At 64.6% G+C, this 229,521-nt stretch carries 198 protein-coding genes and 6 pseudogenes (2 of these 204 cut by a window edge); 86 read left to right on the top strand and 118 right to left on the bottom strand.

Going from position 1 to position 229,521, the window contains the following annotated elements; translation table 11 throughout:
- A protein-coding gene (locus tag P6U30_RS24780; RefSeq protein WP_407165500.1) for an inorganic phosphate transporter crosses the window boundary here: on the top strand, positions 1–1,172 show its 3' portion. The gene continues 451 nt to the left of window position 1, outside the view; 1,172 of the gene's 1,623 nt are visible here — the last part of the coding sequence; the start codon falls outside the window, past its left edge; its stop codon occupies positions 1,170–1,172.
- Between the two features lie 90 nt (positions 1,173–1,262).
- On the opposite strand, the gene P6U30_RS24785 is transcribed toward P6U30_RS24780, so the two are convergent.
- Complete coding sequence (locus P6U30_RS24785) at positions 1,263–2,168, bottom strand: LysR substrate-binding domain-containing protein (protein WP_407165501.1); 906 nt, start codon at positions 2,166–2,168, stop codon at positions 1,263–1,265.
- Positions 2,169–2,307: 139 nt separating this feature from the next.
- Between P6U30_RS24785 and P6U30_RS24790 the strand changes: the two genes are divergently transcribed.
- Positions 2,308–3,489: a cytochrome P450 gene (locus tag P6U30_RS24790; RefSeq protein ID WP_407165502.1), complete on the top strand. Its 1,182-nt coding sequence runs from the start codon at positions 2,308–2,310 to the stop codon at positions 3,487–3,489.
- A gap of 181 nt (positions 3,490–3,670) precedes the next feature.
- Here P6U30_RS24790 and P6U30_RS24795 read toward each other — a convergent pair whose 3' ends face one another.
- Together P6U30_RS24795 and P6U30_RS24800 are read right to left on the bottom strand one after the other, a co-directional pair.
- The gene (locus P6U30_RS24795) at positions 3,671–4,843 is read right to left on the bottom strand and encodes a M20 aminoacylase family protein (RefSeq protein WP_407165503.1); all 1,173 of its coding nucleotides are present in this window, start codon (positions 4,841–4,843) and stop codon (positions 3,671–3,673) included.
- A gap of 224 nt (positions 4,844–5,067) precedes the next feature.
- Positions 5,068–5,838, bottom strand: a complete 771-nt coding sequence (locus P6U30_RS24800) for an IclR family transcriptional regulator C-terminal domain-containing protein (RefSeq protein WP_407165504.1) — start codon at positions 5,836–5,838, stop codon at positions 5,068–5,070.
- Positions 5,839–6,007: 169 nt separating this feature from the next.
- Between P6U30_RS24800 and P6U30_RS24805 the strand changes: the two genes are divergently transcribed.
- The 12 genes from P6U30_RS24805 to P6U30_RS24860 all read left to right on the top strand — a co-directional run bounded on the left by P6U30_RS24805 (position 6,008) and on the right by P6U30_RS24860 (position 18,309).
- Positions 6,008–6,499, top strand: a complete 492-nt coding sequence (locus P6U30_RS24805) for a MaoC family dehydratase (RefSeq protein WP_407165505.1) — start codon at positions 6,008–6,010, stop codon at positions 6,497–6,499.
- A gap of 11 nt (positions 6,500–6,510) precedes the next feature.
- Entirely contained in the window at positions 6,511–6,963 is a 453-nt protein-coding gene (locus P6U30_RS24810; RefSeq protein ID WP_407165506.1) for a MaoC family dehydratase, read from the top strand.
- Positions 6,964–7,233: 270 nt separating this feature from the next.
- A complete protein-coding gene (locus tag P6U30_RS24815) occupies positions 7,234–8,541 on the top strand; it encodes an MFS transporter (RefSeq protein ID WP_407165507.1) in 1,308 nt (435 codons plus the stop codon).
- A 97-nt stretch (positions 8,542–8,638) separates the two neighbouring features.
- Positions 8,639–8,836 carry a DUF3311 domain-containing protein gene (locus P6U30_RS24820; protein ID WP_407165508.1) on the top strand — a complete coding sequence of 66 codons (198 nt, stop codon included), beginning with the start codon at positions 8,639–8,641 and terminating at the stop codon, positions 8,834–8,836.
- A complete protein-coding gene (locus P6U30_RS24825; protein ID WP_407165509.1) occupies positions 8,833–10,299 on the top strand; it encodes a sodium:solute symporter in 1,467 nt (488 codons plus the stop codon). The genes P6U30_RS24820 and P6U30_RS24825 overlap by 4 nt, the downstream gene beginning before the upstream one ends.
- Positions 10,300–10,487: 188 nt before the next feature.
- Complete coding sequence (locus tag P6U30_RS24830) at positions 10,488–12,107, top strand: GMC family oxidoreductase (RefSeq protein WP_407165510.1); 1,620 nt, start codon at positions 10,488–10,490, stop codon at positions 12,105–12,107.
- Between the two features lie 7 nt (positions 12,108–12,114).
- Positions 12,115–13,050 (top strand): alpha/beta fold hydrolase, encoded by a 936-nt coding sequence (locus tag P6U30_RS24835; protein WP_407165511.1) that lies wholly within the window; start codon positions 12,115–12,117, stop codon positions 13,048–13,050.
- A 68-nt stretch (positions 13,051–13,118) separates the two neighbouring features.
- Positions 13,119–15,038 (top strand): potassium transporter Kup, encoded by a 1,920-nt coding sequence (locus P6U30_RS24840; RefSeq protein ID WP_407165512.1) that lies wholly within the window; start codon positions 13,119–13,121, stop codon positions 15,036–15,038.
- A gap of 571 nt (positions 15,039–15,609) precedes the next feature.
- Positions 15,610–16,554, top strand: coding sequence for a metallophosphoesterase family protein (locus P6U30_RS24845; protein ID WP_407165513.1), 945 nt, complete (start codon positions 15,610–15,612; stop codon positions 16,552–16,554).
- Positions 16,555–16,572: 18 nt separating this feature from the next.
- The gene (locus P6U30_RS24850; protein WP_407165514.1) at positions 16,573–16,896 is read left to right on the top strand and encodes a cupredoxin family copper-binding protein; all 324 of its coding nucleotides are present in this window, start codon (positions 16,573–16,575) and stop codon (positions 16,894–16,896) included.
- Positions 16,897–16,990: 94 nt separating this feature from the next.
- The gene (locus P6U30_RS24855) at positions 16,991–17,548 is read left to right on the top strand and encodes a sigma-70 family RNA polymerase sigma factor (RefSeq protein ID WP_407165515.1); all 558 of its coding nucleotides are present in this window, start codon (positions 16,991–16,993) and stop codon (positions 17,546–17,548) included.
- Positions 17,545–18,309 carry an anti-sigma factor family protein gene (locus P6U30_RS24860; RefSeq protein ID WP_407165516.1) on the top strand — a complete coding sequence of 255 codons (765 nt, stop codon included), beginning with the start codon at positions 17,545–17,547 and terminating at the stop codon, positions 18,307–18,309. Before P6U30_RS24855 ends, P6U30_RS24860 begins: the two co-directional genes overlap by 4 nt.
- Before the next feature lie 265 nt (positions 18,310–18,574).
- Here P6U30_RS24860 and hpnO read toward each other — a convergent pair whose 3' ends face one another.
- On the bottom strand, positions 18,575–19,966 hold the full coding sequence (gene hpnO / locus P6U30_RS24865) for an aminobacteriohopanetriol synthase HpnO (RefSeq protein WP_407165517.1): 1,392 nt from the start codon (positions 19,964–19,966) through the stop codon (positions 18,575–18,577).
- Positions 19,967–20,068: 102 nt separating this feature from the next.
- On the opposite strand from hpnO, the gene P6U30_RS24870 reads away from it, so the two are divergent.
- Entirely contained in the window at positions 20,069–20,686 is a 618-nt protein-coding gene (locus P6U30_RS24870) for a DUF2147 domain-containing protein (protein ID WP_407165518.1), read from the top strand.
- Positions 20,687–21,137: 451 nt separating this feature from the next.
- Here the strand turns inward: P6U30_RS24870 and P6U30_RS24875 are convergent, their stop codons facing one another.
- Positions 21,138–23,753 carry an MMPL family transporter gene (locus P6U30_RS24875; protein ID WP_407165519.1) on the bottom strand — a complete coding sequence of 872 codons (2,616 nt, stop codon included), beginning with the start codon at positions 23,751–23,753 and terminating at the stop codon, positions 21,138–21,140.
- A gap of 454 nt (positions 23,754–24,207) precedes the next feature.
- Here P6U30_RS24875 and ispH point away from each other — a divergent pair, with 454 nt between their 5' ends.
- From ispH to P6U30_RS24890, 3 genes are all read left to right on the top strand, one after another.
- On the top strand, positions 24,208–25,134 hold the full coding sequence (ispH, locus tag P6U30_RS24880) for a 4-hydroxy-3-methylbut-2-enyl diphosphate reductase (RefSeq protein WP_407165520.1): 927 nt from the start codon (positions 24,208–24,210) through the stop codon (positions 25,132–25,134).
- A gap of 35 nt (positions 25,135–25,169) precedes the next feature.
- On the top strand, positions 25,170–26,339 hold the full coding sequence (hpnH, locus tag P6U30_RS24885; RefSeq protein ID WP_407165521.1) for an adenosyl-hopene transferase HpnH: 1,170 nt from the start codon (positions 25,170–25,172) through the stop codon (positions 26,337–26,339).
- A 144-nt stretch (positions 26,340–26,483) separates the two neighbouring features.
- Positions 26,484–26,675 carry a hypothetical protein gene (locus P6U30_RS24890; protein WP_407165522.1) on the top strand — a complete coding sequence of 64 codons (192 nt, stop codon included), beginning with the start codon at positions 26,484–26,486 and terminating at the stop codon, positions 26,673–26,675.
- A 98-nt stretch (positions 26,676–26,773) separates the two neighbouring features.
- On the opposite strand, the gene P6U30_RS24895 is transcribed toward P6U30_RS24890, so the two are convergent.
- From P6U30_RS24895 to P6U30_RS24920, 6 genes are all read right to left on the bottom strand, one after another.
- The gene (locus tag P6U30_RS24895; RefSeq protein ID WP_407165523.1) at positions 26,774–27,532 is read right to left on the bottom strand and encodes a phosphorylase; all 759 of its coding nucleotides are present in this window, start codon (positions 27,530–27,532) and stop codon (positions 26,774–26,776) included.
- Positions 27,529–29,490 carry a squalene--hopene cyclase gene (gene shc, locus P6U30_RS24900; protein WP_407165524.1) on the bottom strand — a complete coding sequence of 654 codons (1,962 nt, stop codon included), beginning with the start codon at positions 29,488–29,490 and terminating at the stop codon, positions 27,529–27,531. The genes P6U30_RS24895 and shc overlap by 4 nt, the downstream gene beginning before the upstream one ends.
- 68 nt (positions 29,491–29,558) lie before the next feature.
- Entirely contained in the window at positions 29,559–30,809 is a 1,251-nt protein-coding gene (hpnE, locus tag P6U30_RS24905) for a hydroxysqualene dehydroxylase HpnE (RefSeq protein ID WP_407165525.1), read from the bottom strand.
- Positions 30,809–31,645 carry a presqualene diphosphate synthase HpnD gene (gene hpnD / locus P6U30_RS24910; RefSeq protein WP_407165526.1) on the bottom strand — a complete coding sequence of 279 codons (837 nt, stop codon included), beginning with the start codon at positions 31,643–31,645 and terminating at the stop codon, positions 30,809–30,811. Before hpnD ends, hpnE begins: the two co-directional genes overlap by 1 nt.
- Complete coding sequence (hpnC, locus tag P6U30_RS24915) at positions 31,642–32,520, bottom strand: squalene synthase HpnC (protein ID WP_407165527.1); 879 nt, start codon at positions 32,518–32,520, stop codon at positions 31,642–31,644. Before hpnC ends, hpnD begins: the two co-directional genes overlap by 4 nt.
- Before the next feature lie 191 nt (positions 32,521–32,711).
- The gene (locus P6U30_RS24920; RefSeq protein ID WP_407147442.1) at positions 32,712–32,954 is read right to left on the bottom strand and encodes a hypothetical protein; all 243 of its coding nucleotides are present in this window, start codon (positions 32,952–32,954) and stop codon (positions 32,712–32,714) included.
- Between the two features lie 393 nt (positions 32,955–33,347).
- Here P6U30_RS24920 and P6U30_RS24925 point away from each other — a divergent pair, with 393 nt between their 5' ends.
- Positions 33,348–33,851 carry a hypothetical protein gene (locus tag P6U30_RS24925; protein ID WP_407165528.1) on the top strand — a complete coding sequence of 168 codons (504 nt, stop codon included), beginning with the start codon at positions 33,348–33,350 and terminating at the stop codon, positions 33,849–33,851.
- Positions 33,852–33,914: 63 nt separating this feature from the next.
- On the opposite strand, the gene P6U30_RS24930 is transcribed toward P6U30_RS24925, so the two are convergent.
- From P6U30_RS24930 to P6U30_RS24945, 4 genes are all read right to left on the bottom strand, one after another.
- The gene (locus P6U30_RS24930; RefSeq protein ID WP_407165529.1) at positions 33,915–36,299 is read right to left on the bottom strand and encodes an efflux RND transporter permease subunit; all 2,385 of its coding nucleotides are present in this window, start codon (positions 36,297–36,299) and stop codon (positions 33,915–33,917) included.
- 204 nt (positions 36,300–36,503) lie between these two features.
- The gene (eutC, locus tag P6U30_RS24935) at positions 36,504–37,295 is read right to left on the bottom strand and encodes an ethanolamine ammonia-lyase subunit EutC (protein ID WP_407165530.1); all 792 of its coding nucleotides are present in this window, start codon (positions 37,293–37,295) and stop codon (positions 36,504–36,506) included.
- Between the two features lie 3 nt (positions 37,296–37,298).
- Complete coding sequence (locus tag P6U30_RS24940) at positions 37,299–38,885, bottom strand: B12-binding domain-containing radical SAM protein (protein WP_407165531.1); 1,587 nt, start codon at positions 38,883–38,885, stop codon at positions 37,299–37,301.
- 134 nt (positions 38,886–39,019) lie between these two features.
- Positions 39,020–40,402: an ethanolamine ammonia-lyase subunit EutB gene (locus tag P6U30_RS24945; protein ID WP_407165532.1), complete on the bottom strand. Its 1,383-nt coding sequence runs from the start codon at positions 40,400–40,402 to the stop codon at positions 39,020–39,022.
- 329 nt (positions 40,403–40,731) lie between these two features.
- On the opposite strand from P6U30_RS24945, the gene P6U30_RS24950 reads away from it, so the two are divergent.
- Positions 40,732–42,438: a methyl-accepting chemotaxis protein gene (locus P6U30_RS24950; protein ID WP_407165533.1), complete on the top strand. Its 1,707-nt coding sequence runs from the start codon at positions 40,732–40,734 to the stop codon at positions 42,436–42,438.
- Positions 42,439–42,581: 143 nt separating this feature from the next.
- Here the strand turns inward: P6U30_RS24950 and P6U30_RS24955 are convergent, their stop codons facing one another.
- From P6U30_RS24955 to P6U30_RS24985, 7 genes are all read right to left on the bottom strand, one after another.
- Positions 42,582–44,105 (bottom strand): UxaA family hydrolase, encoded by a 1,524-nt coding sequence (locus P6U30_RS24955; protein ID WP_407165534.1) that lies wholly within the window; start codon positions 44,103–44,105, stop codon positions 42,582–42,584.
- A 101-nt stretch (positions 44,106–44,206) separates the two neighbouring features.
- A complete protein-coding gene (locus tag P6U30_RS24960) occupies positions 44,207–44,983 on the bottom strand; it encodes an HpcH/HpaI aldolase family protein (protein ID WP_407165535.1) in 777 nt (258 codons plus the stop codon).
- Positions 44,984–45,134: 151 nt separating this feature from the next.
- Positions 45,135–46,220 (bottom strand): malate/lactate/ureidoglycolate dehydrogenase, encoded by a 1,086-nt coding sequence (locus P6U30_RS24965; protein WP_407165536.1) that lies wholly within the window; start codon positions 46,218–46,220, stop codon positions 45,135–45,137.
- Between the two features lie 75 nt (positions 46,221–46,295).
- Entirely contained in the window at positions 46,296–47,024 is a 729-nt protein-coding gene (locus tag P6U30_RS24970; protein WP_407165537.1) for an ABC transporter ATP-binding protein, read from the bottom strand.
- Positions 47,024–48,799 carry an ABC transporter permease subunit gene (locus tag P6U30_RS24975; protein WP_407165538.1) on the bottom strand — a complete coding sequence of 592 codons (1,776 nt, stop codon included), beginning with the start codon at positions 48,797–48,799 and terminating at the stop codon, positions 47,024–47,026. Before P6U30_RS24975 ends, P6U30_RS24970 begins: the two co-directional genes overlap by 1 nt.
- Entirely contained in the window at positions 48,796–49,671 is an 876-nt protein-coding gene (locus tag P6U30_RS24980; RefSeq protein ID WP_280976866.1) for a branched-chain amino acid ABC transporter permease, read from the bottom strand. Before P6U30_RS24980 ends, P6U30_RS24975 begins: the two co-directional genes overlap by 4 nt.
- A gap of 86 nt (positions 49,672–49,757) precedes the next feature.
- Positions 49,758–50,903 carry an ABC transporter substrate-binding protein gene (locus tag P6U30_RS24985; protein WP_407147455.1) on the bottom strand — a complete coding sequence of 382 codons (1,146 nt, stop codon included), beginning with the start codon at positions 50,901–50,903 and terminating at the stop codon, positions 49,758–49,760.
- A gap of 293 nt (positions 50,904–51,196) precedes the next feature.
- Between P6U30_RS24985 and P6U30_RS24990 the strand changes: the two genes are divergently transcribed.
- On the top strand, positions 51,197–52,192 hold the full coding sequence (locus tag P6U30_RS24990; RefSeq protein WP_407165539.1) for a GntR family transcriptional regulator: 996 nt from the start codon (positions 51,197–51,199) through the stop codon (positions 52,190–52,192).
- A gap of 35 nt (positions 52,193–52,227) precedes the next feature.
- Here the strand turns inward: P6U30_RS24990 and hpaR are convergent, their stop codons facing one another.
- Positions 52,228–52,764: a homoprotocatechuate degradation operon regulator HpaR gene (gene hpaR, locus P6U30_RS24995; protein WP_407165540.1), complete on the bottom strand. Its 537-nt coding sequence runs from the start codon at positions 52,762–52,764 to the stop codon at positions 52,228–52,230.
- A 111-nt stretch (positions 52,765–52,875) separates the two neighbouring features.
- On the opposite strand from hpaR, the gene hpaH reads away from it, so the two are divergent.
- The 6 genes from hpaH (at position 52,876) to P6U30_RS25025 (ending at position 59,250) form a co-directional block, all read left to right on the top strand.
- Positions 52,876–53,682: a 2-oxo-hept-4-ene-1,7-dioate hydratase gene (gene hpaH, locus P6U30_RS25000; RefSeq protein WP_407165541.1), complete on the top strand. Its 807-nt coding sequence runs from the start codon at positions 52,876–52,878 to the stop codon at positions 53,680–53,682.
- A gap of 22 nt (positions 53,683–53,704) precedes the next feature.
- Positions 53,705–54,103: a 5-carboxymethyl-2-hydroxymuconate Delta-isomerase gene (locus tag P6U30_RS25005; RefSeq protein ID WP_407165542.1), complete on the top strand. Its 399-nt coding sequence runs from the start codon at positions 53,705–53,707 to the stop codon at positions 54,101–54,103.
- Entirely contained in the window at positions 54,096–55,637 is a 1,542-nt protein-coding gene (gene hpaE, locus P6U30_RS25010; protein ID WP_407165543.1) for a 5-carboxymethyl-2-hydroxymuconate semialdehyde dehydrogenase, read from the top strand. The genes P6U30_RS25005 and hpaE overlap by 8 nt, the downstream gene beginning before the upstream one ends.
- Before the next feature lie 96 nt (positions 55,638–55,733).
- Entirely contained in the window at positions 55,734–56,717 is a 984-nt protein-coding gene (gene hpaD, locus P6U30_RS25015; RefSeq protein ID WP_407165544.1) for a 3,4-dihydroxyphenylacetate 2,3-dioxygenase, read from the top strand.
- Positions 56,718–56,729: 12 nt separating this feature from the next.
- Positions 56,730–57,602, top strand: coding sequence for a fumarylacetoacetate hydrolase family protein (locus P6U30_RS25020; protein ID WP_407165545.1), 873 nt, complete (start codon positions 56,730–56,732; stop codon positions 57,600–57,602).
- 19 nt (positions 57,603–57,621) lie between these two features.
- On the top strand, positions 57,622–59,250 hold the full coding sequence (locus P6U30_RS25025; protein ID WP_407165546.1) for a thiamine pyrophosphate-dependent enzyme: 1,629 nt from the start codon (positions 57,622–57,624) through the stop codon (positions 59,248–59,250).
- Positions 59,251–59,273: 23 nt separating this feature from the next.
- Here P6U30_RS25025 and alkB read toward each other — a convergent pair whose 3' ends face one another.
- From alkB to P6U30_RS25075, 10 genes are all read right to left on the bottom strand, one after another.
- Positions 59,274–59,945 (bottom strand): DNA oxidative demethylase AlkB, encoded by a 672-nt coding sequence (gene alkB, locus P6U30_RS25030; protein WP_407165547.1) that lies wholly within the window; start codon positions 59,943–59,945, stop codon positions 59,274–59,276.
- 12 nt (positions 59,946–59,957) lie between these two features.
- Positions 59,958–60,704, bottom strand: a complete 747-nt coding sequence (locus P6U30_RS25035; protein WP_407165548.1) for a 2OG-Fe(II) oxygenase — start codon at positions 60,702–60,704, stop codon at positions 59,958–59,960.
- A 255-nt stretch (positions 60,705–60,959) separates the two neighbouring features.
- Positions 60,960–61,646: a DUF2848 domain-containing protein gene (locus P6U30_RS25040; protein WP_407165549.1), complete on the bottom strand. Its 687-nt coding sequence runs from the start codon at positions 61,644–61,646 to the stop codon at positions 60,960–60,962.
- Positions 61,639–62,988, bottom strand: coding sequence for an amidase (locus tag P6U30_RS25045; protein ID WP_407165550.1), 1,350 nt, complete (start codon positions 62,986–62,988; stop codon positions 61,639–61,641). Before P6U30_RS25045 ends, P6U30_RS25040 begins: the two co-directional genes overlap by 8 nt.
- Before the next feature lie 10 nt (positions 62,989–62,998).
- Complete coding sequence (locus P6U30_RS25050; RefSeq protein ID WP_407165551.1) at positions 62,999–63,136, bottom strand: hypothetical protein; 138 nt, start codon at positions 63,134–63,136, stop codon at positions 62,999–63,001.
- On the bottom strand, positions 63,136–63,855 hold the full coding sequence (locus tag P6U30_RS25055) for an ABC transporter ATP-binding protein (protein WP_407165552.1): 720 nt from the start codon (positions 63,853–63,855) through the stop codon (positions 63,136–63,138). Before P6U30_RS25055 ends, P6U30_RS25050 begins: the two co-directional genes overlap by 1 nt.
- Positions 63,845–64,588, bottom strand: coding sequence for an ABC transporter ATP-binding protein (locus P6U30_RS25060; protein ID WP_407165553.1), 744 nt, complete (start codon positions 64,586–64,588; stop codon positions 63,845–63,847). Before P6U30_RS25060 ends, P6U30_RS25055 begins: the two co-directional genes overlap by 11 nt.
- A complete protein-coding gene (locus P6U30_RS25065; protein ID WP_407165554.1) occupies positions 64,578–65,498 on the bottom strand; it encodes a branched-chain amino acid ABC transporter permease in 921 nt (306 codons plus the stop codon). The genes P6U30_RS25060 and P6U30_RS25065 overlap by 11 nt, the downstream gene beginning before the upstream one ends.
- Positions 65,491–66,411, bottom strand: a complete 921-nt coding sequence (locus tag P6U30_RS25070; protein ID WP_407165555.1) for a branched-chain amino acid ABC transporter permease — start codon at positions 66,409–66,411, stop codon at positions 65,491–65,493. The genes P6U30_RS25065 and P6U30_RS25070 overlap by 8 nt, the downstream gene beginning before the upstream one ends.
- Before the next feature lie 45 nt (positions 66,412–66,456).
- A complete protein-coding gene (locus P6U30_RS25075) occupies positions 66,457–67,704 on the bottom strand; it encodes an ABC transporter substrate-binding protein (protein WP_407165556.1) in 1,248 nt (415 codons plus the stop codon).
- Positions 67,705–67,914: 210 nt separating this feature from the next.
- Here P6U30_RS25075 and P6U30_RS25080 point away from each other — a divergent pair, with 210 nt between their 5' ends.
- The 4 genes from P6U30_RS25080 (at position 67,915) to P6U30_RS25095 (ending at position 71,809) form a co-directional block, all read left to right on the top strand.
- A complete protein-coding gene (locus P6U30_RS25080) occupies positions 67,915–68,328 on the top strand; it encodes a Zn-ribbon domain-containing OB-fold protein (protein WP_407165557.1) in 414 nt (137 codons plus the stop codon).
- Positions 68,329–68,333: 5 nt separating this feature from the next.
- Complete coding sequence (locus P6U30_RS25085; protein ID WP_407165558.1) at positions 68,334–69,473, top strand: thiolase C-terminal domain-containing protein; 1,140 nt, start codon at positions 68,334–68,336, stop codon at positions 69,471–69,473.
- 150 nt (positions 69,474–69,623) lie between these two features.
- Complete coding sequence (locus P6U30_RS25090; protein WP_407165559.1) at positions 69,624–70,538, top strand: SDR family oxidoreductase; 915 nt, start codon at positions 69,624–69,626, stop codon at positions 70,536–70,538.
- 158 nt (positions 70,539–70,696) lie between these two features.
- Entirely contained in the window at positions 70,697–71,809 is a 1,113-nt protein-coding gene (locus P6U30_RS25095) for an SMP-30/gluconolactonase/LRE family protein (RefSeq protein ID WP_407165560.1), read from the top strand.
- A 334-nt stretch (positions 71,810–72,143) separates the two neighbouring features.
- On the opposite strand, the gene ppc is transcribed toward P6U30_RS25095, so the two are convergent.
- The 3 genes from ppc to P6U30_RS25110 form a co-directional block, all read right to left on the bottom strand.
- Positions 72,144–74,951, bottom strand: coding sequence for a phosphoenolpyruvate carboxylase (ppc, locus tag P6U30_RS25100; RefSeq protein WP_407165561.1), 2,808 nt, complete (start codon positions 74,949–74,951; stop codon positions 72,144–72,146).
- Positions 74,952–75,185: 234 nt separating this feature from the next.
- Positions 75,186–76,733, bottom strand: a complete 1,548-nt coding sequence (locus P6U30_RS25105) for an acyl-CoA synthetase (protein ID WP_407165562.1) — start codon at positions 76,731–76,733, stop codon at positions 75,186–75,188.
- Between the two features lie 119 nt (positions 76,734–76,852).
- A complete protein-coding gene (locus P6U30_RS25110) occupies positions 76,853–77,665 on the bottom strand; it encodes a crotonase/enoyl-CoA hydratase family protein (RefSeq protein ID WP_407165563.1) in 813 nt (270 codons plus the stop codon).
- A 100-nt stretch (positions 77,666–77,765) separates the two neighbouring features.
- Here P6U30_RS25110 and P6U30_RS25115 point away from each other — a divergent pair, with 100 nt between their 5' ends.
- Both P6U30_RS25115 and P6U30_RS25120 read left to right on the top strand, forming a co-directional pair.
- A complete protein-coding gene (locus P6U30_RS25115; RefSeq protein ID WP_407165564.1) occupies positions 77,766–78,641 on the top strand; it encodes an SDR family oxidoreductase in 876 nt (291 codons plus the stop codon).
- Between the two features lie 243 nt (positions 78,642–78,884).
- Positions 78,885–80,465 (top strand): fatty acid--CoA ligase, encoded by a 1,581-nt coding sequence (locus tag P6U30_RS25120; RefSeq protein ID WP_407165565.1) that lies wholly within the window; start codon positions 78,885–78,887, stop codon positions 80,463–80,465.
- Positions 80,466–80,631: 166 nt separating this feature from the next.
- Here P6U30_RS25120 and P6U30_RS25125 read toward each other — a convergent pair whose 3' ends face one another.
- Both P6U30_RS25125 and P6U30_RS25130 read right to left on the bottom strand, forming a co-directional pair.
- The gene (locus P6U30_RS25125) at positions 80,632–81,111 is read right to left on the bottom strand and encodes a GFA family protein (RefSeq protein ID WP_407165566.1); all 480 of its coding nucleotides are present in this window, start codon (positions 81,109–81,111) and stop codon (positions 80,632–80,634) included.
- A gap of 22 nt (positions 81,112–81,133) precedes the next feature.
- Positions 81,134–82,408 (bottom strand): acyl-CoA dehydrogenase family protein, encoded by a 1,275-nt coding sequence (locus tag P6U30_RS25130; protein ID WP_407165567.1) that lies wholly within the window; start codon positions 82,406–82,408, stop codon positions 81,134–81,136.
- Positions 82,409–82,628: 220 nt separating this feature from the next.
- Between P6U30_RS25130 and P6U30_RS25135 the strand changes: the two genes are divergently transcribed.
- Positions 82,629–83,408 carry an enoyl-CoA hydratase-related protein gene (locus P6U30_RS25135; protein ID WP_407147484.1) on the top strand — a complete coding sequence of 260 codons (780 nt, stop codon included), beginning with the start codon at positions 82,629–82,631 and terminating at the stop codon, positions 83,406–83,408.
- 105 nt (positions 83,409–83,513) lie between these two features.
- Here the strand turns inward: P6U30_RS25135 and P6U30_RS25140 are convergent, their stop codons facing one another.
- From P6U30_RS25140 to P6U30_RS25150, 3 genes are read right to left on the bottom strand one after another with little or no spacing between them, the layout of a single operon-like run.
- On the bottom strand, positions 83,514–83,885 hold the full coding sequence (locus P6U30_RS25140) for a DUF6285 domain-containing protein (protein WP_407165568.1): 372 nt from the start codon (positions 83,883–83,885) through the stop codon (positions 83,514–83,516).
- Between the two features lies 1 nt (position 83,886).
- Positions 83,887–84,873, bottom strand: a complete 987-nt coding sequence (locus P6U30_RS25145; RefSeq protein WP_407165569.1) for a phosphotransferase family protein — start codon at positions 84,871–84,873, stop codon at positions 83,887–83,889.
- Complete coding sequence (locus P6U30_RS25150; protein ID WP_407165570.1) at positions 84,870–85,661, bottom strand: enoyl-CoA hydratase/isomerase; 792 nt, start codon at positions 85,659–85,661, stop codon at positions 84,870–84,872. Before P6U30_RS25150 ends, P6U30_RS25145 begins: the two co-directional genes overlap by 4 nt.
- Positions 85,662–85,815: 154 nt before the next feature.
- Between P6U30_RS25150 and P6U30_RS25155 the strand changes: the two genes are divergently transcribed.
- The 6 genes from P6U30_RS25155 to P6U30_RS25180 all read left to right on the top strand — a co-directional run bounded on the left by P6U30_RS25155 (position 85,816) and on the right by P6U30_RS25180 (position 91,477).
- Positions 85,816–86,598, top strand: coding sequence for an SDR family NAD(P)-dependent oxidoreductase (locus P6U30_RS25155; RefSeq protein ID WP_407165571.1), 783 nt, complete (start codon positions 85,816–85,818; stop codon positions 86,596–86,598).
- A gap of 302 nt (positions 86,599–86,900) precedes the next feature.
- Positions 86,901–88,118, top strand: a complete 1,218-nt coding sequence (locus P6U30_RS25160) for an IS4 family transposase (RefSeq protein WP_407165572.1) — start codon at positions 86,901–86,903, stop codon at positions 88,116–88,118.
- Between the two features lie 399 nt (positions 88,119–88,517).
- Entirely contained in the window at positions 88,518–88,895 is a 378-nt protein-coding gene (locus P6U30_RS25165) for a VOC family protein (protein WP_407165573.1), read from the top strand.
- A 171-nt stretch (positions 88,896–89,066) separates the two neighbouring features.
- Positions 89,067–90,341, top strand: coding sequence for an acyl-CoA dehydrogenase family protein (locus P6U30_RS25170; protein ID WP_407147490.1), 1,275 nt, complete (start codon positions 89,067–89,069; stop codon positions 90,339–90,341).
- A 223-nt stretch (positions 90,342–90,564) separates the two neighbouring features.
- Positions 90,565–91,179 carry a flavin reductase family protein gene (locus tag P6U30_RS25175; RefSeq protein WP_407165574.1) on the top strand — a complete coding sequence of 205 codons (615 nt, stop codon included), beginning with the start codon at positions 90,565–90,567 and terminating at the stop codon, positions 91,177–91,179.
- 22 nt (positions 91,180–91,201) lie between these two features.
- Positions 91,202–91,477, top strand: coding sequence for a GNAT family N-acetyltransferase (locus P6U30_RS25180; protein WP_407165575.1), 276 nt, complete (start codon positions 91,202–91,204; stop codon positions 91,475–91,477).
- Positions 91,478–91,602: 125 nt separating this feature from the next.
- On the opposite strand, the gene yghU is transcribed toward P6U30_RS25180, so the two are convergent.
- Positions 91,603–92,481: a glutathione-dependent disulfide-bond oxidoreductase gene (yghU, locus tag P6U30_RS25185; protein WP_407165576.1), complete on the bottom strand. Its 879-nt coding sequence runs from the start codon at positions 92,479–92,481 to the stop codon at positions 91,603–91,605.
- A 394-nt stretch (positions 92,482–92,875) separates the two neighbouring features.
- Here yghU and P6U30_RS25190 point away from each other — a divergent pair, with 394 nt between their 5' ends.
- A complete protein-coding gene (locus P6U30_RS25190) occupies positions 92,876–94,009 on the top strand; it encodes a nitronate monooxygenase (RefSeq protein WP_407165577.1) in 1,134 nt (377 codons plus the stop codon).
- 144 nt (positions 94,010–94,153) lie between these two features.
- Entirely contained in the window at positions 94,154–95,665 is a 1,512-nt protein-coding gene (locus P6U30_RS25195; RefSeq protein ID WP_407165578.1) for an acetyl-CoA acetyltransferase, read from the top strand.
- A gap of 178 nt (positions 95,666–95,843) precedes the next feature.
- Here P6U30_RS25195 and P6U30_RS25200 read toward each other — a convergent pair whose 3' ends face one another.
- From P6U30_RS25200 to ltnD, 7 genes are all read right to left on the bottom strand, one after another.
- Positions 95,844–97,046, bottom strand: a complete 1,203-nt coding sequence (locus P6U30_RS25200) for an efflux RND transporter periplasmic adaptor subunit (protein WP_407165579.1) — start codon at positions 97,044–97,046, stop codon at positions 95,844–95,846.
- Entirely contained in the window at positions 97,033–100,212 is a 3,180-nt protein-coding gene (locus P6U30_RS25205) for an efflux RND transporter permease subunit (protein ID WP_407165580.1), read from the bottom strand. The genes P6U30_RS25200 and P6U30_RS25205 overlap by 14 nt, the downstream gene beginning before the upstream one ends.
- A gap of 389 nt (positions 100,213–100,601) precedes the next feature.
- Entirely contained in the window at positions 100,602–102,305 is a 1,704-nt protein-coding gene (locus tag P6U30_RS25210; protein WP_407165581.1) for a methyl-accepting chemotaxis protein, read from the bottom strand.
- Positions 102,306–102,512: 207 nt separating this feature from the next.
- Complete coding sequence (locus P6U30_RS25215; RefSeq protein WP_407165582.1) at positions 102,513–104,204, bottom strand: methyl-accepting chemotaxis protein; 1,692 nt, start codon at positions 104,202–104,204, stop codon at positions 102,513–102,515.
- Between the two features lie 171 nt (positions 104,205–104,375).
- Complete coding sequence (gene otnK, locus P6U30_RS25220) at positions 104,376–105,653, bottom strand: 3-oxo-tetronate kinase (RefSeq protein ID WP_407165583.1); 1,278 nt, start codon at positions 105,651–105,653, stop codon at positions 104,376–104,378.
- Complete coding sequence (otnI, locus tag P6U30_RS25225; RefSeq protein WP_407165584.1) at positions 105,650–106,432, bottom strand: 2-oxo-tetronate isomerase; 783 nt, start codon at positions 106,430–106,432, stop codon at positions 105,650–105,652. Before otnI ends, otnK begins: the two co-directional genes overlap by 4 nt.
- A 12-nt stretch (positions 106,433–106,444) precedes the next feature.
- On the bottom strand, positions 106,445–107,356 hold the full coding sequence (gene ltnD, locus P6U30_RS25230; RefSeq protein WP_407165585.1) for an L-threonate dehydrogenase: 912 nt from the start codon (positions 107,354–107,356) through the stop codon (positions 106,445–106,447).
- Positions 107,357–107,533: 177 nt separating this feature from the next.
- Here ltnD and P6U30_RS25235 point away from each other — a divergent pair, with 177 nt between their 5' ends.
- A complete protein-coding gene (locus P6U30_RS25235; RefSeq protein ID WP_407165586.1) occupies positions 107,534–108,190 on the top strand; it encodes an aldolase in 657 nt (218 codons plus the stop codon).
- Positions 108,191–108,223: 33 nt separating this feature from the next.
- Positions 108,224–108,487 (top strand): hypothetical protein, encoded by a 264-nt coding sequence (locus P6U30_RS25240; RefSeq protein ID WP_407147504.1) that lies wholly within the window; start codon positions 108,224–108,226, stop codon positions 108,485–108,487.
- Positions 108,488–108,725: 238 nt separating this feature from the next.
- On the opposite strand, the gene P6U30_RS25245 is transcribed toward P6U30_RS25240, so the two are convergent.
- From P6U30_RS25245 to P6U30_RS25270, 6 genes are all read right to left on the bottom strand, one after another.
- Positions 108,726–109,430, bottom strand: a complete 705-nt coding sequence (locus P6U30_RS25245; protein ID WP_407147505.1) for an ABC transporter ATP-binding protein — start codon at positions 109,428–109,430, stop codon at positions 108,726–108,728.
- On the bottom strand, positions 109,414–110,145 hold the full coding sequence (locus tag P6U30_RS25250) for an ABC transporter ATP-binding protein (protein ID WP_407165587.1): 732 nt from the start codon (positions 110,143–110,145) through the stop codon (positions 109,414–109,416). The genes P6U30_RS25245 and P6U30_RS25250 overlap by 17 nt, the downstream gene beginning before the upstream one ends.
- On the bottom strand, positions 110,142–111,119 hold the full coding sequence (locus P6U30_RS25255) for a branched-chain amino acid ABC transporter permease (protein WP_407165588.1): 978 nt from the start codon (positions 111,117–111,119) through the stop codon (positions 110,142–110,144). The genes P6U30_RS25250 and P6U30_RS25255 overlap by 4 nt, the downstream gene beginning before the upstream one ends.
- Entirely contained in the window at positions 111,119–111,952 is an 834-nt protein-coding gene (locus P6U30_RS25260; protein WP_407170535.1) for a branched-chain amino acid ABC transporter permease, read from the bottom strand. Before P6U30_RS25260 ends, P6U30_RS25255 begins: the two co-directional genes overlap by 1 nt.
- Before the next feature lie 246 nt (positions 111,953–112,198).
- Positions 112,199–113,446: an ABC transporter substrate-binding protein gene (locus tag P6U30_RS25265; RefSeq protein WP_407165589.1), complete on the bottom strand. Its 1,248-nt coding sequence runs from the start codon at positions 113,444–113,446 to the stop codon at positions 112,199–112,201.
- A gap of 87 nt (positions 113,447–113,533) precedes the next feature.
- Positions 113,534–114,349: a putative hydro-lyase gene (locus P6U30_RS25270; protein WP_407165590.1), complete on the bottom strand. Its 816-nt coding sequence runs from the start codon at positions 114,347–114,349 to the stop codon at positions 113,534–113,536.
- A 120-nt stretch (positions 114,350–114,469) separates the two neighbouring features.
- Between P6U30_RS25270 and P6U30_RS25275 the strand changes: the two genes are divergently transcribed.
- The 3 genes from P6U30_RS25275 to P6U30_RS25285 all read left to right on the top strand — a co-directional run bounded on the left by P6U30_RS25275 (position 114,470) and on the right by P6U30_RS25285 (position 117,724).
- The gene (locus P6U30_RS25275) at positions 114,470–115,387 is read left to right on the top strand and encodes a LysR family transcriptional regulator (RefSeq protein WP_407165591.1); all 918 of its coding nucleotides are present in this window, start codon (positions 114,470–114,472) and stop codon (positions 115,385–115,387) included.
- Between the two features lie 143 nt (positions 115,388–115,530).
- Positions 115,531–116,781 carry a Zn-dependent hydrolase gene (locus P6U30_RS25280; protein ID WP_407165592.1) on the top strand — a complete coding sequence of 417 codons (1,251 nt, stop codon included), beginning with the start codon at positions 115,531–115,533 and terminating at the stop codon, positions 116,779–116,781.
- Between the two features lie 31 nt (positions 116,782–116,812).
- The gene (locus tag P6U30_RS25285) at positions 116,813–117,724 is read left to right on the top strand and encodes an NAD(P)-dependent oxidoreductase (protein WP_407165593.1); all 912 of its coding nucleotides are present in this window, start codon (positions 116,813–116,815) and stop codon (positions 117,722–117,724) included.
- A 165-nt stretch (positions 117,725–117,889) separates the two neighbouring features.
- Here P6U30_RS25285 and P6U30_RS25290 read toward each other — a convergent pair whose 3' ends face one another.
- Positions 117,890–118,963 carry a tartrate dehydrogenase gene (locus P6U30_RS25290; RefSeq protein ID WP_407165594.1) on the bottom strand — a complete coding sequence of 358 codons (1,074 nt, stop codon included), beginning with the start codon at positions 118,961–118,963 and terminating at the stop codon, positions 117,890–117,892.
- Between the two features lie 168 nt (positions 118,964–119,131).
- Between P6U30_RS25290 and P6U30_RS25295 the strand changes: the two genes are divergently transcribed.
- Together P6U30_RS25295 and P6U30_RS25300 are read left to right on the top strand one after the other, a co-directional pair.
- On the top strand, positions 119,132–119,908 hold the full coding sequence (locus tag P6U30_RS25295; protein ID WP_407165595.1) for an SDR family oxidoreductase: 777 nt from the start codon (positions 119,132–119,134) through the stop codon (positions 119,906–119,908).
- Between the two features lie 200 nt (positions 119,909–120,108).
- Positions 120,109–121,581: an amidase gene (locus tag P6U30_RS25300; RefSeq protein WP_407165596.1), complete on the top strand. Its 1,473-nt coding sequence runs from the start codon at positions 120,109–120,111 to the stop codon at positions 121,579–121,581.
- Between the two features lie 107 nt (positions 121,582–121,688).
- On the opposite strand, the gene P6U30_RS25305 is transcribed toward P6U30_RS25300, so the two are convergent.
- Positions 121,689–122,321: a TetR/AcrR family transcriptional regulator gene (locus P6U30_RS25305; RefSeq protein ID WP_407165597.1), complete on the bottom strand. Its 633-nt coding sequence runs from the start codon at positions 122,319–122,321 to the stop codon at positions 121,689–121,691.
- Between the two features lie 103 nt (positions 122,322–122,424).
- On the bottom strand, positions 122,425–122,676 hold the full coding sequence (locus P6U30_RS25310; protein WP_407170536.1) for a LuxR C-terminal-related transcriptional regulator: 252 nt from the start codon (positions 122,674–122,676) through the stop codon (positions 122,425–122,427).
- 286 nt (positions 122,677–122,962) lie between these two features.
- Here P6U30_RS25310 and P6U30_RS25315 point away from each other — a divergent pair, with 286 nt between their 5' ends.
- The 6 genes from P6U30_RS25315 to P6U30_RS25340 all read left to right on the top strand — a co-directional run bounded on the left by P6U30_RS25315 (position 122,963) and on the right by P6U30_RS25340 (position 129,124).
- Positions 122,963–123,874 (top strand): LuxR C-terminal-related transcriptional regulator, encoded by a 912-nt coding sequence (locus tag P6U30_RS25315; protein ID WP_407165598.1) that lies wholly within the window; start codon positions 122,963–122,965, stop codon positions 123,872–123,874.
- A gap of 418 nt (positions 123,875–124,292) precedes the next feature.
- The gene (locus P6U30_RS25320; protein ID WP_407147519.1) at positions 124,293–124,499 is read left to right on the top strand and encodes a ferredoxin; all 207 of its coding nucleotides are present in this window, start codon (positions 124,293–124,295) and stop codon (positions 124,497–124,499) included.
- 65 nt (positions 124,500–124,564) lie between these two features.
- Complete coding sequence (locus P6U30_RS25325) at positions 124,565–125,791, top strand: cytochrome P450 (protein WP_407165599.1); 1,227 nt, start codon at positions 124,565–124,567, stop codon at positions 125,789–125,791.
- 80 nt (positions 125,792–125,871) lie between these two features.
- On the top strand, positions 125,872–127,194 hold the full coding sequence (locus P6U30_RS25330; RefSeq protein WP_407147521.1) for an MFS transporter: 1,323 nt from the start codon (positions 125,872–125,874) through the stop codon (positions 127,192–127,194).
- 13 nt (positions 127,195–127,207) lie between these two features.
- Positions 127,208–127,873, top strand: coding sequence for a sulfite oxidase-like oxidoreductase (locus P6U30_RS25335; protein WP_407165600.1), 666 nt, complete (start codon positions 127,208–127,210; stop codon positions 127,871–127,873).
- Positions 127,874–127,900: 27 nt separating this feature from the next.
- On the top strand, positions 127,901–129,124 hold the full coding sequence (locus P6U30_RS25340; protein ID WP_407165601.1) for an alpha/beta fold hydrolase: 1,224 nt from the start codon (positions 127,901–127,903) through the stop codon (positions 129,122–129,124).
- 134 nt (positions 129,125–129,258) lie between these two features.
- Here P6U30_RS25340 and P6U30_RS25345 read toward each other — a convergent pair whose 3' ends face one another.
- Positions 129,259–130,716, bottom strand: a complete 1,458-nt coding sequence (locus P6U30_RS25345; RefSeq protein WP_407165602.1) for a PLP-dependent aminotransferase family protein — start codon at positions 130,714–130,716, stop codon at positions 129,259–129,261.
- Between the two features lie 93 nt (positions 130,717–130,809).
- Here P6U30_RS25345 and P6U30_RS25350 point away from each other — a divergent pair, with 93 nt between their 5' ends.
- Positions 130,810–131,709 (top strand): DMT family transporter, encoded by a 900-nt coding sequence (locus P6U30_RS25350; RefSeq protein ID WP_407147524.1) that lies wholly within the window; start codon positions 130,810–130,812, stop codon positions 131,707–131,709.
- Between the two features lie 2 nt (positions 131,710–131,711).
- Here the strand turns inward: P6U30_RS25350 and P6U30_RS25355 are convergent, their stop codons facing one another.
- From P6U30_RS25355 to P6U30_RS25430, 16 genes are all read right to left on the bottom strand, one after another.
- Positions 131,712–132,767 carry a YeeE/YedE family protein gene (locus P6U30_RS25355; RefSeq protein WP_407165603.1) on the bottom strand — a complete coding sequence of 352 codons (1,056 nt, stop codon included), beginning with the start codon at positions 132,765–132,767 and terminating at the stop codon, positions 131,712–131,714.
- Positions 132,768–132,909: 142 nt separating this feature from the next.
- Positions 132,910–133,923, bottom strand: a complete 1,014-nt coding sequence (locus P6U30_RS25360; protein WP_407165604.1) for a zinc-binding alcohol dehydrogenase family protein — start codon at positions 133,921–133,923, stop codon at positions 132,910–132,912.
- Between the two features lie 33 nt (positions 133,924–133,956).
- Positions 133,957–135,288 (bottom strand): phenylacetate--CoA ligase PaaK, encoded by a 1,332-nt coding sequence (gene paaK, locus P6U30_RS25365; RefSeq protein WP_407170537.1) that lies wholly within the window; start codon positions 135,286–135,288, stop codon positions 133,957–133,959.
- A gap of 23 nt (positions 135,289–135,311) precedes the next feature.
- Positions 135,312–135,767 (bottom strand): hydroxyphenylacetyl-CoA thioesterase PaaI, encoded by a 456-nt coding sequence (gene paaI, locus P6U30_RS25370; protein WP_407165605.1) that lies wholly within the window; start codon positions 135,765–135,767, stop codon positions 135,312–135,314.
- Between the two features lie 89 nt (positions 135,768–135,856).
- The gene (gene paaE / locus P6U30_RS25375) at positions 135,857–136,936 is read right to left on the bottom strand and encodes a 1,2-phenylacetyl-CoA epoxidase subunit PaaE (RefSeq protein ID WP_407165606.1); all 1,080 of its coding nucleotides are present in this window, start codon (positions 136,934–136,936) and stop codon (positions 135,857–135,859) included.
- Between the two features lie 164 nt (positions 136,937–137,100).
- Positions 137,101–137,604, bottom strand: coding sequence for a 1,2-phenylacetyl-CoA epoxidase subunit PaaD (gene paaD, locus P6U30_RS25380; protein ID WP_407165607.1), 504 nt, complete (start codon positions 137,602–137,604; stop codon positions 137,101–137,103).
- On the bottom strand, positions 137,598–138,374 hold the full coding sequence (paaC, locus tag P6U30_RS25385; protein WP_407165608.1) for a 1,2-phenylacetyl-CoA epoxidase subunit PaaC: 777 nt from the start codon (positions 138,372–138,374) through the stop codon (positions 137,598–137,600). Before paaC ends, paaD begins: the two co-directional genes overlap by 7 nt.
- Positions 138,375–138,509: 135 nt before the next feature.
- Positions 138,510–138,797, bottom strand: coding sequence for a 1,2-phenylacetyl-CoA epoxidase subunit PaaB (gene paaB / locus P6U30_RS25390; protein ID WP_407165609.1), 288 nt, complete (start codon positions 138,795–138,797; stop codon positions 138,510–138,512).
- 12 nt (positions 138,798–138,809) lie between these two features.
- On the bottom strand, positions 138,810–139,802 hold the full coding sequence (gene paaA, locus P6U30_RS25395; RefSeq protein WP_407165610.1) for a 1,2-phenylacetyl-CoA epoxidase subunit PaaA: 993 nt from the start codon (positions 139,800–139,802) through the stop codon (positions 138,810–138,812).
- 75 nt (positions 139,803–139,877) lie between these two features.
- Entirely contained in the window at positions 139,878–140,747 is an 870-nt protein-coding gene (gene paaX / locus P6U30_RS25400) for a phenylacetic acid degradation operon negative regulatory protein PaaX (protein ID WP_407165611.1), read from the bottom strand.
- A gap of 198 nt (positions 140,748–140,945) precedes the next feature.
- Positions 140,946–141,716 carry an esterase/lipase family protein gene (locus tag P6U30_RS25405; RefSeq protein ID WP_407165612.1) on the bottom strand — a complete coding sequence of 257 codons (771 nt, stop codon included), beginning with the start codon at positions 141,714–141,716 and terminating at the stop codon, positions 140,946–140,948.
- 209 nt (positions 141,717–141,925) lie between these two features.
- On the bottom strand, positions 141,926–143,209 hold the full coding sequence (locus P6U30_RS25410) for a DUF445 domain-containing protein (RefSeq protein WP_407165613.1): 1,284 nt from the start codon (positions 143,207–143,209) through the stop codon (positions 141,926–141,928).
- Positions 143,210–143,446: 237 nt separating this feature from the next.
- Complete coding sequence (locus tag P6U30_RS25415; RefSeq protein ID WP_407165614.1) at positions 143,447–143,923, bottom strand: phasin family protein; 477 nt, start codon at positions 143,921–143,923, stop codon at positions 143,447–143,449.
- Positions 143,924–144,109: 186 nt separating this feature from the next.
- On the bottom strand, positions 144,110–144,700 hold the full coding sequence (locus tag P6U30_RS25420; RefSeq protein ID WP_407165615.1) for a GNAT family N-acetyltransferase: 591 nt from the start codon (positions 144,698–144,700) through the stop codon (positions 144,110–144,112).
- Complete coding sequence (locus tag P6U30_RS25425) at positions 144,697–145,779, bottom strand: PHA/PHB synthase family protein (RefSeq protein ID WP_407165616.1); 1,083 nt, start codon at positions 145,777–145,779, stop codon at positions 144,697–144,699. The genes P6U30_RS25420 and P6U30_RS25425 overlap by 4 nt, the downstream gene beginning before the upstream one ends.
- The gene (locus P6U30_RS25430; protein WP_407165617.1) at positions 145,779–146,159 is read right to left on the bottom strand and encodes a hypothetical protein; all 381 of its coding nucleotides are present in this window, start codon (positions 146,157–146,159) and stop codon (positions 145,779–145,781) included. The genes P6U30_RS25425 and P6U30_RS25430 overlap by 1 nt, the downstream gene beginning before the upstream one ends.
- A 173-nt stretch (positions 146,160–146,332) precedes the next feature.
- On the opposite strand from P6U30_RS25430, the gene P6U30_RS25435 reads away from it, so the two are divergent.
- Positions 146,333–147,259: an alpha/beta fold hydrolase gene (locus tag P6U30_RS25435; protein WP_407165618.1), complete on the top strand. Its 927-nt coding sequence runs from the start codon at positions 146,333–146,335 to the stop codon at positions 147,257–147,259.
- 122 nt (positions 147,260–147,381) lie between these two features.
- Positions 147,382–147,849, top strand: a complete 468-nt coding sequence (locus P6U30_RS25440) for a nuclear transport factor 2 family protein (RefSeq protein WP_407165619.1) — start codon at positions 147,382–147,384, stop codon at positions 147,847–147,849.
- A gap of 159 nt (positions 147,850–148,008) precedes the next feature.
- Here the strand turns inward: P6U30_RS25440 and P6U30_RS25445 are convergent, their stop codons facing one another.
- The 6 genes and pseudogenes from P6U30_RS25445 to P6U30_RS25470 form a co-directional block, all read right to left on the bottom strand.
- A complete protein-coding gene (locus P6U30_RS25445; protein ID WP_407165620.1) occupies positions 148,009–151,242 on the bottom strand; it encodes a bifunctional cytochrome P450/NADPH--P450 reductase in 3,234 nt (1,077 codons plus the stop codon).
- A gap of 163 nt (positions 151,243–151,405) precedes the next feature.
- Complete coding sequence (locus P6U30_RS25450; protein ID WP_407165621.1) at positions 151,406–152,401, bottom strand: alpha/beta fold hydrolase; 996 nt, start codon at positions 152,399–152,401, stop codon at positions 151,406–151,408.
- Between the two features lie 11 nt (positions 152,402–152,412).
- Entirely contained in the window at positions 152,413–153,963 is a 1,551-nt protein-coding gene (locus tag P6U30_RS25455; RefSeq protein WP_407165622.1) for a WS/DGAT/MGAT family O-acyltransferase, read from the bottom strand.
- Between the two features lie 60 nt (positions 153,964–154,023).
- Positions 154,024–154,815, bottom strand: a complete 792-nt coding sequence (locus P6U30_RS25460) for an esterase/lipase family protein (RefSeq protein WP_407165623.1) — start codon at positions 154,813–154,815, stop codon at positions 154,024–154,026.
- 8 nt (positions 154,816–154,823) lie between these two features.
- Complete coding sequence (locus tag P6U30_RS25465; RefSeq protein WP_407147547.1) at positions 154,824–155,078, bottom strand: DUF6489 family protein; 255 nt, start codon at positions 155,076–155,078, stop codon at positions 154,824–154,826.
- A gap of 111 nt (positions 155,079–155,189) precedes the next feature.
- A pseudogene (locus P6U30_RS25470) lies at positions 155,190–156,443 on the bottom strand (NAD(P)/FAD-dependent oxidoreductase).
- A 198-nt stretch (positions 156,444–156,641) separates the two neighbouring features.
- On the opposite strand from P6U30_RS25470, the gene P6U30_RS25475 reads away from it, so the two are divergent.
- From P6U30_RS25475 to P6U30_RS25530, 12 genes and pseudogenes are all read left to right on the top strand, one after another.
- Positions 156,642–158,240, top strand: a complete 1,599-nt coding sequence (locus P6U30_RS25475; protein ID WP_407165624.1) for an ABC transporter substrate-binding protein — start codon at positions 156,642–156,644, stop codon at positions 158,238–158,240.
- A gap of 103 nt (positions 158,241–158,343) precedes the next feature.
- Positions 158,344–159,324, top strand: coding sequence for an ABC transporter permease (locus P6U30_RS25480; RefSeq protein ID WP_407165625.1), 981 nt, complete (start codon positions 158,344–158,346; stop codon positions 159,322–159,324).
- 16 nt (positions 159,325–159,340) lie between these two features.
- On the top strand, positions 159,341–160,312 hold the full coding sequence (locus P6U30_RS25485; protein ID WP_407165626.1) for an ABC transporter permease: 972 nt from the start codon (positions 159,341–159,343) through the stop codon (positions 160,310–160,312).
- Positions 160,309–161,292 carry an ABC transporter ATP-binding protein gene (locus tag P6U30_RS25490; RefSeq protein WP_407165627.1) on the top strand — a complete coding sequence of 328 codons (984 nt, stop codon included), beginning with the start codon at positions 160,309–160,311 and terminating at the stop codon, positions 161,290–161,292. Before P6U30_RS25485 ends, P6U30_RS25490 begins: the two co-directional genes overlap by 4 nt.
- Positions 161,289–162,284, top strand: coding sequence for an ABC transporter ATP-binding protein (locus P6U30_RS25495; RefSeq protein WP_407165628.1), 996 nt, complete (start codon positions 161,289–161,291; stop codon positions 162,282–162,284). The genes P6U30_RS25490 and P6U30_RS25495 overlap by 4 nt, the downstream gene beginning before the upstream one ends.
- A gap of 100 nt (positions 162,285–162,384) precedes the next feature.
- Positions 162,385–164,190, top strand: coding sequence for a gamma-glutamyltransferase family protein (locus P6U30_RS25500; protein ID WP_407165629.1), 1,806 nt, complete (start codon positions 162,385–162,387; stop codon positions 164,188–164,190).
- Positions 164,191–164,412: 222 nt separating this feature from the next.
- Complete coding sequence (locus P6U30_RS25505) at positions 164,413–165,123, top strand: DUF1028 domain-containing protein (RefSeq protein ID WP_407165630.1); 711 nt, start codon at positions 164,413–164,415, stop codon at positions 165,121–165,123.
- Positions 165,120–166,109: an ABC transporter ATP-binding protein gene (locus P6U30_RS25510; protein ID WP_407165631.1), complete on the top strand. Its 990-nt coding sequence runs from the start codon at positions 165,120–165,122 to the stop codon at positions 166,107–166,109. The genes P6U30_RS25505 and P6U30_RS25510 overlap by 4 nt, the downstream gene beginning before the upstream one ends.
- Positions 166,106–167,212 (top strand): ABC transporter ATP-binding protein, encoded by a 1,107-nt coding sequence (locus tag P6U30_RS25515; RefSeq protein WP_407165632.1) that lies wholly within the window; start codon positions 166,106–166,108, stop codon positions 167,210–167,212. Before P6U30_RS25510 ends, P6U30_RS25515 begins: the two co-directional genes overlap by 4 nt.
- Before the next feature lie 16 nt (positions 167,213–167,228).
- The gene (locus P6U30_RS25520) at positions 167,229–168,740 is read left to right on the top strand and encodes an ABC transporter substrate-binding protein (protein ID WP_407165634.1); all 1,512 of its coding nucleotides are present in this window, start codon (positions 167,229–167,231) and stop codon (positions 168,738–168,740) included.
- A 627-nt stretch (positions 168,741–169,367) separates the two neighbouring features.
- Complete coding sequence (locus tag P6U30_RS25525) at positions 169,368–170,309, top strand: ABC transporter permease (protein ID WP_407165635.1); 942 nt, start codon at positions 169,368–169,370, stop codon at positions 170,307–170,309.
- A 4-nt stretch (positions 170,310–170,313) separates the two neighbouring features.
- A pseudogene (locus P6U30_RS25530) lies at positions 170,314–170,526 on the top strand (ABC transporter permease); the annotation flags it as partial.
- A gap of 1 nt (position 170,527) precedes the next feature.
- On the opposite strand, the pseudogene P6U30_RS25535 reads toward P6U30_RS25530, so the two are convergent.
- Positions 170,528–171,473 (bottom strand): annotated as a pseudogene (locus P6U30_RS25535) (IS630 family transposase).
- Positions 171,474–171,560: 87 nt separating this feature from the next.
- Between P6U30_RS25535 and P6U30_RS25540 the strand changes: the two are divergent.
- Positions 171,561–172,256, top strand: a pseudogene (locus P6U30_RS25540) (ABC transporter permease); the annotation flags it as partial.
- 126 nt (positions 172,257–172,382) lie between these two features.
- On the opposite strand, the gene P6U30_RS25545 reads toward P6U30_RS25540, so the two are convergent.
- The 6 genes and pseudogenes from P6U30_RS25545 to P6U30_RS25570 all read right to left on the bottom strand — a co-directional run bounded on the left by P6U30_RS25545 (position 172,383) and on the right by P6U30_RS25570 (position 179,638).
- Positions 172,383–173,129: a hypothetical protein gene (locus P6U30_RS25545; RefSeq protein WP_407165636.1), complete on the bottom strand. Its 747-nt coding sequence runs from the start codon at positions 173,127–173,129 to the stop codon at positions 172,383–172,385.
- A gap of 141 nt (positions 173,130–173,270) precedes the next feature.
- Positions 173,271–176,371 (bottom strand): annotated as a pseudogene (locus P6U30_RS25550) (multidrug efflux RND transporter permease subunit).
- Between the two features lie 184 nt (positions 176,372–176,555).
- On the bottom strand, positions 176,556–177,749 hold the full coding sequence (locus tag P6U30_RS25555; protein ID WP_407165637.1) for an efflux RND transporter periplasmic adaptor subunit: 1,194 nt from the start codon (positions 177,747–177,749) through the stop codon (positions 176,556–176,558).
- Between the two features lies 1 nt (position 177,750).
- Positions 177,751–178,452, bottom strand: a complete 702-nt coding sequence (locus P6U30_RS25560; RefSeq protein WP_407170538.1) for a TetR/AcrR family transcriptional regulator — start codon at positions 178,450–178,452, stop codon at positions 177,751–177,753.
- A gap of 65 nt (positions 178,453–178,517) precedes the next feature.
- Positions 178,518–179,108 (bottom strand): thiamine pyrophosphate-dependent enzyme, encoded by a 591-nt coding sequence (locus P6U30_RS25565; protein WP_407165638.1) that lies wholly within the window; start codon positions 179,106–179,108, stop codon positions 178,518–178,520.
- Positions 179,105–179,638, bottom strand: coding sequence for a phosphonopyruvate decarboxylase (locus P6U30_RS25570; RefSeq protein ID WP_407165639.1), 534 nt, complete (start codon positions 179,636–179,638; stop codon positions 179,105–179,107). Before P6U30_RS25570 ends, P6U30_RS25565 begins: the two co-directional genes overlap by 4 nt.
- Before the next feature lie 230 nt (positions 179,639–179,868).
- Between P6U30_RS25570 and P6U30_RS25575 the strand changes: the two genes are divergently transcribed.
- Together P6U30_RS25575 and rocD are read left to right on the top strand one after the other, a co-directional pair.
- A complete protein-coding gene (locus tag P6U30_RS25575; RefSeq protein ID WP_407165640.1) occupies positions 179,869–181,092 on the top strand; it encodes a cytochrome P450 in 1,224 nt (407 codons plus the stop codon).
- 105 nt (positions 181,093–181,197) lie between these two features.
- Complete coding sequence (rocD, locus tag P6U30_RS25580; protein WP_407165641.1) at positions 181,198–182,412, top strand: ornithine--oxo-acid transaminase; 1,215 nt, start codon at positions 181,198–181,200, stop codon at positions 182,410–182,412.
- A gap of 534 nt (positions 182,413–182,946) precedes the next feature.
- On the opposite strand, the gene P6U30_RS25585 is transcribed toward rocD, so the two are convergent.
- The gene (locus P6U30_RS25585) at positions 182,947–183,219 is read right to left on the bottom strand and encodes a hypothetical protein (RefSeq protein ID WP_407165642.1); all 273 of its coding nucleotides are present in this window, start codon (positions 183,217–183,219) and stop codon (positions 182,947–182,949) included.
- Between P6U30_RS25585 and P6U30_RS25590 the strand changes: the two genes are divergently transcribed.
- A complete protein-coding gene (locus tag P6U30_RS25590) occupies positions 183,190–184,362 on the top strand; it encodes a Spy/CpxP family protein refolding chaperone (RefSeq protein ID WP_407165643.1) in 1,173 nt (390 codons plus the stop codon). The two genes, P6U30_RS25585 and P6U30_RS25590, sit on opposite strands and share 30 nt — an antisense overlap.
- A gap of 129 nt (positions 184,363–184,491) precedes the next feature.
- A complete protein-coding gene (locus P6U30_RS25595) occupies positions 184,492–185,184 on the top strand; it encodes an ion channel (protein ID WP_407165644.1) in 693 nt (230 codons plus the stop codon).
- 172 nt (positions 185,185–185,356) lie between these two features.
- Here P6U30_RS25595 and P6U30_RS25600 read toward each other — a convergent pair whose 3' ends face one another.
- From P6U30_RS25600 to P6U30_RS25640, 9 genes are all read right to left on the bottom strand, one after another.
- Positions 185,357–186,220 carry a sugar phosphate isomerase/epimerase family protein gene (locus tag P6U30_RS25600; RefSeq protein ID WP_407165645.1) on the bottom strand — a complete coding sequence of 288 codons (864 nt, stop codon included), beginning with the start codon at positions 186,218–186,220 and terminating at the stop codon, positions 185,357–185,359.
- Complete coding sequence (locus P6U30_RS25605; RefSeq protein WP_407165646.1) at positions 186,220–187,413, bottom strand: dihydrodipicolinate synthase family protein; 1,194 nt, start codon at positions 187,411–187,413, stop codon at positions 186,220–186,222. Before P6U30_RS25605 ends, P6U30_RS25600 begins: the two co-directional genes overlap by 1 nt.
- Positions 187,414–187,428: 15 nt before the next feature.
- Positions 187,429–188,580: a Gfo/Idh/MocA family protein gene (locus tag P6U30_RS25610; RefSeq protein ID WP_407165647.1), complete on the bottom strand. Its 1,152-nt coding sequence runs from the start codon at positions 188,578–188,580 to the stop codon at positions 187,429–187,431.
- Positions 188,577–189,980, bottom strand: a complete 1,404-nt coding sequence (locus tag P6U30_RS25615) for a hypothetical protein (protein WP_407165648.1) — start codon at positions 189,978–189,980, stop codon at positions 188,577–188,579. The genes P6U30_RS25610 and P6U30_RS25615 overlap by 4 nt, the downstream gene beginning before the upstream one ends.
- A 228-nt stretch (positions 189,981–190,208) precedes the next feature.
- The gene (locus P6U30_RS25620) at positions 190,209–191,057 is read right to left on the bottom strand and encodes an ABC transporter ATP-binding protein (protein ID WP_407165649.1); all 849 of its coding nucleotides are present in this window, start codon (positions 191,055–191,057) and stop codon (positions 190,209–190,211) included.
- A gap of 150 nt (positions 191,058–191,207) precedes the next feature.
- Positions 191,208–192,206: an ABC transporter substrate-binding protein gene (locus tag P6U30_RS25625; RefSeq protein WP_407165650.1), complete on the bottom strand. Its 999-nt coding sequence runs from the start codon at positions 192,204–192,206 to the stop codon at positions 191,208–191,210.
- Positions 192,207–192,319: 113 nt separating this feature from the next.
- A complete protein-coding gene (locus P6U30_RS25630) occupies positions 192,320–193,129 on the bottom strand; it encodes an ABC transporter permease (RefSeq protein WP_407165651.1) in 810 nt (269 codons plus the stop codon).
- Between the two features lie 271 nt (positions 193,130–193,400).
- Positions 193,401–194,105, bottom strand: a complete 705-nt coding sequence (locus P6U30_RS25635) for a TetR family transcriptional regulator (protein ID WP_407165652.1) — start codon at positions 194,103–194,105, stop codon at positions 193,401–193,403.
- A gap of 381 nt (positions 194,106–194,486) precedes the next feature.
- Positions 194,487–195,329, bottom strand: a complete 843-nt coding sequence (locus P6U30_RS25640) for a VOC family protein (protein ID WP_407165653.1) — start codon at positions 195,327–195,329, stop codon at positions 194,487–194,489.
- Positions 195,330–195,562: 233 nt separating this feature from the next.
- On the opposite strand from P6U30_RS25640, the gene P6U30_RS25645 reads away from it, so the two are divergent.
- Positions 195,563–196,456 (top strand): sugar kinase, encoded by an 894-nt coding sequence (locus P6U30_RS25645; protein WP_407165654.1) that lies wholly within the window; start codon positions 195,563–195,565, stop codon positions 196,454–196,456.
- Positions 196,457–196,477: 21 nt separating this feature from the next.
- The gene (gene rbsK, locus P6U30_RS25650; RefSeq protein ID WP_407165655.1) at positions 196,478–197,407 is read left to right on the top strand and encodes a ribokinase; all 930 of its coding nucleotides are present in this window, start codon (positions 196,478–196,480) and stop codon (positions 197,405–197,407) included.
- Positions 197,408–197,502: 95 nt separating this feature from the next.
- On the opposite strand, the pseudogene P6U30_RS25655 reads toward rbsK, so the two are convergent.
- Positions 197,503–197,652: pseudogene (locus P6U30_RS25655) on the bottom strand (oxidoreductase C-terminal domain-containing protein); the annotation flags it as partial.
- Between the two features lie 104 nt (positions 197,653–197,756).
- Positions 197,757–198,977, bottom strand: coding sequence for an NAD(P)/FAD-dependent oxidoreductase (locus P6U30_RS25660; protein ID WP_407165656.1), 1,221 nt, complete (start codon positions 198,975–198,977; stop codon positions 197,757–197,759).
- A 250-nt stretch (positions 198,978–199,227) separates the two neighbouring features.
- On the opposite strand from P6U30_RS25660, the gene P6U30_RS25665 reads away from it, so the two are divergent.
- Positions 199,228–200,025 (top strand): enoyl-CoA hydratase/isomerase family protein, encoded by a 798-nt coding sequence (locus P6U30_RS25665; RefSeq protein WP_407170539.1) that lies wholly within the window; start codon positions 199,228–199,230, stop codon positions 200,023–200,025.
- A gap of 8 nt (positions 200,026–200,033) precedes the next feature.
- Here the strand turns inward: P6U30_RS25665 and P6U30_RS25670 are convergent, their stop codons facing one another.
- Positions 200,034–201,737, bottom strand: coding sequence for an IlvD/Edd family dehydratase (locus P6U30_RS25670; RefSeq protein ID WP_407165657.1), 1,704 nt, complete (start codon positions 201,735–201,737; stop codon positions 200,034–200,036).
- Between P6U30_RS25670 and P6U30_RS25675 the strand changes: the two genes are divergently transcribed.
- The gene (locus P6U30_RS25675) at positions 201,736–202,446 is read left to right on the top strand and encodes an invasion associated locus B family protein (RefSeq protein WP_407165658.1); all 711 of its coding nucleotides are present in this window, start codon (positions 201,736–201,738) and stop codon (positions 202,444–202,446) included. The two genes, P6U30_RS25670 and P6U30_RS25675, sit on opposite strands and share 2 nt — an antisense overlap.
- Here P6U30_RS25675 and P6U30_RS25680 read toward each other — a convergent pair whose 3' ends face one another.
- Complete coding sequence (locus P6U30_RS25680; protein WP_407165659.1) at positions 202,447–203,268, bottom strand: NAD-dependent epimerase/dehydratase family protein; 822 nt, start codon at positions 203,266–203,268, stop codon at positions 202,447–202,449.
- 113 nt (positions 203,269–203,381) lie between these two features.
- On the opposite strand from P6U30_RS25680, the gene P6U30_RS25685 reads away from it, so the two are divergent.
- Complete coding sequence (locus P6U30_RS25685) at positions 203,382–204,344, top strand: SMP-30/gluconolactonase/LRE family protein (RefSeq protein WP_407165660.1); 963 nt, start codon at positions 203,382–203,384, stop codon at positions 204,342–204,344.
- 211 nt (positions 204,345–204,555) lie between these two features.
- Here P6U30_RS25685 and P6U30_RS25690 read toward each other — a convergent pair whose 3' ends face one another.
- Together P6U30_RS25690 and P6U30_RS25695 are read right to left on the bottom strand one after the other, a co-directional pair.
- Complete coding sequence (locus P6U30_RS25690) at positions 204,556–205,986, bottom strand: aldehyde dehydrogenase family protein (protein ID WP_407147586.1); 1,431 nt, start codon at positions 205,984–205,986, stop codon at positions 204,556–204,558.
- A 300-nt stretch (positions 205,987–206,286) separates the two neighbouring features.
- Positions 206,287–208,653, bottom strand: a complete 2,367-nt coding sequence (locus P6U30_RS25695) for a transketolase (protein ID WP_407165661.1) — start codon at positions 208,651–208,653, stop codon at positions 206,287–206,289.
- A 131-nt stretch (positions 208,654–208,784) separates the two neighbouring features.
- On the opposite strand from P6U30_RS25695, the gene P6U30_RS25700 reads away from it, so the two are divergent.
- Both P6U30_RS25700 and P6U30_RS25705 read left to right on the top strand, forming a co-directional pair.
- Positions 208,785–209,246, top strand: coding sequence for an Lrp/AsnC family transcriptional regulator (locus P6U30_RS25700; protein ID WP_016841346.1), 462 nt, complete (start codon positions 208,785–208,787; stop codon positions 209,244–209,246).
- An 863-nt stretch (positions 209,247–210,109) separates the two neighbouring features.
- Complete coding sequence (locus P6U30_RS25705; RefSeq protein WP_407165662.1) at positions 210,110–211,765, top strand: Spy/CpxP family protein refolding chaperone; 1,656 nt, start codon at positions 210,110–210,112, stop codon at positions 211,763–211,765.
- Between the two features lie 18 nt (positions 211,766–211,783).
- Here the strand turns inward: P6U30_RS25705 and P6U30_RS25710 are convergent, their stop codons facing one another.
- A complete protein-coding gene (locus P6U30_RS25710) occupies positions 211,784–212,686 on the bottom strand; it encodes a LysR family transcriptional regulator (protein WP_407165663.1) in 903 nt (300 codons plus the stop codon).
- Positions 212,687–213,012: 326 nt separating this feature from the next.
- On the opposite strand from P6U30_RS25710, the gene P6U30_RS25715 reads away from it, so the two are divergent.
- Both P6U30_RS25715 and P6U30_RS25720 read left to right on the top strand, forming a co-directional pair.
- Entirely contained in the window at positions 213,013–213,795 is a 783-nt protein-coding gene (locus P6U30_RS25715; protein ID WP_407165664.1) for a carboxymuconolactone decarboxylase family protein, read from the top strand.
- 119 nt (positions 213,796–213,914) lie between these two features.
- Complete coding sequence (locus P6U30_RS25720) at positions 213,915–214,310, top strand: cupin domain-containing protein (RefSeq protein ID WP_407165665.1); 396 nt, start codon at positions 213,915–213,917, stop codon at positions 214,308–214,310.
- A 107-nt stretch (positions 214,311–214,417) separates the two neighbouring features.
- Here the strand turns inward: P6U30_RS25720 and P6U30_RS25725 are convergent, their stop codons facing one another.
- The gene (locus tag P6U30_RS25725; RefSeq protein ID WP_407165666.1) at positions 214,418–215,590 is read right to left on the bottom strand and encodes a fumarylacetoacetate hydrolase family protein; all 1,173 of its coding nucleotides are present in this window, start codon (positions 215,588–215,590) and stop codon (positions 214,418–214,420) included.
- Positions 215,591–215,832: 242 nt separating this feature from the next.
- On the opposite strand from P6U30_RS25725, the gene ppk2 reads away from it, so the two are divergent.
- Both ppk2 and P6U30_RS25735 read left to right on the top strand, forming a co-directional pair.
- Positions 215,833–216,696, top strand: coding sequence for a polyphosphate kinase 2 (gene ppk2, locus P6U30_RS25730; protein ID WP_407170540.1), 864 nt, complete (start codon positions 215,833–215,835; stop codon positions 216,694–216,696).
- Between the two features lie 164 nt (positions 216,697–216,860).
- Positions 216,861–217,739, top strand: coding sequence for a transporter substrate-binding domain-containing protein (locus P6U30_RS25735; protein WP_407165667.1), 879 nt, complete (start codon positions 216,861–216,863; stop codon positions 217,737–217,739).
- Between the two features lie 77 nt (positions 217,740–217,816).
- Here P6U30_RS25735 and P6U30_RS25740 read toward each other — a convergent pair whose 3' ends face one another.
- From P6U30_RS25740 to P6U30_RS25795, 12 genes are all read right to left on the bottom strand, one after another.
- Positions 217,817–218,485, bottom strand: a complete 669-nt coding sequence (locus P6U30_RS25740; protein ID WP_407147594.1) for an amino acid ABC transporter permease — start codon at positions 218,483–218,485, stop codon at positions 217,817–217,819.
- Positions 218,486–218,561: 76 nt separating this feature from the next.
- Entirely contained in the window at positions 218,562–219,821 is a 1,260-nt protein-coding gene (locus tag P6U30_RS25745; protein ID WP_407165668.1) for an NAD(P)/FAD-dependent oxidoreductase, read from the bottom strand.
- 4 nt (positions 219,822–219,825) lie between these two features.
- A complete protein-coding gene (locus tag P6U30_RS25750; RefSeq protein ID WP_407165669.1) occupies positions 219,826–220,584 on the bottom strand; it encodes an SDR family NAD(P)-dependent oxidoreductase in 759 nt (252 codons plus the stop codon).
- A gap of 79 nt (positions 220,585–220,663) precedes the next feature.
- Positions 220,664–221,746, bottom strand: coding sequence for a zinc-binding dehydrogenase (locus tag P6U30_RS25755; RefSeq protein WP_407165670.1), 1,083 nt, complete (start codon positions 221,744–221,746; stop codon positions 220,664–220,666).
- Between the two features lie 220 nt (positions 221,747–221,966).
- Positions 221,967–222,911 (bottom strand): DMT family transporter, encoded by a 945-nt coding sequence (locus P6U30_RS25760; RefSeq protein ID WP_407170541.1) that lies wholly within the window; start codon positions 222,909–222,911, stop codon positions 221,967–221,969.
- A gap of 430 nt (positions 222,912–223,341) precedes the next feature.
- Entirely contained in the window at positions 223,342–224,181 is an 840-nt protein-coding gene (locus P6U30_RS25765) for an aldo/keto reductase (RefSeq protein ID WP_407165671.1), read from the bottom strand.
- Positions 224,182–224,321: 140 nt separating this feature from the next.
- Positions 224,322–225,221 carry an SMP-30/gluconolactonase/LRE family protein gene (locus tag P6U30_RS25770; protein WP_407165672.1) on the bottom strand — a complete coding sequence of 300 codons (900 nt, stop codon included), beginning with the start codon at positions 225,219–225,221 and terminating at the stop codon, positions 224,322–224,324.
- Between the two features lie 115 nt (positions 225,222–225,336).
- Positions 225,337–225,762 carry a globin family protein gene (locus P6U30_RS25775; RefSeq protein WP_407165673.1) on the bottom strand — a complete coding sequence of 142 codons (426 nt, stop codon included), beginning with the start codon at positions 225,760–225,762 and terminating at the stop codon, positions 225,337–225,339.
- A gap of 56 nt (positions 225,763–225,818) precedes the next feature.
- A complete protein-coding gene (locus P6U30_RS25780; protein ID WP_407165675.1) occupies positions 225,819–226,613 on the bottom strand; it encodes an ABC transporter ATP-binding protein in 795 nt (264 codons plus the stop codon).
- A gap of 11 nt (positions 226,614–226,624) precedes the next feature.
- Positions 226,625–227,527: a nitrate ABC transporter permease gene (gene ntrB / locus P6U30_RS25785; RefSeq protein ID WP_407165676.1), complete on the bottom strand. Its 903-nt coding sequence runs from the start codon at positions 227,525–227,527 to the stop codon at positions 226,625–226,627.
- Between the two features lie 59 nt (positions 227,528–227,586).
- Positions 227,587–228,903 carry a CmpA/NrtA family ABC transporter substrate-binding protein gene (locus P6U30_RS25790; protein WP_407165677.1) on the bottom strand — a complete coding sequence of 439 codons (1,317 nt, stop codon included), beginning with the start codon at positions 228,901–228,903 and terminating at the stop codon, positions 227,587–227,589.
- A 325-nt stretch (positions 228,904–229,228) separates the two neighbouring features.
- Positions 229,229–229,521 carry the 3' portion of an intradiol ring-cleavage dioxygenase gene (locus P6U30_RS25795; RefSeq protein WP_407165678.1) on the bottom strand. The gene runs 622 nt beyond the window's last position, so the window shows 293 of its 915 coding nt (coding positions 623–915); the start codon falls outside the window, past its right edge — the gene reads right to left on this strand; it ends in the stop codon at positions 229,229–229,231.

The following is a 229,521-nucleotide window of genomic DNA, read 5'->3' on the forward strand; positions in this document are numbered from 1 at the left end:
TATTGATCGCCGCCATCATCTGGAATCTCGGCACCTGGTGGCTCGGCCTGCCGGCCTCGAGCTCGCACACCCTGATCGGATCGATCATGGGCGTCGGCATCACCAACGCGCTGTTGCGCGGCCGTGACGGCACCTCCGGCGTGGACTGGTCGCAGGCCGTCAACATCGCCAAGGCGTTGCTGCTGTCGCCGCTGTTCGGCTTCGTGCTCGCGGCACTTCTGCTCTACGTCCTTAAGGCCGTGCTGCTGCGCGCGACGCCGAAGCTGTTCGGCGAGCCGGTCGGCGACCAGCCGCCGCCGTGGTGGATCCGCGGCATCCTGATCCTGACCTGCACGCTGGTCAGCTTCTTCCACGGCTCCAATGACGGCCAGAAGGGCATGGGCCTCATCATGCTGATCCTGATCGGCACGGTGCCGACCGCGTATGCGCTGAACCGCGCGCTGCCGAGCAGCCAGATCGAGCAGTTCGCCGCGCATTCGGCTGCGGCGAGCAAGGTCATCGAGGGCAAGGCCGCCGGCTACAACGTGATCGGCAATCCGCGCCCGGCCGTGACCAATTACGTCTCGCAGCACCAGATCAACGAAGGCACCTTCCCCTCGCTCGCGGTGCTGGTGCGCGACATCGGCCAGCAGGTCGCCCAATACGGATCATTGGCGAAGTTTCCGGCTGACGTCGTCGGCAACACCCGTAACGACATGTATCTGGCCTCCGAGGCGATCCGCCTGCTGATGAAAGACAAGGAGGCCGAGCTCTCCGCCAGCGACATCGCTGTGCTGAATCAGTACAAGAGCTCGCTCGATGCCGCGACCAAGTTCATTCCAAGCTGGGTCAAGTTCGCCGTCGCCATCGCGCTCGGCCTCGGCACCATGGTCGGCTGGAAGCGCATTGTCGTCACCGTCGGCGAGAAAATCGGCAAGACCCATTTGACTTACGCTCAGGGCGCCTGCGCCGAGATCACAGCGGCTGCGACGATTGCCGCCGCCGACGGCTACGGCCTGCCGGTCTCGACCACGCACGTGCTGTCGTCGGGCATCGCCGGCACCATGGCGGCCAACGGCTCCGGCCTGCAATGGGCGACGATCCGCAACATCGCGATGGCCTGGGTGCTGACGCTGCCCGCCGCGATGATCCTCTCGGGCGTTCTGTACTACGTGTTCTATCACCTGTTCTGACCCCGGCGCGATGCCCCGCGTCGGACGACAAGGCCCGCACCACCGGTGCGGGCCTTGTGCATTTGGTGCGCATCGCGCAATGGCCGCCGCTCAGGCGTAGCCCTTTGCCACCTCGGCGAGCAGGCCGCGTGACCATTTGTGCAAACCCGATTTGGCGGTCCTGGCGCTCCAGTACATGTCGATCGAGATCGGTACCCGGAACGGCAGCGCTGCGACATGCAGCCCGCCGCCCATCGTGCGCGCCAGATGATACGGGATGGTGGCGACAAGCCGGGTGCCGGCGATGATCCGCTCCAGACTGTCGTGGTTCGGAAGGGTCACCGCCGGCTCCAGCGCGATGTCCCTGGACTTGAGCACATCGAGATAGAGCGGCTGCCACTCGCCGCTATGGGTGACAAAGACATGCTGTGCCTTGGCATAGGCTGACAGCGCGACCCGGCCGCGCGCGAGCGGATTGTCCGGGTCCATCACGCAGACATAGTGATCGGTGAGAATATGGCGCCGATAGAAGCTCTCGCCGACGATCCCGACCGGACCGAGCACGATGTCGCACTGGTTCTGCTTGAGGTGGACGTTGCCATGGCCGGCGGCATCGAGCAGCACCAGCCGCACGAGCGGCGCGCTCGCGCGCAACCGGGCGCAGAAGTGCGGGATCAGCGTCTGGCGTTCGTGATAGTTGCAGGAGATCGTCACGCTGCCCTGCGCGATGGCCGGATCGAACTCCGCCGGCACGGCAAGCCCCTCCATCTCGCCGATCATGTCCCGCGCCCATGCGACCAGCGCCGCGCAACGCTCGGTCGCGCTGACGCCGTTGCCCTGACGGACGAACAGCGGATCGCGCAGCACGCCGCGCAGCCGCTCGATCGCGTAGCTGATGGTGGACTGGTTGACGTCGAGCCGCTTCGCCGCAGCCGAGAACGACTGCAGATCGTACACCAGTACAAGCGTCCGCAAGCTCCCGATGTCGATCGGATCGATCGATGAGTTGGCCGCCACCCGTCGCCTCCCGCGTTGGCAGGTACCCGCAGCCTATCACATATCATGCAGAATTTCGATGGCCTGAATTGGCTCTATCGAATTGAGCGATTACACGCCCGCGGCTAGCCTTTGCAAAAAATCGCCCGCGGGAGGACGAATGACCAGCACAGTGCCCGTCGTCACGGATATCTCGTATCAGGATCTGCTCGACGATCCCTATCCGATCTTCCGCCGCCTGCGCGAGACGGCGCCCGCCGTGTTCGTCGAGACGGCGAAGCTGACGCTGGTGACGCGCTTCGACGACATCACCAAAATAGAGCGCGATCCGGCAACCTATTCGGCCGACAACCCCACCTCCCTCGTCAACAAGGTGATGGGGCCGACCTTCATGCGCAAGGACGGCGCCGAGCATGCGACCGGCCGCAAGGCGATCGAACCTTCGTTCCGGCCCGCGACGATCAAGGAGCACTGGGCGCCGCGGTTCATCGCGATCTGCCAGAGGCTGATCGACGCGCTGGCCGACGCGGGCGAGGCCGATTTGTTCGGCGCGCTTGCCGCGCCGATGGCGTCCCTCAGCCTGATGGAGATGATCGGCTTCGAGCCGATGCCGTGGCAGCCCCTTGCCGCATGGTCGCAAGCCCTGATCGACGGCGCGGGCAATTACGCCGGCGATGCCGAGATCGAGCGCACGGCGATGCAGGCCGGCGCCGCCGTCGACGCCGCGATCGAGGCGGTACTCGATCAACACCGCAGCCATCCCAATCCCTCGATCCTGTCGTCGATGGTCAATGCCGATCCGCCGATGTCGATCGAGGCCATCAGAGCCAACATCAAGGTGATCATCGGCGGCGGGCTGAACGAGCCGCGCGACGCGATCCTCACGCTCGTGCTCGGCCTTTTGCAAAATCCGGCGCAGAAGCGAACCGTGCTGGCGAAGCCGGAGCTGTGGCCGGCGGCGCTCGAGGAAGCGGTGCGCTGGATCTCTCCGATCGGCATGTATCCGCGGCGCGTGACCCGCAGCGTCGATCTCTCCGGCGTGACGCTGCCGCGGGATCTTCAGATCGGGCTCTGCGTCGGCGCGGCCAACCGCGACGGCAAGCGCTTTGCCGATCCTGACAGCTTCGACATCTCACGGCCGAAGCAATCGCATTTGGCATTCGGCGCCGGGCCGCATTTCTGCGCCGGCACCTGGGTGTCGCGGCTGACCGTCGGCAAGATCGTGGGACCGATGCTGTTCGAACACCTGCGCAATCTGCGGCTCCGCGACGACGCCCCACCAATCGTCCGCGGCTGGGTGTTCCGCGGCCCGGTCTCGCTGCCGGTCAGATGGGACGCGTGAGGAACGCACAGCCCGCGTCATTGCGAGCCAACGGGTCGCGCGAATGCGCGCCCGATGACAGGCTCCACGAAGCAATCCATACCTCCTCGGCGGAACGATGGATTGCTTCGTCGCTTCGCTCCTCGCAATGACGGCCGGAAGGACGACGCAGCGACCATTGAGAGGGCTGCAGCCGGCAAGATCACGCCGGCAGCGCGTTCTCCACGATCTTCACGAAATACGACGTGCCGTAAACGATCGCCTCGTCGTTGAAATTGTAGGCGGGATGATGCAAGCCCGCGCTGTCGCCGTTGCCGCAGAAGATGAAGGCGCCGGGCCGCGATTCCAGCATGTAGGAGAAATCCTCGGCGCCCATCAGCGGCGGCATCTCGTGCACATTGGCGGCACCGGCGACGTCCTTGGCGATGCGGGTCGCGAATTCGGTCTGCGAACCGTGGTTCACCGTGACCGGATAACCGCGCTCATAGGTGAGATCGATCTTGGCGCCGGTCATCTTCGCGACGCCGTCGACGACTTCGCGCACGCGCTTCTCGATGAGGTCGCGCACCTCCTTGGTCAGGGTCCGCACGGTGCCGCGCAATTCCGCGGTCTGCGGGATCACGTTGCGGGCATTGCCGGCGTGGAATTCGCACATCGAGATCACGGCGGAGTCGAGCGGATCGACGGTGCGCGAAACGATCTGCTGCAACGCGGTGATGAGCTGCGCACCGACCAGCACGGAATCGATGCATTTGTGCGGCCGCGCGGCGTGACCGCCATACCCCTCGATCTTGATGTCGATCGCGTCGGTTGCGGCCATGATCGGGCCGGTGCGGATCGCGAACGAGCCGATCGGAATTCCCGGACCGTTGTGCATGCCGTAAACCTGCTCGATGCCGAAACGGTCCATCAGGCCGTCCTTGATCATGGCGGCGGCTCCGGCCCCGCCCTCTTCGGCCGGCTGGAAGATCACGACGGCATCGCCGGCGAAGTTGCGCGTCTCGGCAAGATAGCGCGCAGCGCCGAGCAGCATCGCGGTGTGACCGTCATGGCCGCAGGCGTGCATCTTGCCGGGCGTCTTGGAGGCGTAAGGCAGATTGGTTTCTTCATGGATCGGCAGCGCGTCCATGTCGGCGCGGAGCCCGATCACCCTGACGTCGCCCTTGGCGGGCCCCTTCTTGCCCTTGATGACCCCGACCACGCCGGTCTTGCCGAGGCCGGTCACGACCTCGTCGCATCCGAACTCCCTCAACCGGTCAGCTACGAATGACGCAGTGCGATGCACGTCATAGAGCAGTTCGGGGTTTTCGTGGATGTTGCGGCGCCAGGCCTGGATATCGGGTTGCAGATCGGCGACGCGGTTGACGATGGGCATGAGAATTCTGACCTCGAAGGTTGGACTGCAAGTGTCCTCTCTAGCATGCAAGGACCGGTCCACCCAACAGATGTGGCATGCTCCAGGCGGGTCCCGCAGCGCGGCAAAGTGCAGAGCCAGCCGACGGAAAGCCATCGAAAGCGCCCTGCGGTGAGGACGTGGACATGACTCGCATGAGAGTTTCCGGCCTGCCGCAGATCGTTGTTACGGACTGACATATCTGGCTAGCCCGACATCAGCATCTGGCTGCGGATCTCCTGCGCGGTTCGGCGCAGCGGCAGCAGGAATTTCTTGCGTGCGCCGGCCTCGCTCACAGTACCGGAGATCGTGTTGACGCTGAGCGCGGCGACCACTGAGCCTGCGGGGTCGCGCAACGGCACCGCGATGCCGCAGATCGCCGGATCGAGCTCGCCGTCGACCCAGGCATAACCCTCACCCTCGACGCGCGCGAGCAATTCGCCGAGCCGCGCCGGATCCGTGACGGTGCGCGGCGTGACCTGCTTGAACACACCTGCGGCGAGATAGGCCTCGCGATTCGCGGGCGGCAGCGCCGCGAGCAGCACGCGGCCGAGCGACACCAGATGCGCCGGCAGGCGGCTGCCGACGCCGAGATTGGCCGACAGGATACGGCGCGCCGGCAGGCGCAACGCATAAACGATCTCGTCCTCGTCGAGCACCGCCATGGCGCAGGACTCGCCAATCTCGTTGCGCAGGTTTTCCAGCGCGCGCTGCGCGTGCGCCCAGTATGGCAGCGCGTTCAGATAGGACAGGCCGAGCCCGAGCGCGCGCGGCCGCAAGCTGAAATAGCGTCCGTCGGAGGCGCAATATTTCAGCGCGACCAGCGTCGCCAGGATGCGACGCGCGGTGGCGCGGTTGAGGCCGGCAGTATCGGCAGCCTCCGCCAGCGTGTGTCGTCCGGGCGGCTTGCCGAGCGCCTCGATGATCGAGAAGCCGCGCGCGATCGCGCGCACGAAGCCGTCGCTCTCTTTGCTCATGACGTCATTTCGTTGGGGGTATCGTTTGGCTCATGACATCGCAGCCCTGCATGGCCGCCTGCACGTCATGCGGCTCTCTGCGCTTGTCAGGGGCTCCCGACCGCGCTAGCGTCAGTTCACATAGCGAATGAATCGTTCGCCTGGCGAACCCATAGCAGGAGGATCAACGATGGCGCAAGTGGAAAGTTCTGCGGCCAGCACTTTCGAAACCGATTTCTGGAAGGACGCAAAGCTGCGCAAGGTCTGGGACGAGATCGTTCCCGGCGAAGCGCGGAAGACGCTGCCCTACAAGCTGACGCAAGAGGCGATCGCGCTGTATTGCCGCGCGGTCGGCGAGACCAATCCGCTGTATCTGGACGAGGCGGCCGCGAAGGCCGGCCCCTACGGCGGGCTGATCGCGCCGCCTTCGATCCACATCCTGCTGATGTTCGCCTGCACGCCGGCCGACGACTGGATGCGCTCGCCGGGCACCGTCAATGCGGGGCAGTCCTGGAGCTACAACATCCCTGCCCGCCCCGGCGACACCATCACGCTGCAGGCGCGTGCGCTCGACAAGTTCATCAAGCGCGAGCGGCTGTTCGTGGTGCACGACAACGTCTTCTTCAACCAGCATGGCGACGTGATCTGCTCGGGTCGCGGCCAGACCATCCGTCCGATGTAAGGAAGTCCAGCATGACCACAGTGAATTTCGATCGGCTCAAGACCGGCGACACCATCGACGGTCCTGCGTTCGCGGTGTCGCGCGAATCCATCCGCCTGTTCTGCGATGCATCGCTCGACTACAACCCGCTGCATCTCGACGACGACTACATGAAGGGCAATTTCGGCAAGACGAATTTCGGCGGCATCATCATGCACGGCATGAACAATTTCGGCCTGATCTCGCGCATGCTGACCGATTGGGCGATGCCGGCGGGCGCGATCCATCGCCGCCTCGAGACGCGCTGGCTGAAGCCGGTGAAGCCGGGCGACACCATCCGCCCGTCCGGCACCATCAAGGCCAAGCAGGTCACAGCCAAGTCGCGCTGGGTGCTGGTCGATGTCGCCGTGCAGAACCAGCGCGGCGAAACGGTCGCTGCCGGCGAAGCGATGGTGGAATTCCCGGCGAGCGCGAAAGCGAGCTAGCGGCGCAATTTGAAATCGAACGACAGGTCCACTTCACCTCGCCCGCCTGCGGGGAGAGATGGGAATGCATCGTTCGATGCATTCCGGGTGAAGGAGACCCTCCGCGGGCGCAGCGATCACCATGGATGCGGACGCAGCGCCTCACCCCAGCCCTCTCCCCGTAAGAACGGGGAGAGGGAGCAAAGTGCCGTCGCGTCACCATCCAGGCGGATTGCGTCCCGCGCGGGCCAAACAATCAACAATCAGAAGAATCATTCGTGGAGGTTTTCGATGCAGGATGCGGCCAATTCCGCTCTCTATCGGCGGATCGCCTGGCGCCTGATCCCGTTCTTGCTGGCGTGCTACACGGTCGCGATCATCGATCGCTTCAACATCGGCTTTGCCAAGCTGCAATTCCTGCAGGACCTGAAGCTGAACGATGCCGTGTTCGGGTTTGCCGCGGGAATCTTCTCGGTCGGCTATGTCGCACTCGAGGTGCCGAGCAATCTGCTGCTGGTGAAGATCGGCGTTCGCAAGACGCTGCTGCGGATCATGGTGCTGTGGGGCATCGTCACGGTGCTGCTCGCGCTGGTGCAGAACCAGTATCACCTCTACGTCCTGCGTTTCCTGCTCGGCGCCGCCGAGGGCGGCTTCTTTCCGGGCATCCTGTACTATTTGACGCTCTGGTTCCCGGACCGCCTACGCGGCCGCATGACCAGCCTGTTCGTGATGGCGGTGCCGCTCGGTGGCATCATCGCAGGTCCCGTGTCCGGCCTGATCATGGATCACATGCAGGGCGCCCACGGCTTGCATGGATGGCAGTGGCTGTTCATCCTCGAAGGCGTCCCCGCGATGCTGCTCGGCATCATCGCCTATCTCTGCCTCGCCGACGGGCCGCAGACTGCGGCCTGGCTGAACGCCGACGAGAAACGGCAGGTGGCAAGCGATCTCGCGCGCGATCGCGCGAGCGCCTCCGGCACCACGCGCAGCTTCGGCGCTGCCCTGCGCGAGCCCCGCGTCTATCTGCTGTCCTTCATCTATTTCGCGTTCTTCTGCTCGCTCAACACCATTCTGCTGTGGACGCCGACGCTGCTGAAGCGCGTCGGCGTGGCCACCGCCACCGAGATCGGCTGGCTGAGCGGCGCCATTTCGGTCGCGTCGGCGATCGGCATGGTCGCGATCGGCTACAGTTCCGACCGCACCAGGGAACGGCGATGGCATGTGGTCTCGTGCGGACTGATCGCTGCCACCTGCTTCCTCGCGCTTCAGCTCGCGCAGGGCAGCGTGGTCCTTACCGTGACGTTGCTCGCGATCGCATCGATCGGCATCTTCGCAATCCTGTCGCTGTTCTGGACCATCCCGAACGCGACGCTGGAGGGCAGCGCCGCGGCCGGCGGCATCGCGCTGATCAGCGCGATCGGCTCGTTCGGCGGTGCGGTCTGCCCTGCGCTGATCGGCTGGATGAACGTCGTCACGGGAAGCATCTACACGCCGCTCGGCCTGGTCGGCGCCCTGCTCGCCGTCGGCATGCTGACGCTGATCGCCGGCATTCCGAGACCCCGGCAAGACATCCCGCTGGCCGAACCCGGCCGTCCCTGAGCAGGCTCGCGCGCCCCGCTACCAACCTGAAGCTTTGGTAACCATTCGGAACTTTCGCGAATGACATAGGTTTTCATTGCAAACCGGAGGCCTCGCCATGCGCAGCATCCGCTGGCTCGCCGTTGCCCCGTACCTCGCCCTTATTGTGGGCCCGTTCTTCGTCAACCGGGTGACGCCGCTTGTCTTCGGCCTGCCGTTCCTGCTCGCCTGGATCGTGGTGTGGATTCTGCTCACCTCCCTCATCATGGCCGTGATCTACGCGGTCGATCCGGCCAATCGAGAGGGCGAGCCATGAACGGAGCGCTGCCCTTCATCGCTGCTGCCGCGCTGCTGGCGCTCGCCCTTGGCTTTCTCGCCCGACGCGGCAAAGACATGAATCTCGAGCAGTGGACGGTGGGCGGGCGCGGCTTCGGCGCGATCTTCGTATTCCTGCTGCTCGCTGGAGAGATCTACACCACCTTCACCTTCCTCGGCGGCAGCGGCTACGCCTACGGCAAGGGCGCGCCGGCCTATTATATTCTCGCCTATGGCACGCTTGCCTACGTGCTCTCCTACTTCATGCTGCCGCCGATCTGGCGCTACGCCAAGGAAAACCGGCTCTACTCCCAGTCGGATTTCTTCGTCCGCAAATACGACAGCCCGGCGCTCGGCGTGATCGTCGCGCTGGTCGACATCGCCGCGCTGATCCCCTACCTCGTGCTTCAGTTCAAGGGGCTCGGCATCATCGTCGAGGTCGCCGGCTACGGCGCGATCTCCTCGACGCTCGCGATCTGGATCGGCGCCGCCGTCGTCGCCGCCTACGTCATGGTGTCGGGCGTGCACGGCTCGGCATGGACCTCGGTCGCCAAGGATACCCTGATCCTCGGCATCGTTGTCTTCCTCGGCATCTATCTGCCCTATCATTATTACGGCGGGCTGGGCTCGATGTTCGCGGCGATCGAGCAAGCCAAGCCGGGATTCACCATGCTGCCACCGCACGGCGAGAGCCTGTGGTGGTTCTCCTCGACCGTGCTGCTCACCGCCCTCGGCTTCTACATGTGGCCGCACACCTTCGGCTCGATCTACACCGCCAGGAGCGCCACCGTGATCCGCAAGAATGCGATCGTGTTGCCGCTCTACCAGCTCATCCTGCTGTTCGTGTTTTTCGTCGGCTTCGCGGCGACCCTGCAAGTCCCCGGGCTCACGGGCTCCGACATCGACCTCGCGCTGTTCAAGCTGTCGGTGAAAACATTCGATCCCTGGTTCGTCGGGGTGATCGGCGCAACCGGCGTGCTTACTGCGCTGGTGCCGGGCTCGATGATCCTGATGACCGCCGCGACGTTGATCTCCAACAACCTCTACCGCGCCGTCAAGCCATCGGCCGATGACGAGCAGGTATCGCGGCTTGCAAAGCTCCTGGTGCCGCTGGTGGCGCTGGTTGCGGTGTTCTTCACCTTGAAGGGCGGGGAGACCATCGTGGCGCTCCTGTTGATGGGCTACAGCTTCGTCACGCAGCTCTTTCCCGCCCTGGTGCTCAGCCTCGCGCACCGCAATGTCGCCACCCGCGCGGGCGCGGCGGCGGGCATCATTGCCGGCGTCGCCACGGTCGCCGCTGTCAGCCTGACGGGCGTCAACTTTCACACGCTGTCGTGGCTGCCACCCCAGGTCCAGGACCTCAACATCGGCATCGTCGCGCTGGCGGTGAATTTCATTGTGCTGATCGTGGTCAGCATGACGATGCGGCTCGCCGCGGCGCCGGCGCGCGCGGCCGCGGAATAAGTTCGATAAAAACCAGGCGAGACCAGGCATCGCTGATGCTCTGAGAGCCGTCATTCGCCCCGGCTTTGGCGATTCGAAGTCTGTCTGGTAAGTGGGTAATCTCAGGCTTGATGCCGCAGATTTCGATTCAGACCGACGAGATATCGGTCTAATAGTCTCAGCAAAGATGACCGCCGGGAAACGAGGACATGCCGCGAAGGCTCGAGGGTGATTTCGACTACATTATCGTCGGCGCTGGCACCGCCGGCTGCATCATGGCCAACCGCCTGTCGGCCGATCCGAACAAGCGCGTGCTGCTGCTCGAGGCCGGCGGCAAGGACAACTGGATCTGGTTTCACATCCCGGTCGGCTATCTCTTCGCGATCGGCAATCCGCGCTCGGACTGGATGTTCAAGACCGAGGCCGAGCCCGGTCTGAACGGCCGCGCGCTGAGCTATCCGCGTGGCAAGGTGATCGGCGGCTCGTCGGCGATCAACGCGATGATCTCGATGCGCGGACAGGCCGCCGATTACGATCACTGGCGTCAGCTCGGGCTCACCGGCTGGAGCTACAGCGACGTGCTACCGGTGTTCAAGCGGCTCGAGGATCACTTCCTGGGCGAAAGCGAGCATCACGGTATCGGCGGCGGCTGGCGCATCGAGGCGCCGCGGCTGTCGTGGCAGGTCCTCGATGCGGTCGGCGACGCCGCAGAAGAAATGGGCATCAAGCGCATTCCGGACTTCAACACCGGCGACAACGAAGGCACCAGCTACTTCCATGTCAACCAGAAGCGCGGCCGGCGCTGGTCGTCGGCGCGCGGCTTCCTCAAGCCTGTGCTCAATCGCCCCAATCTTCGGCTGGAGACCCATGTTCTGGTCGATCGGCTGATCGTCGAGAGCGGCCGCGCCGCCGGCGTGCTGCTCCGCCAGGGCAACGATCTGGTGGAGGCGCGCGCGAAGGGCGAAGTGATCCTCTGCGCCGGTTCGATCGGCACGACGCAGGTGCTGCACCGCTCCGGCATCGGCCCGTCCGAATGGCTGTCGCCGCTCGGCATCGATATCGTGCTCGATATACAGGGCGTCGGCCGCAACCTGCAGGACCATCTGCAGCAACGTGCGATCTACAAGGTCTCGGGTGTGCGCACGCTGAACGAGACCTATTATAACGTGGTCCGCCGCGGCCTGATGGGCCTCGACTACGCGGTCCGCCGCCGCGGTCCGCTGACCATGGCGCCATCGCAGCTCGGCATCTTCACGCGCTCCGATGCCACGAGGTCGCGCGCCAACATCCAGTTCCATGTGCAGCCGCTGTCGCTCGACAAGTTCGGCGATCCATTGCACCGCTTCCCCGCGATCACGGTCAGCGCCTGCAATCTGCAACCGACCTCGCGCGGCACCGTCCGCATTCGTTCGTCCGCGCTGGATGACAAGCCGTCGATTGCGCCGAACTACCTATCGACCGACGACGACCGCCAGGTCGCAGCCGATGCGATCCGCACCACGCGGCGGCTGATGAAGCAGAAGGCGCTCGAGAAGTACCGCCCCGAGGAATTCCTGCCCGGTCCCTCCGTCGGCGACGACGATGCCGCGCTGGCGAAAGCCGCGGGCGATATCGGCACCACGATCTTCCATCCGGTCGGCACCGCCAAGATGGGAACGGCCAACGATCCCTTGGCCGTCGTCGACGAACGCCTGCGCTTCTACGGCCTACACGGCCTGCGCATCGCGGATGCGTCCGTGATGCCGACCATCACCTCGGGCAACACCAACACGCCGACTGCGATGATCGCCGAGAAGGCTGCGGGAATGATCCTGCAGGACGCGCGATAGTCGGCCGATGACGCAGCACCCGCATCGCTTCGTCGTGGGCGGCGACAGCGCGTCGATCGCGCTGGCGCGATGGGGTGAGCCAGGCAAGCCGCCCGCACTGCTGCTGCACGGCACCGGATTTGTCGCCGACGTCTGGACCGAAGTGGCGGCAGCACTGGCGTCCGACCACACCGTCTATGCGCTCGACCGCCGCGGCCATGGCCTCAGCCACAAGCCGGCCGCCGATCACTATCACTTCCAGGATTTTGCCGAGGATGTCCGCATGGTGGTCGAGAGCCTCGACCTCCACGGCATCTTCGGCATCGGTCACAGTGCCGGCGCCACCGACCTGTTGCTCGCGGCGAAGCTGATGCCCACGCGCTTCGCGCGCCTGTTCGTGATGGAGCCAACGGTGATGGATCCGCGCACGCCGCGCACCGGCGACCTGAGCGAATTGGCAAGAGGATCTGTGCAAGGCGTGCTGCGCCGTCAGGCCGAGTTCGACAGTGCGGACGCCCTGTTCCAGCGGCTGCGTAAGGCACCGGCCTTCGCACCTTGGACCGAGCCTGCGCTCTGGGCCTATGTTCGTCACGGCTTCGCCGAGCTCGACAGTGGCCGCATGCGGCTGCGCTGCACGCCCGAGATCGAATCCGCGTTGCTCAAGCCGATCTTCCAGGCGATGGAGCAGAGCTACACCGGCGATGTGCGCGGCAATCCCTTTTTCTGGCTGTCCGACATCGGCTGCCCGGTCCGCATCGCCACCGCCGAGCAATCGTGGCCGGTCTACAAGGAGATGGCCGATCGCGCCGCGGCGCTGATCCCGCATGCAACCCGATGGACGTTCGACGGCATCGGGCATTGCGTGGCGCAGGAGGCACCCGATCTGCTGCTCAATGCGCTCAGGACATTCGCCGCCGAAGTCGGCGAACGCTCGCGCAACGATCCGGCGCCATCGTCGTTGTAACGATGGATGGAACCAGCAGCCGGGCAGCCGCTCACTCGCTCGGGACATGACGACAATGGTGGCAGCGGATGCCCTCTTCGACGATTTCTGCCCTGGACGACAAGACCGGCTTCACTGGCGAGGCACACCATCGCGACAAGCAGGCACCGACCGCGACCAGCATCGTGCTCGCGCTCGGCATCGTCTATGGCGATCTCGGCACCAGCCCCCTCTACACGCTGCAGACCATCGTTCACCTGATGGGTGACAGCTTCACCCCGGACGCGGCGCTCGGCTCGCTCTCGCTGATCATCTGGGCCCTGATCATCACGATCTCGATCAAGTACTGCCTGTTCGTCATGCGCGCCGACAACCATGGCGAGGGCGGCATTCTGGCGCTGATGGCGCTGACCGGCGCGCGATGGTCAGGGCGCGGCCGATGGCTGATCGCGATCGGACTGTTCGGCGCCGCATTGATCTACGGCGACGGCATCATCACGCCGGCCATCTCGGTGCTGAGTGCGGTCGAAGGCCTGAATGTCGCAACCGACGTGTTCAGGCCTTACACGATGCCGATCGCGGCGGGAATCCTGATCGGATTGTTCGCGCTTCAGCGTCGCGGCACCGCAACCGTCGGCAAGACGTTCGGCCCGGTGATGCTGCTGTGGTTCGTGACCATGGCGGTGCTCGGCATCGTCTCGGTCGCGCGGCATCCCGACGTGCTGCGCGCACTCAATCCGGAGCACGGCGTTCTGCTGCTGACCACGCACGGTCTGCTCGGCTTCACGCTGCTCGGCGGCGTGTTCCTGGCGCTCACCGGCGGCGAAGCGCTCTACGCCGATATGGGCCATGTCGGCCGCCGGCCGATCCGTCTCGCCTGGTACGGCATCGTGCTGCCAGCGCTCGTGCTCAACTACGCAGGGCAGGTCGGCAATTTCATCGCATCCCCTGATCCCTCCGCCAATCCGTTCTTCAAGCTCGCGCCGGTGTGGGCGATCTATCCGCTGGTGACGCTCGCGACGCTGGCGACCATCATCGCAAGCCAGGCCATCATCACCGGCTCTTTCTCGATGACGCGGCAGGCCATGCAGCTCGGATGGTTTCCGGGCGTGCAGATCAACCAGACGTCGGCCGAGGAATATGGCCAGATCTACGTGCCCTTCGTGAACTGGACGATGATGTGCCTGACGGTCGCACTCGCGGTCGGCTTCGGCAGCTCCGATCGGCTCGCGGGCGCCTATGGCGCCGCCGTGTCGACGACAATGGTGCTGACCACCGCGCTGCTCTACCAGGCGATGCGACGCACATGGCACTGGAGCGTGGTGCGGGCGTCGGCCCTCACGGGCGTGCTGCTCACGGTCGATCTTGCGTTCTTTCTCGCCAACCTCTTCAAGATCGAGGAAGGCGGCTGGATTCCCCTGCTGTTCGGCGCGCTGGTGTTTGCCATCATGACCACCTGGCATCGCGGCATCGACGCCCTGCATCGGCGAGGCATGGCGCGCGCTCAGCACGTCGATGCGTTTGTCGCCAACCTGCACGAGCAGCATATCGCGCGCGTGCCGGGGACCGCGATCTTCCTCACCCGGCTCGGCCACAGGATCCCGCCGATCATCGTCGACTATGTCAGGCAGGCGCATTCGCTGCACCGGACGGCGATCGCGCTAACCGCAAGCTTCGAAAGCGTTCCCCGGATCCGGCCCGCCGATCGCATTCGCTGCGAGCAGCTCTGCGAAGGCCTCTGGCACATCACCGTGCATTTCGGCTTCGTCGAAATCCCGGATCTGCCGACCGTGCTGGCGAATGCGAAGCAGATCGGGGTGCCGGTCCAGCACGACACGACCTATTATATCGAGCGCCACGATCCCGTCAGCCGGCCGCGCCGCAATCCCTTGGCCCGGTTCCAGATTGCGCTGTTCGCCTTCATGGCGCGGAATTCCGCGCACGCAATCGATCGCTTCCGGATTCCGAGCGGTTCGCTGATCGAGATCGGCAGCCGGATGGAAATCTAGAGCGACCACTACCGCTCGAGAGGCCAATTCCCCCTCACCGTAGGGCTATCGCATTTGGGGAGAAAAGCGCCCTGCGGCCATCCTTCGAGACGCCCGCCTCTGGCGGGCTCCTCAGGATGAGGTCTTGTTTTGCGGCACAATAGTGGACCCTCATGGTGAGGAGCGCCGCCTGCGGCGCGTCTCGAACCACGAGGCCGAGTATGTGCGCAGCCGTCCAAGGCAGCATATGCAATAGCCCTCCCCCTCGACGGGAGGAACGCCGTCCCCTTGCGAGGGACGGCGGACGCCACTCACGCAGTACTGAAACGGATGAGTGCTCGGCGCGGGCCTCGTGTGACGAAGGAAGTTAGGCATCCTAGCGCAACCGCGCTGACACTATGCTGACGGTTGCGCGACAGCTTTGTTGCGACCGCCAGGAGCGCACCGATCGTGCCGTTGGAGCCCCGCCTCGACAGCGGGCCTCTCACGAAATCGTCATCCCCCGGCCCGCCTGGAATGGCGGGAATAAACCCCGTCGCTCGCCGATCACCTCCCCGGAAACCCAATCCCTGGGCCCACGGGAGACTTTGCCATGAGCGATCACGATCATCACGATGAGGAAAACGGCGTCAGCCGACGCAAGGTGCTGGAATGCATGACCTGGGCCGGCACCGGCGTGCTCTGGACCATCACCGGCGGCGTGCCGCATTCGCTCGGCATCGTCGACTCGGCCGCGGCCGCCGAGACGCCCGGCATGACGTTCATGCAGATCAGCGACAGCCATGTCGGCTTCGACAAGCCGGCCAATCCGAACGCTATCGGCACGCTGGAGGAGGCCATCAACAAGGTCAAGGCGATGCCGATGAAGCCATCCTTCATGATCCACACCGGCGACATCTCGCACCTGTCAAAGGCCTCCGAGTTCGACGACGCCGAGCGGATCATCTCGCAGGCCAAGCTCGACGTGCACTACGTGCCGGGCGAGCACGATTTCATTGACGAGGAGGTCAAGCTCTACAAGGAGCGTTACGGCCGCGGCACCAAAGGCGCCGGCTGGTATTCCTTCGACGCCGGCGGCGTCCATTTCATCGGCCTTGTCAATGTCGTCGACCTCAAGGGCGGCGGCCTCGGCAATCTCGGCCGCGAGCAGCTCGAATGGTTGGAAAACGACCTCAAGGGCCGCTCCAAATCGACGCCGATCGTGCTGTTCGCCCATATCCCGCTGTGGACCGTGTATCCGCAATGGGGCTGGGGCACCGAGGACGGCGGCCGCGCGCTTGAATATGTGAAGGGCTTCGGCTCCGTCACCGTGCTGAACGGCCACATCCACCAGGTGATGCAGAAGGTCGAGGGCAACGTCACCTTCCACACCGCGCGCTCCACCGCATTCCCGCAACCGGCGCCGGGTGCGGCCCCCTCGCCCGGTCCGATGAAGGTCGAGGATTCCAAGCTGCGCGGCATGCTCGGCGTCGCCAGCATCAACTTCAAGCAGGGCACGGAACGGCTCGCCATCATCGACACGCCGCTGCAGGGCTAAGGGAAGGACGACAAGGCCATGACTTCAATCAACCGCCGCGACTTCGGCATCGCCGTGGTCGCGACCATGCTGCTGCCTGTGTCCGCAGCCCAGGCAGACGACGTGGCTATCCACATCGACAACTTCGTGTTCGAGCCGGCCCAGCTCAACGTGAAGATCGGCACCACCGTGACCTGGACCAACCGCGACGACATCCCCCACACCGTGGTGTGCGCGGGAAAATTCCGCTCGAAGCCGATGGACACCGACGGCACGTTCGCGTTCACCTTCACGGAAGCCGGCGAGTACAAGTACTTCTGTTCGCTGCATCCGCACATGACAGGCAGCATCAAGGTTGGGTAACGTGTCCAGTCAGGTCATCACAACCACGCCCGGCCGGTGGGCTTCGGCTCCCGGCCGGGCGCAAGCTCCTCCTGGAAACGCCGGGCAGAACACGATGGCGGTCAGAGCGTCGGACGACGATCCCGATAAAGCGCGGCGCTTCCGCGAGGCCGCACTGCCCTATCTCGACGAGGCCTATACGCTGGCGCGCTACCTGCTGCGCGACGCCGCCGACGCCGAGGATGCCGTGCAGGAATGCTATCTGCGCGCCTACAAGCATTTCGACAGTTATCGCGGCCCGGCGATGAAGCCGTGGCTGTTCGCAATCCTGCGCAATGTTTGCCGCGCCGAATATGCGCGGCGCAAGACCGCCCCCACCACCGTCGAGCAGATGCCCGAGAGCGCCGAGCAGGCGCCGCTGTGGCACGAAACCCCGGACACGCCGGAACGGCAGATGCTGCGCCGCTTCGACGGCGACACCGTACGCAAGCTGATCGCGGCGCTCGCCGAGCCGTTCCGCGAGACGTTCGTGCTCAGGGAAATCCAGAATCTTTCATATCGCGAGATCGCCGATGTCGCCGCCGTGCCGGTCGGCACCGTGATGTCCCGCCTCGCGCGTGCCCGCGCCATGCTGCGATCAGCCTGGATTGCGGAACAGGAGCAAGCGAAATGACCTGCGAGGAAGCTGAAGTGCTGCTTCACGCGCTGATCGACGGCGAGCTTGACGCCGGCCATGCGCGCGAGGTGGAGGCCCATATCGAGAGCTGCGCGCACTGCGCAGCGTTGATGAAGGAGTATCAGGAGATCCGCCAGGCGATGGCCGAGACCGACCTGCGCTACAAGGCGCCGCTCGAGCTGCGCCGCCGGATCGAGAAGGCGCTGCCGCAGCCGCAGGCCGCACCAAGCCGCCGGTCGGTGCTGCGCGGCTTCGCGATGGGCTCGGCGGTCTCGGCGATCGCCGCGACCGGCCTGTTCGCAGTCGTGCTGCGCAATGACGACGAGCAGCGCATCGAGGCCGAGGTCGTATCGGCGCATCTGCGTTCGCTGCAGGCCGGACACCTCACCGATGTGATCTCGACCGACCAGCACACCGTGAAGCCGTGGTTCAACGGCAAGCTCGACGTCTCGCCGCCCGTGATCGACCTCACCGCACAGGGCTTCACGCTGATCGGCGGCCGGCTCGACTACGTCAACGCCCGGGAGATCGGCGCCGTGGTCTACAAGCGGCGCCAGCACGTGATCAATCTGTTCGTGGCGCAGACCGCGAACACCGAACGCCATCCGGCGACGATGACGACGCTGCAAGGCTTCAACATCCGCCGTTGGAGCGATCGCGGTCTGAAGTACTGGGCGGTCAGCGATATCGGCGCCGACGAGCTGACGGAGTTCGGCGAGAAGTTCGAGACCGCGATGCAGGCGAACAAGGAGGGATAGGTGCCCCTGCCGAAGATCCTGTCATTGCGAGCAGCCCGCGACAAGATTGGAGGGCAATTTTGCGCTGAAGCGACTAAGCAATCCGTCGCTCCGCTTGCGGCACAATGGATTGCTTCGCTTCGCTCGCAATGACATCCGGGCGAGCTTCGGGCCTGGATGGGCCTGCGTAGACCGGATGGAGCGCAGCGCAATCCGGGTTTCTGTCGAACTTGGGGACCGTTCCCGGATTGCGCTTCGCTCCATCCGGGCCACAAAGTCTTTTGGGTTACGCCGACTTGCGCACCGCGTTGTCGACCAGCGTCTTGCCGAGCGACCAGATCGCGCCAGGCACCTTGTGGCTGCCGGCGATCACCTCGTCGAACGCTTTTTCGATCCAGGTGCAGTCCTCTTCGGTGATGACGAGCGGCGGCAGCAGCTTAATGGTGTGGCTGCCGTGGCCGGCAACCTGGGTCAGGATCTTGTGGTCCTTGAACAGCGGCACCGTGATGAGCTGACAGAACAGGCCCTTGTTGGCGGTCTCCAGCAGGTTCCACGACGCCTTCAGCCTCAGCGATTTCGGCGGACCGAACTCGACGCCGATCATCAGGCCCTTGCCGCGGACTTCCTTCATCAGTTCATAGCCGGGCACCATCCGCGTCAACGCGAGACGGAGCTCGGCGCCGCGCTTGGCGGCCTGCTCGACCAGCTTCTCGGCCTTGACCACCTCGAGCGTCGCGATGCCGGCAGCCATCGCCAGATCATTCTTCCCGAAGGTCGAGCCATGCACGACCGCACGGTCCATCTGGTTGAAGATCTTGTCGAAGATGCTCTTGCGCGTCAGCAGCGCGCCGATCGGCACGTGACCGCCGGAAAGTGCTTTCGCCAGCAGCACCATGTCGGGCTCGATGCCCCAATGCTCGATCGCGAGAAATTTTCCGGTGCGGCCGATGCCGGTCTGGATCTCGTCGGCGATGAACAGGGTGCCGTATTTGCGGCAGAGCGCCAGCGCGCCGGGCAGGAACTCATCGGTGGGCATGTTGACGCCCTTGCCCTGGATCGGCTCGACGATGAACGCGCCGACCTGTCGCGACGACAGGGCCTTCTCGAGGGCCTCGAGGTCGTTGAACGGGATCGGCGTGCAGCCCGGCAGCAGCGGTTCGAAGCCGCCGCGGAAATTCGTATCATCCGTCAGCGACAATGCGCCATAGGACAGGCCATGGAACGAATGCGTGCAGTGGACGATGCCAGGGCGACCGGTCGCGCCGCGCGCGAACTTGATCGCGGCCTCGACGGTTTCGGCGCCGGAATTGGCGAAAAACACCTTGTCCAGATATGGCACATGCTCCAGCAGCCGCTCCGCGAGCACCCCTGCGAGCGTGGAGACGTCGAGCTGCACCAGATTCGGCAAATCGGCGTCGAGAACGCTCTTTAGCGCCCTGCGCAATGCCGGATGATTGCGGCCGATCGCAAAAACGCCAAATCCGCTCAATAGATCGAGATAGCGGGCGCCCTGACGATCGAAGAGGTATTGACCTTGCCCCTTTTGGAAGCCGACATCGTAACCGATGGTCTTGAGAACGCGAACGAGCTGCTCATTGAGGTGCCGCGTATGCATGGCACCGCGCTGGCCCTCGCGCTCCACAAAAATCTCGGAAACGTCTAAATTGGAACTTACCATTCGTTACATACGTCGGTTGATGGCCATCTCGTCAACTTAAAACGCTCCATGGCGGCGTTTTGACCCCCGCTCTGATCGTCCAGTTAAGCACAGGTTTGGACCATGTTGCACTGCCCAAGAACTTTCGCGCGCACAATAGCCTTTTCAGGTTTATTTTTGGCCACCGTATTAACACCGGCCTTGGCCGCGGATCCCACAGGTGATTGGAGAGACGCGGACGGTTTCGCGAACATTCGCGTCGCCCAGTGTAATGGCAGCATGTGGGGTGCGGTTGTCTGGGAAAAAAACCCCGGCGGCAAGGACAAGAACAATCCCGATCCGGCAAAGCAGGCCCGGCCGACGCTCGGCATGCCGATCCTGATCGACATGAAGAAGAAACCCGGCGCCGATGCGTGGGAAGGCCAAGTCTACAACGCAAAGGACGGCCAACTCTACAGCGCGACCATCAAGCCCATTGGCACTGACGAGCTGGAAATCCAGGGCTGCGTGCTCGGCTTCCTCTGCGGCGGCCAGACCTGGACGCGGGTCGGTCCGCCGATTCCGATCAGCGCCGCGGGCAATCCGCCGAAAGGTGGGGCTCCCAAGTCGGTCGCACCGCCGAAGACGACGGGTTCGGTGGCGCATGGCGCCAAGCCGGGTCAGAAGCAGGCCGCCAACGCACCAAGTGAGACGGTCGGCGATATCTGCCTTCTCCCCGACATTGCGCGCCCGACGCAATAGCACCGGCTGAACTCACCGCGTTCTAAATCTTGAGTCTCCTCATCGTCAGACGATGTGAGCCTATACAGGGCCGTCATTGCGAGCGAAGCGAAGCAATCCATCGTCCCATTTTGCGGAGCTATGGATTGCTTCGCTTTGCTCGCAATGACGGGGATCGAATTGCGTGCACCGTCACCTTGAGAAGACTGCGAAACGGGTGTCTCGAAGGATGGAGGCCACAGCTTAGGCCTCATCATTCGCTGGCGATGCTGAGCACCGTCCAGAGACGCGTCCCGCACTCCTCATCATGAGGGTTACGACGTCCATGACGGCGTACGACCAAGTCACGATGCGACAAGATTGAATCGCATCATGACCTCATGTCCTCGTTGAAGTATATCTCTCGGCAAACACGTTCCGCGTTTGGCGCGAGGAAACCGGCTTTCATTTTTCCGGATCATGCTCCGGCGCGTCAGGTGACGTCGTTGCCGATATCCGAGTCCCCGCCGACCTCGCGCGGCTTGCCCATCAGTGCAGGCTGGAACAACAGCACGGCTGCGAGCGTGGTGACCAGCGACAGCGCCAGCAGCTTGCCCATGCTCGCGGTGCCGGGATGGCTGGACAGCCAGAGGCTGCCGAACGCGGTCGCCGTGGTCAGCGCGCTGAAAAAGATCGCGCGCGTCAGGCTCGACTGCAGCAGCTTGGTCCGGCCCTGGCGCCAGGCGGTGACATAATAGATCTTGAAGGCGACGCCGACACCAAGCAGCAGCGGCAACGCGACGATGTTGGCGAAGTTCAGCGGCAGGCCGATCAGCACGCAGATTTCCAGCGTCACGACGCCGGCAAGCAGCAGCGGCACCAACGTCAGCAGCACGTCCGTCACGCGTCGTAGCGTCAGCCACAGCAGCAGGCTGATCACCACCAGCGCCCAAATGCCGGCGTGGATGAACGCCTTCACGACGACATCGCCGGATTTCAGGATCGAGACCGGTCCGCCGATCGCGGTCGGCTCGGCGGCGAGCACGGCGTCGGCGAAGCGGCGCAGATTGTCGTTGTCGTTCGGATCACCCTTCGGCTCCGCCTCGACGCGCATCAGACCATCCTTGGTCTTCCAGCCCTCGACCAGCGCCGGCGGCAGATTCTGCAGCGTCACGGTCTGGGCCTGCAACGTGTTCCTGAGTTGATCGAACACGACCTTCATCGGTGCGACGAAGATCTCCTGCGCCTTGTTGCGGGTCGCCTCGTTCGAATCGGCGAGCTTCTGCAAAGCGTCGGCCAGGCGGCGCGCGGCGACGGCGCCCGGCCCCTTGTTGTCGCCCGCAGTCTTGCGCAAGCTGTCGACCGAACTCTTCAACGACTCGACGTTTTCCTGGTCGGAGGGCGCCGGGTCGACCGATTCGGGGTTCAGCGCCGGACCCAGCACCTTCGCGGCCTGCGCGATCAGTTGCAGCTTGGCCGGCTGGTCATCCGGCACGAAGCTGTCGAGCGACATCACGCGCGCCACCTCGGGCAGCTTCTCGAGCTTCGCCTCGATCTTCCTGGCGTCGGCCTCCGAATTCGTCATCACGTTGATGGCGTTGGCGCCCGTGTTCGGGTCCTTCCTGAGATCGAGGAAGGTCGCGATCGATTCCACTTTGGAACTGCGCAGATTGATCGGATTGAAGTCGAACTTCATGTAGTGGAGCAGCGGCATGCCTGCGATCGCGACCAGCAACGTGCCGACGATGATCGGGATGCGGTGCTTCTCGAGGAAATCGTCGACCGGGGCGAGGAACGCGTAGCCGACCGGCTCCTTCTCGCCCGGCGGATTGAGCAGATCGAGCAGCGCCGGCAGCACCGTGATGCTGGTGATGAACGCCACCAGCATGCCGGCGCCGGCGATCTTTCCGAGCTCGGAGATGCCCTTGTAGTCGGTCGGCAGGAAGCAGAGGAATCCGGCAGCAGTCGCCATCGCCGCAAGCGACAGCGGCACCGCCGAACGGCGCGCCGCATTCTCCAGCGCCAGCGTCAGATTGTCGTTCTTGAAGCGCTCGGAACGGTAACGAACGCTGAACTGGATGCCGAAGTCGACGCCGAGACCGACAAACAGCACCGCGAAGGCGACCGAGAGGAGGTTCAGCGACCCCACCATCATCAGACCAACCGCCGTGGTGATGGCGAGGCCGATGAACAGGTTCAGGAACACGGCAAAGATGATCTTGCCCGAATGCAGCGCCAGCCAGAGGATGACCAGCACAATCAGCACGGTGCCGAGGCCGTTGACGATCGCGCCGTCCTGAACGGTGGCATATTCCTCGTTGGCGATCGGCACCGGTCCGGTCAGGCGGACGCGCGCGTGATATTCGGTCGGGAATTTCAGGTCGGCTGCCGCCTGCCGGATCGCATCGGTCGCCGCCTTGCCGGGCTCCAGTGCCGAGTAATCGATGATCGGCTTGATCTCGATGAACGCACGCTTGTCGGAATCGGTCAGCGGCTTGTCGCTGGTGAGCTCGCGCCAGGAGAAGGTGGCGTCGCCCTTGGCGAGGATGGTCTCGACGGTCTCCGAGATCAGGTTGAACGGACGTGCGGCGTTGTCGAGCTTGACCTGGCCGCGCTTGACGCCGGCAAGGCCGGTCTCGAGCGCGCCGGTCAGGCCACGGATCGAGGGATCACCGGCCATGATCTCGATCAGGGGGGCCGCCTGCTCGAGCTGGCCGGTCGTCTTGCCGACCTCCTCGGTCGGCAGGAACAAGAGCCCGTTCTTCTCGAAGAACTCGCCGGAGCCGAGCGGCGTCACCGCCTCGAAGTTCTTCTTGTCGGCACTCAGCTTGTCAGCGAGCGCCTTCGCCGCCGAGCTGGTCAGCTCAGGTGTCGCGCCCTCGACAACGGCGAGGATCAGCCTCTCGCGGTCGAAGGCTTCCTCGAACTGGTTGTCGCGCTTGCGCCAGTCCAGATCGGGCGAGATCAGCTTGTTGATGTCGGTGTTGATCGAGAAATTCCGGGCCGTGTAGTAGCCGCCACCGACCGACAGCAGCAGTGCGAAAATGACAACAGGAAGAGCAAAACGCGTACACGTCCTAACAACCGAGACGACAATATTTGTCAGCACTTCGTATCTTTCTAATCTCAGGGAAGCATGGCCGGAAACGCCCGCTGTCTAGCGGAGTTCCCGGGGCCGATCTAATGTTGTTTTGGTCATCATCCTCGACGCAACGGCGAGCAGATGCCGAGCAACACCCCGGCTACGAATGGCCGGTATAAACCGCCCCGATGGGCGATAAAGTGACGAACAAGTGAGGGCACTGGCGATCATAGGGATCACTATCATTACCATAGTACCTTTTAAGTGACATTCCTCACACATGGCGTCTCTTTTCGGGGCGCTTCCTTTTTGACACAAAGCTCCGTACTTCCATGTGCTTGACACGTGGATTAAGTCCAGGAACCGCGGTGGTTCGGATGTTGCAACTCGCGTTGCCAATGTCCGGCCGGGTGGAGTGCGGCGTCGAAAATGCCGCACGGCCGTTGAATCAGACGGGTGCAATTTGCGTGACGGACGTCCTATGGAAGTTTTTCTTGCCCAACCGCGCGGCTTCTGCGCCGGCGTCGTGCGTGCCATCGACATCGTGGAACGTGCGTTGGAGAAGTATGGCCCGCCGGTCTATGTCCGCCACGAGATCGTTCACAACAAATACGTGGTCGAAAGCCTGAAAAAGAAGGGCGCAATCTTCGTCGAGGACCTTTCGGAAGTGCCGCCCGGCTCGGTAACGGTGTTCAGCGCCCATGGCGTGGCCAGGAGCGTTGAGGAAGAGGCTGAGGCCCGCGAACTGCCCGTGCTCAACGCCACCTGCCCGCTCGTCAGCAAGGTCCACAATCAAGGCAAACGCTACATCGCCAAGGGCCGCACCTTGATTCTGATCGGCCACGCCGGTCACCCCGAGGTCGACGGAACCATGGGGCAGGTTCCCGGACCGGTGTTCCTGGTCCAGAGCGTCGAGGACGTGGCGGAATTGGCCCTGCCCGCCGGTACTCCGGTAGCGTACATTACGCAAACTACGCTGTCCGTGGACGACACCAAGGATATTATCACGGCTCTTCAGGCAAAATTTACAGACATTCAAGGCCCAGATATCCGGGATATCTGCTATGCGACACAGAACCGCCAATCCGCGGTAAGGGAACTGAGCAAACTCGTCGACATCATATTGGTGGTGGGGGCTGCCAATAGTTCCAATTCAAACAGGCTTCGTGAAATCGGCACCGAGGTCGGCGTCGCGAGTTACCTCATTGCCGATGGAAGCGAGCTCAACCCGGATTGGTTGAAGGATGCAAAGGCCGTCGGCATTACGGCGGGCGCCTCGGCGCCCGAAGTTTTGGTCGACGACGTGATCGAGGCCCTGAGGCGAATCGGACCGGTTACGGTCTCGGTGCTCCCGGGCCGGGAAGAGAACATCGAATTCCGGCTGCCAGCCGAACTGACTGCAGGCTGATCGAAACACACCAAGTCCAGAAAGAAAACCGTGTAATGGCTATACCGTTCTTCAAGGAAATCCGTATCGGCGGCTACCTGATGAAGCAGAAGCTGCTTGGCCGCAAGCGCTATCCGCTCGTGCTGATGCTGGAGCCGCTGTTCCGCTGCAACCTCGCCTGCGTCGGCTGCGGCAAGATCGATTATCCGGATGCGATCCTCAATCGCCGTATGACCGCACAGGAATGCTGGGACGCCGCCGACGAATGCGGTGCACCGATGGTGGCAATTCCCGGCGGCGAACCGCTGATCCACAAGGAAATCGGTGAGATCGTGCGCGGCCTTGTCGCGCGCAAGAAGTTCGTCTCGCTGTGCACCAACGCACTGCTGCTCGAGAAGAAGCTCGATCTGTTCGAGCCGTCGCCCTACCTGTTCTTCTCCGTGCATCTCGACGGCCTGAAGGACCATCACGATAAAGCGGTTTCGCAGAAGGGCGTGTTCGATCGCGCCGTGTCCGCCATCAAGGCGGCGAAGGCCCGCGGCTTCACCGTCAACGTCAACGCCACGATCTTCGACGGCCACCCGGCAGAGGAGATCGCCAAGTTCCTCGATTTCACCACCGAGCTCGGCGTCGGCGTCTCGATGTCGCCCGGCTATGCCTACGAGCGTGCGCCGGACCAGGAGCACTTCCTGAACCGCACCAAGACCAAGAAGCTGTTCCGCGACGTCTTTGCGCTCGGCAAGGGCAAGAAGTGGAACTTCATGCATTCCGACCTGTTCCTCGATTTCCTCGCCGGGAACCAGTCCTACGAGTGCACACCCTGGGGAATGCCGGCGCGCAACATCTTTGGCTGGCAGAAGCCCTGCTATCTGCTCGGCGAAGGCTACGCCAAGACCTTCAAGGAGCTGATGGAGACCACCGACTGGGATTCCTACGGCACCGGCAAGTACGAGAAGTGTGCCGACTGCATGGCGCATTGCGGCTACGAGCCGACCGCCGCGACCGCGGCGCTGAACAACCCGCTGAAGGCGATGTGGGTGGCGCTGCGCGGCGTCAAGACGACCGGTCCGATGGCGCCTGAGATCAATCTCTCCAAGCAGCGTCCGGCCCAATACATCTTCTCTGAGCAGGTTCAGAAGAAGCTCTCGGAGATCCGCCGCGACGAGGCGCTCGCCGCCCAGCAAAAGGCCACGGCTGCCGCTCAGAAGGCCTCCACGGCCGCGTAAACAGCGCGCCGAGGCGACAAATCAAGAAAGGCCCGATCCGCTGCGATCGGGCCTTTTCTTTGCGCCAGCCTGACGTCTTCTTGATCGTTGGCGTGTCAGTGTCGCGCTATGCTCGGGCGCAGAACCGCACTTGGAGTGTGCGTCATGGATGTCATCACCGTGATTGCGTTTGTCGCCTTCATCTATCTGGCTGGCCGCATCGCCGAGCATCGCGGGCGCAGCGTGAAGGCTTGGGCGTGGATTGCCGCCTTCGTTGGACCTCTGGCGCTTCCGCTGATCTTCTTGGTCCCGAACCTGCACCGCAGAAACGGTGATCAGCCTGAGCGCTCGCGCTGACCGCGGCAGCCGCGCCGCGCGCCGCAAGGCACGAAAGCAAAAGGCCCGATCGCAGCGCGATCGGGCCTTTTGCTTTCGGCTTGAACCGGTGCAGTCGATCAGGCCGCCTTCGCGGTCACCAGAACGTCCTCGACCGGGGCCAGCACGTCGTTTCCGAGCAGGAAACCGCGGCAGCCGCGCAGCGAGCGCAACGCACGGTTGAAGTCGATACCGGTCGACACCAGCGCGCGCAACGTCCGCGGGTTGCGCACAACGCCGCGAAGCACTTTGCGCAGATCGATGTCGCCATTCGGCTTGACCGCGGACTTGGCGAGTTCGGGCAGCGCCCGGTGAGCCGGATCGCTGATCACGCGCAGAGCGGCAAACGGAATGCGAGCCTTCTCGGCATAGGCCGCCGCGATGTGGCTCTCCATATCGACCGCGGCAGCCCCCGTGGTCGAGCGTAGCGCGGCCTTGCAGGCCCGTGCCACAACGAGCTGCTCCACGCCGGCAAGCCCGCCGCGCACGATCCTGCGGCGCTTCAGCGTGGCGCTGGCGATCATTTCCTCATTCAGCGCGGACGCCGCCAGGAAACGGGTATCGCCGGCCAGAACCTCGGTCGCGACCACGACGTCGCCCGATTTGAGCGACGGATCGAGGCCGCCGGCCACGCCGAACGAAATCACGCCACGGAATGTCGCTGGATCCAGCGTTGCCAGCAACGCGCGCAATTGCTGCGGATCGCTGGAACTGCAAATCACGATCATGCCGGGACCCGCCGCAATGCGGGCCTCCTGCACCAATCCAGTCACGATCAATACCGGCCGAGGATCAATTCTGCTGCCCACGGTTCCGGCGGCCCCCGCCCCCAAAATCACATTCCGACCCCTACCACCCTGCTATTGGTGCTTCTCAAATTCCGATACCGCGCCATTGCCCAGAGCGGAAAGAATTTCGAGTAGCCATGATATCGCAAGTAAAATACCCGCGGAAACCCCGTAGCTGTGTATCGCTGCTCGTCCCAGAGTCCTTTTTCCGTCTGTGTTGCCTTTAGGTACTCAATCCCCCGGGCAACGGCCGGATTTTCCACCTCTCCGGCCGCCATCAATCCAAGCAAAGCCCATGCCGTTTGCGAGGATGTGGACGGCGCGACCTCATAGCCCTTGTAATCCAGCCGGTAGCTGACGGCATCTTCGCCCCAGCCGCCGTCCTGATTCTGCACGGACACCAGCCAGTCGACCGCCTTCCGAATCATCGGATCGTTGCGGTCGATGCCTGCGACATTTAGCGCACAGAGTACCGACCAGGTACCGTAGATGTAATTTAATCCCCAGCGGCCGTACCAGGACCCCTCCGCAAGCTGGGTCCGGCGCAGATAGGCGACGCCGTCGGCCATCGCCTTGTTGGTCTCGACGGTCTCGCCAAGCTGCCCCAGCATCGAGATGCAGCGCGCGGTGACATCCTCCGTCGGTGGATCGAGCAACGCGCCGTGATCGGAGAACGGGATGTTGTTGAGGTAGTATTCGAGGTTGTTGACGTCGAAGGCGGCCCACCCCCCATCCCGGCTCTGCAGCCCCTCGATCCATTCACGGCCACGCGCGATCGCGGCGTCATATTCCTTGGTGCCGGTGTGCCGCCGCGCCCGATCCATCGCCATCACCACCACGGCGGTGTCGTCGAGATCGGGATAGTGGTCATTGTTGTACTGGAATGCCCAACCGCCCGGACGGACATCCGGCGCCTTCACCGCCCAATCGCCCTTCAGCTCGAGCACCTGGCGCGGCTTCAGCCAGTCGAGGCCCTGCTTCAGCTTGGCGAAGCTATCGTCCCCGCCCGCCTCCGCTAGCGCATGGCACGTGAGCGCGGTGTCCCACACCGGCGAGACGCAAGGCTGGCAATAGGCCTCATGGTCCTTGACCACCAGCAGCTTGTCGATGCCGCGACGCGTGGTCGCGCGCGGCGGATAGTTCTCATCCTTGCCGAGCGCGTCGTACATCATGACGATGTTGGCCATCGGCGGATAGATCGCGCCCATGCCGTCCTCACCGTTCAGCCGCTCTTCGGTGAAGGCGAGTGCGGCATCGATTGCGCGCTGGCGCAGGCTTTTCGGGAACATCGGCTCGACCGCGCGCAGCACCGCGTCGAGCGACCGGAACAGATAGAACCAGCTCGCGCTCTGATGCGGAGCCTTCGGCGCCATCCGGACCGATTTCGGATCTTCGAGGAACAACTCGTCGATACCGACGCCCTTCGGATTCCTGGCCCGCGGCTTCAGTGCGGCGAGCACCATCAGCGGCACCATCGTAGTGCGCGCCCAATAGGAGATCTTGTTGATGTGGAACGGCGACCACATCGGCAGCAACATGATCTCGATCGGCAACACCGGCGTTGCGCGCCAGGTCACGACGCCGAACAGCGCGAGCAGGAAGCGCGTGAAGACGTTGCTGCCCGACGCACCACCGCGCGAACGAATTGCCTCGCGCGCCCGCACCATATGCGGCGCGTCGACGGAATCGCCGATCATCTTCAGCGCGAAGTACGACTTCACGCTGGCGCTCATGTCGAATGGGCCGTCATGCACCAGCGGCCAGCCGCCGTGCGCGCCCTGCACGCGGCGCAGATAGTTGGCGATCTTGGCTTCGAGGTCGGCGTCGACGGGTTCACCGAGATAGTGGCGGAGCAGAACGTATTCAGCCGGAATCGTGCTGTCGGCCTCCAGCTCGAACACCCAGTGTCCGTCCGACTGGCGGTGGCCGAGCAGCGCCTCCGTCGCCCTGGAGATACTGTTCTGCAGCGCGACCGGGTCGACTGTTACGCTGTGATCTCTCGAAAGCATTTCGCTCGATATCCTCTTCATCGCGGGCCGGCTCACGAAGAGCCGAAAGCCGCTACAACAGGTCAAATCTAGCGCCTGGCAAGAACCAGATCGGCGGCGCGATCACCCGACCGCACCGATCCCTCGATGGTTGCTGGCAACCCGGTAGCAGTCCAGTCGCCTGCAAGAAACAGGTTTTTTTGCGCAGTCGCAGGCCCCGGACGCAGGGCATTCTGCTCCGGCGTCGCCTCAAATGTGGCACGGCGCTCGCGCACGATCTGCCAGGGCGGCAACTCGCCGGAAACGCCGGATGCCTTGCAGATGTCCCGCCAGATCGCCTGCGCCAGTTCCTCGCGCGGCATGTCGACCAGATGGTCGCCGTTGCTGATCGTCACCGACAGCCGCTGCGGGAACGCGAATAGCCATTCGACGAGCCCGCCGACGACACCGAGAATGGGCGCGGCGTCGCGCGGCGGATCGACGCGGAAATGCGCGTTCACGATGGCGCGGAATTTCGACGGCGTCTTCAGGCCGGGCAACAGCGCGGCCGCGGCGCGCGGCGGCACCGCCAGCACGACCGCATCGTCGGCCGCCAACGCGACCTTGTCGCCGCCGCCGAAGTCGAGCTCACCGACGCGATCGCCGGACATGCCGAGCGTGCGCAGCTCATGGCTGAACTGCACGCTGTTGCCCCTGTCCTGCAGCAGCCTGACGGCCGGCTCGATCAGCACCGAGCTGAGACCATCACGCGCGATCAGAGGACGGCAGGCCTGTCCGCCCGCCAGCAGCGTCTCACGCACGATGGCGCCGGCAAGACCGGCCGAACCTTCCGGGGGATCGACGTTCAGCGCGGCCAGCAGCAACGGCTGCACCAGGCGATCGTATAGCGTGCCCTTGCAGGGAATGGTCTTGCCGACGAGCGCTTCGGTGCCTGCCCAGACCAGCGGCGCCAGTGCGAGATAATCGCGCAGGCTCGTGTCCGGGACGCGGCGCGCCTGGTCGAACACCCAGAGCGGCAGCCGGGACTCGCCGAGATCGAGCTGCCAGCGCCGGCCGGTCGCGAGGTCGACGAACGGAAACTGCGCGCGTTTCGGCCCGACCAGCCCGGCCTCGGTGCCGATCGAGCGCGCGTAACTCAGCGCATGACGGTTGCCCGACAGCAGGAGGTGGTTGCCATTGTCGATGGTGAGGTTGGTGGCCGCGTCGAAATAGGAGCGGCAGCGGCCGCCGGCCTGCTGCGTCGCTTCATGAACAGCCACCCTGTAGCCGGCGTTGGCGAGCCGCACGGCTGCTGACAGGCCGGAGATACCGGCGCCGATGATATGAACGGTCTTTTGCATCAGATGATCGCGTAACGAAGAAGGATGCCGATCTTGGCAGCCTTGGACACACGCACCGGCGCGCGCGGGGCGGCAAAGCCGCGCGCGATCAGCAGATCGAGAATTGCGCGATAGTATTTCGACATGATCCGCGGCGCCCGCACGGCGCGGCGCGAATTGCGCTTCATGATCTCGTCCGCCTTCTGGAAATGCATCTTGGCGCGCTCGGCGAGCGGCACGCACACTTTCGGCAGCGCCCGGTCGGCGGTGACGCGGGCGGGATCGTCGTTGGTGATGCCGGCGTGCCAGAGCCATTCGCGCGGCAGGTAGAGGCGGCCGAGGCCGGCATCCTCGTCGATGTCGCGCAGGATGTTGGTAAGCTGCAGCGCGCGGCCGAGATGGTGCGCGAGCTCGACGCCGTCGTCTTCGGGCAGGCCAAAGACGCGCACCGACAGCCGGCCGACGGCGCTGGCGACGCGGTCGCAATAGAGATCGAGCGTCGCAAGGTCGGGCGCGCGGATATCCTGCGGAACGTCCATTTCCATGCCGTCGACAATCGCGAGAAAATCCTCGCGCTTCAGTCCAAAGGTCTTCACCGAGGCGACGTAGTCGGCAAGCCGCGCCGGCGGGTTGCCGGCATAGAGCGCGTCGATGTCGTCGCGCCATTGCTGGAGCGCGGCCAAACGCTCCGGCCGCGGGCCGTCGGAATCGGCGATGTCGTCGACCTGCCGGCAGAAGCTGTAGATCTGGAACATCGCTTCGCGCTGTGCGCGCGGCAGGATGCGCATCGCGGCGTAGAACGAGCTGCCGGACGCGGTGCTCCCGTAATTTGCGTTGGCCGCCGCCTCCGCACTCATGCGCCGGCCGCCGACTTGGAGACCGTTCGCCGCCCGGTTGCGCGGCGCGCGGTCTCGCTCGCCACGCCGCCGAGGCTATGCAGCAACAGCTCGATCGGACTCAAATGGACCCGCTCGCTGAGCGGATCGCGCACCTTCAGCATGTTGACGATCTTGTCCGCAAAAGCCTGGATCACCCCGATCTCGAGTCCGAGCCTGAAATCTTTCACTTCACCGGCAAGCGACTTGCTCTCGTCGAGCAGCGCCGCAGTACGCACCGCGAGCGCCTGAAGGCACGTCAGCAACGGCGGCGGCGACTTGGCCTCGCCGAGCATCTCGACGGTCGCGCCCGATGCGGCCAGCGCATCGCGCGGCAAGTAGACGCGGTTCAAATTCTTGTAGTCCTTGGCGCAGTCCTGCAGGTGGTTGTTGATCTGCAGCCCCGCGCATAGCGCATCCGATGCTGTCCAGGTCGACGTGCTCTCGCCGTGCACGTCGAGCATGAAGCGGCCGACCGGCATGGCCGAATACCGGCAATAGTCGATCACATCGTCCCAGGTCTCATAGCGCAGCTTGGTGACATCCATGCGGAACGCCACCAGCACGTCGAGCGCATGCCGCGGCGGCATCCCGCGCTCGGCGAGAGCGCGGCGCAGATTGACCGCTTCCTTCTGGCTGTCGCCGCTCCCGAGCAGCTCGGCCTCCAGGAGGTCGAGATAGCGCAGCTTCTCCTCGGCGGGCAGCGTAGCGTGATCGGCGATATCGTCGGCGGTGCGGACGAAATTATAGAAAGCCAGGATCAGGGCGCGATGCCGCGGATGAATGATCCATGACGCGACCGGGAAATTCTCGTCGCGGTGGGTCTTTCCTGATCGCAGGTCGCTCGCGGTGGTCATTGGAATTTTGGGCTACACTGGTCATGGCGCAGGCGCGAATTGTCAGGCGCGTGCGAGGGATTGCGAGCCCCATATAGGGGAATACGCCGCCAAAACCAATGCCATCTGCGACCGCCAGCATATGCGGCCCGCGGCCGGCACCGGTGCCGACCGTGGGCTTCGCGACGATCTTTTGAGGCCTGAACGCGGCCTTATTGACCGTGGTTCTTCAGGACCTGGTCGCAGGCGGCGCTGATCTTGGTGCGGTTCTGCTGCAGGCAGGCGAGAATGGTGAAATCGCCCTGATCGATCACGGCGCGGCAGTGACGCTGCACGTCGCGCGAACAGGCCTTCTGCTCCTCAGGCGTACCGCTGCGCTGCGGCTGCTGCTGGGCGAAGGCGTTCGATGAAAGGGGGAGCGACAACACGGCAAGAGCCAGGAGAAATTTACGCATCGTATTCCTTCATTTCCGACAGCAAAAAATCTGTCCCCGAAAGCGCTTCGGCATGGCCGGGACGGATTTGTGAGGGGATTGTACACACCGCGTAACGCAGCAACGAACCGACGACAAGCACCGCTAAATGCGGCTAAATTTGCGACGCTGTAAACCCTTCTATAAGCCGTTGATTTTCAACGTGTATTTTGGTCTCACCTCAGGCGATTGCGAAGTGGGCCCGCGCAAACTAGATGCGATGACACCGTCCACGGTTTTTGATTCTGCTCGGCGGCTGACGTCGCGCGACTGGTCCTGCCGTTTTGAACCTAACATACCGCGGTGACACTAAATCTTCGGTGCGGAGCGACGTTTTCTTTCACGAGAGGCGTTGATTTGATGGGATTATTCACGATGAAAACGTCTGGTTCAGGCCTGTTCGGTCAGACTCTGAAGGCTGTCGGCGTCGGCGCCGCACTCTTGCTATCGGTCTCCGCGAGCCACGCCCAATCCAACGGACCATTCGCCGGCTTTGCCGGCTCGTGGGCGGGCTCGGGTACGGTTGCGCTCTCCAATGGCACCACCGAACGGATTCGCTGCAAGGCGGACTATAAGGTTGCCGCATCCGGCATGGCCTTGAAACAGAGCCTGCATTGCGCGAGCGACAGCTATAAGTTCGATCTCTCGAGCGACGTGACGAGCCAGGGCGATCGCATCTCGGGCAACTGGAGTGAAGCGAGCCGCAACATCTTCGGCAACCTGCAGGGCACTGCGGGTGGCGGGCAGATCGACGTATTCGTCGAGGCGTCCGGCTTTGCCGCAAACCTGAACCTGCGAACCAACGGCTCCAAGCAGATTGTGCAGATCGATTCGAAGGGCGAGATCCGCGGCGTCACGATCACGATGACGAAGAGCTGAACTGCGGCCTTTTCGCCTGCCAACAACAGCCCGGATCCGAACGAGCGGATCCGGGCTTTTTTGTCAGGCTTCCTCGATCGGGGCCGGCCGCCCGCCCTTGCCGCGAAGTTTTTGCGACAGGTTGATCAGGAACATCGAGGTCGGCCGCAGAATGAACAGGTCCGCGACCAGCGCTGCGACCATCGAGAACGCGCTGAGCCAGCCAAACAGGCGCAGCGACGGCAGGTCGGAGAACACGGTGACGACGAGGCCGCAGGCCAGCACCACCGTGGTCAAGATCAGCGCCGGACCGACCAGGACCGTGGCGCGCTCGACCGCGAGCTCCGACGTCACCCCGGGCTTGGTTTCGAGCCGCAGGCGGTTGAGGAAGTGAATGGTGGCGCTGAGGCCGAGGCCGAACGACACCGTCAGCGCCACGACGCTGGCAAATTGCAACCCCTCCCCCATGAGCCACAGCACGGTGCCCGACAGCACCACGGGGAAGATACCGGGCAGGATGCAGGAGAACATCACCACGATCGAGCGGAATGCCAGTCCAATGAAGATCGCGACCAGCGCGAACTCCACGGTAAGACCCCGATTGAGCTTCTCGATCATGCTGGCGCTGTTGCGCGCGGCGATCGCCGAGAGACCGGTGACCGCGATCTCGTAGCCGGGGTGCTCGGCGCGCACCTTGTCGAGCTCGTGATCGAGCTTGTTGACCACCGGCAGGATCTGGCTGGAGTCAAGGTCGGGCACGCGGCCCGACACCACGACCGCGTCCTGGTTCTTGTCGATGAAGCGACGCACCAGATGTTCGGGGATCAGGTCGACATATTCCTTCAACGTATTGACGTCAGTCGCGCCGGCCTTCTCTGCAAGCCAGCGGCGCAGGGTTTCCAGCGACCACACGTTGCCGACGCCGGCGGTCTTCTCGACCATCGCGTGGACATCGGCGATCGTCTTCAGCGTCTCCGGCGCGTAGAGCGAGGCGCCTTGTGGGAATTGGATCAGCACGTCGATCGGGTTGGCACCGGTCAGCTTGGCGTCGAGGCGATTCGACGCCGCCACCGCCTGCCGCTTGTCCGGCACCTGGTCGGCCAGCCGGTAGCGCGGCTGCAGGTTCGCGTAGACGACGCCGAGGCTGCCGACGACGAGCAGCGCGATCAGGCTGAACAGGCCGGGACGGCCGACCATGCGCACGGCGATCCAGTAGCAGAAATTGCGCAGCGCCTGCACGCCGGCATCGGCGCTCTGGAACTTGACCGCGAAGATCCGCTCGTTGCGCACGAACAGCACGCCGAACACCGGCACCAGGCTGAGCACCGCGATCAGCGCAATGATGGTGGCCGCAAGGCCTGCCTCGCCGAATTTGCGGATCAGATCGGAATCCGAGAACTGCAGCGCGATGAACGAGATGCCCGCGGTACCGTGGGTCAGCACACAGGCGGGCCCCACCACCAGCACCGCGTTCTTGAACGCGGTGAACTTGTCCTGGCCTGCGATCAGCCGGTCGCGCGCCGCAAAGGTGAGCTGCATCGAATCGGAGAAGCTGATCACCATGATGAGCGGCGTCATCACGTTGAGGAACATATTGAGATTGAAATTGGCCCAGCCGAGGCCGCCGAGTGCAAGCAGGATTGCGATCATCGGCGGAAACGCCGCGGCGACCATGAAGGAAATCTTGCGGAAGAAGATGATGGCGATGATACAGCCGGCGAGGATGCCAAGGATGTTGTAGGTCAGTCCGTCGCGCTCGACCGCATTGCGGATCTCGAGCTGCATGACCGGCACGCCGGAGAGCTGGGCATTGAGCCCGCTGCCGCCGAGATCCTCGCCCATGATCTTTCTGATGTCGCCGACCACATCGCCGAGCTTGTTGCTGCTGACCACTTTGGGCTCGAGCGACATCACGATCAGTGCGAGTGTGCCGTCCTCCGACAACAGCTTGCCGCGGATGATCTCGTTGCTTTTGACGGTCTCGATGAATTTGTCGTAGGCCTCCCCTTCCGGCAGTTCATTCGGGAACAACGCCGCCGGCAGCTTGCCGGGCGCCGGCGCCTGTCGCGCCGAGAACAGCGAAACGAGGCCGCGGACCCCATCGACGAGCTGAAGGTCGGTGACCATGTCGCGCAGTTTCTCGAGATTGTCGCGCTCGAGCAGCGTCTTGCCTTCGACCACGACGAGAACGTCGAATTCGGTCGAGGGGAAACGCTTGGTGACGGCCTCGTACTGCTTGAAGTCCTTGGAGTTGGACCGGAACAACTGCGACAATGAGTCGTCGATCTTGATCCGATGGACGCCGAACACGGCGCCGATCAGCAAGAGCACGAGAACGATGCAGGACAGGATCGGCGCTCGCATCGGAATCAGGCCAAGGCGCTCGATCCCGAATGCGATGCTCGGCCCGGATCGAGGTTCTTCGATCTTCTCGACGTGGACCTGACTTTCGGAATTCTTTTCGAGCATGCCCTGTCCAGTTCTGAAAACGGCTCAATCTGTCTAGCTTGGGTGTTGGGTCCTCAGGCGCGAATGAGGCTCACGAGCGCAACTGATGGGCGCTAGTCCTTGAAAACACGCGAATATTGACCGGCGCCGGTTTTACAGGCCCACCCCCGTGCTCGCAAGCGCGAGCGTCGAATCGAATCGGCTGGGAACCGCCGAAAACCGTCATTAAGTAGCTGATTTGTCACACCCCGGTAACGCATTCTGCGACGATCCACCGCCACTTTCATCTTTCAGTGCGACTCCCGTGATCTGGCGTGCCAGGCCCTCGCGGACAAGCCAGGAAATCCTGAATGCGGCCTCCTGGTAGCTGAGCCCGGCACCGTGAATATTGGAGACGCAATTGCGCTCGGCGTCGGTCAGGCCGATCCGCGGCGCGAAGGTGAGATAGGCGCCAAGGCTGTCCGGGGCCGAAAGGCCGGGCCGTTCGCCGATCAGCATGACGAGCATGCGCGCGCCGACGACGTCGCCGATCTCATCACCAAGCGCAACCCGTGCTCCGGAGGCGACAATCACCGCACCAACCTCGATCTGGTCCGCGCCAAGTCGCGGCACGAGAGACCGGAGCAGTTCGACGGCATGGACGTTGACCGCGGTCGGAGACAGTCCATCCCCGATCACGATGGCGCAACGGCACGCGGCGATAGCCCTCTCCTTCAGGCTGCGCACCGATGCGGGATCGAGCACGCGCCCGAGATCGGGACGGCGCAGATAATCGCGCCGGCTGCGCGCCTGGCTCGATACCTCGACCGGCCCCAAGCCGAGGCCGGTAAGACCTGCGGTGATGCCGGCGACGTCGAAGGGCGCGTGAACGGCATCGCGTGCGCGCGCATGATCCATCGTGAAGGAGAGCAGCGCATCGGTCGGCAGGCTGGCGCCAGATCGACCGAGACCGACGCGCGCCGGCGTCAGATCACGCAGATCGGCAAGAGAACGCGAAGGTGGCGCTGGGGCTTTCATGTCTCATTCGGCGGGGACCGACGCCTCGCGCAGCCGGATCGAATAGTTCGAAGCATTCTGCCTTCCGCTGGAGGCTGCACGCGCGAAGGTGATCAGATGATGCGCGACCAGCGTCGCCGAGATCAGTCCCTCGATGTCGCCGCGTTTCAGCCGTCCCAGCGCAAACTTCCAGAACACGCGCTTGTAGTCGCCGAGCATGCCGACCTTCCAGAAGATGTTGCGCAACATGACCAGGCCGCGCCGGATGTTGGCCCAGCTCTTCATCTCCGGGCTGACCGGCACCTTGATGCGGTTGGCGTAGGTATATTCACACTGGTACAGGTAGCGCGCGAACAGCTTCTCGGGCTCGTAGGCGGCCTCCATGCACTTGCGCCAGGACCGGACCACGTCGTCGTAGGGCAGCAGGAACTGCACGTTGGAATCACGGCTGTCGTCGTGGACCAGCCGCCCGGCCTTTTCGAGGCGATCCCACAGCGGCGTCTTCGGCAAGGCCTGCAGCAGATTGATGGTCAGGAGCGGGATGCGGGACTCGTCGACAAAGGAGAGCAGCGCATCGCCGGTTTCGGGCTTGTCGGTGTCGAGCCCCATGATGATCCCGGACACCACCTCCATCCCATAGGAATTGATGGTCCGCACTCCCTCCAGGATCGGGACCATCATGTTCTGGTCCTTGTGCATCGCCTTCAGCGCGTCGGGATCGGGCGTCTCGATGCCGACGAAGATCGTGACGAAGTAGGCTTCGCGCATCTTCTCCAGGATCTCGGGCCGCTTGGCGATGTTGAGCGTGGCCTCACAGGCAAGCCGGGTGATGTAGCCGGTCCGCTTCTGCCACTCGATCAAATGCGGCAGCAGCTCGACCGCCGCCTTGCGGTTGCCGATGAAATTGTCATCGACGAAGTAGACGGTATCGGTCATGCCGCAGGCGCGCAGCTTGTCGAGTTCGGCGATGATCTGCTGCGGCGTCTTCAGCCGCGGATTGCGGCCATAGAGGCCGGGGATATCGCAGAACTCGCACTGATAGGGACAGCCCGAGGAAAACTGGATGCTACCGAGGAAGTACTTCTTCGTCTCGGCGAGCTCATAGGCCGGCAGCGGAAAATCCGTCATCGGCAGCCGGTCCACAGTCTTCAACACCACCTGCGCGTCCGGGCGGCTGGTGTCCTGCGCCAGGCGACGGATCAGCTCATCGGTGGCGTCGCCGAGCTCGCCGACATGGAGGTAGTCGAACGACGGATAGTAGTCGGGACAGGCGCTGACCGAGGGACCGCCGATCGCGACCGGCAGGTCATGGTCATGTGCGCGGTGGCAGATGTCGTTCATCTGCTGGCGCTGGATGTGCATACCGCTGACGAAGACGGCGTCCGCCCACGCGAAATCGTCATCCGACGCCGGACGCAGATTCTCGTCGATGAAGCGGACCGACCAGTTCGCCGGCAGATAGGCCGCGATCAGCAACAGCCCCTGCGGCGGCATGAACGCCTTGACGCCGTCGGTGAGCGGATAGGAATACTCAAAGGTACCAAAGGCCGACGTATAGCGCGGAAAGACGCAGAGGATACGCCGCACCGTCCCAATGCCTTCAGCTCTCATCAAACTTCCTCAAGCGAAGCACCAACAAATCTAACCACGTCGTTGAACGGTGGGCTAGAAATTCTTCAACATTGTGGCACCTGCTAACGTCACAACGTCGGGATGGTTGCTACGAAAGGACTCAGATTCCCGCGTCAGGCCAGCAGCCTGGAAGCAAATTCGGGGAGCTGCGCCGCATCGCCAACAAGGCGAAAGTCCTGCCCCGCGAGGCCTGCGCGAATCAGCCAATCGTCGAACTCGGGTGCCCGCTTCAGGCCGAAGAGGTCGCGGATGTAGAGGGCGTCGTGAAACGAGGTCGACTGGTAGTTCAGCATGACGTCGTCGGCGCCCGGAACGCCCATGATGAATGTGACGCCGGCGGCCGCCAGCAACGTCAGCAGGTTGTCCATGTCGTTCTGATCGGCCTCGGCGTGATTGGTGTAGCAGACGTCGACACCGAGCGGCAGGCCGAGCAGCTTGCCGCAGAAGTGATCCTCGAGCCCGGCACGAATGATTTCCTTGCCGTCGTAGAGGTATTCGGGACCGATGAAGCCGACCACGCTGTTGACCAGCAGCGGATCGAACGCGCGCGCCACTGCATAGGCCCGCGCCTCGCAGGTCTGCTGGTCGACCCTGTGGTGGGCGTTGGCCGACAACGCCGACCCCTGCCCGGTCTCGAAATACATGACGTTGTCGCCGGCCGTGCCGCGGTGCAGCGACAGGGCCGCCTCACGCGCTTCCCGCAGGATCGAGAGATCGACGCCGAAGCTGCGGTTGGCGGCTTCGGTGCCGGCGATCGACTGAAAGACGAGATCGACCGGCAGCCCCTGACCGATCAATCCGAGCGTGGTCGTGACATGCGTGAGCACGCAACTTTGCGTCGGGATCTCCAGCCGTGTGATGATGTTGTCGAGCAGCCGGAGCAGGCCCGCGATGACGTTGGGATCGTCGCTCGCCGGGTTGATGCCGATGCAGGCATCGCCGGATCCGAGCAAAAGTCCGTCGAGGATCGAGGCAGTGATGCCCCGGGTGTCGTCGAACGGATGGTTGGGCTGCAACCTCACGCTCATCCGCCCGCGCAGGCCGATGGTATTGCGGAAGCGCGTGGTCACCTCGCACTTCCGTGCGACCAGGATCAGGTCCTGATTGCGCATCAGCTTCGACACCGCAGCCACCATCTCAGGCGTGACACCGCGCGAGATCTTCTTCAAGGCGTCAGAGGTCGCGTCGTCCGAGAGCAGCCAGTCGCGGAAGCCGCCGACGGTGAGCGATGACATCGGCACAAATCCCGCGACGTCATGGCTGTCGAGGATCAGGCGAGTGACCTCGTCGTCCTCGTAGGGAATGACCGGTTCGTTGAGAAACTGCCTCAGCGGAACGTCGGCCAGCGCGAGACGCGCGGCGATCATCTCCTCGGCGCTGTCGGCCGCGATGCCGGCCAGCCGGTCGCCGGAACGCGGCGGCGTCGCCTTGGCGAGCAATTCACGCAGGTCATTGAAGACGTATGAGGTCGCAAAGACGGTGTGACGGTAGACCATGGCATTTCGGGTCTGGCGGGGAGGCGGGCTCCTGCAGCGTAGCAGCTCTTTGCTAACAGCTCCCTCGACGCATTGATGACGACTGGCAGATGCCCGCAAGGTTTCGGCAACGCTATCCAGGCACGCCCAGCGGAACCCGCGGCATTAGAGTAAACAACTGGTATTACTCGTCAAATTTCCACGGTTGCGACCGCGAAAAGCTCGCGCATTAAGGAATCATCCATGAAAATTCAGCATAATTTTTAATCGGCCGAAGGGGCTCGCCGACCATCCGGAGTGCCCTCGATGCCCACCTCGAACGGCTTCCGACCTCCTCGTTCCGGCGTCCCATGGCATCCCGATTCTCGCTCGCAGCCAAGCTGTACTCGATCTTCGCCCTGATCGCGGCGCTGACCGCGGCCATCGCTTTCCTTTCCGACTACAACACGCGGCGGAACGCGGAACTGACCGAGGCCGTCGACCTCGCGAGCCGCGCCGCGCTCAACGTCGAGCGGGTCAACTCGTTGGTCTATGCCGTGGTGATGGAATCCCGCGGCATCTACATGTCGACCGAGCCGGCGACGGTGAAGAAATACGGCGCTGGCCTGTTGAAGTTCAACGAGCAGATCATCGCCGTCGTCAGGAACTGGGAAGCGCTGGTGCAGGCCGATGACGCCGAGCAGTTCGCGACCTTCAAGAAGCGGATCGAGCAATTCGTCGACTTCCGCAAGGAGCTGGTCCGCCGCGGCGTCGAGATCGGCGCCGCCGCCGGACGCGAGTGGGGCGACAACGACGCCAACCGCGAGGTGCGCTCCGCTCTCAACAAGGATCTCGAGGCGCTGTCCAGGGTCTATGCTGAGCGCAGCAAGAAGCTGGCGCGGCAGGCCGCCGTCAACCGCGACATGGCCCTCATCCTGACTTGCCTCGGCGCCGTGGCACTGATCGTGGTCGTGGTCGGCGTGCTCATCATCGCCCGCTCGGTTGCCCGTCCGCTGTCGCAGATCACCGCGACCATCAAGCGGGTGGCCGAGGGCGCTGAGCAGGCCGACGTTCCGCATATCGGGCGCAGCGACGAGATCGGCGCGCTGGCGCGCGCCATCAAGGTTTTCCAGGAGGCGATGCAACGCAACCGCAGCCTCAATGCGCAGGTCGTGCAGGACTCCGAGGCGCGCGACGCCCGCAGCCGCCACATCGAGATCTCGGTGGAGGCGTTCCGCGGCGCGATCGGCTCGGTGCTTCGCGCGGTGCACGATAATGCGGCGACGATGCGCGACACCGCGCAGACCATCGCGAGCGTCGCCGCGAACGCGAGCGGCCGTGCCGTTGCCGCGGCAGGAGCGACCGAACAGGCTTCAAGCAATGTCTCGGCGGTTGCCGGCGCCGCCGAGGAACTCTCCACCTCGGTCCAGGAGATCGGCCGGCAGGTGAAGCAGTCCTCCAGTGCGGTCGAGCAGGCGGGCGCACGCACCGACAAATCGATCAGCGAGATCGAGGGCCTTGCCGCTACCACCCAGCGCATCGACGGCGTGCTCAACCTGATCCAGGCGATCGCCGAGCAGACCAACCTGCTCGCCCTCAACGCCACCATCGAGGCAGCTCGCGCCGGCGATGCCGGCCGCGGCTTTGCGGTTGTCGCACACGAGGTCAAGGCACTGGCCGGGCAGACCGCGAAGGCGACCGCCGAAATCAGCGAGAATGTCAGCCTGATCCAGGCCTCGACCCGCAACTCGGTCGGCGCCGTCCGTGAGATCGGTCACGCGGTGCGCGAAATCAGCGATGTCACCTCGACGATCGCCGCCGCCGTCGGCCAGCAGGATGCGGCCACGCGTGAAATCTCGGTCAACGCGCAGATGGCAGCGCAAGGCAACGAAACGCTGGTCGCAAACATCGGCTCATTGCGCGATGACATCGGCCAGACCAACAAGGCGGCGGAATCGGTGCTTGCGGCGTCGAACGACCTGACCACGACCGCCGAGACGCTGTCGCGCGAGGTCGAGCAGTTCTTCCGCAATCTGCGTACCGATGCGGCCGACGGGATGCGACGTACCGGGACCTGAGCGCAGGGTCGGCGCGAGCCGCTTGCGCTCCGCTGCGTTAGGTCAAGTAACCGCACAACGACGGGCACGCGGTGGAGGCGGGCGAATTGCGAGCAGCGAATGGACTTCCCTACTCGCCACTTCCTATGCGCAATGCCCCTCTCTCACATCGTCGCGCCGAGCACCCACGGCGCGAATTCGGCGCCGCCGAAATCAAAGCTCTCGCTCTTGGTCGGCTGGCCCGACGCGGTCTTGAGGATGAGGTCGAAGATGCGCTGGCCGCATTCCTGCACACTCTCCTCGCCGTCGAGGATGGTGCCGCAATTGACGTCCATGTCGTCTTCCATCCGCTTGTACATCGGCGTGTTGGTGGCAAGCTTGATCGACGGCGCGGGCTTGCAGCCGAACACGCTGCCGCGGCCGGTGGTGAAGCAGACGAGATTGGCGCCGCCCGCCACCTGCCCGGTCGCCGCGACCGGGTCGTAGCCGGGCGTATCCATGAACACGAAGCCCTTCTTCGTCACCGGCTCGGCATAGTGCAGGACGTCGACGAGGTTGGTGCTGCCGGCCTTCGCCATTGCGCCAAGCGACTTCTCCAGGATGGTGGTGAGACCGCCGGCCTTGTTGCCGGGGCTCGGATTGGCGTTCATCTCGGCGCCTTCGCGGCTCGTATATTCCTCCCACCAGCGCATCAGGCCGACGAGCTTCTCGCCGACCTCGCGGCTGACGGCCCGGCGGGTCAACAGATGCTCGGCGCCATAGGTCTCCGGCGTCTCCGAGAGGATCACGGTGCCGCCGTGACGCACCAACAGATCGCTTGCAGCGCCGAGCGCGGGATTGGCCGACACGCCGGAATAGCCGTCGGAGCCGCCGCATTGCAGCGCCACCGTTAGCTCACTCGCTGCGACCTTCTCACGCTTGACCTTGTTGGCGTCGGCGAGCGCTTCCTTCACGAAGGCAACGCCGGCTTCCACCGTCTTGCGGGTGCCGCCGACTTCCTGAATGTCCATCGCGCGCAGCCGGCCGGCGAGCTTCTGCTCCTGCATCAGGCCGCCGATCTGGTTCACCTCGCAGCCGAGACCGAGCACAATGACGTTCGAGAAATTCACGTGCCGCGCATAGCCGCCGAGGGTGCGGCGGAGCAACGCCAGCGGCTCGTCCTGGGTCATGCCACAGCCGGTCTTGTGGGTCAGCGCGACAACGCCGTCGACGTTCGGAAAGTCGGCCAGCGGATTGTCGCCGGTGAACGGGTTCTTCTTGAAGACGTCGGCAACGAGGCTAGCGACATGGGCGCTGCAATTCACCGAGGTGAGGATGCCGATATAGTTGCGCGTCGCGACGCGCCCATCGGGACGGCGGATGCCGTCGAACGTCGCCGGCAGATCGAAATTCGGCACCGGCTTAACGTCGACGCCAAAGGCATAATCCTTGGCGAAATCGCCCATGCCGCAGTTCTGGGTGTGCACGTGCTGACCCGGCACGATCGCCTGCGTCGCGAAGCCGATGATCTGGCCATAGCGCTTGATCGGCTCGCTCTGTGCGATCGGCTTGATCGCGACCTTATGGCCGGCCGGTATACGGTCGACCGTGGTGACGCCCTCAGCGACCACCAGCCCCGGCGGCAGGCTAGCGCGCGCGATCAGGACGCTGTCGTCGGGATGCAGGCGGATTACTTGTGCCGGGGCCATCTGAGTTCTCCTTTAGGGACGAATAGCGAATGGCGAGTAGCGAATAGCACGCTACGCGAACCGCCAATCCCTATTCGCCGCTCATCACTCGCTATTCGCTTCTACGCCTTGCCGCCGGACTTCTCGCGGGTCTGGTTGACCGACATCTTGGCGTAGGTCTGCATCAGACCGACCTCGTTCGACAGCGTGACCAGTTTGAAGCCCATGTTGATCGCGCGCACCGCGCCGTCGGCACCGGAACAGTGGATGCCCGGGTTGAGGCCGCGCTTGCCGCACTCCTTGACGATCTTCTCGTAGATTCTGAGGATCTCCGGCTCGTCGCGGTCGAGCTTCGGCACCAGGCCGTAGGAGAATCCGAGGTCGGACGGACCGATATAGACGCCGTCGATGCCCTCGACGTCGAGGATCGCTTCCATGTTCTCGACAGCCGTCTTGGTCTCCATCATCGGCAACAGCACGATCTCGTCATTCGCGGTCTGCTGATAGGTCCCGGCCGAGCCGTACATGCCGGCGCGGATCGGGCCGTTGGAGCGCACGCCCTTCGGCGGATATTTGGAATAGGAAACGAGGTTCCGGGCTTCCTCCGGCGTGTTGACCATGGGGCAGATCACGCCATAAGCACCGCCGTCGAGCACCTTGCCGATGATGCCGGGCTCGTTCCAGGGCACGCGGACCATGGGGGTGACCGGATGGGCGTGCATTGCCTGGAAGCACTGCACCATCGACAGATAATCCTGCACGCCATGCTGCATATCGACGGTGACGCTGTCGAAGCCGCACTGCGCGATCACCTCGGCTGAAAATCCCGACGGGATCGCGAGCCACGCGTTCACCACTGCCTTGCCCGATGCCCAGACCTGTTTGACCTTGTTTGCCACTTTGTTCTTCCTTCCCTGTTCCAAACTTGTCGTCATTGCGAGCGAAGCGAAGCAATCCATTTCTCTGCCTGTAGAGGCATGGATGGCTTGGTCGCTTGAGCGCAAAATTGCTTTGCAATTTTGTCGCGAGCTGCTCGCAATGACGGGTGCATTATTCCGTCGCCCGCTGGATAGAGGTTTCGCTGACGCCGACGTCGCGCGCGGTGTTCACTATCGCCGCCCAGGTGTCGTCAGGCAAGGGGATGCCGTTCCTGGTGCGCTCGGCGCGGGTTTTCCGCTCGGGATCGCCCGGAACCAGCACAGACCCCGTACCCGCAATCGGCTTGGTGGCGCGGATGAAATCGGTGTAGCGGGTGATTTCGCCATCGAAGAAATTGCTGGTGTCGACCACCTTGGGGTCGATGTAGAACGCCATCATGCCGTTGGCGAACCGCCGGTCCGACGATGTCGCACCGGTGCCGGTCAGCGCGCCGCCGAGCAGCTCGCAGATAAACGCAAGGCCCGAGCCCTTGTGATCGCCGAAGGCGCGGATCGCGCCGGTGCCCTTGGTGTGATCGCGCGGACCGTCGGGCGTGTACGGGCCATACAGCACGTGCGGATCCTCGCTCAGCGTGCCGTCGGCATCGACGAGCGCGCCGGCCGGCAGCTTCTTGCCACCACGGCTTGCCACCAGGCACTTGCCCTCAGCGACGACGGAGGTGGCGAAATCGAGCACGATCGGATCCTGGCCCTGGCGCGGAATGCCGACGCAATACGGCGCGGTGGACAGGCGCTTCTCGACGCCGCCGTAAGGCGCGACCAATAGCGAGCCTGCCGCGGTCACGAAATGAATCGAGACGAGACCTTCCGCGGCCGCCATTTCGGCCCAGTCGCCGACACGGCCGAGATGGCCGGAGTTGCGCAGAGCAACCGCGGCGAGCCCTGCCTTCTTGCACTTCTCGATGCCGATCCTAACCGCGACCGGTGTCACGGTCTGGCCGTAGCCGAACTTGCCGTCGACGACGGCGAGCGACGGCGTGTCGACCACAACCTCGGGGGTCTGGTTCGGCACGATCGAGCCCATCTTCTTCCACCTGACATACACGGGCACGCGGATCACGCCGTGGCTGTCATGGCCGGTCAAGTTCGCGGTCGTCAGGTAGGTCGCGATGCGCCGCGCCTCGTCCGGAGAGGACTCCGAATGCGAAAAGACCTCGGAAACGAAGTTGATGAGGTTTTCAACCTTGATGGTGACCATGAAAGACTAGCTCGCTCAGTTGTTGGCGCGTGATCTGATCGAAAACCCGGCTCCACTTTTTCCGATCATGCAGCTTCAGGCAGAGGCCTTGGCGTGACCGCCGAGATAAGCCGCAGCAATGGCTTCGTTGCCCCACAATTCGTCCGGTTTGCCGCCCAGCACGATCCGCCCGGTTTCCAGCACGAAGCCGTGATCGGCGACCGAAAGTCCCATGCGCGCATTTTGCTCGACGAGCAAGACCGTGGTGTCCTTCCTGATCTGCGAAATGATGCGGAAGACGGCCTGGACGATCACCGGCGCCAACCCAAGCGAGGGTTCGTCGAGCAGCAAAAGCCGGGGCTTGGCCATCAGGCCGCGCGCGACGGCGACCATCTGCAACTGACCGCCCGACAGCGTCCAGCCGAGTGCATTGGAGAACGTCCGGATCTCCGGGAAGAGATCGAACATCGCGTCCGCTTCACGCGAGATCTGCGACGCCGATACCTTACGGTTCGATGCGCCGAGCATGATGTTCTCTTTCACGCTGAGGCCCGGAAACACGCGGCGCCCCTCCGGCACATGCGAGATGCCGAGCCGGACGATCGCCTCCGGACCGAGACCCGCGATCGATTGACCGTCGAACAGGATGTGGCCGGAAGCGGGTTTCTCGAGGCCGGAGATCGCGCGCAGCGTCGTCGACTTGCCGGCGCCGTTGGCCCCGAGCAGTGTCACCACCTGGCCCTGCTCCACCGCGATGGTGATGCCACGCAGCGCTTCGATCTCGCCGTAGCGGACCACGAGGTTGCGGATTTCGAGCAGCGGCATCATTCGCTCCCGAGATAGGCGGAGACGACGTCGGGATGACGCAGCACCGCCATGGATTCGCCGTCCGCAATGCGGCGACCGAAGTTCAGCACCGTGATGTGCTGGGCGGCTTCCGAGACCAGCGTCATGTCGTGATCGATGATCAGGATGGTGAGGCCCTGCGCTGCGATACGCTTGAGCAGTTCGTGCAGTTCGAGCTTTTCTGTCGAGTTGAGACCGGCGGCCGGCTCGTCGAGCAGCAACAGCGTCGGATTGGACGCCAGCGCGCGGGCGATCTCGATCAATCGCTGGTGGCCATAGGAGAAGCTCGAGATCAGCTCGTTGGCGCGGTTGCCGAGGCCGACGAAGGTCAAGGCCTCCATCGCCCGCTCGGTCAGCGCGTCCTCGCCCTTCCCGATCATGGTGTTGCCGGGACGCTCCGCACCGATCTCGACGTTCTCGAGCGCCGTCATCGAGCGAAACAGGCGGATGTTCTGGAACGTGCGTCCCAGGCCCGCTGCCGTGCGCTGATGCGGCGCCATGTCGGTGATGTCAGTGCCGTCGAGCACGATTCGGCCCGCGGTCGCCTTGTAGAGGCCGGACAGCACGTTCAACGTGGTGGTCTTGCCTGAGCCGTTGGGGCCGATCAGCGCATGGACGCTGCCGCGCTTCACCGCGATGTCGACGCCGTCAACGGCCTTGAGACCCCCGAAGTGCTTCGACAACCCGGTCACTTCGAGCACGATGTCGCCGCCCGCGGTGGCGGGCTTGAGCTGCAGCGCGGCGGCAGCCGGCGCCGCCTTGGTGTGCGCCCGCCAGCGCGTGAAGGCATCGGAGACGAAGCCCCAGATGCCGTCGGGCATGAAGCGGATGATCAGAATCACGAACAGGCCGTAGATCGCGAGATAGAGTCCCGGCACGCTCTTGAGGAAGCGCAGCCATTCCGGGATCAGAATCAGAAGCCCCGTACCGATCGCCGCGCCGATCGGCGAGGCCACACCGCCGAGCAGCGACATGGTCAGGAACCCGATCGATTCCGCGAACGAGAACTGGTCCGGGCTGACATAGGCGAAGCCGCCCGCGAACAGGCCGCCGGCCAGACCGCCGAGCAGTGCGCAGATGCCGAAGGCGTAGACCTTGGTGCGAAATACGTCGATGCCGTTGACGCCGGCCGCGAGCTCATTGTCGCGTACCGCGCGCATGGCGCGGCCGAGCCTGGTGTCCGGCAGGTGCCAGACGAGGTAGCCGACGATCGCGAGCACCGCGACGCAGAATGCGAGATAGCTCTGCGAGGACTGGAACAGCTCAGGCCGCTTGATGTTGGCGACGCCGTCCGGCCCATGGGTCAGGCCGATGGCATTGATCATCACCAGGGTCACGATCTGCTGGAACGAGATCGTCACCATGGCCAGGTAATGCCCGCCGAGCCGCAGCGTCGACATGCCGAGGAACGCGCCGGCAATCAGCGCGACCACGCAGCCGGCAACCAGGCAGGGCCAGAAGCTCATGTGCAGATCGGTGGTGCCAAGACCGACCGCGTAGGCGCCGAAGCCGAAGAATGTCGCCTGCGCCAGGTTGATCTGGCCGCAGAGGCCAAGCACGACCGACAACCCGAACACCGCGATCGAGAACGTCGTCGCCTGCAATAGGATATTGAGGACGTAGCCGTCGAACCCCATGCTGGCGGCGAGCGCAACCAACACGGCGGCGCCGATGAAATACGGCGCATGACGAATGACCAGCGGCTTCGAGCGTACCGCCGGAGCCGGGATCTGAATGTTCTCGCTCGCGCTCATGCTTTCTCCGCGACACGTTCGCCGAAGATGCCCTGCGGCCGGAAGATCAGGAAGGCGATCAGCACCAGGAACGCGAAGCCATCCTTGTACGGCACCGAGATATAGGCGGCGCCGAACGTCTCGATCACGCCAAGCGCAAGGCCGCCGATGATGGCGCCGGCGACGTCGCCGAAGCCGCCGATGATGGTCGCAGCAAAGGCCTTCAGTGCGATCGTCGAGCCCATCTGGATCGACACGAACAGCACGGGCGCCACCAGGATGCCGGCGAGTCCGCCGAGCACGGCCGAATAGATGAAGGTGATCATGATCATGGTGGAGACGGAAATGCCGAGCAGCGAGGCCATTTCCTTGTCCTGCGAGGTCGCTTGCAGCTTCTTGCCGAGCAGCGTCTTCTCGAAGAACCAGAAATTGAACAGCACCAGCAGGATCGTGACGCCGATGATCAGCAAATACTGGCTGTCGAGATAGACCGGGCCGAGCTGGATGCCGGGCGTATCGAACCAGCCCTGCAACACCTGCGGTTGCGGGCCGTAGATCGCAAGCACGGAATTGGAGAGCAGAATCGAGGCGCCGATGGTGGCGATGATCACGGGCAGATAGGTGCGGTGGCGCAACGGGTAGTAGACGCCGAGATTGAAGATCACGCCGAGCAGCGCCATGCCGGCGAGCGCGATCAGGAACGACAGCCAATAGGGCCAGCCGAGATCGACGGCGAACACCACCATCAGATAGGCCGCGACCATGGAGAACTCGCCTTGCGCGAAGTTCACCACATTGGTGGCGCGGAAGATCAGCACGAAGCCGAGCGCGACCAGCGCGTAGACGGCGCCGATGCCGATGCCCGTGAACAGGAGTTGAAGGACCAGATCCATGACAAGCGTTCGGTTGAAGGAGAACTTGTTTCAACGGCCGGCCGGCGCGGCCTCCCCGGCTATTGCCGGAGAGGCCTCAGCCCGCATCAGTCGTTGGATTCGATGTGCTTGTCGAAGACGATCTTGCCCTTGTCGTTCTTCACGATGTTGTAGCCGTGAAGTCCGTCGCCATTCTGGTCGAAATTGTATTCGCCCTCGGCACCCGGGAATTTCTTGATCGCCAGGATCGCCTCGCGCACCTTCTCGGGCTCGGTCGAGCCGGCCTTGTTGATCGCCGTGGCCAGCACGGTGACGGCGTCATAGGTCCAGGCGCTCTGGTTGTCGGGCGCGACCTTGACCGCATCACGATAGAGCTTGCCGAACGCCTTCGAGGCGTCGCTGGAATCCTCCGCGTAGTCGGCAACACCATAGGTGTTGTAGAGCGCAGGACCGGCGAGCTTGAGCGCGGTGATGTTGACGATCGAGGGCGAGCCAACCCACGGAATATTCACGCCGAGCTGGCGTAGCTGGCGGGCGAAGATGCCGAGATCATTCTCAAAGGTGAAATAGGAACCGAGGATATCCGCGCCGGACTGCTTGATTGCGAGCACGACCGGCGTGAAGTCCTGGCTCTGGTTGGCATAGCCCTGGTCGAGCACGGGCGGCGCGCCGAGCTTCTGCAGCGCTTCAGTCAGCGCCTTGCCGCCGGCGGTGCCGAACGCGTCGGTCGAGTGCAGCACGGCCCATTTCTTCTTGCCGAGCGTGTTGACGCCGTATTCGGCGATCACGCGGCCCGAATAGCTGTCGTTCGGCCGGAAGCGGAACAGCCACTTGTTGCCCATATGGGTGAGGTTCGGATCGGTGCCGCCGATCATCACGGGCTTGCCGAGCTTCAGCACATCGGGCGCCATCGCATGGACCTGGGTCGAACGAATCGAGCCGAGGAAGCCGACGATGTCGGACTGGGCCGCGAGCTTGGAAAACGCCAGCACGATGCCAGGGTTGGTGGTCTGATCATCCTCGATGATCAACTCGCCCTGCTTGCCAAGGATGCCGCCGGCCTTGTTGACGGCCTCAAGCGCCAGCTTGGCGCCCTTGATGGCATAACCGCCGGATTCGGCCGCGGGACCGGTGACCGGCGCGCACATGCCGATCTTGATGGTCGCACCTTGCGCATGCGCGCTCCGCAGCAGCGCAGGAGCAGCGAGACCTGCCGCCAAACCGGCGGAAAACTCACGTCTCGTCAGTTTCATTCAATCCTCCCTGGATAACGCCGAGCTTGCATGTCGGCTGCATTGAGACGAGCTAGACGCGTAGACTTGTTGCCTCACCCATGGCCATCACGCAGCGCGACAAGCAAACGTTTGCGCCGCTGCAGCGCACCGGACGTGCAACGGCGATAATCAATCTAAGCGTATGGACACGGAGCTAATCATGATTGCACATTGCACGCAATAGTCAAAAGCTCGCGTCAGGCGGTGCGTAAATGCCTGCGCGGGCGACCTCGATGCAATCACGTGATAGTCTGGCCGGCGGGCAGTCATCCATGTCGATTCCAAGAGCGAAATCGCAGACCAGACGAAAACAGCCGGCCTATGCGCTGATCAAGAACGCATTGGCAAAGCACATCCGATCCGGTGGCGTTCCAGCCGGAACCGTTCTTTCCGAATCGGCGATCGCGACCTTGTTCGGCTCCAGCCGCTCCCCTGTGCGACAGGCCTTCGAGCAGTTGGAGCGCATCGGCCTGGTGCGCCGGTTCGACGGCCGCGGCGTCATCGCCGGCAAGCGCAAGGTCGAACCCCAGCGCGTCCCGATCACACCGGAGATGCTCGGGCTGACCAACGGACCCGTCGAAGCGGTGCGAAGCGATGCCTGGGACACCCTCTATTACAGGCTCGAACGTGAGATCATTTTCCGCTCGCTGTTCGGACGCTTCCGCGTCAGTGAGCTCGCGCTGGCGCGGCATTTCCGAGTGGGACGCACGGTGGCCCGCAACCTATTGCTCCGTGCGCAGGCGATCGGAATTCTGGAGAAAGGCGCCAAAGCCCATTGGTATGTGGTGCCGCTCGACGAGGATCGCGTCCGCGACATCTTCGAGGTGCGGGCAACGCTTGAGCCGCTCCTGCTGAAATCCGCTGCTGCGCGGATTCCGCCCTCGGTGCTGGACCAGATGGCGGAGCGGCTCCGCGAAGGGATCCGATTCCGCGACCGAATCGGCGTGGCCGAGCTCGACGAGATCGAAGGTGATCTGCATATCCGGTGCCTGAGTTACGGCATCAATCGCGAGATGATCGAGGCTCTCAAGCGTACTCACTGCGCTTTCGTGATCGGCAAGCACATTCAGGTCGCTCTGACTGCGCCGCAGATCGATACCTTCATGGACGAGCATCTGCTGATCATGGAAGCCTTGCGCGCGGGCGACGGCGACGCGGCGGCTACGACTTTGCGCCGCCATATCGAGTGGTCCCATTCGAAAGTTGCCGGCTGGATTGCCGAATTCCGCGCCATCAACGTGATTTCGCGCGTGCCCTACATGGCCTAGCCGGTATTGCCGCACGTCATCGCATGAAGTCTTGGCTACGCGTCGGCCTCGACCTCGCCATCATCGGCGGATGTCATTCCCGCCAGGCTCGCTTCCAGCGCGCCCAGCATGTCCTGGAGCTCCGCAAGCCTGCGCGCGCCGTAGCGCTTGGTGATCGCGGCGTAGATGGCTTCCGATGTCGGCGCCACCGCCTCGATCAGCTTCAGCCCCTTTGCCGAGATCGAGACGACCGCGCGCCGCAGGTCGTTCTCCGCGGCCTTGCGCTCGATCAACTGACGACCCTCGAGGTCGCGCAGGATTCGCGACAGGCTCGGCCCGAGCAGAAATGCCACATGCGCGAGCTCGGTGACCTCGATCTCATCGACGGAGGTGAGCGCACGCAGGATCCGCCATTGCTGCTCGGTCAGCCCGTGATTGCGCAGCGACGGGCGGAACTGCCGCATCACGGCTTCACGCGCGCGGAGCAGCGACATCGGCAGCGAGCGCGAAAATTCGCGCATCGGCGCGCGACGCGGTGACCCGGCCTCGGCCGGCGTCGATCGGACGTCGTTTGACGATTTCTTGCGCGCCATCGCTCAATCCACCGCCACGATTTTTTGCATCGCAGCATGCCCCGATTCAATTTGCGGGAATTCACTTAACATGTTAATCATCTTCCCGGCATCCAAATTTGTGTATCACGCATGGCCCTCTCCCAGGACGATATCCGCGCTGCTGCCGCAAGGCTCGACCAGGCGGAAAAGACCCGCAAGCAAATCCGCCAGCTTTCGCTGCAGTACCCTGGCATTACCATTGAAGATGCCTACGCGATTCAGAAGGCCTGGGTCGAGATGAAGGTGGCGCAGGGCCGCATCGTCAAGGGCCACAAGATCGGCCTGACCTCGAAAGCGATGCAGAGCGCGCTCAACATCGACGAGCCCGACTCCGGCATTCTGCTCGACGACATGTTCTTTGCCGATGGCGGGCTGGTGCCGAGCGATCGCTTCATCGGGACCCGGGTCGAAGCCGAGCTTGCCTTCGTGATGAAGCACCGTCTTGCGGGTCCCAACTGCACATTATTCGACGTGCTCAACGCCACCGACTTCGTGGTGCCGGCGCTCGAAATCTTGGACACACGCATCGAACGCGTCGACCCCGAGACCAAGGCGACACGCAAGATCTTCGACACCATCGCCGATAATGCCGCCAATGCCGGCATTGTGCTCGGCGGCCGGCCGATTCGCCCGCTGGAAGCCGATCTGCGCTGGATCGGCGCGCTGTGCTTCCGCAACGGCCAGCTCGAGGAGACTGGGCTCGCCGCCGGCGTGATGAACCATCCGGCGACCGCGGTGGCGTGGCTCGCCAACAAGATCGCGCCTAACGGGCTCGCGCTCGAAGCCGGCCAGGTGGTGCTGGCGGGCTCCTTCATCCGCCCGATCGAGACCTGCAAAGGCGACACGATCCAGGCCGACTATGGAGCTTACGGTTCCGTGAGTTGCCACTTCGCTTGACACATTCGCCAGGAGGCCGTTCATGCCGCACTTCACGCTTGAATATTCCGCCAATCTCGACAACCTGATCGACATGGCCGAGACTGTCGAACTGGTCCGCAAGGCTGCGGTCGAGACCGGCATTTTCCCACTCGGCGGCATCCGCGTCCGCGCGATCAGATGTGAGCACTACGCGATCGCCGACGGGCGCCAGACCCATAGCTTCCTCGACATGGTGCTGCGGCTCGGCGAAGGCCGTGATCTCGCCGCCCGCAAGAAGGCCGGCGAACATATCTTCAAGGTACTGTCGGCCCACCTCGACCCGGTCTTCGCCAAATCCAAGTTCGCTCTGTCGTTCGATATGCAGATCAACGACAAGGAGACGAGCTGGAAACGCAACAACATCCACGATGCGCTGAAAGTGGAGACGATCAATGGATAAGGCCACTCCGAAATCCGCAGACAAGTTCCAGGCCAATCGCGACCGCGCGGGTCCCCTGCTCGCCAAGCTGAAAGCCGAAGGCATCGGCCACCTGATCGACGGCAAGATCGTCCCCTCGGTGACAGGCCAGACCTTCGAGACGAGGTCGCCGATCGACGGCTCGGTGCTGGCGTCGGTCGCAAAAGGCAATGCTGAGGATATCGATCGCGCCGCGACGGCCGCCGCGCGCGCGTTCAAGACCTGGCGCGACGTGCCGGCGGCGCAGCGGCGCAAGCTGCTGCATCGCGTGGCCGACGCGATCGAGGAGCGCGCCGACGACATCGCCGTGCTCGAATGCATCGACACCGGCCAGGCGCACCGCTTCATGGCCAAGGCCGCGATCCGCGCCGCCGAGAACTTCCGCTTCTTCGCTGATAAGTGCGCAGAGGCGCGCGACGGCCTGAACACGCCGAGCGAAGAGCACTGGAACATCTCGACCCGCGTGCCGATCGGCCCGGTCGGCGTAATCACTCCGTGGAACACGCCGTTCATGCTCTCGACCTGGAAGATCGCACCTGCGCTCGCCGCCGGCTGCACGGTGGTGCACAAGCCGGCCGAGTGGTCGCCGGTCACTGCGGACCTGCTGGTCAAGCTGGCGCAACAAGCAGGTATTCCCGACGGCGTATTCAACACCGTGCATGGCTTCGGCGAAGATGCCGGCAAGGCGCTGACGGAACATCCCGCCATCAAGGCGATCGGGTTCGTCGGCGAAAGCGCAACCGGTTCGGCGATCATGGCGCAGGGCGCGCCGACCCTGAAGCGGGTGCATTTCGAGCTCGGCGGCAAGAACCCGGTGATCGTGTTCGACGATGCCGATCTCGACCGCGCGCTCGATGCCGTTGTCTTCATGATCTACTCGCTCAACGGCGAGCGCTGCACGTCGTCCAGCCGCCTGCTGGTGCAGCAGAGTATCGCCGATAAGTTCATCGAGAAGCTCACCGCGCGGGTGAAGGCGCTGAAGGTCGGCCATCCGCTCGATCCCGCAACCGAGATCGGGCCGCTGATCCATGAGCGGCATCTTGCCAAGGTCTGCAGCTATTTCGACATCGCGAGGAGCGACGGTGCCACCATCGCCGTTGGCGGCAAGCCGCATGACGGTCCCGGCGGCGGGCATTACGTGCAGCCGACGCTGGTAACCGGCGCCAATGCCACGATGCGCGTCGCCCAGCAGGAGGTGTTCGGGCCGTTCCTGACCGTGATCCCCTTCCGCGACGAGGCTGATGCCATCGAAATCGCAAACGGCGTACAATACGGCCTCGCCGGCTATGTGTGGGCTGGCGACGTCGGCCGTGCGCTGCGCGTGGCCGATGCGCTCGAAGCCGGCATGATCTGGCTCAACTCGGAAAACGTCCGCCATCTGCCGACGCCATTCGGCGGCATGAAGGCCTCGGGTATCGGCCGCGACGGCGGCGACTACTCGTTCGATTTCTACATGGAAACCAAGCACGTCTCGCTCGCGCGCGGGACGCACAAGATTCAAAGACTGGGAATTTAGCCGTCGTTCCGGGGCGCGCAGCGAACCCGGAACCTCGAGATTCCGGATTCGGTCCTGACGACCGCCCCGGAATGACGATCCAGAGGGGAAACATCAATGCCCGTTCCGCAGCACATCTTCGATCCGCCGTTCAACATCATCCGTTGCAGCCACGCCATTCTCGACGTCACTGACCTCGACGCCAGTGCCGCGTTCTACGAGAAGACCATCGGCCTGCATATCGAGGACCGCGACGACAAGGCGGTCTATCTGCGCGCCTGCGAGGAGCACCAGCATCACTCGGTGGTGCTGCGCAAGGCGCCGAAGGCGACCTGCAACCGGCTCGGCTTCAGGGTCGGCAATGATCGCGACCTCGACAAGGCGGCGGCATTCTGCTCGGAGAACGGCATCGAGCATACCTTCGTCGACCAGCCGTTCCAGGGCCGCACGCTGCAATTCACCGATCCGTTCGGCTTCCAGATCGAGCTTTACGCCACGATGGAGAAGCGCCCGCACTTGCTCCGGCGCTACGATCTCTACAAGGGCTGCCACCCGCAGCGGCTCGACCATTTCAACGTCTTCGCGGCCGAGGTGCAGGACACCGTCGACTTCTACGCCCGGCTCGGCTTCCGCCTCACCGAATATGCCGAGGAAGACGGCGCCAATGGCCGAATCGCTGCGGCCTGGATGCACCGCAAGGGCAATGTGCACGACTTCGCCATCACCAATGGTAAGGGCCCGCGCCTGCACCACATCGCCTATTGGGTGCCGACGGCGATGAACATCGTGCATCTCTGCGACGTGATGGCCTCCTCGGGCTTCCTCAAGAACATCGAGCGCGGCCCCGGGCGGCACGGCATCTCCAACGCCTTTTTCCTGTACGTCCGCGATCCCGACGGCCATCGCATCGAGCTCTATACCAGCGACTATTTCACCGGTGATCACGACCACGAGCCGCTGCGCTGGTCGCTGCGCGATCCGCGCCGCCAGACATTGTGGGGCGCGCCGGCACCACGCTCGTGGTTCGAGGAGGGCTCGCCGTTCGCGGGACAAGCCGTGCGCGAGCCACGCTTCGTGGCCGACGTGCTGGTTGCGGACTGACGGGACCTTGCAATGACCACTCCCCGCCTCGCCACTTATTCAGTCAACGGCGCCATGAGATATGGCGCTGCCACCGACACCGGCATCGTCGATCTCTCCGCGCGTTTCGCCAAGGACTATCCGAGCTTGCGCGAAGCCGTCGCCGCCGGCGCGCTGATGAAGCTTGCGGATGCTGCCGCCGGGCGCTCGCCCGATCACGCACTCGACGCAGTGGCCTTGCAGCCGCCGATTCCGTCTCCGGAAAAGACCATCTGCATCGGCGTCAACTATCCGGACCGCAACGCCGAGTACAAGGACGGCTCGGACGCGCCGAAATATCCGAGCATGTTCCTGCGCGTGCCGCGCTCCTTCGTCGGCCACAACGCGCCGCTGGTACGTCCGCGCGCCTCGCCGCAGCTCGACTATGAGGGCGAGCTCGTGTTGGTCATCGGCAAGGCCGGCCGGCACATTCCGGAAAGCACGGCGCTCGATCACATCGCGGCGGTTTCGCTGTGCAACGAAGGCACCATCCGCGATTGGGTGCGCCATGCCAAATTCAATGTCACCCAGGGCAAGAACTTCGATTCCACCGGCAGCCTCGGCCCGTGGATCGTGCCCTACACCACCGAAGCGCAGATCGCCGACATCCGCCTGACCACGCGGGTAAACGGCGAGACGCGGCAGGACGACCGCACCTCGCGCTTGATCTTCGGCTTCCGCTACCTCATCAACTACATCTCGACCTTTACGACGTTGGTTCCCGGCGACATCATCGTCACGGGCACACCCACCGGTGCCGGTGCGCGGTTCGATCCGCCGCGCTATCTGAAACCGGGCGATGTCATCGAGGTCGAGGCCGAAGGTGTCGGAGTCCTGCGCAACGGCGTCGTCGACGAAGCCAACTAGCAAACGAACGGACAGTGCCATGACCTCAACATCCGGCGGCGAAGCGATCGTCAATGGTCTCGTCGCCCACGGCGTCGACACCGTGTTCGGGCTGCCCGGCGCGCAGATCTATGGCCTGTTCGACGCGTTCCACCAGGCGCAGCTCAAGGTGATCGGCGCGCGGCACGAGCAAGCCTGCGGCTATATGGCGTTCGGCTATGCCCGCTCCAGCGGACGGCCCGGCGTGTTCAGCGTGGTGCCCGGCCCCGGCGTGCTCAACGCTTCGGCGGCGCTGCTCACCGCGTTCGGCTGCAACGAGCCGGTGCTGTGCCTCACCGGACAGGTACCGACGCAATTCCTAGGCAAAGGCCGCGGCCATCTGCACGAGATGCCGGACCAGCTCGCGACACTACGCACCTTCGTGAAATGGGCCGACCGCATCGAATATCCCGACAATGCACCGGCGATGGTGTCGCGCGCGTTCCAGGAGATGCTGTCCGGCCGGCGCGGGCCGGCCTCGCTGGAAATGCCGTGGGACGTGTTCACTCAGCGCGCTCAGGTCGCGACCGTCAAGCCGTTCGACCCGCTGCCGGCGCCGCAGGCCGATCCTGACCGCATCAGGGCCGCCGCCGACCTGATCGCCGGTAGCAAGGCGCCGATGATCTTCGTCGGCAGCGGCGCGATCGACGCGCGCGAGGAGATCCTCGAGCTCGCCGAGATGATCGACGCGCCGGTCGTCGCCTTCCGCAGCGGCCGCGGCATCGTCTCGAACGCGCACGAGCTCGGGCTCACGATGGCGGCGGCCTACAAGCTGTGGCCGAAGACCGACCTGATGATCGGCATTGGCACCCGCATGGAATTACCGACGATGTCGCGCTGGCCTTATCGGCCGGACGGGCTGAAATGCGTGCGCATCGATATCGATCCCGTCGAGATGCGCCGATGGCCGCCCGATGCCGCCGTGATCGCGGACGCCAAGGCTGCGACTGCCGATCTCGTCGCCGCCGTGCGCATGGCCGGTTACAGCAAGACCAGCGGGCGGCGCGCCGCGATCCGCGAGGCGTCCGCCGCTGCCGAGCATGAGATCCAGCGCATCCAGCCGCAGATGGCTTACCTGAAGATCCTGCGTGAGGTTCTGCCGGCCAATGCCATCGTCACCGACGAACTGTCGCAGGTGGGCTTCGCCTCCTGGTACGGCTTCCCGACCTACGAGCCGCGCACCTTCGTCACGTCGGGCTATCAGGGCACGCTCGGCTCGGGCTTTCCGACTGCGCTCGGCGCCAAGGTCGCGAACCCGAGCAAGCCGGTGGTCGCGATCACCGGCGACGGCGGCTTCATGTTCGGCGTACAGGAGCTCGCCACTGCGGTGCAATTCAAGATCGGCGTGGTGACGCTGGTCTTCAACAACAACGCCTATGGCAATGTCCGTCGCGACCAGCACGAACGTTTCGACGGCCGCATCGTCGCCTCTGACCTGGTCAATCCGGATTTCGTCAAGCTCGCCGAATCCTTCGGCGTGGGGGCGGCGCGGGTCACGTCGCCCGATCATTTCCGCAAGGCGCTGGAGAAGGCACTGGCCGACGGCGGTCCCTACGTGATCTCGATCGAAGTGCCGACGGGCTCGGAAGTCTCGCCCTGGGCGTTCATCCACCCTGCAAAGAACATCTAGCGCCGTGTACAACGGCCGCCGGCTTAACGGCCGGCAGCGCCTGGGCGCACCTTGCGAAAGGTCAGGTTGATGCGCTGGCGGCCGAGCAGACCGTGCTCGCCGTCGGCGAGCGGCGCGACGCCGTGAAAGACGAGCCGCGACGGCCCGCCCCACACCACGACGTCACCATGCTCCAGGCGATAGCGTCGCGTCGGATCGCTGCGCTTCAGACCACCGAACAGAAAGATCGCCGGCAACCCGAGCGACACTGAGACGATGGGGGCCGCGAAATCCAGCTCGTCCTTGTCCTGATGCAGCGACAGTTTGGCGCCGGGAACATAGCGGTTGATCAGGCAGGCCTCCGCTGTGAAGCCGGCGTAGCCCCCCTCGGTCGCCGCGCCGGCGGCGAGCCTGCATAGTACCGACGGCATCCGCGGCCACGGCGCGCCCGAATTCGGATCGATGCCGTCATAACGATAGCCGCTGGAGTCAGAAACCCAACCGAGGCTTCCGCAATTGGTCATCGCGACCGACATGCGGTGGCCTCCCGGCGTGATCAAATGGCGGAACGGCGCCTGCTTGACGATTTCGCGCAGAGCCGGAATCAGCGCGGCCTCGAATGGCCTGGCGAAGCCGCGCAGCACGACAGCGCCCTCCGCCATCGTCTCGCGCGGGGGACGTGCGTCGCCAACGGTCTCGAACAGATCAGAAGTCACGCCTAATAGCATTCACGTCGCATCGTGGAAGATCACGCCAACGGTGTGGCGGTGGCCGGAGCGAATACGGCTGACGCCGTGACGCAGGTTAACGCGGTAGGGCCCGCGTGTCCCCTGCACCGGGCGATGATGCACGGCAAATGCCACCGCATCTCCTTGCGTGAGCGGCACGACCTCGGGACGTGATTGCATCCGCGGCCGCTGCTCCGTCAGCACGAATTCGCCGCCGGTGAAATCGCGCCCCGGCTGCGACAGCAGGATCGCGACCTGGATCGGGAACACGTGCTCGCCATAGAGATCCTGGTGCAGGCAGTTGTAGTCGCCTTCGCCATATTGCAGCAAAAGCGGCGTCGGCCGCGTCTGTCCGGCATCATGGCAGCGCTTGATGAATGCCGCATGCGATGCAGGATAGCGGATGTCGATCCCCATCGTCTGGTTCCAGCGGTTGGCCGTGGGCGTGAGCTGCGCGTAAAGCGCCGGCCGCAGTTCCGCGATCAGATCCGGCAGCGGATAGGAGAAGTATTTGTACTCGCCGCGCCCGAAGCCGTGGCGGCCCATCACGACCTTGCTGCGGAACAGGCCGTCGTCAGGATAAAGCCCGGCGATCCCTTCACACTCCGGCGCGGTCAGCAGGCCCGGAAGGACGGCACAGCCCTGTCCGTCGAGCTCGGCCGCGATCCGGCCCCAGTCCAGCGCGTCGACGCGGGCGGGGATGTCTGGTGGTGCCGCATGCGCGGCGGTTTTGGCTGTTGCTTTCATGGACCAGAGTCTCGCGCAGGATCGTGTCCGGTGCCACCCGATTTCCGGCAGGAATGTGCCATGGACAGCAACCACAGGCATCACTGTCGTCCCTGCGAAGGCAGGGACCCATAGCCACCGTCATCTACTGTTTGAGAGAGCTGGGGCCACAGCGCGGCAACTGCAAGGTCCTGGGGTATGGATCCCTGCTTTCGCAGGGACGACCCTTGGAGGGAAGCGTCACCCCATCCTTCACTGAGCGACGCGTCCGCGCAATCAGCCCCTTACCGGCAGCGTAATCACGTCGTAGCCGTGCCGGATCGTCCGCTTCAGCACCGGATCTTCCATCTCGAACTCGAAGCGGCTCGCCGGGCGGATGCCGCCTTTGGCCGCGAAGGTGCCGCCGAACATCGCGCAGCCGTCGGGCAGCCCGCCTCCGCCGAAACCTCGGTTGATGAGGTCTTGCACCGGCAGCATGTGATCGAGCGTGCCTTCCTGATAGAGCACGCGCTGGCCACCAATCACGGCCCAGGAGCGCAGGATCAGTTGGTCCCAGTGGCCGATGACGTCCTCGAGCTCCCACAGCTCGGATGCGATCGGCTTGTCGCACATCTGCTTCGAGACGGTGACGTTGTAGCTCTCGACCTTGCGGTCGGTATGGTCAGAGCCGCAGCCGACGAAGATGCGGCCCTGCCAGCCGATCAGCACGAACTCGACCTCGCCGCTGGAGTCCTCGCCGCAAACCTCGATCGTATCGGCGAGCGTCAGCCGTCGCGCCGAGCAGCGATAGTAGATCGGCGTCGTCGCCGGCCGCGCGATGCCGAGCGCCTCGAGCTCGGCGATATGCTTGTCGCGCGCGACGGGATCGCGGCCGGTCCAGCCGGCGATCACCGCCTGCCTGATCTCGAGCGTGAGCGGCGTCGCGACGCCCTTGTCGTCGATGTTGAAGGTGAGATCAAACACGAATCAGGGTCTCCATCCCGGCCGCAAGTTCGAAGATGCGGCGATCCGAGCCGCCGGCCGCGGCGAGCATCAGGCCGACCGGCGCCTCGCCCTCGCGATGCGCCGGCAGCGAGATCGCGCAGCCGTCGAGCACATTGATCAACGAAGGATTGCGCAGCGCACGCAGGTTCTGCGTGGCGAACGCCTTGTCGTCGGCGAGATCGGCAATCGCCGGCGGCAGGTTCGCGGTGGTCGGCAGCACCATCGCGTCATAGGGCGCGATGCGCCTCTCGGTCCGGGCGATGAACGACCGCCGCGCATTGATGAGATCGATGTAGTCGGCAGCCAGGAAACCTTCGCCGCGCTGGATGCGAACCGCTACACGGGGGTCGTAGATATCGCCCTTGCTGGCGATCAGGAAGCGATGCCAGGCGTAGCTTTCGGCCGCGGAGAAGCCGCCGTTTGCGTTCATCACGCCGACGTCGAGCAATTCAGGCACCTCGATCCGCTCGATCAGTGCGCCGGCACGCGACAGCGCGGCGAGCGCACGCTCGAAGGTTTTGGCCACCGCATCGTCGAGATCATCGAGCACAACGGTGGTCGGGACCGCGAGCCGCATGCCCTTCACCGGACGCGGGGTGAGTGGTTCGACCTTCTCGTCGGCGAGCACCGCATCGAGCGTCGCGCAGCAGGCCACCGAATTGGCCAGCGGCCCGTAGCTGTCAAGCGTGAACGACAACGGCACGCCGCCATCGAGCGGAATGCGGCGCTGCGTCGGCTTGTAGCCGACGATGCCGTTGAACGCCGCCGGAATCCGGCAGGAGCCGCCGGTGTCGGTGCCGAGCGCGCCAAACGCCATGCCGTCGGCGATCGAGACCGCGGCGCCGGACGACGATCCGCCGGGGACATGGCCGACGCTGCGATTCCAGGCGCTCTTCGGAGTGCCATAATGCGGATTGATGCCGATGCCGGAATAGGCGAACTCGGTCATGTTGGTGCGGCCGATCACGATGAAGCCGGCGCGCCGCAACCGCGCCACCACGGGCGCATCCGCCTCCGCCGGCGCGGAATCCTCCAGCGCCCGCGAGCCGGCCCGCGTCACCTGCCCTTTGATGTCGAACAGATCCTTGATCGAGACCGGGATGCCGGCAAAGGGGGACGGCGCGGCGTTCGCCTTGCGCAGCCGGTCCATGGCGTCGGCGGCCGCGAGGGCAGCGTCCTTGTCGACGTGGATGAAGGTACGCTGACCCTCGCCCGCGGGATCGGCGATTTTCGCGATGCACTGATCGACGAGCTTGCGGGCAGTGGTGGCGCCGCTGGCGAGATCGGCGGCAAGGGAGGCGAGTGTCGGGTTGTTCGGCATGGCTTTCACTTCATGGCTGGCGGCTGATTGTCGCGCGAACCGGCGCCGATTTCCAGATCATGTGCGCCGGCCCCCAGACCTTCTTTTTTGACGCGTTTTCTTCACGCGAACCGATGTCCACTTCGCTCGAAAACGCTTCTGCCGGCATCACGTCAGCCCGAAATAGGCGCGGTGCAGCTCCTCATTGCCGCTCATTTCGGTAACCGTGCCGGAGAAGCGGATGCGTCCGCCTTCCAGCACGAACACGCGGGTGGCGACGTCAAGGAAACTGATATTCTGCTCGGCAATCAAGAGCGCCAATCCCCGCCCCTGCAGGCTCGTGAGGGCGCGGATCACCTCCTTGACGAACAGCGGCGACAATCCGGCCGAGGGCTCGTCCATCACCAGCAGCTTCGGCTCGGCCGACAGCGCCTTGGCGATACCGAGCATCTTGCGCTGGCCGCCCGAAAGACTGGAAGCCGGATCGCGGCGCTTGTCGCGCAGCACCGGGAATAGCTCGTACAGCTCGTCGACCCGTGCCCCCGGATTGGCATGCCCCAGCGCCTGGGCGCCGACGCGGATGTTCTCCTCGATCGACAGATCGGGAAACACCGCGAGCTCAGACATGTAGGTCATGCCGCGCTTCATGCGGTCCGACGAGCGCATCCGCGTGACGTCCTCGCCGCCCAGCCTGATATGGCCGCTGCGCGTCTCGATCAGGCCGACCAGCGATTTCAGGAAGGTGGTCTTGCCTGCTCCATTGGCGCCGAGCAGCAGCACGGTCTCGCCCGCGCGGACGTCGAGATCGACGCCCCACAGCACCTGCATGGTGCCATAGCCTGCATCGACACCCTTGGCGTCCAGAAGCGGCGCCGCGTCAGTGGGCATGCTCGCCTCCCAAGAATACTTCGATCACCTGAGGCTCGCGCACCGCAGTCGCCAGCGTGCCCTCAAAGATCTCCTTGCCTGCATTGAGCACGATGACGCGGTCGGTGATCTGCTCGATGAAGCCCATGAGGTGCTCGACCACGATGATCGCCATCCCGGTCGCGGCCAGCGCCTTGATGCGTCCGGCGATCCAGTCGAGCTCGGCCGGATTGAGGCCGGCGGCGAGTTCGTCGAGCAGCAACAACCGCGGGCGGGTCGCAAGCGCGCGGGTGAGATCCAGCATCTTCTGCTGTGCGCTGTTGAGATCGGCCGCGGGGCGATCGGCGACCTCCCTCAACCGGTATTCGTCGAGCAAGTCCGCCATCGACGGTGGCGCCACCCCGGCATGACCGCCGGCGTGCCCGTAGGACAGCGCCACCTGGATGTTCTCGCGCACCGACAGCGACAGAAACGGCTTCGGTACCTGGAAGGTGCGGTTGATGCCGCGGTGAACCAGTCTGTGGGAGGCGACACCGCCGGCGGCAGCGCCGTCGAACACCACTTCGCCGCCATCGGGCGCATAGAGGCCGGAGATCACGTTGATCGCGGTGGTCTTGCCGGAGCCGTTGGGACCGACGAGCCCGAGGATTTCGCCGGGCACGACGTGAAAGCTCAGGCCATCGAGCGCGTAGAAGCCGCCGAAGCGCTTGACCAGCTTGGAGACCTTGAGAAGGGGCGTTCGTTCAGGGGACATACCACCCCCTGCGCGTTGCCAGCGACACCAGTCCCGCGGGCAGGAACAGCACCAATCCCATGATCAGGAGACCATAGATCAACTGGAAATACTGCGGCGTGGTGAAGCCGATCAGGTTGTAGATGCCATAGAGAATGATGACGCCGACGATCGGTCCGGTGATGGTGGCGACGCCGCCGAACAGCGCGAACACGATCGCGAAGATGCTGAACTCGCCTGAGAACACGTTGTCCGGATAGAACACCGAAACGTACCAGGCGTAGATGCCGCCCGCGAGGCCAGCGACCAGCGCGGAGGCGAGCCAGGCAATCACCCGCATCTTGACGATGTTGACGCCGGCCATCGAGGCCGAGACCCCGTCCTCGCGCACCGCCTGCAAGGCGAGGCCGAAGGCCGAGTTCCGGAGATAGACGACCCCGCCGACTGTCAGCGCCATCACGGCGACAGCCGCGTAGTAGGCGTGCGTCGGGTTGAACGTGCCGGTCAGCGACACGCCGTAGGGTCCCTTGGTGATGCCCTCCAGCGCCGGATTGGCGACGAAGTGCAGCACCGCAAGCGAGGCCGCCAGATTGGCGATCGCGAAATATGCTCCCGACAGCCGCAGCAGCGGCGTCAGCAGCAGACCGAGCGCAACTGCGAGCAGACCGCCGACCAGCACCGCGAGGACCGCCGGCGTCTGCAGATGCATCACCATGATGGCAAAGCCATAGGCGCCGGCGCCGAAAAAGCCGACATAGCCGAACGGCAGATAGCCGGTGAACCCATAGATGATGTTCACGCCTTGCGCGAGGATCAGGAAGATCACGAAGTTGAACAGCAACAGATGGTTCTGATAGACGCCGGGCAGCAGTGCGAACACCACCACCAACGGCGCCAGGATGAACAGCAGGTGTTTCGATGCGTTAGGCAACGCGCACCCGCCTTCCGAGCAGACCGCTCGGGCGCAACAACAGGATCACGATCAACAACACATAGGGCAGCAAGTCGGCCCAGGAACTGAGATAGGTCTGCACCAGCATGTAGCAGACGCCGTAGACGACGCCGCCGAGCGCGGTGCCGAGCGGATTGCCGAGCGAGCCCAGCACCACGATCGCAAACGACGTCACCGTCGCATCCGCGCCGAAGGCCGGCGTCACCGAGCCGAACATGAAGGGCGCGAATACCCCGGCGATGGCCGCGAGGCCCAAGCCGATGCCGAACGCCGTCGCCGACACGCGGTCGACGTCGATGCCGGTCGCCAGCGCCTCGTCGCGACGTGACATCACCGCGCGGGTCAGTGTGCCGAGCCGCGTGTGATAGAGATAGAGATAGACGAACGCGATCACGATCAGGCTGGTCACAGCCGCGATCACCCAGGGCGCGGGAAAGCCCTGGCCGAAGATCTGGATCGGTCCTGCCCCGGCCTTGCCGCCGAACAACTTGACCTTGATGGTCGTGAACACGGTTCCCAGCAGCCGGCTCTGGATCGACCGTTCGCTGGTGCCGGCGAAGATCGTGGTGATCGCTTCGATCACCTGCGACAGGCCGAAGAACAGGATGATCGACAGCATCTCCGGATTGGCCGAGCCCTGCAGCCGCGGCACCAGCACCCAGTACAGCAGCAGGCCCGCGAGCACGAACACGACGAACGCCAGCGGCACCGCGAACAGCGGATCAAGGCCGGCGATGCCGACCACGCCCACCGCGATGAAGGCGCCGAGCATCAGGATGTCGCCATGCGCAAGATTGACGATGCGCATGACGCCGAACACGAGATTGAGACCGATACCGACGAGGCTGAAATACAGCCCGAACAGCACGCCGGCGACGAGCGCGTAGGTCATGCTACCGCTCGCCCCCGATGATCTCGATTGACGCCGATGACCGCATTACGGCGCCGGATAGACCGGCTTGCCGGTCGCGGTCTCGTGCGGATAGATCGAGACGAACTTGATGTGATCGTGCTCGTCGACCGTGAGCTGGCCGAGCGGCGTCAGTTCGCCGATCTGCCCGCCGGTGTCGTCGAGCGCGAAGGTGCCGTCGAGCGTCTTGAGCTTGCCGTTGAGCGAGAACACCGCGCGGCGCAACTCCATCTGGTCAAGGCTCGTCGCTTCCGACAGCGTCTTTTCGATGACCAGCGCCGTGGTGTAGCCGGCCACCGCGTTAAAGCCGAACTCCATCTTGCCGTCGCTGTACTTCTTCTCCCAGGCGGCGCGGAAATCCTTCATGTTCATCCCGAAATTGACGGGATAATCCAGCTCGGACGGCGGCACATAGGTCCAGACATGCTCGAGACCCTTGGCGCCGACATTCTTTTCGAGCAGCTCGGTCTCGAGGCCGGCATAGATCGAGAACAGCATCTTGAACTTGATGCCGACGTCCTGGACGTTGCGCAGGAAGGCGATGTCGTTCGGCGCGTAGCCGAAATGGATCACCGCGTCGGGATTGGCGTTGTTGATGTTGTTGATGATGACGTTGTAGTTCGTGGTCTCGGTCGGAACGCCCTGGTCGTAGACGATCTCGATCGGGGCGCCCGAATCCTTGACGAACTTGCGGAAGGCGTTGGCCTGCGTTCCCGTGAACTCGTTGGTCGCGTAAAGGATCGCGATCTTCTTGATGCCGAGGCCCGGACCGTCATGACTGATGAAGTCCGCCACCGGCTTCGGCCAGACGGTCGACACCGGGTCGGCCATCAGCGCGATATAGGGATTGTCCTTGGAGAAGAAGCTCGCGCCGGTGCCGGTCTGATCGAACAGGAACATCTTGTGGTCGCGCGCGATCGCAACTGCCGGCGCCGTCAGCACCGATCCGGAATCCGCCACGAGCAGGTCGACCTTATCCTGGGTGATGAGCTGGTTATAAAGAGTAGCGGCGGTCGCCGTGTTGCTCTGGTCGTCGTAAGAGACGAGCTTGATCGGGATCTTCTTGTCGAACGCCTTCACAAAGACGCCGCCCTCGGCGTTCTTCTGCTCGACCCAGAATTTCAGCGAGCTGTACACCGGCATCGAGATCGAGGCATAGCGCCCCGAGGACGCATAGAGCGTGCCGATCTTGATTTCCGACGGCGCGTCCGCAGCCATGGCGTGTGTGGCAAATGCGAGGCTGGCAGCAAGTGCCGCGCCGGTCATCCTCAGCATGATCTCATTCCTCCCGGATACTTGATACCGGGGCCCTTCTACGCGCGGGACTGGAGGGACACAAGCAGGCCGGCCTTATCAATTGTGCGAGGGGCGGAATATGCGGCATGCGCGTGGCACAGGCCGCTGCGCGCGACACGTATAGACCGTTGACGGGGCTCGGTTCGATGTCGCATCAAGATTGGAACGATTTCGGGAGGATTTTCAGACATGGCCGAGCCCGCGCGCGCGAAACCAAAACCGACACCTGAGACCCAGCATTTCTGGGACGGCACGAAGGCGGGCGAATTGCTCCTGCAGCGCTGCGATGCCTGCGCCAACGTCTACTTTCCACCGCGGCCGTTCTGCCCCTCCTGCGCCTCGCGCAAGGTCTCGGTCTTCAAAGCCAGCGGCAAGGGCAAGCTTTATAGCTATGTCATCAATCATCGTCCCGCCGCGCCCGGCTTCACGCCGCCTTACGCGATCGCGGTGGTCGAGCTCGACGAAGGCCCACGCATGATGAGCAACATCATCGATTGTCCGCAGACGCCGGAGGCGCTCGAGCTCGACATGCCGCTCGAGGTCGCCTTCCAGCAGCTCGACGACAAAATCACCCTTCCCGTATTCCGTCCGGCAAAGGGGTAAGGACAATGCGCAGGAATCAGGTTGCCGTCGTCGGCGCGGCCGAAACCACCGAGCTTGGCGTCATCCCCAACATGTCGCAGATCCAGCTCCACGCGGATGCGGCCTTGAACGCGATCGCGGATGCCGGGCTGAAACTGTCAGACATCGACGGCTTCGCCACCGCGGTCGAGACGCCGCAGCAGGTCGCGCACTATCTCGGCATCACGCCGACCTGGGTTGATGGTACGTCGGTCGGCGGCTGTTCCTTCATGCTGCACGTCCGCCACGCCGCCGCTGCGATCGAAGCCGGCCTGTGCAAGACCGTGCTGATCACCCACGCCGAGAGCGGCAAGTCGATGATCGGCAAGCAGCCGCGCTTCACGCCACCCGATAGCCTCAACGGCCAGTTCGAGGCGCCGTTCGGCGTCTATGGTCCGCCGAGCATGTTCCCGATTCCCGTGCTGCGCTTCATGAAGACCCACGGCATCACCCACGAACAGCTCGCCATGGTCGCGGTCGTGCAGCGCGAATGGGCGGCGAAGAACCCGCGCGCAACCATGAAGGATCCGATCACGGTCGCCGACGTGTTGAATTCGCGGATGATCGCCTATCCGTTCCGCCTGCTGCAATGCTGCCTCGTCACCGACGGCGGCGGTGCGCTGATTCTGACCTCGGCCGACCGCGCCAAGGATTTCCCCAAGAAGCCGGTCTACATCCTCGGCACCGGCGAGAGCGTGGAAACGCCGATGGTCAGCCAGATGAAGACCTTTGACAGTTCGCGCGCCTTCAAGGTTGCGGGCCCCCTGGCCTTCAAAGAAGCCGGTATCACGCACAAGGACGTCGATCACCTGATGATCTACGACGCCTTCGCGCATCTGCCGCTCTACGGCCTCGGCGATCTCGGCTTCATGCCCTATGAGGAAACCGGCAAGTTCATCGCCGACGGCAACACCCGCCCCGGCGGCAAGCTGCCGCTCAACACCAACGGCGGCGGCTTAAGCTACATGCACTCCGGCATGTACGGCATGTACGCACTGCAGGAGAGCGTGCGGCAGATGCGCGGCATCGCGCCGGCACAGGTGCCGAATGCCAAGATCTCGGTCTGCCACGGCGTCGGCGGCATGTTCGGGGCGAGCGGCACGATCATCTTCACGAACCAACGGTAACAATGGCTGGCGCGAGCGCAGCACTCAATCCGTCATTGCCGGGCTTGACCCGGCAATCCATCCTCTGAAGAACGATGGATGCGCGGGTCAAGCTCGCGCATGACGAGTGGAGCTCTGCATCGGCCCGCGAATACAGAACAGGAGAACCACATGGCAAAATCACTGCAGGATAAAGTCATCATCGTCACCGGCGCAGGCCGCGGCATCGGTCGCGAGATCGCGCTGCTCTGCGCGGCCGAGGGCGCCAAGGTCGTCGTCAACGATCCCGGCGGCGCTGCCGACGGCGCCGGCTCGAGCGCGGCGCCCGCCGAGGAGGTGGTCGAGGAGATCAAGAAGCGCGGCGGCACCGCGGTCGCGAACTTCGAGTCGGTGGCGGAAGCGATTCCGGCCAGCAAGATCGTGAAGACCGCGACCGATCATTTCGGCCGGCTCGACGGCGTCGTCAACAACGCCGGCATCCTGCGCGACATGATCTTCCACAAGATGAGCGTGGAAGCCTTCGAGGCCGTCATCAAGGTGCACTTGATGGGCTCGTTCTACGTCTCGCACGCCGCGGCGCGCATCTACCGCGAGCAGGAGAGCGGCTCCTTCGTGCACTTCACCTCGACATCGGGCCTGATCGGCAATTTCGGCCAAGCCAACTACGCCGCCGCCAAGCTCGGCATCGTCGGCCTCTCGAAGTCGATCGCGCTCGACATGGGCCGTTTCAACGTGCGCTCGAACTGCGTGTCGCCGTTCGCCTGGACCCGGATGATCGGCACCATCCCGACCGAGACCGAGGCCCAGAAGGCGCGGGTCGAGAAGATCAAGCAGATGGGGCCGGAGAAGATCGCGCCGGTCTGCGCCTATCTGCTCTCGGACGCCGCCAAGGATGTCACCGGCCAGATCTTCGCCGTGCGCATGAACGAGATCTTCCTGATGAGCCAGTCGCGTCCGATCCGTTCAGTGCATCGCAGCGAAGGCTGGACGCCGGAGACGATCGCCGAACACGGCATGCCGGCCCTGCAGGGGTCGTTCTACAAGCTCGACCGCTCGGCCGACATCTTCCCCTGGGATCCGGTCTGACAGTTTTATGAAAAGTCGCCTCGGCCCATTCCGTGCGCAACCGCGCACGGGGCCGGGGCGGCACACTCTTTGGTTGTTTCACATGGCGCGCCCGCTTTGTGCCAGAATTGCGGGCGCATGATTGTCCTCCCCATAACAACAATGCCTGGGAGGACTTCGTGACAAATTCAAGCAACACAGAGAAACACGAGGGCGACGGCGCGAAGGCGTTCGACCGTCGAACGATTTTGCGCGGCGCAACCGCACTTGCTGCAACTGCGATGGCCGCGTCCGATGCGACCGCGCGCGACTTCGGCCGCAACGCGGAGCCGCAGCGCTATCCCGACCCCGATATCGTCGTGATCGACGACAAGCGCTTCAAGGCCAAGGTCGGCAACACCGCGATCAAGCGGCTCTACACCGGATGCCTCTGGGCCGAGGGCCCGGCCTGGAATGCCCAGGGCCAGTATCTGGTCTGGAGCGACATCCCGGCCAACCGGCAGCTCCGCTATCTCGACGATGACGGCCACATTTCCGAGCAGTTCCACAAGCCGTCGAACGAGGCGAACGGCTCGACGTTCGATTTCGAGGGACGGCAGATCACGGCCGAACGCACGCGGCTGGTCCGCTACGAGCACGACGGGACCATCACGTCCCTGGCAGAACAGGCCAACGGCAAGCAGCTCAACGGACCGAATGACATGGTCGTGCATCCCAACGACAAGTCGATCTGGTTCACCGATCCCGGCTACGGCGCGATCTCGATCTATGAAGGCCAGCGCGCCAACACCGGCTCAAACCAGCCCTACCAGAAGGAAGCGGTCTATCGGATCGACGCCGCGACGGGCCAGATCGCCAAGGTCGCAGACGAGCCGTTCAAGCCGAATGGCATCGCCTTCAGCCACGACTACAAGAAGGTCTATGTCTGCGACACCGGCATCACGCACTACCCGAACGCCAAGAACATCGTCTGGCAGTATGACCTCAACGGCGACAAGCTTTCCAACCCCCGCACCTTGATCGACATGACGCTGGACGGCAAGTCAGGCTTCCCGGACGGCATGCGCGTCGACATCGACGGCAACATCTGGGTCGGCGCCGGCTGGGTTGGCCCCGGCTATGACGGCGTGCAGGTGTTCGCGCCCGACGGCCAGCGCATCGGCCAGATCCTGCTGCCGGAGACCTGCGCCAACCTCACCTTCGGCGGCAAGAAGCGCAACCGCCTGTTCATGACGGCAAGCCAATCGCTCTATGCGGTCTACGTGGAGACCAAGGGCGCGCATAATTGCTGATTACTTGCGCCACTGTCGTCCCTGCGAAAGCACTAGGGCATCTACATGTCTTCCGGAGTCTTCTCAACGACTTAGCTTAGCAACGCAGAGAAACGCCGCACTTTTGCTAAGCTCTGCTCGCGAAATGGCGTCATCGAGTGGCAAGCAAGTCCTTGATCGAGAGTCACTTTTCGGTCCGGAAAAGATGTGTAGATGCCCTAGTGCGAAAGCAGGGACCCATAACCACCGAAGTTGGCTGTGTTGAGGGGCTGGGGCTCTAGCCTCACACAAAACGACCGGTCGTGGTTATGGGTCCCGGCGTTCGCCGGGACGACACTGGTGATGCCGCGTGACGTTACCCGCTATTCCTCAACCCCGCGGAAATCCCGTTGATCGTGATCTGAATCCCGCGCAGCACCTGCTCGTCCGGATTCTGCGCGCGATGTTCCTTCAACAGCTCCACTTGGACATGGTTGAGCGGGTCGAGATAGGGGAAGCGGTTGCGGATCGAGCGCTCCAGCAGCGGGTTGCCTTGCAGCAGACGATCGTGGCCCATGATGTCGAGCAGTGTCTCGATCGACAGATGCCATTCCCTGCGGATGCGGCCGAAAATCTTGTCACGCAATGCGACGTCGGGAACCAGCTCCGCGTAGCGCGAGGCGATCGCGATCGAGCTCTTCGCCAGCACCATGTCCATGTTCGACAGCAACGTACGGAAAAACGGCCACTCTCTGTTGAGCTCCTGCAGGAACGGCATGCCTTGCTCCGGGTGCTCGGCGATCCACGTCTCGACCGCGCTGCCAAAGCCGTACCAGCCCGGCAGCATCAGCCGGCACTGCGCCCAGGAGAACACCCAGGGGATGGCGCGAAGGTCCTCGATCTCGCGGGTCTTCTTGCGCGACGCGGGGCGGCTGCCGATGTTCAGCGTCGCGATCTCGTTGATCACGGTTGAGCCCCAGAAGTAATCGGCAAAGCCTTCGGTCTCGTAGACGAGGCCGCGATAGGCCTTGAAGGCGAGCGCCGAGAGCTGCTCCATCGCCTTGAGATATTCGGGGCGCGGCGCGCTCTGTCGCGGCTGCAGCAGGCTGGTCTCCAGCGTCGCGGCGGCGAGGATCTCGAGATTGCTGCGGCCGACTTCGGCGTTGGAATATTTCGAGGAGATGATCTCGCCCTGCTCGGTGATGCGGATCTGGCCGTTCACCGCGCCGCCGGGCTGCGCAATGATGGCATCATAGCTCGGCCCGCCACCCCGCCCGACCGAGCCGCCGCGGCCATGGAACAGGCGAAGGCGTACGCCATGGCGCTCGAACACCTCGACGAGACCGATCTCCGCCTTGTAGAGCTCCCAGCCGGAGGTGACGAAGCCGCCATCCTTGTTGCTGTCGGAATAGCCGAGCATCACCTCCTGCACGCCGCCAAGGCTGTCGACGAGCTTGCGGTAGTCGTGCAGCGCCAGCATGCGGTCCATGATGCCGCTGGAGCCTTGCAAGTCCTCGATTGTCTCGAACAGCGGCACGATGTTGACCGAGCTACGGCCCGACGGATTGATGAGCCCAACCTCCTTCAGGAGCACCGCGACCTCGAGCATGTCGGACATGCCCTTGCACATCGAGATGATGCACTGGGAGATTACCTCGGAGCCGAATTTCGCGTGCGCCTCGGCCGCTGCGCGGAACACAGCGAGTTCGCTTTGGGTCTCCTCAGAATATTTGACGAAGGGCGATGCGAGCGGGCGCGCGTTGCGCAGCTCGTTCAGCAGCAGGTTGACGCGGGCGTCCTCACCGAGCGCCAGATAGGACATGCCGGGATTGGCGGTATCGAACAGCTCGGCGATGGTGCGCTCGTGCACCGCCGAATTCTGGCGGATATCGAGCCGCGCCAGATGGAAGCCGAAGCAATCCACCGCACGCCGCAGCAGCCGCAGGCGGCCGCGGGCGATCACGCCGGAATTGTTCGCGATCAGCGAACGGTTCAGCACATCGAGATCAGCCTGTAATTCATCGGCTCTGGCATATGGCTCGGCCTTGCCGACCGGCGGCCGCCTGGTCTCGACCTCGAGCCTCGCGGCGGTCGCAGCAAGCCGCGCATAGATGCCCGACACCGCAAGCCGGTAGGGCTCACCGCTCCGGTGCGGCGAAGTATCGGGCGAGCGCTCAGCAAGCCTACGCAGCTCCTCCGACACATCGGCGAGATGCGCTGCCAGCGACAGCTCGGCGCCGAGCGCATGCAATTCCTCGAGATAGAAATTGAGTGCGCAGCTCGATTGCAGCCGCAGCGTGCCACGCATCACCTCCGCGGTGACGAAGGGATTGCCGTCGCGGTCGCCGCCGATCCAGCTCCCGATCTTGAGGAACGAGGCGAGATCGCCCCGCTCGCCGCCTTCCTTGTTCAGGCGGTCCTCCAGCGCGCAATGCAGCCGCGGCACTTCCTGCAGGAAGGTGTAGTCGTAGAAGGACAGGCCGTTGGCGACCTCGTCGAGCACGGTGAGCTTGGTGCGGCGCAGGAGGTTGGTCTGCCACAGCGTCACCACCGCGCGGCGGAGCTGCTCGTCGGTGGCCTCGCTCTCGTCCGGCGTCATCTTCAATCGTTCGCTGCGGTCGAGCAGCTTCGCGACCTCCATCTCGCGGTCCATCGTGCTCTTGCGGCGGACCTCGGTCGGATGCGCCGTCAGCACCGGGCTGACCAGCGCGCCCTTGAAAAAGCTGCGGAGGTCGGCCGGGCTGATGCCGGCGTCCCGGGCGTGCTTGAGCGTTTGCTCCAGCAGGCTCGACCTCGGCGCCCCGCCCGGGCCACCCGTGCGCATCTGGCGGATGTTGTTCTGGTCCTCGGCGATGTTGGCAAGATGCGAGAAGTAGCTGAAGGCGCGCACGATCCGCAGCGTCTCGGCGATCGACATGCCGTCGAGGATGGTCTCCAGCTCCCGCCGCGCCAGCTTGTCCTCGTCGCGATGGAACCGGACCGAGGTCTGGCGAATGCGCTCGACCAGGTCGAAGGTGTCGGCCCCCTCCTGGTCCCGCACGGTATCGCCGAGAACGCGGCCCAGCAGGCGGATGTCGTTCCGAAGCCGCGCGTCTTCCTCCTGAGCCGCTTTCTCAAGCAGCCTGGCTTCTTCGGCGCGCTTGACGCGGACTTCGGTTTCGGAAGGCACGGTCTGGGGAGGCATGGCTGGCTACTCCAGAGGCTGCCCGGCAATGCCCAGGAGTGTGCAACTTTTTTGCCGCAGCGCAAGACGAACTTGCGCGGCGCACACACAGCTGCCCTGCGAAAGCAGGGACCCATAACCACTGGGCTTTGTTACTGATCAAGGCGGAGGCCCAAGCTCGCTTCATCCCACGTCCTGTGGTTATGGGTCCCGGGTCGCGCTTCGCTTGCCCGGGACGACAGCGAGTTTGTAGCGCTAGATCCTCCGCCCCGCCCGTTCCCAATACGGGTCGCGCAGGCGACGTTTGAAGATCTTGCCCGAGTCCTCCCGCGGTAGATTGGTCTGGATCTCGACGTGCTTGGGCACCTTGTAGTCGGCCAGCGAGGTCTTGAGTTGGGTCCGGATTGCCGTGGTGTCGAGCGTCACCCCGGACTGCGGCTCGATCACCGCCATCAGCGCTTCACCGAATTCCGCGTCGGGAATGCCGAACACCGCGCAATCGTGCACACCGGGAACCGCATGCAGCACCGCCTCGATCTCGGCCGGATAAATGTTGACGCCGCCCGAAATCACCATGTCGCGCTTGCGGTCGCAGATGAAGACATAGCCGTCTTCATCGATATAGCCGACGTCGCCCGAGGTGATGAATCCCTCGCGGTCGATCTCGGCGCGCTTCTCGGGCTTGTTGTGATAGGTGAAATCAGGGTTGCCCGCGATCCGCGAATAGATCTCACCGATCTGCCCCTGCGGCACCTCCTTGCCGTCATCGCCGATGAAGCGCAGCTCGGCGCCAGGCGAGATCTTGCCGACCGTTCCGGGCTTCTTCAGTGCGTCCTCGGAATTGGCGAAGGTGACCGCGCCCGATTCCGTCGAGCCGTAGAATTCGTAGATCACCGGGCCCCACCACTCGATCATCGCGCGCTTCACGTCGGGTGGACACGGCGCGGCGGCGTGGATGATGTGGCGCAGCGACGACATGTCGTATCTCCTGCGCACCTCCTCCGGCAGCTTCATCAGGCGAATGAACATGGTCGGCACCATGAAGATGGTGTCGATCTTCTCGCGCTCGATCAGCGCCAGGAATTCCTCGGCATCGAACCGCGGCATCAACACCAGCACACCGCCAAGCCGTCCGGAGCGCAGCCCGAAGGAATTCGGCGCGGAGTGATAGAGCGGGCCCGGCAGGATCGCGCGCGCCCCCGGCTTCAGGCCGTAGATCATCGCCCGCATCGCTTCGGCATTCGCCGTCTGCGCCGGCGTCGGCGCGAAGCGGCGCACGCCCTTCGGATGGCCCGTGGTGCCCGAGGTATAGATCATGTTCTGCGGCTGCGGCACCGCCGGCCCGTCGTAGCGCGGGTGCTCCGCCAGCCAGGACTCGAAATCGGTCGCGAAGTCCGGCGTCGCGAGATGATCGGGATCGATCTTGTAGTTCGCCAATATCTCCGGCGGCGTCGGCACGCTGAGCACGGTGACACCTGATGGAATGGCGCCGCGCAACGCGTGCAGCATGTCGGCGTGCGCGATCAGGACGCGCGTGCCGGAGTCGGTGAGCACATAGTTGATCTCCTCCGGCTTGAAGTGCCAGTTGATCGGCACGCCATAGGCGCCGAGCCGCATCGCCGCATAGGCGGCCTCGATGAAGGCGATATCGTTGCGCATCAGCATGCAGACGCTGTCGCCCGGCTTGACGCCGAGCCTGTGCAAGCCGCTCGCGATGCGGTCGGTGCGCTCGGCGACTGCCGCGTGATCACGCTTGCGGTCGCCGCTGATGATGCCGTGGAAGAGTTGGGACGTTTGGCTCATTGTTTCTTCTTTTTGGTCAACTCGAACAACTACCCCCATGGTGAGGAGGCACATCGCGCCGTCTCGAACCATGAGGCCCGCCGCTTGCGCAGCTCCTCCGGATGAGGTCGGAAAGTCGCTCACGCATCCGTAAATCGCGGCGCACGCTTCTCGAGATTGGCGCGGACGGCTTCGGTCTGGTTCGGGCTGCCCAGCAGCTTCTGCTGCTCGACGGATTCCGCGAGCAGCGCCGCAGCCGGATCGACCGAGAGATTGTTCAGCATCCGCTTCGCCGCGCGGATCGCATCCGGGCTCTTGCCGGCGATCTCGCGCGCGACTTCGAGCGCCGCGGCGCGGGGATCGTCACAGACGCGCGTCGCAAGGCCGTAGCTCTGGGCCTCCTGCGCCGAGAAGATCCGCCCGGTGTAGGTGAGCTCGCGCAGGATGTCGTCGCGAACAAGACTTGCCAGGATCGGCGTGCCGGCCATGTCGGGTACCAGGCCCCATTTGATCTCCATGATCGACATCCGCGCATCCAGTGAGAGGAAACGCATGTCGGCGCCGAGCGCGAGCTGGAAGCCGCCGCCGAACGCGACGCCGTGGACCGCGGCGATGACGGGCACCGGAAGCTGGCGCCACCCCCACACCGCCTGCTGCGGGAAATTGGCCTTGCCATGGGTGCGGACGGTGAGATCGCGCTTTTCGCCGCCCGGCACCCCGTTACCGCCCTTCTCCTTCATCGCGGCAAAGCGGCCCATATCGAGGCCGGCGCAGAAGGCCCGGCCCTCGCCGGACAACACCACCACGCGCAGCCCTTTTTCCTTGGAAAGTCGGTCGGTTGCGGCGACCAGCGCCTCGAACATCGCGGCATCGAGCGCGTTCATCTTGTCCACCCGCACCAGCCGGACGTCGGCGATACCGTCCGAAATCGATATCGAAACGCGATCTTCCATTGAAATCTCCTCCGCTGTCCTCGTTGGCGCTTTACAGAAAGGCCGTTGTTCGGTTTTAGTCAATCGACCAATTAACTGACAACCCCCGTGGGTGGAAACGATGTTCAGCGATCAGCTTCTCGTCGGGCGGCGCATTCTGGTAACCGGAGGTGGCACCGGCCTCGGCAAGTCCATGGCCTCGCGGTTCCTGCAGCTCGGGGCCGAGGTCCACATCTGCGGGCGCCGCAAGAGCGTTTGCGACGAGACCGCGACCGAGTTGATGGCGGAGCATGGCGGGCGCGTGGTCAGCCATGGCGTCGACATCCGCAACGCCCAGGCGGTCGACGAGATGATCGACGCGATCTGGACCACCAGCGGTCCCCTCACCGATCTCATCAACAACGCCGCCGGCAATTTCATCTCGCGCTCGGAAGAGCTGTCGCCGCGCGGCTTCGACGCGGTCGCCAACATTGTGATGCACGGCACTTTCTACGTGACCCATGCGGTCGGCCGCCGCTGGATCGCCGGCAAGTACCGCGGCAATGTGGTGTCGATCACGGTGACCTGGGTGCGCAACGGCTCGCCTTATGTGGTCCCGTCGGCGATGAGCAAGTCGGCGATCCACGCCATGACGATGTCGCTCGCGGTCGAGTGGGGCAAATACGGCATCCGCCTCAACACCATCGCGCCCGGTGAAATCCCGACCGAGGGCATGAGCAAGCGCATCAAGCCCGGCGACGAAGCCGGCGCACGGACCAAGGCGATGAACCCGATGGGCCGCGTCGGCACCATGGAGGAATTGCAGAACCTCGCCGTGTTCCTGATCTCCGGCGGCTGCGACTGGATCAACGGCGAGACCATCGCGATGGACGGCGCTCAGGCGCTCGCGATGGGCGGCAACTTCTATCAGCTCCGCGACTGGAGCGACGACGACTGGACCAAGGCGCGCGAGTCGATCAAGGCGCAGAACGAGAAAGATCGCGCGGCACGGGGCTAAGGCAACCGCTCGCGTTTCGATCGCCGCTGTCGTCCCTGCGAAAGCAGGGACCCATAACCACCGCTGCCTGCAATTGTGTAGGCTGTGGCTCCAGCGGCGCGCCTCACGCACATTCGTGGTTATGGGTCCCGGCTCGAGGCCGGGACGACGGTGTGGATGCATCGTGCACAACACCCGATATTGTCTTTCGCGCGAGATGCCGCCACACTCCGCGCAAGCAAAACAAAATACCACGGGGGAAGCATGTCCGCTGCACAGCCACCGGCGAACCTTGCCGACATGGTGCGCGACCGCGCCAAGAGCCGCGGCGATGCGCTGGCTTACGAGTTCGAGGGACGCCAGACCACCTTCGTCGAATTCGATATCAAGACCAACCGCGTCGCCAATGCATTGATCGCGATGGGCGTAAAGAAAGGCGAGCGCATCGCCTATCTCGGCAAGAACAGCGACTTCTATTTCGAGCTCTTGATGGGCGCGATGAAGGCCGGCGTGGTGATGGCGCCGGTGAACTGGCGGCTCGCGGGCCCCGAGATCGCCTTCATCGTCGACGACTGCAAGGCTCCGGTGCTGTTCGTCGGTCCCGAATTCATCACGCAGGTTCGCAACATCCAGGACAAGCTGCCGAGCGTGCGCATGATCATCACGACGGAGGGTGGCGCGCCGGAATGGCCCGACTATCTCGCCTGGCGCGACGCACAGAGCAGCGACGACCCGAAAATCCCGATCGCGCCGAAGGACATCGCGATCCAGCTCTACACCTCGGGCACAACAGGCAAGCCGAAGGGCGCGATGCTGTCGCATGCCAACTTCCTCAACCTGGTGCAGACCGGTAACGAGGCCGACAAGCCCGACTGGAACAAGTGGACCACCGACGACGTCTCGCTGGTCGCAATGCCGATCTTCCATATCGGCGGCTCCGGCTGGGGTGTCATGGGGCTCTATCACGGCGCCCGCGGCGTGATCGCCCGCGAGTTCGATCCGACCAAGGTGCTCGACTTCTTCGAGCAGTCTGGCATCACCAAGCTGTTCATGGTGCCGGCTGCAATGCAGTTCGTGGTGCGGCAGCCGCGGGCGCGGCAGGTCGACTTCTCCCGCCTGAAATACATGCTCTACGGCGCTTCGCCGATTCCGGCGGCGCTGCTGAAGGAGTGCATCGAGGTCTTCAAGTGCGGCTTCGTGCAGATGTACGGCATGACCGAGACCACGGGCACCATCGTCGCGCTGCCGCCCGAGGACCATGTCGAGGGGCTCGACCGGATGCGCTCCGCGGGCAAGGCTCTGCCGGGCATCGAGCTTGCGATCCTTGACGCCGAAGGCAACCGCCTGCCGCTCGGTGAAGTCGGCGAGATCGCGACCCGCTCCGGCTCCAACATGGCCGGCTACTGGAATCTGCCCGAGGCGACTGCGAAGACCATCGACAAGGATGGCTGGCTGCGCACCGGCGATGCCGGCTACATGGACAAGGACGGTTACCTCTACATCCACGACCGCATCAAGGACATGATCATCTCCGGCGGCGAGAACATCTATCCGGCCGAGGTCGAGAGCGCGCTCTGCGACCACCCCGACATCGCCGAAGCCGCGGTGATCGGCATTCCCGACGAGAAGTGGGGCGAGGCGGTGAAGGCGGTGGTGGTGATGAAGCCGGGCAAGACGGCGACCGCGACCGCCATCATCAACTTCACCCGCGAGCGCATCGCCGGCTACAAGACGCCGAAGTCGGTCGACTTCATCGCCGCGCTGCCGCGCAACCCGTCGGGCAAGATCTTGCGGCGGAACTTGCGCGATCCATACTGGGCGGGAAAGGATCGGCAGGTGAATTAACCTTGTCGTCCCGGCCAAGCGAAGCGCGAGCCGGGACCCATAACCACCGCTTTTCATAGTGGAGCGGCGCCGCGACCACATCTGTCATCCGTAACAGCCGACGGTGGTTACGGGTCCCTGCTTTCGCATGCTTTCGCAGGGACGACGATGGAGCGATTGCCGCGCATCACGTCTTCTTCATCCTCTCCCGCATGATCCGCCGTCGCTCCTTCGCCTCCTCCGACCACACTGCGTTGATGTCGTAGAACTCGGCAAAGACTCTCGCGCTCGGCGGCAGCGTGACCCATGGCTGCTTGGTCGACGTGAAGATGTGGACGTCGGGCGGGCACTGGCTCGGGTCATCCATCGTGCCGACGCGAACGAAGCGCACCGCCGGTCCCGAACCCGGATAGTTGCTCCACACCGCGACCTTGCAGACCGGGCAGCGCGCGATCTTCTGACCCTTGCCGCTCGCCGAGGGCGAGTCGATGATATCAGGCTCGGCCGCAAGGTGCTCCACCCGCTCGGCCTCGTACATCGCGTTGACCGCATGCACGGTGCCGGTCTCGCGTTGGCACCAGGTGCAATGGCAGGCGTGCACGATCAGCGGCCTGCCGGTGAGGCGGTAGCGAACGTGTCTGCAGGTACATCCGCCTTCCATGCTCATGCTGCCTCCTCCGTAGCGTGCCTCAGTGCTTGCCGGCTCCCATGTAACCGAACAGGAAGCCCGCCACCTTGCGCTTCTGGATCTCCTCGCTGCCCTCGGTGATGCGGTAGCGGCGATGATGGCGATAGATATGCTCGAACGGCTTGTGGCGCGAATAGCCCATGCCGCCATGTACCTGCATCGCGCGATCGGCGGCGTCGCAGCACAGCCGGTTTGCCCAATAGTTGCACATCGAAACTTTGTCCGACAGCGTGTGCTCGACTTGCGCCTGGGTGAGTTGGTCCATCTCCCACGCGGTCTTCCGGATCAACAGCCGCAGCATCTCGGCTTGGGTCGCGAGCTCGACCAGCGGCCACTGGATCGCCTGGTTCTCGGCCAGCGCCTTGCCGAACGGCTTGCGTTCGCGCGCATATCTGACGCTCTCGTTGATGCAGTAGACCGCGGCCCCCAGCGAGCTTGCCGCCTGGCGAATCCGGTTCTCGTGGACAAAGCATTGCGCAAGCGACAGGCCGCGGCCGACCTCGCCGAACTGGGCATCCTCAGGCACGAACACATCGGTAAAGCTGACGCGCGGATGATCGGTCGGCATGTTGAAGGTCCACATATACTGCTCGACCTTCACGCCCGGCGATTTCGCCGGCACCAGGAAGCAGGTGATGCCGCGGGCATCACCGTCATTGCCGGAGGTGCGGGCAAACAGCGCGCAGTGCGTGGCGACATGCATGCCGGTCGTCCACATCTTCTCGCCGTTGATGATCCAGCCCTTGACGGTGTCGCGGGTCGCCGGCACCGCCCGGGTTTCCATATGCGTGGCGTCGGAGCCGTGGTCGGGCTCGGTCAGCCCAAAGGTGATGCGATATTTCCCAGTGATCGAACCGTCGATCATCGCCTTCTGTTCGGCGGTCCCGTAGCGGTCGAGCATCGTCACGACCGGAAAGTTGCCGACGATCGAATGCTCGTTCTGCAAGTCGTTGTGCAGGCCTAGCCCCTTGGAGGCGAAGTGCTCGCGGATTACGGCCATCCAGAGGTTGGACCCGTCCTTGCCTCCGTAGCGTTTCGAGATCGCGAAGCGCAAATGACCGGCAGCATCCGCGCGGTCCTTGGCCTTGCGCAGCAGCGCCTCCCATTCGTGGCGCGGCAGGCCGCCATTGTCGAAATCGGTGCGCGCCCATTCGCGGCGATGGTCGAAGAAGCGGATGTTGTCGTCGGCCTCTTCAAGCGGCTTGATCTCGCGTTCGATGAAGCGATCGAGCTCGCCGAGATAGGCTGTCAGGTCAGCCGGCAGATTGAAATCCAAGGCAGTCCCTCCCGGAAATATCGTTGTTTTTGAGTTTGTGTTTAGACGCTATCGCGCCCTCGCGTTCGGATCGATTAAGGTGAGAAGCCCCCGCCCGAGTCAAGCAGGCGGATGAGGCTTGCATGCGCGGTCGGCTTGCGTAATTGGATGGCACGGAACGGCGCGCACGCGCTAGGATGCCGCGCATATTCTTCGCTGCAGAAAATCGACGGGAGCAGACATGGACCTCAAATTCTCCAAGGTGACGCGCAAGGGCCCCATCACCATCGTGACGCTGTCGCGCCCCGAGGTTTACAACGCGCTGCATATCGACGCGCATTTCGAGCTCAACAAGGTGTTCGACGACTTCTCCGCCGATCCCGATCAATGGGTCGCGATCGTCACCGGCGCCGGTGACAAGGCGTTCTGCGCCGGCAACGATTTGAAATGGCAGGCCGCGGGCGGCAAGCGCGGCTGGGACAAGGGCGGCTTCGCCGGGCTGACCACCCGCTTCGACTGCGACAAGCCGATCATCGCTGCCGTCAACGGCGTCGCGATGGGTGGCGGCTTCGAGATTGCGCTCGCCTGCGACCTGATCATTGCCTCTGAGAATGCGACCTTTGCGCTGCCCGAGCCGCGCGTCGGTCTCGCGGCGCTGGCCGGCGGCCTGCACCGGCTGCCGCGGCAGATCGGGCTGAAGCGCGCCATGGGCATGATCCTCACCGCGCGCCACGTCAGCGCCAAGGAGGGTTTTGAGCTCGGCTTCGTCAACGAGGTGGTGCCGCAGGGCGAAGCGCTGGCTGCCGCGGAGCGTTGGGCGGAAACGATTGCCAAGAACTCGCCGATGTCGATTCGCGCTTCCAAGCAGACCATCCAGCGCGGCCTCGAAGTGTCGCTCGAGCAGGCGATCACCGAGCAGCGCGACTATCCGGCGGTGAAGGCAATGGTCGCCTCGCAGGATTACATCGAGGGCCCGAAGGCGTTCTCGGAGAAGCGCCCGCCGAAGTGGCTGGGGCGGTAGCCGCTCCTCCGTCATTGCCGCACCATCCTGTAGGATGGGCAGAGCGGAGCGAAACCCATCGGCCGTTGCCGCAGTCGTGATGGGTTTCGCTTCGCTCTACCCATCCTACTTGTCGAGCTCCCTCTTGTACGACGCGTAGTTCGGCTGATCGACGGCGAGCTTGTCCATCGTGGACTGCCAGAGGTGCTCCGACAGTCCCGGCGTAGTTCGATCCACCTCGCCGTTTGCGATCTTGTCCGACAATGCGCGGTTGAGCTCCATCAGCGACCCATCGACACCGAGCAACTGCTTCAGCCGCGCGGCCTCGGCCGTATCGCTCATCTCGGCAAGCGCGAGCTGTCGCGTCACCAAATCGAGCGCGTTGATGCCGACGCGCAGCTTGAAGGCATTGTGGCCCTTGATGGCTGGCGTGATCTCGCTGCGCAGGAAATCGGCGACGGCCTTGATCAGTTCCGTGGGTGTCGGTTCGTCCTGCATGTCATTGGCCTCGCGGAGCAAGTAGCCGCAACAGATCGATCTCGGTTTCCGACGCGCGCCGTCCGATCATCGCGCGCTCCATCGAATGATCAGGGCCGGCGCGGAAGCGCTGCATCATGCCGCAGCACATCACGCCCCAGCGCAGCGTGCCCATCACTTCCCAGAACATCACGCGCGCCGGGTCGGGCTTGCGGCCGGCCTCCTCGTAGCCCGCAAACAGCTCCTCGCGCGAGCCGAAGCCGCCGACCGGCTTGTCGATCTCGCCGAAGCGCCAGGAGTTGACGCAGATCCACCCCAGGTCCTCCATCGGATCGCCGAAATGCGCGAGCTCCCAGTCGAGCACCGCGCGCACGCCGTCGGCGCCGATGATCAGATTGCCGTGCCGGAAGTCGCCATGCACCAGCGTCACCTCGGACGACGGGCCGGGATCGTGATCGAGCAGCCAGCGCAACGCCAGCTCGAACACCGGCCGCGGCCAATTGAAGCTGCGATACTCGCGCTCGAGATCCTCGATCTCCTTGGTCGCGGTCATGCTGCGGAGCTGCGGTAGCTTGGCCCGCGGCAGGCCGTGAATGCCGGCGATGACGCGGCCGAGCTGGCGCGCCAGGATCGGCCGCGCGCTGGCAAATTCCTCGTCGCGCAAAATCTTGCGCGCGATGGTCTCGCCCTCGACGCGTGCCATGATGAAACCGCGGCCGAGGCCGTCCTCCGGCGTCAGCACATGCATCACCCTCGGCGACGGCAGCCCGGCGTCATGCGCGAGTTGCATCAGCGTGGCTTCGGCCTCAAGCCCCGCCGCGCGCGAGGGCGAGGCGCCGTAGCCGGGCGGCGCACGGCGCAGGATCGCGCCGACATTGCCGCCCGGGTAAACGATGTCGAAGCTCCAGGTCTCCTGACTGGCGCCGCCGGAGAGCTTTGCGGCACCAGCGACGCCGGTCGCGCCTGGAAGGAACGACGCGACGCAGCGCCCGAGTTCAGCCTCGATCATTTGCCCCGAAACTTCGCCGGCCGCTTCTCGAGGAACGCGGTGACGCCTTCCTTGAAATCCTCGGCACAGCCGGCGATCCGCTGCGACTCGAATTCCAGATTGAGCTGCTCTTCGAACGAATTCTCGGGGCTGTCCCAATAGAGCTTCCTGATCAGCGACAGCGCAACCGTCGGGCCGTTGGCAAGCTCGTGGGCGAGCTTCATCGCCTCCTCCATCAGCGCGCCGTCGTCATAGACGCGGTTGACGAGGCCCCATTCCAGCGCCTTCTCGGCCGGCAGCCGCTCGCCGAGCAGCGACAGCTCGACCGAACGCGCCTTGCCGATCAGCCGCGGCAGCAGCCAGGTCGAGCCGCAATCCGGTACCAAGCCGATGCGGCGGAACGCCTGCAGGAAGTAGGACGAGCGCGCGCACAGAATGAGATCACCCATCAGCGCGAAGCTCATTCCGGCGCCGGCCGCCGGGCCGTTCACCGCCGTGACGATCGGACAGTGCAGCTTACGCAGTCGGCGCAGGAACGGGTGGAACGCGGTCTCGAGTGCGGCGCCGGCGTTGCTCTTGCCGGGCTTCTGCTGGTTGCGGCCCTGCAGATTGGCGCCGGTGCAGAACGCCCTGCCCGCGCCCGTGATCACGAGGCAGCGCACCTGATCGCGCTTGTCGTCGATCACGTCCAGCGCCTCGGCAAGGCCGCCGAGCATGTCGATCGACACCGCGTTCATGACCTCTTGATGGTCGAGCTTGAGGATCGCGACCGATCCGTCGAAGTCGAGCGTGACGTGCTTGAACTGCATTGTTTCCTCTATCCGTTGTCCCGCATGGATGGTGCGGTAGGTCGAACGCGTTGTCTCGACCCATATTTGATTTTTGCGCCGGGCTTGTCCATGGTGGCCGCAAGCCTATCCTCGAACGCGTGATTAGCGCGCGGCAAAACAAATGGAAACCCCAATGAGTGGCATCTTCGATCTCACCGGCCGCGTCGCGGTCATCACCGGCGGCAATGGCGGCATCGGCCTTGGCATCGCGCAGGCGCTTAATTCCGCAGGATGCAACGTCTCGATCTGGGGCCGCAATGCGGACAAGAATGCCAGCGCGGCCGCGTCCATGGCAAAGGGGCCGGGCAAGGTCGCAACGCAAATCTGCGACGTCAGCGATCCCGCTTCCGTCAAGGCGGCGATGAAGGCGACGCTCGACACCTTCGGCCGCGTCGACGGCTGCTTCGCCAACGCCGGCATCGGCGGCGGCGGACGGCGCGCCTTCATCGACCGCACCGAGGAAGAATGGCGCAGAATGTTCGCGACCAATCTCGACGGCGTCTTCCACGTGTTCCAGGTCGCCGCGCGCCACATGACCGAGCGCGCCGAAGCGGGCGACAAGTTCGGCCGGCTGGTCGCGACCTCGAGCCTCGCTTCGCTGTTCGGCACAGCGCGCAACGAGCATTATGCCGGCACCAAGGCGGCGCTGAACGCGTTGTGCCGCGCGCTCGGCGTCGAGCTCGCACGCTACGGTGTCACCGCGAATGCCATCCTGCCCGGCTGGATCAAGAGCGACATGACCGCAGGCATCATGGCCAACGACAAGTTCGTCGCCAACGTGATGCCGCGCATCCCGGTTCGCCGCTTCGGCGAGCCCAGCGATTTCGGCGGCATCGCCGTCTACATCATGAGCAAGGCATCGTCCTATCATACGGCAGATTGTTTCGTGATCGACGGCGGATATACGGCGTTCTAGCGATCGCTCCGTCCCACGCACCGGTGTCGTCCCTGCGAAAGCACTAGGGCATCTACACATCTTTGGGGCGCGACAGATTGACTCGGGACGGCATGATGTGCGGTCGCCGCAGCGACTTGTATGATTCTCTGTCTGGCGTTTTGATTCGAAGGAGCGCCAGAGATGCAGCAGGAACCGGATTTGTCCCTTGGCAAGTTTGGAGACGTTCGCCTTGATAAAAGGGGGCGGCGCTTCTCCGGGCTGTGCTTTGCACGCGCAACGTCTGTTTGCGCCAGATGGCGCAGGGCGACTGGGCTGCGAACATGGCGTTCTGGCGGTTTGTGAACAATCCACGGGTCACGACCGACAAGCTGGTTGAAGGCTGGAGCCTGCAGACGTCAGCCGCGGTCAGCGGGCGACATGTGCTGGCAATCCAAGATACCAGCGAGATCAAGTTCCACACCCGTCCGGGACATCGGCGCGGCTTGGGCAAGGTCGGCAAAGGCAACGCGCGTGGCGTGCTGCTGCATGCCATGATGGCAGTCGATGCCGACAGCGGGGTCTGTCTCGGGCTCACTGGCGGCAAGGTGTGGACGCGCAAGCGCACGGCGAAGATCGCTCACGAGAAGCGAGCCTTGGCCGACAAGGAGTCGGCGCGCTGGGTGACGACCGCTGAGCAAGGCCGCGATGTTCTGGCCGCAGCTGGTATGATCACCGTCGTCAACGACCGCGAGGGAGATTTCTTCGCCCACTGGGCGCTGACGCCCGCTGACAATGTCCACCTTCTGTCGCGCGCCATGCACGACCATGCGCTGGTCGATGGCGGCACGCTTTATCAGGCAGTCGGGCGGGCCGGCTTCTGCGGCAAGGCGGTGATCGATCTGCCGCAGCGGATGGATCGCAGCGCTCGCCAGGCCCACCTCTCCATGTGCTTTGGAACCGTTGTGCTCAAACGGCCGCAGCGCCCCGGCGTGAAAGACTTGGCGGAGGGCGTCAAAGTCAGCTTCGTCGAAGTCGTCGAGTTGCACCCCCCGAAGGGCGCCCAGCCCATTCATTGGTTGCTCCTGACCACCCATCCGGTCGCCACCGCCGCCGATGCCTGGCGGATCGTCTCCTGGTACAAGCAGCGCTGGATCATCGAGCAGCTCTTCCGCTCGCTGAAGAGCCAGGGTCTGCGCATCGAGGATAGTCAGCTCGACAGCGCTGAAGGCCTGATCAAACTGGTGGCGATCGCCACCAGAGTGGCATGTCTCGTCATCCAGCTTGTCCAAGCCCGCAATGGCGGTGAAGAATTGCCGGCCGAATTTGTGTTCACGCCGGACGAGATCGACGCGCTCAAGGCCATCAATAAAACCCTGAAAGGCCGCACCGAGCTCCAGAAGAACCACCATCGCCCCAACACTGTCGCCTGGGCGGCGTGGATCATCGCAAAGCTCGGCGGATGGACCGGCTACGCCTCGCATCGCCCACCTGGACCAATCACCTTCCACATCGGGATGGCTCGCTTCCAAATCCTCGTATACGGCACCGCAAACGTGTAGATGCCATAGTGCGAAAGCAGGGACCCATACGCCGCGGCGGATGTTGAGAGCGGGGCTCGTCGTTCCAGCGACGAGCAATGCTAACCGGTAGTGGTTATGGGTCCCTGCTTTCGCAGGGATGACGGCGAGTTTGTCGCAGGGCTTGCGAATCATACATCCGCATCCTCGCGGCGCCAATGCGTCCGAGTCTTGCGTTGACTTGCTCCTCCGCTGTTGGCAGAGGGCGCAGCCACGGAATGACGGAAGAGGACGCCATCGCGTCAGAACACCACGCGGCGCGGCGTCCGCTTCCGTTGCGGGAAAACTGCTGCTAGCGTTTCGGCCGCGGCACGTATCGGTCTAGTTGCTCCGGCAAGACGCACCGGTGTGGCTGTCGCAAGCAACAGGAGGATTCTTGAAATGTTTTCACACGTGATGGTCGGCACCAACGATCTGGACAAGGCCAAGGCGTTCTATGATGCGCTGCTCGCCACCCTCGATGTCCGGCCGGCGAGGGTCGACGGTCACCGCATTTTCTACGTCACCAAGGCCGGCGTTTTCTCGGTCTCGAAGCCGATCAACGGCGAACCGGCGACGCACGCCAATGGCGGCACGATCGGCTTTGCCTGCAACTCGCCCGAACAGGTCGAGGCCTGGCACGCCGCCGGCATCGCCAATGGCGGCAAGTCGTGCGAGGACCCGCCGGGCGTGCGCGAGGCCACCGTCGGCAAGCTCTATTTGGCTTATCTGCGCGATCTCGACGGCAACAAGCTCTGCGCCATGCATCGGCTGGGCTGACACCGTTCGATCAAAGTTTCGCAGCGCGCGGCGGCGTTCAAACAACGTTTTAAACGCCTTCGCCAAATTCCGCGATGCGGCACGGATCGTCTCGAAAATCGATGCTCGCGCTTCGCGTCGGCCGCATCTATTGTCCGCCGCGAAGCGCCTTCGTCGATGGGAGAAACGACAATGAAACACGCCTACGTGCCGCGCACGACCAACTACACGCTCAACCCGGGCGACGAGCTGAACGACCTGCGCATGTCGGACCAGGTCCGGCCGCTTTATGACCATGTGAAGCAGTTCATCCGCGACGTGGTCGAGCCGATGTCGGTCGAGTTCTATCGCGCCGGCGAGAAGAAGACCGACCGCTGGAGCTTCACGCCCGAACAGCTTGCGGTGCTGCAAAAGGCCAAGGACAAGGCGAAGGAGGTCGGCCTCTGGAACTTCTTCCTGCCCGACGCCGAGACCGGCGAAGGCCTGAAGAATCTCGACTACGCCTATATCGCGGCCGAGCTCGGCAAGAGCCCGCTCGCGTCCGAGACCATGAACTGCTCCGCGCCCGACACCGGCAACATGGAGGTGCTGGAGCGCGTCGGCACCAAGGAGCAGAAGGAGAAGTGGCTGAAGCCCCTGCTCAACGGCGAGATCCGCTCGGCCTATGCGATGACCGAGCCGAACGTCGCCTCCTCCGACGCCAAGAACATCTCGACCACCGCGAAGCTGGTCGGCGACGAATGGGTGATCAACGGCGAAAAGTATTACATCTCCGGCGCCGGCGACCCGCGCTGCAAGATCATGATCGTGATGGTGAAAACCAATCCCGACGCGCCGCCGAGCAAGCAGCAATCGCAGATCCTGGTGCCGATGGACACGCCCGGCGTCGAGATCCTGGGGCCGATGCAGGTGTTCGGCCACGATCACGCGCCGCGCGGCCACATGCATCTACGCTTCAACAATGTGAAGGTGCCGAAGGCCAACATGCTGCTCGGCGAGGGCCGCGGCTTCGAGATCTCGCAGGTCCGCCTCGGCCCGGGCCGCATCCATCATTGCATGCGCACTATCGGCAAGGCCGAGAAGGCGCTCGACATGATGGTGCAGCGTGGCCTGACCCGCGAAGCGTTCGGCAAGAAGATCGCCCATCTCGGCGGCAACACCCAGATCATCGCGCAGGCGCGCTGCGAGATCGAGGCGATGCGGCTGATGGTGCTGAAGGCGGCCAAGGCGATGGACGTGCTCGGCAACAAGGAGGCGCGCGTCTGGGTCTCGATGGTCAAGGCGATGGTCCCCGAGCGTGCCTGCAAGGTGATCGATCAGGCGATCCAGATGCACGGCGCCACCGGCATCTCGCACTGGACCCCGCTCGCCGAAATGTACCAGGACGTCCGCCACCTCCGCTTCGCCGACGGACCCGACGAGGTGCACTGGATGGTGGTCGGCCGCCACGAGCTGAGCATGCCGTAGTCCTTCTCCCTCTCCCCGCTCTTGGCGGGGAGAGTTGCGTGGGGTGGCGCTCTTGCGCCGTGCCCACCGCCGCGCAGCTCAGAATGTCGGGACCAGGGAGTCTCCACAAAATGCGGTGAGAGACGAGATTTGCGGAGAGTCCCCCTCACCCGGAATTCAAGCTACGCTTGAATTCCGACCTCTCCCCGAAAGCGGGGCGAGGTAAGCAAGCAGGGACCTCCGCATGGAATACGCTCCCGAAGACCTCACCCAGCGCGAACGTTATAAGGTGCTGACCTCGTTCGTGCTGCCGCGGCCGATCGCCTGGGTGACGAGCATGGGCACGGACGGCGTGGTCAATGCCGCGCCGTTCTCGTTCTTCAACGTGTTCTGCGAGGATCCGCCGCTCTGCATGTTCGCGGTGAACCGCCGGCCCGACGGCCGCCACAAGGACACGCTCGCCAACATCCAGGCTACCTCCGAGTTCGTGGTCAACCTCACCGACGAGCCGTTGGCGCGCGCGATGCACGAGACCAGCGGCGACTTTCCGCCGGAGATCGGCGAGCCCGCCTATCTCGGCTTGAGGCTCGCGCCATCGAGCAAGATCGCGGTGCCGCGCCTCGCCGATACGCCGTGGGCGATGGAGTGCCGAACCTGGAAGCTGATCGACGTCAACGGCGACCGTCAGCTCATCATGGGCGAAGGCATCAACTTCTACATCCGCGATGAATTGTGGGATCGCGAGGCGATGCGCGTGCACATGGAGCGCTATCATCCGATCGGGCGCATGTTTGCCGACCGCTACTGTCGCACCGATGACCGCGTGGTATTTCCGGCGGCCGAAGGCGCGAAGAAATAAAGGGACAATAGAGGAAGAGACAATGACCGAAGCATTCCGCGACAACGAGGCGCAGAGCCGGTTCGAGCTCACCGTTGACGGCGCGACCGCCTTCGTCGTCTACCGCAAGACGCCTGACACCATCACGCTGGTTCACACCGAGGTGCCGCCGGAGCTCGGCGGTCGCGGCATCGGCTCGAAGCTTGCCCGCGCCACGCTCGACGCGGTGCGCGCAAATGGCCGCAAGCTCGTCGTCAAATGCGAGTTCATCCAGGGCTTCATGAAGAAGCATCCGGAGTACAATGATCTGCTGGGGTGACGCTGAGCAATGGTCTTGCGACGTCACAAACCCTCATGGTGAGGAGCGCGGACGCGCGTCTCTGCATACTTCGAGACGCCCGCTTCGCGGGCTCCTCAGAATGAGGGACGGAAGCATAGCGAGGACTATGATGCCGCCGCCTCGCCGATCTTATCCTGCGTCTTCGTATCAAAGTCGCTGGCGTCATGACGCTCGTGGAGCTGGCTTGCCGGATCGCCCCAGGTGCGGTTGACCATGCGGCCGCGCTTCACCGCGGGCCGCGCCGCGATCGCATCGGCCCAGCGCTGCACGTTCTTGTACTCATGCACCGAGAGGAATTCTCCGGCGCCATAGAGCACGCCCTTGGCCAATCCGCCATACCAGGGCCACACCGCCATATCGGCGATGGTGTAGACGTTGCCGGCGAGATATTCGTTGTCGGCGAGCCTGCGCTCGAGCACATCGAGCTGGCGCTTCACCTCCATCGCGAAGCGATCGATGGCGTATTCGATCTTGGTCGGTGCGTAGGCATAGAAGTGGCCGAAGCCACCGCCGAGATAGGGCGCGGCGCCCATCTGCCAGAACAGCCAGGAGAACGTCTCCGCACGCGTCCTGGCGTCAGTCGGCAGGAACGCGCCGAACTTCTCGGCGAGATAGACCAGGATCGAGCCTGACTCGAACACCCTGATCGGCTCCGGGCCGCTGCGGTCCATCAGTGCCGGGATCTTCGAGTTCGGATTAACCGCGACAAAGCCGCTGCCGAACTGGTTGCCGTCGATCTTGATCAGCCAGGCATCGTACTCGGCGCCCTTGTGGCCGGCCGCCAGCAGCTCCTCCAGCATCACCGTGACCTTCACGCCGTTCGGCGTCGCCAGCGAATAAAGTTGCAGCGGATGACGTCCAACCGGCAGTTCCTTGTCGTGCGTGGGGCCGGCAATCGGCCGGTTGATGTTGGCGAAGCGACCGCCACTCTCCTTGTTCCAGGTCCAGACTTTCGGCGGCTCGTAGGCTGGGGTATCGGTCATGCAGTTGGCTCCGGTGCACAGGCGCGTCAGTTGTAGCTAGCCTCGAAACCGTGGTTGGCAAGGGGACCGGGCGAGCGACCGTCCCTCCCGTTGTCATGCCGGACCACGCCGAATCCGAGTCTCAGGCCAACCGTCATTGCGACCCAACGGGTCGCGCGAACGCGCGCCCGATGACAGGCTCCGCGAAGCAATCCATCTCTTCGTTGGATCTGCATATTTTGCCTTGCGGAATGCGTGGTGCGCAGCGCCCTCATCCGTAGCGCCTGCACGCAAGATCGCCGTCAACGAAAGCCGCTTGGCTTCGCCGACCATCAAGGCTAGCGTCGCCGAGGCTGATGCCATCGCAGCGAGATAAAGCAGCCATCGAAGCTGCCGCCGGGGAGACAACGCATCCATGAAATCACCGATCTGCGACATGCTGGGAATCGAATTCCCCCTGCTCGCCTTCAGCCATTGCCGCGACGTGGTGGCGGCGGTCAGCCGCGCCGGTGGCTTTGGCGTGTTCGGCGCGACCGCGCATACGCCGGAGACGCTGGAGCAGGAGTTGAAGTGGATCGACGCGCATGTCGACGGCAAGCCCTACGGCATCGACGTCTTGATCCCCGAGAACATCTCGACCGCTGGCGAGAAGAACGTCACCTGGAAGAGCCTGGAGAAGCGCGTGTCGCAGGAGCACCGCGACTTCACCCGCAATCTCTTGAAGAAGTACGACATCGATCTGACGACCCGGAATGTCGCCGACAACCAGCCGCAACCGTTCGACGCCGAGACTGCGCTGCAACTGCTCGACGTCTCCTTCCGCCATCCGATCAAGCTGATCGCGAATGCGCTCGGCGTACCGCCGAAGGCGATGATCGACCGCGGCAGGGCGCACGGCGTCCCGGTCGCAGCGCTGGTCGGTGCCAAGGAGCACGCGCTGCGCCAGGTCGCGGCCGGCGTCGACATTCTGGTCGTGCAGGGCACCGAGGCCGGCGGCCATTGCGGCGAGGTCTCGACCATGGTGCTGGTGCCCGAGGTGATCAAGGCGATCAAGAAGGTCCGCGACGTGCCGGTGCTGGCGGCCGGTGGCATCATGACCGGACGGCAGATGGCCGCCTGCATGGCGATGGGCGCCGCCGGCGCCTGGACCGGCTCGGTGTGGCTTGCGACCGTGGAATCGGAGACCTCGGAGATCTTCCGCGAGAAGATGATCGCGGCCTCCTCGCGCGACGCGGTGCGCTCCAAGGGCCGCACGGGAAAGCCGGCGCGCCAGCTCCGCTCGGTGTGGACCGATGCCTGGGATCGCGCACCTGACAGTCCCGGCGCGCTGCCGATGCCGCTGCAGAGCGTCATCAGCCGCGATGCCTTCAACGCCATCGACCGCGCGGCCGCGGCCGGCAACGAAAAGGCGCGCGACCTCGTCAGCTACTTCGTCGGCCAGGGCGTCGGCCTGATCGACAGCGTGAAATCCGCCGGCGCGGTGGTGCAGGAGTTCAAGGAAGATTTCATCGAGGCCGTCGAGCACATGAACGCGCTGGTGGCGGAGTGACTCCCGCCCACCCCGTCATTGTGAGGAGCGAAGCGACGAAGCAATCCATCTTTCCCCGAGTCGCAGCATGGATTGCTTCGCTTCGCTCGCAATGACGCCTAGAACAACGATCGAGTCTCAACATCTCCGAGTGAAACAACAAGAATGTCGAACAACCTGCCTGAAGACCGCATTCCTGTCATCGTCGGCGTCGGCGAGATCGTCGATCGTCCGAAGGACATCGCCGCCGGCCTCGAGCCGCTCGCGCTATTGGAAGCGGCGCTGAAGCGCGCGGAGGCCGACTCTGGCGCAACGCTGCTTGGCGACATCCAATCGCTCGACATCGTCAACTTCCTGAGCTGGCGCTACCGCGATCCGGAGAAGCAGCTTGCGCAGCGTCTCGGCATCAATCCGGCGCATCTCTATTACGGCCCGGTCGGCGGCGAGAGCCCGATCCGCTATCTGCACGAGGCGGCACAGCGCATCGCGCGCGGTGAATGCAGCGTTGCGGCGGTCTGCGGCGCCGAGGCGCAGTCGACCGCGACCAAAGCGCAGCGCGCCGGCGTTGAGCTGCCCTGGACGCCATTCGCGCATGACGTCGAAGAGCCGAAGCGCGGCGCCGCCTTCCAGAAGCCGACGGCCGTGACGCTCGGCGTGTTCAGGCCGATTACGGTCTACCCGCTCTACGAGTCCGCGACCTCGGCTCATTGGGGCCAGACGCCGCGGGAGGCGCTGAAGGAGTCGGGTGAGCTGTGGTCGACCTACGCGCGGGTCGCCGCCGACAACCCGAGCTCCTGGCTGAAGAAGCGCTTCACCGGCGAGGAGATCACCACCGCGACGCCTGACAACCGGATGATCGCTTGGCCGTATACAAAGCTGATGGTGGCGAACCCGACCGTGAACATGGGCGGCGCGCTGATCCTGACCAGCCTTGCGAAAGCGCGTGCTGCCGGCGTGCCGGAAGATCGCCTGATCTACCCGCTCGGCGGCGCTTCGGCGGAGGAGCCGCGCGACTACCTGACCCGCGACCAGTTCGTCGAGAGCCACGCGCAGACCGCGGTGCTGAAGGCGGTGATGGATCTCGTCGAGGGCGACGGCAAAAAGTTCGACGCGATCGAGCTCTATAGCTGCTTTCCCTGCGTGCCGAAGATGGCGCGGCGGACGCTGGGCTTAGGCCGCGACGTGCAGCCGACCGTGACCGGCGGGCTGACTTTCTTCGGCGCACCGCTCAACACCTATATGACTCATGCGGCCTGCGCGATGGTGCGCAAGCTGCGCGGCGGCGGCAAGCTCGGCCTGCTCTACGGCCAGGGCGGCTTCGTCACCAAGCATCATGGACTCGTGCTGTCGCGCCAGGCCCCGAAGGCGGCGCTCGAGCAGGCGACTTCCGTGCAAGCGGAAGCGGATCGCCATCGCCGAGAGGTGCCGGAGTTCACCAGCGAGGCGCGCGGCAAGGGCAAGGTCGAAGCGTTCACCGTGATCTATCGCGGTAATGGCGAGATCGAGCACGGCGTCACGATGCTGCGCACCGAAGACGGCAGGCGCACGCTCGGCCGCATCCCGGCGAGCGACACGGCCACGCTGGCGCATCTGCAGAACATGGACCGCACGCCGGTCGGCACGACCGGCGCGATCGTCACCGCGGCCGACGGCATGCTGGAATGGCGGGTGGCTTAGGTCCCCCTCGCCCCGCTCTTGCGGTGAGAGAACCGTAGGGTGGGCAAAGCGAAGCGTGCCCACCATCACGAGCAGAACATGAGATGGTGGGCACGGCGCTGACGCGCCTTTGCCCACCCTCGGCGTCTTTCCGCGTCGTGACGGGGCATGACGAAGAGGAAGCAGCTCGCTCCTCCGCCTACCCCTTCACGTCCTGCTTTTCAGAGGCCGTCGTCGGCTTGCCCTTGGCACCGACGCCGACCACCCGCACCTGCTCGCCGTCGTTCAGGCCGTCCGGCGGGGCGGTGATGACGCGGTCATCGGGCGCAAGGCCGGAGGCGAGCTCGATCTCCTTGCCGAGATCGCGGCCGATCTTCACCGTCTTGAACACCACCTTGTCATCCGGGCCCACGGTCGCAACCCGCAGTCCGCTGGCGTTGAAGATCAGCGCGCTGGAGGGGATGCTCAGCGGCGTGGAATCGCGCTGCAGGTTGAGCTTCACGCTGGCGTAGCCGCCCGGCATCAGCTCGCCCTTGGAATTCTCCAGCCCGAGTTGCATCCGCGTGGTGCCGGAGGCGACGTCGACCGCTTGCGACGAGGCCTCGACCGTCGCCTCGAACGTCCGGTTGGGATATTCCGGCAGCGAGATTGTCGCCTTGGCGCCGATCTTGATCGCCGGCACGTAGTTCTGCGGCACGTTGACGTAGACGCGCAGCTTGCTGATGTCGGAGATCGTGAACATCGCTGGGCCAGTGCCGCCGCCGGCGTTGATCAGCGCGCCGACGTCGGTGTCGCGCGAGGTCACCACACCGTCGAACGGCGCCGTGATCTTCTTGTAGCCGGCAAGCGCTTCCAGCCGCTCGACATTGGCCTGACCGGCCTTGACCGCGGCATTCTTGTTGGAGAGGTCGGCGGTGCGCTCGTCGATTTCCTGCGCGGAGACGAAGTTCGACGCCACCAGCGTCTTGCGCCGGGTCAGCGTTGCCTCCGAGAGCCTGGCGCTGGCCTGCGCGCTGGCGAGGTCGGCGCGCGCCTGCAGCAATTGCTGGTCGAGGTCGGGCGCCTCGATCTCGGCGATCACCTGGCCGGCCTTGACCCGCGCCCCGATATCCACGTCCCAGCTCTTGAGGTATCCGGAAACCCGCGCGAAGATCGGCGCACGGTAATAGGCCTCCAGCCGCCCCGGCAGATCGATGGTCGGGCTCAGCGCCTTGGCATTGGGCAGCGCCACGGCCACCGTCGGAATGGCCTGGTCATCGGTCCATTGCTTCAGCCGCGTGTCCTGCTCCTCACGGGCCCGGATGCCGGTGCCGACAATCAGGCCCGCCCCGATCAGTGCGACCACGCCGAATATGCCCAGTTTCCGGTGAGAGACCGGCGGGCGCTGTTCAGTGGGCGACATGCGGGATCTCCGATGAGGCGGCGGCTTTGGCGCCTTGCTTCTTGTGTACCATACTGAATACCACGGGAACAAACATCAGGGTCGCGAAAGTCGCGAAGATCAGGCCGCCGATCACGGCGCGGCCGAGCGGCGCGTTCTGCTCGCCGCCCTCGCCGAGCCCGAGCGCCATCGGCGCCATGCCGATGATCATGGCGAGCGCCGTCATCAGCACCGGTCGGAACCGGACGAAGCCGGCCTCCAGCGCGGCGGCAACGGGATCGCCAAGCTCCTCATAACGTTCGCGCGCGAAGCTGATCACCAGCACGCTGTTGGCGGTCGCCACGCCCATGCACATGATGGCCCCGGTCAGTGCCGGCACCGACAGCGTCGTCTGGGTCGTGAACAGCATCCAGACGATACCGGCCAGTGCTGCGGGCAGCGCCGTGATGATCACGAACGGATCCGACCAGGACTGGAAGTTCACGACGATCAAAAGATAGATCAGCACGACGGCGCCGAGCAGGCCGAACAGCAGGCCGGTGAAGGCGCTGTTCATGGTCTGCACCTGGCCGAGCAGCACCACGGAGGAGCCCTTCGGCACCTCCTTGGCGGTGTCGGCGATCAGCTTGCGCACGTCGGTTGCGACCCCGCCGAGGTCGCGGCCTTGCGTCGTCGCATAGATCTGCACCAGCGACTGGATGTCGTATTGCGACACCACCGCGCTCGAGGTCGAGCGCTTGATGTCGGCGATGCCGCCGAGGATCGGCGCCTGCGTGTTGCCCGTCGCGGTGATCGGCAAGGTCTGCAACGCGCTCAGCGAGTCGATCTGGTATTGCGGCGTCTGCATCACGATCGAATAGGACACGCCGTTGTCCGGATTGAGATAATAGGTCGGCGCGACCTGCGACGAGCCGGCGAGGTTGACGACCAGGGAGTTAGTAACGTCGCGCTCGGTGAGGCCGACATATTGCGCGCGGGTGCGGTCGACATCGATGTTGAAGGTCGGGCTGTTCGGCGACTGCTGGATGCGCGCGTCGGCAATGCCGGGGATGCGGCGGATCTTGGCCAGCAGCTTGTTGGCGTAGGCGAAGTTGGCTTCGAGGTTGGCGCCGCGGATCTGCAAGTCGATCGGCGCCGGCGCGCCGAAGTTCAGGATCTGGCTGACGATGTCGGCCGGCAGGAACGCGAAGCTGGTCCCCGGGAACAGCCGCGGCAACTGCTCGCGCAGCGTCTGCACGTGCTCCGCGGTCGGCTTGTGACCTTCCTTCAGCTTGATCTGGATGTCGCCGTCCTGCGGACCGATCACCCCGGTGTTATTGTAGGTCATGTTGATGCCGGAAATCGGCATGCCGATATTGTCGGTCAGGGTCTCGATCTCGCCGGGGACCAGCTTGCGGATCGCCTTCTGGATGTCGGCGAGCTGATTGGCGGTCTCCTCGACGCGGGTACCGACCTGGGTGCGCACGTGCATCAGGATGTTGCCGGCGTCGACCGACGGGAAGAAGTTGCGCCCCAGGAACGGCACCAGAAGGAACGACGCGGCGACGATCGCGAGAAACCCGGTGACGAACGCCTTGCGGTGGCTGAGTGCCAGCGCCAGCAGGCCGTGATAGCCGCCGCGGATGCGCTCGAACCGCGCCTCGAAGCCACGCTGAAACCAGACCAGCGGATTGCGCGATTTCGGCGGCTCGCCGTTGTGATGCACATGCGCCTGCAACAGGTAGTTCGCCATGGTCGGCACCAGCGTGCGCGACAGGATGAACGACCAGATCATCGCAAACATCACCGCTTCCGCCATCGGCACGAACAGAAAGCGCGCGACGCCGGTGAGGAAGAACATCGGCACGAACACGATGCAGATGCAGAGCAGCGAGACGAAGGCCGGCGTCACGATCTGGTTGGCGCCGTCGAGGATCGACTGCTGGACCGGCTTGCCCTGCTCGAGGTGGTAATTGATGTTCTCGATCGTGACCGTGGCGTCGTCGACGAGGATGCCGACCGCAAGCGCAAGGCCGCCGAGCGTCATGATGTTCAGCGTCTCGCCGATCAAGGACAGCATGATGATGGCGCCGAGCACCGATAGCGGGATCGACACTGCGATGATGATCGTGGAGCGCCAGCTCCCCAGGAACAGCAGGATCATGACGCTGGTGAGCAGCGCGGCGATCACGCCCTCGAAGGCGACGCCCGTGATGGCGCCGCGGACGAACAGGGATTGGTCGCCGATGAAGCCGATCTTGAGCGCGTCCGGCATCTGGTCCTTGACCTCGATCACCTTCTGCTTGATGCCGGAGATGATATCGAGCGTCGAGGTCGCACCCGCCTTCAGCACCATCATCAGCACCGAACGGTTGCCGTTGACGTGCACGATGTTGGTCTGCGGGGGATTGCCGTCACGCACGCTGGCGACGTCGCGGATATAGACCATCGCGCCGTTGACGGTCTTGATCGGCAGGTCGCCGAGCTCCTCGAGCTTGAGGGGCGAGTTGTTCAGGTTGATGGTGTATTCGAACTCGCCGATCTTCTGGGTGCCGACCGGTGTGATCAGGTTCTGGGCGGCGAGCGCATTGGCGACGTCCTGCCCCGACAGGCCGCGCGCTTGCAGCGCCGTCGAATTGAGGTCGATCTGGACCTGGCGCTGCTTGCCGCCGAACGGATACGGGATCGCCGCGCCGGGCACGGTGACCAGCGGCGTGCGCAACTGGTTGATGCCGATGTCGGCGAGGTTCTGCTCGGTCAGGCCTTCGCCCGACAGCGCGACCTGGATGATCGGGACCGTCGAGGCGCTGTAGTTCAGGATCAACGGCGGCGTCGCGCCGGGCGGCATCTGCTTGAGCAGGGTCTGCGAGATCGCGGTGACCTGCGCATTGGCGGTACGGATGTCGACATTGGGCTGGAAGAAGATCTTGATGATGCCGACGCCATTATAGGAATTGGCGACGATATGCTCGATGTCGTTGACGGTCGTCGTCAGCGCACGCTGGAACGGTGTCGTGATACGGCCGGACATCTGGTCCGGCGGCAGGCCGGTGTACTGCCAGACCACACCGATCACGGGAATGCGGATGTCAGGGAAAATGTCGGTCGGCGTGCGCAGGGCCGCCAGCGGTCCGATGATCAGCAGCAGGACCGCGAGCACGACGAAAGTATATGGCCGGCTCAGCGCGATACGGACCAGTGCGATCATAGAAAGCGTATTCCCGAAAAGTCTCGAAGAAGCCTGCCCAGGCAAAGGAATCGGCGCTCGAAAAAGGCCGTTCCATACAGGCCTCGATTTACCCGATGGACCGTGAAACGCCAACCCGTGGGGCGCCAACGGCCTTCACTTCCTTGGCATAGCGTGTGAAGTGACCCGCTAGGACGCCGACTATCTGAGCAAGGTATCGCCGAAAAAAGCCTGGCCTGCTGCGAAAATCAGCAGCGCAAGCAGATTGTGCTCGCCCTGCGTAGTTGATGCATCGCAGGTCTGCGAAATTGTAAAACGTGACGCGCCGATCCAAGCCGCGTTCGTTTCAACGCGGAGTTCCGACCTCCACTTGGGCGCGATGTCTTCGCGCCCCCTTGATGTGCAAGCGACTAGGCGGCGCGGACCGCGTTCAGGAATCGGCCGACCTCAAGCTTGAGACGGTTGCTGTCACCCGACAGCGTCTGTGCCGCCGACAGCACCTGGGTCGACGCCGAGCCGGTCTCGGTCGCTCCGTGCTGCACGTCGGTGATGTTGACCGAGACCTGCTGGGTGCCGTGTGCGGCCTGCTGCACATTGCGCGAGATCTCCTGCGTCGCCGCGCCCTGCTCTTCGATCGCTGCCGCGATGGTCGAGGAGATTTCCGACAGGCGCTCGATGGTGGAGGAAATTTCCCCGATCGCGCCGACCGATTGCTGCGTCGCCGCCTGGATGCCTGAAATCTGCTGGCCGATCTCGCCGGTCGCCTTTGCGGTCTGCTCGGCGAGCGCCTTCACCTCCGATGCGACGACGGCGAAGCCGCGGCCGGCATCGCCGGCGCGTGCCGCTTCGATGGTCGCGTTCAGCGCCAGCAGGTTGGTCTGGGCGGCGATGGTGCTGATGAGCTCGACCACATCACCGATGCGCGCGGCGGCCTTCGACAATTCGCCGACCCGATCATTGGTGGTGCGGGCCTGGTCGACGGCCTCGCTGGCGATGCGGGCGGATTCCTGCACCTGGCGGCTGATCTCGTTGACCGACGATGACAGCTCTTCGGCCGCGGACGCCACCGACCGCACGTTGGTGGAGGCCTCCTCGGAAGCCGCCGCGACGGTCGTCGCGAGGTCCTGCGAACGCTCGGCGGTGGACGTCAGTGTGGTCGCAGACGCCTCGAGCTCGGTCGAGGCCGATGCGACGGTCTCGACGATCTCACCGACTGCGCGCTCAAAGCCGTCGGCAAGCTGGAGCATGTCGGCACGGCGCTGCGCGGCGGCGCGCGCTTCCGCCTCCTTCTGCTCGCGCTCCATCCGGATCTTGGCGAGACCGTTGTCCTTGAACACGAGCGCGGTCCTGGCCACGTCGCCGACCTCGTCACGGCGATCCGTGCCGTCGACCGCGACGTCGTAGTTGCCGTTGGCCAACTGCTGCAGCATGTCGACGACGGCGCGGATCGGCTTGGCGATGCCGTATTGCCCGACGACGAAGCCGAACAGCAGACCGAATGCGACGCCTGATGCCGCCAGCAGGACCAGGAGTTCGGACGTCGACGCGGTTTCGCGCTGGTCGGCCTTGACGTTCTCCCTGACGCGCTGGTCCTGCCGCTCGGCGACGGCCCGGATCCTGGCCTGGAGCTCTTCCGCCGCCGCACGGCTGTTCATCGCGACATCGCGAAGCTTCTCGGCGGACCGGGTCAGTTCGGCCGTGCTGGCGCCATCGACCGCATCCAGCGTCTGCTTGAGCTGGGCCCGATAGGCCGCAAGCGCCGACCGCACGCCGGACAGCATGCTGATGGTCTGCTCATCCGAGGTGTGGCTGATCTCGGCGAGGCGTTCCTCGAACAATTTGATCTGCGCTTCGATCACCGAACGCGCCGCGAGCCTGTTCTCGTCGCGGGGATCGAGCGCGCTGCGGAATTCGGCGCCATTGATCGCGAGCACGTTCTGATTGGCTCGGGCCGAGAGCAACGCCCGTTCCGCCGCGCGCGCCGTGATCGCGCTGCGTTCGCTGAGCGAGTTCAGTGAGGAAATGCCAAGCCAGGCCATCATTCCCGCGATGAGGGAAAGACCGCAAACGATCGCCAAAATCTTCGGGAGGATGCGGAATCTCGCCAGCAACATCGTCGGACGCCTCTTTGCGCAAGGATCTTCGCGACCGACTCATGCACGATGGCCTCGTCGCACCGTGACAAAATACCGCGCGCGAACCTACGCTTGGTTAATCCGGATTCCGTGGAACTACGTAGGCACGCTGCGCGGCGAATAGGCAACGAAATGTGCCCGGCCTGCGGCGGCCGGGCACACTTCGAACTGCGAGCTTGATCGATGTCAGGCGGCGCGAACGGCGTCGAGAAATGTACCGACCTCGACCCTGAGACGGCTGCTGTCGCCGGAGAGCGACTGGGCCGCCGACAGCACCTGGGTTGAAGCCGAGCCGGTTTCGGTCGCGCCGTGCTGCACGTCGGTGATGTTGGCCGAGACCTGCTGGGTGCCCTGCGCCGCCTGCTGCACGTTGCGGGAAATCTCCTGCGTCGCGGCGCCCTGCTCTTCGATGGCCGCCGCGATGGTGGACGAAATCTCCGATAGGCGCTCGATCGTCGACGAGATCTCCTTGATCGCGCCGACTGACTCCTGCGTCGCGGCCTGGATGCCGGAAATCTGCTGGCCGATCTCGCCGGTCGCCTTCGCGGTCTGCTCGGCCAGCGCCTTGACTTCGGACGCCACGACCGCGAAACCGCGGCCGGCTTCACCGGCGCGCGCCGCCTCGATGGTCGCGTTGAGCGCGAGCAGGTTGGTCTGGCCGGCAATGGTGTTGATGAGCTCGACGACGTCGCCGATGCGCGCAGCGGCCTTGGACAGCTCGCTGACCCGATCATTGGTGCTGCGCGCTTGACCGACCGCATCGCTGGCCATCCGCGCCGACTCCTGCACCTGGCGGCTGATCTCCGTCACCGACGACGACAGCTCCTCGGTGGCGGATGCCACCGACTGCACGTTGGCGGAGGCCTCTTCCGAGGCTGCCGCGACCGCGCTGGTCAGTTCCTGCGAACGCGTGGCCGTTGACGACAGCGTGCCGGCCGAGGCTTCGAGCTGGGTCGAGGCCGACGACACGGTCTGCACGATCTCGCCGATCATCTGTTCGAAATTGCGGGTGATGGCATCGACTCGGCGGCCGCGCTCGATCTTGGCCTCCGCGTCCGCCGCGGCGGCCTCGTCGGCGGCCTTCTTGGCGACCAGCGCCTCCTTGAACACCTGCAACGTGTCAGCCATCGTGCCGATCTCGGTTTTCTCGCCCTGGTGGGGAACGACAGCGGTGAGGTCACCGCGGCCGAGCGCCTGCATCGGCGTGACGATCGAGGCGATGCCGGCGGAGACATCGCGGACCAGATAGAAGCTGACGCCGACGCCGATCAGGACGGCAACGCCGAGAATGACCGCAAGCACCATGAACGCCGAGTTGTAATTGTCGGCAGCATCTTTCGCAGCCTTGTCGGCACCGGCGTTGTTGAGCGCGATATCCTTGCGCAGGATCTCATCGGCCTCGAGGCCGATCTTGTTCACGACCTTGGTGTTCAGTTCATGGGCTTCTTGCGGGAGCTTGCCGGCTTCCTTGCGCGACAGGGCCAGCACGTCCTCGGTCCCCTTCTTGTACCTGTCCCAGGTCTCGGCCCACTGCTTGTAGAGCGCGCGCTCCTCCGCCGACGAGATCATCGCCTCGTAGCTCGCCCGCGCCTTGCCATTGGCCTCGACCACGCCGGCGAGCGTCTTCTCGGCCGCCAGCTTCTCTTCGAGGGTCTCTGCGAGCATGTGTTCGCGGATCACGTTGCGATAGGTGATGACGCCGGCGCGGAGTTCGCCGAGGACGCGCACACTCGGCAGCCAATTGGTGGTGATGTCGACGGTGTTGGCGTTGATCGCCTGCATGTCCCTGACGGCGAGCAGGCCCATGCCCGCCATCGCGACAAGCAGGAGCGCCACCACGGAAACGATTTTGGCGCGAATCGAGAGTTTGGCGAACATCGTGATATCTCTGGCTGGTGGGGGCGAGCCCTGGTCCGGAATCAAACGGCGACGCAACGGGACGCCGCAGACATCAAAGCCTGCGCCGTGCCTTCGGTTGGGTTAATTTGAATCCCCGTTGAACTACGGAGTCGCGCGTTGGCGCCGTGACGGCACGCGTGCAAAGCGCGCTCAGCGCATCAGGGCGAGCGCGTCCGAGAAGAATTCCGGTCCGCCGAAATTGCCCGACTTCAGAGCCAGCAGCATGTCGCCGCTCGTCATTCCAACGGCGCGCAGAACGGGGACGCCCGCGGCGATTTCCGCACCGACGAGGAATCCCGGGATTCGCAGCCGGTCGACTGCCGCACCTGACGTTTCACCACCGGCCACCACCAGCCTGCGCACGCCCGCCTGCACCAGGCCTTCGGCGATGTCGGCCATCGCCTGCTCGATAGCATGTCCGGCAGCATCGCGGCCGTGACGGGATTGCAGGCCTGCGACCTCATCGGGGGTCGCGCTGCTCGCGATCAGGATTGGACCATCGCCGATGCGATCCTTGGCCCACGCCAGTGCGCGCTGCGCCTCGTCCTTGCCGGTGACCACCCGCTCGGGATCGAGATGCAGCACCGGCATCACCTGCTCGGCATTCGCGATCTGCTGCAGGGTCGCCTGCGAACAACTGCCGGCGAGGCAGGCCGCCGGACCGCCGACCGCCGCGTCGGGCAGCGCGCTTGCGGCATCCGCTTTCACGGTCCCGCCCGCGACCAGCGCCCGCGCCAATCCGAGCCCGATGCCGGAGGCGCCGACCGAGACGCGATGATCGAGCGCCACCCGCCCGATGGTTTCGAGATCACGGTCGAACACCGCGTCGATGATCGCAGCACCGATACCTTTGGCGGCAAGATCGGCGAGCTTGGCCCTGACGGCCTCGACGCCACGGCTCAGCGTCGCGAGATCGACCAAGCCCACCTTCATCCCGCTCTGGCGCGCCAGCACCCGCACAAGGTTGGAATCATGCATCGGATTGAGCGGGTGATCCTTCAGCGGGCTCTCGTTCAGCGGCACCGAGCCGACGAACAGATTGCCCTGATAGACGGTGCGGCCAGTCTCCGGGAATGCCGGCGTCACCACCACGATGGGATCGCCGGAGTCAGCGCGCAACGCATCCATCACCGGGCCGATATTGCCGGCGTCGGTGGAATCGAAAGTCGAGCAGATCTTGAACAGGATATGGGCTGCACCCCGCCCGCGCAGCCATTTTTCGGCGGCGCGCGAGCGCGTCACGGCAAGGCCGGCCTCGATCGAGCGGCTCTTGAGCGACACCACGACGGCGTCGACCTCGGGCAGTGCGAGATCGGCCGCGGGCACGCCGATGGTCTGCACGGTGCGCAAGCCCGCACGGGTCAGCGTGTTGGCGAGGTCGGAGGCGCCGGTATAGTCGTCAGCGATGCAACCAAGTGCGAGCGTCACGGCTTCACTCCGGCATAAGGCTTGAACCAGGCAAGGCCATCGGCGGTCTTGCCGCGCGGATTGTACTCACAGCCGACGAAGCCGCCATAGCCGAGCCGGTCGAGCTCGCCGAACAGGAATGGATAGTTCAGCTCTTCCCCGTCGGGCTCGTGGCGCGAAGGGATCGAGGCGATCTGGACGTGGCCGATGATCGGCATCATCTCGCGCAGTCGCATCGTCACGTCGCCGTGGATGATCTGGCAGTGATAGATGTCAAACTGCAGCTTGAGGTTCGGAAGCTTCAGCTCGGCGATCAGGTCGCGCGCGAACAGAAAATCGTTGAGGAAATAGCCGGGTACGTTGCGCGGATTGATCGGCTCGATCACGACATCGAGGCCATGCGGTGCGAAGAACTCCGCAGCATAAGCAACCGATTTGTAAAAGGCTTCCACCGCGCGCCGGTCACCACGATCGGCGATTCCTGCCATCAGATGCAGCCGCTTGACGCCGGTCGCCTGCGCATAGGGCAGCGCGGTCTTCAGACTCTGTTGCAAATCGGTGAAGCGATCCGGCAGCGCGGCAAACCCCTTCTCGCCGGCATTCCAGTCGCCCGGCGGCAGGTTGAACAGCGCCTGCGTCAGCCCGGCCGCCTTCAGCCGCTTGCCGACCTCCTCGGCGGGATGATCATAAGGAAACAGGTACTCGACCGCGGTGAAGCCAGCCTTCGCGGCTGCCTCGAAGCGGTCGAGGAACGGGACCTCGTTGAACATCATGGAGAGATTGGCGGCAAAGCGGGGCATCTGGAGATCCTCTTATTTCGCGCCGGGCAGTTGGGTACCGGTGACCTGCGCATATATCCGCGCCACCGAGGCATCGTCATCGCGGCCCATGCCGGCCGCTGCCGTCATCAGGAACATCTGCAGCGCCGCGGCCGAGACCGGCACCGGGAAGCGCGCATTGCGCGCCATGTCTTGAATGATGCCGAGGTCCTTGACGAAAATCTCCACCGCGCTGCGCGGCGTGTAGTCGCCGTCGAGCACATGCGGCATGCGATTCTCGAACATCCAGGAATTGCCGGCGGAGGCCGTGATCACCTCGTAGACCTTCCGGATATCAAGGCCCTGCTTGGCGGCAAATGCAATCGCCTCCGAGGCGGCGGCGATATGCACGCCCGCAAGCAATTGGTTGATCATCTTGAAGGCGGCGCCCTGGCCAGCGGCATCGCCGAGCTCGTAAAGCTTCGCGGCCATCGCATCCAGCGCCGGCCGTGCCTTTGCAAACGCCGCGACGCTGCCGGAAGCAAGGATGGTGAGCTCGCCCTGCGCCGCGCGCTGTGCGCCGCCGGAGATCGGGGCATCGAGATAGTGCCGGCCGGTCGCCTCGAGCTGCTTGGCAAGCCGCCGCGCGATATCAGGGTCCATGGTGGCGGACGACACGAACACGGCGCCCTTTGGCAGAGTCTCCGCCGCGCCGTTTGCGCCAAACAGGATGGCCTCGGTCTGTGCCGCGTTGACGACGACGCTGACCACGATATCGGCATCCTTGGCAGCTTCGGCCGGCGTCTTCGCGCCCTTGCCGCCGTCGGCAACGAAGCGGGCAACCGCGTCGGCCGTCACGTCGCAGCCGGTGACGTCAAAGCCGGCGCGCTTGAGCGAGGTCGCCATGCCATACCCCATCGACCCGAGCCCGATAACGGCGATGCGCGGTGTGGCGGAACTGGACATGCGGCGATCCCTCGAATGTTTCCTGGTATTGAGCATGATCACTTCGGAAAACCGGCGGCCACCTTGCGCTGGCGCGGCCCGCCGGGTCCGGATCATGCCCGTTATTGCCTGCCTATCATGGCTTGGCCGCGCTGCCAAAGCATGAGACAAGGCGAAAACACCGGAGGCTTGCGCGTCATGAGCGAAACAAAGCTTCGTGAGGATATTTGCCGCTTCGGCCGCTCGCTGTTCGAGCGCGGGCTGACGCCGGGCTCCTCGGGCAATATCAGCGTCCGGCTCGATGATGGCGGCTGGCTGGTGACGCCGACCAATGCCTCGCTCGGCTTCCTCGACCCGGCAAAAATGTCCCGGCTCGCGGCCGACGGCCGGCTCATCTCCGGCGACGCCCCGACCAAGGAGGTGCCGCTGCACACCGCGCTGTACCAGACCCGCTCGGCCGCGCGCGCCGTGGTGCACCTGCACTCGACCCATTCGGTCGCACTCTCGATGCTGCCCGAAATCGACCCGCGCGCCGCACTGCCGCCGATGACGGCCTACTACGTGATGAAGTGCGGCCAGACCGCGCTGGTACCCTATTATCGCCCCGGCGATTCCGCGGTCGCCGACGCGATCAAGGGGCTGGCCGGGAAGTATTCATCCGTACTGCTCGCCAATCACGGTCCCGTCGTTTCCGGCGACACGCTGGAAGCCGCGGTATTCGCGACCGAAGAGCTCGAAGAGACGGCACGACTTTATCTGCTGCTGCGCGGGCTGAACCCGCGATACCTGTCGCCGGAGCAGGTGTCGGATCTGGTCAAGACGTTTGGGCTCGCGTTGCCGGAGCACCCGCACTAGACTTCGCACCGGGCAGACATGCGGAGAATACTCATGTTGAGGTTCACGGGCTTTGCGTTAGGGATTGTATTTGTCGGCGGCCTTACGGGATCGGCCGCACAGGCCGAGACCGTGCAGAGCATGCTGGCGGCACAGCTTCGCACCCAGGGCTATGCCTGCGACAAGGCGCTCGGGGCGAAAAAGGACGCCAAGCTCTCGAAGCCGGACGACGAGGCATGGATCCTCAGGTGCACCAACGCGACCTACCGCATCAGACGCGCGCCGGACCTCGCAGCCAAGGTCGAGGTCGTCAAGTAGCGCACGTCGATCGTAGCCCGCATGAGCGCAGCGATATGCGGGACGCTCGCGGATGCCGCTTCGCTATCCGGCTCCGGGAGCTGCCGCTACCCAAGCGCAAGCTCCAGCTTTCGTCACTGCGAGCCACCCGGTCGGCGCGAAGCGCCGCCGGATGACAGGCTCCGCGAAGCAATCCGTCTTACCGCTCGGGGAAAGATGGATTGCTTCGTCGCTTCGCTCCTCGCAATGACGGTGAGCGCTACAGCCCCAGATACGCCTTGCGCACGTCGGGATTGGTGCTGATCTCCGCGGCCGCGCCCTGCATCAGCACGCGGCCGGTTTGCAGGATATAGGCGCGGTCGGCGATCTCCAGGCACTCGGCCATGCGCTGCTCGACGATCAGCACGGTCATGCCGGCGTCGCGGATGCGCTTCACGGCCTGGAAGATCTCGTCGACCAGCTTCGGCATGATGCCCTGCGACGGCTCGTCGAGCATCAATAGCCGCGGCCGCGTCATCAACGCGCGGCCGATCGCCAGCATCTGCTGCTCGCCGCCCGACAGCGTCTCGGCGCGCTGATCGAGCCGTTCCGAGAGCCGCGGAAACAGCTTGAACACCAGATCGAGCGGCTCGTCGCGATTGGCCTGGCTGCGGTAGAGATAGCTGCCGAGACGGAGGTTGTCGCGCACCGACAGCCGCGGAAACAGCCGGCGATTCTCCGGCACGAAGGCGATGCCGCCGGCCGTGATGACGTGCTGCGGCTTGCCGTCGATGCGGGCGCCGTCGAAGGTCACGGTCCCCGAGCGCGGACGCTCAGCGCCGGCGATCGATTTCAACAGCGTCGACTTGCCCGCGCCGTTGGCACCGGCGACGCAGACGATCTCGCCCTTGGCGACGTCGATCGACACCGAGGAGATCGCAACCAGGCCCTGATAGGCGGTGGTGACTTCACGCACCGACAGCATGACGGTCCCCGAGATAGGCGGTAATGACTTTGGGATTGCGGACGACCTCAGTGGGCTTGCCTTCGATCAGCACCTTGCCGAGATCGAGCACGATGGCGCGGTCGACCAGCGGCATCACGATCTCCATGACATGCTCGACCATCAGCACCGTGATGCCGGCGGCGCGCACCTTGCGCACCAACTCGACACCGGTCTGCGCCTCGACCGGCGTCAGCCCGGTCAGGACCTCGTCGAGCAGCAGCAGCTTCGGCTCGGTCGCAAGCGCGCGAGCAACCTCGAGCCGGCGCTTCTCCGACGGCACCAGGTCGCTGGCCAGCACGTTGGCGCGCGCCGCAAGACCGCAGAACTCCAGCACCTCATAGGCCTTCTTCCGCGCCACCCGCATCACCGTGTTGCGGATCAGCGCGCCGACGATGACGTTGTCGATGACAGTCATGGTCTCGAAGCTCTTCACCACCTGGAAGGTGCGCCCGATGCCGCGCTGGCAGCGTTCGGCCGCACGCAGCGCCGTGACATCCTCGCCGTCGAAGATGATCGAGCCCTGCGTCGGCGGCAGCACGCCCGCGATCAGGTTGAACAGCGTCGACTTGCCGGCGCCGTTCGGGCCGATCAGGCCGACGATCTCGCCGCGGCCGACCGAGATCGACACGTCGCTGTTGGCGACGAGGCCGCCGAAACGCTGCCAGACGCCGCGGGTTTCCAGAAGCGCCGTCATCGCGCGGCCCTCTTGCGCAGGGAGAACACGCTCACCAGGCCTCGCGGCAGCGCCAGCGAGATCAGCACGATCAGGGTGCCGTAGACGATCAGGTCGACGCCGCGCCCCGAACCGCCGACGAAGGAGCGCGTCAGCTCGGTGAGCGGGATCAGGATGACCGCGCCCAGCATCGGCCCCCACAGCGTGCCGATGCCGCCGAGCACCGCGGGCAACGCCATCAACAGCGAGAACTGGAAGCCCATCACGCTCTCGGGATCGATATAGGAGACGAACTGGGCGTAGAAGCTGCCGCCGACGGCGACGAGGAAGGCGGAGACTGCAGCCGCCCCCATCTTGGAGTTGAACACGACCACGCCGAGGCTTTCGGCGGCATCCGGGTTGTCCTTCACCGCACGCCACCAATAGCCCCATTTGGAATCTTCCAGCCACCAGGTAACGAACCAGGCGATGCAGGCCAGCGCCAGCGCGAAATAGAAGTACGGCAGCTTGGAGCGCGTGAACTGGAATTTCAGCCAACTGTCGCCGCGCACCGGGATATCGATGCCGAGCGCGGCGCCCGCCCAATCCCAGTTCTGAATCAGGAGCAGCGCGATCTCGGCGATCACGATGGTCGCGATCACGAAGTAGTGGCCGCGCAGGCGGAAGCAGGGATAGCCCAGCGCCATCGCGATCACCGCAGAGATCGCGCCGCCCGCCAGCATGCCGAACCAGGGCAGCACGCCGAACTTGGTGAACAGCAGCGCGGTGGTGTAGGCGCCGAGCCCGAAATACAGCGCGTGACCGAGCGAGATCTGCCCGCAATAGCCGGACAGGATGTTCCAGCTCTGCGACAGCGCGGCGTACATCAGGGTCAGCACCATGATGTTCTGGACGTAGACGTCCTTGACGAACAGCGGCACCAGCGCGGCGATCACGGCGAGGCAACCGGCCATGATCAGGTCGCGCCTGCGGCGTTGGGCGAAATGCTTGTCCATCACATCGATCCGAACAGGCCGCGCGGGCGGATGAAGACGATCAGGAGATAGACGGCATAGATGCCGACCGATTTCAGCGACGGCGGCAGGATCAGCGCCGTGGTCGCTTCCACCAGACCGACGATGATGCCGCCGGCAAAGGCGCCGAACACGCTGCCGAAGCCGCCGAGCGCCACCGTGACATAGGCGATCAGGGCGAAGGAAGCGCCGACATCGGGATAGACGTAGAAGAAGATCGCCATGATGGCGCCGGCAAGCCCCACCAGCGCCGCACCAAGCCCCCAGCCCAGCGCGAACACCCTGTTCTTGTCGATGCCGACCAGCGCCACCGCGCCGGCGTCCTCGCGCGTCGCCTCGAGCGCGCGACCGAAATCGGTGCGATGAATGAAGAAATAGAGCGCGACGAAGGCCGCGATCGAGACCAACGCGCCGACCAGTTGCGGCTCGGGCAAATAGATGCCGGCGACCGCCACCGTCTTGCCGCCGAGCCAGGAGTTCGTGACGCTGCGATAGTCGGGCGTGAAGAAGAACTGCGCCAGGCCGCGCATCACGATCGCAAGACCGAAGGTCGAGAAGATCTGCACCATGCCGGCATTGGCTTTGGCGCGCACGGCGAAGCGGACGATCAACAGATACACCACGGCGCCGAACACGAACAGCGCCGCGGCGACCAGCGGCGCCGACAGCAAGGGATCGATCGCGAAGAACGCGAACAGGAAGAACGTCGCGTACATCGCGATCATCAGGAACTCGCCGTGCGCGAAATTCACGACGTCCATCAATCCGAAGATCAATGCGAGCCCGGCGGCGATCAGTCCGTAGAGCAGCCCCATCAGCAGGCCGCTCGCCAGACTCTGGATAATGGTCTCGGCTGTCACTGTTGGGCCCCGATCAATGCACGGCTCCAGCGTCGTCCTGGCGAATGCCAGGACCCATAACCACAAATGCATCGAGAGGAGAGACAGCAACCAATCATCGCAAAACGCCTGCCTGGGTTACGCGACGAGCGCAAGCACTCGCGCGGGGGTCCCGGGTCACGCTTCGCTTGCCCGGGACGACGAAGGAGAGTGGCCGACCGATCAGCTATTCATCGGCCAGATCGCCTCGGAGACGGCGGCCTGTTCCGGGAAGATCGTGACGAAGTTCTTCGCGGCATATTGCAGCAGCACCGGATCGGCGAAGTTGTTCTGCCCCATCTCGTCGAACTTGACGCGCCGCCAGGGCATGATGGTCACATCGCCCGGCATGTCGGTCGCGGCCAGCGCCTCGCGGATCTTCTCGCCATCGGTCGACTTGGCGCGGTTGATCGCATCGGCCATCACGATCAGGCCCATGAACTGGCGCGACGAATAGTCGTTGAAGTCCTTGCCGGACTTGGCGCGATACATCTCGTTGATGAGACCAACCATCGGCCGCTTCTGCGCAAGATCGAGCGAGAAGCTGCCGCGCGAGATGACGCCCTCGAGCTTGTCGCCGACCGCGTCATAAGTGGCCTTTTCCGAGAAACCGGCGTCCTGCGCCACGATGTTCTTCGGCTTGTAGCCGAGCTCGGCCATGGTCTTGACCAGGAGAATCGCGTCGGTGGTGTAGCTCGACGGCATCAGCACGTCGGCATTCGCCGCCTTGAGCTGCTGCACCTCGGCGGTCAGCGACGGCGAGTTGGCGCGATACTTGATGTCGGTCACCACCTTGTAGCCGCGCTCATTGGCGAGCTTGAGCTGCGCGTTGGACGAATCGGTGCCGAAAATCGTGTCCTCGTGGAACAGCGCCAGCGTCTCGATCTTCTGACCCTTCTTCTTCATCGCGTCGAAGAAATCGAACATCGCGGTCGAGAACATCTCGTCATGCGGCGCGGCGCGGAAATAATACTTCAGGCCGCGGCGATGCAGGCTCGGCGAGGAATTGTCGGCCGAGATGAACGGCACCTGGTAGCGCTCGCAGATCTGGCTGACGGTGACGGCGACCGCACTCTGATAGGTGCCGATCACGGCGCAGACCTTGTCCTGGGTGATCAGGCGCTCGGCTTCGGCGCGGCCCTTCTGCGGATCAGCCTGATGGTCGGCGAACACGAGGCGCACCTTGGCGCCGCCGAGGCCGGGCAGACCTTCGCCCTTGGCCAGCGGCAACGCGAAATCATAGTTCTTGTTGATGATGTCGGCGGCGGTCTCGAAGGCGCGCTGCGCATCGACGCCGATCTGGGCGCTGGAGCCCGACAGCGGATAGATCACGCCGATCACCACTTCGCTGGTCTGCGCGCGCGCGGCCATCGGACCGAGCGCAGCGGCGGCAGTGGCACCGAGCAACACGTTACGGCGAGAGATCGTCATTCCCAATTCCCCTAGGTCAGTTTGTTTTTATCGATGAAGTGCTTGTAGCGCGCAGTAAAGCCTCAATGAATTGCACGAATTGCCTATTCAAAGCACAGCGAGCTGCTTGTTCCTGAGATCCGTAACCAGCATCAATCCCGGCGCGTGCGTGATCGCGAACGGCAGCTTTGCGTTCGCGATCACCGCTTGCGGCGTCACACCGCAGGCCCAGAACACCGGGAGCTCGTCGGCGGCGACCGGCACCGGATCGCCGTAGTCGGGTTTCGCGATATCCTTGATGCCGATCGAGTGCGGATGCCCGAGATGGACGGGCGCACCATGCACCGATGGAAAGCGCGAGGTGATCTGCACCGCGCGGATTGCATCCGCCGGCTTGAAGGGACGCATCGACACCACCATGGGTCCCTGGAACGGCCCCGACGGACTGCATGCGATGTTGGTGCGGTACATCGGCACGCGCACCTTTTGCTCGATGTGACGGATCGGCAGCCCCTCGTCCAGCAGCGCCTCCTCGAACGAGAACGAGCAGCCGAGCACGAAGGCGACCAGATCGTCACGCCAGTAATTCATGATGTCGGTCGGCTCGTCGGCCACCTCGCCGTCGCGCCAGACCCGGTAGCGCGGCACGTCGGTGCGGATGTCGAGATCGAGGCCGAGCGCGGGGATGCGGGGATCGCCGACATCGGACATACCGATGATCGGGCACGGCTTCGGATTGAGCTGGCAGAACCGATGGAAGGCGCCGGCGAGCTTTTCCGGCAGGATGGCGAGGTTGCCCTGGACGAAGCCATTGGCGACGCCGGCCGTGGTCGACGCCATGCCGTTGCGGCAGGCCAGGCGGGCCTCAACGCTCGGAAGCACTGTTTCCCCCTGAGATCGCTGCGCTGCCGCAAAAACAGTCATGGGTCCCTCCTGCCCATAATGTCGACAAGGACAAGCCAACACCAAGCGTGATATAATGTCTAATCGTCCTTTCTAATCAAAATCGATAACTCTGATTTATCGATTGGAAAATTGCTCCTCATGACGGACTTCCGCTCGATCGAAACATTCCTCTGGGTCGTCAAGCTCGGCAGCTTCCGCGGCGCCGCCCAACGCCTCAACACCACCCAGCCGGCGATCTCGCAACGCATCGCTCAGCTCGAGCGCGAGATGGGCGTCAAGCTGTTGAACCGCGACCATCGGGTCGCGTCGCCAACGCCGAGCGGACGCCAGATGATGGTCTATGCCGAGAAGCTGATCGGGCTGCGGTCGGAGATGATGGCCGAGGTCGGCGACCGTTCGGCGATGCGCGGTGCGCTGCGGCTCGGTGTCGCGGAGACGATCGTGCACACCTGGTTGCCGCGGCTGGTCAAGAGCGTGAACGAGATCTACCCGAACCTGTCGCTGGAGATCGAGGTCGACATCACGCCCAATTTGACCGCGCGGCTGCTGGCACAGGAGATCGAGCTCGCCTTCGTGCTCGGGCCGGTCTCGGCCTCCGGCGCGCACAACCGGGTGCTGTGCGATTATCCGATCAGCTTCCTCGCCAGCCCGGCGCTCGGCCTCGGCGCCGGTCCGGTGGCGCGGCAGGATCTGGCGCGGTTTCCGATCATCACCTTTCCGCGCAAGACCCAGCCCTACGAGACCGTGCGCGCGCTGTTCAACGGACCCGATCTGCCGCCGATCCGCCTGCACGCCTCAACGTCGCTCGCGACCGTGATCCACATGGCCAATGAAGGCCTCGGCGTCGCGGTCATCCCGGCGGCGATCGTCGAGAACGAGCTTGCCGACGGACGGTTGCAATTGCTCGATACCGACCTCAAGCTGCCGCCTCTCACCTTCACCGCAAGCTGGCTCGCCTCGCCCGATGCAGTCGCGATCGAGCGCGTCGCCAATCTCGCCGGACAGATCGCACAGCCGCGCGCGGCGGTTGACGAGGCGAGAGTGGCGCGTCATTGAACGAGAGCCGGAGAAATGAACGTCATTCCGGGATGGTCCGAAGGACCAGACCCGGAATCTCGAGATTCTCTGGTGCGCAAGTGCGCACCAGAGCCCGATGCTCTCGCATTGCCCCGGAATGACACCTGGAATGGACTGACGACATGAGCCGAGCCGCCACCAACCTGCAGATCGATTCCGCCCGCCTCTGGGGCACCATCCATGAAACCGCGCAGTTCGGCGCCACTCCGAAAGGCGGCGTGCGGCGGCTGACACTGAGCACCGAGGACAAGCAGGTGCGCGACTGGTTTCGCAAGGCGTGCCAGGACGCCGGCCTCGAAGTGCATGTCGATGCGCTCGGCTCGATGTTCGGGTTGAGGAAAGGAAGGGACATGTCGAAGCCGCCGATCGGCGTCGGATCGCATCTCGACACCCAGCCAACCGGCGGCAAGTATGACGGCGTGCTCGGCACGCTCGCCGCGCTCGAAATGGTGCGCACGCTGAACGATGCTGGCATCGAGACCGAGCTGCCGATCTGCATCTGCAACTGGACCAACGAGGAAGGCTCGCGGTTCGCCCCGGCGATGATGGCGTCCGCGGCCTATGTCGGCGACTTCACTACCGACGATATCTTGTCGCGCAAGGATGCCGACGGCGTCACGGTGGCGCAGGCGCTCGACACCATCGGCTATCGCGGCGATGCCCCGGTCGGCCGTCAGAAATTCACAGGCTTCGTCGAGCTGCATATCGAGCAGGGACCGATCCTGGAGGCCGAGAACAAGACCATCGGCGTGGTCGATTCCGGCCAGGGCGTGCTGTGGTACGACGGCAAGATCACCGGCTTCGAGAGCCACGCGGGTTCAACGCCGATGCCGTTGCGGCGCGATGCGCTGGCAACCCTGTCCGAGATCGTGCTGGCGATGGAAAGCATCGCCAAGAAGCACGGCCCGAAGGCGGTCGGTACCATCGGCGAGGCCGTGATCGCAAAGCCCTCGCGCAACGTGATTCCGGGCGAGATCGCCTTCACGGTCGATTGCCGCAGCGCGGATGCCGCAATCATGGACGCACTCGACCGCGACCTGCGCGCGGCGGTGGCCGAGATCGCGACGCGCCGCAAGGTCGAGGTTCAGCTCGACCTCGTCTGGCGCAAGGCGCCGACACATTTCGACCCGAAGCTCGTCGACGCCGTTGAGAATGCAGCCAAGCAGCTCGGCTACTCGCACCGCCGCATCACCTCCGGCGCCGGCCATGACGCCTGCAACCTCAACAACGTGATGCCGGCAGCAATGGTGTTCGTGCCCTGCAAGGACGGCATCAGCCACAACGAGTTGGAAGATGCGACGCAGGCCGACTGCGCCGCCGGCGCCAACGTATTGATGCACACCGTGCTGGCGCTCGCCGGCGTCGCATCCTGATCATCATCTCTTCCTTTGGACGGAGGTTTTCGTGCGCGGAGTGTTTGTCGACGCCAATGAATCGCTCGCGGTCATCATGGAGCGGCTGGAGAAATCAGGCGATCCCAAGATGCGGATCAACCGCAATCCGGACATCAAGCCCGAGGACTATCCAGCCGTGCTCGACGGCGCCGAGATCGCGATCGTCGATCACACCGCGCTGCCGACGGATGTTGCGAAGACGTGCGCCGGACTGAAGCACGTCGTGTTCCTCGGCACCGGCGCGCGCAGCTATATGAACCCCGAGGAGCTCGCCGAGCTCGGCATCTCCGTGCATCTGATCAAAGGCTACGGCGACACCGCCGTTGCGGAATCCGCGATCGCGCTGATGTGGTCCTCGGCGCGCGTGATCGCGCAGATGGACCGCGAGATGCGCGCCGGCAACTGGCTGCGCGAGGACGGCATGCAGCTCACCGGCAAGACGCTCGGCCTCATCGGCTTCGGCGGCATCGCTGCCGAGGTCGCCCGCATCGCGCTCGGCAGCGGCATGAAGGTGATCGCCTGGAACCGGTCGCCCAAGATGCATTCGGGCGTCGAGTTCCTCGATCTCGACACGGTGCTCGGAAAGAGCGATGTGGTCTCGATCCATCTCTTGCTCAATGACGAGACCCGCGGCCTGATCATGCGCGAGAAGATCGCGAAGATGAAGCCGGGCGTGATCCTGATCAACACCGCCCGCGGCGCCATCGTCGACGAGCAAGCCATGATCGATGCGCTTAAGTCGGGCCATATCCGCCACGCCGGCCTCGACGTCTACAACATCGAGCCGCTGCCGAAGGATCATCCGCTGACCAAGATTCCCAACGTGACGCTGTCGGCGCATTCCGCGTTCCGCACGCCCGAGGCGAGCGAGAATTTGATCCACGCGGCATGGGAGCATTGCCGAAGGATCGTGAAGGGCTAATTTTTACCGTCGTCCTGGACAAGCGAGCGTAGCGAGCGCGATCCAGGACCCATTACCACCGGCCTGCGTCATCGCACAGGACGGTGGTCAGAGCCAGCAACACAACAGCACTCGGGGTAATGGGTCCTGGCTTTCGCCAGGACGACCCCGTGATTGAGCCATAAATCAATCCACCATCTCGGCGACCGCCTTGCCGCACGCCGTCGTATCGGCATTGCCGCCGAGGTCGCGGGTGCGCAGCGTGCGTTCGCCGAGCGTGCGCTCGATCGCGCCGACGATCGCGTCCGCGGCCTGCTTCTCGCCGAGATGCTCCAGCATCATTGCACCGGACCAGATCATGCCGATCGGGTTGGCGATGCCCTGCCCCGCGATATCGGGCGCCGAGCCATGCACCGGCTCGAACACCGAGGGGAAATCGCCCTCCGGATTGATGTTGCCCGACGGCGCGATGCCGATCGTGCCTGTGCAGGCCGGACCTAGGTCGGACAGGATATCCCCGAACAGGTTGGAGCCGACCACGACGTCGAACCAGTCCGGATGCAGCACGAAGTTCGCGGTCAGGATGTCGATGTGGTACTTGTCCCACTTCACGCCGGGATACTTCTTGGCCATCGCCTCCACCCGCTCGTCCCAATAGGGCATGGTGATGGAGATGCCGTTCGACTTGGTGGCCGAGGTCAGGTGCTTTTTCGGCCGCGACTGCGCGAGATCGAAGGCGAACTTCAGGATGCGGTCGACGCCGGTGCGCGTCATCACCGTCTGCTGCGTCACGAACTCGCGGTCGGTGTCCGGGAACATGCGGCCGCCGACGGAGGAATACTCGCCTTCGGTGTTCTCGCGCACCACCCAGAAATCGATGTCGCCGGGCTTGCGGTTCGCCAGCGGCGACGGCACGCCGGGCATCAGCCGCACCGGGCGCAGGTTGACGTATTGATCGAACTCGCGGCGGAACTTGATCAGCGAGCCCCACAGCGAGATGTGATCCGGGATCTTGGCCGGCCAGCCGACCGCGCCGAAATAGATCGCATCATGCTTGCCGATCTTGTCCTTCCAGTCAGCCGGCATCATCTCGCCGTGCTTCTCGTAATAGTCGTAGGAGGCGAAGTCGAAATGGTCGAACTGCACGGCGACGCCGTGTTTCTTCGCGGCGGCCTCGATGACGCGCAATCCTTCCGGCATCACCTCCTTGCCGATGCCGTCGCCGGGAATGACCGCAATCCGATACTGCTTCTTGCTCATCGAGAACACCCTTGTGATTTGCCCGGCCGGCAACGCCGCCTATCCTGATCGCCCTGCAATGGACCAAACTTCGCGCGAGCGCAACGCTGCAGTGCAGTGTTGACCGCCGCGCGACCCTGCCCCTACGAATTCGCCGACATCCGTTTCTCAGAACAAGCGAGACATCCCATGGATCTGCATCTGCGCGGCAAGCGTGTCCTGATCACCGGCGCCTCCAAGGGCATTGGCGCGGCCGCGGCCGAAGCCTTTGCCGAGGAAGGCGCCAATCTGCTGTTGGCCGCGCGCAACGGCGATCAGCTCAAGGCGCTCGCCGAGCGGCTGCGCTCCGCGCACCGGATCGATGCTGCGACCAGCGTGGTCGATCTGCGCAAACCAGATGACCTGGCCCGGCTGGCCAAGGAGGCCGCCGATATCGACATCCTCGTCAACAATGCAGGCGATATCCCGGGCGGCTCGATCGACAAGATCGACGAAGCGACCTGGCGTCATGCCTGGGAGCTGAAGGTGTTCGGCTACATCAACCTGACGCGTGCGATCTATGCCCAGATGAAGGCGCGCGGTGGCGGGGTCATCGTCAACGATATCGGCGCGGCCGGCGAGAAGTTCGACGCCAACTATATCTGCGGCAGCGCCGGCAATGCTGCGCTGATGGCCTTCACCCGCGCGCTCGGCGGCAAAAGCCTCGCCGACAACATCCGCGTCGTCGGCATCAATCCGGGTCCGGTTGGCACCGACCGCCACGTCACGCTGCTCAAGACCCGCGCCAAGCACCAGTTCGGCGACGAGAATCGCTACAAGGAGTTCCAGAAGGGCATGCCACTCGGCCGCCCCGCGCATGCACGCGAGATCGGCGACCTCATGGCGTTCCTCGCATCCGACCGCGCCGGCTACACGTCCGGCGTGATCTACACGGTGGACGGCGGGTTCACGGCGGGATGGGGTTAATTGGCTCGCACTAGCCCCTTGCTCTGCCGTCATCCCGAGGAGCCGCAAAGCGGCGTCTCGAAGGATGGGCCGCGGGCCACGTCGTCCTTCGAGGCGCGCTCCGCTCGCACCTCCCAGCGACAGTGGCGAAGCCATTGCGCGGGGATGACGTGGATCGAGCCGAATGTTTGTGGCCATGACGGTTTCCACTTTCCGGCAAAATGGTCTACAGCAGCAACAACAGAAGACTTGCAACCAACGGAGACAAGCAAGTGGCAGATCAGGGGCTGATCCGGGAAACGGCCTGCGCCGTCGTCGAGAAACTGAAATCCGGCGAGGTCACGCCGCTGGATCTGCTCGACGTGCTGGAAAGGCGCATCGCCGAGGTGGACGGCAAGGTCAACGCGCTGCCGACGCTCTGCTTCGACCGCGCGCGCAACCATGCCAAGGCCCTGATGCAGAAGCCCGCCACCGAGCGCGGCCTGCTTGCGGGGCTTCCCGTTCCGATCAAGGATCTCACCGCCGTCGAGGGCGTGCTGACCACGCAGGGCTCGCCGATCTTCAAGGACAACATCCCGGCCAAGTCCGACCTCCTGGTCGAGCATCTCGAAAACAACGGCGGCGTGATCTACGCCAAATCGAACACACCGGAATTCGGCGCCGGCGCCAACACCTTCAACGAGGTGTTCGGCCCAACCCGCAATCCCTGGGACACGTCACGCTCGGCCGCCGGCTCCTCCGGCGGCGCGGCCGTGGCGCTCGCGACCGGCACCGCCTGGCTCGCGCATGGCTCCGACATGGGCGGTAGCCTACGCAACCCGGCGAGCTTCTGCGGCATCGTGGGCCTGCGGCCGAGCATCGGCCGTGTCGCGCACACGCCGAAATTCGGCGTCAATCGCACGCTCGGCGTACAGGGACCGATGGCGCGCAACGTCGAAGACCTCGCGCTGCTGCTGGACGCGATGAGCGGCGAGCATGCCGCCGATCCGCTGTCCCTTCCCGCGCTGCCGACATCGTTCCTTTCCGCTGCGCGCTCGAACCGGAAGCCGAAGCGCATTGCCTATTCGCCCGATCTCGGCATCACGCCTGTCGATCCCGAGGTCAAGGCGATCACACGCAAGGCGGCGGAGCGTTTCGCGGAAGCCGGCGCGATCGTCGAGGAAGCCCATCCCGACCTGCACGAAGCCCACGAATGCTTCCACGTGCTGCGCGCGTTCGATTTCGCGATCAGCAAGGCGCAACTGCTGCGCACCAAGCGCGATCTGCTCAAGCCCGAAGTGATCTGGAATATCGAGGAGGGGTTGAAGGTCACTGTCGAGAAGCTCGAGCGCGCCGAGGCGCAGCGCGTGGCGATGACCGAGCGTGCGCTTGCCTTCTTCGACAAGTATGACCTGCTGCTGGCGCCTGCGACCATCGTGCCGCCGTTCCCGGTCGAGAACCGCTACGTCGCTGAATGCGACGGCAAGAAGTTCGACAACTATGTCGAATGGCTCGGCATCGTCTACGCGATCACACTGGCCTGCTGCCCGGCGCTGTCGCTGCCCTGCGGCTTCACTGCCTCGGGATTGCCGGTCGGTTTGCAGATGGTCGCCAAACCGCGCGCCGAAGCGCAGCTCTTGGCCGGGGCGAAGGTGCTGGAAGATGTTCTCGGCCTGCGCGGCACGACGCCGATCGATCCGCGGCCGCCGAAGTAAGGCGTCCTAAAGCGCGATGCAATTCGGTTGAATCGTCATCGCACTTTAGGCTCTCGTTTGAGCATGATCCATTCGGAAAACCGCTTCGCACTTTTCCGGACCATGCTTTATGCCTTCTCTTCCGCCGACTTCAGCGCAACTGTGAGCGCAAACTTGGTCTGCTCGACGATCTCGTCCATCAGCTCCTCGCGGCTGATATGGGCGACCTCGCCGGTGAGCAGTCCCTGCTCGGCCAGCATCACGATGCCGTGCAGCCCGGCCCAGATCTTCAGCGCCTGGCGTTCGCGCAGCAGACCGACGGCGGGCGCCTCGAACGCCTCGATCAGCAGCTCCAGCGTTTCCATCGCCGCGGTATGCAGTTCGCTGCCCTTCGGGGCGCAGGCCATGATTCGCGAGGCGAACATCAGCCGGTAGACGCCGTGGCGCTGGAGCCCGAAGGCGAGCGCCGCCTGCGCGAAGCGCGACAGCTTCGACTGCTTGCCCGGCTTGTCGATGGCCTCGCGCATGATCACGTTGAACTGCCGAAATGCCTCGGCGGTGACCGCCTGCAACAGCGCGTCGCGATCGGCAAAGTGCCGGTACGGCGCCGGCTGCGAGACGCCGAGCTGCTTGGCCAGCGCCTTGATGCTGATCGCCTCCGGCCCGCCAAGTTCGACCTCCTGGAGGGCAGCCTGGATCAGCGCGTCGCGCAGGTCGCCATGATGATAGGTCTTGAACGGCTTACGAATGATTTGTCCCATTGCAGTGATGATCGCGGTCAGGTCACAATAGAGAATGCAACATTAGCGATATCAACCGCTTGCGTCACTTCCTCCAAACGGAGCATGCGAGGTCTGCAGGCCATTAGGGCGAAATCGCCACGTCCGTCCATGAAAAACGCTTGGCCGAATCCCCGGAATAGAGCCAGGCGATCTGCATCCGACGCAGTACGGATCGGACGCGCCGACGGGTGACGAACGCCCCGAGAGCCGTCCGATTGCTGATCTCGAGCTTCTGGAAAACGTTGTGCAGATGAACCTTGACGGTGCCCTCGGCAATCTTCAGCCGGCGATAATATCTTTCACAAGGCGTACGCTGCAGCGCAGCGACGCGGATCCCCGGCGGGAGGGAAAATCACAACGTCTAATAGTCACACACTGGCCCCTCATCCGAACGATGCGCCCGCCCACCTCGCGCATCGTTGATCGGGCTTTACCCAACGGCATATAGGGATATCGGGCATTCGAATCTAAACTTTATAAAAGCGGCAATGAGAGGAGACCTTCCGCGCGGCTTCGCGTCTAACAGATATTGAAGAACTTCAATTTTTCTTCCGTCACCGCATTAAGCGTAACAGCCAGATTTTCAATCGCCCACACCCTAGTTTGGCAGGGAGTATGTCATGAGGCGGCAACATTGCTTTTCAATCGTACTTGTCGGCAAAAACGGATTACGCAAAGAAGGTTTGGCAGGCATCCTCCGTTCGGCGAATTTTCGCATCCTGAGTTCGGTTTCGGACGCCGATGAATTGGAGGCCCGCAAAGCCCTACCCTGCCAGGTGCTGTTTCTCGTCGTCCATTCGGGCGATGAGTTTGACAGCACCGTTGCGCAGGTCGAGCTTTGCAGGAGCCATCGTCCGGACGGGCGCGTCGCCGTCGTGGCCGATCGCTATCGAGTAAACGACCTGGCTTCGGCATTCCGGGCAGGCGCCACCGGCTACTTCATCGACGTCACGACCTGCGACGTATTCATCAAGTCGATCGAGCTCGTGATGATGGGGGAAATGGTTTTTCCCGCCACGTTCCTGTCCGGGACCCTTGATCCGGCAGCGACAAGCTCGAACGAGATCAGGTCGCGCGACAACGGCGAAGCCGCGGTTATCGCACCGGAAGACAAAAGCTCTCCCCAGCTCTCACCACGGGAGACGTCGATACTGCGCTGCCTTATCGACGGCGATTCGAACAAATGCATCGCGCGAAAGATCAATATCGCCGAGGCCACCGTGAAGGTCCACATCAAGGCGATCCTTCGCAAGATCCGGGTTCAGAACAGAACCCAGGCGGCGATCTGGGGCGTCAACAACCGATTGCTGGCACAATCATCAAGCGACAGACTACCCCCATCGGGTTCGGAGGTGACGAACCGTCCTGCGAGCGTCGCGAGCGAGATACGGCAATTGCCGCACATCAATGCACCGGCGACGTTCGACGCCGCCGACCATGCATCGGATCGATTTGATGTGTCCCCCGCCAACGGACACGCTCGCAAGAAAATCCATGCGGCGGCGAGTGGCGTCATCCGGCTCGCCAAATGAGCGATGGTCCAAGCTGACGCCGGTCGTTCGGCGCGATTGACGCTCCGCCGCAGGGGTCAGCCCTGTCGGCGCCGACCTCTTTTCGGCGAGCGGCGACAGCAAGACACCAACGCTGGAAGGAGGAACGGGCCGCTGGGACCGCACGGCGTCGCCGCGGCGGAAGGTCGCACATAGTTGCACTGATCAGTGCGCAAAAACACTTCGACAACTCAACGTCTGGAGCCATGGGCCTTCCGCCGTTCAACCGCCGTTTAAGCGCTGAGTTTTCGCTTGACGCGCGCGCCGAACAATAATGTAATACACTATAACTTGGCGGCCTGGCCAGGAGCTGGTGCTGCCCAAGCAAGATCAACTTGCACAACGAAAATGAGGAACACAGCGCGCCCAATCGCGCGCGAGACCGAGGGAGAGCGCCGGCATGTCCAGGCTGAAGATCCGCGTCGACCAGGACAAGTGCCAAGGTCACGCACGCTGTAAATCACTCGCCCCAGAACTGTTCGAGCTCGACGAATACGGCAACGCGCATGAGATCGGCGACGGATCCGTTCCTGCCGGCCTCGAGGACAAGGCGTGGCTCGCGCAGACCAACTGCCCGGAAATCGCGATCGAGATCACCGAAGAATAGCGGCGACCGAGACGCAAGCCGCATTCCCCAACAGCCGGTTTGAACGAACGAGAAGGAACAAGCCGATGTCCGATTCTCCGTCCGCAAGCTATCTGCCCGAGCATCCCCCGGTCACCGACTGGGTCAACGATTTCGACCATACCGATCCGACCTGGACCGAAGACCCGTTTCCGATCTGGGAGGAATTGCGCGCGGCGTCTCCGGTCGTCCATACCGAGCGCTTTCTCGGCTGCTACATGCCCACCACCTATCAGGCGGTGAAGGAGATCGCTTACGACACCGAGCACTTTTCCTCGCGCCGCGTGATCGTGCGCGACGTCCGCCCCGAGATCTCGGCCCGCGCGCCGCCGATCACCTCAGATCCGCCGGAGCATAAGCCGGCCAAGCAAGTGCTGCTGCCTCCGTTCACGCCGGACGCAATGAAGAAGCTGGAGCCGCGCGTACGCGCGATCTGCAACGAGCTGATCGACGAATTCATCGCCGATGGCCGTTGCGACGCCGCGGCGCGCTACACCAAGCATATCCCGGTGCGCGCCATCGCCCACATGCTCGGCATCCCCGAGAAGGACGGCGACCTCTTCATCAAGTGGATCCACCAGATCCTCGAGCTCGGCATCAAGAACGAAGACGAGCTGATGAACGGCGTGCGCGAGATGACCGGCTACTTCATGACCCATCTCGAGCAGCGCAGGCAGCAGCCGGGCGACGACCTGATCTCTGCGCTGATGAGGGCGAAAGGACCGGACGGCCAGTCGCTTTCGGACGATCATGTGCTGGGCTCGTTGCGGCTGCTGTTGATCGCGGGCATCGACACCACCTGGAGCGCGATCGGCTCCTCGCTCTGGCACCTCGCCAAGACGCCGGCCGACCGCGAGCGCCTGGTTGCCGAACCAGCTCTGATCCCGACCGCGATCGAGGAATTCCTGCGCGCCTATTCGCCGGTGACGATGGCCCGCGAGGTGATGAAAGAAACCACCATTTCCGGCTGCCCAGTGAAGGCCGGCAACATGGTGCTGCTGTCGTTTCCGGCGGCCAACCGCGATCCCGCCATGTTCCCTGAAGCCGACAATGTGATCATCGATCGCAAGGAAAATCGCCACGCTGCGTTCGGCCTCGGCATCCATCGCTGCGTCGGTTCCAACCTGGCGCGCATGGAGATGATAGTGGCGATCGAGGAATGGCTGAAGCGGCTCCCTGATTTTCGTCTCGACCCGGCCGGCAAGGTCACCTGGTCCGAAGGCACGGTGCGCGGTCCTCGTCAACTGCCGATCTTGTTTGGCAAGAAGGCCTGAGGAACCGGACAGCAGTTACATCGCACCACCCGATGAGGTAGTTTGCCCCGGAATCGAACCAACCATTCCGGAGCTACGCTATGACCGATCAAACCGCTCAACCCGCGAGCGATCACCTCGACGTTCACGACGTCGAGCGGCGGGTGAAGGCGATTTTCATCGGCTCAGTCGGCAATCTCGTCGAGTGGTATGATTTCTACGCCTATACGGCGTTTGCGCTGTATTTCGCTCCCGCGTTCTTCCCGCACAGCGATCCGGTGGTGCAGCAGCTCAACGCCGCGGTGCTGTTTGCCGCGACCTTCCTGATGCGCCCGCTCGGCGGCTGGCTGTTCGGCTTCATCGCCGACCGCTACGGCCGCCGCCTGTCGCTGACCGTCTCGGTGGTCTGCATGTGCTTCGGCTCGCTGATCATTGCAGTGACTCCGACCTACGAGACCATCGGCATTGCCGCACCCGCGATCCTGGCACTGGCGCGCATCATCGAGGGCCTGAGCCTGGGTGGCGAGTATGGCGCGAGCGCCACCTATCTCAGCGAGGTCGCCGACGCCAAGCACCGCGGCTTCTATTCAAGCTTCCAGTACGTCACGCTGATCGGCGGCCAGCTCACCGCGATCATCGTGCTGTTGCTGCTGCAGAAGGTGTTCCTGACCCCTGAGGAGCTGAAGGCCTGGGGCTGGCGGATCCCCTTCGTGATCGGGGCGATGCTCGCAATCTTCGCGGCCGTGATGCGCCGCAGCCTGCACGAGACCGAGGCGTTCATCGAGGCCAAGAGAGTTTCGAAGCCGACCGGCTCGATCGTGGCGCTGCTGAACTATCCCCGCGAGCTGCTGCTGGTGGTCGGGCTCACCGCGGGCGGCACCGCCGCTTTCTACACCTTCACGACGTACATGCAGACTTTCGTGAAGCTCTCGGTCGGCCTGACCGAGGACCAGACCACCTTCGTGATCTTCGGCTCGCTGATCTTCGCGACCATCCTCCAGCCGACCTACGGCGCGATCTCCGATCGCATCGGCCGCAAGCCGCTGCTGATCTTCTTCGGCATCGCCGGCACGCTGGCGACGGTGCCGATCCTCACCACATTGAAGGAGAGCAAGTCGCCGTTGATCGCGTTTCTCCTGATCTGCGGCGCCTGGATCTTCGTCGCCGGCTATACCTCGATCAACGCGATCGTGAAGGCCGAGCTGTTTCCGACCAATGTGCGTGCGCTGGGTGTCGGCCTCCCCTATGCCATCACCGTGTCGGTGTTCGGCGGCACCGCGCCGGCGATCGCGCTCTATTTCAAGAGCATCGGGCACGAGAATTGGTTCTATTACTATCTGAGCGGCATGATCTTCCTGTCCCTCCTGATCTATGCGACCATGCGCGACACCAAGCATGCCTCCGCGATGCATCGTCACGAGTGATGACGGCAAGCCGATGACCGACGACGCCGAGCCCCCTGCCGAGAGCAAGCTGACGCGCAGCAAGCAGCGCTGGGCGCGCGAGGGCAAGTTCCTCACCGGCAACATGACCCGGCCGGAGGAGCAGCGCCTGCCACCGGGCCAGCATCTGACGCGGGATTGGCCGGTGCTCGACCTTGGGCTGATGCCTGACATCTCGCAGGCACGCTGGCGGCTCGATGTCCATGGCGCGGTCGAGCACACGATCTATTGGACGTGGGAGCAATTCCTCGCGCAGCCGCAGACGCAATTCGTCTCCGACATCCATTGCGTCACGACGTGGTCGCGCTATGACAACCAGTGGGAAGGACTTGCGACGCGCGACTTGCTCGCCGCCTGCCGGCCGCGCGAGGAGGCGCGGTTCGTCGTGCTGCATTCATATGACGGCTATACGACGAACCTCCCGCTCGAGGACTTCGCGGCCGAGGACGCGTTACTGGCCCATCGCTGGTCTGGTGAGCCGCTCGAGCCGGAGCACGGCGGCCCGGTCCGGCTCGTGGTGCCGCATCTCTATTTCTGGAAGAGCGCCAAATGGCTGCAGCGTATCGAGTTCGTTGCCGAAGACGCGCCGGGCTATTGGGAAGTGCGCGGCTATCACAACCGCGGTGATCCCTGGGCCGAGCAGCGCTATTCCGGCGACTGATCCCGACGACGATGATGGAGCCTGCCGATGCCGCACGAACGTTTTCAATTCACCGGCGAGGGCGGCCATCAGCTCGCCGCGGCCCTTGACACGCCCGATGGCCCGGTCAAGGCCTACGCGCTGTTCGCGCACTGCTTCACCTGCGGCAAGGACGTGCTGGCCGCGAAGCGCATCGCCGTCGCGCTTGCCGCCAAGGGCATCGCAACCCTGCGGTTCGACTTCACCGGGCTCGGCTCCAGCGAAGGCGATTTCGGCAACTCGACCTTCTCGTCGAATGTCGCGGATCTCGTTCGCGCTGCCGACCATCTGCGCGAGACGCGCGCCGCGCCGGCGATCTTGATCGGCCACAGCCTCGGTGGCGCGGCAATCCTCGCGGCGGCCGGGCAAATCGCAGAAGCCAAGGCCGTCATCACCATCGCCGCGCCGTCCGATCCCGCCCATGTCACGCACCTTTTCAAGGATCGGATCGACGATATTCGCGCGCAGGGCGAGGTTGAGGTGTCGCTGGCCGGTCGTCCGTTCCGCATCAAGCGGGAATTCCTCGACGACGTCGCCGAGCAGAACCTGATGGCGCAGGTGACCAAGCTACACAAAGCCCTCCTGATCATGCATTCGCCGACCGACGACACCGTCAGCATCGACAACGCGACCCATATCTTCGTCGCGGCGAGGCACCCGAAGAGTTTCGTCTCGCTTGCGAGCTCCGATCATCTCCTGAGCGGCAAGCAGGACGCGGCCTATGTCGCCGATGTCATCGCGGCCTGGGTCGAGCGCTATATCGATCTCGCAGCGCCACAGCCGGTGGCCGATATGGGCAGCGGCCCGCGTAACGTCGTGGTGCAGGAAACCCGTGCGGGCAAGTTCCAACAGACCATCACCACCGGTCCACACCGGATGCTGGCCGATGAGCCGGTTGCCGTCGGCGGCCAGGACAGCGGCCCCGGTCCTTACGATTTTGTGCTGGCCGGGCTTGGTGCCTGCACCTCGATGACCATGCGCATGTATGCCGATCGGAAATCGCTGCCGCTCGAACGTGTCACCGTGACACTGACGCACAGCAAGATCCATGCAAAGGATTGCGCGGACTGCGAGACACGCGACGGCATGCTGGACCAGATCGACCGCATCATCCGGATCGAGGGGACGCTCGATGATGACCAGCGCAAGCGGCTGATGGAGATCGCCGACAAGTGCCCGGTGCACAAGACGCTGACATCGAAAGTGCGGATCGTCACCAAGGCGGCGGAGTGAGCCTGCGACGCAAGGGCACGCTGCCGAAATATCGAAAACAACCCCATGCAAAGTAGCCGGCCACCGCCGGCGTTCGACTTGACACGTCGGGCAACTCGGCAATATTATTCTAGTATTCCGAAATCCCTCGCTATCTACCCACGCGCCGCACGCTTGGCGGTCAGGACGTTCGCCATGATACGGACCGCGGCGCCGATCTCGTTCTCGCGCCAGGCGGCAAAGCCGAGCAACAGGCCATGGTCGCGCGGCCGCTCCAGCGCCAAGCTCGACAGCGCGCGCACCTCGACGCCGGCCGCGACCAAGCGCGTCGCGGCATCGCTATCCATCGCACCGTTCGTGAAGCGGGCAATCAATTGCATGCCACCCGGTGGGATCTCGGCCACAAGGACATCGCCGAGGTGTCGCACGAGCGCCGCCGCAAGGTGATCGCGGCGTGAGCGGTAGACGCGCCGCATGCGCCTGATATGCGCCAGGAAATGCCCGTCGGTCATGAAATCGGACAGCGCCTCCTGGACATGCACGGACGCGATCAGCCCGAGATGCCGCTGCGCGATCTCCATCGTCCTCGCGAGCGCAGGCGGCACGACAAGATAGCCGAGGCGGATATCCGCGGTCATCGCCTTGGCGAAGGTGCCGACATAGAGCACACGCCCTTCCCGATCGAGCCCCTGCAGCGCCGGCATCGGTCGGCTGTCATAGTGAAACTCGCCGTCGTAGTCGTCCTCGACGATCCAGCTCTTGCCTGGTGCGGCAGCCGCAAGAAGCTCGGTGCGTCGCGCGATCGGCATCACCCGCCCCGTCGGGTGCTGATGGGACGGCGTCGCGAAGATCAGCTTGGGCGCCCTTGCCTCGCGCCCGCGCGTCATGCCCCATTCGTCCAGCTTCACGCCCACGACCTCGGCGCCGGCCGCGCGGAACGCCGCCGCGGCGCCGGGATATCCGGGGTCCTCGGTCCAGACCACCTCCCCCGGCACGATTGCGGCTGCCGCGATCAGCGTTAGCGCCGCCTGCGCCGTCGGCAGGATCAGGATCTGATCCGCCTCGGCATGCACGCCTCTGTTGACCTCGAGATAGCCGCGCAATGCCTCGCGCAGGCTGGGCCGGTTGATCACCGTCTGCTCGTTGAAGCGGCGGCGCAGGGCGACGCGCCGCAAGCAGCGCGCCCAGATCTCGTGCGGAAACTCGCGTGCATCTGCAAGCCCAGGCCGAAGCGGCCGGAAGCCCGCCTGGTATGACAGCGGCCAGTCTACATCCTTGAGCCGTAACGCCCAGGGCGACAGCAATGGATTGCGGGCTGCCTCTCGCTTCGGCGCCGGCGCGGCCTTGGCAAACCGCTGCTCGATATCACCGGCTACGACCGGACGCCGCCGCTCGGCAGCGCGCAGATATCCCTCGGCCGCGAGCTGCTCATAGGCATGCGTCACCGTGTTGCGCGAGACGTCGAGCTCGGCCGCGAGCTGGCGGCTCGACGGCAGCACCGCGCCGCTCCTGATGCGGCCGCTCGAAATCAGCACGCGAAGCTGATGCGTCAACTGTGCCACCAGCCCGGCGGCGTCCTGTCGGCTCAGCGTGACCAGTTCGGCGAGGATCAATCTGGCTGGCTCCTATAATCTTCGATATCTGGCTCTTTTAAAGGAGCCAGATCGATCTTATTCGCGACGGGTCTCGCCCACAAGGATACGGCCGTGAACCAAGCGCTCTCGCCCGCCAAAGCCGCCGTGCTGTTCGTCGTCGTGGTGCTGGGCTGGGGGATCAACTGGTCGGTCACCAAGTCGCTGGTGTTGGAGGTGCCGCCGCTGTGGACCGCCGCGATCCGGAGCTGGATCGCGCTGATCGCCCTGCTTGCGATCCTGCGCGCCACCGGAAACCTGATCATTCCCAAAATGGCCGATGTTCCGGTCGTGCTGAGCGTGTCGCTCCTGCACATGACGCTGTTCTCGACCCTGGTCGCCGCGGGTCTGCGGTATCTCCCGGCGAGCAAGGGAGTCGTGCTTGGCTACACCACGCCGCTGTGGGTCGCGCTTGCGGCCAGCGTCGCCGGGACGGAGCGGCTCGGCGTGCTCAAGCTGGTCGGCGTCGCGGCGGGCCTGCTCGGTCTCTGCGTGATCCTCAATCCCGCCTCGCTCGACTGGGGCAATCTGCACGTCATTGCCGGCGCCGGCATGATCATCCTCGCCGCGATCTGCTGGGCTGCGAACATCATCTACATCCGCTCGCATCGTTGGATCGCGACGCCGCTGCAGCTTCTGCTGTGGCAGGTGCTGGTGGCCACCGTCGTGCTGACCGCGATGGCGCTGGCATCGGATGGCGTTCCCCGCGTGACATGGTCGCCGCACCTTGCGCTGCTGTTCCTCTATTCCGGTTTCATCGGCACGGCGCTGGCCTACTGGGCGATGTCGATGGTCAACAAGAGCCTGCCGGCGCTGACGACCTCGCTCGGCACGACCGCGACGCCGATCATCGGCATCGTCAGCGCGGCGCTTCTGCTCGGCGAGCCGGTCGACCTGTCGCTGGCATTTGCGGCGGCCCTGATCGTCGGCGGCATCGCCCTGAGCACGCTTGCGGACGCGCCGTCACGCGCCTGATGTCAGGCTGGCGCCAGCGGTCTCACCCGCAGCGCGCCGCGCAGGCCAGCACCGGTGCCGAGCAGGATGCCGGCGATCGCAATGAGGGACGACAGCGACAACGTCGACAGGCCCGTCAGTCCCTGTCCGACCGAGCAGCCGAATGCCATCACGCCGCCCGTTCCCATCAATGCGGCGCCGCAAGCCGAACGCAGCATGTGCTGCGGCGACTGATAGCCCTCGAATTGGAACCGGCCCGTGACGAGCGCCGTAAGCAAGCTGCCGGCGAACACGCCGAACACGGTGACGATGCCGAAATTGAGCGTCGAACCGGTCGACAGCATGACATATTGCAGGGCGTCCGCGATCGGCGCGATGAAGGTGAGCGAGGTCACCGGCGTCGGGTTGAAGTCGTCGGCGCCGAGATGACCGGTGGCGTACCAGCCGGCGGCGACGAGCCCGCCGACGATCAAGCCGGCAATGATCTGGCCGAAAGACCTCCGGAACGGAGCATGAGAGAACGCGAAGATGATCAATGCAGCGGCAAGCACCGAAGCCGCAATCATCCGCGCTTGCGGGGCCGCGAGGCCGAAGTCCGTCAGTACCGCAGGCACCGAGTTGATTGCGACCGTCATCTGTGACGCCTGCACCATCGCGATCCGTGCCGGCGCGATCAGGCCCTTCAAGGTGATTTCTGCGAAGATGCCGAGCACGACCACGACCAGGAAGGAGCGCAGATTGCCGCGGCCGAGCAGCACCAGTGCGCGCGAACCGCAGCCGTTCGACAGCACCATGCCGTAGCCGAACAGGAGGCCGCCGAAGAACATCACCGGCGCCGAGAACGACGGCTGCAAATAGATCGACTTGCCGAGATCGACGAGGCCCGCGGCGACGAGGAGCTGCGAGGCCGCAATCGCGACGCCCATGGCCAGCGCGTAAGTGCGGACCAGCCGCCCATCGCCTTGCGCCCACCAGCCACGCAGGCTGCTCATCATGCAGAAGCCGCTGACGAGCCCGACCGAACCGTAGATCAAGCCGATGATCAGGGCGGAGAGGATGACAACCGTCGTGGGATCCATGTGAAGTCCTCGAGAATTCCCGTCATTGCGAGCGAAGCGACTCGTCCGCGGAAGCCTTGGCGAAGGCGGAAGCAATCCGTATCACCGCAGCGGGAGAGAATGGATTGCTTCGTCGCTTTGCTCCTCGCAATGACGGCGGAAACTACGGCCGCAAGATCACGCGGTCGCGCGACGAGCCGGCGACCGCGGCGAACGCCGCCTTCGCCTGTTCCAGCGGATAGACAGCGCGCGGCTCGATCGGGAACGGCTTCAGATGCCCGCTCGCGAAACCTGGTGAGAGCTCACGCAGCACCGCTCCGGTCGCAACCGACGACAGCGCGAGCGTATCGATGCCGACATAGGTATGCTGACCGCGATAGAATTCGAGGATGTTGAACTGAACGATGCGATCGACCGCCGCGATCAGGATCTGGCGACCGCGTAGTGCCAGCGATTTGTGCGCCGCCTGGAAATAGGGATCACCGACCGTGTTGTAGACGATGTCGGCGCCCTTGCCGCCGGTCAGGTCACGCACCAGGGCAGCGACATCGGTTGTGGAGGCGTCGATCACCTCGACCGGCGAATTGGTGTGCCCCGTATAGGGCTCGCTCTTGCGCACGACGCCGATCACGCGTGCGCCGTGCCAGCTCGCGATCTGCACCGCCGCCTGGCCGACCTTGCCGTTGACACCCATGACGAGCACGGTCTCGCCCTTCTGCGGCAGCCCGGCGCGGCGCAGGCCTTCCATCGCGGTCACAAACGGCACGCCGATCCCGGCTGCCTGTTCCCAGGAAATGTCGGCCGGCTTCTCCACGACTGCATCGGCTTCGACCACCAAATGCGTGGCGTGGGTGCCATCACGGCGGATGCCGAGGTCGCCGGACGAGCCGAACACCTCGCGCCCGATCCAGCCAGCCGGACCGTCGACCACGATGCCCGCATAATCGCGCCCCGTCGTACGCGGGAACACGGCGTAAGGCATCAATCCGGTCGCCGCCTTGACGTCGGATGGATTGACCGCGGCCGCCTTCACCTCGATCAGGAGGTCGGCGGCACCGCGGGACAGCACATGTGTTTCGACCACCGGCGCAACCGCCGCCGCGCTTTCCGCCTTGGCCAGAACCCGGGCGCAGCGTGCGTCGACCGAGAAGGCGTCTAGCTGAGGGGAAACCGGCATTGAGGGCAGTCCTGCTTAATTTCAGAGCAGGAGTTACCCTTTCGGCCGCTTGTCGTAAACACGTTTTGCCTTGCCGAGCGACCGTTCCAGCGTCTCGGGGGCGACGGCGCGGACGCGGGCGGTGATGCCGATCGTGTTCTTGATGAAGGCCGCGACCTTGTCGGCATGGACGACAAGACCGGCGCCGTCCCAGCTATCAGGGCGAGCCTCGGCGAGCACCGTCATCTCGTCCATCCGGCCCTCGCGGGTCAGCTCGATGACGAAGTGGCCGCCGCACCAGTCGGTCGCCAGCAGGGCCTCCTCGATCTGGGTCGGGAACACATTGACGCCGCGCAGGATGATCATGTCGTCGGAACGACCGGTGACCTTCTCCATCCGCCGCATGCCTGGCCGGGCCGTGCCGGGCAACAGCCGCGTCAGGTCGCGGGTGCGGTAGCGGATGATCGGAAAGCCCTCCTTGGTCAGCGAGGTGAACACCAGTTCGCCCTTCTCGCCGTCGGGGAGCACCTTGCCGGTCTGGGGGTCGATCACTTCGGGATAGAAGTGATCCTCCCAGATGTGCAGGCCGTCCTTGGTCTCCACGCATTCCTGCGCGACTCCGGGGCCGATCACCTCGGAGAGCCCGTAGATGTCGGTGGCGTCCATATCGAAGGCCTGCTCGATCTCCGCACGCATCGCATTGGTCCACGGCTCGGCGCCGAAGATACCGAACTTCAGCGACGATTTACGCGGGTCGAGCCCCTGCCTCTTGAACTCGTCAAGGATCGCCAGCATGTAGCTTGGCGTCACCGTGATGATGTCGGGCCGGAAATCGTTGATGAGCTGCACCTGCCGCTCGGTCATGCCGCCGGAGATCGGCACCACCGTGCAGCCGAGCCGCTCGGCGCCGTAATGCGCGCCGAGGCCGCCGGTGAACAGGCCGTAGCCATAAGCGTTGTGCATCAGCATGCCGGTGCGGCCGCCGGCAGCGCGGATCGAGCGCGCCATCACCTCCGACCAGATGTCGATGTCGCCCCGGGTGTAGCCGACCACGATCGGCTTGCCGGTCGTGCCCGAGGAGGCGTGGACCCGCACCAGCTTTTCGCGCGGCACGGCGAACATATTGAAGGGATAGTTGTCGCGCAGGTCCGTCTTCACCGTGAACGGAAACCTCGCAAGGTCGGAGAGCTGCGTGAAATCGGCCGGATGAACGCCGGCCGCATCGAACGCCTTCCTGTAATGCGCGACATTGTCATAGGCGTGCTTGAGCGACCAGGCGAGCCGCTTGGTCTGCAGGCCCATGATTTCGTCCCGCGAGGCGCGCTCGGCCTCATCGAGCTCCGGGCGGTAGCCGCTCTCCCTCACCTTCAGCTTTGCCGTCACCATCGCATTTCCCCCGAGATCGATCGTCATGTCGTGCTGTCCGTTTCCGGCAGCCACGTGCCTGATATCACGCGCGAATGGCCGCGAAATTCGGCGATCACGGCATCGCCGGCGGTGACGCGCACGTCGTAGATGCCGGAACGGCCGCTGCGCGAGATCTCGCGCGCGGTGGCGACCAGGCGGTCGCCGAGCTTGCCGGGCCGGATGAAGGTGATGTTGCCCTGCGCTGCCACAACGCGCTCATTGTGGCTGTTGCAGGCAAAGGCGAAGGCAGAATCGGCCAGCGTGAAGATGTAGCCGCCGTGGCAGATGCGCTGGCCGTTGACCATGTTCGGCTGCACCGTCATCGCCATCACCGCGAGCCCCGGCTTGATCTCGACGAGCTCCATGCCGAGCCCCTTGCTGGCGTCGTCCTCCTTCCACATCGCATCCGCGCAGGCACGGGCGATGTCCTCGGGCGATAGCGTGGCCTTCACGTTCACATCGAACTCCCTGTGCGCGGGCCCATTGCAACGGGCCTCTTGGTGTCAGTGTTGGGCGCGACACCAGAGGTGTCAACGCGCAGAAAGAATTAGACGTGGTCGTAGTCGACCACGACCTTCTCAGAGCACGGCTTGGCCTGACAGGTGAGGATGAATCCCGCCTTCAGCTCCCACGGCTCCAGCGAATAGTTCAGGTCCATCGCGGCATCGCCCTCGACCAGCTTGGCGCGGCAGGTCGAGCACATGCCGCCCTTGCAGGCGAACGGCAGATCCATGCCGGCGCGCAAGGCGGCATCAAGGATCGACTCGCCATCGGCGACCGGGACCTCGCGGCGCTTGCCGTCGATGATCAGGCTCGCCATCGCCTTCGGCGGCGCGCCGGCGGGCACAACGGCCTTCGGCCGCGGCTTGCCGCCGAACTCCGAGACGAAGCGCTCGACATGGATGCGCTCGTCGCCGATCCCGATCTCGCGGCAAGCCGCCTCGATCGCTTCGCTCATCCCGGCCGGACCACAGATGAAGACGTGATCGATGCTCTCCGCCGGCACCAGCGAGCGCAACAGCACCCGCACCTTCTCGCCGTCGAGCCGTCCATGCAGGATCGGGATGTCCTGCTCCTCGCCCGAGATGACGTGGAACAGCGATAGCCGCTGCATGAAGCGGTCCTTCAGTTCCTCCAGCGCCTCGCGAAACAGCATGCCTTCGGTCGAGCGGTTGCCGTAGAACAGGAAGAACCGGCTGTCCGGCTCGCGCGCCAGCACGCCCTTGATGATTGAGAGAATCGGCGTGATGCCGCTGCCGGCGGCAAAGCCGGCGTAGGTCCGCGCCTGCTCCGGCGCGTGCGCGATGCCGAAACGCCCGGTCGGCGTCATCACATCGAGTTCGTCGCCGGCTTTCAATTCGTCAGCCGCCCAGTTCGAGAACGCGCCACCATCGACTTTCTTCACCGCGATGCGCAGCTCGCCGTCATCGGGCCCGGAGCAGATCGAATAGGAACGCCGGACTTCCTCGCCGTCCATCGTGGTTCGCAGCGTCAGGTACTGGCCCGGAGTAAAGTCGTAGTCGCCGCGGAGCTCATCGGGAATCGCAAACGTCACGGAGACCGCGTCCGACGCCTCGCGGCGCAGATCGTTGACGGCCAGACGGTGGAAGCGGGGCGTGAGGGACATCGCTTATCTCTCCACGTCATTGCGAGGAGCCAACGGGTCCGCGCAAAGCGCGGCCCGATGACAGGCTCCGCGACGAAGCAATCCATAGTCCCGCGTACGCGGAGGGATGGATTGCTTCGCTTCGCTCGCAATGACGGCCTTGGCGGCAAGAAACGACATCATGGTCAATGACACTTGAAGTAATCGAAGGGTTCACGGCAGCTCTTGCAACGCCACAGCGCCTTGCAGGAGGTCGAGCCGAACTCGGACAGCAGCTCGGTCTCGGCGGAGCCGCATTGCGGGCATGCGACGACCTGCTCGCCGAACAGAGCCCGGCGCGACGAGCCCGGCAGCGGCGGCGCGATGCCGTATTCCCTGAGCTTGCGGCGGCCGTCCTCGCTCATCCAGTCCGTGGTCCAGGCCGGCGATAGCACGGTCCGCACCAAGGGCCGGCGCATGCCTTCGCGCTCCAGTGCGAGCTCGATCTCCAGCGCAATCATGTTCATGGCAGGACAGCCGGAATAGGTCGGCGTGATCGCGACCTCGACCTGGCCGTCGTGGACCGCGACGTCCCGCAGCACGCCGAGATCGGCGATCGTCAGCACCGGAATCTCGGGATCGACCACCTGCGCCGCCGCAGTCCAGGCGCGCTGGCGCAGGTCGGCGTCGCTGATCGTTGATGTCACCATGTCGCACCCGGGAAGGTTCGCTGCAGGGATTGCAGTTCGCTCAGGAGATGACCGAGGTGCTCGCTGTGCCGGCCACTGCGGCCGCCCTGCTGCATCCAGTTGTTCGCAGGCAGCGCCAGCGTCGCCTCGTTGACAACGCCGGTGACCGTCTTCAACCAGCGCGGCTGCAGCGTCGCCGGATCGATCGCGATGCCGGCGTCAATCAGGCCACGCTCGCTGTCGTCGACCGCAAACATCTCGCCGGTATAGGCCCAGAGGTGATCGATCGCCTCCTGCGCGCGGCGGTGGCTCTCCTCGGTGCCGTCGCCGAGACGGACGATCCATTCCGAGGAATGCCGCAAGTGGTAGGCGCTCTCCTTCTCCGACTTCGCCGCGATCGCGGCGAGCGTCGGATCGGAAGACTTCATCATCGCGCGCCAGTAGAGATCGGCGAACGCCGCATAGAAGAACTGCCGCACCATGGTGCGGGCGAAGTCGCCGTTCGGCTGCTCGACCAGCAGGAGATTACGGTACTGCCGGACATCGCGCAGATAGGCGAACTTGTCCTCGTCATTGTCCCGGCCTTCGACCTTGGCGGCATAGCCGTAGAGCTCGCGGGCCTGGCCGAGCAGGTCGAGGCCCATATTGGCGAGCGCCATGTCCTCTTCCAACGCCGGCGCGTGGCCGCACCATTCGGACAGCCGATGGCCGAGGATCAGCGCATCGTCGGCGCGGCGCAGTGCGTAGAGTACCAGCGGCGTTTCGGAGACCTCGATATTGGCGAATGCCATGTTCTTGTGTCCTGCATCCACTTGCTCAGGCCTCATCCTGAGGAGCGCGGAAACGCGCGTCTCGAAGGATGGGCCGCGGACCTCATGGTTCGAGACGCGCTTCGCGCTCCTCACCATGAGGGAGAGAAGTCTGAGTTACATATGCCCGACTTCGTCGGGTACGTCGTAGAACGTCGGATGCCGGTAGATCTTCGACTCCGCCGGCTCGAACATCATGCCCTTCTCGGACGGATCGGACGCGGTAATCGCACTCGACGGCACCACCCAGATCGAGAGCCCTTCGCCACGACGGGTATAGACGTCGCGCGCGGCTTGCAGCGCGAGCGTAGCGTCCGCCGCATGCAGCGAGCCGACATGCTTGTGCGCGAGCCCGTTGCGGCTGCGGATGAAGACTTCCCAGAGCGGAGTATTCGGCGTGGCCATGTCGGCGCTTCCTTATTCGGCGGCTTGCGCGAGCTGGCGGTTCCTGCGCTTCTCGGCATAGGCCATCGCGGCCTCGCGCACCCAGGCGCCCTCCTCATGCGCCTTGCGGCGCGCGGCGAGCCGATCGCGGTTGCAGGGGCCATTGCCGGCGAGCACCTGCTTGAACTCCTCCCAGTCGATCGGGCTGTATTCCCAATTGCCGTTTGCGTTCTGCTTCATGCCGGGATCTGGAATCGTGAGCCCGAGGAAGTGGGCCTGCGGCACGGTGGCGTCGACGAATTTCTGGCGTAGCTCGTCGTTGGAGAAGCGCTTGATCTTCCACTTGGTGGAGGTGTCGCTGTGCTGGCTCACCTGGTCGGGCGGGCCGAACATCATCAGCACCGGCCACCACCAGCGATCGAGCGCGTTCTGCGCCATTGCCTTCTGCTCCGCGGTGCCACGGCACAGCGTGAGCATGATCTCAAAACCCTGGCGCTGGTGGAACGACTCCTCCTTGCAGACGCGGATCATCGCGCGCGCATAGGGGCCGTAGGAGCAGCGGCACAGCGGGATCTGGTTCATGATCGCCGCGCCGTCGACCAGCCAGCCAATGGTGCCGATGTCGGCCCAGGTCAGCGTCGGATAGTTGAAGATCGAGGAATATTTCGCCTTCCCGGCCAGCATCGCGTCGACGAGCTCTTCGCGCGAGGTGCCGAGCGTTTCGGCAGCGGCGTAGAGATAGAGCCCGTGACCGCACTCATCCTGCACCTTGGCGAGCAGCGCGGCCTTGCGGCGCAGGCTCGGCGCGCGGGTGATCCAGTTGCCTTCCGGCAGCATGCCGACGATTTCGGAATGGGCGTGCTGGGAAATCTGCCGGGTCAGCGTCTTGCGATAGGCGGCAGGCATCCAGTCGTTCGGCTCGATGCGCTCGTCGGCATCGATGCGCGCCTGGAATTGCGCGGCACGGGCAGCATCCTCGATGCTGCGATCATCGCCATCGGATGCGTTGAGCGCCTGCGTATACATGGCCGACCTCCCAGAATTGTTATTGGGCCAATATATAACACAATTTTAGAAACGCAAGTTATTTCTGTAATATGTCTACACCCCCTCGAAGCGGCGCGCCACGGCTCCATTGGGCTTCGGCAGCGGGCCGTCTTCATTGATGGCATGGTCATCAAGCCATTGTTCCGACCGCGAAAGCAGCCCTCGATAGATCTCGCCGCAGAGCTTCCGCGCCGCCCTGCCCGGCCAGTCGCTTGGCAAGAGCTGAGCCGGCAGCAGCGGATCACGCAGCACAACCCGGCGATAGTAGTGGATCAGCAGGATCCGCGCGGTGAAGGCATCGGCGTCATCAAGCGTTTCGCCACGGGCGATCCAGCCGTGCAGCGGCTCGAAGGTCTTGATGAACTTCAGATAGGCATCCGCGGTGCGATCGAGCGGCCAGCTCTCGCTGAGCAGCCGACGCCCACTGTCGTCTTCGGCGGAGACTTCGAGACGGATCGCGCGCGACGCTTCGGCGGGGATCGGAGCGCCCGATGGCGCGATCCAAACGCCGGGCAGCGGACTGCCGAAGCCGGCATTCTTCAACGCCTCGCGCGCGGCATCGCGATCCTCACCGTTGCCGATCAACAACAGCTCGAAACGGCCGGTCCAGTCCGACGGCGGCGGATCGTAGATATGCTTGGTCGCGGTATCGAAGGTCTGCCGTCCCTTGGCGTTGAGCCGATAGAAGCTGTTGCGGCCGACCTTGTTGCGTTCGAGCCAGCCGTCGGCGGCGAGCCGCGACATCGCGGTCCGCACCACGTTGCCGTCGATATCCAGCGACTGGAAGAATTCGAGCAGCGTGCCAAGCCACACCGACCCGCCGCGCGGCACGATGGCGTCGCCGAACACGGTGATGACGATCGAGCCCGTGCGCGACGGCTCACGCTTCAACTGGTCGACGATGCGGGCAAGCGGCTGCGTCATGCGTCAACGCATAGCGCGTTTTGTCGATTCACGACAATGTGGGTGGACTGACAGCGGGGCTGCATCCTTCGAGACGCGGCCAAGAGGCCGCTCCTCAGGATGAGGTCTTAGACCCTCATGGTGAGGAGCGCGGCAAAGCCGCGCGTCTCGAACCACGAGGCCACGGAAGCCTCCGCGCGGCTTCCAACCAAGCAGAAGTCAGCGGTTCGGATCCGGATAGACGATGCCGCGCCAGCCGCCGCGGTCGAACGGGGCCCATTCGCCCTGCTTCTGCGCGAGGCGATCGGCGACCGCGTAAACCACGGCCGGATGATGGCCCATGCCGCAATGGCTGCTCTCGACCTCGATGCTCTCGGACATCGACGAGGCCTGCTCGCGGCAGCCCTGCCAGGCGCAGACGCCGTCGGTGCGGCTGAAGATCGCGGTGGTCGGCACCGGAGGCGCGCCGGCAAGCGAGCCGCCGAAGCGGGCGTCCTCGTCCTCGGCACGGCGGCCGCTGGCCATCTCATAGACGCGCCACGCGTTGGTCGATTTCGGGCCCGAGGCAAACGGGCTGCCGAGCGTGATCACCTGGCGCACGCGCTCCGGCATCATCTTGGCAAGCTGTCGTGCATAGAGGCCGCCGAGGCTCCAGCCGACCAGCGATACCTTGCGGCCACTCGTGTCGTTCAGCTCCTGCAGCAGGTCGACCATCGCATCCTTCACGCCGACACGAAGCCCGAGATTGCGGCCCTGCCGCCAGCCGCTAACGGCGTAGCCCTTACTCCTGAGGAAGTGGCGCAGCGGCCGGGTTGAGACGTCTGATGCGATCAAACCGGGCAACACCAGCACCGGGTGGCCGTCACCGCGCGGGGCGAGGCTCAATAACGGCAATGCACCAAGGAAGGCGCCAAGCTCATGAAAGGCGCGGCCTTCCAGCAACATCAGCGCCCTGGACGGCGGGCGCAGCGTCTGCGCAGCAAACGACATTTCAGCTCCTCTTCCGGCTCGGCTTCTCGCATCACCGCGGCCGGCGCTATCGACAGGATGGGTCAGCAGACCTGACACTTACCAACGGAATCATTTCACGACGCAAATCCGTCCTGAAAGCTAGGGAACCGGCCAGTTCCTCGCAAGCCGCGCGGATCACACTTGCCACAACTAACTTGCCACAACCAAAAGGGCCGTAGCCCAATCGGTCACAGCAGGCGCAACGCATATTCCAGAGTGTAAAGCGCGAGCCCGGCCAGCCCGCCGATCAGCGAGCCGTTGAAGCGGATGTACTGCAGGTCCTTGCCGACATTGACCTCGATCAGCGAGATCAATTGCTCCATGTCCCAGGTTTTCATCTGGTCGGCGATGAAGGTCGAGACCCCGCTCTTCTGCTCGGCAATTACGGTGCGCAGGATGGCGACAAGGCCCTGGTTGATCTCGCCGCGCAGCTCGACATCGCCGGCCAGCGCATCGCCGGCCTCGACCAACATTCTCGCAAGCTGATGCTGCAACACCTGCGACTCGCCCGAGGCACTGCGCTGGATGAAATCCTTGACATTGGCCCAGACAGTGCGCCCGAGATTGGCGAGCTCCGGTCGCGCCATCAAGTCGCGCTTGAGGCCATCGATGCGATCCGCAAATGCCTTGTCGCTGCCGAGGCGGTCGACGAAGGATAGCAACATCCGGTCGAACTCGCCGCGGAACGGATGGTTCGGATCGTTGCGCACCTCCTCGAAGAACTTCGTCGCCGATGCGATGATCCGGTTCACCACGAACTTGTCGGCACGGTAGAGCCTCAGCAGCGTCGGCATCTCCGCACGCACCTTGTCGCGGATCACGGCCATGGTTTCCTTCTGCGTCAGCGTCTGGTGCATCACGCGCAGGATGTCGTCGAGCAACCCCTCATGCTTGCCCTCCTGCACGAAGCCGCGCAGCGCGCCCGCGGCAAGCGGCGCGAGATCGATCGAGAGCACCTGCGTCGTGACGCGACGGCTGATGAACTGCATCAGGCCCGACGTCTCGGTCGCCGCGAACGCCTCAGGCAGCATCCGCAGCACGAAGCGCGCAAGGTCCTCGCTGCGCTTGCGGTCGCGCAGCCAGTCGGCGATGAACGCTCCGAAATCAATCTCGCGCAGCTTGGCCTCGACCGGCCCAGCCTCCAAAAAATTGTTCTCGATGAATTCGCCGAGCTTCTCGGCGATGCGCGCCTGATTGCTTTGGATGATCGCGGTATGCGGGATCGGCAATCCGAGCGGGCGCTTGAACAGGGCAACGACGGCATACCAGTCGGCGAGCCCGCCGATGGTCGCGGCCTCCGCGAACGCGGCGATGAAGCCGAAGGCCGGATGCATCGGCAGCAGCGCCTTCGAGGTGATGAAGATGATGAAGGTCGTCGCCAGCACTCCCGTCGCCAGCCACTTCACGCGCCGCAGCTCGGCGGCGCGTTCGACGTCGACGGGGGTGGCGACGAGGGTAGCGGGAAGGGTCATGGAGACTTTCGATCGAACGACACGACGACCCTCATCCGAGGAGCGCCAACGGGTCCGCGCGAAGCGCGGCCCGATGACAGGCTCCGCGCGTCTCGAAGGATGAGGCCCATATGGTGGCCTCATGGTTCGAGACGGCGCAAGAGCGCCTCCTCACCATGAGGGGATGTATTGGAGCCCGCCCAAAAAAGAAGGCCCGCAGAATGGCGGGCCTTCGAATTGGGCAGTTGGTCAGCGCGATCAGGCGGTCTTGCCGTAGACCTTGGCGAAGTTGTCCTGAGCGGTCTTGGCGCTGTCGGCGACAAGCTTGCCGAGATATTCGGTGGTGGCCTTCGCCCGCGAGACGAATACCTCGCCGTTGGCGCGGACCAGGTCCGACTGGATCTGGGCGGCTTCGCTCAGCGACTTCGCGGACGCGAGCTTGTCGATGCCGGTGAAGAACGCCTCGGCGTCCTGGTAGATCGCCTGCTGGATGTTGCGGCTGATCTTGGCGGCCTCGGTCACCGAACCGGCAACAGCGGATTCGATCACGGCGGTCACCTTCTCCGACCCAGCATAGGCATCGGCGGCGCGGGTCTTGGCGGCCTCGGCCTGCTTCTTGACGAACTCACGGGCGGCTTCCGGAACTTCCAGCTTCTGGAGCTTGGTGAATGCCTCGGTGACGGGGGCGAAGGCTTCCTTGACGCTGTTCAGCACGGAATTGGTTTCGGTGGTCATTGCGGTCTCTCCATCCTCAGGTTTGAGCTATGGGCTCACCCCGTCCGCTATGGCCCAGGGCGAGGATGTTGTGCCATAGTTAATGCTGCGACGCAACATAGATATTGCATCGCAATATCACGAACCCGTGATCGGCTAGGAATGCGGAGTGTGCTCGCGGAACCGGTAGTCAAAGGTGCCTAATTACTACCGAACAGCATCCGGTAGTCCATACGCCTCCATCTGCGCCCGGACCAGCGCCACATTATGCCCGAGCACCACAATGTCGTGGGTCTTGCCCTCGGCATCGCGAACGTGGTCACGGAGCAGCGCCTCCGCCTTGAAGCCGAGGCCCTCGAACAACGCGATCGCTGCCCGCTGGTCGACCGTCATCTGCACCGAGAACTTCTCCAGCCCGGCGCCGAGCGCGATAGCGAAGGTCTCCTGCGACAGCGCCCGGCCGACGCCCTGCCCGCGCACGTCGAGCGACACCACCATCCGGATTTCGCCGACATGCGGCGACCAGGAGTGGGGGTCACGCACCAGCGTGCCGCAGCCGACCACCTTGCCGTCCTTGATCGCGAGCAGGCTCGTGATGTCGCCACGCTCGATCTCGTTGATCCAGGCCGACAGCACCTTCGGCTGGCTGATGTTGCGCGGCAGGAACAGGAGATCATGCGTCGGCAGCTTTTGCGCGAAGGCCAGCACCGCGGCCTCGTCGGCGCGCGTCATCAGGCGAAACTCGATGTCGCCGGCATCCAGCTTGACGTGGCGCGGATAGGAACGTTGCTCGGTCATATCGATCTCTTACCCAACCAGGAGTCCAGTTTCGGCCATAGCCGCTTGATTGCATTGGCGCCGGCGACGAGCGAGACGTGACCGCCTTTCAGCATCACCTCCTCCTTGTCCTCGGAGCCGATCTTCGTGATCAGGTGCTTTGCCGCATCATACGGCACGATGTGATCGTGCTCGGCGACCGCATGTAGGATCGGCACCTTGATGTCGGCAAGCTTCGCGTCGCGGCCGCCGACCGTCATGGTGTCGTTGTAGAGCTTGTTGTCCCACATCAGGTCCTTGGTGATGGCGCGGAAATATTCACCCGCGAGCGGCAGCGTGTCGGTCGCCCAGCGGTCGAACATCCGGTACGATTTCACGAACTCGTCGTTCCAGATGTTCTCCCAGAGCTGCACCTGGCTGGCCACGCGCGAGGCCGGCCGCAGCATCTCGAACGATTGCAGGATCAGTTCGGGCGGCATGTTGCCGGCGCTCTCGAGCAGGCGATCGACGTCGAAATAGCGGCGGTCGGCGAAGTTGGAGAACAGCTTCATCTCGCGGAAGTCGATCGGCGTGGTGAAGCAGATCAGATTCTTCATCGGCCCATCCTTGAAGATCGAGCCGTAGAGCAGCGACAGCACACCGCCGAAGCAGTAGCCGATGACCGAGACATCCTTTTCGCCGGAATCCTGCTGGATGCGACGGATGGAATCCGGGATGAAGTCGAGGACGTAGTCCTCCATGCGGAGCGATTTCTCTTCCGGCTTCGGCGCGGTCCAGTCCAGCATGTAGACGTCGTAGCCGTGCTTGAGCAGGAATTCGATGAAGCTCTGCCCCGGCACCAGATCGAGGATGTAGCCGCGATTGGTGGTCGCCATCACGATCAGCACCGGCACCCGATACACTTCATCTGCCAGGGGGCGGTAGTGATAAAGGTTCATGGTGCCGCGCGAATGCAGCACGTCCTTTGGCGTCGAGCCGAGCGACGGGCCCGCAGTCGAGAAATATTCGACACCTTTGATGCTGCGCTGGATCGCGCGTTGCACCTCGGATTGAACCCGCTCGGGGATCGAGGCGAAATCAAAGCCGGTGGGAGCGTTCATTACGGCTCCCCCTCCGACGGAGGACGTTTGGTACGCGGCGGACGCGGCGCAGCACCATAGTCGCCCTCGGGCGTCAGCGAGTTATGATGTACCTGCTGCAGCAGCGACTTGATTTCGTTGAGCTGCCCCTCGATCGATTGCAGCCGCTCGGCCATGCCGACGAGCTGGGCGCGGCTCGGCAAGTTCATCGCCAGCAGATATTTCTCCATCAGCTCGGAAAGCTGCTTCTGCGCGCCCGCCGCGACGCCGCCGGCCTGATTCATCATTTTGGAGAACTCAGGCGACGACATCGCTTGGTTGGCGAAGGAGTTGAAGCCCTTCTCCATCTCTCCCATCATCGTCTGCCAGATCACGGCAGGGTCGTTGCCCTTGTCGGCCATTCGGCGCTCCTCCACACCAACTCCGAGCGCTTGGCGCGCTTTCGCTTGTTTCGAGCATACGACACCGTTGTCGCAGGCCGGTCAACTCCACGCCGTCGTCAACCACATCGAAAGCCTTCTGCGCTGCGTCAAACCGTGGCATAGAGCTTCCTGACCGCGATACCAGCAGGGGGATGCCCGTGACTTCGCTCGCCCATCAGCCGCCGCAGCTCGCCCGCGCCAATGGCATCGACATCTGCTACGAGATCTTCGGCCATGCGGACGCTGAACCGTTGCTCTTGATCATGGGTCTCGGCGCCCAGATGATCCACTGGGACGACGAATTCTGCCGGCAGCTCGCCGCGCGCGGCTTCCGCGTCATCCGCTTCGACAACCGCGATATCGGAAAGTCCTCGCATCTGAGCGGCGGCAAGCGTCTGACGGCGCTCGAATTGCTCAAGCTGCGCTTCCTCAAGATTCCGGTCGCGGCGTCGTACAGGCTGATCGACATGGCACGAGACACGATCGGGCTGATGGACGCGCTCGGCATCAGGAAGGCGCATCTGGTCGGGGCCTCGATGGGCGGCATGATCGCACAGGAAATCGCGATCACGTTTCCGGAGCGCGTACTCTCGTTGACCTCGATCATGTCGACCACTGGCAATCCCAGGGTGCCGGGGCCGAGTCGCGAGGCCGCCGCGGTGTTGATGGCGCCGCCACCCGCCACCAAGGATGAGTATTTCGCGCGCTATGCGCAGACCTGGAAGGTGCTGCGCAACGGCTCGTTTCCGGAGGATGAAGCACTGGACCGGTCGCGCGCGGAACGGACCTATGCACGTGGGCTCAATCCGGCCGGCGTCAGCCGCCAGCTTCGCGCGGTGCTGGCCTCCGGCAGCCGCAAGGAGCGCTTGCGCAGCGTCAAGGCGCCGACATTGGTGATCCATGGCACGGTCGATCCGCTGGTCCACCCCGAAGGCGGCAAGGACACCGCCGCCTCGATCCCCGGCGCAAAGCTCCTGATGATCGACGGCATGGGTCACGCGCTGCCGATCCCGATGTGGCCACAGATCATCGACGCCATCGACCAGCATGCTCGCCGCGCAGCCGCCAAGGCCGCCTGAACAAGGTTTCTTCCGGTAACCATGTGAGCCTGGGGTGCGCTCTTCCGGGCGCAGGCGCGGAGCCTATAGACTACCTGCCGCGGCGCATTGGCCGCTTGCAATCCGTCACCGGGAGCCTCCAGATGAACAGCCTGTTCCGGCCGCGAGCAGCGATCGCCGCTGCCGTCCTCGTTGCGCTCGCCTCCCCCGCCGCGATGGCGGCGACCAGCGAGGCCCAGCAAGAAGCCAACCGCAAGGCCGTGCTGGCCTTTTACGAGAAGGGACTGAACCAGAAGGATGCCGACGCAGCACTCGCCTATGTCGGCGACCGCTATGTGCAGCACAATCCGAACGCCGCCGACGGGCCGGAAGGCTTCCGCAAATTCATCGCTTTCCTGCGCGACAAATTTCCGAACTCGCACAGCGAGATCAAGCGCTCCTTCGTCGATGGCGATTATGTGATCCTCCACGTCCACGCGGTGCGCGAGCCCGGCACCCGCGGCAACGCCATCATCGACATCTTCAAGCTGGAGAACGGCAAGATCGTCGAGCACTGGGACGCGGTGCAGCCGATCCCCGAAACGTCGGCCAACAACAACACGATGTTCTGACGCAGGAACGCGCGGCAAACTCCGCCGTCGTCCCGGCGAAAGCCGGGACCCATAACCACCGCAGCAGGTTTAGCGAAGGCTGGGTCCACGGCCCCGCACAACAATGCACGACTGTGGTTATGGGTCCCGGCTTTCGCCGGGACGACAGCGAGGGTGTGTCTACCCGCCCGCCCAGACGTCCAGCACGTAGCGGTTGTTCGCGCCCATCTCCTCGATCCAGCGCGACGCCGCATCGGCATCTGCACCGGCGCGCTCGCGATAAATCGACATCAGTGTCGCCTTGACGTCGGGCTCCATCTTGCCACCATCGCCGCAGACATAGACGATCGCACCCTGCTGGATCAGGTCCCAGACCCGATCCTTCTGCGCTGCGATGAGATGCTGCACGTAGGTCTTCGGCCCGTCGGTGCGCGAGAACGCGGTGTGCAGCTCCGAGACGCCATCGGCCGCGAAGGCCTTCAGCTCGTCCGCATAGATGAAATCCTGCTCCGGATGACGGCAGCCGAAGAACAGCATCGCTGGCCCCAGCGTTGCACCCCGTGCTTTGCGGGCCGCGCGCTCCTGCAGGAAGCCGCGAAACGGCGCCAGGCCGGTGCCCGGTCCGATCATGATGATCGGCACCGCGTTGTCGTCGGGCAGTCGGAAGCCCGCCTTGGTTTCCTTCACGATGGCGTGGACTGTGTCGCCGGCGCGGCGGCGTGCCAGATAGTTCGAGCATGCGCCCCGGTAGACGCCGCGGCCGGAGTTCGCCGGCGCCTCGACCACGCCGACCGTGACGCTGCAGCGCTGTGCCTCACCTGCCGGTGACGAGGAGATCGAGTAGTAGCGGGGCGCGAGCAGCGAAAGCATCTCGAGATAAAGGTGGAAAGGCAGCTCGCAGGCCGGATATTCCTCGAGCAGATCGAACACCGATTTGCGCTTTGCCAGCACCTCGGTGCGGTAGCGCTCGGCGGAGGCATCGTCATCGCCGGCATAGGCCATCAGCCTCGGCTTGGTCACCGGGCAGCGGGTGTGCTCGGCCATGATCTGGATCTGCTTGCGGGTCGCGACCTGCTGCAGCTCGACAAATTCGGTGAGCAGGCGTCCGACCGACACCGCATTGCCGACGGGCAGTTGCGCACGGCGGCCGTCGGCAACCTGGAGCTTGATCTGGTCGGCCGGCAGGAAGCCGAAGCGGCGGGCGACGGAATCGACCAGCGTCGGATCATTGCGCGGCACGATGCTGAGGTGGTCGCCGACGCGGTACTTGAGGTTCGCCGGCAACTCGATTTCGATATGGCGCGTCGAGCGCTCGGAGGGATTGGCACCCTCCTTGTTCTGCAGCTCGTTGTTGACCAACACCTTCATCGGCACCGCGCCGCCTTGGGTGAGGATGGTGTTCACAGCCGCTTGCGCCACTGGCTCGATCGCGTAGAGCGGCTCGTCCTCGGCAGTGCGAGTGAAATTCCAGTCGATGCCGAACTCTTTGGTCGCGACCTTCGCGGCCTCCGGAAACCACTTCTGGAACTGGCCGTCGAGATCGCCGCGCGCATCGCCCTCGCCACGCGGATAGACGGCGCGGGCGCCATGCGCGGCGAGCTGCTCGTCGATGAAGCGCGGCACCGATTGATAGGTCGCGGCCCAATCACTGTTGCCGCAGCCGAACACCGCGTAGCGCACCCTCGCGAAGGCATCCTTCGGCAGCTCGCCGCCGAGCCATTTGACAAACTGCGTTGCGTTGTCCGGCGGCGCGCCATTGTAGGAGGCGCAGATGATCAGCACGCCGCCCTCCTCCAGCAACTTGCCGACATAGTCGTCGAGCGGACCAAGCCGGGTGGCAAAGCCGTTGATCTCGGCGAGATCGGCCATGCGTGTGGCGAGTTCCTCGGCTGAGCCGAGATTGGAGCCGTAGAGCACCAGCATCGGCGTGTTGTGGCCCGGACGCGTGGTCGGCGCACGTGCCGCCTTCGGCGCGGCAGCAACCGCGCTCGCGCTGCCGGCGAACGCGCCGCGCTCCCTGTCGTCGCGCGGCCGTACCTTGATCTTGAAGCCTTCCGGCTTGATCGTCAGCGTCTCCTTCAGATGCATCTGGTAGCGGTGCACGTCGATCAACTTGAAGCGCTGCAAGATCATGCCGATCGCGAGCGCCGCCTCATGCATCGCGAAGCCGCGGCCGATACAGGCGCGCTGGCCGTTGCCGAACGGCTTCCAGGCGTTGATCGGGCGCCTGGCCTCGGCCTCGTGGCTGAAATTCTCCGGGTTGAATACATCGGGGTTCGGCCCCCAGACGCTGGGATCGCGATGCAGCGCCATCACCAGCACGGTGATGAAGGTATTCTTCTTCAGCTTGTACTTGCCTCCGATGATCTCGTCGTTGAGCGGCGCGATGCCATAAGCTGGCGCCGGCGGCCACATCCTCAACGCCTCCTTCAGGCATTGCGTGATGTAGGTGAGCTGCGTCACCTGCTGATAGGTCGGCCTTGCATTGATGTCGGGACCGAGAACTCGGTCGACTTCCTCATAGGCCTTCTTCAACACCTCGGGATGCTTCAAGAGCGCGTAGATCGTGCACGACAACAGGCCGCTCGTGGTCTCGTGGCCCGCAATCAGAAAGGTATTGATCTGGTAGCGGATGTTGACGTCGTCGAGCTGTTCGCCGGTGGCGCGGTCGACGCCGGTCATCATCGCCGCCAGCATGTCCTTCTTGTCGTCGGTGGCAGCCGTGCTGGCGCGTCGCTCGGCGATGATCTCATCGACCATCCTGTTCATGAACGCGACGTCCTCTGCGAGCGTCTTGCGCCGCTTCTGCATCCATAGCCCTTCGAGCGGTAGGCCGCGGGTCATCATGATGGTCTCGAGCGAGCGCACCAGCGATTCCACGAACGGATGGTAGTCGCGGCGATAGAACGAGTTGAAGCGATAGTCGAAACCGCAGAGACCGATGGTGTCGAGGGTGAGCGCCGTCATGTCGTGGACGACGTCGATCTCCTCGTCGGCGTTGAGCCGCTCCCATTTCTTGACGAGCTGATCGGCGATGTCGACCATGCTCGGATGGTAGGACTGCATGGCGCGGTTGCCGAACGGCTGCATCAAGATATTGTGCGCCTTGCTCCAGTTCGGCTCCTTGGTATCTGCCGTAAACAGGCCATCGCCGCCGACCGCGCGCACCCGACGCAGCGAGCCGCGCACCGCCTTGTCGAAGCGTTTCTCGTCGGAGAGCTCGTCGACGAGATCGTGGCCGGAGACGATCACGATCGGCGCGCCCATCATGTCGAGCCAGAAGATCGGGCCGAGCTCCCTGGAGAGCCGCACCAGATGCTGCACCGGCGCGGTGGAATCCAGCGACAGCATGTTGCCGACCACCGGCTTCGTCGGCGGATGCGGGATCGGACTCAGCCTGTTGCTGGACGCCATCTTTGAAACTGCCCCCTCGCTACGCGCCGTCATCCCTGCCTAACGGCTTCGCCGTTATTGCTTGAGGAGCGCGCAACGCGCGCGTCTCGAAGGATGGCTGCTTGCTCCAGTCCCTCTCATCCTTCGAGGCGCGCCGAAGACGGCGCGCACCTCAGGATGACGTCTAGCCGAATTTCTTTCTACGCCACTCGATCAGCTTGGCGCTGACTTCTTCGGGCTTTTCCTGCTGCGTCCAATGGCCGCTGTCGTGGACCAGGTATTTCTCGAGGTCCGGCACCAGCCTCTCCATGCCGTCAGTGGCGGACGGCGGCAGCACGGCGTCGTTCTCGGCCATGATCATCAACGCGGGCACCCGCACGTGATGGTCGAGACCAGCCGAACGTTCCCAGTTGCGGGTGAAGTTGCGGTACCAGTTAATGCCGCCGGTGAAGCCGGTCTTGGTGAAGGTGTCGACGAACACCTTCTTCTCCTCCGCCGACAGGATCGGCGTGCGCGGATCATGCTTGGCATCGTAGTTCGCGATCATCTGCGGAAACGCGAGGTTGAGCCGGGCCGACGCGCCGACGCCGGCGATCGGCTGCTCCTCCGGCGTGCCCGGAGGACGCGCCACGGGCTTGCGCATGAAAGCATCGAAAGTCTGCTCGACGCGACTGCCGAAAATGCGGTCCGGCTCGCGGGCCGGATCCTGGAACTGGACGATATACATCTGGTCGCCGAAACGCTGGCGAAACAGCGCGATCGGATCCATCGGCGCGCGATCCCAATGCGGCGTGTTGACGCCGACGACGCCGGCGACCCGCGACGGATGCCGGAGCGGCATCTGCCAGACGACGAACCCGCCCCAGTCATGGCCGACGAAGATCGCCTTGTCGATCTTGAGATGATCCAGCAGCCCGACGAGGTCGGCGGTCAGATGCTCCATGTCATAGGCCTCGACCGGCTCCGGCCGGTCGGTCGCGCCATAGCCGCGCTGGTCCGGCGCGATGACGCGGATCCCGGCCTCGCCGAGCGCCTTGATCTGATGACGCCAGGAAAAGGCCAGCTCCGGCCAGCCGTGGCACAACACCACCGGCGGCACGTCGGTCTTAGGGCCTGCTTCGTAAAACCCCATGCGGATGCCGTTGGTCTCGGCGAACTGCAGCGTCGGCATTTCAATCATTGGGAGACCTCCTATTCGGCCGCGCCCTTGATGTCCGCAGGCGGAGGCGCGAACGCCGCCTCGAGTGCATCGAACTCGAGCGGCAGCATGTCGCACAGAACCTGCACGTGGGGAATGATGTTGGCGCCGACGATGAAGCCGAAATCAAGCTGATCGCGATAGCTCTGCACGGTGATGTTGAGCGCGACACCGTGGGTCGAGATCGAGACCGGGAAGATGTGCAACAGCTCAGCGCCGGCGGCGTACAGCGTCTGCCGCGGCCCAGGCACGTTCGAAACGGTGATGTTGACCGCCGGCGGCAGCACGTTGGAAAGATCAGAGCGGCTATAGAGCAGCGACATGACCTGGACCAGGATTGGCGCGCCCAACAACGAGATGTTGGAGACCTGCGGCATCAGGGCGCGCAGCGGATGCGACATTTCCTTAGACTTGGTGGATTGCGCGATGATGGTCTCCAGCCGCTTCCGGGGGTCCTCGACATCGGTCGCGATCGAGCAGATCATGCCGAACACCTGGTTGTTGGAGTCGGCATTGCCCTCCTCGCGCAGCGAGATCGGCACACCTGCGGTCAGCGACTTGTTCGGCAGCGCGCCCTGGCTGATCAAATAGCGCCGTACCACGCCGGAGGCGAGCGCAAGCACGACGTCGTTGAGCTTGCCGCCGGACGCCTTTGCCACCGCCTTGGCTCGCGACAGCGAGATCGATGTCCCGGCAAAACTGCGTTCGGACGAGATCGCCTTGTTCAGGATGGTCGGCGGCGAGGACATCGCCTGCAGGCTGTCGCGCGACCTCGGATCGGCGACCTTGGCTACCACGTCCGACAGGCTCTTCAGCACGGTCGGCATGCTGCCGGCAAACTTCACCGCGTTCTCGATCTGGAACATGGCATTGTCGAACAGGATCGAGCCGAGGTCGCTCTTGCCCGAGCGCGGCAGCTCGAGGTTCTTCTGCGCCGCGGCCGCTGCCTCGAAGGGCTGGGTCCAGAGCTGCTGATAGGCGTCGAGCAGATTGGCGGCGATGTCGCGCGGCTCTTGCGCGACCTTTTTCGCGCTCGGCGGATCGACCTGGCGCGGCACCGGCGTCACGTCATAGATCATGCTGGTCAGCGCAGCCCCTGCGCCGCCGTCGATGCAGGCATGATGCATCTTGGAATAAAGCCCGATCTCGTTGTCCTTCATGCCCTCGAACACGTAGAACTCCCAAAGCGGGCGAGCGCGGTTCAACAGCTTGGCATGCATCCAGCCGACGATGCGCTCGAGCGTCGCGCGGTCGCGCGGCTCGGGCAGGCTGGCGCGGAAGATGTGGCGGTCGATATCGAACTGATCGTCCTCGACCCAGGACGGATGATCGATGTCGAGCGGCGCCTTCTGCAGGCGTGCCTTCAGGATCGGCGCGATGTGCAGACGCGAGGCGAGCATCGCCTTGAACGCCTCGAAGAAATCGCCCTTGTAGTCCTCGGGGAGGCGAAAGATCGCCATGCTGCCGACATGCATCGGCATTTCCGGCGTTTCCAGATAGAGAAACGATGCGTCCAGCGAGGACAGCTTCTTGGCGTCGCCCATGGTTTCCTCCCGAGAGCAAGAACTCGTGCGGGCGCCCTGGCGGCGCTTCTTGTTGTCAGCTCAGGATAGTGCCTGTTCCGCGGGCCCATAGGCAATGGCAAAGGGACCGGACCGGTTAAAATGACGAAATTCGCCCTCCGGCTGCGCGAGGCGGTCGGCGAGCGCCCACAGCGCGGCCGGATTGACACCGAGCCCGATGTGGCTCGCGAAATGCACCTCGATGTTCTCCGCCGTCGGCGACGGCTGCACCCGGCTGGTCCGCCAGTTCACGATGCCGTCGGTGCGGGAATAGATCGAGGTCGTGGGCACCGGCATGTCGCCGGCGATCGCTGCGCGGATCTCCGGGATGTCATCCACCGCCTCGCCGGACAAGAACTCATAGAGCCGCGTCGCGTTGGTCGCACGGATGTCACCGGCAAACGGACTGCCCAGCGTGATGACGGAGCGCACCAGCTCGGGCATCTGCACCGCAAGATCGCGCGCGTAGACGCCGCCCAGACTCCAGCCGACGATCGAGACCTTGCGCCCGGACGCCAAGTGGATTTGCCTCAGAAGATCGCGCAGTGCCACGCGCCGGCTGGCAACGCCGCCGAAATTGCGGCCCATGTTCCAGGCATGGGCATCGTAGCCGAGCTCCTTCAGATAGCGCCGCATCGGCGCCATCGAAAGGTCGCCGGCGAGGAAGCCCGGCAGCGTGAGGACCGGATGGCCGTCGCCTTTCGGCGCCTGCATCAGGAGCGGCGACAGCAGCAGGCTTGTATTGAACTCAAACACACCGCGCGCCTCGGCCAGCATCAGAAACAAGCTTGGCGGGCGCAACCGGCGCTCGGCCGCATCGGCGCTCCTGTCCATGGCGGCCCCTATTTCTTGTCTTTCTTGCCCATGCCGCCGAGACCGGCCATCGCCACGAACATGTCCTGAAAGCGTTCGGCGAGCTTGGGATCGAAGGTGAACCAGCTCTGCATCAACGATTCCGGCGAGATCTTCTCGATGTTCGACAGCATCTGCTGCTGCAACTTGTCCATGACGGCGGTCTGCATCGGCGCCACGTCGGGCAGTCCGAAGAACTGCCGCGCTTCGAGGGGCGTGCAATCTATCTCGACATTGACCTTCATATCCGCCTCCTCACATGCGCCTCATCAGCATCAGTATCACCGCGACAGGGTGAGTCATGCAAGCGACCCGATCTGCACCGAGCCTCAGTCGGCCTCAATCATCCGTTATGGTCAACCAAACCGTTCCGCGGCAAATGGACCGGTATCCGCGAACGGCGTTTCGCCAGTCATCATCTCCGCGAGCAGCCGGCCGGTGACCGGTCCAAGCGTCAGGCCATGATGCTGATGGCCGAAATCGAACCAGAGGCCGGGATGCCGCGGCGCCCGGCCGATCACCGGCAGCATGTCCGGCAGGCACGGCCGCGCGCCCTTCCAGGGCTTTGCGTCGATGACCTCGCCGAGCGGAAACAGCTTCCGCGCCCGCGGCACCGCCAGATCGAGTTGGGCTGACGATGGGGGCGCGTCACGGCTCGCGAATTCGACGCCTGTGGTGACGCGGATGCCACGGTTCATCGGGGCGAGGCAGTAGCCAAGATCGGCATCCAGCACCGGCGCATTCATCACGGCATTGTCACGCGGCGCGACATGGACGTGATAGCCGCGCTTGACCTGCAGCGGGATCGCATAGCCGAGCGGTGCGAGCACCTGATCGGACCACGGTCCCATCGCGAGCACGACCTCGCGCGCGGTGATCGAACCCTGCAGCGTCGCGATCCGCCAGTTTCTGCCGTGCTACTCGAGCGTACGGCCGTCACCGACGAAGAAGCGGCCGCCACGGCGGCCGAACAGGGCAGCATAGGCCTTGACGAGCCCGCCGGGATCCGGAACGAAGCCCGGCGTCGGCAGATACACCCCGCCTGCGAACGTACCGGTCAGATGCGGCTCGCGCGCCACGATCGCCTCGGCGTCGAGCACCTCATTGTCGAGGCCGTACTCTTTGGCGCGCGTGACCTCGTGCACCGCCTTGGCCAGCGAGGCCTCGGAGCGATACAGCTTCAGCCATCCGGTCTTGCGCAGCAGACCCGGCACGCCCGCCTCAGCGACCAGCGCCTCGTGCTCGATGAGGCTCTGCCTGATCAACGGCAACTCGGCATGGGCGCTGGCAAGCGCTCGCGCCGGCGACGAAGCGAGGTAGTAGCGAAACAGCCAAGGCAGGAACTCCGGCAGGTCGACGACGCGATAGCGCATCTGCGGCGTGCGATTCAGCGCGTAGTTGAGGATCTCGCCGATGTCGCGCGGAAACATGTAAGGAAAGATCGACGCGCACTCGATGATGCCGGCATTGCCGAAGCTCGTTTCTTCACCGGCGACACTGTGGCGATCGATCAGGGCCACGTCCCGGCCCCGCTTTTGCAGGTGCAAGGCAGCACTGACGCCGACCATTCCTGCCCCCAGGACTACGGTGTCGGCCTTCAATTCCGCCATCCGGCACTCCGAAAGTTGAATGTCGCGCGCTCGCGGCTACCCCTTATCTTGAAATCCTAGTCATTGCGGCGCACCCGCGCAAACCGGCTAACCCTTTGGGAAATCGTGCTTGCGTGGGCAGCAAACTCTGGCAACATGGGCCGCAACAGCAGCCGGATGTCAGCAGCCGGCGGACAATTACGGGGGACGTTGAATCACATGTCGGTATGTTGGCGTTTGTTTGCGGCGACCACCGTCGCTTTGCTCGTTTGTGCCCTGCCGGCATCAGCCCAGACCTTGCGCTACGCCAACCAGGGCGAGCTCAAATCGCTGGACCCCTATACGCTGAAGGAAACCACCACGATCGCGCATCATGCCCATGTCTACGAGGGCCTGACCGCGCGCGACAAAGACCTCAAGATCATCCCTGCCCTAGCAGAAAGCTGGGAGACTCTGAGCCCGACCAAATGGCGCTTCCATCTGCGCAAGGGCGTCAAATTCCACAATGGCGATCCCTTCACCGCCGACGACGTCCTGTTCTCCGCCGACCGTGTCCGCGCCAAGGGCTCCAACTTCCTCAGCAACGTCCCGGCCGACGCAAAATTCACCAAGATCGACGATTACACCGTCGACGTGACGCTGGACTCGCCCAATCCCATCCTGATCTCGCAATGGGATAGCTGGTACATTATGGACAAGAAGTGGTGCGAAGAGAACAACTCCGTCGCACCGACGCCGGCCTCCGCAACCACGCCGAGCTACGCTGCGTTGCACGAGAACGGCACCGGCCCCTTCACGATCGAGAGCCACCAGCCCGGCGTGAAGACCGTGTTCAAGGCGTTTCCGGGCTACTGGAAGAAGCCTGAGCATAATCTCAAGGAGATCATCTTCACCTCGATCGGCTCCGACGCTACTCGCGTCGCCGCGTTGCTCTCGGGCGAGGTCGACGTGATCGAGCCGGTTCCGCTGCAGGACATCCAGCGTGTCAATGCGAGCGGCGTCGCCACCGTGATGACCGCACCGGAGATCCGCACCATCTTCATCGGCATGGATATGGCCCGCGACGAGCTCTTGTACTCGAACGTCAAGGGCAAGAATCCGTTCAAGGACATCCGCGTCCGCGAGGCCTTCTACAAGGCGATCGACGTCGATCTGATCAAGACCCGCGTCATGCGCGGCATGTCGACGCCCTCGGCGCTGATGATCGCGCCCGAGCTTTATCCGCTGTCGAAGGATTTCACCCGGCCGAAGGCCGATCCGGATGCCGCCAAGAAGCTCCTCACCGAGGCCGGCTACCCGAACGGTTTCGAAGTCACCATGGACTGCCCGAACGACCGCTACGTCAATGACGCCGCGATCTGCCAGGCGGTGGTCGGCATGCTGGCCCGCATCGGGGTCAAGGTGGACCTCTTGGCGCAGCCGAAGGCGCAGTATTTCGCCAAGGTGCTGAAGCCCGGCGGCTACCAGACCTCGTTCTTCATGCTGGGCTGGACGCCCGCGACCTCAGACTCCCACAACGTGCTGCATGACATCCTCGGCTGCCGCGACGATCCGAAGGATTCGACCCGTGGCGAGGCCAATCTCGGCGGCTATTGCAACAAGGACGTCGACGCGCTGACCGACAAGGTCCTGGTCGAGAGCGACACGGCCAAGCGCGACCAGTTGATCAAGCAGGCCTACGACATCGTTATCAAGGACGACGGCTACATTCCGCTGCATCAGCAACCGCTGGTGTGGGGCGTGTCGAAAAAGGTCAAGCTGGTCCAGCGTGCGGACAACCAGGTCCTGCTCTACTGGGCGACCAAACAGGGTGAATAGTGGTTTTGGCGAATTGGGTCCCGGAAGCGCCTGCTTCCGGGACCTCTCGTTTTCCGGCCGCGCAACGCCGCGCGCCGGATGTCAAAAGCAGTGAAAGGTAGAGATGCTCGCTTTCACTCTTCGTCGCCTACTGCAGGCCATCGGCGTCATGCTCGCCGTCGGCGTCATCGCGTTCGCGATGTTCCGCTTCGCCGGCGATCCGGTGAACCAGATGGTCTCGATCGACACCTCCGCCGCGCAGCGGGCCGAAATCCGGCACTCGCTCGGCCTCGATGATCCCGTGCTGGTGCAATTTGGCCGCTACTTCGTCAATGCGCTGCAGTTCAAATTCGGCGTGTCCTACCAGTTCCGCCTGCCGGTCTCCTCGCTGCTCGCGGAGCGCATGCCGGCGACGCTGGAGCTTGCGATCTGCGCGACGCTGCTGGCGATGGTGGCCGGCATTCTGATGGGGGTCTATTCGGCGCTGCGCCGTAACACCATCCTGGCCAAATTATTCCAGGCGGTCTCGCTGATCGGCATTTCTCTGCCGACCTTCCTGATCGGCATCCTGCTGATCTATCTGTTCGCGGTGACCTTGGGCTGGCTGCCCTCGTTCGGCCGCGGCGAGGTCGTGAAGCTCGGCTGGTGGAGCACGGGACTTCTCACCGTGTCCGGCTGGAAAGCGATCATCATGCCGGCGATCACGCTCGGCCTGTTCCAGATGACCCTGATCATGCGGCTGGTGCGTGCGGAAATGCTGGAGGTGCTGCGCACCGACTATATCCGCTTCGCCCGCGCCCGCGGACTGACCACGCGCGCGATCCATTTCGGCCACGCGCTGAAGAACACGCTGGTTCCGGTGATCACGGTCGCCGGCCTGCAGTTTGGCTCGGTTATTGCATTCTCGATCATCACCGAAACCGTGTTCCAGTGGCCGGGCATGGGGCTCCTGTTCGTGCAGGCCGTGCAAAATGTCGATATCCCGATCATGGCCGCGTATCTTCTGATGGTCTCGCTGATCTTCGTCACCATCAACCTGGTGGTCGATATCCTCTATACCGTCGTCGATCCGAGGCTGCGCACGACCGTCAGCCGCGCGACCTGAGGCGAGAGACCGATCCATGTCCGACGCCGTCGTTCCCCATCGCAGTGAAGACAACGCGCCAGGCCCGCGCACCGGCGCCGGCTGGTTCACGCGCGCGCTCGACAGCGACGTCTTCTATTCGTTCCGCCGCTCGAGGCTGACCATGGCGGCGGCCGCGGTCACTGCGCTGCTCTTCCTGCTCGCGATCTTCGCATCCTGGCTTGCGGTCCAGAACCCGTTCGATCCGGCGCAGCTCCAGCTCATCAATTCTCGGATTCCACCGCTATGGATGGCCGACGGCCAGGGCCCGTTCCTGCTCGGCACCGACGAGCAGGGCCGCGACGTCTTTTCCGCGATCCTCTACGGCATGCGGATCTCGCTCGCGGTCGGCGCGTCGGGCGTGATCTTCGCCGGCGCACTCGGCATCGCGCTCGGACTGGTCGCGGGCTATTTCGGCGGCGTGGCCGACAGCGTCATCATGCGGATCGCCGACGTGCAACTCACCTTTCCGGCGATCCTGATCGCGCTGCTGGTCAACGGCGTCGCCAAGTCGCTGCTCGGCAACCGGCTCGACGAGACCGCCACGCTCGGCGTGCTCGTGATCGCGATCGGCCTCAGTTTCTGGGTGCAATATGCCCGCACCGTGCGCGGCTCCGTGATGGTCGAGAAGAACAAGGACTATGTGGCGGCCGCGCAGCTCATCGGCCTGCCCGCGCCGAAGATCATGCTGCGGCACGTGCTGCCGAACACGATGGGCCCGATCCTCGTGATCGCCACCATCAACCTCGCGCTCGCAATCATCACCGAGGCGACGCTGTCGTTCCTCGGCTCCGGCATGCCCGACACCATGCCCTCGCTCGGCACATTGATCAGGATCGGCAACAACTATCTGTTCGCGGGCGAGTGGTGGATCGTCGCCTTCCCGGGCGTTGCGCTTGCCGGCCTGATCCTGTCCATCAACCTGCTCGGCGACTGGCTGCGCGACGCATTGAATCCGAAGCTCCGATGAACAAGCCCGTTCTCTCCGTGCGCAACCTCGAGGTGGAGTTCGTCACCCGGCGCGCCACGCTGCGCGCCATCAACGGCGTCTCGTTCGACATCGCCAAGGGCGAGGTGCTCGGCGTCGTCGGCGAATCCGGCGCCGGCAAATCGGTGACGGGGCTCGCCGTGATCGGGTTGATCGACCCGCCCGGCCGCATCTCCGGCGGCCAGATCGAGCTGTCGGGCACGCGGATCGATCACCTTCCGCCGGAAGAGATCCGCCGTATCAGGGGCAAGCGGATCGGCATGATCTTCCAGGATCCGCTGACCAGCCTCAATCCGCTCTACCGGATCGGCGATCAGATCGTCGAGACCATCCGTACCCACACCGACCTCAGCGAGAGCGCCGCGCGCCGGCGCGCCATCGACTTGCTCGCCGAGGTCGGCATTCCCGCTCCGGAAAAGCGCATCGACGGCTATCCTCACGAATTCTCCGGCGGCATGCGCCAGCGCGTCGTCATTGCGCTGGCGATCTGCGCCGAGCCTGAACTGATCATCGCCGACGAGCCGACAACCGCGCTCGACGTCTCCGTGCAAGCGCAGATCATTGCGCTGATCAAGCGGCTTGGCCGCGATCACGGCACCGCGGTGATGCTGGTGACCCACGACATGGGCGTGATCGCCGAGACCTGCGACCGCGTCGCGGTGATGTATTCCGGCCGGATTGCGGAAATCGGCCCGGTGCAGGACGTGGTGCGCAATCCGCTGCATCCCTACGCCAAGGGCCTGATGGGCGCGATCCCGACGCTTGCGGGCGAAGACAAGCGGCTGGTGCAGATTCCCGGCTCGATGCCACGACTGTCGGCGATTCCGCCGGGCTGCCCGTTCAACCCACGCTGCGCGTTCGCCTTCGACCGCTGCCGCGTCGAACGGCCCGAGCCTGTCAGGCAGGGCGCGCAATCTGTCGCCTGCCATCTGTTCGAGCCGGCGAAGGAAACGGCGGCATGAGCGCGACGTTGATCGAGGTCAAGAACCTGCGCCGCGTCTTCGACGTCTCGAAGCCGTGGCTCAACCGCGTGCTGGAAGGCGGCCATCTCGAATTCCTGAAAGCCGTCGACGGCGTCAGCTTCGATATCAAGCGCGGCGAGACCCTGGCACTGGTCGGCGAATCCGGCTCCGGCAAGACCACGGTCGCGCGCATGGTCGTCGGCCTGCTGCCGCCGACCTCGGGCGAAGTCGTCATCGACGGCGTCTCGATGACCGATCCGCGGCAGGCCCAGGCACGCCGCCGCCTGCGCCGGCGCATCCAGATGATCTTCCAGGATCCCTATGCGAGCCTCAATCCGCGGTTCAGGGTCGATGCCATCGTCGCCGAGCCGATCCGCGCCTTCGAGCTGATCCAGGGCGAGCGCGATATCAAGGCGCGCGTCGGCGAGCTGCTGTCGCTGGTCGGGCTGCACCCCGACGACGGCCTGAAATTCCCGCATGAATTTTCCGGCGGCCAGCGTCAGCGCATCGCGATCGCCCGCGCGCTGGCCTCGGAGGCCGAATTCATCGTCTGCGACGAGCCGACCTCGGCGCTCGATGTCTCCGTGCAGGCGCAGATCCTCAATCTGATGCGCGATCTGCAGGACAAATTCGGCCTGACCTATCTCTTCATCAGTCACAACCTCGCGGTCGTCCGCCACATGGCGAGCCGGATCGGCGTGATGTATCTCGGCCGGATCGTCGAGATCAGCGAGGGCCGTACGCTGTTCGACAATCCGCGGATGCCCTACACCAAGATGCTGCTCGGCGCGGTGCCTGATCTGGCGATGTCCGGCCGCCAGCGCATCCCCGTGAAGGGTGAGATCCCCAACCCGATCGATCCGCCGCCGGGCTGCGCCTTCAACCCGCGCTGCCCGCTCGCCTTCGATCTCTGCCGGCAGAAGACACCGGAACTGATCGACGGGGTCGCCTGCCACGCCGTCAACAATTCGGCCGCCGCTGTTCCGGCATAGTCACGCGGATGGGAGCCGCCATGTCAACCAATCGGTTGGCATCCCAGCCCGCCTGTGATCAAGTGCGCGCGCCACAAGACGCACCCGGAAGTGAAGCCCCATGAGCAATATCAACCCCGATCCGTTCACGACGAGGCCCGAGATCGAAGGCACCTTCGGCGTCATCACCTCGACGCACTGGATCGCCACTGCGGTCGGCATGGCCACGCTGGAGAAGGGCGGCAATGCCTTCGATGCCGGGGTCGCAACGGCGTTCACGCTGCAGGTGGTCGAGCCGCATCTGAACGGTCCTGGCGGCGATGTGCCAATCATCGTGCACGATATCAAGCGCGGCAAGACCGAGGTGATCTGCGGCCAGGGTCCGGCGCCGGCCAAGGCGACGATCGCGCATTATCGCAGCGAGGGCCTGGAGATGGTGCCCGGCACCGGCCTGCTCGCAGCCTGCGTGCCCGGCACGTTCGAATCCTGGATGCTGCTGCTGCGCGACTACGGCACGTTGAAGCTGCGCGACGTGCTCGAGCCCGCAATCTCATACGCCCGCGACGGCTATCCGCTGGTCGAGCGCGCATCGGCCACCATCAAGACCGTCGAACAGTTGTTCCGGAAGCACTGGACCACGTCCGCCGACGTGTACTTGCCCGATGGCGCGGTGCCGAAGCCCGGCACCCTCTTCACCAACAAGCGGCTCGCGGAAACCTATACGCGCATCCTCAAGGAAGCCGAAAGCGCCGGCGGCGACCGCGTTGCCCAGATCGAGCGCGCCCGCCAGGCCTGGTCCAAGGGCTTCGTCGCCGAGGCGATCGACAAATTCTGCCGCACCCAGGACGTCATGGATGTCTCCGGCTCGCCGCATCGCGGCGTGCTGACTGCCGACGATATGGCGCGCTGGCAGCCGACCATCGAAGCCCCGCTGACCTATGACTACGGCCGTTACACGGTGCAGAAGGCCGGCGTCTGGAGCCAGGGCCCGGTGATGCTGCAGCAACTCGCGCTGCTGAAGGGCTTTGACCTCGACGGGCTCGATCCCGCCGGCCCCGACTTCATCCATCTGCAGATCGAATGCGCCAAGCTCGCTTATGCCGATCGCGAGACCTTCTATGGCGATCCAAAGTTCACGGACATCCCGATCGAGACGCTGTTGTCGGATTCCTATAATGACGAGCGGCGCAAGCTCGTCTCGAAGGATCACGCGTCGCTCGAGTTCCGTCCCGGCTCGGTCGAGGGTTTCGGCGGCGTCGTCAAGCTGCGCCATGCCGAAGGCCATCGCGAGGCGGTCGGCGCCATGGGCGCCGGCGAGCCGACGGTCGGCCGGTTCGGCGAAGTGCGCGGCGACACCGTGCATTTCGATATCATCGACAAGGCGGGCAACATGATTTCGGCGACGCCGTCCGGCGGCTGGCTGCAGTCCTCGCCGGTGATTCCCGAACTCGGCTTCTGCCTCGGCAGCCGCGCCCAGATGTTCTGGCTGGAGGAAAACCATCCCGCCGCGCTCGCGCCGGGCAAGCGGCCGCGCACCACACTGTCGCCCAGCATGGCGCTGCGCGACGGCGAGCCGTATCTCGCCTGGGGCTCGCCCGGCGGCGATCAGCAGGATCAGTGGATCACGCAGTTCTTCCTGCGCCATGTCCACGCCAAGCTCAATCTGCAGGAGGCGATCGACGCGCCGGCCTGGCACTCCGAGCACTTTCCGATCTCGTTCTGGCCGCGCACCGCGCGTCCCGGCGTGCTGGTGCTGGAGAACAGGGTTCCGAAGTCGACCATCGACGAATTGAAGCGCCGCGGCCATGTGGTGGAGATTGGTCCCGACTGGTCGGAAGGCCGGCTGACCGCAGCCTCGAAAGTCGGGCCTCGTCGCCGCGCCGCGGCCAATCCGCGCGGCATGCAGGGCTACGCCGCCGGCCGCTAAACGAGACGATCGCCACAGCATGACGATGTCGCGTCGGATTGCAGAGTCAGCTCCCAACTTCACCTCGCCCCGCTTGCGGGGAGAGGTCGGAATTCAAGCAGAGCTTGGATTCCGGGTGAGGGGGAATCTCCGCATATTCGACCTACACCGTTGTCGACGGAACGAGCCCCTCACCCCAACCCTCTCCCCGCGAGAGCGGGGAGAGGGAGATAGGGATATGAGATGACCTGGTCGATCATCGCCCGCGACAGCGCCACCGGGCAGTTCGGCATCGCCGTTGCGACGCGGTTCTTCGCATCCGGCGCGCGGGTGCCCTATATCGCTGCCGGTATCGGCGCGATCGCAACCCAGGCGATGGTCAATCCCTATTACGGCATCGACGGCTTCGCGCTGCTGCGCGAGGGGAAAAGCCCGCACGACGTCATCGCCGCGCTGCTCGCCGCCGATGCCGGCCGCGACAGCCGGCAGGTGCATATCATTGACGCCAAGGGCCGCATCGCAGCGCATTCCGGCAAGGATTGCGTCGACTGGTTCGGCAACATCGCGGGCGACGGCTTTTCGATCGCCGGCAACATGCTGACCGGGCCGGCGGTGCTGGATGAGACGGCGCGGACCTATGCCGCACATGAGACGCTGCCGTTCCCGCAACGGCTGATCAAGGCCATGCTTGCCGGTGAAGCGGCGGGTGGCGACAAGCGCGGCAAGCAATCGGCGGCGCTGCTGATTTATGGCGCCGAGGAATGGTCCGATCTCGACTTGCGGGTCGACGATCATGTCGAACCCCTGCGCGAGCTGGAGCGGCTGGAGGCCGTCAGCCGCGAGCGCTGGGTGCATTTCCGCCGCTTCATGCCGACGCGGGACAACCCGGCCGGCGTCACCGATCGCGCCGTGATCGAGGCCGGAATCGAAGCCGCGACAGCGAGCCGGCAATGACGGCGCGTCCGCTGATCGAGATCGACGGCCTGCGCGTCATCTTCCAGGGCGACGACGGCCGCACCACGCATGCCGTCGACCGGGTCGATCTTTCCGTCGCCAACGGCGCCACGCTCGGCCTGGTCGGTGAATCCGGCTGCGGCAAGAGCGTGACCTCGCTTGCGATCATGGGCCTGCTGCCGAAGCAATCCGCGACCGTGTCGGGCTCGATCCGCTTCGACGGTTCCGACCTGCTCGATGTCCCGGATCAGACGCTGCGCGACCTGCGCGGCAATCGCCTGGCGATGATCTTCCAGGAGCCGATGACTTCGCTCAATCCGAGCTTCACGATCGGCGACCAGATCATCGAGACCATCCTGCGCCACCGCGGCGGCTCGCGGCGGAAGGCACGCGAGCGCGCCGTCGAGCTGTTGCGACGGGTCCATATCCCCTCACCCGAGAAACGCATCGACGAGTTCCCGCACAAGCTGTCCGGCGGCATGCGCCAGCGCGTGATGATCGCGATGGCGCTGGCCTGCGACCCGCAGCTCCTGATCGCCGACGAGCCGACCACCGCGCTCGACGTCACCTTGCAGGCCCAAATTCTCGACCTGATGCGCGAGCTGAAGGCCGCAAGCGGTGCTGCGATCATCCTGATCACCCACGACCTCGGCGTGGTCGCCGAGGTCTGCGACGAGGTCGCGGTGATGTATGCCGGCGAGATCGTCGAGCGCGCACCGGTGGACGAACTGTTCGCCAATCCGCAGCATCCCTACACGGTCGGCCTGCTGGGCTCGATCCCGCGACTCGACCGCCGCACCACCCACCTCGCCACCATCGAAGGCATGGTGCCGAACATGGCGAATCCGCCTGCGGGCTGCCGCTTCGCCGCGCGCTGCCCGTTCGCCGAGGACGCCTGCACGAAATCCCCGCCGCCGCTCGCGATGCTGAACGCAACCCACGCTTCGCGCTGCATCAGGGCGCCGCTGGAACGGCTGGTGTCATGAGCGCGCTGCTCGAGGTCGAGGGGCTAAAGAAGCATTTCGTCGCCGAACGCTCGGTGTTCGGCCGGCCGACCGCACATGTGAAGGCTGTCGACGGCGTCAGCTTCAGGGTCGAGGCCGGCAGGACGCTGGCACTGGTCGGCGAATCCGGTTGCGGCAAATCCACCGTCAGCCGGCTGGTGCTGCGGCTGATCGAGCCGGACGCCGGTACCGTCCGCTTCGAGGGGCGCGATCTCGGCGCGCTCAACGCCGAGCAGTTGCGCGCGTTCCGCCGCGACGCGCAGCTCATCTTCCAGGACCCTTACGCCTCGCTCAATCCGCGGATGACGGTGGCCCAGATCCTGACCGAGCCGCTGGCGTTGCACAATCTGGTGCCGCCGACGCGCCGCCGCGAGCGGGTAGAGGATCTGTTGCGCCTGGTCGGCCTCGAACCGCGCTTCGCCCGCCGCTATCCGCACGAATTCTCCGGCGGCCAGCGCCAGCGTATCGCGATCGCGCGGGCCCTCGCGGTCGAGCCGAAGCTGATCATCTGCGACGAGCCGGTGTCGGCGCTCGACGTCTCGATCCGCTCGCAGATCCTGAACCTTTTGCGTGATTTGCAGGATCGCCTGAAGCTCGCCTACATCTTCGTCTCGCACGATCTGGCGGTCGTGAAGCACATTGCCGACCGCGTCGCGGTAATGAATCTCGGTACCATCGTCGAGACGGCGGACGCGCAAGCACTGTTCGCTGCGCCGCGCCATCCCTACAGCCGTGCACTGTTGTCGGCAATCCCGGTGCCGAAACCGCGCGCCAAGCGCAGCCGCATCGTGCTGGAGGGCGAGCTGCCAAGCGCGCTCCATCCGCCGCAGGGCTGCCGCTTCCACACCCGCTGTCCTTTCGTGATCGAACGCTGCCGCAGCGAGGTGCCACAATTGCTGGCGGATGGCACAGGCCATGCCACGGCCTGTCACCGCACGGCGGAGCTGCCGCCGCCGGAGAGCATCGTGCCCTCGGATGGCGCATTTTCGCCGGTGCTGGAGAAATTGGTCGCTGCCTTCGGCGCCACGGCGGAAGGGACCGGACGCGCCGGGGTTGGTCAGGTCAGGACGACGCCACAGGCATAACGATGGGAGCTGGATGATGAGGACGCTTCGCTTGGCGGCAACTGCCGCGACCCTGGTGCTGTCGCTGGTGGCCGGCGCCCAAGCGCAGACCACGCTGCGAATTGGCCTTGCCGAGGACCCCGATGTCCTCGATCCGACCATGGCGCGCACCTATGTCGGACGCATCGTGTTTGCCGCACTGTGCGACAAGCTGTTCGATATCGACGAGAAGCTGAACATCGTGCCGCAGCTTGCGCTGTCGCATGAGACCTCCGCCGACGGCAAGGAAGTCACGATCAAGCTGCGGCCCGGCGTCAAATTCCAGGACGGCGAGCCGCTCGACGCGGAGGCCGCCAAATTCTCGCTGGAGCGGCACCTGACGTTCCCCGGCTCGTTCCGCAAGCCCGAGCTCGCCAGCGTCGACCATATCGACGTCGTCGATCCCCTCACCATCAAGCTGGTGCTGAAAGCGCCGTTCTCGCCGCTGATCGCACAGCTCACCGACCGCGCCGGCATGATGGTGTCGCCCAAGGCCGCCAAGGCCGAAGGCGACAAGTTCGGCCTGCACCCGGTCTGCGCCGGCCCCTACAAGTTCGTCGAGCGCGTGCAGCAGGACCGCATCGTGCTGGAGAAGTTCGCCGACTATTGGAACAAGCACAACGTCTTCATCGACCGCATCGTCTATCTGCCGATTGTTGACCCCACGGTACGGCTCGCCAATCTGAAATCCGGCGGGCTCGACCTGATCGAGCGCGTGCTTGCGACCGACCTGAAGGACGTGCGTGCGGACTCGCGCCTGAAAGTGTCGAGCGCGATCGAGCTCGGCTATCAGGGCATCACGCTCAACATCGGCAAGGACAAGGCCAAGGGCCCCTTGAGCCAGTCCGCCAAGGTGCGGCAGGCGCTCGACCTCTCGATCGATCGCGACGCCATCAACCAGGTGGTGTTCAACGGCGAGTTCAAGCCCGGAAACCAGTGGGTCAGCCCGGAGCATCCCTACTACCAGAAGGACTTTCCGATCCGCGCGCGCGACGTCGAGAAGGCGAAGGCGCTGCTCAAGGAGGCCGGCGTCACACCGCCCGTGACGGTCGACTTCATGGTCCCGAAGGGGCCGGAAACCGAAGGCAGCGCGCAGGTCATTCAGTCGATGGCGGCGGAAGCCGGCTTCGACATGAAGATCAGGGTGACCGAGTTTGCGACCTCGCTGAAGCAGGCGGAGGCCGGCGAATACCAGGCCTACATGCTGGCCTGGAGCGGCCGGATCGATCCGGACGGCAACTCCTATGTCTTCCTGCACGCCAACGCGCCGCAGAACTACAGCGCCTGGAGCAATCCCGAAGCCGACAAGGCGCTCGACGACGCCCGCCTCACCACCGATATGGCGCAGCGCAAGGCGATCTACGCCAAGCTGACCAAGCTCGAACTCGACGATGAGCCTCTTCTCTACATCTATCACCGTCGCATCATCATCGCGCACACCACAAAACTCGAAGGCTACAAGCAGATGCCCGACGGACTGGTGCGCGTGGTCGGACTGAAGCTGAAATGAGAATAGCTGCGACCGGCACTCTCTCCGCTCCCTCCCCCCTTGTGGGGGAGGGCTGGGGTGGGGGGTGCCACGAACTCAGAATCCCGTTGGGTTACCCCCCTCGCTATCCCTCCCCCACAAGGCAGGGCTATCGCATATGCCGCCTTGGGCGGCACGTACTCGGCCTCGTGGTTCGAGACGCGCCGCAGGCGGCGCTCCTCACCATGAGGGTCTACTATTGTGCCGCAAAACAAGACCTCATCCTGAGGAGCCCGCCAAAGGCGGGCGTCTCGAAGGACGGCCGCGGGGCGCTTTTCTCCCAAATGCGATTGCCCTCCCCCACAAGGCAGAGCAATCGCATATGAGATTCGAGTCGCAACGGCATCGGCAGTCGGCTCCCTCTCCCGCTTGCGGGGGAGGGTCGGGGTGGGGGTTCTCTCCGCGAGTCGTCTCGTGGAGGGAGCCCCCACCCGCCGCGCGCTGCGCACGCGTCGGCCTCCCCCGCAAGCGGGAGAGGCGAAGGGAGGCCGCGAACAACCTCCGCAGACGCCATATGCGATTGCCCTCCCCCACAAGGGGGAAGGGAACGGAGACAGTTGAGCGTGTAGTCACATCCGCCATTTCTTCACTCAAGGACGGATGCTTGCCATGCTGAACTTTCTCGCTAGGCGGCTGCTCCAGATCGTCCCGACGCTGTTCTTCGTCTCGGTTCTGATCTTCTCGCTGCAACATTTGCTGCCGGGCGATCCGGCGTTGGTGATGGCTGGCGAGGAGCGCGATCCGGCCGTGATCGCTCAGATCCGCGCGCAGTACCACCTCGATCAGCCGATCCCGGTGCAATACGCGTACTGGGTCAAGGGCGTGCTGTCGGGCGATTTCGGCGAATCGCTGCGCAACAAGATGCCGGTGCTGAGCCTGATCGCGCAGAAGCTGCCGGTGACGCTGCAGCTCGCCGGCATGGCGATCGTGATCGCCTTCCTGATTGGGATTCCCGCCGGCATCATCTCGGCGGTGAAGAAGGGCAGCGCCTGGGATTATGGCGCCAATCTGTTCGCGCTGTGGGGCATCTCGACGCCGAATTTCTGGCTCGGCATCATGCTGATCTTCCTGTTCTCGATCGAACTGGGCTGGCTGCCGGCCTCCGGCTACGTGCCGCTGACCGAGGACTGGCGCGCCAGCATCGCCGCGACCATCATGCCGGCCTTCGTGCTCGGCAACGCAATCGCGGCGATCCTGATGCGCCACACCAGAAGCGCCATGCTTCAGGTGCTGGAGAGCGACTACGTCCGCACCGCGCGCGCCAAGGGGCTCTCCGAGCGCTCCGTGATCCTCAAGCACGCGATGCGCAACGCGCTGACGCCGATCATCACGCTCGGCGCGCTCGAGCTCGGCACGCTGTTGTCTGGCGCCGTCCTCACCGAGCAGATCTTCTCGATCCCCGGTTTCGGCAAGCTGATCGTCGATGCCGTGTTCAACCGCGACTATGCCGTGGTGCAGGGCGTGGTGCTGACGACAGCGACGATCTACATCACGCTCAATTTGATTGCCGACATCGCGTACATCCTCGTCAACCCGCGGCTGAGGGGCTGATCCGATGGCCGACGCCACGCTCGGGACATCAGCCGCACTCGCCGCCTCCGAGACGCTGGAGAGCCCGGCGCGGCGCGCCTGGCGGCGGCTCGTCAGGCGCAAGGGCGCGGTGCTCGGACTTGCGGTGATCGCCCTCTTCGTTCTGCTCGCGATCTTCGCGCCGCTGATCGTGCCCTACGATCCGATCGCCACGAGCTGGTCGCTAGAGCGGTTCCCGATCAGGTTGGCTCGTATCCAGCGGCTTTGAAGTAGTTGACGCATTCGCGGGACGTGAAGCAGTCGAGGCAGCGCCCGATTGCGCTCCACAAGCCTTCGACGGTGCGCGCGGCAGCCGTGCGCAGCAGCGCTTTCAGCTTGGCGAAGGCGTTCTCGATCGGATTGAGGTCGGGGCTGTAGGGCGGAAGATAGAGGAGCTTTACGCCGGCAGCCTCGATCGCCGCGCGCACGCCGGCGCCCTTATGGCTGCCGAGATTGTCCATGATGACGATATCGCCTTTCCGCAATTCGGGGACCAGCACCTGATCGACATAGGCCTGGAACGCGCGCCCATTGATCGGTCCATCAAGAACCATCGGCGCGACCATGCCTGACAGCCGCAGGCCGGCGACGAAGGTCGTCGTCTTCCAGTGGCCGTGCGGAATGGCGGCATGCAGCCGTTCGCCGCGAGGCGCCCGCCCGCGGGTTCGCGCCATATTGGTCGACGCCCATGTCTCATCAATGAAGACGAGCTTGTCGGGATCGAGGTCGATCTGGCCATCGAACCATTGCTCCCGCTTCTTTAGGACGTCTGGCCGCTCCTGTTCGGCGGCGTGCGCGGTCTTTTTTTGAGCGTGATCTTGCGGCGCTGAAAGAAGCGCGACAACGCCGAGACGCTGAAGACGTGTCCATCGGCCGCGAGCGCCGCCTTCAGCTCCTCCAACGTGCTGTCCGGCCTGGTCGCAAGCAGCGCAAGGATGCGCTCGGCCTGCGCTTCGATCGCCTGGGAGCGTCGGTCGCCGCCCTGCGGCTTTGGCGTCACCTCGCCCGTCGCGCGCGCTTGCGCCACCCAACGGATCGCGCTCGATACTCCCACACGGAAGTGCGCCGCAGCCGCTCGACACGACATGCCGCCTCAACGGCGCCGACCACACGCTTGCGAAGATCGACTGAAAGAGATGCTGCCATACCCGCCGGCCTCCTTCACCGGCAGGCAGCTTGAATCAGAACCAGCCCGATTTGGGAATCCCAAACGATTCAATCCGGTCGGGACCCGCTCTAGTGCGCAAAGCACCCTCGGCGCAGCACTGGTTCGGCACCGACGAGCTCGGCCGCGATGTGCTGGCCCGCGTCATCTTTGGCGCCCGCGCCTCGCTGCTTGCCGGCGTGATCTCGGTCGGCATTGCGCTGGTGATCGGCGTCCCGCTCGGGCTCCTCGCCGGCTATCGTGGTGGCTTCATCGACGCGCTGATCAGCCGCATCACCGATGCGATGCTGGCCTGCCCGTTCCTGATCCTGGCGATCGCGCTTGCGGCCTTCTTGGGACCGAGCCTCGGCAATGCGATGATCGCGATCGGCGTCTCGGCGACGCCGATCTTCGTCCGCCTGACCCGCGGCCAGGTGATGAGCGTCAAGGTCGAAGACTACGTCGAGGCAGCGCGCGCGATGGGCAATCCGCGCTGGCGCATCGCGCTGGTCCACATCCTGCCGAACATCCTGCCGGCACTGCTGGTGCAGGCGACGCTGTCGATCGCGGCCGCGATCATCGCCGAGGCCGCGCTGTCCTTCCTCGGCCTCGGCCAGCAGCCGCCGGCACCATCCTGGGGCAGCATGCTCAACGCCGCGCAGCGCTTCCTGACCAGCGCGCCGTGGATGGCGATCTGGCCCGGGCTCGCGATCTTCCTCGTGGTGCTGTCGTTCAACCTGGTCGGCGACGGCCTGCGCGACGCGCTGGATCCGAAGGCGCGGTAAGCTCGCCGTCATGCTGAGGAGGCCGCGAAGCGGCCGTCTCGAAGCACGATGGCCCGGCCGTGGCCGTGCATCCTTCGAGACGCGCTACGCGCGCCTCAGGATGACGGGTCTGGCAGGACTCTCGACCTAGATCACCACCTCGCGCAGCACTCGGCGGCAATCCATCTCGTATTCGAGATCGACCACCGGCGGGCGGCAGAAGTGCCAGGTCAGGCCCGAGCGCGTGGCACCGCGGCGAACCAGTTCGTCGACGATCACGGGATGCACGTCGTGCACCGTGTAGGCCTGTACGGCGGTCGTGTCCGCCCAGGTGAAACCGAACTCGGCAAGCCGGCGCTCCATCTCGCCGGTGGTAAAGCGGACCTTCTCCCGCCACGCCTCCGGGCTGAGGTCGCGATAGCGCACGGTGCGCTCCGGATAGCTGCCGGGACCGTCACGCGCCTCGGCGCCGCCCGCGATCACGAAGGACGGGGATGCGCTTGCGCCCGGCCGGGTGAAGGAGAATGCATAGAACGACGGCTCCGCCGGAGGATCGATCTCGGGGCAGACATTGCTGCGCGCCACCGGGTTGGTGCTGCCGCCATCGTACAAGCCCCAGTCCGCGAGTGTCTTGACGTAATGCTGGTTGAAGGCGCGGAAGCCGTCTTCGGTGAAGGCCGCCGGCGAGCGCAATTCACACGCGCAGAACGACGTCAGCGGCCGGCCGGCCGCCTGGATGTAGGCCGCGATCCGCGCAAACCCCTCCGCAAGCGGCACCAGGCGGTCGAAGCGCACCCGCTCGATCTCATAGCCGGAACTTGCCTGCGCACCGCTCGAATATTGGAAGACGGCGGGGATGAACCGGTAATTCCCGGCCGCGAAGTCGCTCACCATGTCTGTTTCCTCCAGATCTTGTCCGGCGAGCTTACAGCATTCGCGCGAGCCGGCTACCGGCGCGAGATGCCGCGGGACAAAGAAAAGGCGGCAGTGGCTTTCGCCAGTGCCGCCTTTCCTGCGAGCATGAGCTTGGAGGGCTCAGGTCGGTTTCAGCGCGCCGCGGCCCTCGAGATCGAAATCGGCGATCTGCTTGGCGCGTTCCGAGTTCGCCTTGGACTGGTGGTCGGTCGCGATCGTCATGTAGACGGCCGGCAGCACGAACAGCGTGAACAGCGTGCCGATCGTCATGCCGGCGACGACCACGAGCCCGATCGAGAAGCGGCTGGCGGCACCCGCGCCCGAGGCGGTGAGCAGCGGCAGCAGGCCGGTGACCATCGCCGCCGTCGTCATCAGGATCGGACGCAGGCGGATGCGGGCCGCCATCTCGATCGCCGAGCGGCGGTCCAGTCCCTCGTTGAGCTGCAGCTCGTTGGCGAACTCCACCATCAGGATGCCGTGCTTGGTGATCAGCCCGACCAGCGTCAGCAGGCCCACCTGGGTGTAGATGTTCATGGTCGCGACACCGAAGAACAGCGGGATCAGGGCGCCGACGATCGCCATCGGCACGCTGATCATGATCACGAACGGGTCGCGCAGGCTCTCGAACTGCGCTGCCAGCACCAGGAAGATGATGATGATCGCGAACGCGAAGGTCACCAAGAGCTGATTGCCTTCATGGACGTACTGCCGGGAGTCGGCCAGGAAGTCGTAGCTGAAGCCGGACGGCAGCTTCTTGGCCTCGCCCTGCAGGAACTCCACCGCCTGCCCCATCGAGACGCCGGGCATCGGCACGGCCTGGAAGGTCGCCGAGTTGAGCTGGTTGTAGTGGGTCAGCGCATTCGGATCGACGCCGGTCTCGACCGAGACGACGGTCGACAGCCGCACCAGCGTCCCGGTCGCAGTCGGGACGTAGTAGTCGTCGAACGCCCCCGGCGCCAGGCGGCTGACGCGCGGCACCTGCGGAATCACCTGGTAGGAACGTCCTTCCAGGTTGAAGCGGTTGACGTAGTTGCCACCGAGCAGCGTCGCCAGCGCATTGCCGATCGACTGCATGGTGATGCCGAGATCGCTCGCCTTGGTGCGGTCGACCTTTACGCGGACCACCGGCTGGTTGAAGTCGAGGTCGCTGTCGGTGACGATGAACAGGCCGCTCTTGCGCGCGGCGTCCTTCAGCTTGTTCATCTGCTCGAACACCTGCTGGAAGCCGGACGTCGAGCTGATCACCATCTGGACCGGCAGGCCGCCCGGACCGCCCGGCAGCGGCGGCAGGCTGAACGCGAAGGCGCTGACGCCCTCGATCTTCGACAGCTCGTTCTGCACCAGCGGCTGAAGGGCCTGCGCGGAGCGCTTGCGCTCATCCCACGGCTTGAGCAGCATGCCGGCGAAGCCGCCCTGCGGACCGGTGATGCCGTTCAGCACGAACCGCAGGTCGGTCTCGGGAAACTTCTTGAACTCCTTGTCGATCTTGTCGCCGTAGTAATCGATGTAGTCGATGTTGGCGTATTTCGGCGCCTTGGTCACCGCGAACACGATGCCCTGGTCTTCCTGCGGTGCCAGCTCCTTCTGCGTATGCATATAGAGGAAGCCGACCAGGCCGAGGATGGTCACCGCGAACAAGCCGGTGATCGGGCGATAGTCGAGCGAGCGGTCGAGCTGGCGGCCGTACCAGCGCGTCACCGCGCCGAACACGCGGTTGACGAGCCTGGCGAAGCGGCCCTCGTCGGCGCTCTTGAGAAACACCGAGCACATCATCGGCGACAGCGTCAGGGCGATCACGCCCGACACGATGACCGAGCCGGCCAGCGTGAAGGCAAATTCCCGGAACAGCGCACCGGTGACGCCGCCGAGGAAGCCGATCGGCGCGTACACCGCCGCCAGCGTGATCGTCATGGAGATGACGGGGCCCACGATCTCGCGTGCGCCCTTCAGCGACGCCTGCACCGGTGGCAGGCCTTCCTCGAGATGGCGATGGATGTTCTCCACCACCACGATGGCGTCGTCGACCACGAGGCCGATTGCCAGCACCATCGCCAGCAGCGTCAGCAGGTTGAAGCTGAAGCCCGCCGCCAGCATCAGGATGCAGACGCCGACCAGCGACAGCGGAATCGTCACGACCGGGATGATCACCGAGCGGATCGACGCCAGGAACAGGAAGATGACGACGACGACGATCATAACCGCTTCGCCGAGCGTCTTCTGCACCTCGTCGATCGACGACTGGATGAACTTGGTGGAGTCATAGGCCACCTCATCATCTTCATCGACGGCGGCAGGTTGCGCTCAAGCTCGGGGAACAGCGCGCGCACGCCCTTGACCAGGGTAAGCGGGTTGCCCTGCGGCGTCGCCTTGATGCCGATGAAGATCGCATGCTCGCCGTTGAAGGCGACGCTCGCATCCGTGCTCTGGGCCGCGAGCTCCACCGTCGCGATGTCCTCGATGCGCACGAAGCCGCCGTCCTTCGACTTCACGATCATCCGCTTGAACTGATCGATGCTCTGAAGGTCGGTATTGGCGGAGACGTTGGAGACGATGAAGAAGCCCTTGGTCTGGCCGGCGGCCGCCTGGAAGTTATTGGCAGCGATCGCGGCAGCGACGTCGTTGGGCGACACGCCGCGGCCGGCCATCCGGATCGGATCGAGCCAGACGCGCATTGCGAAGGTCTGGCCGCCGAGAATGTCGGCGGATGCGACGCCGTCGACCGTCGACAGCACCGGCTGCACGACGCGCGTCAGATAGTCCGAGATCGCCGATCCCGTCAGCTCCTCGCTGGAGAAGCCGAGATACATGACCGCGATCGTATCACCGGTCGCCTTGGTCACGACCGGGTCGAACGCTTCCTTCGGGATCAGGTATTTGACCGAATTGACCTTGGCGAGCACCTCGGTCAGCGCCTGGTTCGGATCGTGATTGAGCTTGATGTAGACCTGGATCGTCGAGGTGCCAAGCACCGAGTTCGACGTCATGTAGTCGACGCCCTCGGCCGAGGCGACCGCCTGCTCGATCGGCGTGGTGATGAAGCCGTTGATCAGCTCGGGCGAGGCGCCAGGATATGAGGTGGTGATCGTCACCACGGTGTTCGACAGGTTCGGATATTGCCGGATCGGCAGCACCATTGCAGCGCGCAGGCCGATCAGCAGGATCAGCATGCTGACGACGATCGACAGCACCGGCCGCTTGATGAAAATGTCAGTGAAGGCCATTGCCAACCCTATTCGTGTTCTCTGCCGATTGCGGCGACATGTGGCGGAGGGCCCGATGGCCCTCCGTATTCAGGTGGTCCGACCAAAACGCGACGAGCTCAGATTTCAATCGTCATCGCGCTTTAGCTTCTTGTTTGAGCATGATCTTTTCGGAAAACCGCTTCGCACTTTTCCGGATCATGCTTTAGTAGCGCGGCGGCTGGGCCGGAATCGGCGGCGGCGGATCTGTCGAAATCGCGACCGGCATCCCCGACTGCAGCTTGATCTGGCCGACGGCGACGACCCGGTCGCCGGGCTTCAGGCCCTTGAGGATTTCGACACGGCCCTCGACGCGGTTGCCCGTCTTCACGAAGGTGCGATCCGCGGTCAGCGTGGTCTTGCCGTCATCGCCCTTCTTCTCGTTGATCAGGAACACCGAGTCTCCGTACAGCGTGTAGTCGACCGCAGTTTCGGGAACGGTGACCACTGCCGGCTTCTCGGGCAGCACGATCGTGGTGGTCGCGAACATGCCGGGCTTGAGGATACGGTCCGGATTCTGGATCGTCGCCTGAACGCGGATGTTGCGGGTGTCGGTTGCGATCTGCGGCTCGATCGTCGTGATCTTGCCGTCGAAGGTCCGGCCCGGATAGGCGTCGACCGAAACCCGCACGGTCTGGCCGACCTTGATCTGCGAGCTCTGCTTCTCGGTGACGGTCAGGTTCGCATACAGCACCGACAGATCGGTCAGCGACACGATCTGCGTCCCTGCCGTCAGGTATTGACCGACTTCGACCTGGCGGACACCGAGGTCACCCTCGAACGGAGCGCGCACCAGCTTCTGCGAGATGATCGCCTCGGTCCTGGCAATGCCCGCCTTGGCCTGGTCGAATGTCGCCTGCGCCTGGTCGACGGTGGACTGCGGCCCGAACTGGCGTGCCGCAAGCTGCTTGGCGCGGTCGAGCTGAAGCTCGGCCACGGTCGCCTGCGCCTTGTAGTTGGCGAGGTCGCCCTGTTCAGGTCCATCGAACAATTGCACGAGCGGCGTACCCGCCTTCACATGGCTGCCGGCGGTGAACAGGATGTCGGTGATGCGGCCCGACACGTCGCTGGTGACGTTGACCTGATGCACCGCGACGAGATCGCCGACCGCGGTCAGAAGGTTCGGAATCACCTCGGACTTGGCTTCGACCGCCGAGACGTTCGACGGCGGCGGCTTGTTGTTGGCGAAGAACTGCGCGATCATGTGGCTGCGGAAGGCATTGAAGCCGACCAGGGCGCCGACCAGCACGGCCAGCAGCACTCCCACAATGATGAACCAGCGCACCATGCGGACAGGGCGCTTGGCGGTCTTTTCCTTGATCGGTTGCCCCGAGATATGGCTTTCGGTCTGAATATTCATGTTATGCACTTTCTGCAGTTACCGACTGTCCCGCACTCGGTGACGGCTGGCGGCCCAAATGTGTGGCAATTGCGGCTTCGGTAAGTCCGATACCGCGAAGGATGAACTGACAAAGCTGCCGCTCGGCGGCGGCGGCATCGCCGTAGGAGAGACATGATGTCGCAGGGAGCTGCGTCAGCGCGCCCATCAGCACGGTATGATGAGCGAACCAGAACAGGTTGAGCGGCTCGTCGCCGACCCGTGTCGCCTCGCCCGCGGCAATCGCGCGCTCGATCGAGGCGGCAAAGGTCGGTCCGATCAGCTTGCCGACTTTGTCATAGAGCAGGCGCGCGAACTCGCCATCGTCGAGATGGCTCGTCACCATCAGCCGCAGGCGCTGCGCCTCTTCCTGGTCGGGTGCTTTGCGAAGCTGCATGAAGTGGCCGACCATGCCCTCTACCAGCTCGACCAGCGTCGCGGTCGACGGCTCCTGCCCCAGCAGATGCGCAAGGTCCGGGTCTGCCTCGCACTCCTCGGTCAGGATTTCGGCGTACAGCGCCGCCTTCGAGGGAAAGTGCTTGAACAATAAACCTTCCGAAATGGCAGCGGCGGCCGCCACGCTCTTTGTCGTGGTGCCGGCAAAGCCGTTGCGGGCAAAACACCGCTTCGCGGCGCTCAGTATCAACTGACGCCGCAGATCACTTGTCATGCGTAAGGTAGACATTTGGGGTCGTGAGTAATCACTCACCTTACCAGATGTCAAGGTTCTATTGCACCGCGAAGGTCGTTTTATATCGGACTGTGTCCGAGAGAGCTCCGGAGGCGGTTGACGATGTAGGTGCCGTCGCGGCTGGACAGCACGCGCTCCAGATTGGCACCGTCGATCTTCACGCTGGCGAACCGTGGCCCGGCCGTAACGTCTTGTAACGACGAGGCAAACGCCTCGACCTCGGCCAGGGTCGTGATGTTGCTCGTATCCTTGATTCCGCAGGCTTTGGCAACGCCGACCAGGTCGGCGGTCGCCCCGGTATGGCTCGCCTGGCCGCCGGTCTCGCCATAGGCCTCGTTGTCGAGCACGATGATCGAGAGGTTCTTGGGCTGCTGGAGCCCCACGGTGGCGAGGCTGCCCATGCCCATCAGCATCTCGCCGTCGCCGGTGATGACGACCACGGGCAGCGTCGGCTGCGCCAGCGCGAGGCCGAGCCCGATCATGACAGCGCCGCCCATGCCGCCCCACAGATAGAAGTTGCGGTCATGGTCGCCGGCGGCGGCGATGTCGTAGGTGGAGGCGCCGAGGCCGCCGACGGCGATGGCGCCCTTGCGATCCTTGAGCAGTTGCGAAACGACGGCGCGACGGTCGAGGAGATTGGCTTTGCTCATTTGGTGAAGACCTTTGCCCCGATCAGGCGCTGTGACAGCAGGACAGCGGTTGGCGTGCAGGCGTTATAGGCTTGGGCGGCGCCGGCCTCGACGACCTCCCGCACCTCCTCGGGGCGCGAGGCGCGCAGCACCTTGATGCCGGACAGTTCGAGCACGGCCTGGGTGCTCGAGCCCATCGGCACCTGCCACGGATTGAACTCGCCCCATTCGCCGCGCATCGTCACCAGGGTGAAGAACGGCAAACGGAAGATCTGCACCAGCGACAGCATGTTGATGCAATTGCCGACCCCGCTCGACTGCATCAGCAGTACGCCACGCTGGCCGCCGGCCCAGGCGCCCGCGAGCAGCGCGACGCCCTCCTCCTCCGTCGTCAGCGCCACGCCGCGCATCGCGGGCGAGCCGAGCACGCGCTCGATTAACTGCGAATGCCCGGCATCCGGCACATAGGGCACCTGGCGCACCTCGAAGCGCTGCAATATCGAAAAGATCTCCTCGGGCCAGGAGGCCGCGGTCTCGGCACGGGCATGCATCGGCGTTTCCGATTTCAGAACTGTTTGGCCGTGACTGTAGTTGGGCCCGCGCGCTTCATCAAAGCGCAAAACCGCATATGGCTCTGCGATTTACTCGCAGCGTACCAGCGCCGTTCGATTCTGGTGGCAGCAAACCGAAGCGTCCCGGACGCACGTCAAATTGTGTTGCGCGGCGGCGGCACGGGCCCTACGATAGTTGCAATTGAAACTAATCAGATTGGGCATTCGGCATGGATGTACAGGCGCGAGAGTTGTCCGATCGTTTCGATCTCGAAAGACTGACGCCGGACTTCTACGCGAACCCCTACCCGACCTATCGTGCGCTGCGGGAGAACGCGCCGGTGAAGCGGCTGCCGAACGGCTGCTACTTCCTGACCCGCTACGACGACCTCGTCACCGCCTACAAGAACACCAAGGCGTTCTCGTCCGACAAGAAGAAGGAGTTCTTGCCGAAATACGGCGACTCCTTGCTGTATGAACACCACACCACAAGCCTCGTCTTCAACGACCCGCCGGCGCACACCCGGGTACGGCGGCTGATCATGGGCGCGTTGTCGCCGCGGGCAATAGCCGGCATGGAGCCAGACTTGATTGCGCTGGTCGACAGCCTGCTCGACCGCATCGCCGCGAGAGAGCGTTTTGAGCTGATCGGCGATTTCGCCGCCGCGATCCCAGTCGAGGTGATCGGCAATCTGCTCGACGTGCCGCACGAGGAGCGCGAACCGTTGCGCGACTGGTCGCTGGCGATCTTGGGCGCCCTGGAGCCCGTGATCGGCAAGGAGGCGTTCGACCGCGGCAACGCCGCAGTGAAGGATTTCCTCGCCTATCTTGAAACCCTCGTCGAACGCCGCCGCTTAAGGCCGGGCAATCCCGACCGCGACGTGCTCACCCGGCTGATCCAGGGCGAAGATAATGGCGAGCGGTTGACCGCAAAGGAGCTGCTGCACAACTGCATCTTCCTGCTCAACGCCGGCCACGAGACCACGACCAACCTGATCGGCAACGGGCTCGTCGCGCTCCACGAACATCCCGACCAGAAGACGCGCCTGATCGCACAGCCCGACCTGATCAAAACCGCGGTCGAGGAGATGCTGCGCTACGAGAGCTCGAACCAGCTCGGCAACCGCATGATCGTCGAAGAGACCGACATCGGCGGCATCAGGATGCCGGCCGGCACACTTGTCACGCTGTGCATCGGCGCCGCCAACCGTGACCCCGCGCAATTCCCCGACCCTGAACGTTTCGACATCGCGCGGACGCCAAACCGTCATCTCGCCTTCGGCACCGGCGCGCATCAATGCGCCGGGATGGCGCTGGCGCGGCTCGAAGGCGCGATCGCGATCTCACGCTTCCTCAAGCGCTTCCCGAACTACGCGCTCGACGGCGCGCCGGTGCGCGGCGGCCGGGTCCGCTTCCGCGGCTTTCTCAGCGTGCCCTGTAGCATCAACAGCTAGGCATTTTCGCCAAAGGCACTTCCTCGTGGGCGGACGGATGCCCACATCAAGCCAAAGAGCGCTCGGGCGTTCTGTCCGGTGCGCAGCAAGCGGGAGTGACGCAGGATGAGCGCATCGGTCACCGATTTCCTCGCAACCGAAGCACGCTTTGGCACCTACAATTACGAGCCGATCGGGGTCGTGCTGTCCCGCGGCGAAGGCGTCTGGGTCTGGGACACCGATGGCAACCGCTATCTCGACTGCCTCTCCGCCTATTCGGCGGTGAGCCAGGGCCACTGCCATCCGAAGATCCTTGCCGCGATGGTCGAGCAGGCACGCCGGCTGACGCTGACTTCGCGCGCCTTCCACAACGACCAGCTCGCACCCTTCTACCGCGAGCTTGCGGAGCTGACCGGCTCGCACAAGGTGCTGCCGATGAACAGCGGCGCCGAGGCGGTCGAGAGCGCAATCAAGTCGGTGCGCAAATGGGCCTATGAGGTGAAGGGCGTGCCGAACGGACAGGCCGAGATCATCGTCTGCGCCAACAACTTCCACGGACGCACGCTCGGTATCGTCGGCTTCTCGACCGATCCGGCGACCCGCGACCATTTCGGCCCGTTCGCGCCGGGCTTCAAGGTCATCCCGTTCGGCGACGCCACCGCGCTCGAGCAGGCGATCACGCCGAACACCGCAGCCTTCCTGGTCGAGCCGATCCAGGGCGAGGCCGGCGTCATCATCCCCCCGCCGGGCTACTTCACGCGCGTGCGCGAGCTGTGCACCGCGCACAACGTGATGCTGGTGCTCGACGAGATCCAGACCGGGCTCGGCCGCACCGGCAAGCTGCTCGCCGAGCAGCACGAGGGCATCGAGGCCGACGTGACGCTGCTCGGCAAGGCGTTGTCGGGGGGCTTCTATCCGGTGTCGGCCGTGCTTTCCAACAACGCCGTGCTTGGCACGTTGCGGCCCGGCCAACACGGCTCGACCTTCGGCGGCAACCCCTTGGCCTGCGCGGTGGCGCGCGCGGCGCTGCGCGTGCTGGTCGAGGAAGGAATGATCGAGAACGCGGCGCAACAGGGCGTGCGGTTTCTCGCAGGGTTGCAGGATATCCGCGCCAACGTGATCCGCGAAGTGCGCGGGCGCGGGCTGATGCTGGCGGTCGAGCTTCATCCGGAGGCCGGCGGCGCCCGCCGCTATTGCCTGGCGCTGCAGGCGCGCGGCATCCTCGCCAAGGACACCCACGAGCACACCATTCGCATCGCCCCGCCGCTGGTGATCACAGGCGATCAGGCCGATTGGGCGGTGGAGCGCATCGCGGCTGCCCTGACGCAGGATGTCTCCTGACGATTCCGCAACGCCGGTTACGATGACAACGAACGATTTCGACGTCTGTGCGTTGAAGCGTTACGGGCGACTGGTGAACGGAGAGCTGCGCCCATGCTTTCCCGGCGCGTTAGCTTTGTTGCATTTTTGATTGGTGTTTCGATGCTCGCGGCAAGCGGCGGCGCGTCCGCCCAGCCGCAAAGGGGAGGGCCGCCGGGACTGGCGGCAAGGCCCGCCGCACCGCCCGCGATGGCACGGCCCGCTGCACCGCCCGCCATGGCGCGTCCGGCCGCGCCGATGGTGCATGCCGCCCCTCCCGCAATGGCGAGGCCGCCAGCCATGGCTCGGCCGGCCGCACCCGCATTCCAGGCGCCACAGCGACCGGCGATGATGCCGCGCCAGGCACCGCATTTCGCCGCACCGTCCCCGCGCCAGGCTCCCCATATCGCCGCACCGCGCGTCGCAACGCCGCGGCCCGAAATCCGTCGTGAGGCCATCCCGCAGCGCCAGGCTCCGCGTATCGCCACGCCATCGCGCCCGAGCCCGCCGTCGCGCTTAAGCGAGCGGCCATCGCCGGCGGAGCGGGTTCAACAGCAGGCGCAGCAGCGCCAGCAATTGATCCAGCAGCGCCAACAGACGGCGCAGGAACGGCAGCGCGAGGCGCTCACGCGCCAGACCGCGGAGCGGCAGACCCGGATCGATCGGCTGCAGCAACGCGTGCAGCAGTTGCAAGCGCAAAAGGTTGAAGGCGCGCGCGCGCAACGCACCCACGACCGGACGCTGCAGGCGCAGAACCGCTTGCTGCAGCGCGAGCAGCAGGCCCAGCAAGCCGATCTTGCTCGCCAGCAGCGATTGGGGCTGGCAGCGACGACGGTCGGGGCTGCCACCGCGGCCACCGCCGCAACGCAGGCGGCCCAGCGCGAGCGATTTGCCGCACGGTTCCGCGAGCAGGCAGGCGCGCAAGCCCAGGCCGCGCTTGCCGCGCGCCAGGGCGGCTGGTCGCCCCGGCATGCCTGGCGGCGCGGCCACCGCGCGGTGTTCATCGCGTGGGTTGGGCCGGTGTTCTGGCCTTATGCCTATTCGGACATTTTTGACTACACGTTCTGGTCTTATGGCTACGAGCCCGGCTATTGGGCCTACGCCTATGACGGCTTGGTCGACACGGTGTTCTGGGACACCAACAGTCCCTACTCCGCCTATGCCAGCATCAACCCTGGCGATTATCCGGCGACCGCAGGCCGCACGCGGTCCCGTCAACGCGCGGAGACCGGCGCGTCGCAGGCGATCAAGCAGCTATGCGCGGAGCCCGACAAGGGCGTCACGGCCTGGCCGCTGGACGACATCACGCGGGCGGTCCGGCCGAACCAGGAGCAGCAGGCCCTGCTCGACGACTTGAAGACGGCCGCAGCGAAGGCCGCCGATGTCTTCAAGGATTCCTGCACGGACAGCTATGCCTTGACGCCAACCGGCCGCTTGCGGTCGATGCTGAGCCGCATCAGCGCGACGCTCGAGGCCATCAAGATCGTGCGGCCCGCGCTGGAGAATTTCTACAACTCGCTCAGCGACGAGCAGCAAGCCCGCTTCAATGCGCTCGGTCCCAATGTCGGCGAGCGTTCGCAGCAACAGCAGGAAACGACCGCACAATCCGGAAACTGCGGCGATTCGAAATCCGACCTGGCTCAACTGCCGATCAACAGAATCGAATCTTCGCTTCATCCGGCGGGCAAGCAGAAGGACGCGCTCGACCGCTTGAGCGATGCGACCAGCAAAGCCATCGCGGACCTGCAGGCGGCCTGCCCGAACGATGTGCCGCTGACGCCGGTCGGCCGGCTGGAGGCGATGCAGAACCGGCTCGAGGCGATGCAGAAGGCCGCCAAGCTGATCGAGCCTGCGCTGGACGAGTTCTATGCCTCGCTGAGCAGCGAGCAGAAAGCACGCTTCAACACGCTGCAGCAGGTCGCCAATCCCTGAGGCGCCGGCCTGCTATCCGGACAGCCGGATGCGCCCGCGCGATGCCGGTCCCCTATCTTGCCTTTGCCACCGCCGCGCAGCAATGTTTGGCATTGGCATCCTGATGCCATGCCGAATGACGGGACAGGAATGAAGCGTGGTTGGATGAACATCGGTGAGCTGCGCGAGCGCTGGGGCGATTCCTTGCTGACGGTGCTCACTGTTCTGATCGTCATCATGATGTTCGTGGTGGCCCCGCTGCAGGCGCTCGGACTGTTCGAATTCCAGGTCTTCGAGCTGCTGTTGGCGCTGTTCCTGGTTGCAGGCGTATTCCTGATGTCGGGCAGCGCATTCGCAATGGTCGCGATGCTCACCGCGCTCGCGATGATCGTGGCCGGCGCGATCCTGCGCCTGCACGCACCTTCGATCCTCGACCTCAATCTGTTCGCAGGGGCCTGGCTGCTCGTCGGCGTCACCATGGCGGTGACGGTAGCGCGCGCAACCTTTGCGCCCGGACGCGTGACCTATCACCGCGTGATCGGCGCGATCCTGCTCTACTTCACGGTCGCGGTGATCTTCGCCGCACTCTATACCTTCATCGGCACGCTGGTGCCGACCGCGTTCTCAGGCATGAAGATCGCGGACAGTCCGACGCTGGCAAGCCAACTGATCTATTTCTCGTTCGCCACGCTCACGACCACAGGCTATGGCGACGTCGCGCCGCTGCATCCCATCGCGCGCAGCCTGTGCAATGTCGAGGCCATCTTCGGCCAGCTCTATCCTGCAACGCTGCTGGCGCGTCTCGTCACGCTGGAGCTCGCGCACCGGGATCGGGATTCGTAACGCACAGCTCCATCACCGCCACTGCGAGCCAACGGGTCGCGCGAACGCGCGCCCGATGACAAGCTCCGCGAAGCAATCCGTCGCGCCACAAAATGGAGAGATGGATTGCTTCGTCGCTTCAGCGCCAAATTGCTCTGCAATTTTGTCGCGAGCTCCCCGCAGTGACGGTTTCCTATACCGCCGTCCGGTGCCGTTCGATGCAGGTCTTCAACACCTCATCGATCGGCTTGCCCCACCAGTCGTCGGAGAAGATCTCGATCTCCGAATAGCCGGCAAAGCCCTGCGCTTCCACCGCTGCGCGAACCGATTTGATGTCGATCACGCCGTCGCCCATCATGCCGCGGTCGTTGAGGATGTCCCTGGTCGGCACCAGCCAGTCGCAGACGTGGAAGGCGAGCAGCCGATCCTTGCCGGCGCGCGCGATCTGAGCGTTCAGCTCCGGGTCCCACCAGATGTGATAGACGTCGAGCGCGACGCCGATCGCGCCGGTGCGGCCGGGATCGAGCGCATCGCAGAGGTCGAGCGCCTGCTTCGTCGTGTTGACGCAGGCGCGGTCGGCGGCATAGGCCGGATGCAGCGGCTCGATCGCGAGCGGCAGCTTCGCCTGCCTGGCATAGTCCAGCATCTCGGCGATGCCGTCATGCACCTGCGCCCGCGCCGCGGCGATGTCCTTCGACGCCGCGCTCCCCGGCCGTGAATATTGCGGCAGGCCGCCGACCACCAGCACGATGCAGGAGGCGCCGAGCGCCGCGGCCTCGTCGACTGCGCGGCGGTTGTCGTCGCGGACCGCGCTGCGGTGTGCGGCGTCCGCGGTGAACATGCCGCCGCGGCAATAGCCTGTTAGCTCGAGCCCGGCGTCCTTCACCGCGCGCACGGCACGCTCGAGCCCGATGCTCGCAACCTGGTCGCGCCACGGATCGATGGCGCGGATGCCGTGACGTGCGCAGGCCTCGATGATGGCGACGAGATCGCCCTGCTTGCGGACAGTGGCCGTATTCAACGACAGCCAGCGATGATCGTTGGAAAAGTCGCGCATCAGGCGTCGATGCCGCGCGTGGCGAGGATCGTCGTCATCCGGCGCGTCGCCACGTCCGGATTGGCGAGCAGCCCGGCCTTGTCGGCGAGGCGGAACAGCTCGGCAAGATGCAGGGTCGAGCGCGCGCTCTCCTGTCCGCCGACCATCGTGAAATGGTCCTGGTGCCCGTTGAGATAGGCCATGAACACGATGCCGGTCTTGTAGAACCGCGTCGGCGCTTTGAAGATGTGCCGCGACAGCGGCACCGTCGGCCCCAGCACGTCGTGGAAGCCGGCCTCGTCGCCCACCGCGAGACGCGACAGCGCGTAGGACGCGGCCGGCGCGATCGCATCGAAGATGCCGAGCAGCGCGTGCGAGAAGCCCTTGTCGTCACCGGCGATCAGTTCGGCATAGTTGAAGTCGTCACCGGTATACATCTTGACCCGCGGATCGAGCCGCCGCCGCATGTCGATCTCGCGTTGCTTGTCGAGCAGCGACACCTTGACGCCGTCGACCTTCGCCGCGTTGGCGTTGATGATCGCGACCGCGGTGTCCATCGCCCTGTCGAGATCGGCGGTGCCCCAATAACCCGCTAGCGCCGGATCGAACATGTCGCCGAGCCAGTGGATGATCACGGGCTCGCGCACCTGCGCCAGCACGCGGTCATAGACCCTGGCGTAATCCTCCGCACTCTTGCCGAGCTTGGCCAGTGCGCGCGAGGCCATCAGGATGATGCGGCCGCCGGCCTTCTCGATCGCCCCGATCTGCTCCTCATAGGCGCGGATCACATCGTCGATCGTCTTGGCATCCTCGACCGCGAGATGATCGGTGCCCGCGCCGGAGAACACCAGCGCGTTGCCCCTCGCCTTTGCCGCCTTCACCGAACGCTGGATCAGTTCGAGCGAGGTCGCCCAGTCGAGCCCCATGCCGCGCTGCGCGGTGTCCATCGCCTCTGCGACGCCGAGGCCGAGATCCCAGACATGCTCGCGGAACGCGATGGTGCGGTCCCAGTCGATCGCTGCCGTCAGCCACGGATCGACGTCGGCGCGCGGATCGGCCACCACATGCGCGGCCGAGAACGCCACGCGGTTGAGTGTGCCTTCGAGCTTCGCCGGAAAGCTCCGTGATGTTGCGAGGCGATAGCTCTCGAGGCGGCCATCGGCGGTCGGCAGCTTCAGCGACAGGGATGATTTCGGCAGGACCTGCTTGTTCATGACGAAGTCCTCATCTCAGACCACGATCGGCGCGACGTCGATCCAGCGCCGCTCCTTCCAGCTCTTCAGCGCGCACTCGGCGAGCTGCACGCCCTTGGCGCCTTCGAGCAGCGTATACTTGTAGGGCGCATCCTCGCAGACGTGGCGGATGAACATCTCCCACTGCTCCTTGAAGCCGTTGTCGTAGACGACGTTCTCTGGGAGCTTCTGCCAGTCGGCGTAGAAGTCGTGCAGCCGCTTCTCGTCCGGATTCCACACCGGCCGCGGCGTCGCCTGGCGCGCCTGGATCATGCAGTCGGTCAGGCCCGCAACCGCCGAGCCGTGGGTGCCGTCGACCTGGAAGGTGACGAGGTCGTCGCGATAGACGCGCGTCACCCAGCTCATGTTGATATGCGCGATCACGCCGCCCTTTAGCCTGAAGGTGGCATAGGCGGAATCATCCGCGGTCGCCTGATACTTCCGGCCCTTCTCGTCGTAGCGCTCAGGGATGTCCGTGGTCCCGATGCAGACCACGCTCTCGACCTCGCCGAACAGATTGTCGAGCACGTAGCGCCAGTGGCACACCATGTCCAAAATGATGCCGCCGCCGTCCTCGGCGCGGTAGTTCCACGACGGCCGCTGCGCGTCCTGCCAGCCGCCCTCGAACACCCAGTAGCCGAACTCGCCGCGCACCGAGAGCATACGGCCGAAGAAGCCGGAGTCGCGCAGGAAGGCGAGCTTCTTCAGGCCGGGCAGGAACAGCTTGTCCTGCACGGTGCCGTGCTTGACGCCCTTGGCATTGGCGAGCTTCACGACCTCGACCGCCTCTTCCAGCGTGGTCGCGATCGGCTTCTCGCAATAAACGTGCTTGCCGGCGTTGATCGCCTTGGTCAGCAGCGACGGCCGCGCCTGCGTGGTCGCGGCATCGAAGAACACGGTGTCGCCCTTGTCGGCCAGCGCGCGGTCGAGATCGGTGGTGGAGCGCTCGATGTTGAAGCGCTTCGCCAGTGCGGCCACCTTCTCGGCGTCGCGGCCGACAAGGATCGGATCGGGCATGATGCGGTCGCCGTTCGCGAGCAGCACGCCGCCCTGGTCGCGGATCGCGACGATCGAGCGGATCAGGTGCTGGTTGAGCCCCATTCGGCCGGTGACGCCGTTCATGATCAGGCCGAGGCGTTTGGTCGTCATAGTGCTTGCTCCTGCGAAACGCGTGGGGTTGGCCGCTTGAGCGGCTGCATGGTGGACCAGTCCGGATGAACCGAGCTGGCAAAGCCCGGGGTGGTCAGCGATCCCGTCAGGAGATCACCGTCGTGGATCGCGAGGCGCACCTTGCCGCCGTCGCGGGTGTAGAGATCGGGATGTGCCGCGAGGAAGGCGGCCGCCTCCTCGGCTGGCGTCTCGGCAAAGCCATCGACATAATGGTGCCCGTTGCGCTCGGCATGGCCGACGCCGATCAGCGCGCCGAGCGCGAGATCCTGCTGCACGGCGAGCCCGGTCTGGCAGGTGAGGTCCTCGCCGCTAACGAAATACGGAGTGCCATCCGCGCTCCAAGCCGCCGCACGCGTCGCGTTGATGATCGCCTTGTAGATGCCTTTGCAGGATTTCGAAGAGATGCCGCGATAGCCGAGCGCGCGCGCCGCCGGGAATGCGTCATAGGAATCGTCGGCCTCGTCGATGATGAAGCTGCGCGCGGCGAGAGCGCCGAGCGGCGAGGCTTTGGTGATGTCGCGCGGCATCGGCTGCTCGATATAGAGCAGGTTCGCAGTGATCGGTGCCAGCGCCGCATCGTGGTCGAGCCGGTCGACCAGCGCATTCAACACGTCGAGATCGGCATACTGCTCATTGGCGTCGAGCGTGACCTTGGTGACGTGAGGCAGCCGGGCGAGCTCCCTGCCGATCCGCGCCAGGCGCGCCGCGTCATGCGCGGGATCGCCGTTCAGCTTGAGCTTGAAGTAGCGCGCACTGGCGTTTTCCTTGGGATCAGCGACACCGCCCTCCCCTTCGATTGGGTCATCCATCCCGACCGTATGCCTGACCGCGACGCGGTCAAGCCGCCGGCGGCTCGCAAGGAAGCGCGCAATCGCGGCGTCATCGAGATCGGGCGTCAGCCGGGCATCGATGCCGGCGATGTTGGCGGCCATGCCGTCGAAGACGCTGAGCCCGGCGGCGCGCAGCAGCGCATCCAGGATCGCCTTGTCGATCTCGGCCGGGCCATAGGCTGCGGCAAGCGGCGGGATATCGTCCTTCGTGCACGCCGCCATCTGCGCGCCAGTGCATCTGGCATGCAGGCCAAAGGCGGTGTCGAAGTCCTTGCGCGAAAGATACAGCTCGCGCGCGATCAGCAGCGAGCGGCGGAGCGCGTCCACCGTTTCGTCGGGCGTCAAATGCGGCCGCTTGTCGAACCATTTCGGCGCCATCATCTCGGCGCTGGCGCCAGTCGCGCGCCCTTTGCCCTCCACCTCGATCTCGACCCGCACGAACATCTGCGCCGCCGCATTGATCGTGACCGCGCCAAAGCGGAACGGCCGGGCGAAGGCGACCGGACGTTCGAACAGGGCGATATCGCGCACGGCGAGGCGAAGCGGCATCGAAGGCTCAACGCATACGCTTGATGTTGTCGGATCGAGCTGATTCCGCACGCACGACCTCTCCCCGCCGGAGAGAGGTCGGCGCGAAGCGCCGGGTGAGGGGGCGCAGGTCCACCGAGAGAGCGAAACCCCTCACCCGGATCGCATCTTGCGATGCGATCCGACCTCTCCCACAAGGGGAGAGGTGGACCGTGGATGCGGCAACAGCGTAGAGCAAATCTGGCTTCCCTAATCCAGCGAACCCTGCGTGAAGAAGTGCTTCCGGATCTGCTGCACCAGTTCGGTGAAGATCGGATCGGACATCGAATCCAGCGAGCGCGGCCGCGGCAGCGGCACGTCGTAGATCGCGGCGATCGCGCCGGGCCGCTCGGTCATCACGAGCACGCGGTCGGCGAGGAACACGGCTTCCGGAATCGAGTGTGTAATCAGGAGTACCGTCTTGCCGGTCTCGCGCTGGATCCGCATCAATTCGACATTCATGCGCTCGCGCGTCATAGCGTCGAGCGCGCCGAACGGCTCGTCCATCAGCATGATCTTGGGATCGTGCACCAGCGCACGGCAGATCGAGGCGCGCTGCTGCATGCCGCCGGAGAGCTGCCAGGGCAGCTTCTTCTCGAAGCCCTCGAGCCCGACCAGCTTCAGCAGCTCCTTGGCGCGGTCGAGATATTTGCCGCGCGGCAACTGCTTCATGTCGATCGGCAGCATCACGTTGGAGAGGATGTTGCGCCAGGGCAGGAGCAACGCGTTCTGGAACACGATGCCGACATTGCCGTGCGGCCTGGTCACCGGCTCGCCGTCGACCAGCACCTCGCCGGTCGTCGGCGGCAAGAGCCCTGAGATCATCTTGAGCAGCGTGGACTTGCCGCAGCCGGACGGACCCACCACGACGAAGAACTCGCCGTCATTGATGGTGAAGTCGAGCGGCCGCAGCGACGGCACATCGCCGTCGCGCGACCGGTAAGTCTTCGAGACGCCGGAGAGCGTGATCCCCGGCGCCGCGCCCTCCGCGCGGCCCGACACCAGGCGCAGATGTGCGGCTGGTTGGATGGGCTCAGCGGGTCTGGTTGCAGGATTCATCGCGCCCCTCTCCTCCGTCGTCCCTGCGAAAGCAGGGACCCATACGCCGCGGCTTCTCGTTCGGGCACGCGAGCAGAGACCTTCCGCACCAATCAACTCCGGTGGTTATGGGTCCCTGCTTTCGCAGGGACGACAATCGGTATCTATGGTTCACGAGCCACTCTTCGGCAGATAATCATTGGTGTAGAAAGCCTTCGGATTGTCCTTGGCCTTGGCGTCGAGACCGCCATACTCGACCATCAGATTGACCGACTCCGTCATGTTCTGGTCGGTGACTTGGAACGGCCGCTTGGTCTGGGTCTCGGGCGTACGGTAGAGCGGGATCGTCAGCTCGAAGCCTTGCGTCAGCGTGTCGATCTTGCCGCCCTTCGGGTTGGCGTCGAGGATCGATTGCGCGGCGGCCTTCGGATCCTTCTCGGCGGCTTCCACCGCCTTTGTGGTCGCCGACATGAAGCGGCGGACCAGATCGGGATTGGCCTTCACATAGGCGGTGTTGGCGATGATGCCCGAGGACACCATGTTGATGCCGTAGTCGGCGAACTTGATCGGATAAACGTCCTTGCCGGTCGCATCCTTGATCTTCATCGACTGGTCCATGACATAGCCGAGCAGGAGATCCGCCTGGCCGTTGATCACGGCGTTGAGCTTGGTCTGGCCGTCACCGGCCACGGTGTGGAAATCGCTTTCCTTCAGGCCGGTCTTCTTCAGGAACAGCGGCCAGATCTGCGTCATCGAATCCGCCGGCGTGATCGCGACCGTCTTGCCCTTGATGTCCTCGGGCTTGCGGATGTTCTTGTCGGCGAGGCTCATCGCCGACATCGGGCTGGTCTGCAACAGCACGCCGGTAGCGATGACGGGCGCGCCCTTCACCGCCGCGCGCATCATGGTGGGAATATCGACATAGCCGAAATCGGCCGTCTTGGCAGCCACCGCTTGCGTCGTCGCTGCCGAGCCGCGGCCTTCCTGGATCTCGAGATCAATGCCCTCGGCGGCATAGATGCCCTTGGCCTTGCCGTAATAGAACGGCGCGTGCTCGCCATAGACGTACCAGTTCAGCATCAGCACGACCTTGTCGGCGGCGGCTGCCGGCATGATCGCCGAGATGAACCAAGCCAGCGTCGCAACAACTGCGATGATCAATCGCATCACGTTTTCTCCCTGTTTTTCGTCATTGCGAGCGGAGCGAAGCAATCCACTCTTCTGCTTGTGGGGCCATGGATTGCTTCGCTCGCAATGACGACGGCTCTTGTCGTTGTGTAGTCCTACGAAGCGAAGATGATGTCGTCGCGCTGGCTGACGTGCCAGGGGATCACCAGCCGCTCGATGCGGTCGACGATCCAGAACAGGATCACGCCGAGCAGCGCCAGGATCACCAGCGCGGCGAACATCGTCGGCAGATCGAATGTGCCGATCGAGCGCTGCATCACATAGCCGATGCCGGAATTGGAGCCGACGAACTCGCCGACGACGGCGCCGACCACGGCAAGCGTCACCGACACTTTCAGGCCGGAGAAGATCGCGGGCATCGCATGCGGCAGGTTGACGGCGCGGAACACCTGGAAGCGACTGCCCTGCATCGCACGCGCCAGATCGACCATGTCGGGGTCGACCGACTTGAAGCCCTGCACCGCCGAGACCACCACCGGGAAGAAGCCGAGCAGAAACGCCGAGATCACCTTGGGAATGATGCCGAAGCCGAACCACACCACGAACAGCGGCGCGATCGCGATCTTCGGCACCGACTGCGAGAACACCAGCAGCGGATAGACGTAGCTCTCAACCGTCTTCGAGCCCGCGATCAGCATCGCGACGGGAATGCCAAACAGCGCCGAGAGCAGGAAGCCGCAGATGGTCGCGTAGGTCGTCGGCCAGGACTGCTGCAAAAGCTCCGGCCAGTCGCTCCAGAGCACCGCGACGACGTCGCCGGGCGACGGGATCTGGTAGGCCGGGATGTGAAACAGGCGGATCGAGAGATCCCACGCCGCCACGATGACGACAAGGAACAGGAACGGGCGCACCCACGCCGCATTCAGCACCTTCGATACGCCTGAAGGGCTCTTCGCCTCCGCCACGTCACGCTCCCTGGATCGCTGTTCTTCGTGGCTGAAATTAACCCGTTGGATAAATACTGTCCAGACCCGTCGCGTGGCGAAATCCCACGACTTTCGTCAGGCGATAATTTTACCGGTGATGATCCGGAGCCCGGATGGAGCGCAGCGCAATCCGTGACCGCGCCATCCCCGCGGATCGAGTTTTCCCGGATTGCGCTGCGCTCCATCCGGGCTCCGAGGTGAAGACTCACGCGCCGTCATTGCAATGACGAACGGCGGCCAACTCCCAGCCTTACATCGCCTGATGTACCGGCTGCAGCGCCGGCATCTTCGCCTTGCCGAACGCGGCCGTGGACTTGCCGGTCAGCGCCGCCAGCACCAGCGCGATCATGTGATCGAGACGCTCGTCACGCGCCTCCTTCCTCAGCAAGTCGCGGCCGAAGATGACGCTGAGCGTCGCGCTGTTGGAGAGATAGAAAAACGCCAGTCCGGCGATCGAGATATAGAGCTGCACCGGATCGACCGCGACGCGAAAGTCGCCGCTCTCCACCCCACGCGTCACCACGGTGCGGATCATCTCGACGAACGGCGAATGCATCGACTTGACCTTGGTCGAGCGCTTCAGATGCCTGGCCTTCGACAGGTTTTCCGTGTTCAGCAGCGCCAGGAACTCCGGATTCCGCAGAAAATAGTTCCAGGTGAAATCGATCAGCCGCGCGATCGCCTCAGGCGGATCGAGGTGCTCGAGATCAAGCGTGCGTTCCTCGGCGCGGATCTTCTCGTAGGCGCCTTCCAGCACCTCGAGATAAAGATCCTCCTTGTTGCCGACATGGTAGTACAGCATGCGCTTGTTGGCGCCGGCCATCTCCGCGATGCGGTCGACGCGTGCGCCGGCGAGGCCATGGGCGGCAAATTCCTGCTTCGCGGCCTCGAGAATGCGCAACCGCATTCCTTCGGGGTCGCGCTGCCATTTCAATATTCGCTTTGCCTTGGCCAAAATCGATCGCTCAGTGATGCTGAATGTATGAATGTAGCACGGCGCGCAGGGTTTGAGAATGAATGTTGTGATGATCGTGGGTGAAAGTCCAAGCAGGCCTGACGCCTAGCGCCCGCACATGCGGAGCAATGGATTGCTTCGTCGCTTCGCTCCTCGCGATGACGGCCGGAGACATCGAGCGAGGCTTACTCCCAGCGTCGTCCTGGCGAAAGCCAGGACCCATTACCACAAATGCTCATCGTTGTGCGATGCTGGAGCGACGAGTGCCATTCACAACAAAAGCCGCAGCGTATGGGTCCCGGCCTTCGCCGGGACGACGGCACGTGAACTGCGCGGGCTAGACCTGGACGACCGTGACGCGGCTCGACAAGATCGCCTTCCTCACTCCGCCTTCGACGGCTGCACCAGCAGCGTCGGCACGCCGCAGGTGCCGCTGCGCACCGTCATCACCCTGGTGCTCGGCTTGCGGCCGGTGCGCACCTCGGAGACATCGACGCCGGCGGCAACCAGCCGCGCATGCGTGGCGTCGATGTCGGCGACGCGCCAGCAGATGCCGCGCAGCCGGTCGGCCGCATCGGCCTCGGCTTTGCCGGGCTTGTGCGTGACCTCGACGATCAGATCGCCGCAGCGGAAGAACATCAGCCGGCCCCAGTCCGGATGCGAGCGATCGAGCGCCATGTCGAGCCCGAGCCGGGCACCATACAGCGCGGCGGCGCGTTCCGGATCGGCGGTCGAGACCACCACATGGTCCATCGCGGTGATCGAGGCGGGCGTCGTGCGCACCGACAGCGGCCGCTCCTTCGCCCGCTCCAGGAAGAACATGCGCACGCCCCGTGTCGCATCGGTGGCCGCCCGCGTGCGTCGCCACGACAGCACGGCGCCGCTGGCCTCGTCACGGCTCTCCACCTCGGCGATCGGCTCCGGCTTCAGCGCCAGGCGGTCGAGCCGGCGCTGCATCTTGGCAATATCAACGGTGCGGAAACAGAGGCTCGCCAGCCCTTCGCCCTGCGTGGCGAGTGCGCTGCGGACATGCTGGGCGGCGGCGTCATCGCCGCGCGGCGCCATCAGTTCCAGCGTCGTGTTGTCGAGCGTGAACAGCACGCGATCCGCGCCGTCGCCGCTGTTGCGCCAGGCGGGCGCGCGAGCAAACAGCGTCTCATAGGCGGCGCTGGCAGCAGCGATATCGCCGGTCAGGACGACGACGTGATCGAGACTGCTGATCATGGCCGCCGCCTCCCCGATTCTGCCGTCATTGTGTTCTCCTTACGCCGCAACCCGGAACCGTGGAGCGCGGCCGGCCGTTATGCCGAATGCCAAAACGGCCCTCAATCCGCGCACCCGCGTCATCTCTACCCGCAAACCAGGCAGGTTTGCGAATATTTTCAGCGATATCGGCCGACCAGCAATGCTAATCTGGAACACCGGCCGGGATCACAGCAAGCCACGACGGAAAGCGAATGCAGGCCCTCTTCATCGGACAGACCTATATCGACGTCACCTTCATCACCGACCACATGCCGACAGGCGACGAGAAGCACGTCGCCGACCGATATGCGGTGTCGTTCGGCGGCAATGCCGTGACCGCGGCATTCTGCTGCGCCAAGCTCGGCATCCAGCCGGACCTGATTGCGACCATGGCCAATGATTGGCTGGGGCGGATGTTCTGGGACATGGCCGACCGGTATGGCATCTCGTTCCACCCCCGCAAGGTCAACTCCTCCTCGCTGTCCTTCATCATGCCGAAGGACGGCAAGCGCGCGATCGTGCGCTGCCGCGACGACCAGCACATCCACCCGTTTCCGCTGCTCAACCTGAAGGGCTGTCGCGCACTGCACATCGACGGCCATCAGCCGGACGCCGCGATCCACTATGCCAAGCTCTGCCGTGAGGACGGCATTTTGACCTCGCTCGACGGCGGCGGGTTGCGGACCAACACCCATGAGCTGCTGCAATTCATCGATATCGCGATCGTCGCCGAACGTCTGTGCGAGCAGATGGACAAGACGCCGGAGCAGATGCTCGACTATCTCAAGGGCCGCGGCTGCCGCGTCGGCGGCATCACCATGGGCGAACGCGGCCTGCTCTGGTATGACGAGGCGGGCGTGACGCGCACCCTGCCGGCGCTGCCGATTTCGCGCACGCGCGTGATCGACACCAACGGCGCCGGCGACGTCTTCCACGGCGCCTACATCTATTCCTATCTCGCCGATCCGACCAAAGCCTGGCGCGAGCATTTTGAGTTCGCCCGCGCGGCGTCGACCTACAAGATCCAGAGGCTCGGCAACGAGGCGGGCTTGCCGACGCTCGCCGACATCGAGGCGGTCAGGCGGGAGTTTCGTGCCGCGGTCTGACGCGGCTGAATGGAGCGAGGCATGGGGCGCGTCTTTGTCGCCGGCAGCATCAATATGGACGTGGTGGCCACCACGGAGCGCCACCCGCGGATCGGCGAGACCGTAGCCGGTGACGCCGTGCTCTACTTCCCCGGCGGCAAGGGCGCCAATCAGGCCGTGGCGTCGGCCAAGCTTGGCGCACCGACCACGCTGGTCGGCCGGCTTGGAGCAGATGCGTTCGGGCAGGAGCTGAGAACTTTCCTCACTGCGCAAGGCGTCGACCTCGCCTTCGTCAAGGACACGCCCGGCGCCCATTCCGGCACCGCGATCATCACCATCGCCAATGCCGACAACACCATCGTGGTGGTTCCCGGCGCCAATGCCAAAGTCGATGCTGACGACGTCGCAGCGCCTGCCCTCACCAAGGGCGACATCGCGGTCAGCCAGTTCGAGATCCCGCTGCCGGCGATCGCATCTTTCTTCGCACGCGCCCGCGCCGCCGGCGCCACCACAGTCCTCAACCCGGCGCCCGCGCAAAAGGCGGACGCGTCGCTGCTCAATCTCGTCGATATCCTGATCCTCAACGAGACCGAGCTCGGCCTGCTCGCCGGTCTGGAATTGCGCGACAGCGACGCACCGGCGCGCTTCGCCGAAGCGGCACGCGCCCTGGCGCCCGACAAGATCGTCTGCGTCACGCTGGGCAAGCGCGGTGTGCTGGCGCTGGTCGAGCGCGAGCCGCTGCTGATTCCCGGCCGCGAGGTCAAGGCCGTCGACACCACAGGCGCCGGCGATTGCTTCGTCGGCGCGCTCGCCTCGCAACTCGCCGCCGGCAAGAAACTGCGCGATGCGCTCACCTATGCCAACGTCGCCGCCTCGATCTGCGTGCAACGGATGGGCGCCGCGCCGTCGATGCCAACGGCGCAGGAGGTGGAGGACAGCCTCTCTCCACGTCGTCGCGACGAAGATGCGTAGGGTAGGCAAAGGCGCGCAAGCGCCGTGCCTACCATCAAGCACTGTGCTCGTGATGGTGGGCACGCTACGCTTTGCCCACCCTACGCGCTACCGGATTACGCCAACGCGCTCTTTAGATCGAAGCTCATATCCCTCGCCTGCTCCGGCGTGATCGAGCCGCCTGCGCCGAGCAGCCGCCGGCCGAACATATGATCGCCGGCGCGGTTGACCGATTCGATGCCGAGCAGCGTGTCACCGCGATAGCAGATGCGTAGGGTGGGCAAAGGCGCGCAAGCGCCGTGCCCACCATCAAGCACTGTGCTCGTGATGGTGGGCACGCTACGCTTTGCCCACCCTACGCGCTACCGGATTACGCCAACGCGCTCTTCAGATCGAAGCTCATATCCCCCGCCTGCTCCGGCGTGATCGAGCCGCCTGCGCCGAGCAGCCGCCGGCCGAACATGTGATCGCCGGCGCGGTTGACCGATTCGATGCCGAGCAGCGTGTCGCCGCGATAGCAGAACGCGGAGAACTGACCCTGCGCACGGTCACCGCGCACCACGACGCGGTCGTAGCCCGTGGTGAGACCGGCCATCTGCAGCTTGTCGGGGCCCTGGTCGCTCCAGAACCACGGCAGGCCGTCATAGACCTCCTTCTTGCCGGTCAGCCGCGACGCCACGCAGCGCGCATGGTCGGTCGCGTTCTGCACCGATTCCAACCGCAACGATCCGCCGAACCGCTTGCTGGTGTAGAGCGCGCAATCGCCGATCGCCGAGATGTTGGGATCCGCGGTCGCCAGATATTCGTCGACGATGATGCCGGAGGCCACCGGCAGCCCGGCCTCCGCGGCGAGCTCGACATTCGGCAGCACACCGACGCCGACCACCACCAGATCGGCCGGAACGTGCGTGCCATTGCTCAGGCTGACGCCGGTGACGCTGGCACCATCGGCCTCGATGCCGGTCACTTGCACGCCGAGATGAATGCGAATTCCGGCAGCCGTGTGCCGGGACTGCGAGAACTCGGAGATCTCAGCAGTCACGGCCCGCGCCATCACCCGCGAGGCCAATTCGACCACGTCGACCTCGAGCCCTTTGCCGCGCGCGGTGGCGGCGAATTCGAGCCCGATGAAGCCGGCGCCGATGACGACGACGCGCATGCCGGGCGCGAGCAGACGGCGCAGCGCCTCGCTCTCGTCGAGGGTGCGCAGATATCGCACCGCCTCGAGCTTGGCGTTCGGAATATCCAGCAGCCGGTTCCGCGCACCGGTGGCGAACACCAGATGGCCGTAGTCGAGCGAGTTGCCCGAGGTGAGCGTCACTTTGCGCGCATGACGATCGATCGCATGGGCGCGATCGGTGATCAGCTCGATCCGGTTGTCCTGGTAGAACTTGTCGGGCCGGAACATCAGGCTGTCGGGCCCTCCGGTTCCCTTCAGATAAGCCTTCGACAGCGGCGGCCGCTGGTACGGCAGGTGCCCCTCGTCGTTGAGCAGGACAATGCGCTCGGCGAAGCCGCCCTGGCGCAGCGACGCGGCGAGCTGGAAGCCGGCGTGCCCCGCGCCGACGACGATGACCGCACCCGTTGTCATCGGAACAACCCAGATACGCGCGAGCAGGAGTGACCCATGCCGTTTTCCTCTCCGTCGATGTTTAGCTTGCTTGCCCCGTCCCCACAGCGCTCGTGTCTGCGTACCGAAGGCGGCGCCATTTGGCCTCATGGCTCGCGCCGGCGCAAGGGGGTCTCTGCCAAATCGGGGGCCGAAACGCTCCCGGGCCGGATTGCCACCGGTCGCGCCAGGGCCTTAAATGGCTGGAAACGACGAGCCCAAGGTCCTTGATATGCCCGCCTCCGCCGCCACCCCCACCCCCGAACCCGCCCTGCTCCGAATTGACGGCGCCATCGCCACCATCACGCTGAACCGGCCGGCCGCGTTCAACGCGATCGACATGTCGATTGCGAAGAGGCTCGAGCAGCTCGGCGCGCAAGTCGAGGCCAACAAGGACGTCCGCGTGCTCGTGATCGAGGGCGAAGGCCGCGCCTTCTGCGCCGGCGGCGACCTGCAGACCATCGGCGCGGCCGCCGAGGCCAACACGATCGCGCCCGTCGTCGGCGAGATGCTTCAGCACTATCACGCTTTCATCACTACGCTGCGGCGGATGCCCAAGCTGGTGCTCGCGAGCGTGCATGGCTCGGCGGCCGGCGCCGGCCTGTCGCTCGCCTTCGTCGCCGACCTCTGCATCGCTGCCGAGGATGCCCGTTTCACGCCGGCCTACGCCAAGATCGGCGTCTCGCCGGATGGCGGCGGCACCGTGGGCCTTGCCGCCAGCGTCGGTCCGCGGCGCGCGTTGCAGATCTTCCTCGCCGAGGACAGCTTTACCGCGCAGCAGGCCCAGCAGTGGGGGCTGGTCGCCAAGGTCGTGCCGGCCGTCGAGCTGAAGGCGGCCACGCGGGAATTCGCACTACGGCTGGCGCAGAACGCGCCCGCCGGCCTTGCCGCCACCAAGGCGCTGATCCATCAGGCGCCGACTACGTCGATCGAGGCACAGCTCGACGCCGAGCGCGACGCAATCATCGGCTGCATGAACACGGAGGAGTTCCGCGTCGCGGTGAAGAAATTCACCAGCAAGTCGAAGTAAGGGGCCAGCTACTTGCCCTTGGCGCGCATGAAATCGAAGTCGCAGCCCTCGTCCGCTTGCAGGATCGTCTCGTTGAAGAGATGCGCATAGCCGCGCTTGGCCCAGCCCGGGGTCGTCGCAGGCGCCAGCGCGGCGCGACGCTTCTGCAATTCGGCTTCATCGACCAGGAGGTCGATGCTGCGCTTGGCGACATCGAGCCTGATCATGTCGCCGCTCTTCACCAGCGCCAGCGGTCCGCCGACCGCCGACTCCGGCGTGATGTGCAGCACGATGGTGCCGAATGCAGTGCCGCTCATTCGCGCGTCCGAGATGCGGACCATGTCCTTGACGCCGGCCCGCGCGAGCTTCTTCGGAATCGGCAGGTAGCCCGCCTCCGGCATGCCCGGCGCGCCCTTGGGACCGGCGTTACGCAGCACCAGCACGTCGTCGGCCGTCACTTCCAGCGCGGGATCGTCGACCCGCAGCGTCATGTCCTCGACGGATTCGAACACCACGGCGCGTCCCGTATGCTGCAAGAGCTTCGGACTGGCCGCCGACTGCTTGATCACGGCGCCGCGCGGGGCAAGGTTGCCGTGCAGGATCGCCATCGCGCCCTCGGACTTGATCGGATTGGCCTTGGGACGGATCGCATCCTGGCCCGGCACCTCCTCCGCGCCGGCAACGACCTCGCGCAAGGTCTGGCCGGTGATGGTTCTGGCGTCGAGCTCGATGAGATCGCCGAGCTGCGCCATCAGCTTCGGCACGCCGCCGGCGTGATGGAAATGCTCCATGTAGTGCTCGCCAGACGGCTTCAGGTCGACCAGCACCGGCACCTCGCGGCCGAGCTTGTCGAACGCCTCGAGATCGATCTTGTGGGGCGTCCGGTTGGCGATCGCGGTCAGATGAATGAGCCCGTTGGTCGAGCCGCCGATCGCCTGCATGACGATCTGGGCGTTGCGGAACGAGGCGGGGGTGAGGATCTCGCTCGGCTTCGGTCCCTTGGATTTCGCCATCGCCGCCGCGACGCGGCCGCTGGCTTCCGCGGATCGGAAGCGTTCGGCGTGCGGCGCCGGGATCGTCGCGCTCATCGGCAGCGACAGCCCGAGCGCCTCCGTGATGCAGGCCATGGTCGAGGCCGTGCCCATCACCATGCAGGTGCCGACCGACGGCGCGAGGCGGCCATTCACCGCTTCGATCTCGTTGTCGTCGATCTCGCCGGCGCGATACTTGGCCCACAGCCTGCGGCAATCGGTGCAGGCGCCGAGCACCTCGCCCTTGTGATGGCCGACCACCATCGGCCCGACCGGAATGACGACGGTCGGCAGATCGGCGCTGACCGCCGCCATAATCTGCGCCGGCAGCGTCTTGTCACAGCCGCCGATCACGACCACGGCATCCATCGGCTGCGCGCGGATCATCTCCTCGGTGTCCATCGCCATCAGGTTGCGCAGATACATCGAGGTCGGATGCGCGAAGCTTTCCGCGATCGAAATCGTCGGGAACACGAACGGCATCGCGCCCGACAGCATCACGCCGCGCTTCACCGCCTCGATGATCTGCGGAACATTGCCGTGGCACGGATTGTAGTCGCTGTACGTGTTGGTGATGCCGACGATCGGGCGATTGAGCGCGTCGTCCGAATAGCCCATCGCCTTGATGAAAGCCTTGCGCAGGAACAGCGAGAAACCGGCATCGCCATAGCTCGTCAGTCCCTTGCGAAGTCCGTCAGCCATGTTGCAGTTCCCGTGGTTGTTTGCCGCACTAAAGGAGTCGAGGGAATTGTTGTCAATACGCGATGAGTTAGTGCCGAATTACGCTTCACGCGCCGCGATCGTCTCGCACGCATGGCCAACGAGAAAAAGCCGCATTGGCGGAATACGTGCCCCGCTAATGGCAAAGGAGACCGCAATGCGCCGATGGCTTTTCTTGCTTGGGTCGTTCGCCGCGTCCCTCGCATTTCCGGGACTTGGCAAAGCGGCCGACGCGCGTGCGACGCAGCTCGCCTATGAACCCTGGACCAAGGTATGCCTGACTCAGGCGAGCTGCTTCGTCAGCGCCAGCGCCCGCGGCCAGTGCTCGCCGTCGGGCGGCACCATCAGCGTCTCGCCGCAAAACAGCAAACGCGTGCTTCTGACCGCGAATGTCGCAACACGGACCATGCTGGAAGGCGCGATCAGCCTCCGGATCGACCAGGACGATCCGATTCGGATCGCGAAGCCGCATTGCTACACCCTGGGCTGCGGCGGCACGTACGAAGCCGACGGCGAGCTGGTCACGCGGCTGAAGCATGCACAAGCGGTGACGATGGAAGCAAAGAGCTTGACGGGTCAGACGATCAACCTCTCGTTTCCGCTCACCCACTTCGCCCAGACCTTTGACGGGCCCGGAAACCCGCAAAGCGCAAAGCAGGCTCCCCCGCAGCTCCCGTCATGCGAGGACTGATTATTTCTTCCAGTCGATCACCCTTCCCTTGTCGCCGTCGAACTCCATGCTGCAGAACGAGCCGCCCTGGTAGAAGTCGCCGACCGGATCCGGCGGCAGCTTGGCCTGCTCGGCCATCGCGTGCTCGCGGAAATCCTCGGCGCGGCCGGTCGGACGATAGCCGAGATCGTAGGCGCGGTGGTTGTCCCACCACGCGCGCTCATTGTAGGAGGCGCCGTAGAAGATCTCGAAATGGATGTCGGGGTGATCGAGCCCGATGCGACAGAGCTGCACGAGATCGTCAGGTTTGAGCCAGATCGAGAGCCGCCGATGATCGAGCGGCTGCTCGCCGAAATTGCCGATCCGGATGCAAGTGACCTTGAGCCCGTGCTTGTCGGCATAGAGCGCGCCGACCGCCTCGCCGAACACCTTGCTGACGCCATACCGGCTGTCCGGCCGTGCCGTGACGTCGGTGCCGATGCGGTGATGGCGCGGATAGAAGCCGACGGCGTGATTGGACGAGGCGAAGATCACCCGCTTGACGCCCTTCTTCCGCGCCGCCTCGAACAGATTGTAGCAGCCGATGATGTTGGATTGCAGGATCGAATCCCAGGGGCCCTCGACCGAATAGCCGCCGAAATGCAGGATGCCCTCGACGCCCTCGCAGATCGCCTCGACCTGCGCGAGGTCGGCAAGGTCTGCGGCCTTAAACTGCTCGTTCTTGCCGAGATCGCTCGGCGGCTTGATGTCGCTCAACAGCAGGTCCGGATAGATCGGCGGCAGCAGCTTGCGCAGGCTGGTGCCGATTCCACCCGACGCGCCGGTCATCAATATGCGTGGCATTCCGTCCCTCGTTCTTCGCGGTCGCCGCGGCCGAATTGCGGTCGCAGGCCGACAATGATAGCAAACCAGTCGCCCAAGGAAACACCGGCAAGACACCACAACGAGAACAGCAAATGTCCGATGCTCATTCCGCCGGCTGGCGTCCGGCGACCTGCTATCCCGATCCGGCTATCCACGCGCTCGATCAGCGCTTCGAGAAGTACTGGCTGAAACTGTCCGCGGTGGAACGGCTCGCCACCGGGCTGCGCTGGGCCGAAGGTCCGGTATGGTTCGGCGACGGGCGCTACCTGCTGTGCAGCGACATTCCGAACCAGCGCATCATCAAGTGGGAGGAAGAGACCGGCGCGGTCAGCATCTTCCGAAAGCCCTCGAACTTCGCCAACGGCAACACCCGCGACCGCCAGGGCCGGCTGATCACCTGCGAACACGGCGGCCGCCGCGTGGTGCGCACCGAATATGACGGCTCGATCACGGTGCTGGTCGACTCCTATGACGGCAAGCGGCTGAACTCGCCGAACGACGTCGTGGTGAAATCCGACGGCTCAATCTGGTTCACCGATCCGACCTTCGGCCTGCTCGGCAACTACGAAGGCTACAAGGCCGAGCCCGAGATCGACCCCAATGTCTACCGGCTCGATCCCGAGACCGGCAAGGCCACCATCGTCGCCGAAGGCGTGCTGGGGCCGAACGGGCTGTGCTTCTCGCCGGATGAGAAGATCCTCTACGTCGTGGAATCCCGCGGTGTGCCGAACCGCAAGATCCTCGCCTATGACGTGTCGCCGGATGGCGCGACGATTTCCAACAAGCGCGTGTTTATCGATGCCGGGCCGGGTACACCCGACGGCATGCGCTGCGACATCGACGGCAATCTCTGGTGCGGCTGGGGCATGGGCGATCCCGAGCTCGACGGCGTCGTCGTGTTCGCGCCCGACGGCGTCATGATCGGCCGCATCGCGCTGCCGGAGCGCTGCGCCAATCTCTGCTTCGGCGGATTGAAGCGCAACCGCCTGTTCATGGCGGCGAGCCAGTCGATCTATGCACTCTATGTGAATACCCAAGGCGCACTCGGCGGTTGATCCTTGTCGTCGTCCCGGCGAAGGCCGGGACCCATAACCACCGGCGGACCTTGGCTTGGCACGCTGGGGCTGCATTCTTCGCCAAACGAAGGCCTGTGGTAATGGGTCCCGGCCTGCGCCGGGACGACGATGAAAACTTCTACCTTCAAAATGCCTGACGCCGGAGCGGTGATCCGCCCCGGCGCCAAAATCGCATCTCTCGTGGGTCAGGTTACGCCGCGTTGTAGCCCGCGACGGCCTTGGCCTCGAGATACTCTTCCAGACCGTAGCGGCCCCACTCGCGGCCGTTGCCGGACTGCTTGTAACCGCCGAACGGCGCGGTGCGTTCGTTCGGCACGCCCTGCAGGTTGACGTTGCCGGCGCGGATCTGACGCCCGACGCGGCGCGCGCTCTCCACGGTATCGGCCGAGACGTAACCGGCGAGGCCATACGGTGTGTCGTTGGCGATCCTCACGGCGTCGGCTTCGTCCTTGGCGCCGATGATGGTCAGCACCGGCCCGAAGATCTCTTCGCGGGCGATCGTCATCTCATTGGTGACGTCGGCGAAGATGGTCGGGCGAACGTAGAAGCCCTTGTTGACGCCCTCGGGCAGGCCCGGACCTCCGGCGACGAGCGTTGCGCCCTCGTCGATGCCCTTCTGGATCAGCGCCTGGATCTTGTCCCACTGACCGCGGTTGACGACCGGACCGATCGTGGTGTCAGCCGCGCGCGGATCGCCGGCTTTGGTTTTGTCAGCAACGCCCTTCGCGATCGCGGCCACTTCCTTCATCTTGGAGAGCGGCACGATCATGCGCGACGGCGCGTTGCAGGACTGGCCGGAGTTGTTGAACATGTGCATCACCCCGCCGGTCACCGCCTTGGTCAGGTCGGCGCCTTCGAGGATGACGTTCGGCGACTTGCCGCCGAGCTCCTGGCTGACGCGCTTCACGGTCGGCGCAGCGCGCTTGGCGACGTCGACGCCGGCGCGGGTCGAGCCGGTGAACGAGATCATGTCGATATCCGGATGCTCGCTCATCGCGGCGCCAACCTCCGGGCCGAGGCCGTTGACGAGGTTGAACACGCCCTTCGGCACGCCGGCTTCATGGAGAATCTCGGCGAAGATCAGCGCCGAGGTCGGAGTGAACTCGGAGGGCTTCAGGATCATGGTGCAGCCGGCGGCGAGCGCGGGCGCGACCTTGCAGGCGATCTGGTTGAGCGGCCAGTTCCAGGGCGTGATCATGCCGACGACGCCGACCGGCTCGCGCACGATCACGGCGGTGCCCATGGTCTCCTCGAAATCGTACTTCTTGAGCACTTCGAGAGTGTTCATGAGATGGCCGAGGCCGGCACCGGCCTGCAGCTTTTCCGCCATCGGCAGCGGCGCGCCCATCTCGTCGGAGACGGCGGCACCGATCTCCTTCATGCGGCCCTTGTAGACCTCGACGATCTTGGTGAGCAGCGCGATGCGTTCCTCGCGGCTGGTCTTGGAATAGGTTTCGAACGCGCGCTTGGCGGCGGCGACCGCTTTGTCCAGATCGGCCTTCGAGCCGAGCGCAACCTCATACATCGCCTCTTCGGTCGCCGGATTGACGACCGGGGTGGACTTCTTGACGACCGGATCGACCCAGGCGCCATCGATGTAGAATTGCATGCGATTGACCATCGGAAACCTCTTGTACGGGGCGTATGGAAAGGGAACGGAAGCGTTCGGCAGGCATCCTTGCACGAAAGCCGGGCGAATTGAACCCGCCATATGCGGGACGCGGCTCGTGCGCGCACCGCGGATATAAGATCCGGGACGCGCCGGTGGCAAGGCTTCAACCGTCGCCCCGGCGAAGGCCGGGGCCCATAACCACCAATGCCCATTTGATGGAAGGCAGGGGCAACAAGTCGCGTTCACAACTTCCGTTCGTGGTAATGGGTCCCGGCCTTCGCCGGGACGACGATGTGGAGCCAGTAACGACTACACCGCCATCTTGCGATGCCGCACCGGGGCGCCGACGGAGAGGCTTTCGGCCGCGTCGATGATCGCGTTGGCGTCGATGCCGTAGTGTCGATAGAGGTCGCCGATCGTCCCGGTCTGGCCGAAATGCTCGACGCCGAGCGCCTCGACCCTGTGGCCGCGCACGCTTCCGAGCCAGCCGAGCGCAGCCGGATGGCCGTCGATTACGGTCACGATGCCGCAGTCGCGGCCGAGCGGCGCGAGCAATCGCTCGATATGACTCAAATGCTGCACGCCGCGCCGGTCGCGGCGCAAATTCCGCGCTGCGGACCAACCGGCATAGAGGCGGTCGGCGGAGGTGACCGCCAGCAGGCCGACATCACGATGGCTTTCGCCGATCAGGCCCACCGCCTCGATCGCCTCGGTCGCGACGGTCCCGGTATAAACCACCACCAAGTCGCAGTTCGGGCCCGGCTTGCGCAGCCAGTAGGCGCCGTCGGTGATGTCGCGCCGCAGGTCCGGCGTCATGATCCGCTGCGGCTGCTCGATCGTGCGCGTCGAGAGCCGCAAGTAGACTGACCCGCCGTCGGCGCCCTCGCGCTGCATGTGCTGGAAGCCGAAAGCCATGATCACGGCAAGTTCATCGACGAAGGCCGGGTCGAACGAGGCGAGCCCGTCCTGCCCGATCCCGATCAGCGGCGTCTTAATCGACTGGTGCGCGCCGCCCTCCGGCGCCAGCGACACGCCCGACGGCGTCGCCGCCACCATGAAGCGGGCATCCTGATAGCAAGCATAGTTCAGGGCATCGAGGCCACGCTCGATGAAGGGATCGTAGAGCGTGCCGACCGGCAGCAGCCGCACGCCATTGATCTGGTGCGACAGCCCGAGCGCAGAGAGCATAATGAACAGGTTCATCTCCGCGATGCCGAGCTCGATATGCTGCCCCTTCGGCGAATACTCCCAGGTGTAGGCGGACGGAATCTTCTCCTGCCGGAACAGGTCATGGTTCTCCAGCTTCGCGAACAGGCCGCGGCGGTTGACCCAGGCGCCGAGATTGGTCGACACCGTGACGTCGGGCGACGCCGTGACGATGCGCGAGGCCAGCGCGCTGTCGCCGCGGGCGAGCTCATGCAGCACGAGGCCGAAACCCTGCTGCGTCGACATCTGCGCCGAGGCCTTGAAGGCGAGCTGCTCGGGAACGTCGATCTCAGGCGCCGACAGGCGGCGGCGCCCCTCGCGGTTGAATGGCGCCTCCGCCAGGAAGGCTTCGAGCTTGGCGGGATCTTGCGACAGACCCTCGAACTTGTCCCATTCATGGCCGACACGGATGTTCTGCGCGGTGCGCCACTTCTCCATCTGCGCCACCGTCATCAGGCCGGCGTGGTTGTCCTTGTGGCCCTGCATCGGCAGGCCGACGCCCTTGATGGTGTAGGCGATGAAGCAGACCGGACGATCGTGATCGATGGCTTCGAACGCTTCGATCATGCTCGCCATGTCGTGGCCGCCGAGGTTCGACATCAGTGCCAGCAACTCATCGTCGCTGCGGCGGTCGATCAGCGCCGTGACCTGCCCCTGGTCGCCGATATCGTCGTGCAAGTGCTTGCGGAAGGCGGCGCCGCCCTGGAAGCATAGCGCCGCGTACATCTGGTTCGGACAATTGTCGATCCAGCGCCGCAAAGCCTCGCCGCCCGGCTCGGCAAACGCTTCCAGCATCAGCTTGCCGTACTTCACGATCACCACGTCCCAGCCGAAGTTGCGGAACATGGTCTCGAACTTGGCCCATAGCCCTTCGCGCACCACGGCGTCGAGCGATTGCCTGTTGTAGTCGACCACCCACCAGGTGTTGCGCAGGCCGTGCTTCCAGCCCTCGAGCAGCGCCTCGAAGATGTTGCCTTCGTCCATCTCGGCGTCGCCGACCAGCGCGATCATGCGGCCCTCGGGGCGATCCTCCATCCAGCCATGCGCCTTGACATAATCCTGCACCAGCGAGGCGAACAAAGTCTGCGCGACGCCGAGGCCCACAGAGCCGGTGGAGAAGTCGACGTCGTCGGCATCCTTGGTGCGCGACGGATAGGATTGCGCACCCTTGTAGCCGCGGAAATTCTCCAGCTTGTCGCGGGTCTGATGCCCGAACAGATACTGGATCGCATGGAACACCGGGCTCGCATGCGGTTTCACCGCGACGCGGTCCTGCGGGCGTAGCACCGAGAAGTAAAGCGCCGACATGATGTTGGCGAGCGAGGCCGACGATGCCTGATGGCCGCCGACCTTCAAGCCATCGGTGTTCGGCCTGACATGGTTGGCGTGGTGGATGGTCCACGACGACAGCCACAGCACCTTGCGGGCCAAAGCGGACAGCATGTCGAGGCGTTCAGGCGCTATTCCCATGGCAAAGCTCCCAGGCGATATCGCCGATGTTACTGCCGGCCTGTGGCCCAAAAATCTCAATTCCACGCGACAGCACAGGAATAATTGGGATAAATTCCCACGATCTGGCCTCAACCTGCGAGTTTGTCCTAATGCCTGCCCTCGATGCCATCGACCGCAAGATCCTGAGTCTGCTGCAAACCGACAGCCGCATGACCATGCAGGAGCTCGCCGACAAGGTCGGGCTGTCGGTGTCGCCCTGCCATCGCCGGGTCAAGCTGCTCGAGGAGCGCGGCGTGATCTCTCGCTACATCGCGACCGTCGACCAGAAATCGATCGGGCTGCATGTTTCTGTCTTCATCTCGATTAAGCTCGCCCGGCAGAAGGAGGAAGACCTCAACCGCTTCGCGCGCGCGATCTCCAAATGGGACGAGGTGCTCGAGTGCTATCTGATGACCGGCAACCGCGACTATCTGCTGCGCGTGGTCGCCGCCGACCTCTCCTCCTATGAGGCGTTCCTCAAGAACAAGCTGACCCGGCTCGACGGCATCGCCTCGATCGAGTCGAGTTTTGCCTTGAGCCAGGTGAAGTATTCGACCGCGCTGCCGGTATAGGTCGGCCTGCCTTCGATGACGCTCTTGCCAAAGGGTCACCGTCGTTCCGGCGCAGGCCGGGACCTACACGCCGCGGCTGGTGTTGTAAGGGGACTCGTCGTTCCGGCGACACGCAACAATCGGCATTTGTGGTTATGGGTCTCGGCCTGCGCCGGGACGACGGTGAGGATAGTTTGCGTTCGATGTCTCAACACTGTCATTGCGAGGAGCGAAGCGGCGAACCAACCGATTGCGCCGCATATGCGGAGGGATGGATTGCTTCGCTTCGCTCGCAATGACGGGTGTGGTTGGCACACTTGGGCAAAAGTCCGCGTTCTCGCGACATGAATTGGCCGAGCTTTGTATCTCGTTTCGCCGCGCGGCGAGGCACGGAGTCAATCGGCGGAAATGCAGCGCCGGTCAGCCTTGCCCCGCCAACTTGCGGGCGCATAGAGAGGCTCGGGCTGCGGAGACGTTTGCGCGCGTGACGACGGCTTCTCTCGCGCCACGGGCTGAGGCACCTCGAGCGAACCGTGAGCCGACAACGCCGAGGCCGATCGTTCCGCTGCCGTGACCTGTTTCAGGCCGAACTGCCTTGGCATGGGCTCCTCCGATCAAGCTCTCTGCGTCGTTCATCACAGCGTGCGCGGTTTGCAGCGTGAAGGGAAACGCTTTGTTCGATTTCATGACCTCTTTATGAGGTAACCCGTCCAGATATTCCCGAAACTGCTCTTGCTTGTTCGCAAGGCCTCGCGGCCGTCAGCACAGAACCGAATTTCGGAGGGCCGCGCTCGCACGGAGTTGCCGGCAGCGGGAACCGGGCGGCACCGTAGCGTGTTGATGTTGCGCCTTATTGAGTGCCTTGACCGGAGGTGAGACCCACCATGACTGGACCTGCTCGCAAATATTTGTGGTTGGCGCTGGTCGCAATTCTCGTAGCAGCGTCGGCGGCGCTGCTTGCGGATTCTGCCGATGCAGCCCGTGGCGGCGGAGGCGGCGGAGGTCATGGTGGTGGCGGGGGTGGCGGATCTCACGGCGGGGGCGGCGGCTTTCACGGTGGCGGTGGAGGTTTCCACGCTGGCGGAGGCGGCGGCTTCCGCGGCGGTGGTGGCTTCCACGCCGGCGGGCCCGGCGCCGGCGGTTTCCATGGCGGAGGCGTTCGCGGCGGCGGCTTTCACACCATTCATGCCGCGCCTCGTGCCGCTCCAGCGGCCGGCCGCGGCGGCGGCGCGCGGCAATTTCACGCCACCCGCAATCCCGCCATCACCCACAATCCTGCCGTCTCACACGGCGTAGCTGCGAGCCGCCACGCGCCATCGGCCGCCGTGATGCGGCGCAACGCCAGCGCTGTGGGCCGCACACTGTCGTCGCGTCGGATCACGGCCGCCATGCACACGCCCGGCGGCTTGCGCAACCCGATGGCGCGTGCCGCGATTACCACGGCCGCTGCGGGGGCCGCGTTTGGATATCGCGGCGGAGACTGGTGGTGGCGCCATCCACATGGCGGCTACGGCTGGGTCGGCCCGGTGTTCTGGCCCTACGCCTATTACGATCTCTATGACTACACCTGGTGGGGCTGGGGCTATGACCCGTATTTCTGGGACTACGGTTACGGCGACATCTATGCCGGCCTGTTCGGTCCCTATGATTACGATGCCTTGAACGGCTATGCCGACTACCTGCCGGGCCGCGGCGGTTCACGGCAGCCGACCACGTCCAACCGTTCCGGCACGGCTACTCTTGCCGACATGTGCGGCAGCGACAGTCGTAACATCGCAGGCTTCCCGATTGACCAGTTCCGCAGCGCGATCGATCCCAACGCCGAGCAGAGCGCTGCGCTGGACGACCTCGCTGCCGCCTCGCAGCAGGCCTCCGAGATCATCCTCAATTCGTGCCCGAAGGACGTGCCGCTGACTGCGCCGAGCCGGCTGGCTGCGATGCAACAGCGCCTCGAGGCCATGCGCAGCGCGGTGGAGACGCTGCGGCCGCCGCTCGACAAGTTCTATGGGCTGTTGAACGACGACCAGAAGGCCAAGGTGACCGCGCTGGTGGCCGACCAGCAGCGCGCCCGCCGCGGACGAGCACCGCGCGAAAGCACCGCTGATACCGCGACCTGCAACCCAGCGCAGCCCGCCGCCATCGAATGGCCTGGTGATCTCATCGAACGCAATGTGAAGCCGACCGACGCCCAGCGCGCCAGCCTCGCCGCGCTGCGCGATGCCACGACGAAGGCCGAGGATATGCTGAAATCGTCCTGCCCGCCCACCGACGCGCGCACGCCGCCGGCGCGGCTTGCGGCCGTGGACGCAAGGCTCGATACGATGCTTCAGGCGATCGGGACGGTACGTCCGGCGCTCGACAGCTTCTACAACTCGCTCAGCGACGAGCAGAAGGCCGCGTTCGACGCTGTTGGCCCCGAGCACAATGGCGGCGCAACGGCGATGGCCGCTGATACCGAGGAGCCACGGCGCAGCCATCATCGCCGCCACCGTCACGGGCCCAATATCGGCGGCATGATCTTCCGGATGATGGGCTTGTGAGGCTCGCGCTCGCTTGTCTCACACCTTCCCGCGGTATCGCAGCGCCTCGACCAGCAGCGAGAACGCGGGTGAGGCCTGCCGGCGGCTCGGATAATAGAGGTGATAGCCGGAGAACGGCGGGCACCAGTCGGCCAGCACGCGCACCAGCCGGCCGGCCGCAAGATGCGGCTTCGCCTGCCCTTCGGTCAGATAGGCAAGGCCAAGCCCGTTCAGCGCGGCGCTCAGCAGCGTGCCGGAGCCGTTGAACACGAGCTGGCCCTCGACGCGTACATTGAGCTCACGTCCGTTCTTCTCGAACTCCCACGCATAGAGCCGGCCGCCATGGGTCGGCAGGCGCAGGTTGAGGCAATTGTGCTCGGTCAGTTGCTGCGGCGTGCGCGGCTTCTTGCGCGCCGCGAAGTAGTCGGGCGAGCCGACCACCGCCATACGCAGGTCCGGACTGACCCGGACCGCGATCATGTCCTTCGCGACCAGCTCGCCGGGACGGATGCCGGCGTCATATTGCTCGGCGACGATGTTGCTCAGCCCGTAGTCGATCACGACCTCCACGTTGATGTCAGGATATTTCGGCAGGATCGCGCGCAACGCCGGCATCAGGATGGCCTCGGCCGCATACTCGGTCGAGGTTACGCGGATGGTGCCGGCCGGTTTCTCGCGCAGCGCGCTGAGCGCGGCGAGTTCGCCATCCATCTCGTCGAACTTCGGCCCGATTGTGCGCAACAGCCGCTCGCCGGCCAACGTCGGCGCGACGCTGCGGGTGGTGCGGCTCAACAGCCTGACCCCGAGCCGCTCCTCCAGCGCCCGCACGATCTGGCTCAGCGCCGACTGCGACAGGCCGAGCTTCGCCGCGGCGCGCGTAAAGCTCCGCTCCCGCGCCACAGCAAGGAAGACGAGCAGATCGCTCGCATTATCCCGGTCCATTGATTAGCAGGCCTCATGAATGCATGCAGTTTTCATCATCTAATCCGCAAGGGGCGGAAGCGCTAGCTTCAGCGCAACAGAGATTTCAGCCACACCTGCCATGTCCGTTACGACGTCAGATAGGCGAGGCGCCGCACCGGCGCCTACACCGCATGCCTGGACCTTGCGCTCGGGGTCACCGCGCCGCTGCTCGGGCTGATCGCCGGAGCCGCCGGGCTCAACGCCGTGTTCCCTGCCAGCCCGCTGATCGTGCTGAGCGGAGCTTGCCTCGCGCTCCGCCTGATACGGCCGGCGGCTCGAACGCGCGAACTTGACCGGAGATGACCGTGAACCGGATAGCCGCCGCAATTGTTGCCACTTGCCTGATCGCCTCGCCCCCAGCGTTGGGGCAACAGCCACCACAAGGATCAAGAGCCATGCCCAATATCGACGACATCAGGGCCGTCGCGCCCGTGCTGGAGACATATCGCCAGAAAATCCTGCTCGGTGATCTGTGGAAGCGTCCCGGCCTGTCACCGCGCGACCGCAGCCTGGTCACGCTCGCGGCGCTGATTGCGCGCAACCAGACGATCGAGCTCGCCTTCTACCTCGATCGCGCGCTCGACAGTGGCCTGACGCCGGCCGAGATCTCCGAGACCATCACCCATCTTGCCTTCTACACGGGATGGGCCAACGCGATGTCGGCGGTTGCCATCGCCAAGGACGTGTTTGCGGCGCGCAAGATCGGAGCCGATCAGCTTCCGCCGGCCTCGGGCCCGCGGCTTCCGCTCGACGAGGCAGCCGAGGCACAGCGTGCGACACGTGTTGCGCAGCAATCCGGCGACGTGGCGCCGGGCCTTGTGCAATACACCGCCGACGTCCTGTTCCGCGATCTCTGGCTGCGGCCTGGGCTCGCGCCGCGCGACCGCAGCCTCGTCACGGTCAGCGCGCTGGTCGCGACCGGACAGGTGGCGCAGATCACCTACCATCTCAACCGCGCCATGGATAACGGCCTGACCAAGGCCGAGGCCGGCGAGATGCTCGCCCAGCTCGCTTTCTACGCCGGGTGGCCGAATGCGTTCTCGGCGCTGCCGGTCGTCAAGGATGTCATTGCGCAGCGGCCGCGATGACCTCGCTGTCGAGACGCGGCCTGCTCGTAGGCACCGGCGGGACGCTTGCCGCGTTGATGTCGCTGCGGCCGGCCGGCGGCGCAGTGTCAATCCAGACAACGGACCACAGGAGCAACAGCATGCAGATCACCCGAATTGGATCGCAGCCGTCCCGCAAGGGACCGGATGATTATTTCAGCGGCACCGTCCGGGTCGACCCGCTGTTCCAGGCCCCGGAGCCGGCGCGCGTCGGCGGCGCCAGCGTGACGTTCGAACCCGGCGCGCGCACCGCCTGGCACACCCATCCGCTCGGCCAGACCCTGATCGTCACCGCCGGCTGCGGCTGGGCGCAGCGTGAAGGCGGGCCGATCGAGGAGATCCGGCCTGGCGACGTCGTGTGGTTTCCGCCCGGCGTGAAACACTGGCACGGCGCGACGCCGACCACCGCGATGACGCACGTCGCGATCCAGGAGACGCTCGACGGCAAGAATGTCGATTGGCTGGAAAAGGTCAGCGACGCGCAGTATCGCAAGTGATCGGAAAGCGATTGTAGGGCGAGCAAAGCGCAAGCGTGCCCACCCTCGCGAGCTGAGCACTTGAAAGGTGGGCACGCTTCGCTTTGCCCACCCTACGGATTGTGCGCTCAGATCACCTTGCGCTGCGCCAGGTTCTTCATCAGCGCGCCGACGCCGAACGTCCAGTGCTCGCATTCATCGCTGCCGCGCATGCGGTTGACGAGCTTGCCGAGCTGCGGCGCGGCGATGGTGACGATGTCCTCGCGCTTGTGGGTGAAGCCTTGGCCCGGTGCGTCGCGGTCCTTGACCGGCGCGAACATCGTGCCGAGGAACAGCGCAAAGCCGTCGGGATATTGATGCACGGCACCGATGGTCTGTGCGACGAGATCGGTTGGATCGCGGCTGATCTTGCTGATCGAGGAATGGCCCTCGAGCACGAAGCCGTCGGTCCCCGTCACGGTCAGGCCGACATCCATCCTGCGCACGTCGTCGAGCGTGAAGGTCTGGTCGAACAGCCGCAGCAACGGGCCGATCGCGCAGGACGCGTTGTTGTCCTTGGCCTTCGACAACAGCAGCGCCGAGCGGCCCTCGAAGTCGCGCAGATTGACGTCGTTGCCGAGCGCCGCGCCGGCGATCCGGCCGGTGCTGGAGACGACGAGCACGACCTCCGGCTCCGGATTGTTCCAGGTCGACTTCGGATGCAGCCCGGCATCCATGCCGGTGCCGACCGACGACAGCGTCGGCGCCTTGGTGAACACCTCGGCGTCGGGACCGATGCCGACTTCGAGATACTGGCTCCAGGCGTTCTGCTCGATCAGCACCTGCTTGAGCTTCATCGCCTCCGCCGAGCCCGGCTTCAGCTTGGAGAGATCGTCGCCGACGAGGCGCACCACCTCCTTGCGGATCGCCTCTGCCGACGACGGATTGCCGCGCGCCCGCTCCTCGATCACACGCTCCAGCATCGAGATCGCGAAGGTAACGCCGGCCGCCTTCAGCACCTGCAGGTCGACCGGCGCCAGCAGCCACGGCTTTTGCCGGTCGCGGCCGTCGGGCGGCGTGTTGGCGAGGATCGCCGCAAGGTCGCCGATCCGTTCGCCCCTGGTGGCGCGCAAGGCGGCGGCGGGATCCTGTTCCTCGCACAGCGCGCTGACCGTCGGAAAGCGCGCGGTGACGTCGAACACGCCGTCTTCGCGGACCGCCACCACGGCCGGGCCGCCGGCCTGCGGCAGCCAAACCCGCCCGACCAGCGTGCCGCGGGTGGCGTCCTCCGGCAGGACATCTGTTGGCGTGAGCGAAATCATCGGAATCTCCCTTTTGGTCTTGTTGCGGCTTCCTAGCACAGCCATGGCCGCGATGTGAGGGGCGGTCATCGCGATGTCACACGAGAGTAACACGCCCCGTCAATGCTCCCGCGCGATCCACCTGACATGGAAAGACGGACGTCATGACTGCCTCCGCCCTCACCGACGAAGCTCAGCAGCACGAAACCTTGAACGACGAAGCCTTGAATAACGAAGCCTTGCGCGCGCGCATCCACCGGGAGATGGCCGACACTCTCGACGAGGAACTCGAGCTCGAGCTCGACGATGCCAGGCTCGACGACCTCGACCACCAGGCAAGGTCCGGCGAACCGGCGTTCGACCGCAAACTCTATTTCCGCGAATTGCTGCGGCTGCAGGGCGAGCTCGTGAAGCTGCAGGACTGGGTCCAGCACGAGAAGAAGAAGGTCGTCATCCTGTTCGAGGGCCGCGATTCCGCCGGCAAGGGCGGCGTCATCAAGCGCATCACCCAGCGGCTCAATCCGCGCGTCTGCCGGATCGCGGCGCTGCCGGCGCCGAGCGAGCGCGAGCGCACGCAATGGTACTTCCAGCGCTATGTCGCGCATCTGCCGGCCGGCGGCGAGATCGTGCTGTTCGACCGGAGCTGGTACAACCGCGCCGGCGTCGAGCGCGTGATGGGGTTCTGCACCGAGGAGCAGTATCAGGAGTTCTTCAAGTCGGTGCCGGAATTCGAGCGCATGCTGATTCGCTCCGGCATCATCCTGTTGAAATACTGGTTCTCGATCACCGACGAGGAGCAGCAGTTTCGCTTCACGATGCGGATCCAGGACCCGCTCAAGCAGTGGAAGCTGAGCCCGATGGACGTCGAGGCGCGCAGCCGCTGGGAGCAGTACACCAAGGCCAAGGAGACGATGCTGGAGCACACGCATCTGCCGGATTCGCCATGGTGGATCGTCGACGCCGTCGACAAGAAGCGCGCCCGGCTCAACTGCATTGCGCATCTGTTGAGCCAGATCCCCTATCGGCAGGTCGCGCACGATCCGGTCGTGCTGCCGCCGCGGGTGCGCAACCCGGACTATCACCGCGGCCCGATCCCGCCGGAAATGTACGTTCCGGCGAGGTACTGATCTCAACGCGCAACTTGCGCCCCCTCTCCCGCTTGCGGGCGAGGTAAGAGATCAAGACATAGGCAATGACGCCGCCACTCGCCTACTAATGGCGCAGGGCGGCGCTATTGCTGCAACCATGGGCCGACGCTAGGCTCCCCCCGATTTGGTGCAGGGAGGCCCACGTGACTCAATCCGACGACATGAAGATTTCCGAAGACCGCCGCGACGCGCTGCGCTATGCGCTCGGGATCGGCAGCGGCGCGGCGCTCGCGGCCGCGATGGCAGCTCCGGCTTCGGCTGAGGCGCAAGCCGACAACACGCTCGACCGGATCAGGGCCAACAAGGTGCTGCGGATCGCCGTGCTGCCGGGCGAATTGCCCTACTTCAACAAGGATCTCGCCACCGGCACCTGGTCGGGCTTCTCGATCGAGATGGCGAACGATCTGGCCAAGCTGCTCGACGTCAAGCTCGAATATGTCGAATCGACCTACGGCAACTCGATCCTCGATCTGCAGGCCAACAAGATCGACCTCGGCTTCGCGCTCAATCCGACCCCGCAGCGCGCGCTGGTGGTCGATTTCACCCATCTGGTGTTTCCGCATCCATTCGGCGCGATGCTGAAGAAGGGCATGGAGGCCAAGACCTGGGCCGACATCAACAAGCCCGAAGTCAAGATCGCCGTCGACGTCGGCTCGGCCAACGAGGCGGTGGCGCGGCGCTTTGCCCCCAATGCCACCATCAAGTCGCTGAAGTCGCGCGACGAGGTGATGCTGGAGATGTCGTCCGGCCGCGTCGATTGCGTCGTCAACGCGCTCGTGCTCGGCCTGACCGCGATCGCCAAGAACCCGAACCTCGGCACCTACAAGATCCTGCAATTGCCCTCGGTGACCATCGCGAGCGGCACCGCGGTGCGCCGCGAGGCCGACAAGCGCTGGCGCGATTTCCTGTCGGTGTGGATCGATTACAACCGCGGCATCGGCCAGATGCGCGAATGGTTCGTCAAGGGCCTCGGCCTCGCCGGCGTCAAGCCGGAAGACGTGCCGGTGGAGTTGAATATTTGAGGGCGGCCGAATTTCGCACGCATTAAACCGCGTTCTCCGCGACACCTCTCCCCCGCTTGCGCGAGGGAGAGCAGCGCTCACACCTTGTCGTAGGTCAGCCCGCGCTCGAGATGCCGCGCGACCAGCGTCGAGGGAAACAGGATCGCGAAATAGATCAGCGCCACGATCGTGTAGACCTCGAGCGGCCGATAGGTGTCGGCGTTGATCAGGGTCGCGTTGTAGACGAGATCGGGCACCGCGATGATCGAGACCAGCGACGTGTTCTTCAGTTGCGTCACCGACTGGTTGACATAGGGCGCCATCATCGGCTTCAGCGCCTGCGGCAGGATGACGAGTCGCATCAGCGGCCAGCCGCGGAAGCCGAGCGCCTTGGCGGCATCCCACTGCCCGACTGGAACGCTTTCGATGCTGCCGCGCACGATCTCGGCGTAGAACGCGCCGCCATAGAGCGAGAGCACGCTCATTGCCGCGACATGCGCCGGGATGTTGACGCCGATCACCACCGGAAAGGCGTAGTAGAACCAGATGATCTGCACCAGCAGCGGCGTGCAGCGGAACGTTTCAATATAGGCGATCAGGAACCAGTCGATCACCGGAATCCGCCGCAGGCGCAGCATGCCGACGATCAGCCCGATCAGCGTACCCAGGATGATGGTGCCGATCGTGTAGGCCATGGTCCAGCCAAGCCCGAGCCAGAACAGATGGCTGTACTTGGCAAGGACGCCGAAATCCCAAACGTAGTTCATCCTGCCCCTCGATTGCCGGGAGTCTCGCGCCCGTCGATCATCCGATGCTCCAGCATTGCAGGCGAACCGGCGAGTGTCACGCAATATAGCGGCTCGGCGCGAAGGCCTGTGTATCGAACGGCGGCGCGCCGCCTGCGATCATCGCCGCGATCGCCGCGCCGGTGCCGGGACCCGTGGTGAAGCCGATGTGCTGGTTGCCGAAGGCGAGCCAGAGGCCGCGATGCCGCGGTGCCGGCCCGATCATCGGCAGGCTGTCCGGCAGCGTCGGCCGCGCGCCGCGCCACCGCTCGCCGACGGCGTCGCCGAACTCGATCACGCTGCGCGCCAGCGGCACCACCACGTCGAGCTGGGAGAAGTTCGATGGCGCGTCGCGCGCCGTCAGCTCGACGCCGCAGGTGACGCGAATGCCCTGCTCCATCGGCGTCATCACGAAGCCGCCGTCCGCATCATGGATCGGGCGCAGCAATTTGCGTGCCGGGTTCGGCACGAAATGCTGGTGGTAGCCGCGCTCGAACGCCAGCGGCACGCGATAGCCGAGCGGCCGTAGCAGCTCCGCCGACCACGGCCCGAGCGCGACCACGACATGGCGCGCCGCGATCTCGCCGTCGGCGAGCTGCACGCGCCAGCCGTCGCGCTGCGGCTCGATCTGCCTGATCTCGGATTGCCGGATCGCGCCGCCGCCACCGGCCAGCATGCTCGCGTAGTCCCTGACCACCGCACCGGGCGAATCGACCGATGCCGTCTGCGTGTGCAGCAGGCCGACACGGTAGGCGGGGATGATGTTGGGTTCGAGCGCGGAGATCGCCTGTCGATCCAGCACCTCGCTCTTGATGCCGTATTCGGCGAGCGCCGCCTGCTCCGCTTTGGCGTTGGCGACTCCGTCGCCACGCCACGCCTTCAGCCAGCCGGTCTCGCGAATACGATGCCCCGCGCCCGCCTGCACGATCCAGTCGCGATGCAGCTTGAGCGACGTCGAGATCAGCCCGTGCAGCGCGACCGCGCGCGGCTTGGTCTGCGACGGTGCAGCGCTGGCAAGGAAGCGCATCACCCAGCCGGCATTGGCGACGGCCCAGGGAAGATTCCAGCGCAGCGCCGGATGTTGGTTGCTCAGGTACTTCAGCAGGTTCTTCCAGAGCGCGGGCGTGTTGAGCGGGAAGATCGAGCCGGATGAGAGAATGCCGGCGTTGCCGAAGGAGGTTTCGCTGCCGGGCTCACGGCGGTCGACGACGATGACCGACAGCCCGCGCTGTCGCGCCGCGAGGCCCGCGGAGACGCCGACCATGCCGGCGCCGAGCACGACGACATCAACTTGTTGTCCTGGGGCGCCCTCCGTCATGTCATCACGTCAGGGTCAGGCCGCCATCGACCGGCAGCAACGTGCCGGTGACGTGTCCTGCCTCCGGCGACAGCAGGAAGGCGACCACGGCAGCGACCTCGTCGGGCTGGCCCAGCCGCTGCATCGGATTGGCCTTCGCCACGCGCTCCCAGGCCGTGGGATCCAGCGCGCCGACTAGGCCGGGATCTTTCTGCGTATAGCCAGGCACCACGGCGTTGGCGGTGGCGCCCGAGGCGGCGAGCTCGATCGCCAGCGATTTCACCAGCACTTCGAGCGCGGCCTTGGCCGCGGCCGATCCGGGAAAGGTGCCGCCGGGCACGAAGCGATGCGCCCCGAAGCTCGAGACCGCGACGACGCGCCCCTGTGCGCTGCGTGCCAGATCCGGCAGTGCGGCGGCCGCCATTTCGTGGAAGGCCGCAGCCATCACCGCGAAGGCCCGCTCCAGCGATTCGCGCGGCAGGCTGGCAAAATCGCGCCGGTCGGCAAAGCCGGCCGCATGCACGATCGCATCGACCGGCCCGAATTCCGCGCGCGCCGCATTGACGAGCTCGGCGCCGCTACCCGCCTTGGCGAGATCGCCGCTACGGGTAGCGACCTTTGCGCCGACCCGTCGGCACCTCTCCGCGACCGCATTCAGCCGTTCGCGCCCAGCGGCCTCGGCGCCCTGTCCGTGCAGCATCAGGCATTGATCGGGCCCGGCCAGACGCCGCGCGATCGCCGCACCAATGCCGGAGCCGCCGCCCGTGATGATTGAAACCCGCATGAACCGCAGCACTTTCGAAGACAGCGAACTATAGGTTCGGCGTCACGAAATGCAAACCGGCACGCGCATGGCCGAAAGCCTAGCGCCAGGGCTCGACCAGAATCTTGGTGTGCGCTTCCGGGTTGGCGAGATCGGCGAAGGCCTGCGCCACGCCGTCGATGCCGACGCGGCCGGTCACCAGCGATGCGGCATCGACCCGCCCTTCGGCGATCAGGCGCAGCGAATAGGCGAACTCCTCCGGCGCGTAGCCGAGCACGTACTGAACGTTGAGCTCCTTCAGGATGCCAAGCATCGGCTCGGAGCGATCGGTCTCCATGCAGACGCCGACCACCACGATGCGGGCATCGCGCGGCGCGCCCTCGAACACCTGCTGCAACACACCGGGCACGCCGACGCATTCGAAGATCAACGCCGGCTTCAGCGCCGGCAGCATCGCCTGCATGGGCGGCCGCGCGGCTTTCTCCTCCGGCGCCATCTGGGCATGCTCGGCCCAGCTCGCATAGGGCTGGGTCTTGGCGGGGTCGATGACGACATCGGCGCCCATCTTTTCCGCAAGCCGGCGCCGCGCCGGTGAGTAGTCGGCGGCGACGATCGGACCGAGACCCTTGATCTTCAGCGCCGCGATCACCGCAAGCCCGACCGGGCCGCAACCGATCACCAGCGGCACCTCGCCGCCGCGAATGTCGACCTTCGCTACCGCATGCACGCCGACCGCAAGCGGCTCGGTGAGCGCGGCGTGCTCGGCGGCGAGCCCGTTCGGCACCTCAAGCAGCAGCGCCTCGCTGAGCAGGATCTGCTCGGCATAGCCGCCGACATTCTCGTTGGAATAGCCGACGCCCCGCGGTCCCTCCGGCGTGAGCAGTGCCGGCACGGAGCACACTCTCGTCCCTGGCTTCAGCTTGCGCGTGCTGTTGGGTCCGTAATCCAGGATTTCGCAGCAGAACTCGTGGCCGAACACGACGTCGCGGGACAGGTCCATCGGCTGGCGGCCGGGAAAGAATTTCGTCAGCTCCACCATGCGGTGAGCATGCTTACGCGCGTGCAAGTCGGAACCGCAGATGCCGCAGGCGAGCGTCTTGACCAGCACCTGGCCGGTGCCGGGCTTCGGCTCGGGCAAGGTGTCGACGACGATCTCGCCGTTCCTGAAGATGGCTGCGCGCATGGTTCCTCCCAACTGGATTCGCCTCACTTATAGAGCTGATCGATTCTGATTGAATCAGAACCGAAACTCCCGATTCTTGCGTTGAGACGTCTCTTCAGTGTCGGCCAGTCGCCGTTCCGGATCAAGTCCGCGACAGGCGTTTCGCTCCAGAACGCGACCGAGGATGACTGCGCACAGCGCCGTTGCCGGGATTGGCGCCCGGCAACACCATGGCCACCAATCAGGCGTTGGGCGCCGGCTCGCCGGCCACCGCGAGCAATTGCGAACGGCGGATTCGCTCGCGATGCGCGGTGTAGAGGCCTGAAGCGACGATGAAGGCGGCCCCGAGGATGGTCCAGCGGTCCGGCACTTCGCCAAAGATCAGGAAGCCGAGGATGCTGACCCATAGCAATTGCGTATAGGAGAACGGCGCGAGCACCGAGGCGTCGCCATAGCGGAACGCCAGCACCACGATCCATTGTCCCGCGGTAGACGCAATACCGATCAGGAGGCCGAACAGGATGTCGTGCCAGGTCGGCGTGACCCAGACGAACGGTACCAATGCGGAGACGATGGCAGCGCCCGTGATTGCCGAATAGGCCATGACGGTGACCGAGCGTTCGCTGCCGCTCATCATGCGCGTCATGATCAGCGTGGCCGCCCAGGCCAGCGCGGAGGCGATCGGGAAGAATGCCGCGGGATGGAACGCGCTGGTGCCGGGCCGCAGGATGACGAACACGCCGGCGAGCCCGACCCCGGTCGCGATCCAGCGGCGCAGGCCGACCTTCTCGCCGAGGAAAGCGATCGACAGCGCGGTGACGAACAGCGGCGAGACGAAGCTGGTGGCGGAGGCCTCTGCGATCGGCAGGAAGCCGAGCCCGGTGATGAAGATCAGCGAGGAACCGAGCAGCGCCGCGCCGCGCAGCACGTGCAGTCCGGGGCGCCGGCTCTGCATCGCGAACAGCGGCGTGCCCGGCAGCATCGCGGGCGTCATGATCAGCGCAAACACCAGAAAGCGGATCCAGGCGATCTCGATCGAAGGCAGCGTCGAGGACAGATACTTGGCGGTGACGTCGGAGGTTCCCAGAAACACCGTCGACAGCAGGATCAGCGCGATGCCCTTGAACGGCCGATCCGTGCGCGCAGGCGCTTTCGGTGCGACGGACTTCTTTTCAGGCAACGGCAAAAGGGCGCTGTCCAGCCTGGCGGCTGCGGCGGGGGGCGGCGTCACGGCAATCTCGGAGGCAAAATAAAACGAATCTGCTGAGCCTTCACAAAACGCCAATTCCGCCGCAAGGACAATGGCCGAAAACGGGACTCGGATATGCGTCAGCGCGCGCGGCGGCCTGCCACAGGCGTTGCGCAGGCGCGATTGAAACAGTTTGTTAGGAATTGTGTGGGGCCGGGACCTCGCAACGCGATTGCAGCAGCGCGACTGCAGCTTCTGCTCACCTCTCCCCAGCGGGGAGAGATCGATTTGCGCAGCAAATCGGGTGAGGGGGTTAGGTCCTACGATAGTGCGCAACCCCTCACCCGCGCCTTCGGCGCGACCTCTCCCTATAGGAGAGGTTTGGCGACGCCGGACTTGCGGAGACTGCTCAACGCAATCTCGCGCTCTACAGCATCGGCAGTGAGCGCGGCTTCGACCCTCGAGGAAACGCCTTGTCGAGCGCCGCGACCTCGGCGCCGCTGAGCGTGAGGGTTCCCGCCGCGGCGTTCTCCGCCGCGTGGTCCGCGCTCGACGCCTTCGGAATCGCGAGCACCGATGGATCGCGGATGAGAAAGCTCAGCGCGACCTGACGTGGAGTTGCCTTGTGCGCCCGCGCGATCGATTGCAGCACGGCGCCGCCCTTGCTCGACGGCGAGGGGAAATCGTCGTGGCCGAACGGCGAGTAGGCCACCACGGCGACGCCATGCTGCGCGCACCACGGGATCACGGCATGCTCGATCGCGCGCTCCTGCAGATGGTAGAGCACCTGGTTGCAGGCGATCTTGCCCTCGCCGGCGACGTCGAGCAGCTCATCGAGATCGGCGGTGTCGAAATTGCTGACGCCCCAGGAGCGGATTTTGCCGGCCGCCATCAGATCGTCGAAGGCAGCAACGGTGTCGGCGAGCGGATAGGATCCGCGCCAGTGCAGCAGATAGCAGTCGAGCCGGTCAGTCTTCAGCCGCTTCAACGAGCGCTCGCAGGCGGTGATGGTGCCGTGCCGCGAGGCGTTGCTCGGCAGCACCTTGGAGACCAAAAACAGCTCGTCGCGACGACCGGCGATGGCGTCCGCGATCACCAGCTCGGCATCGCCATACATCTCCGCGGTGTCGATATGCGTCATGCCGTCGTCGATGCCGCGCTTCAGCGCGGCGACGGCCGCCTTGCGGTCACCGTGATCGAGGTACCAGGTGCCCTGCCCGATCACTGAAACCTGCGGGCCGCCCTTGCCGAATGCTTTTGTCTGCACGATCGCCTCGTTATGCGTGGTTCGTTGATGGCCCCGCGCACAAAGATAGTGCAAGCGAGCGACAATGTCTCCCCATCGTCGTCCCGGCGAAGGCCGAGCGTGTTGCGCGGCCCGTGCGCTCCAGCGCCGGTGTGTGACGATCAACCGAGCCCGCTGATGTCAGCCACCAGCACCGAGCCCGTCACCGATTCCGTGATGTAGAGCCGGTCGCGGTTGGCGCCGCCGATCGCGACATTGGTGCAGCTCTGCCCGGCGCAGGACTTGATGCGCGCGATGCACTCGCCGTTCGGCGCAAAGACAAAGACGTGGCCGAGCGAGGCGTGCGCGACGAACAGGCGTCCGGCTTTGTCCACCGTCATGCCGTCGGGCCCGCTCGGGCCGAACAGCGAGCAGAAACGCCCGACCTTGGAGACGCTGCCGTCCTTCATGAATGGTGCGCGCCACACCGCGTTGTCGCGCGTCATGGCGACGAACAGCACCGCCTCGTGCGGATCGAGCACGAGGCCGTTCGGGCTGATGCCGGTGTCGATCAGGCAGTCGAGCTGGCCGTTGCTGCGCAAGCGATAGACGCGGCCGGTCGGATCGTGCAGGCCGGTCTGGCCTTGATCGGTGAAATAGATGTCGCCGTTCGAGGCGATGTGCAGGTCGTTGCAGCCGCGGAACGATTCCGAGTTGCGCGACCGCAGCACCGGCGTGACCTTGCCCGCTTTGGCATCGAGCTCCATCAAGCCGTGCCGGTAGTCGGCGATCAGGATGCGGCCGTTGGCGTCGATCTTCAGCCCGTTCGGCCAACCATCATATTCCGCGACCTGCGACCAGGTCCTATCCGGCGCAATGCGGAAGATGCGGCCGAATGGAATGTCGACGATATAGAGATTGCCCGACGCGTCGAATGACGGCCCCTCGATGAAACAGTCGGTCATCGCGCCCGGCCGATTGGCATCGGCCCACTCGGTCGCCACCTTGCGGCGGAATTCGGCTGGCACGGCGGTGAAGATCTCGGTCGGAATCAGCTTTGGCGGCGTTTCCAGGTACATCATTGTCGGGTTCACCCGTTGGTGGAACGGGGTGGACCATAGTGGAGAAGGCGTGCGGCGTCGAATGCACCGGGGACATTCCGCCATTGACGATGGGACGTTGCCGCATACGCATCCCCTATTCGGCCGCTTGCGCGCTGCCGTAGGCCTCCGAGATCATATAGCCCGACAGCGTGCCGTAGGCCGCGATCCAGGCGGCGGCGACGTCGGGCGTCCAGGCCTCACCGAGACCCTTCTCCAGGGTCCACAACAGCGCGGCGCCGACCACCGGATAGTGTTCAGGCCTCGCGCCATAGCCGACATGGCGCTTGGCGAGCGCGCTTGCGGCGGGAAGCACCGAAGGCAGATTGCCCAGCCCGTTGACCACGACCGCGAGCGTCGCCATCAGCTTCTTGCGCTGCTCGGTCATATCAGCGGGAAACATCGCCTTCACACCGGGCGCGACCTCGAACAGCCGGTCATAGAAGATCGCCGCCGCCTGCTCCGATATCGGCGCCACCTTGGCAAAGGAGTCCTGCACGAGCTTGATCTGGTCGGGTGTCATGTGCGCCTCCATGCGCGCTGCTTCCCTCGCCGCGCCATTGCGGCGAGGTGAAGGGGTTATGCCGCCTCGACGAAGCGATGGCGCTCGTAGAGGAATTCGAGCACACGCTGCCGGCACTTCAGATAGCCGGGGTTGGCCGCGAGCTCGAGCCGCTTGCGCGGACGCGCCAACGGCACCTCAAGCACTTCGCCGATCCCTGCACTGGGACCGTTGGTCATCATGACGATACGATCCGAGAGCAGCACGGCCTCGTCGACATCGTGGGTGATCATCAGGATGGTGTTGCCGAGCTTCTGGTGCAGCGCCATCACCGAATCCTGCAGATGGGCGCGGGTCAGCGCGTCGAGCGCGCCGAATGGCTCGTCGAGCAGCAGCACCTTCGGCTCCATGGCGAGCGCACGCGCGATGCCGACGCGCTGCTTCATCCCGCCCGAGATTTCGCTCGGCCGCTTGTCCCTCGCGTGCGCCATCTGCACGAGGTTGAGATTGTGCATGACCCAGGCGTCGCGCTCGGCCCTGCTCTTTGTTCTAGCAAACACCTTGTCGACACCGAGCCTGACGTTCTCGTAGACCGTCAGCCACGGCAGCAGGCTGTGGTTCTGGAACACCACGGCGCGGTCCGGTCCCGGCGAATTGACCTCGCGGTTCTCCAACAGCACGCAGCCCTTGGTCGTGCCGGTCAAGCCGGCGACGATGTTGAGCAGGGTCGACTTGCCGCAGCCGGAATGCCCGATGATCGAGACATACTCGCCCTTCTCGATCGTCAGGTTGATGTCCTTGAGCACCTCCGTCGTCGCGTTGCCGCGGCTAAAGGACTTGTCGATGTGATCGAGCTTCAGATAGGCCTGCATGACTAGTCCCCTCAGTTCGCAGCCGTGCCGCGGGTCACGATCTTGCCGAGCCCCGCGATCAGGCGATCGAGCACGAAGCCGATGATGCCGACGTAGAACAGCGCCAGGATGATCTCGCTGATGTGCGAGGAATTCCACGCATCCCAGATGAAGAAGCCGATACCGACGCCGCCGATCAGCATCTCGGCCGCGACGATCGCAAGCCACGACAGACCGATGCCGATGCGCAGACCGGTGAACATGTAGGGCGCGGCGGCCGGGATCATGATCTTGGTGAAGAACTCAAGCGGATTGAGCTGCACCACGGCGGCGACGTTGCGGTAGTCCTGCGGGATGTTGCGAATGCCGACCGCGGTGTTGATGATGATCGGCCACACCGAGGTGATGAAGATCACGAAGATCGCGGAGGGCTGGCCGTCGCGGAACGCGGCGAGCGACAGCGGCAGCCAGGCGAGCGGCGGGATCGTGCGCAGGACCTGGAACAGCGGATCGAGTCCGCGCATCGCCCAGACCGACTGGCCGACCAGCGTGCCGAGCGCGATGCCCGCGACCGCGGCAAGCGAATAGCCGTAGGCGACGCGCTGCAGGCTGGCGGAGAGATGCCAGAACAATCCCTTGTCGATGCCGCCATTGTCGAAGAAAGGATCAAGGATCAGCTCGCGGGTATCCATGAACACCTTCGAAGGCGGCGGCAGGCTCGACCCGGCGCGCCGACAGATCAACTCCCAGATCACGAGCAGGAGCGCGATGACAATCGCCGGCGGCACCACGCGCACCGCGATCTCTTTTGCCATTCGGGCATAGGCTTCGGCACGTGGCGTTGCCTTGGGCGTCATCGTCACGACCGGCGCCGGCATAGCAGCCGACGGGATCGCTACTGCTGACACATCGGTCTTCATGGCAGGCATAGACATCAAAGAAAAATCTCCGTGGTGACAGGGCGGGCCGCGCAATCTGCAACCCGATGATCGGATCAGACGTCGAGGCGCTTGATGGAGAGCGACTTCAGGTAGGCGGCGGGGTCGGCGGGATCGAACACCTTGCCGTCGAAGAAGGTCTCCTTGCCACGCGAGGTCGAGGCTGGAATGTCGGATGCGGGCACGCCGAGGTCCTTGGCGGCCTCCTTCCAGAGGTCCTCGCGGTTGACCTTGGCGATCAGCGCCTTGGTGTCGAAGCCGGGTTCATACTTGCCCCAGCGGATGTCTTCGGTGAGGAACCAGAGGTCGTGGCTCTGATAGGGATAGGACGCGTTGTCTTTCCAGAACCGCATCTGCTGCGGCGAGTTCTCGACCACGCGACCGGTGCCGTAATCAAACTTGCCCTTCATGCGGTCGGTGATGTCCTCCACCGGACAATTGATCCACTGCCGCTTGGCACAGATCGCCGCGGTCTCGTCGCGGTTCTCCGCCTTCTCGCACCACTGCTGGGCCTCCATCACCGCCATCAGGAGTGCCTTCGCGGCCCTCGGGTTCTTGTCGACCCAGGCGGCGCGCAGGCCGAACGATTTCTCCGGATGCTTGTCCCAGAGCTCGCCGGTGGTGAGCGCGGTGTAGCCGATCTCCTGATGAATGAGCTGCAGATTCCACGGCTCGCAGACGCAGAAGCAATCCATGGTGCCGACCTTCATGTTCGCCACCATCTGCGGCGGCGGCACCACGATGGTCTCGATGTCCTTGTCGGGATCGATGCCGCCGGCGGCAAGCCAGTAGCGGATCCAGAGATCGTGCGTGCCGCCCGGGAATGTCATCGCGGCCTTCACTGCCTTGCCGGACGCCTTCTTCTTCTCGAGCGCAGCCTTGAAGGGAGCGGCGTCGATGCCGACCTTGAGGTCGGCATATTCCTTCGCAACCGAGATGCACTGGCCGTTCAAATTGAGCCGCGCCAGGATGTACATCGGCGTTGGCTGGTTGTTCTGCGTCACCTTTCCGGCCGAGATCAGATACGGCATCGGGGTCAGGATATGCGCGCCGTCGATGCCGTTGCCTTCGGAGCCGAGCACGAGATTGTCGCGCGTCGTGCCCCACGAGGCCTGCTTCTGCACCTCGACATCGGGCATGCCGTATTTGGCGAAGATGCCCTTCTCCTTGGCGACGAACAGCGGCGACGCATCGGTCAGCGCAATGAAGCCGAGCTTGGCGCCTTTCACTTCCGGACCTGCGCCTTGCGCGAAGGCCCCGGCGGGGAAGTTGAGCTTCACGGCTGCGAGCAGCGCCGCGGTGCCGCTGGTCGCCTTGAGGAGCTGGCGACGGCTCAATCCGCGGCCTGAACGACGGTCGTTGCGCTTGGTCATGGGCAGTCTGGTCCTTCTGCGTCTGTGCTGAGGATGGCCGTCCGTCTGGTGTCGCCGCTGTCAGCGCATGAGGGCGCGTTCGGGGGTGGCCCCGGTGCGGCAGCACAATTCGGATCATTGGTCTCAAGGGACGGCGTCGATGGCGTCGGCAGCTCACTATTCAAGCCGCGTGCCAAATCGTTGCAGCGCAAAAACGCGATGGAACCGAACAAGTTGCGAATTATGTCGCAGCGCGCGACCGAACTCTCTCAGCTTTTAAAATTTGCGATCCGCTCAATTCTTGTGCGACGCGCAAGAATTGAGCAGGCAATCGCGAGCCGGTCGATCAGGCATCCTCAGCGACCTTCGTCCCGAGCGGCGCAGGTGCCATTCCGCTGCCCGGCTTCACGTGGAATTCGTAAGTCATCAGATGCCACGGACCATCGGCCGTCTTGCCGTCCGGCATCGCGGGGTCGCTGCGTTTCTCGACCTTGGCGATCAGTTCGTCCTTCACGCCGAACACAACGTCGGAATCGATATACTTGTCGCCGTCGATGAAGACATGGGTAATCAGCGGCTCGTAGCCCTTCGCATTGACCAGGAAATGCACATGCGCTGGCCGCATCGGGTGCCGGTTGG

It is taken from the genome of Bradyrhizobium sp. ORS 111 (assembly GCF_045571485.1).
Lineage (GTDB): Bacteria > Pseudomonadota > Alphaproteobacteria > Rhizobiales > Xanthobacteraceae > Bradyrhizobium.

Excerpts from the sequence above, each read along its gene's own strand:
- P6U30_RS24790 (WP_407165502.1), top strand. The coding sequence starts at position 2,308 with ATGACCAGCACAGTGCCCGTCGTCACGGATATCTCGTATCAGGATCTG.
- P6U30_RS24795 (WP_407165503.1), bottom strand. The coding sequence starts at position 4,843 with ATGCCCATCGTCAACCGCGTCGCCGATCTGCAACCCGATATCCAGGCC.
- P6U30_RS24800 (WP_407165504.1), bottom strand. The coding sequence starts at position 5,838 with ATGAGCAAAGAGAGCGACGGCTTCGTGCGCGCGATCGCGCGCGGCTTC.
- P6U30_RS24805 (WP_407165505.1), top strand. The coding sequence starts at position 6,008 with ATGGCGCAAGTGGAAAGTTCTGCGGCCAGCACTTTCGAAACCGATTTC.
- P6U30_RS24810 (WP_407165506.1), top strand. The coding sequence starts at position 6,511 with ATGACCACAGTGAATTTCGATCGGCTCAAGACCGGCGACACCATCGAC.
- P6U30_RS24815 (WP_407165507.1), top strand. The coding sequence starts at position 7,234 with ATGCAGGATGCGGCCAATTCCGCTCTCTATCGGCGGATCGCCTGGCGC.
- P6U30_RS24820 (WP_407165508.1), top strand. The coding sequence starts at position 8,639 with ATGCGCAGCATCCGCTGGCTCGCCGTTGCCCCGTACCTCGCCCTTATT.
- P6U30_RS24825 (WP_407165509.1), top strand. The coding sequence starts at position 8,833 with ATGAACGGAGCGCTGCCCTTCATCGCTGCTGCCGCGCTGCTGGCGCTC.
- P6U30_RS24830 (WP_407165510.1), top strand. The coding sequence starts at position 10,488 with ATGCCGCGAAGGCTCGAGGGTGATTTCGACTACATTATCGTCGGCGCT.
- P6U30_RS24835 (WP_407165511.1), top strand. The coding sequence starts at position 12,115 with ATGACGCAGCACCCGCATCGCTTCGTCGTGGGCGGCGACAGCGCGTCG.
- P6U30_RS24840 (WP_407165512.1), top strand. The coding sequence starts at position 13,119 with ATGCCCTCTTCGACGATTTCTGCCCTGGACGACAAGACCGGCTTCACT.
- P6U30_RS24845 (WP_407165513.1), top strand. The coding sequence starts at position 15,610 with ATGAGCGATCACGATCATCACGATGAGGAAAACGGCGTCAGCCGACGC.
- P6U30_RS24850 (WP_407165514.1), top strand. The coding sequence starts at position 16,573 with ATGACTTCAATCAACCGCCGCGACTTCGGCATCGCCGTGGTCGCGACC.
- P6U30_RS24855 (WP_407165515.1), top strand. The coding sequence starts at position 16,991 with ATGGCGGTCAGAGCGTCGGACGACGATCCCGATAAAGCGCGGCGCTTC.
- P6U30_RS24860 (WP_407165516.1), top strand. The coding sequence starts at position 17,545 with ATGACCTGCGAGGAAGCTGAAGTGCTGCTTCACGCGCTGATCGACGGC.
- hpnO (WP_407165517.1), bottom strand. The coding sequence starts at position 19,966 with ATGGTAAGTTCCAATTTAGACGTTTCCGAGATTTTTGTGGAGCGCGAG.
- P6U30_RS24870 (WP_407165518.1), top strand. The coding sequence starts at position 20,069 with ATGTTGCACTGCCCAAGAACTTTCGCGCGCACAATAGCCTTTTCAGGT.
- ispH (WP_407165520.1), top strand. The coding sequence starts at position 24,208 with ATGGAAGTTTTTCTTGCCCAACCGCGCGGCTTCTGCGCCGGCGTCGTG.
- hpnH (WP_407165521.1), top strand. The coding sequence starts at position 25,170 with ATGGCTATACCGTTCTTCAAGGAAATCCGTATCGGCGGCTACCTGATG.
- P6U30_RS24890 (WP_407165522.1), top strand. The coding sequence starts at position 26,484 with ATGGATGTCATCACCGTGATTGCGTTTGTCGCCTTCATCTATCTGGCT.
- shc (WP_407165524.1), bottom strand. The coding sequence starts at position 29,490 with ATGCTTTCGAGAGATCACAGCGTAACAGTCGACCCGGTCGCGCTGCAG.
- hpnE (WP_407165525.1), bottom strand. The coding sequence starts at position 30,809 with ATGCAAAAGACCGTTCATATCATCGGCGCCGGTATCTCCGGCCTGTCA.
- hpnD (WP_407165526.1), bottom strand. The coding sequence starts at position 31,645 with ATGAGTGCGGAGGCGGCGGCCAACGCAAATTACGGGAGCACCGCGTCC.
- hpnC (WP_407165527.1), bottom strand. The coding sequence starts at position 32,520 with ATGACCACCGCGAGCGACCTGCGATCAGGAAAGACCCACCGCGACGAG.
- P6U30_RS24920 (WP_407147442.1), bottom strand. The coding sequence starts at position 32,954 with ATGCGTAAATTTCTCCTGGCTCTTGCCGTGTTGTCGCTCCCCCTTTCA.
- P6U30_RS24925 (WP_407165528.1), top strand. The coding sequence starts at position 33,348 with ATGAAAACGTCTGGTTCAGGCCTGTTCGGTCAGACTCTGAAGGCTGTC.
- P6U30_RS24930 (WP_407165529.1), bottom strand. The coding sequence starts at position 36,299 with ATGCTCGAAAAGAATTCCGAAAGTCAGGTCCACGTCGAGAAGATCGAA.
- eutC (WP_407165530.1), bottom strand. The coding sequence starts at position 37,295 with ATGAAAGCCCCAGCGCCACCTTCGCGTTCTCTTGCCGATCTGCGTGAT.
- P6U30_RS24940 (WP_407165531.1), bottom strand. The coding sequence starts at position 38,885 with ATGAGAGCTGAAGGCATTGGGACGGTGCGGCGTATCCTCTGCGTCTTT.
- P6U30_RS24945 (WP_407165532.1), bottom strand. The coding sequence starts at position 40,402 with ATGGTCTACCGTCACACCGTCTTTGCGACCTCATACGTCTTCAATGAC.
- P6U30_RS24950 (WP_407165533.1), top strand. The coding sequence starts at position 40,732 with ATGGCATCCCGATTCTCGCTCGCAGCCAAGCTGTACTCGATCTTCGCC.
- P6U30_RS24955 (WP_407165534.1), bottom strand. The coding sequence starts at position 44,105 with ATGGCCCCGGCACAAGTAATCCGCCTGCATCCCGACGACAGCGTCCTG.
- P6U30_RS24965 (WP_407165536.1), bottom strand. The coding sequence starts at position 46,220 with ATGGTCACCATCAAGGTTGAAAACCTCATCAACTTCGTTTCCGAGGTC.
- P6U30_RS24970 (WP_407165537.1), bottom strand. The coding sequence starts at position 47,024 with ATGCCGCTGCTCGAAATCCGCAACCTCGTGGTCCGCTACGGCGAGATC.
- P6U30_RS24975 (WP_407165538.1), bottom strand. The coding sequence starts at position 48,799 with ATGAGCGCGAGCGAGAACATTCAGATCCCGGCTCCGGCGGTACGCTCG.
- P6U30_RS24980 (WP_280976866.1), bottom strand. The coding sequence starts at position 49,671 with ATGGATCTGGTCCTTCAACTCCTGTTCACGGGCATCGGCATCGGCGCC.
- P6U30_RS24985 (WP_407147455.1), bottom strand. The coding sequence starts at position 50,903 with ATGAAACTGACGAGACGTGAGTTTTCCGCCGGTTTGGCGGCAGGTCTC.
- P6U30_RS24990 (WP_407165539.1), top strand. The coding sequence starts at position 51,197 with ATGTCGATTCCAAGAGCGAAATCGCAGACCAGACGAAAACAGCCGGCC.
- hpaR (WP_407165540.1), bottom strand. The coding sequence starts at position 52,764 with ATGGCGCGCAAGAAATCGTCAAACGACGTCCGATCGACGCCGGCCGAG.
- hpaH (WP_407165541.1), top strand. The coding sequence starts at position 52,876 with ATGGCCCTCTCCCAGGACGATATCCGCGCTGCTGCCGCAAGGCTCGAC.
- P6U30_RS25005 (WP_407165542.1), top strand. The coding sequence starts at position 53,705 with ATGCCGCACTTCACGCTTGAATATTCCGCCAATCTCGACAACCTGATC.
- hpaE (WP_407165543.1), top strand. The coding sequence starts at position 54,096 with ATGGATAAGGCCACTCCGAAATCCGCAGACAAGTTCCAGGCCAATCGC.
- hpaD (WP_407165544.1), top strand. The coding sequence starts at position 55,734 with ATGCCCGTTCCGCAGCACATCTTCGATCCGCCGTTCAACATCATCCGT.
- P6U30_RS25020 (WP_407165545.1), top strand. The coding sequence starts at position 56,730 with ATGACCACTCCCCGCCTCGCCACTTATTCAGTCAACGGCGCCATGAGA.
- P6U30_RS25025 (WP_407165546.1), top strand. The coding sequence starts at position 57,622 with ATGACCTCAACATCCGGCGGCGAAGCGATCGTCAATGGTCTCGTCGCC.
- P6U30_RS25035 (WP_407165548.1), bottom strand. The coding sequence starts at position 60,704 with ATGAAAGCAACAGCCAAAACCGCCGCGCATGCGGCACCACCAGACATC.
- P6U30_RS25045 (WP_407165550.1), bottom strand. The coding sequence starts at position 62,988 with ATGCCGAACAACCCGACACTCGCCTCCCTTGCCGCCGATCTCGCCAGC.
- P6U30_RS25050 (WP_407165551.1), bottom strand. The coding sequence starts at position 63,136 with ATGCCGGCAGAAGCGTTTTCGAGCGAAGTGGACATCGGTTCGCGTGAA.
- P6U30_RS25055 (WP_407165552.1), bottom strand. The coding sequence starts at position 63,855 with ATGCCCACTGACGCGGCGCCGCTTCTGGACGCCAAGGGTGTCGATGCA.
- P6U30_RS25060 (WP_407165553.1), bottom strand. The coding sequence starts at position 64,588 with ATGTCCCCTGAACGAACGCCCCTTCTCAAGGTCTCCAAGCTGGTCAAG.
- P6U30_RS25070 (WP_407165555.1), bottom strand. The coding sequence starts at position 66,411 with ATGACCTACGCGCTCGTCGCCGGCGTGCTGTTCGGGCTGTATTTCAGC.
- P6U30_RS25075 (WP_407165556.1), bottom strand. The coding sequence starts at position 67,704 with ATGCTGAGGATGACCGGCGCGGCACTTGCTGCCAGCCTCGCATTTGCC.
- P6U30_RS25080 (WP_407165557.1), top strand. The coding sequence starts at position 67,915 with ATGGCCGAGCCCGCGCGCGCGAAACCAAAACCGACACCTGAGACCCAG.
- P6U30_RS25085 (WP_407165558.1), top strand. The coding sequence starts at position 68,334 with ATGCGCAGGAATCAGGTTGCCGTCGTCGGCGCGGCCGAAACCACCGAG.
- P6U30_RS25090 (WP_407165559.1), top strand. The coding sequence starts at position 69,624 with ATGGCAAAATCACTGCAGGATAAAGTCATCATCGTCACCGGCGCAGGC.
- ppc (WP_407165561.1), bottom strand. The coding sequence starts at position 74,951 with ATGCCTCCCCAGACCGTGCCTTCCGAAACCGAAGTCCGCGTCAAGCGC.
- P6U30_RS25105 (WP_407165562.1), bottom strand. The coding sequence starts at position 76,733 with ATGAGCCAAACGTCCCAACTCTTCCACGGCATCATCAGCGGCGACCGC.
- P6U30_RS25110 (WP_407165563.1), bottom strand. The coding sequence starts at position 77,665 with ATGGAAGATCGCGTTTCGATATCGATTTCGGACGGTATCGCCGACGTC.
- P6U30_RS25115 (WP_407165564.1), top strand. The coding sequence starts at position 77,766 with ATGTTCAGCGATCAGCTTCTCGTCGGGCGGCGCATTCTGGTAACCGGA.
- P6U30_RS25120 (WP_407165565.1), top strand. The coding sequence starts at position 78,885 with ATGTCCGCTGCACAGCCACCGGCGAACCTTGCCGACATGGTGCGCGAC.
- P6U30_RS25125 (WP_407165566.1), bottom strand. The coding sequence starts at position 81,111 with ATGAGCATGGAAGGCGGATGTACCTGCAGACACGTTCGCTACCGCCTC.
- P6U30_RS25135 (WP_407147484.1), top strand. The coding sequence starts at position 82,629 with ATGGACCTCAAATTCTCCAAGGTGACGCGCAAGGGCCCCATCACCATC.
- P6U30_RS25140 (WP_407165568.1), bottom strand. The coding sequence starts at position 83,885 with ATGCAGGACGAACCGACACCCACGGAACTGATCAAGGCCGTCGCCGAT.
- P6U30_RS25145 (WP_407165569.1), bottom strand. The coding sequence starts at position 84,873 with ATGATCGAGGCTGAACTCGGGCGCTGCGTCGCGTCGTTCCTTCCAGGC.
- P6U30_RS25150 (WP_407165570.1), bottom strand. The coding sequence starts at position 85,661 with ATGCAGTTCAAGCACGTCACGCTCGACTTCGACGGATCGGTCGCGATC.
- P6U30_RS25155 (WP_407165571.1), top strand. The coding sequence starts at position 85,816 with ATGAGTGGCATCTTCGATCTCACCGGCCGCGTCGCGGTCATCACCGGC.
- P6U30_RS25160 (WP_407165572.1), top strand. The coding sequence starts at position 86,901 with ATGGCGTTCTGGCGGTTTGTGAACAATCCACGGGTCACGACCGACAAG.
- P6U30_RS25165 (WP_407165573.1), top strand. The coding sequence starts at position 88,518 with ATGTTTTCACACGTGATGGTCGGCACCAACGATCTGGACAAGGCCAAG.
- P6U30_RS25170 (WP_407147490.1), top strand. The coding sequence starts at position 89,067 with ATGAAACACGCCTACGTGCCGCGCACGACCAACTACACGCTCAACCCG.
- P6U30_RS25175 (WP_407165574.1), top strand. The coding sequence starts at position 90,565 with ATGGAATACGCTCCCGAAGACCTCACCCAGCGCGAACGTTATAAGGTG.
- P6U30_RS25180 (WP_407165575.1), top strand. The coding sequence starts at position 91,202 with ATGACCGAAGCATTCCGCGACAACGAGGCGCAGAGCCGGTTCGAGCTC.
- yghU (WP_407165576.1), bottom strand. The coding sequence starts at position 92,481 with ATGACCGATACCCCAGCCTACGAGCCGCCGAAAGTCTGGACCTGGAAC.
- P6U30_RS25190 (WP_407165577.1), top strand. The coding sequence starts at position 92,876 with ATGAAATCACCGATCTGCGACATGCTGGGAATCGAATTCCCCCTGCTC.
- P6U30_RS25195 (WP_407165578.1), top strand. The coding sequence starts at position 94,154 with ATGTCGAACAACCTGCCTGAAGACCGCATTCCTGTCATCGTCGGCGTC.
- P6U30_RS25200 (WP_407165579.1), bottom strand. The coding sequence starts at position 97,046 with ATGTCGCCCACTGAACAGCGCCCGCCGGTCTCTCACCGGAAACTGGGC.
- P6U30_RS25205 (WP_407165580.1), bottom strand. The coding sequence starts at position 100,212 with ATGATCGCACTGGTCCGTATCGCGCTGAGCCGGCCATATACTTTCGTC.
- P6U30_RS25210 (WP_407165581.1), bottom strand. The coding sequence starts at position 102,305 with ATGTTGCTGGCGAGATTCCGCATCCTCCCGAAGATTTTGGCGATCGTT.
- P6U30_RS25215 (WP_407165582.1), bottom strand. The coding sequence starts at position 104,204 with ATGTTCGCCAAACTCTCGATTCGCGCCAAAATCGTTTCCGTGGTGGCG.
- otnI (WP_407165584.1), bottom strand. The coding sequence starts at position 106,432 with ATGCCCCGCTTTGCCGCCAATCTCTCCATGATGTTCAACGAGGTCCCG.
- ltnD (WP_407165585.1), bottom strand. The coding sequence starts at position 107,356 with ATGTCCAGTTCCGCCACACCGCGCATCGCCGTTATCGGGCTCGGGTCG.
- P6U30_RS25235 (WP_407165586.1), top strand. The coding sequence starts at position 107,534 with ATGAGCGAAACAAAGCTTCGTGAGGATATTTGCCGCTTCGGCCGCTCG.
- P6U30_RS25240 (WP_407147504.1), top strand. The coding sequence starts at position 108,224 with ATGTTGAGGTTCACGGGCTTTGCGTTAGGGATTGTATTTGTCGGCGGC.
- P6U30_RS25245 (WP_407147505.1), bottom strand. The coding sequence starts at position 109,430 with ATGCTGTCGGTGCGTGAAGTCACCACCGCCTATCAGGGCCTGGTTGCG.
- P6U30_RS25250 (WP_407165587.1), bottom strand. The coding sequence starts at position 110,145 with ATGACGGCGCTTCTGGAAACCCGCGGCGTCTGGCAGCGTTTCGGCGGC.
- P6U30_RS25255 (WP_407165588.1), bottom strand. The coding sequence starts at position 111,119 with ATGGACAAGCATTTCGCCCAACGCCGCAGGCGCGACCTGATCATGGCC.
- P6U30_RS25260 (WP_407170535.1), bottom strand. The coding sequence starts at position 111,952 with ATGGGGCTGCTCTACGGACTGATCGCCGCCGGGCTCGCATTGATCTTC.
- P6U30_RS25265 (WP_407165589.1), bottom strand. The coding sequence starts at position 113,446 with ATGACGATCTCTCGCCGTAACGTGTTGCTCGGTGCCACTGCCGCCGCT.
- P6U30_RS25270 (WP_407165590.1), bottom strand. The coding sequence starts at position 114,349 with ATGACTGTTTTTGCGGCAGCGCAGCGATCTCAGGGGGAAACAGTGCTT.
- P6U30_RS25275 (WP_407165591.1), top strand. The coding sequence starts at position 114,470 with ATGACGGACTTCCGCTCGATCGAAACATTCCTCTGGGTCGTCAAGCTC.
- P6U30_RS25280 (WP_407165592.1), top strand. The coding sequence starts at position 115,531 with ATGAGCCGAGCCGCCACCAACCTGCAGATCGATTCCGCCCGCCTCTGG.
- P6U30_RS25290 (WP_407165594.1), bottom strand. The coding sequence starts at position 118,963 with ATGAGCAAGAAGCAGTATCGGATTGCGGTCATTCCCGGCGACGGCATC.
- P6U30_RS25295 (WP_407165595.1), top strand. The coding sequence starts at position 119,132 with ATGGATCTGCATCTGCGCGGCAAGCGTGTCCTGATCACCGGCGCCTCC.
- P6U30_RS25300 (WP_407165596.1), top strand. The coding sequence starts at position 120,109 with ATGGTCTACAGCAGCAACAACAGAAGACTTGCAACCAACGGAGACAAG.
- P6U30_RS25305 (WP_407165597.1), bottom strand. The coding sequence starts at position 122,321 with ATGGGACAAATCATTCGTAAGCCGTTCAAGACCTATCATCATGGCGAC.
- P6U30_RS25315 (WP_407165598.1), top strand. The coding sequence starts at position 122,963 with ATGAGGCGGCAACATTGCTTTTCAATCGTACTTGTCGGCAAAAACGGA.
- P6U30_RS25320 (WP_407147519.1), top strand. The coding sequence starts at position 124,293 with ATGTCCAGGCTGAAGATCCGCGTCGACCAGGACAAGTGCCAAGGTCAC.
- P6U30_RS25325 (WP_407165599.1), top strand. The coding sequence starts at position 124,565 with ATGTCCGATTCTCCGTCCGCAAGCTATCTGCCCGAGCATCCCCCGGTC.
- P6U30_RS25330 (WP_407147521.1), top strand. The coding sequence starts at position 125,872 with ATGACCGATCAAACCGCTCAACCCGCGAGCGATCACCTCGACGTTCAC.
- P6U30_RS25335 (WP_407165600.1), top strand. The coding sequence starts at position 127,208 with ATGACCGACGACGCCGAGCCCCCTGCCGAGAGCAAGCTGACGCGCAGC.
- P6U30_RS25340 (WP_407165601.1), top strand. The coding sequence starts at position 127,901 with ATGCCGCACGAACGTTTTCAATTCACCGGCGAGGGCGGCCATCAGCTC.
- P6U30_RS25355 (WP_407165603.1), bottom strand. The coding sequence starts at position 132,767 with ATGGATCCCACGACGGTTGTCATCCTCTCCGCCCTGATCATCGGCTTG.
- P6U30_RS25360 (WP_407165604.1), bottom strand. The coding sequence starts at position 133,923 with ATGCCGGTTTCCCCTCAGCTAGACGCCTTCTCGGTCGACGCACGCTGC.
- paaK (WP_407170537.1), bottom strand. The coding sequence starts at position 135,288 with ATGGTGACGGCAAAGCTGAAGGTGAGGGAGAGCGGCTACCGCCCGGAG.
- paaE (WP_407165606.1), bottom strand. The coding sequence starts at position 136,936 with ATGTCCCTCACGCCCCGCTTCCACCGTCTGGCCGTCAACGATCTGCGC.
- paaD (WP_407165607.1), bottom strand. The coding sequence starts at position 137,604 with ATGGTGACATCAACGATCAGCGACGCCGACCTGCGCCAGCGCGCCTGG.
- paaC (WP_407165608.1), bottom strand. The coding sequence starts at position 138,374 with ATGGCATTCGCCAATATCGAGGTCTCCGAAACGCCGCTGGTACTCTAC.
- paaB (WP_407165609.1), bottom strand. The coding sequence starts at position 138,797 with ATGGCCACGCCGAATACTCCGCTCTGGGAAGTCTTCATCCGCAGCCGC.
- paaA (WP_407165610.1), bottom strand. The coding sequence starts at position 139,802 with ATGTATACGCAGGCGCTCAACGCATCCGATGGCGATGATCGCAGCATC.
- paaX (WP_407165611.1), bottom strand. The coding sequence starts at position 140,747 with ATGACGCAGCCGCTTGCCCGCATCGTCGACCAGTTGAAGCGTGAGCCG.
- P6U30_RS25405 (WP_407165612.1), bottom strand. The coding sequence starts at position 141,716 with ATGTCGTTTGCTGCGCAGACGCTGCGCCCGCCGTCCAGGGCGCTGATG.
- P6U30_RS25410 (WP_407165613.1), bottom strand. The coding sequence starts at position 143,209 with ATGACCCTTCCCGCTACCCTCGTCGCCACCCCCGTCGACGTCGAACGC.
- P6U30_RS25415 (WP_407165614.1), bottom strand. The coding sequence starts at position 143,923 with ATGACCACCGAAACCAATTCCGTGCTGAACAGCGTCAAGGAAGCCTTC.
- P6U30_RS25420 (WP_407165615.1), bottom strand. The coding sequence starts at position 144,700 with ATGACCGAGCAACGTTCCTATCCGCGCCACGTCAAGCTGGATGCCGGC.
- P6U30_RS25425 (WP_407165616.1), bottom strand. The coding sequence starts at position 145,779 with ATGAACGCTCCCACCGGCTTTGATTTCGCCTCGATCCCCGAGCGGGTT.
- P6U30_RS25430 (WP_407165617.1), bottom strand. The coding sequence starts at position 146,159 with ATGGCCGACAAGGGCAACGACCCTGCCGTGATCTGGCAGACGATGATG.
- P6U30_RS25435 (WP_407165618.1), top strand. The coding sequence starts at position 146,333 with ATGCCCGTGACTTCGCTCGCCCATCAGCCGCCGCAGCTCGCCCGCGCC.
- P6U30_RS25440 (WP_407165619.1), top strand. The coding sequence starts at position 147,382 with ATGAACAGCCTGTTCCGGCCGCGAGCAGCGATCGCCGCTGCCGTCCTC.
- P6U30_RS25445 (WP_407165620.1), bottom strand. The coding sequence starts at position 151,242 with ATGGCGTCCAGCAACAGGCTGAGTCCGATCCCGCATCCGCCGACGAAG.
- P6U30_RS25450 (WP_407165621.1), bottom strand. The coding sequence starts at position 152,401 with ATGATTGAAATGCCGACGCTGCAGTTCGCCGAGACCAACGGCATCCGC.
- P6U30_RS25455 (WP_407165622.1), bottom strand. The coding sequence starts at position 153,963 with ATGGGCGACGCCAAGAAGCTGTCCTCGCTGGACGCATCGTTTCTCTAT.
- P6U30_RS25460 (WP_407165623.1), bottom strand. The coding sequence starts at position 154,815 with ATGGACAGGAGCGCCGATGCGGCCGAGCGCCGGTTGCGCCCGCCAAGC.
- P6U30_RS25465 (WP_407147547.1), bottom strand. The coding sequence starts at position 155,078 with ATGAAGGTCAATGTCGAGATAGATTGCACGCCCCTCGAAGCGCGGCAG.
- P6U30_RS25475 (WP_407165624.1), top strand. The coding sequence starts at position 156,642 with ATGTCGGTATGTTGGCGTTTGTTTGCGGCGACCACCGTCGCTTTGCTC.
- P6U30_RS25480 (WP_407165625.1), top strand. The coding sequence starts at position 158,344 with ATGCTCGCTTTCACTCTTCGTCGCCTACTGCAGGCCATCGGCGTCATG.
- P6U30_RS25485 (WP_407165626.1), top strand. The coding sequence starts at position 159,341 with ATGTCCGACGCCGTCGTTCCCCATCGCAGTGAAGACAACGCGCCAGGC.
- P6U30_RS25490 (WP_407165627.1), top strand. The coding sequence starts at position 160,309 with ATGAACAAGCCCGTTCTCTCCGTGCGCAACCTCGAGGTGGAGTTCGTC.
- P6U30_RS25495 (WP_407165628.1), top strand. The coding sequence starts at position 161,289 with ATGAGCGCGACGTTGATCGAGGTCAAGAACCTGCGCCGCGTCTTCGAC.
- P6U30_RS25500 (WP_407165629.1), top strand. The coding sequence starts at position 162,385 with ATGAGCAATATCAACCCCGATCCGTTCACGACGAGGCCCGAGATCGAA.
- P6U30_RS25505 (WP_407165630.1), top strand. The coding sequence starts at position 164,413 with ATGACCTGGTCGATCATCGCCCGCGACAGCGCCACCGGGCAGTTCGGC.
- P6U30_RS25510 (WP_407165631.1), top strand. The coding sequence starts at position 165,120 with ATGACGGCGCGTCCGCTGATCGAGATCGACGGCCTGCGCGTCATCTTC.
- P6U30_RS25515 (WP_407165632.1), top strand. The coding sequence starts at position 166,106 with ATGAGCGCGCTGCTCGAGGTCGAGGGGCTAAAGAAGCATTTCGTCGCC.
- P6U30_RS25520 (WP_407165634.1), top strand. The coding sequence starts at position 167,229 with ATGAGGACGCTTCGCTTGGCGGCAACTGCCGCGACCCTGGTGCTGTCG.
- P6U30_RS25525 (WP_407165635.1), top strand. The coding sequence starts at position 169,368 with ATGCTGAACTTTCTCGCTAGGCGGCTGCTCCAGATCGTCCCGACGCTG.
- P6U30_RS25545 (WP_407165636.1), bottom strand. The coding sequence starts at position 173,129 with ATGGTGAGCGACTTCGCGGCCGGGAATTACCGGTTCATCCCCGCCGTC.
- P6U30_RS25555 (WP_407165637.1), bottom strand. The coding sequence starts at position 177,749 with ATGAATATTCAGACCGAAAGCCATATCTCGGGGCAACCGATCAAGGAA.
- P6U30_RS25560 (WP_407170538.1), bottom strand. The coding sequence starts at position 178,452 with ATGTCTACCTTACGCATGACAAGTGATCTGCGGCGTCAGTTGATACTG.
- P6U30_RS25565 (WP_407165638.1), bottom strand. The coding sequence starts at position 179,108 with ATGAGCAAAGCCAATCTCCTCGACCGTCGCGCCGTCGTTTCGCAACTG.
- P6U30_RS25570 (WP_407165639.1), bottom strand. The coding sequence starts at position 179,638 with ATGCATGCCCGTGCCGAGACCGCGGCCTCCTGGCCCGAGGAGATCTTT.
- P6U30_RS25575 (WP_407165640.1), top strand. The coding sequence starts at position 179,869 with ATGGATGTACAGGCGCGAGAGTTGTCCGATCGTTTCGATCTCGAAAGA.
- rocD (WP_407165641.1), top strand. The coding sequence starts at position 181,198 with ATGAGCGCATCGGTCACCGATTTCCTCGCAACCGAAGCACGCTTTGGC.
- P6U30_RS25595 (WP_407165644.1), top strand. The coding sequence starts at position 184,492 with ATGAAGCGTGGTTGGATGAACATCGGTGAGCTGCGCGAGCGCTGGGGC.
- P6U30_RS25600 (WP_407165645.1), bottom strand. The coding sequence starts at position 186,220 with ATGCGCGACTTTTCCAACGATCATCGCTGGCTGTCGTTGAATACGGCC.
- P6U30_RS25605 (WP_407165646.1), bottom strand. The coding sequence starts at position 187,413 with ATGAACAAGCAGGTCCTGCCGAAATCATCCCTGTCGCTGAAGCTGCCG.
- P6U30_RS25610 (WP_407165647.1), bottom strand. The coding sequence starts at position 188,580 with ATGACGACCAAACGCCTCGGCCTGATCATGAACGGCGTCACCGGCCGA.
- P6U30_RS25615 (WP_407165648.1), bottom strand. The coding sequence starts at position 189,980 with ATGCCGCTTCGCCTCGCCGTGCGCGATATCGCCCTGTTCGAACGTCCG.
- P6U30_RS25620 (WP_407165649.1), bottom strand. The coding sequence starts at position 191,057 with ATGAATCCTGCAACCAGACCCGCTGAGCCCATCCAACCAGCCGCACAT.
- P6U30_RS25640 (WP_407165653.1), bottom strand. The coding sequence starts at position 195,329 with ATGATCAGCAGTCTCGATCACGTCGTCGTCCTGACCGGCGATATCGCT.
- P6U30_RS25645 (WP_407165654.1), top strand. The coding sequence starts at position 195,563 with ATGCAGGCCCTCTTCATCGGACAGACCTATATCGACGTCACCTTCATC.
- rbsK (WP_407165655.1), top strand. The coding sequence starts at position 196,478 with ATGGGGCGCGTCTTTGTCGCCGGCAGCATCAATATGGACGTGGTGGCC.
- P6U30_RS25660 (WP_407165656.1), bottom strand. The coding sequence starts at position 198,977 with ATGACAACGGGTGCGGTCATCGTCGTCGGCGCGGGGCACGCCGGCTTC.
- P6U30_RS25665 (WP_407170539.1), top strand. The coding sequence starts at position 199,228 with ATGCCCGCCTCCGCCGCCACCCCCACCCCCGAACCCGCCCTGCTCCGA.
- P6U30_RS25675 (WP_407165658.1), top strand. The coding sequence starts at position 201,736 with ATGTTGCAGTTCCCGTGGTTGTTTGCCGCACTAAAGGAGTCGAGGGAA.
- P6U30_RS25670 (WP_407165657.1), bottom strand. The coding sequence starts at position 201,737 with ATGGCTGACGGACTTCGCAAGGGACTGACGAGCTATGGCGATGCCGGT.
- P6U30_RS25680 (WP_407165659.1), bottom strand. The coding sequence starts at position 203,268 with ATGCCACGCATATTGATGACCGGCGCGTCGGGTGGAATCGGCACCAGC.
- P6U30_RS25685 (WP_407165660.1), top strand. The coding sequence starts at position 203,382 with ATGTCCGATGCTCATTCCGCCGGCTGGCGTCCGGCGACCTGCTATCCC.
- P6U30_RS25690 (WP_407147586.1), bottom strand. The coding sequence starts at position 205,986 with ATGGTCAATCGCATGCAATTCTACATCGATGGCGCCTGGGTCGATCCG.
- P6U30_RS25695 (WP_407165661.1), bottom strand. The coding sequence starts at position 208,653 with ATGGGAATAGCGCCTGAACGCCTCGACATGCTGTCCGCTTTGGCCCGC.
- P6U30_RS25700 (WP_016841346.1), top strand. The coding sequence starts at position 208,785 with ATGCCTGCCCTCGATGCCATCGACCGCAAGATCCTGAGTCTGCTGCAA.
- P6U30_RS25705 (WP_407165662.1), top strand. The coding sequence starts at position 210,110 with ATGACTGGACCTGCTCGCAAATATTTGTGGTTGGCGCTGGTCGCAATT.
- P6U30_RS25710 (WP_407165663.1), bottom strand. The coding sequence starts at position 212,686 with ATGGACCGGGATAATGCGAGCGATCTGCTCGTCTTCCTTGCTGTGGCG.
- P6U30_RS25720 (WP_407165665.1), top strand. The coding sequence starts at position 213,915 with ATGCAGATCACCCGAATTGGATCGCAGCCGTCCCGCAAGGGACCGGAT.
- P6U30_RS25725 (WP_407165666.1), bottom strand. The coding sequence starts at position 215,590 with ATGATTTCGCTCACGCCAACAGATGTCCTGCCGGAGGACGCCACCCGC.
- ppk2 (WP_407170540.1), top strand. The coding sequence starts at position 215,833 with ATGGCCGACACTCTCGACGAGGAACTCGAGCTCGAGCTCGACGATGCC.
- P6U30_RS25740 (WP_407147594.1), bottom strand. The coding sequence starts at position 218,485 with ATGAACTACGTTTGGGATTTCGGCGTCCTTGCCAAGTACAGCCATCTG.
- P6U30_RS25745 (WP_407165668.1), bottom strand. The coding sequence starts at position 219,821 with ATGACGGAGGGCGCCCCAGGACAACAAGTTGATGTCGTCGTGCTCGGC.
- P6U30_RS25750 (WP_407165669.1), bottom strand. The coding sequence starts at position 220,584 with ATGCGGGTTTCAATCATCACGGGCGGCGGCTCCGGCATTGGTGCGGCG.
- P6U30_RS25755 (WP_407165670.1), bottom strand. The coding sequence starts at position 221,746 with ATGCGCGCAGCCATCTTCAGGAACGGCGAGATCGTCGTCGACACCTTG.
- P6U30_RS25770 (WP_407165672.1), bottom strand. The coding sequence starts at position 225,221 with ATGATGTACCTGGAAACGCCGCCAAAGCTGATTCCGACCGAGATCTTC.
- P6U30_RS25775 (WP_407165673.1), bottom strand. The coding sequence starts at position 225,762 with ATGACACCCGACCAGATCAAGCTCGTGCAGGACTCCTTTGCCAAGGTG.
- P6U30_RS25780 (WP_407165675.1), bottom strand. The coding sequence starts at position 226,613 with ATGCAGGCCTATCTGAAGCTCGATCACATCGACAAGTCCTTTAGCCGC.
- ntrB (WP_407165676.1), bottom strand. The coding sequence starts at position 227,527 with ATGTCTATGCCTGCCATGAAGACCGATGTGTCAGCAGTAGCGATCCCG.
- P6U30_RS25790 (WP_407165677.1), bottom strand. The coding sequence starts at position 228,903 with ATGACCAAGCGCAACGACCGTCGTTCAGGCCGCGGATTGAGCCGTCGC.